At 67.2% G+C, this 225,843-nt stretch carries 211 protein-coding genes, 1 tRNA gene and 3 pseudogenes (3 of these 215 running past the window's edge); 127 read left to right on the forward strand and 88 right to left on the reverse strand.

Going from position 1 to position 225,843, the window contains the following annotated elements; genetic code table 11:
- Positions 1 to 3, forward strand: partial view of an electron transfer flavoprotein subunit alpha/FixB family protein gene (locus tag HWX07_RS01645; protein WP_023475631.1) — the end only. The gene continues 1,167 nt to the left of window position 1, outside the view; only the last 3 of its 1,170 coding nucleotides appear in the window; its start codon lies beyond the left edge, outside the window; its stop codon occupies positions 1 to 3.
- A protein-coding gene (locus tag HWX07_RS01650; RefSeq protein WP_175874931.1) for an electron transfer flavoprotein subunit beta/FixA family protein crosses the window boundary here: on the forward strand, positions 1 to 785 show its 3' portion. It extends 1 nt beyond the left edge of the window; the window shows 785 of its 786 coding nt (coding positions 2-786); only part of the start codon is in view: it crosses the left edge, with 2 bases visible at positions 1 to 2; its stop codon occupies positions 783 to 785. Before HWX07_RS01645 ends, HWX07_RS01650 begins: the two co-directional genes overlap by 4 nt.
- Positions 786 to 838: 53 nt before the next feature.
- Positions 839 to 2,080: an aromatic ring-hydroxylating dioxygenase subunit alpha gene (locus HWX07_RS01655; protein ID WP_175874932.1), complete on the forward strand. Its 1,242-nt coding sequence runs from the start codon at positions 839 to 841 to the stop codon at positions 2,078 to 2,080.
- A 112-nt stretch (positions 2,081 to 2,192) separates the two neighbouring features.
- Positions 2,193 to 3,341, forward strand: coding sequence for a hybrid-cluster NAD(P)-dependent oxidoreductase (locus tag HWX07_RS01660; RefSeq protein ID WP_175874933.1), 1,149 nt, complete (start codon positions 2,193 to 2,195; stop codon positions 3,339 to 3,341).
- A 134-nt stretch (positions 3,342 to 3,475) separates the two neighbouring features.
- A complete protein-coding gene (locus HWX07_RS01665; protein ID WP_175874934.1) occupies positions 3,476 to 4,339 on the forward strand; it encodes a glycine betaine ABC transporter substrate-binding protein in 864 nt (287 codons plus the stop codon).
- A gap of 225 nt (positions 4,340 to 4,564) precedes the next feature.
- Positions 4,565 to 6,220, forward strand: a complete 1,656-nt coding sequence (locus tag HWX07_RS01670) for an APC family permease (protein WP_175874935.1) — start codon at positions 4,565 to 4,567, stop codon at positions 6,218 to 6,220.
- A gap of 110 nt (positions 6,221 to 6,330) precedes the next feature.
- Here the strand turns inward: HWX07_RS01670 and purU are convergent, their stop codons facing one another.
- Positions 6,331 to 7,215 (reverse strand): formyltetrahydrofolate deformylase, encoded by an 885-nt coding sequence (gene purU, locus HWX07_RS01675; RefSeq protein ID WP_175874936.1) that lies wholly within the window; start codon positions 7,213 to 7,215, stop codon positions 6,331 to 6,333.
- 204 nt (positions 7,216 to 7,419) lie between these two features.
- Complete coding sequence (locus HWX07_RS01680) at positions 7,420 to 8,325, reverse strand: LysR family transcriptional regulator (RefSeq protein ID WP_175785755.1); 906 nt, start codon at positions 8,323 to 8,325, stop codon at positions 7,420 to 7,422.
- 240 nt (positions 8,326 to 8,565) lie between these two features.
- Here HWX07_RS01680 and betC point away from each other — a divergent pair, with 240 nt between their 5' ends.
- The 4 genes from betC (at position 8,566) to HWX07_RS01700 (ending at position 14,012) form a co-directional block, all read left to right on the forward strand.
- Positions 8,566 to 10,116, forward strand: coding sequence for a choline-sulfatase (gene betC, locus HWX07_RS01685; RefSeq protein WP_175874937.1), 1,551 nt, complete (start codon positions 8,566 to 8,568; stop codon positions 10,114 to 10,116).
- Between the two features lie 45 nt (positions 10,117 to 10,161).
- A complete protein-coding gene (gene choX / locus HWX07_RS01690; RefSeq protein WP_175874938.1) occupies positions 10,162 to 11,130 on the forward strand; it encodes a choline ABC transporter substrate-binding protein in 969 nt (322 codons plus the stop codon).
- Between the two features lie 260 nt (positions 11,131 to 11,390).
- Entirely contained in the window at positions 11,391 to 12,530 is a 1,140-nt protein-coding gene (locus tag HWX07_RS01695) for a porin (protein WP_175874939.1), read from the forward strand.
- A gap of 240 nt (positions 12,531 to 12,770) precedes the next feature.
- A complete protein-coding gene (locus HWX07_RS01700) occupies positions 12,771 to 14,012 on the forward strand; it encodes an MFS transporter (RefSeq protein ID WP_175874940.1) in 1,242 nt (413 codons plus the stop codon).
- Positions 14,013 to 14,025: 13 nt separating this feature from the next.
- On the opposite strand, the gene HWX07_RS01705 is transcribed toward HWX07_RS01700, so the two are convergent.
- The 5 genes from HWX07_RS01705 to HWX07_RS01725 form a co-directional block, all read right to left on the reverse strand.
- Positions 14,026 to 14,388: a YbjQ family protein gene (locus tag HWX07_RS01705; RefSeq protein WP_175874941.1), complete on the reverse strand. Its 363-nt coding sequence runs from the start codon at positions 14,386 to 14,388 to the stop codon at positions 14,026 to 14,028.
- Between the two features lie 130 nt (positions 14,389 to 14,518).
- Positions 14,519 to 15,772 carry a M20/M25/M40 family metallo-hydrolase gene (locus HWX07_RS01710; protein WP_175874942.1) on the reverse strand — a complete coding sequence of 418 codons (1,254 nt, stop codon included), beginning with the start codon at positions 15,770 to 15,772 and terminating at the stop codon, positions 14,519 to 14,521.
- A gap of 79 nt (positions 15,773 to 15,851) precedes the next feature.
- Positions 15,852 to 17,564, reverse strand: coding sequence for a M36 family metallopeptidase (locus HWX07_RS01715; RefSeq protein WP_175874943.1), 1,713 nt, complete (start codon positions 17,562 to 17,564; stop codon positions 15,852 to 15,854).
- 490 nt (positions 17,565 to 18,054) lie between these two features.
- On the reverse strand, positions 18,055 to 18,999 hold the full coding sequence (locus HWX07_RS01720; protein ID WP_175874944.1) for a GlxA family transcriptional regulator: 945 nt from the start codon (positions 18,997 to 18,999) through the stop codon (positions 18,055 to 18,057).
- Between the two features lie 129 nt (positions 19,000 to 19,128).
- Positions 19,129 to 20,091 carry a helix-turn-helix domain-containing protein gene (locus HWX07_RS01725; RefSeq protein ID WP_175874945.1) on the reverse strand — a complete coding sequence of 321 codons (963 nt, stop codon included), beginning with the start codon at positions 20,089 to 20,091 and terminating at the stop codon, positions 19,129 to 19,131.
- 241 nt (positions 20,092 to 20,332) lie between these two features.
- Between HWX07_RS01725 and HWX07_RS01730 the strand changes: the two genes are divergently transcribed.
- From HWX07_RS01730 to HWX07_RS01760, 7 genes are read left to right on the forward strand one after another with little or no spacing between them, the layout of a single operon-like run.
- Positions 20,333 to 21,490 (forward strand): amine dehydrogenase large subunit, encoded by a 1,158-nt coding sequence (locus tag HWX07_RS01730; protein ID WP_175874946.1) that lies wholly within the window; start codon positions 20,333 to 20,335, stop codon positions 21,488 to 21,490.
- Between the two features lie 7 nt (positions 21,491 to 21,497).
- Positions 21,498 to 22,052: a MauE/DoxX family redox-associated membrane protein gene (locus HWX07_RS01735; protein WP_175874947.1), complete on the forward strand. Its 555-nt coding sequence runs from the start codon at positions 21,498 to 21,500 to the stop codon at positions 22,050 to 22,052.
- A complete protein-coding gene (gene mauD / locus HWX07_RS01740; protein WP_175874948.1) occupies positions 22,049 to 22,684 on the forward strand; it encodes a methylamine dehydrogenase accessory protein MauD in 636 nt (211 codons plus the stop codon). The genes HWX07_RS01735 and mauD overlap by 4 nt, the downstream gene beginning before the upstream one ends.
- A 39-nt stretch (positions 22,685 to 22,723) precedes the next feature.
- Entirely contained in the window at positions 22,724 to 23,269 is a 546-nt protein-coding gene (locus HWX07_RS01745; protein ID WP_175874949.1) for a methylamine dehydrogenase light chain, read from the forward strand.
- A complete protein-coding gene (locus HWX07_RS01750) occupies positions 23,266 to 23,766 on the forward strand; it encodes a cytochrome c (protein WP_175874950.1) in 501 nt (166 codons plus the stop codon). Before HWX07_RS01745 ends, HWX07_RS01750 begins: the two co-directional genes overlap by 4 nt.
- Entirely contained in the window at positions 23,763 to 24,293 is a 531-nt protein-coding gene (locus HWX07_RS01755; RefSeq protein WP_175874951.1) for a cytochrome c, read from the forward strand. Before HWX07_RS01750 ends, HWX07_RS01755 begins: the two co-directional genes overlap by 4 nt.
- A 33-nt stretch (positions 24,294 to 24,326) precedes the next feature.
- Positions 24,327 to 25,832, forward strand: coding sequence for an aldehyde dehydrogenase family protein (locus HWX07_RS01760; protein ID WP_175874952.1), 1,506 nt, complete (start codon positions 24,327 to 24,329; stop codon positions 25,830 to 25,832).
- Positions 25,833 to 25,949: 117 nt separating this feature from the next.
- Here HWX07_RS01760 and HWX07_RS01765 read toward each other — a convergent pair whose 3' ends face one another.
- A complete protein-coding gene (locus HWX07_RS01765; RefSeq protein ID WP_175874687.1) occupies positions 25,950 to 26,117 on the reverse strand; it encodes a hypothetical protein in 168 nt (55 codons plus the stop codon).
- Positions 26,118 to 26,561: 444 nt separating this feature from the next.
- On the opposite strand from HWX07_RS01765, the gene HWX07_RS01770 reads away from it, so the two are divergent.
- From HWX07_RS01770 to HWX07_RS01795, 6 genes are all read left to right on the forward strand, one after another.
- The gene (locus HWX07_RS01770; RefSeq protein ID WP_175874953.1) at positions 26,562 to 27,515 is read left to right on the forward strand and encodes a choline ABC transporter substrate-binding protein; all 954 of its coding nucleotides are present in this window, start codon (positions 26,562 to 26,564) and stop codon (positions 27,513 to 27,515) included.
- A 60-nt stretch (positions 27,516 to 27,575) separates the two neighbouring features.
- Positions 27,576 to 28,505, forward strand: a complete 930-nt coding sequence (locus tag HWX07_RS01775) for a 3-keto-5-aminohexanoate cleavage protein (RefSeq protein ID WP_050012324.1) — start codon at positions 27,576 to 27,578, stop codon at positions 28,503 to 28,505.
- A 90-nt stretch (positions 28,506 to 28,595) separates the two neighbouring features.
- Positions 28,596 to 29,561, forward strand: coding sequence for an L-carnitine dehydrogenase (locus HWX07_RS01780; RefSeq protein WP_175874954.1), 966 nt, complete (start codon positions 28,596 to 28,598; stop codon positions 29,559 to 29,561).
- A gap of 10 nt (positions 29,562 to 29,571) precedes the next feature.
- Positions 29,572 to 30,060: a thioesterase family protein gene (locus HWX07_RS01785; protein WP_124700093.1), complete on the forward strand. Its 489-nt coding sequence runs from the start codon at positions 29,572 to 29,574 to the stop codon at positions 30,058 to 30,060.
- A gap of 43 nt (positions 30,061 to 30,103) precedes the next feature.
- Entirely contained in the window at positions 30,104 to 31,060 is a 957-nt protein-coding gene (locus tag HWX07_RS01790; protein WP_175874955.1) for an alpha/beta hydrolase, read from the forward strand.
- 23 nt (positions 31,061 to 31,083) lie between these two features.
- Positions 31,084 to 32,289: a TauD/TfdA family dioxygenase gene (locus HWX07_RS01795; protein ID WP_175874956.1), complete on the forward strand. Its 1,206-nt coding sequence runs from the start codon at positions 31,084 to 31,086 to the stop codon at positions 32,287 to 32,289.
- A gap of 209 nt (positions 32,290 to 32,498) precedes the next feature.
- Here the strand turns inward: HWX07_RS01795 and HWX07_RS01800 are convergent, their stop codons facing one another.
- The 3 genes from HWX07_RS01800 to HWX07_RS01810 all read right to left on the reverse strand — a co-directional run bounded on the left by HWX07_RS01800 (position 32,499) and on the right by HWX07_RS01810 (position 34,463).
- Positions 32,499 to 32,801, reverse strand: coding sequence for a DUF4148 domain-containing protein (locus HWX07_RS01800; protein WP_006480691.1), 303 nt, complete (start codon positions 32,799 to 32,801; stop codon positions 32,499 to 32,501).
- A gap of 214 nt (positions 32,802 to 33,015) precedes the next feature.
- A complete protein-coding gene (locus HWX07_RS01805) occupies positions 33,016 to 34,002 on the reverse strand; it encodes an oxidoreductase (RefSeq protein ID WP_175874957.1) in 987 nt (328 codons plus the stop codon).
- Positions 34,003 to 34,172: 170 nt separating this feature from the next.
- A complete protein-coding gene (locus tag HWX07_RS01810) occupies positions 34,173 to 34,463 on the reverse strand; it encodes a DUF3331 domain-containing protein (RefSeq protein ID WP_011547132.1) in 291 nt (96 codons plus the stop codon).
- A 667-nt stretch (positions 34,464 to 35,130) separates the two neighbouring features.
- On the opposite strand from HWX07_RS01810, the gene HWX07_RS01815 reads away from it, so the two are divergent.
- From HWX07_RS01815 to HWX07_RS01860, 10 genes are all read left to right on the forward strand, one after another.
- Positions 35,131 to 35,895, forward strand: coding sequence for an SDR family oxidoreductase (locus HWX07_RS01815; protein ID WP_175874958.1), 765 nt, complete (start codon positions 35,131 to 35,133; stop codon positions 35,893 to 35,895).
- Positions 35,896 to 35,966: 71 nt separating this feature from the next.
- The gene (locus HWX07_RS01820) at positions 35,967 to 36,809 is read left to right on the forward strand and encodes an ureidoglycolate lyase (RefSeq protein WP_006480696.1); all 843 of its coding nucleotides are present in this window, start codon (positions 35,967 to 35,969) and stop codon (positions 36,807 to 36,809) included.
- Between the two features lie 23 nt (positions 36,810 to 36,832).
- On the forward strand, positions 36,833 to 38,110 hold the full coding sequence (locus tag HWX07_RS01825) for an L-fuconate dehydratase (protein WP_006480697.1): 1,278 nt from the start codon (positions 36,833 to 36,835) through the stop codon (positions 38,108 to 38,110).
- A 79-nt stretch (positions 38,111 to 38,189) separates the two neighbouring features.
- Positions 38,190 to 38,966, forward strand: coding sequence for an SDR family oxidoreductase (locus HWX07_RS01830; protein WP_175874959.1), 777 nt, complete (start codon positions 38,190 to 38,192; stop codon positions 38,964 to 38,966).
- Positions 38,967 to 38,976: 10 nt separating this feature from the next.
- Positions 38,977 to 40,515 (forward strand): sugar ABC transporter ATP-binding protein, encoded by a 1,539-nt coding sequence (locus tag HWX07_RS01835; protein ID WP_175874960.1) that lies wholly within the window; start codon positions 38,977 to 38,979, stop codon positions 40,513 to 40,515.
- Between the two features lie 27 nt (positions 40,516 to 40,542).
- Positions 40,543 to 41,580 (forward strand): ABC transporter permease, encoded by a 1,038-nt coding sequence (locus HWX07_RS01840; RefSeq protein WP_006480700.1) that lies wholly within the window; start codon positions 40,543 to 40,545, stop codon positions 41,578 to 41,580.
- A 72-nt stretch (positions 41,581 to 41,652) separates the two neighbouring features.
- Positions 41,653 to 42,594, forward strand: a complete 942-nt coding sequence (locus HWX07_RS01845; protein ID WP_069231519.1) for an ABC transporter substrate-binding protein — start codon at positions 41,653 to 41,655, stop codon at positions 42,592 to 42,594.
- A gap of 67 nt (positions 42,595 to 42,661) precedes the next feature.
- Positions 42,662 to 43,552 carry an amidohydrolase family protein gene (locus HWX07_RS01850; RefSeq protein WP_175874961.1) on the forward strand — a complete coding sequence of 297 codons (891 nt, stop codon included), beginning with the start codon at positions 42,662 to 42,664 and terminating at the stop codon, positions 43,550 to 43,552.
- Between the two features lie 68 nt (positions 43,553 to 43,620).
- A complete protein-coding gene (locus HWX07_RS01855; protein ID WP_175874962.1) occupies positions 43,621 to 44,388 on the forward strand; it encodes a FadR/GntR family transcriptional regulator in 768 nt (255 codons plus the stop codon).
- Between the two features lie 181 nt (positions 44,389 to 44,569).
- Entirely contained in the window at positions 44,570 to 45,715 is a 1,146-nt protein-coding gene (locus tag HWX07_RS01860) for an alpha-hydroxy acid oxidase (RefSeq protein ID WP_175874963.1), read from the forward strand.
- A 52-nt stretch (positions 45,716 to 45,767) separates the two neighbouring features.
- Here the strand turns inward: HWX07_RS01860 and HWX07_RS01865 are convergent, their stop codons facing one another.
- The 5 genes from HWX07_RS01865 to HWX07_RS01885 all read right to left on the reverse strand — a co-directional run bounded on the left by HWX07_RS01865 (position 45,768) and on the right by HWX07_RS01885 (position 52,381).
- Entirely contained in the window at positions 45,768 to 47,009 is a 1,242-nt protein-coding gene (locus HWX07_RS01865) for an FAD-binding oxidoreductase (protein WP_175874964.1), read from the reverse strand.
- A gap of 116 nt (positions 47,010 to 47,125) precedes the next feature.
- Entirely contained in the window at positions 47,126 to 48,466 is a 1,341-nt protein-coding gene (locus tag HWX07_RS01870) for an amidase family protein (protein WP_175874965.1), read from the reverse strand.
- A gap of 14 nt (positions 48,467 to 48,480) precedes the next feature.
- The gene (locus HWX07_RS01875) at positions 48,481 to 49,821 is read right to left on the reverse strand and encodes an MFS transporter (protein WP_175874966.1); all 1,341 of its coding nucleotides are present in this window, start codon (positions 49,819 to 49,821) and stop codon (positions 48,481 to 48,483) included.
- Positions 49,822 to 49,893: 72 nt separating this feature from the next.
- Positions 49,894 to 51,330, reverse strand: a complete 1,437-nt coding sequence (locus HWX07_RS01880; RefSeq protein ID WP_175874967.1) for a D-aminoacylase — start codon at positions 51,328 to 51,330, stop codon at positions 49,894 to 49,896.
- Between the two features lie 163 nt (positions 51,331 to 51,493).
- Complete coding sequence (locus HWX07_RS01885) at positions 51,494 to 52,381, reverse strand: LysR family transcriptional regulator (RefSeq protein WP_175874968.1); 888 nt, start codon at positions 52,379 to 52,381, stop codon at positions 51,494 to 51,496.
- Positions 52,382 to 52,805: 424 nt separating this feature from the next.
- On the opposite strand from HWX07_RS01885, the gene HWX07_RS01890 reads away from it, so the two are divergent.
- The 8 genes from HWX07_RS01890 to HWX07_RS01925 all read left to right on the forward strand — a co-directional run bounded on the left by HWX07_RS01890 (position 52,806) and on the right by HWX07_RS01925 (position 64,296).
- Positions 52,806 to 53,513 (forward strand): YfiR family protein, encoded by a 708-nt coding sequence (locus HWX07_RS01890; RefSeq protein WP_175874969.1) that lies wholly within the window; start codon positions 52,806 to 52,808, stop codon positions 53,511 to 53,513.
- On the forward strand, positions 53,510 to 54,778 hold the full coding sequence (locus tag HWX07_RS01895; protein WP_175874970.1) for a diguanylate cyclase: 1,269 nt from the start codon (positions 53,510 to 53,512) through the stop codon (positions 54,776 to 54,778). The genes HWX07_RS01890 and HWX07_RS01895 overlap by 4 nt, the downstream gene beginning before the upstream one ends.
- Before the next feature lie 86 nt (positions 54,779 to 54,864).
- Positions 54,865 to 55,377 carry an OmpA family protein gene (locus HWX07_RS01900; RefSeq protein WP_175874971.1) on the forward strand — a complete coding sequence of 171 codons (513 nt, stop codon included), beginning with the start codon at positions 54,865 to 54,867 and terminating at the stop codon, positions 55,375 to 55,377.
- A gap of 401 nt (positions 55,378 to 55,778) precedes the next feature.
- The gene (gene tssI, locus HWX07_RS01905) at positions 55,779 to 57,899 is read left to right on the forward strand and encodes a type VI secretion system tip protein TssI/VgrG (RefSeq protein ID WP_175874972.1); all 2,121 of its coding nucleotides are present in this window, start codon (positions 55,779 to 55,781) and stop codon (positions 57,897 to 57,899) included.
- A gap of 21 nt (positions 57,900 to 57,920) precedes the next feature.
- Positions 57,921 to 58,343, forward strand: a complete 423-nt coding sequence (locus tag HWX07_RS01910) for a DcrB-related protein (RefSeq protein ID WP_011547149.1) — start codon at positions 57,921 to 57,923, stop codon at positions 58,341 to 58,343.
- Between the two features lie 7 nt (positions 58,344 to 58,350).
- Complete coding sequence (locus HWX07_RS01915) at positions 58,351 to 62,847, forward strand: DUF6531 domain-containing protein (RefSeq protein ID WP_175874973.1); 4,497 nt, start codon at positions 58,351 to 58,353, stop codon at positions 62,845 to 62,847.
- Positions 62,848 to 62,853: 6 nt separating this feature from the next.
- A complete protein-coding gene (locus tag HWX07_RS01920; RefSeq protein ID WP_175874974.1) occupies positions 62,854 to 63,651 on the forward strand; it encodes a hypothetical protein in 798 nt (265 codons plus the stop codon).
- A 405-nt stretch (positions 63,652 to 64,056) separates the two neighbouring features.
- Positions 64,057 to 64,296 (forward strand): hypothetical protein, encoded by a 240-nt coding sequence (locus tag HWX07_RS01925; protein ID WP_244129909.1) that lies wholly within the window; start codon positions 64,057 to 64,059, stop codon positions 64,294 to 64,296.
- A 160-nt stretch (positions 64,297 to 64,456) separates the two neighbouring features.
- On the opposite strand, the gene HWX07_RS01930 is transcribed toward HWX07_RS01925, so the two are convergent.
- Entirely contained in the window at positions 64,457 to 65,110 is a 654-nt protein-coding gene (locus tag HWX07_RS01930) for a hypothetical protein (RefSeq protein WP_175874975.1), read from the reverse strand.
- A 92-nt stretch (positions 65,111 to 65,202) separates the two neighbouring features.
- Between HWX07_RS01930 and HWX07_RS01935 the strand changes: the two genes are divergently transcribed.
- From HWX07_RS01935 to HWX07_RS01960, 6 genes are all read left to right on the forward strand, one after another.
- The gene (locus tag HWX07_RS01935) at positions 65,203 to 65,595 is read left to right on the forward strand and encodes a hypothetical protein (RefSeq protein ID WP_175874976.1); all 393 of its coding nucleotides are present in this window, start codon (positions 65,203 to 65,205) and stop codon (positions 65,593 to 65,595) included.
- 299 nt (positions 65,596 to 65,894) lie between these two features.
- Complete coding sequence (locus HWX07_RS01940; protein WP_175874977.1) at positions 65,895 to 67,013, forward strand: branched-chain amino acid ABC transporter substrate-binding protein; 1,119 nt, start codon at positions 65,895 to 65,897, stop codon at positions 67,011 to 67,013.
- 183 nt (positions 67,014 to 67,196) lie between these two features.
- Positions 67,197 to 68,123 (forward strand): high-affinity branched-chain amino acid ABC transporter permease LivH, encoded by a 927-nt coding sequence (gene livH, locus HWX07_RS01945; protein ID WP_012339584.1) that lies wholly within the window; start codon positions 67,197 to 67,199, stop codon positions 68,121 to 68,123.
- 11 nt (positions 68,124 to 68,134) lie between these two features.
- Positions 68,135 to 69,406, forward strand: coding sequence for a high-affinity branched-chain amino acid ABC transporter permease LivM (locus HWX07_RS01950; RefSeq protein ID WP_012339585.1), 1,272 nt, complete (start codon positions 68,135 to 68,137; stop codon positions 69,404 to 69,406).
- Positions 69,403 to 70,176 (forward strand): high-affinity branched-chain amino acid ABC transporter ATP-binding protein LivG, encoded by a 774-nt coding sequence (gene livG, locus HWX07_RS01955; protein ID WP_006480715.1) that lies wholly within the window; start codon positions 69,403 to 69,405, stop codon positions 70,174 to 70,176. Before HWX07_RS01950 ends, livG begins: the two co-directional genes overlap by 4 nt.
- A complete protein-coding gene (locus HWX07_RS01960; RefSeq protein ID WP_011694813.1) occupies positions 70,176 to 70,877 on the forward strand; it encodes an ABC transporter ATP-binding protein in 702 nt (233 codons plus the stop codon). The genes livG and HWX07_RS01960 overlap by 1 nt, the downstream gene beginning before the upstream one ends.
- 93 nt (positions 70,878 to 70,970) lie before the next feature.
- Here the strand turns inward: HWX07_RS01960 and HWX07_RS01965 are convergent, their stop codons facing one another.
- Positions 70,971 to 71,822, reverse strand: coding sequence for a LysR substrate-binding domain-containing protein (locus HWX07_RS01965; RefSeq protein ID WP_006480717.1), 852 nt, complete (start codon positions 71,820 to 71,822; stop codon positions 70,971 to 70,973).
- Between the two features lie 132 nt (positions 71,823 to 71,954).
- Between HWX07_RS01965 and HWX07_RS01970 the strand changes: the two genes are divergently transcribed.
- The 4 genes from HWX07_RS01970 (at position 71,955) to HWX07_RS01985 (ending at position 75,304) form a co-directional block, all read left to right on the forward strand.
- Complete coding sequence (locus tag HWX07_RS01970; RefSeq protein WP_175874978.1) at positions 71,955 to 72,935, forward strand: hypothetical protein; 981 nt, start codon at positions 71,955 to 71,957, stop codon at positions 72,933 to 72,935.
- Between the two features lie 29 nt (positions 72,936 to 72,964).
- Positions 72,965 to 73,951: a 2OG-Fe(II) oxygenase family protein gene (locus HWX07_RS01975; RefSeq protein ID WP_175874979.1), complete on the forward strand. Its 987-nt coding sequence runs from the start codon at positions 72,965 to 72,967 to the stop codon at positions 73,949 to 73,951.
- A gap of 13 nt (positions 73,952 to 73,964) precedes the next feature.
- Positions 73,965 to 74,888: a DMT family transporter gene (locus tag HWX07_RS01980; RefSeq protein WP_175874980.1), complete on the forward strand. Its 924-nt coding sequence runs from the start codon at positions 73,965 to 73,967 to the stop codon at positions 74,886 to 74,888.
- A 65-nt stretch (positions 74,889 to 74,953) separates the two neighbouring features.
- Complete coding sequence (locus HWX07_RS01985; RefSeq protein WP_175874981.1) at positions 74,954 to 75,304, forward strand: VOC family protein; 351 nt, start codon at positions 74,954 to 74,956, stop codon at positions 75,302 to 75,304.
- Positions 75,305 to 75,333: 29 nt separating this feature from the next.
- On the opposite strand, the gene HWX07_RS01990 is transcribed toward HWX07_RS01985, so the two are convergent.
- The 3 genes from HWX07_RS01990 to HWX07_RS02000 all read right to left on the reverse strand — a co-directional run bounded on the left by HWX07_RS01990 (position 75,334) and on the right by HWX07_RS02000 (position 77,670).
- The gene (locus tag HWX07_RS01990; RefSeq protein ID WP_006484757.1) at positions 75,334 to 75,741 is read right to left on the reverse strand and encodes a DUF2000 domain-containing protein; all 408 of its coding nucleotides are present in this window, start codon (positions 75,739 to 75,741) and stop codon (positions 75,334 to 75,336) included.
- Between the two features lie 44 nt (positions 75,742 to 75,785).
- On the reverse strand, positions 75,786 to 76,619 hold the full coding sequence (locus HWX07_RS01995) for an AraC family transcriptional regulator (protein ID WP_124623084.1): 834 nt from the start codon (positions 76,617 to 76,619) through the stop codon (positions 75,786 to 75,788).
- Between the two features lie 73 nt (positions 76,620 to 76,692).
- Positions 76,693 to 77,670, reverse strand: a complete 978-nt coding sequence (locus HWX07_RS02000) for an AraC family transcriptional regulator (RefSeq protein WP_175874982.1) — start codon at positions 77,668 to 77,670, stop codon at positions 76,693 to 76,695.
- A gap of 41 nt (positions 77,671 to 77,711) precedes the next feature.
- Between HWX07_RS02000 and HWX07_RS02005 the strand changes: the two genes are divergently transcribed.
- Positions 77,712 to 78,461, forward strand: coding sequence for an SDR family oxidoreductase (locus HWX07_RS02005; protein WP_175874983.1), 750 nt, complete (start codon positions 77,712 to 77,714; stop codon positions 78,459 to 78,461).
- Between the two features lie 270 nt (positions 78,462 to 78,731).
- Positions 78,732 to 79,373, forward strand: a complete 642-nt coding sequence (locus tag HWX07_RS02010; protein WP_175874984.1) for a DUF2878 domain-containing protein — start codon at positions 78,732 to 78,734, stop codon at positions 79,371 to 79,373.
- A 136-nt stretch (positions 79,374 to 79,509) separates the two neighbouring features.
- On the opposite strand, the gene HWX07_RS02015 is transcribed toward HWX07_RS02010, so the two are convergent.
- Entirely contained in the window at positions 79,510 to 80,811 is a 1,302-nt protein-coding gene (locus HWX07_RS02015; RefSeq protein ID WP_175874985.1) for an aspartate aminotransferase family protein, read from the reverse strand.
- 78 nt (positions 80,812 to 80,889) lie between these two features.
- Here HWX07_RS02015 and HWX07_RS02020 point away from each other — a divergent pair, with 78 nt between their 5' ends.
- Positions 80,890 to 81,774: a LysR family transcriptional regulator gene (locus tag HWX07_RS02020; RefSeq protein ID WP_175874986.1), complete on the forward strand. Its 885-nt coding sequence runs from the start codon at positions 80,890 to 80,892 to the stop codon at positions 81,772 to 81,774.
- 13 nt (positions 81,775 to 81,787) lie between these two features.
- On the opposite strand, the pseudogene HWX07_RS02025 reads toward HWX07_RS02020, so the two are convergent.
- Positions 81,788 to 81,949, reverse strand: a pseudogene (locus tag HWX07_RS02025) (salicylate biosynthesis isochorismate synthase); the annotation flags it as partial.
- 53 nt (positions 81,950 to 82,002) lie between these two features.
- Complete coding sequence (locus HWX07_RS02030; protein WP_175874987.1) at positions 82,003 to 83,244, reverse strand: MFS transporter; 1,242 nt, start codon at positions 83,242 to 83,244, stop codon at positions 82,003 to 82,005.
- Positions 83,245 to 83,383: 139 nt separating this feature from the next.
- Between HWX07_RS02030 and HWX07_RS02035 the strand changes: the two genes are divergently transcribed.
- Positions 83,384 to 84,256 (forward strand): LysR family transcriptional regulator, encoded by an 873-nt coding sequence (locus HWX07_RS02035; RefSeq protein WP_175874988.1) that lies wholly within the window; start codon positions 83,384 to 83,386, stop codon positions 84,254 to 84,256.
- A gap of 74 nt (positions 84,257 to 84,330) precedes the next feature.
- Here HWX07_RS02035 and HWX07_RS02040 read toward each other — a convergent pair.
- Positions 84,331 to 84,415 (reverse strand) — tRNA-Leu (locus HWX07_RS02040).
- Between the two features lie 142 nt (positions 84,416 to 84,557).
- On the opposite strand from HWX07_RS02040, the gene HWX07_RS02045 reads away from it, so the two are divergent.
- Positions 84,558 to 85,871: a leucine-rich repeat-containing protein kinase family protein gene (locus HWX07_RS02045; protein WP_175874989.1), complete on the forward strand. Its 1,314-nt coding sequence runs from the start codon at positions 84,558 to 84,560 to the stop codon at positions 85,869 to 85,871.
- Positions 85,872 to 85,886: 15 nt separating this feature from the next.
- Here HWX07_RS02045 and HWX07_RS02050 read toward each other — a convergent pair whose 3' ends face one another.
- From HWX07_RS02050 to HWX07_RS02085, 8 genes are all read right to left on the reverse strand, one after another.
- The gene (locus HWX07_RS02050; protein WP_175874990.1) at positions 85,887 to 86,516 is read right to left on the reverse strand and encodes a LysE family translocator; all 630 of its coding nucleotides are present in this window, start codon (positions 86,514 to 86,516) and stop codon (positions 85,887 to 85,889) included.
- 93 nt (positions 86,517 to 86,609) lie between these two features.
- Complete coding sequence (locus tag HWX07_RS02055) at positions 86,610 to 86,783, reverse strand: hypothetical protein (protein WP_011547185.1); 174 nt, start codon at positions 86,781 to 86,783, stop codon at positions 86,610 to 86,612.
- Between the two features lie 32 nt (positions 86,784 to 86,815).
- Positions 86,816 to 87,259 (reverse strand): copper chaperone PCu(A)C, encoded by a 444-nt coding sequence (locus tag HWX07_RS02060; RefSeq protein WP_175875462.1) that lies wholly within the window; start codon positions 87,257 to 87,259, stop codon positions 86,816 to 86,818.
- Between the two features lie 92 nt (positions 87,260 to 87,351).
- Positions 87,352 to 87,717, reverse strand: coding sequence for a copper resistance protein CopC (locus HWX07_RS02065; protein ID WP_175874991.1), 366 nt, complete (start codon positions 87,715 to 87,717; stop codon positions 87,352 to 87,354).
- A gap of 288 nt (positions 87,718 to 88,005) precedes the next feature.
- A complete protein-coding gene (locus HWX07_RS02070) occupies positions 88,006 to 88,383 on the reverse strand; it encodes a DUF2946 domain-containing protein (protein ID WP_175874992.1) in 378 nt (125 codons plus the stop codon).
- Between the two features lie 92 nt (positions 88,384 to 88,475).
- Positions 88,476 to 88,970: an SRPBCC family protein gene (locus tag HWX07_RS02075; protein WP_011547189.1), complete on the reverse strand. Its 495-nt coding sequence runs from the start codon at positions 88,968 to 88,970 to the stop codon at positions 88,476 to 88,478.
- A gap of 56 nt (positions 88,971 to 89,026) precedes the next feature.
- Complete coding sequence (locus tag HWX07_RS02080; RefSeq protein WP_175874993.1) at positions 89,027 to 89,329, reverse strand: 2Fe-2S iron-sulfur cluster-binding protein; 303 nt, start codon at positions 89,327 to 89,329, stop codon at positions 89,027 to 89,029.
- Between the two features lie 82 nt (positions 89,330 to 89,411).
- Positions 89,412 to 91,307, reverse strand: coding sequence for a sigma-54-dependent Fis family transcriptional regulator (locus HWX07_RS02085; RefSeq protein WP_175874994.1), 1,896 nt, complete (start codon positions 91,305 to 91,307; stop codon positions 89,412 to 89,414).
- A gap of 267 nt (positions 91,308 to 91,574) precedes the next feature.
- On the opposite strand from HWX07_RS02085, the gene HWX07_RS02090 reads away from it, so the two are divergent.
- The 3 genes from HWX07_RS02090 (at position 91,575) to HWX07_RS02100 (ending at position 94,480) form a co-directional block, all read left to right on the forward strand.
- Positions 91,575 to 91,766, forward strand: coding sequence for a DUF2964 family protein (locus tag HWX07_RS02090; protein ID WP_011547191.1), 192 nt, complete (start codon positions 91,575 to 91,577; stop codon positions 91,764 to 91,766).
- A gap of 238 nt (positions 91,767 to 92,004) precedes the next feature.
- The gene (locus tag HWX07_RS02095) at positions 92,005 to 92,292 is read left to right on the forward strand and encodes a DUF1488 domain-containing protein (protein WP_006480750.1); all 288 of its coding nucleotides are present in this window, start codon (positions 92,005 to 92,007) and stop codon (positions 92,290 to 92,292) included.
- A 229-nt stretch (positions 92,293 to 92,521) separates the two neighbouring features.
- Entirely contained in the window at positions 92,522 to 94,480 is a 1,959-nt protein-coding gene (locus HWX07_RS02100) for a tetratricopeptide repeat protein (protein WP_175874995.1), read from the forward strand.
- A gap of 88 nt (positions 94,481 to 94,568) precedes the next feature.
- On the opposite strand, the gene HWX07_RS02105 is transcribed toward HWX07_RS02100, so the two are convergent.
- Positions 94,569 to 95,870 carry an NCS2 family permease gene (locus tag HWX07_RS02105; protein ID WP_174385246.1) on the reverse strand — a complete coding sequence of 434 codons (1,302 nt, stop codon included), beginning with the start codon at positions 95,868 to 95,870 and terminating at the stop codon, positions 94,569 to 94,571.
- Positions 95,871 to 96,653: 783 nt separating this feature from the next.
- On the opposite strand from HWX07_RS02105, the gene HWX07_RS02110 reads away from it, so the two are divergent.
- Positions 96,654 to 96,932 (forward strand): hypothetical protein, encoded by a 279-nt coding sequence (locus HWX07_RS02110; RefSeq protein ID WP_006480752.1) that lies wholly within the window; start codon positions 96,654 to 96,656, stop codon positions 96,930 to 96,932.
- A 154-nt stretch (positions 96,933 to 97,086) separates the two neighbouring features.
- On the opposite strand, the gene HWX07_RS02115 is transcribed toward HWX07_RS02110, so the two are convergent.
- The 5 genes from HWX07_RS02115 to HWX07_RS02135 all read right to left on the reverse strand — a co-directional run bounded on the left by HWX07_RS02115 (position 97,087) and on the right by HWX07_RS02135 (position 101,742).
- The gene (locus HWX07_RS02115; protein ID WP_175874996.1) at positions 97,087 to 97,461 is read right to left on the reverse strand and encodes a DUF2917 domain-containing protein; all 375 of its coding nucleotides are present in this window, start codon (positions 97,459 to 97,461) and stop codon (positions 97,087 to 97,089) included.
- 250 nt (positions 97,462 to 97,711) lie between these two features.
- The gene (locus tag HWX07_RS02120; RefSeq protein ID WP_006480754.1) at positions 97,712 to 97,999 is read right to left on the reverse strand and encodes a hypothetical protein; all 288 of its coding nucleotides are present in this window, start codon (positions 97,997 to 97,999) and stop codon (positions 97,712 to 97,714) included.
- Positions 98,000 to 98,078: 79 nt separating this feature from the next.
- Positions 98,079 to 98,984, reverse strand: a complete 906-nt coding sequence (locus HWX07_RS02125) for a metal-dependent hydrolase (protein WP_175874997.1) — start codon at positions 98,982 to 98,984, stop codon at positions 98,079 to 98,081.
- Between the two features lie 29 nt (positions 98,985 to 99,013).
- Positions 99,014 to 100,801, reverse strand: coding sequence for an SDR family oxidoreductase (locus HWX07_RS02130; RefSeq protein ID WP_175874998.1), 1,788 nt, complete (start codon positions 100,799 to 100,801; stop codon positions 99,014 to 99,016).
- 41 nt (positions 100,802 to 100,842) lie between these two features.
- Positions 100,843 to 101,742, reverse strand: a complete 900-nt coding sequence (locus HWX07_RS02135; RefSeq protein ID WP_175874999.1) for a M24 family metallopeptidase — start codon at positions 101,740 to 101,742, stop codon at positions 100,843 to 100,845.
- A gap of 508 nt (positions 101,743 to 102,250) precedes the next feature.
- Here HWX07_RS02135 and HWX07_RS02140 point away from each other — a divergent pair.
- Positions 102,251 to 103,528, forward strand: a complete 1,278-nt coding sequence (locus tag HWX07_RS02140; protein WP_175875000.1) for a haloacid dehalogenase-like hydrolase — start codon at positions 102,251 to 102,253, stop codon at positions 103,526 to 103,528.
- 92 nt (positions 103,529 to 103,620) lie between these two features.
- Here HWX07_RS02140 and HWX07_RS02145 read toward each other — a convergent pair whose 3' ends face one another.
- The 3 genes from HWX07_RS02145 to HWX07_RS02155 all read right to left on the reverse strand — a co-directional run bounded on the left by HWX07_RS02145 (position 103,621) and on the right by HWX07_RS02155 (position 107,108).
- Positions 103,621 to 104,394 (reverse strand): slipin family protein, encoded by a 774-nt coding sequence (locus tag HWX07_RS02145; protein ID WP_175875001.1) that lies wholly within the window; start codon positions 104,392 to 104,394, stop codon positions 103,621 to 103,623.
- Positions 104,391 to 105,950: a nodulation protein NfeD gene (locus tag HWX07_RS02150; protein WP_175875002.1), complete on the reverse strand. Its 1,560-nt coding sequence runs from the start codon at positions 105,948 to 105,950 to the stop codon at positions 104,391 to 104,393. Before HWX07_RS02150 ends, HWX07_RS02145 begins: the two co-directional genes overlap by 4 nt.
- Positions 105,951 to 106,073: 123 nt before the next feature.
- A complete protein-coding gene (locus HWX07_RS02155) occupies positions 106,074 to 107,108 on the reverse strand; it encodes an AraC family transcriptional regulator (protein ID WP_023477776.1) in 1,035 nt (344 codons plus the stop codon).
- 137 nt (positions 107,109 to 107,245) lie between these two features.
- Between HWX07_RS02155 and HWX07_RS02160 the strand changes: the two genes are divergently transcribed.
- The 6 genes from HWX07_RS02160 to HWX07_RS02185 all read left to right on the forward strand — a co-directional run bounded on the left by HWX07_RS02160 (position 107,246) and on the right by HWX07_RS02185 (position 114,771).
- Positions 107,246 to 108,379 (forward strand): acyl-CoA dehydrogenase family protein, encoded by a 1,134-nt coding sequence (locus tag HWX07_RS02160; protein WP_023477775.1) that lies wholly within the window; start codon positions 107,246 to 107,248, stop codon positions 108,377 to 108,379.
- A gap of 198 nt (positions 108,380 to 108,577) precedes the next feature.
- Positions 108,578 to 110,284 (forward strand): AMP-binding protein, encoded by a 1,707-nt coding sequence (locus HWX07_RS02165; RefSeq protein WP_175875003.1) that lies wholly within the window; start codon positions 108,578 to 108,580, stop codon positions 110,282 to 110,284.
- Between the two features lie 112 nt (positions 110,285 to 110,396).
- Positions 110,397 to 111,926 carry a CoA-acylating methylmalonate-semialdehyde dehydrogenase gene (locus HWX07_RS02170; RefSeq protein WP_175875004.1) on the forward strand — a complete coding sequence of 510 codons (1,530 nt, stop codon included), beginning with the start codon at positions 110,397 to 110,399 and terminating at the stop codon, positions 111,924 to 111,926.
- Between the two features lie 18 nt (positions 111,927 to 111,944).
- The gene (mmsB, locus tag HWX07_RS02175; protein ID WP_175875005.1) at positions 111,945 to 112,844 is read left to right on the forward strand and encodes a 3-hydroxyisobutyrate dehydrogenase; all 900 of its coding nucleotides are present in this window, start codon (positions 111,945 to 111,947) and stop codon (positions 112,842 to 112,844) included.
- Complete coding sequence (locus HWX07_RS02180) at positions 112,844 to 113,635, forward strand: enoyl-CoA hydratase (RefSeq protein WP_175875006.1); 792 nt, start codon at positions 112,844 to 112,846, stop codon at positions 113,633 to 113,635. Before mmsB ends, HWX07_RS02180 begins: the two co-directional genes overlap by 1 nt.
- On the forward strand, positions 113,632 to 114,771 hold the full coding sequence (locus tag HWX07_RS02185; RefSeq protein WP_175875007.1) for an enoyl-CoA hydratase/isomerase family protein: 1,140 nt from the start codon (positions 113,632 to 113,634) through the stop codon (positions 114,769 to 114,771). The genes HWX07_RS02180 and HWX07_RS02185 overlap by 4 nt, the downstream gene beginning before the upstream one ends.
- 93 nt (positions 114,772 to 114,864) lie before the next feature.
- On the opposite strand, the gene HWX07_RS02190 is transcribed toward HWX07_RS02185, so the two are convergent.
- A complete protein-coding gene (locus HWX07_RS02190) occupies positions 114,865 to 115,770 on the reverse strand; it encodes a LysR family transcriptional regulator (protein WP_006498841.1) in 906 nt (301 codons plus the stop codon).
- 178 nt (positions 115,771 to 115,948) lie between these two features.
- Here HWX07_RS02190 and HWX07_RS02195 point away from each other — a divergent pair, with 178 nt between their 5' ends.
- Positions 115,949 to 117,487 carry an MFS transporter gene (locus tag HWX07_RS02195; protein WP_175875008.1) on the forward strand — a complete coding sequence of 513 codons (1,539 nt, stop codon included), beginning with the start codon at positions 115,949 to 115,951 and terminating at the stop codon, positions 117,485 to 117,487.
- A gap of 37 nt (positions 117,488 to 117,524) precedes the next feature.
- Here the strand turns inward: HWX07_RS02195 and HWX07_RS02200 are convergent, their stop codons facing one another.
- The 6 genes from HWX07_RS02200 to HWX07_RS02225 all read right to left on the reverse strand — a co-directional run bounded on the left by HWX07_RS02200 (position 117,525) and on the right by HWX07_RS02225 (position 124,492).
- A complete protein-coding gene (locus tag HWX07_RS02200; RefSeq protein ID WP_175875009.1) occupies positions 117,525 to 118,904 on the reverse strand; it encodes an efflux transporter outer membrane subunit in 1,380 nt (459 codons plus the stop codon).
- A gap of 6 nt (positions 118,905 to 118,910) precedes the next feature.
- Complete coding sequence (locus tag HWX07_RS02205; protein ID WP_175875010.1) at positions 118,911 to 120,971, reverse strand: MacB family efflux pump subunit; 2,061 nt, start codon at positions 120,969 to 120,971, stop codon at positions 118,911 to 118,913.
- 2 nt (positions 120,972 to 120,973) lie between these two features.
- Positions 120,974 to 122,167, reverse strand: coding sequence for an efflux RND transporter periplasmic adaptor subunit (locus HWX07_RS02210; protein ID WP_175875011.1), 1,194 nt, complete (start codon positions 122,165 to 122,167; stop codon positions 120,974 to 120,976).
- A 413-nt stretch (positions 122,168 to 122,580) separates the two neighbouring features.
- On the reverse strand, positions 122,581 to 123,162 hold the full coding sequence (locus HWX07_RS02215; protein ID WP_175875012.1) for an HD domain-containing protein: 582 nt from the start codon (positions 123,160 to 123,162) through the stop codon (positions 122,581 to 122,583).
- Positions 123,163 to 123,239: 77 nt separating this feature from the next.
- On the reverse strand, positions 123,240 to 123,806 hold the full coding sequence (locus HWX07_RS02220; protein WP_175875013.1) for a helix-turn-helix transcriptional regulator: 567 nt from the start codon (positions 123,804 to 123,806) through the stop codon (positions 123,240 to 123,242).
- Between the two features lie 47 nt (positions 123,807 to 123,853).
- Entirely contained in the window at positions 123,854 to 124,492 is a 639-nt protein-coding gene (locus HWX07_RS02225) for a hypothetical protein (RefSeq protein ID WP_175875014.1), read from the reverse strand.
- Positions 124,493 to 124,759: 267 nt separating this feature from the next.
- Between HWX07_RS02225 and HWX07_RS02230 the strand changes: the two genes are divergently transcribed.
- The 3 genes from HWX07_RS02230 to HWX07_RS02240 all read left to right on the forward strand — a co-directional run bounded on the left by HWX07_RS02230 (position 124,760) and on the right by HWX07_RS02240 (position 127,700).
- Complete coding sequence (locus tag HWX07_RS02230; protein WP_175875015.1) at positions 124,760 to 126,163, forward strand: DUF308 domain-containing protein; 1,404 nt, start codon at positions 124,760 to 124,762, stop codon at positions 126,161 to 126,163.
- A gap of 99 nt (positions 126,164 to 126,262) precedes the next feature.
- The gene (locus HWX07_RS02235) at positions 126,263 to 126,841 is read left to right on the forward strand and encodes a hypothetical protein (RefSeq protein ID WP_175875016.1); all 579 of its coding nucleotides are present in this window, start codon (positions 126,263 to 126,265) and stop codon (positions 126,839 to 126,841) included.
- Positions 126,842 to 126,968: 127 nt separating this feature from the next.
- Positions 126,969 to 127,700, forward strand: a complete 732-nt coding sequence (locus HWX07_RS02240) for a ribonuclease T2 (protein WP_027811744.1) — start codon at positions 126,969 to 126,971, stop codon at positions 127,698 to 127,700.
- 25 nt (positions 127,701 to 127,725) lie between these two features.
- Here HWX07_RS02240 and HWX07_RS02245 read toward each other — a convergent pair whose 3' ends face one another.
- Positions 127,726 to 128,349, reverse strand: coding sequence for an isochorismatase family cysteine hydrolase (locus HWX07_RS02245; RefSeq protein ID WP_244129927.1), 624 nt, complete (start codon positions 128,347 to 128,349; stop codon positions 127,726 to 127,728).
- Between the two features lie 425 nt (positions 128,350 to 128,774).
- Between HWX07_RS02245 and HWX07_RS02250 the strand changes: the two genes are divergently transcribed.
- The 4 genes from HWX07_RS02250 to HWX07_RS02260 all read left to right on the forward strand — a co-directional run bounded on the left by HWX07_RS02250 (position 128,775) and on the right by HWX07_RS02260 (position 130,593).
- The gene (locus HWX07_RS02250; protein ID WP_244129910.1) at positions 128,775 to 129,251 is read left to right on the forward strand and encodes a hypothetical protein; all 477 of its coding nucleotides are present in this window, start codon (positions 128,775 to 128,777) and stop codon (positions 129,249 to 129,251) included.
- Between the two features lie 3 nt (positions 129,252 to 129,254).
- A complete protein-coding gene (locus HWX07_RS36885; protein ID WP_226210234.1) occupies positions 129,255 to 129,491 on the forward strand; it encodes an alpha/beta hydrolase in 237 nt (78 codons plus the stop codon).
- Between the two features lie 127 nt (positions 129,492 to 129,618).
- The gene (locus HWX07_RS02255) at positions 129,619 to 130,065 is read left to right on the forward strand and encodes a hypothetical protein (protein ID WP_175875018.1); all 447 of its coding nucleotides are present in this window, start codon (positions 129,619 to 129,621) and stop codon (positions 130,063 to 130,065) included.
- A gap of 45 nt (positions 130,066 to 130,110) precedes the next feature.
- Positions 130,111 to 130,593: a cupin domain-containing protein gene (locus tag HWX07_RS02260; protein ID WP_175875019.1), complete on the forward strand. Its 483-nt coding sequence runs from the start codon at positions 130,111 to 130,113 to the stop codon at positions 130,591 to 130,593.
- A 141-nt stretch (positions 130,594 to 130,734) separates the two neighbouring features.
- Here the strand turns inward: HWX07_RS02260 and HWX07_RS02265 are convergent, their stop codons facing one another.
- Positions 130,735 to 131,109: a cytochrome c gene (locus HWX07_RS02265; protein ID WP_175875020.1), complete on the reverse strand. Its 375-nt coding sequence runs from the start codon at positions 131,107 to 131,109 to the stop codon at positions 130,735 to 130,737.
- Between the two features lie 81 nt (positions 131,110 to 131,190).
- Positions 131,191 to 132,105, reverse strand: a complete 915-nt coding sequence (locus HWX07_RS02270) for a glutaminase (protein WP_027805820.1) — start codon at positions 132,103 to 132,105, stop codon at positions 131,191 to 131,193.
- Positions 132,106 to 132,324: 219 nt separating this feature from the next.
- Between HWX07_RS02270 and HWX07_RS02275 the strand changes: the two genes are divergently transcribed.
- The 3 genes from HWX07_RS02275 (at position 132,325) to HWX07_RS02285 (ending at position 135,179) form a co-directional block, all read left to right on the forward strand.
- Complete coding sequence (locus tag HWX07_RS02275; protein ID WP_006498855.1) at positions 132,325 to 133,035, forward strand: response regulator; 711 nt, start codon at positions 132,325 to 132,327, stop codon at positions 133,033 to 133,035.
- 64 nt (positions 133,036 to 133,099) lie between these two features.
- Entirely contained in the window at positions 133,100 to 134,230 is a 1,131-nt protein-coding gene (locus HWX07_RS02280) for an ATP-binding protein (protein WP_175875021.1), read from the forward strand.
- Between the two features lie 325 nt (positions 134,231 to 134,555).
- On the forward strand, positions 134,556 to 135,179 hold the full coding sequence (locus HWX07_RS02285; RefSeq protein ID WP_175875022.1) for an NAD(P)H-dependent oxidoreductase: 624 nt from the start codon (positions 134,556 to 134,558) through the stop codon (positions 135,177 to 135,179).
- 60 nt (positions 135,180 to 135,239) lie between these two features.
- Here the strand turns inward: HWX07_RS02285 and HWX07_RS02290 are convergent, their stop codons facing one another.
- Positions 135,240 to 137,651: a patatin-like phospholipase family protein gene (locus HWX07_RS02290; RefSeq protein WP_175875023.1), complete on the reverse strand. Its 2,412-nt coding sequence runs from the start codon at positions 137,649 to 137,651 to the stop codon at positions 135,240 to 135,242.
- 271 nt (positions 137,652 to 137,922) lie between these two features.
- Here HWX07_RS02290 and HWX07_RS02295 point away from each other — a divergent pair, with 271 nt between their 5' ends.
- Positions 137,923 to 138,957: a rod shape-determining protein gene (locus HWX07_RS02295; protein ID WP_175875024.1), complete on the forward strand. Its 1,035-nt coding sequence runs from the start codon at positions 137,923 to 137,925 to the stop codon at positions 138,955 to 138,957.
- A gap of 166 nt (positions 138,958 to 139,123) precedes the next feature.
- Positions 139,124 to 139,816, forward strand: coding sequence for a YdcF family protein (locus tag HWX07_RS02300; RefSeq protein ID WP_175875025.1), 693 nt, complete (start codon positions 139,124 to 139,126; stop codon positions 139,814 to 139,816).
- 533 nt (positions 139,817 to 140,349) lie between these two features.
- Here the strand turns inward: HWX07_RS02300 and HWX07_RS02305 are convergent.
- On the reverse strand, positions 140,350 to 140,529 hold the full coding sequence (locus HWX07_RS02305) for a hypothetical protein (RefSeq protein ID WP_175875026.1): 180 nt from the start codon (positions 140,527 to 140,529) through the stop codon (positions 140,350 to 140,352).
- Between HWX07_RS02305 and HWX07_RS02310 the strand changes: the two genes are divergently transcribed.
- From HWX07_RS02310 to HWX07_RS02320, 3 genes are all read left to right on the forward strand, one after another.
- Positions 140,528 to 149,122 carry an autotransporter-associated beta strand repeat-containing protein gene (locus HWX07_RS02310; protein WP_175875027.1) on the forward strand — a complete coding sequence of 2,865 codons (8,595 nt, stop codon included), beginning with the start codon at positions 140,528 to 140,530 and terminating at the stop codon, positions 149,120 to 149,122. The two genes, HWX07_RS02305 and HWX07_RS02310, sit on opposite strands and share 2 nt — an antisense overlap.
- A 155-nt stretch (positions 149,123 to 149,277) precedes the next feature.
- Positions 149,278 to 151,500, forward strand: a complete 2,223-nt coding sequence (locus HWX07_RS02315; RefSeq protein WP_124700173.1) for an amylo-alpha-1,6-glucosidase — start codon at positions 149,278 to 149,280, stop codon at positions 151,498 to 151,500.
- 96 nt (positions 151,501 to 151,596) lie between these two features.
- The gene (locus HWX07_RS02320; RefSeq protein WP_174434011.1) at positions 151,597 to 151,848 is read left to right on the forward strand and encodes a hypothetical protein; all 252 of its coding nucleotides are present in this window, start codon (positions 151,597 to 151,599) and stop codon (positions 151,846 to 151,848) included.
- A 490-nt stretch (positions 151,849 to 152,338) separates the two neighbouring features.
- Here HWX07_RS02320 and penR read toward each other — a convergent pair whose 3' ends face one another.
- Positions 152,339 to 153,229: a beta-lactamase transcriptional regulator PenR gene (gene penR, locus HWX07_RS02325; protein ID WP_175875028.1), complete on the reverse strand. Its 891-nt coding sequence runs from the start codon at positions 153,227 to 153,229 to the stop codon at positions 152,339 to 152,341.
- A gap of 136 nt (positions 153,230 to 153,365) precedes the next feature.
- Here penR and blaPEN-B point away from each other — a divergent pair, with 136 nt between their 5' ends.
- Complete coding sequence (gene blaPEN-B / locus HWX07_RS02330) at positions 153,366 to 154,304, forward strand: PEN-B family class A beta-lactamase (protein ID WP_175875029.1); 939 nt, start codon at positions 153,366 to 153,368, stop codon at positions 154,302 to 154,304.
- A gap of 482 nt (positions 154,305 to 154,786) precedes the next feature.
- On the opposite strand, the gene HWX07_RS02335 is transcribed toward blaPEN-B, so the two are convergent.
- The 5 genes from HWX07_RS02335 to HWX07_RS02355 all read right to left on the reverse strand — a co-directional run bounded on the left by HWX07_RS02335 (position 154,787) and on the right by HWX07_RS02355 (position 158,795).
- A complete protein-coding gene (locus HWX07_RS02335; protein WP_175875030.1) occupies positions 154,787 to 154,963 on the reverse strand; it encodes a hypothetical protein in 177 nt (58 codons plus the stop codon).
- 623 nt (positions 154,964 to 155,586) lie between these two features.
- Positions 155,587 to 155,955, reverse strand: a complete 369-nt coding sequence (locus tag HWX07_RS02340; protein ID WP_175875031.1) for an antibiotic biosynthesis monooxygenase family protein — start codon at positions 155,953 to 155,955, stop codon at positions 155,587 to 155,589.
- Positions 155,956 to 155,990: 35 nt separating this feature from the next.
- Entirely contained in the window at positions 155,991 to 156,437 is a 447-nt protein-coding gene (locus HWX07_RS02345) for a MarR family winged helix-turn-helix transcriptional regulator (RefSeq protein WP_175875032.1), read from the reverse strand.
- A 322-nt stretch (positions 156,438 to 156,759) separates the two neighbouring features.
- On the reverse strand, positions 156,760 to 158,136 hold the full coding sequence (locus tag HWX07_RS02350; RefSeq protein ID WP_175875033.1) for an ATP-binding protein: 1,377 nt from the start codon (positions 158,134 to 158,136) through the stop codon (positions 156,760 to 156,762).
- Positions 158,133 to 158,795, reverse strand: coding sequence for a response regulator (locus HWX07_RS02355; RefSeq protein ID WP_011547236.1), 663 nt, complete (start codon positions 158,793 to 158,795; stop codon positions 158,133 to 158,135). Before HWX07_RS02355 ends, HWX07_RS02350 begins: the two co-directional genes overlap by 4 nt.
- 234 nt (positions 158,796 to 159,029) lie before the next feature.
- On the opposite strand from HWX07_RS02355, the gene HWX07_RS02360 reads away from it, so the two are divergent.
- The 7 genes from HWX07_RS02360 to HWX07_RS02390 all read left to right on the forward strand — a co-directional run bounded on the left by HWX07_RS02360 (position 159,030) and on the right by HWX07_RS02390 (position 165,522).
- Positions 159,030 to 159,383 carry a NirD/YgiW/YdeI family stress tolerance protein gene (locus tag HWX07_RS02360; RefSeq protein ID WP_175875034.1) on the forward strand — a complete coding sequence of 118 codons (354 nt, stop codon included), beginning with the start codon at positions 159,030 to 159,032 and terminating at the stop codon, positions 159,381 to 159,383.
- A 55-nt stretch (positions 159,384 to 159,438) separates the two neighbouring features.
- Positions 159,439 to 160,299 (forward strand): MurR/RpiR family transcriptional regulator, encoded by an 861-nt coding sequence (locus HWX07_RS02365; RefSeq protein ID WP_027812727.1) that lies wholly within the window; start codon positions 159,439 to 159,441, stop codon positions 160,297 to 160,299.
- 57 nt (positions 160,300 to 160,356) lie between these two features.
- A complete protein-coding gene (locus tag HWX07_RS02370; protein ID WP_175875035.1) occupies positions 160,357 to 160,782 on the forward strand; it encodes a GNAT family N-acetyltransferase in 426 nt (141 codons plus the stop codon).
- A 183-nt stretch (positions 160,783 to 160,965) separates the two neighbouring features.
- Complete coding sequence (locus HWX07_RS02375) at positions 160,966 to 162,633, forward strand: ankyrin repeat domain-containing protein (protein ID WP_175875036.1); 1,668 nt, start codon at positions 160,966 to 160,968, stop codon at positions 162,631 to 162,633.
- 145 nt (positions 162,634 to 162,778) lie between these two features.
- Complete coding sequence (locus HWX07_RS02380) at positions 162,779 to 163,639, forward strand: isocitrate lyase/phosphoenolpyruvate mutase family protein (RefSeq protein WP_175875037.1); 861 nt, start codon at positions 162,779 to 162,781, stop codon at positions 163,637 to 163,639.
- Between the two features lie 345 nt (positions 163,640 to 163,984).
- Entirely contained in the window at positions 163,985 to 164,251 is a 267-nt protein-coding gene (locus HWX07_RS02385) for a YodC family protein (RefSeq protein ID WP_124700184.1), read from the forward strand.
- 101 nt (positions 164,252 to 164,352) lie between these two features.
- A complete protein-coding gene (locus HWX07_RS02390) occupies positions 164,353 to 165,522 on the forward strand; it encodes a cytochrome P450 (RefSeq protein WP_175875038.1) in 1,170 nt (389 codons plus the stop codon).
- Positions 165,523 to 165,537: 15 nt separating this feature from the next.
- Here HWX07_RS02390 and HWX07_RS02395 read toward each other — a convergent pair whose 3' ends face one another.
- A complete protein-coding gene (locus HWX07_RS02395; RefSeq protein ID WP_006480800.1) occupies positions 165,538 to 165,864 on the reverse strand; it encodes a superinfection immunity protein in 327 nt (108 codons plus the stop codon).
- Between the two features lie 90 nt (positions 165,865 to 165,954).
- The gene (locus tag HWX07_RS02400; RefSeq protein ID WP_175875039.1) at positions 165,955 to 166,374 is read right to left on the reverse strand and encodes a rhodanese-like domain-containing protein; all 420 of its coding nucleotides are present in this window, start codon (positions 166,372 to 166,374) and stop codon (positions 165,955 to 165,957) included.
- A gap of 113 nt (positions 166,375 to 166,487) precedes the next feature.
- Here HWX07_RS02400 and ftrA point away from each other — a divergent pair, with 113 nt between their 5' ends.
- The 6 genes from ftrA (at position 166,488) to HWX07_RS02430 (ending at position 172,793) form a co-directional block, all read left to right on the forward strand.
- Positions 166,488 to 167,450, forward strand: coding sequence for a transcriptional regulator FtrA (gene ftrA / locus HWX07_RS02405; RefSeq protein WP_175875040.1), 963 nt, complete (start codon positions 166,488 to 166,490; stop codon positions 167,448 to 167,450).
- 87 nt (positions 167,451 to 167,537) lie between these two features.
- Entirely contained in the window at positions 167,538 to 168,608 is a 1,071-nt protein-coding gene (locus tag HWX07_RS02410) for a nitronate monooxygenase (RefSeq protein WP_175875041.1), read from the forward strand.
- Between the two features lie 77 nt (positions 168,609 to 168,685).
- Positions 168,686 to 170,140 carry a M20 family metallopeptidase gene (locus HWX07_RS02415; RefSeq protein ID WP_175875042.1) on the forward strand — a complete coding sequence of 485 codons (1,455 nt, stop codon included), beginning with the start codon at positions 168,686 to 168,688 and terminating at the stop codon, positions 170,138 to 170,140.
- Positions 170,141 to 170,200: 60 nt separating this feature from the next.
- Positions 170,201 to 171,310 carry a malate/lactate/ureidoglycolate dehydrogenase gene (locus tag HWX07_RS02420; protein WP_175875043.1) on the forward strand — a complete coding sequence of 370 codons (1,110 nt, stop codon included), beginning with the start codon at positions 170,201 to 170,203 and terminating at the stop codon, positions 171,308 to 171,310.
- The gene (locus HWX07_RS02425) at positions 171,307 to 171,912 is read left to right on the forward strand and encodes a TfoX/Sxy family protein (protein WP_175875044.1); all 606 of its coding nucleotides are present in this window, start codon (positions 171,307 to 171,309) and stop codon (positions 171,910 to 171,912) included. Before HWX07_RS02420 ends, HWX07_RS02425 begins: the two co-directional genes overlap by 4 nt.
- Before the next feature lie 302 nt (positions 171,913 to 172,214).
- Positions 172,215 to 172,793 carry an NnrU family protein gene (locus HWX07_RS02430; protein WP_175875045.1) on the forward strand — a complete coding sequence of 193 codons (579 nt, stop codon included), beginning with the start codon at positions 172,215 to 172,217 and terminating at the stop codon, positions 172,791 to 172,793.
- Positions 172,794 to 172,918: 125 nt separating this feature from the next.
- Here HWX07_RS02430 and HWX07_RS02435 read toward each other — a convergent pair whose 3' ends face one another.
- The 4 genes from HWX07_RS02435 to HWX07_RS02450 all read right to left on the reverse strand — a co-directional run bounded on the left by HWX07_RS02435 (position 172,919) and on the right by HWX07_RS02450 (position 175,399).
- Entirely contained in the window at positions 172,919 to 173,656 is a 738-nt protein-coding gene (locus HWX07_RS02435; protein WP_175875046.1) for a sulfite exporter TauE/SafE family protein, read from the reverse strand.
- A gap of 120 nt (positions 173,657 to 173,776) precedes the next feature.
- Positions 173,777 to 174,361 carry a DUF488 domain-containing protein gene (locus HWX07_RS02440; protein WP_175875047.1) on the reverse strand — a complete coding sequence of 195 codons (585 nt, stop codon included), beginning with the start codon at positions 174,359 to 174,361 and terminating at the stop codon, positions 173,777 to 173,779.
- Entirely contained in the window at positions 174,358 to 174,585 is a 228-nt protein-coding gene (locus HWX07_RS02445; RefSeq protein WP_175875048.1) for a DUF2945 domain-containing protein, read from the reverse strand. The genes HWX07_RS02440 and HWX07_RS02445 overlap by 4 nt, the downstream gene beginning before the upstream one ends.
- Before the next feature lie 223 nt (positions 174,586 to 174,808).
- On the reverse strand, positions 174,809 to 175,399 hold the full coding sequence (locus HWX07_RS02450) for a DUF4396 domain-containing protein (protein WP_244129911.1): 591 nt from the start codon (positions 175,397 to 175,399) through the stop codon (positions 174,809 to 174,811).
- Positions 175,400 to 176,260: 861 nt separating this feature from the next.
- Between HWX07_RS02450 and HWX07_RS02455 the strand changes: the two genes are divergently transcribed.
- The 4 genes from HWX07_RS02455 to HWX07_RS02470 all read left to right on the forward strand — a co-directional run bounded on the left by HWX07_RS02455 (position 176,261) and on the right by HWX07_RS02470 (position 180,659).
- Entirely contained in the window at positions 176,261 to 176,686 is a 426-nt protein-coding gene (locus HWX07_RS02455) for a MarR family transcriptional regulator (protein ID WP_059474537.1), read from the forward strand.
- 123 nt (positions 176,687 to 176,809) lie between these two features.
- On the forward strand, positions 176,810 to 178,411 hold the full coding sequence (locus tag HWX07_RS02460) for an APC family permease (protein ID WP_175875049.1): 1,602 nt from the start codon (positions 176,810 to 176,812) through the stop codon (positions 178,409 to 178,411).
- 30 nt (positions 178,412 to 178,441) lie between these two features.
- A complete protein-coding gene (locus HWX07_RS02465) occupies positions 178,442 to 180,421 on the forward strand; it encodes a chloride channel protein (RefSeq protein ID WP_175875050.1) in 1,980 nt (659 codons plus the stop codon).
- Positions 180,405 to 180,659: a hypothetical protein gene (locus HWX07_RS02470; RefSeq protein ID WP_175875051.1), complete on the forward strand. Its 255-nt coding sequence runs from the start codon at positions 180,405 to 180,407 to the stop codon at positions 180,657 to 180,659. The genes HWX07_RS02465 and HWX07_RS02470 overlap by 17 nt, the downstream gene beginning before the upstream one ends.
- Before the next feature lie 70 nt (positions 180,660 to 180,729).
- Here the strand turns inward: HWX07_RS02470 and HWX07_RS02475 are convergent.
- Positions 180,730 to 180,837 (reverse strand): annotated as a pseudogene (locus tag HWX07_RS02475) (peptidoglycan-associated lipoprotein); the annotation flags it as partial.
- Between the two features lie 369 nt (positions 180,838 to 181,206).
- Between HWX07_RS02475 and HWX07_RS02480 the strand changes: the two are divergent.
- From HWX07_RS02480 to HWX07_RS02505, 6 genes are all read left to right on the forward strand, one after another.
- Positions 181,207 to 182,394, forward strand: a complete 1,188-nt coding sequence (locus tag HWX07_RS02480) for an MFS transporter (protein ID WP_308054566.1) — start codon at positions 181,207 to 181,209, stop codon at positions 182,392 to 182,394.
- Positions 182,395 to 182,450: 56 nt separating this feature from the next.
- A complete protein-coding gene (locus tag HWX07_RS02485) occupies positions 182,451 to 183,770 on the forward strand; it encodes a chloride channel protein (protein WP_175875464.1) in 1,320 nt (439 codons plus the stop codon).
- 56 nt (positions 183,771 to 183,826) lie between these two features.
- A complete protein-coding gene (locus tag HWX07_RS02490; RefSeq protein ID WP_175875053.1) occupies positions 183,827 to 184,087 on the forward strand; it encodes a hypothetical protein in 261 nt (86 codons plus the stop codon).
- A gap of 56 nt (positions 184,088 to 184,143) precedes the next feature.
- Positions 184,144 to 185,433 (forward strand): FAD-binding oxidoreductase, encoded by a 1,290-nt coding sequence (locus HWX07_RS02495; RefSeq protein WP_175875054.1) that lies wholly within the window; start codon positions 184,144 to 184,146, stop codon positions 185,431 to 185,433.
- A gap of 22 nt (positions 185,434 to 185,455) precedes the next feature.
- Positions 185,456 to 186,013, forward strand: a complete 558-nt coding sequence (locus HWX07_RS02500; RefSeq protein ID WP_175875055.1) for an XRE family transcriptional regulator — start codon at positions 185,456 to 185,458, stop codon at positions 186,011 to 186,013.
- 157 nt (positions 186,014 to 186,170) lie between these two features.
- Positions 186,171 to 187,517 (forward strand): glutamine synthetase family protein, encoded by a 1,347-nt coding sequence (locus HWX07_RS02505; RefSeq protein WP_175875056.1) that lies wholly within the window; start codon positions 186,171 to 186,173, stop codon positions 187,515 to 187,517.
- Positions 187,518 to 187,542: 25 nt separating this feature from the next.
- Here the strand turns inward: HWX07_RS02505 and HWX07_RS02510 are convergent, their stop codons facing one another.
- The 6 genes from HWX07_RS02510 to HWX07_RS02535 form a co-directional block, all read right to left on the reverse strand.
- The gene (locus HWX07_RS02510) at positions 187,543 to 188,070 is read right to left on the reverse strand and encodes a GNAT family N-acetyltransferase (RefSeq protein WP_175875057.1); all 528 of its coding nucleotides are present in this window, start codon (positions 188,068 to 188,070) and stop codon (positions 187,543 to 187,545) included.
- 50 nt (positions 188,071 to 188,120) lie between these two features.
- Positions 188,121 to 188,699 (reverse strand): hypothetical protein, encoded by a 579-nt coding sequence (locus tag HWX07_RS02515; protein WP_175875058.1) that lies wholly within the window; start codon positions 188,697 to 188,699, stop codon positions 188,121 to 188,123.
- 65 nt (positions 188,700 to 188,764) lie between these two features.
- Positions 188,765 to 189,154, reverse strand: coding sequence for a lysozyme inhibitor LprI family protein (locus HWX07_RS02520; protein ID WP_006480817.1), 390 nt, complete (start codon positions 189,152 to 189,154; stop codon positions 188,765 to 188,767).
- Positions 189,155 to 189,208: 54 nt separating this feature from the next.
- Positions 189,209 to 189,970, reverse strand: a complete 762-nt coding sequence (locus HWX07_RS02525) for an N-acetylmuramoyl-L-alanine amidase (RefSeq protein ID WP_175875059.1) — start codon at positions 189,968 to 189,970, stop codon at positions 189,209 to 189,211.
- 124 nt (positions 189,971 to 190,094) lie between these two features.
- Positions 190,095 to 191,714, reverse strand: coding sequence for an NAD(P)/FAD-dependent oxidoreductase (locus tag HWX07_RS02530; RefSeq protein WP_175875060.1), 1,620 nt, complete (start codon positions 191,712 to 191,714; stop codon positions 190,095 to 190,097).
- Positions 191,714 to 193,228 (reverse strand): polyamine aminopropyltransferase, encoded by a 1,515-nt coding sequence (locus HWX07_RS02535; protein WP_011547260.1) that lies wholly within the window; start codon positions 193,226 to 193,228, stop codon positions 191,714 to 191,716. Before HWX07_RS02535 ends, HWX07_RS02530 begins: the two co-directional genes overlap by 1 nt.
- 121 nt (positions 193,229 to 193,349) lie before the next feature.
- On the opposite strand from HWX07_RS02535, the gene HWX07_RS02540 reads away from it, so the two are divergent.
- Genes HWX07_RS02540 through speD form a run of 5 tightly spaced genes read left to right on the forward strand, consistent with a single transcriptional unit; the run spans position 193,350 to position 196,857 of the window.
- Complete coding sequence (locus tag HWX07_RS02540) at positions 193,350 to 193,736, forward strand: DUF350 domain-containing protein (protein ID WP_006480820.1); 387 nt, start codon at positions 193,350 to 193,352, stop codon at positions 193,734 to 193,736.
- Between the two features lie 27 nt (positions 193,737 to 193,763).
- A complete protein-coding gene (locus HWX07_RS02545; protein ID WP_012339663.1) occupies positions 193,764 to 194,804 on the forward strand; it encodes an SPFH domain-containing protein in 1,041 nt (346 codons plus the stop codon).
- A 9-nt stretch (positions 194,805 to 194,813) separates the two neighbouring features.
- A complete protein-coding gene (locus HWX07_RS02550) occupies positions 194,814 to 196,331 on the forward strand; it encodes a DUF4178 domain-containing protein (RefSeq protein WP_175875061.1) in 1,518 nt (505 codons plus the stop codon).
- Positions 196,328 to 196,477: a hypothetical protein gene (locus HWX07_RS02555; RefSeq protein ID WP_153489189.1), complete on the forward strand. Its 150-nt coding sequence runs from the start codon at positions 196,328 to 196,330 to the stop codon at positions 196,475 to 196,477. The genes HWX07_RS02550 and HWX07_RS02555 overlap by 4 nt, the downstream gene beginning before the upstream one ends.
- Positions 196,474 to 196,857 carry an adenosylmethionine decarboxylase gene (gene speD, locus HWX07_RS02560; protein ID WP_175875062.1) on the forward strand — a complete coding sequence of 128 codons (384 nt, stop codon included), beginning with the start codon at positions 196,474 to 196,476 and terminating at the stop codon, positions 196,855 to 196,857. Before HWX07_RS02555 ends, speD begins: the two co-directional genes overlap by 4 nt.
- 121 nt (positions 196,858 to 196,978) lie before the next feature.
- Here the strand turns inward: speD and HWX07_RS02565 are convergent, their stop codons facing one another.
- Entirely contained in the window at positions 196,979 to 197,431 is a 453-nt protein-coding gene (locus HWX07_RS02565; RefSeq protein WP_053525299.1) for an SRPBCC family protein, read from the reverse strand.
- Between the two features lie 191 nt (positions 197,432 to 197,622).
- Here HWX07_RS02565 and HWX07_RS02570 point away from each other — a divergent pair, with 191 nt between their 5' ends.
- Both HWX07_RS02570 and HWX07_RS02575 read left to right on the forward strand, forming a co-directional pair.
- On the forward strand, positions 197,623 to 198,663 hold the full coding sequence (locus tag HWX07_RS02570; protein ID WP_012339666.1) for a bifunctional nicotinamide-nucleotide adenylyltransferase/Nudix hydroxylase: 1,041 nt from the start codon (positions 197,623 to 197,625) through the stop codon (positions 198,661 to 198,663).
- Between the two features lie 73 nt (positions 198,664 to 198,736).
- Complete coding sequence (locus HWX07_RS02575) at positions 198,737 to 200,170, forward strand: nicotinate phosphoribosyltransferase (protein WP_175875063.1); 1,434 nt, start codon at positions 198,737 to 198,739, stop codon at positions 200,168 to 200,170.
- Positions 200,171 to 200,212: 42 nt separating this feature from the next.
- On the opposite strand, the gene HWX07_RS02580 is transcribed toward HWX07_RS02575, so the two are convergent.
- Entirely contained in the window at positions 200,213 to 201,688 is a 1,476-nt protein-coding gene (locus HWX07_RS02580; RefSeq protein WP_175875064.1) for a PLP-dependent aminotransferase family protein, read from the reverse strand.
- A gap of 124 nt (positions 201,689 to 201,812) precedes the next feature.
- On the opposite strand from HWX07_RS02580, the gene HWX07_RS02585 reads away from it, so the two are divergent.
- Positions 201,813 to 202,700, forward strand: a complete 888-nt coding sequence (locus HWX07_RS02585; protein ID WP_175875065.1) for a DMT family transporter — start codon at positions 201,813 to 201,815, stop codon at positions 202,698 to 202,700.
- A 177-nt stretch (positions 202,701 to 202,877) separates the two neighbouring features.
- Here the strand turns inward: HWX07_RS02585 and lysA are convergent, their stop codons facing one another.
- Positions 202,878 to 204,116: a diaminopimelate decarboxylase gene (lysA, locus tag HWX07_RS02590; protein ID WP_175875066.1), complete on the reverse strand. Its 1,239-nt coding sequence runs from the start codon at positions 204,114 to 204,116 to the stop codon at positions 202,878 to 202,880.
- A 108-nt stretch (positions 204,117 to 204,224) separates the two neighbouring features.
- Between lysA and HWX07_RS02595 the strand changes: the two genes are divergently transcribed.
- The gene (locus HWX07_RS02595) at positions 204,225 to 205,139 is read left to right on the forward strand and encodes a LysR family transcriptional regulator (RefSeq protein ID WP_175875067.1); all 915 of its coding nucleotides are present in this window, start codon (positions 204,225 to 204,227) and stop codon (positions 205,137 to 205,139) included.
- A gap of 68 nt (positions 205,140 to 205,207) precedes the next feature.
- Positions 205,208 to 205,807 (forward strand): GNAT family protein, encoded by a 600-nt coding sequence (locus tag HWX07_RS02600; protein WP_175875068.1) that lies wholly within the window; start codon positions 205,208 to 205,210, stop codon positions 205,805 to 205,807.
- Between the two features lie 114 nt (positions 205,808 to 205,921).
- On the opposite strand, the gene HWX07_RS02605 is transcribed toward HWX07_RS02600, so the two are convergent.
- From HWX07_RS02605 to HWX07_RS02620, 4 genes are all read right to left on the reverse strand, one after another.
- Positions 205,922 to 206,500, reverse strand: coding sequence for a DUF4142 domain-containing protein (locus tag HWX07_RS02605; protein ID WP_175875069.1), 579 nt, complete (start codon positions 206,498 to 206,500; stop codon positions 205,922 to 205,924).
- A 409-nt stretch (positions 206,501 to 206,909) separates the two neighbouring features.
- Entirely contained in the window at positions 206,910 to 207,533 is a 624-nt protein-coding gene (locus HWX07_RS02610; protein ID WP_006480833.1) for an HAD hydrolase-like protein, read from the reverse strand.
- A gap of 40 nt (positions 207,534 to 207,573) precedes the next feature.
- The gene (locus HWX07_RS02615) at positions 207,574 to 207,840 is read right to left on the reverse strand and encodes a Txe/YoeB family addiction module toxin (protein ID WP_175875070.1); all 267 of its coding nucleotides are present in this window, start codon (positions 207,838 to 207,840) and stop codon (positions 207,574 to 207,576) included.
- A complete protein-coding gene (locus tag HWX07_RS02620) occupies positions 207,837 to 208,097 on the reverse strand; it encodes a type II toxin-antitoxin system prevent-host-death family antitoxin (RefSeq protein WP_175875465.1) in 261 nt (86 codons plus the stop codon). Before HWX07_RS02620 ends, HWX07_RS02615 begins: the two co-directional genes overlap by 4 nt.
- A gap of 204 nt (positions 208,098 to 208,301) precedes the next feature.
- On the opposite strand from HWX07_RS02620, the gene HWX07_RS02625 reads away from it, so the two are divergent.
- The gene (locus tag HWX07_RS02625; protein WP_023476055.1) at positions 208,302 to 208,745 is read left to right on the forward strand and encodes a GNAT family N-acetyltransferase; all 444 of its coding nucleotides are present in this window, start codon (positions 208,302 to 208,304) and stop codon (positions 208,743 to 208,745) included.
- Positions 208,746 to 208,802: 57 nt separating this feature from the next.
- Positions 208,803 to 209,021: a DUF1653 domain-containing protein gene (locus tag HWX07_RS02630; protein ID WP_006480837.1), complete on the forward strand. Its 219-nt coding sequence runs from the start codon at positions 208,803 to 208,805 to the stop codon at positions 209,019 to 209,021.
- A 25-nt stretch (positions 209,022 to 209,046) separates the two neighbouring features.
- Here HWX07_RS02630 and atpC read toward each other — a convergent pair whose 3' ends face one another.
- Together atpC and atpG are read right to left on the reverse strand one after the other, a co-directional pair.
- Positions 209,047 to 209,505, reverse strand: coding sequence for an ATP synthase F1 subunit epsilon (gene atpC, locus HWX07_RS02635; protein WP_175875071.1), 459 nt, complete (start codon positions 209,503 to 209,505; stop codon positions 209,047 to 209,049).
- 10 nt (positions 209,506 to 209,515) lie between these two features.
- Positions 209,516 to 210,391 carry an ATP synthase F1 subunit gamma gene (gene atpG / locus HWX07_RS02640; protein WP_175875467.1) on the reverse strand — a complete coding sequence of 292 codons (876 nt, stop codon included), beginning with the start codon at positions 210,389 to 210,391 and terminating at the stop codon, positions 209,516 to 209,518.
- A 36-nt stretch (positions 210,392 to 210,427) separates the two neighbouring features.
- Here atpG and HWX07_RS02645 point away from each other — a divergent pair, with 36 nt between their 5' ends.
- From HWX07_RS02645 to fabI, 4 genes are read left to right on the forward strand one after another with little or no spacing between them, the layout of a single operon-like run.
- A complete protein-coding gene (locus HWX07_RS02645; RefSeq protein ID WP_279612736.1) occupies positions 210,428 to 211,510 on the forward strand; it encodes a phosphate acetyltransferase in 1,083 nt (360 codons plus the stop codon).
- A gap of 10 nt (positions 211,511 to 211,520) precedes the next feature.
- On the forward strand, positions 211,521 to 212,729 hold the full coding sequence (locus HWX07_RS02650) for an acetate/propionate family kinase (protein WP_175875072.1): 1,209 nt from the start codon (positions 211,521 to 211,523) through the stop codon (positions 212,727 to 212,729).
- Between the two features lie 8 nt (positions 212,730 to 212,737).
- Complete coding sequence (locus tag HWX07_RS02655; RefSeq protein ID WP_175875073.1) at positions 212,738 to 213,859, forward strand: alpha/beta fold hydrolase; 1,122 nt, start codon at positions 212,738 to 212,740, stop codon at positions 213,857 to 213,859.
- A 28-nt stretch (positions 213,860 to 213,887) separates the two neighbouring features.
- Entirely contained in the window at positions 213,888 to 214,649 is a 762-nt protein-coding gene (gene fabI / locus HWX07_RS02660; protein ID WP_175875074.1) for an enoyl-ACP reductase FabI, read from the forward strand.
- Positions 214,650 to 214,709: 60 nt separating this feature from the next.
- Here the strand turns inward: fabI and HWX07_RS02665 are convergent, their stop codons facing one another.
- From HWX07_RS02665 to HWX07_RS02680, 4 genes are all read right to left on the reverse strand, one after another.
- Positions 214,710 to 215,921 carry a crosslink repair DNA glycosylase YcaQ family protein gene (locus HWX07_RS02665; protein ID WP_175875075.1) on the reverse strand — a complete coding sequence of 404 codons (1,212 nt, stop codon included), beginning with the start codon at positions 215,919 to 215,921 and terminating at the stop codon, positions 214,710 to 214,712.
- Positions 215,922 to 216,257: 336 nt separating this feature from the next.
- On the reverse strand, positions 216,258 to 217,334 hold the full coding sequence (locus tag HWX07_RS02670) for a terpene synthase (protein WP_175875076.1): 1,077 nt from the start codon (positions 217,332 to 217,334) through the stop codon (positions 216,258 to 216,260).
- A gap of 53 nt (positions 217,335 to 217,387) precedes the next feature.
- Positions 217,388 to 218,158, reverse strand: a complete 771-nt coding sequence (gene uppS, locus HWX07_RS02675; RefSeq protein WP_175875077.1) for a polyprenyl diphosphate synthase — start codon at positions 218,156 to 218,158, stop codon at positions 217,388 to 217,390.
- 392 nt (positions 218,159 to 218,550) lie between these two features.
- Entirely contained in the window at positions 218,551 to 219,939 is a 1,389-nt protein-coding gene (locus HWX07_RS02680) for an MFS transporter (RefSeq protein WP_027811409.1), read from the reverse strand.
- Between the two features lie 167 nt (positions 219,940 to 220,106).
- On the opposite strand from HWX07_RS02680, the gene HWX07_RS02685 reads away from it, so the two are divergent.
- The 3 genes and pseudogenes from HWX07_RS02685 (at position 220,107) to treA (ending at position 222,661) form a co-directional block, all read left to right on the forward strand.
- A complete protein-coding gene (locus tag HWX07_RS02685; protein ID WP_175875078.1) occupies positions 220,107 to 220,298 on the forward strand; it encodes a hypothetical protein in 192 nt (63 codons plus the stop codon).
- A 66-nt stretch (positions 220,299 to 220,364) separates the two neighbouring features.
- Positions 220,365 to 220,806, forward strand: a pseudogene (locus HWX07_RS02690) (TetR/AcrR family transcriptional regulator).
- Positions 220,807 to 220,942: 136 nt separating this feature from the next.
- Positions 220,943 to 222,661, forward strand: a complete 1,719-nt coding sequence (treA, locus tag HWX07_RS02695) for an alpha,alpha-trehalase TreA (protein WP_175875079.1) — start codon at positions 220,943 to 220,945, stop codon at positions 222,659 to 222,661.
- Between the two features lie 124 nt (positions 222,662 to 222,785).
- Here treA and HWX07_RS02700 read toward each other — a convergent pair whose 3' ends face one another.
- Together HWX07_RS02700 and HWX07_RS02705 are read right to left on the reverse strand one after the other, a co-directional pair.
- Positions 222,786 to 224,273 carry a carbohydrate porin gene (locus HWX07_RS02700; protein WP_175875080.1) on the reverse strand — a complete coding sequence of 496 codons (1,488 nt, stop codon included), beginning with the start codon at positions 224,271 to 224,273 and terminating at the stop codon, positions 222,786 to 222,788.
- 90 nt (positions 224,274 to 224,363) lie between these two features.
- On the reverse strand, positions 224,364 to 224,633 hold the full coding sequence (locus HWX07_RS02705; RefSeq protein ID WP_175875081.1) for a hypothetical protein: 270 nt from the start codon (positions 224,631 to 224,633) through the stop codon (positions 224,364 to 224,366).
- A gap of 1,080 nt (positions 224,634 to 225,713) precedes the next feature.
- On the opposite strand from HWX07_RS02705, the gene HWX07_RS02710 reads away from it, so the two are divergent.
- Positions 225,714 to 225,843: the 5' portion of a hypothetical protein gene (locus HWX07_RS02710; protein ID WP_164725537.1), read on the forward strand. 8 nt of this gene lie beyond the right edge of the window; 130 of the gene's 138 nt are visible here — the first part of the coding sequence; its start codon is at positions 225,714 to 225,716; the stop codon falls past the right edge of the window.

The raw sequence follows: 225,843 nt of genomic DNA on the forward strand, positions 1-225,843 counted from the left end.
TGAACGCCCCTCGTCCCTTGCAACGCATCGCGGTGCTCGTGTCCGTCGGCCGGCATCCGGTCAGCGGCGTCGCGCGCTACAGCCGCAACGATGCGGCCGCGCTCGAAACCGGCCGCCAGCTCGCCGAGCAGCATCGCGCGACGCTCGACGTGATCCATGCCGGCGACCCCGCGAATGCGGCGCTGGCCGAGTATCTGGCGCTGGGCGCGCGGGAGGTCGAGGTGCTGGCCTGCCGCGACGGCGACGATGCCGTGCATGCGCTCGCCGCGCGCGTCGAAGGCTACGACCTCGTGCTGACCGGTACGCGCGCCGAGGGCGCGTACGACACCGGGATGCTGCCGTACCGCGTCGCCGCGGCGCTCGGCTATCCGCTCGTGGGCTCGGCCGTCGACGTGACGGTCGAGGGTGGCCGTGCCGCGGTCCGGCAATTTTTGCCGAAAGGGCTGCGGCGGCGTGTCGATGCGGCGCTGCCGGCCGTCGTCGCCGTCCACCCGCTCGCTGGTGTCGAGCCGCGCTATGCGTATGCGCGGCTGCGCGCCGGCGCGATCCGGCCGGCGCTCGCGGCCCCCGGGACGGACGCCGACGCCAGCGCGTGGACGGTCGGCCCGGTCGAGCGTAAACCCGTAAAGCTGGTCGCCGCCGAGAAGCGCTCCGGGCACGCCCGGATGCTGTCCGCGACGACGACCGAGAGCCGTGGCGGCAACGTCGTAAATGAAGGGAGTTCGGTCGAAAAAGCACAAGTGATCCTCGCGTATTTGCGCGAGCATCAGCTCATCGACTACTGATTTTGATGCCTGTCGGCAAGCAACCCAGGGATGCAAGGAATCCGGAGCAAACGATGAAAGTATCGGCAGACATTCGTGCACTGATCGAACGCCGCAAGGAAGGCCACAGCCTCGAAGCGCCGTTCTATACGAGCGAGGACATCTTCGCGCTCGACATGGAGGCGATTTTCCGCCAGCACTGGATCCAGGTGGCGATCGAACCGGACATTCCCGAGCCGGGCGATTACGTGACGGTGCAACTGGGCAACGATTCGATCCTGATCGTGCGCGACGACGACATGGCGATCCGCGCGTTCCACAACGTGTGCCGTCACCGCGGCGCGCGCCTGTGCAACGAAGATAAAGGCTCGGTCGGCAACATCGTGTGCCCGTACCACAGCTGGACCTACAACCTGACGGGCCAGTTGATGTTCGCGGAGCACATGGGCGAGAAATTCGATCGCTGCAAGCACAGCCTGAAGTCGGTGCACGTCGAAAATCTCGCGGGCTTGATCTTCATCTGCCTCGCTGACGAGCCGCCGGTCGATTTCGCGCAGATGCGCGCCGAGATGGAGCCGTACCTGCTGCCGCACGATTTGCCGAACACGAAGATCGCCGCGCAGATCGACATCATCGAGGAAGGCAACTGGAAGCTCACGATGGAGAACAACCGCGAGTGCTATCACTGCGTCGCGAACCATCCGGAGCTGACGATCTCGCTGTACGAATACGGCTTCGGCTACCAGCGTTCCGACGCGAATGCCGAAGGCATGGACGCGTTCGCCGAAACCTGCGTGCGGCGCGGCAAGGAGTGGGCCGAGATGGGCCTGCCGTCCGCCGAAATCGAAAAGCTGCTCGACGTGACGGGTTTCCGCACGCAGCGTCTGCCGCTCGACCGTCACGGCGAATCGCAGACGCTCGATGCGAAGGTCGCGTCTAAGAAGCTGCTCGGCGGCTTCGACAAGGCCGACCTCGGCGGTCTGTCGTTCTGGACGCAGCCGAACTCGTGGCACCACTTAATGAGCGATCACATCGTGACGTTCTCCGTGATCCCGCTGTCGGCCGGCAAGACGCTCGTGCGCACGAAGTGGCTCGTGCACAAGGACGCGAAGGAAGGCATCGACTACGACGTGAAGAACCTCACGGCCGTGTGGAACGCGACCAACGACCAGGATCGCGCGCTCGTCGAATTCTCGCAGCGCGGCGCGACCAGCAGCGCATACGAGCCGGGCCCGTATTCGCCGTACACGGAAGGCCTCGTCGAAAAATTCTCGGCCTGGTACATCGGCCGGCTCGCCGAACAAACCGGCGCGTAGTATCCAGCAGCGTATAAGCGGAGCAACTGATGAAACGACCCCCACGCTCACTGCGTTCCCTGCCCCCCAAGGGGGCGGTCAGCCTCCTTGGGGCGGCCCGGCGGAGGCTGACATGATGCGAGATGCGGCCAATTTCGAGCCGGCGGATAGCCGGGTGACGCACCCGGCCTTCTGGAACGCGCTGCCCGAGCGCTGGACGAGCGACGTCGAGGAGACGCTGGTGTGCTGCCACGTGCGGCAGGAAACGCACGACGTGAAGAGTTTCTTCTTCCGTTCGCCGCAGGGCCGCACGTTCTCGTTCGAGCCCGGGCAGTTCATCACGCTCGAGCTCGACATCGACGGCGAGACGATCAATCGCTGCTACACGATCTCGTCGTCGCCGGCGCGGCCGCACACGATTTCGATCACGGTCAAGCGCGTGCCGGGCGGCAAGGTGTCGAACTGGCTGCACGACAACCTGCAGCCGGGCGCGTCGGTGCGCGTGCTCGGCCCGGCCGGCGAATTCACCTGCGCACGGCATCCAGCGCGCAAGTACCTGTTCCTGTCGGCCGGCTCGGGCATTACGCCGCTGATGTCGATGAGCCGCGCGCACCACGATCTCGCGGAGGATCGCGACATCCTGTTCGTGCACAGCGCTCGCACGCCGGACGACATCATCTTCGCGCGCGAGCTCGACCTGATCGCGTCGAACCATACGAATTTCCGCACGTCGTTCGTCGTCGAGCGCGTCGGCGCACGCACCAACTGGCCGGGCGTCACGGGCTTCCTGACGCTGCCGCTGCTGAAGCTGATCGCGCCGGATTTCATGGAACGCGAGATCTTCACGTGCGGCCCCGCGCCGTACATGAAGGCGGTGCGCGATCTGCTCGACGAAGCCGGTTTCGATCGCAAGCAGTATCACGAGGAAAGCTTCTCGTTCGAAACGCTCGCGCAGACCGCGAGCGACGAAGTGCTCGCCGAACTCGTGCCGCCGGTCGAAGGCGGTGACGCCGCGACGAAGCAGTACATGGTCAGCTTCGCGAAGAGCAACCGCGAGATTTCGTGCGGTTCGGAGCAGCACGTGCTCGATGCGGCGCGCCAGTCTGGCGTGCGGCTGCCCGCATCGTGCACGCAGGGCATGTGCGGCACCTGCAAGGTGAAGCTCGTGTCGGGGCAGGTCGAGATGAAGCACAACGGCGGCATCCGCCAGCGCGAGATCGATCAGGGGATGGTGCTGCTGTGCTGCAGCAAGCCGCTGTCGGATCTGGTGATCGACAAGTAGTCGACACTCGCCATCGGCTGTCCGGGCGCGTCGCGTCCGGACAAGCATCTGTCGGAAAACAACGATACCGCGGATTTGTGGTTGAAGAACCTAGAGAGACGACGCGCACGGTGCGCAGACCAAGGAGATCGACCATGAAACTGTTTGGAAAACTGGTTTGGACCGGCGCCCTGTCGGCCATGGTGGCATTGAGCGCATCGGCGCTGGCCGATACGAAGCCGACGCTGAAAATCGGCTACGTGGAAGGCTGGGACGACAGCGTCGCGACGTCGAACGTCGCGGCCCGCGTGATCGAGAAGAAGCTCGGCTACGAGGTGAAGCTCGTGCCGGTCGCGGCCGGGATCATGTGGCAGGGCGTCGCGCGCGGCGATCTCGATGCGACGCTTTCGGCGTGGCTGCCGGTCACGCACGGCTCGTACTGGAGCGAATACAAGAGCAAGGTCGTCGACGTCGGCGCGAACTTTCCCGACGCGAAGATCGGCCTGATCGTTCCGGATTACGTGAAGGCGAAGAGCATCGAGGATCTGAACGCGGAGAAGAGCAGCTTCGGCGGCCGCATCGTCGGCATCGATGCCGGTGCGGGTGTGATGCGCAAGACCGACGACGCGATCAAGAGCTACGGGCTGAGCTACACGCTGATGCCGAGCTCGGGCAGCGCGATGACGGCCGAGTTGTCGCGTTCGGTCGGCGCGAACAAGCCGGTGATCGTGACCGGCTGGGCGCCGCACTGGATGTTCGCGAAGTGGAAGCTGCGCTTCCTCGAGGATCCGAAGAAGGTGTTCGGCGGCGCCGAGCACGTCGACAGCGTCGTGAATCCGGGGCTCGAAACGAAGGCGAAGCCGGTCGTCGCGTTCCTGAAGAAATTCCAGTGGAAGCCGGGTGAAATCGACAGCGTGATGCTGGCGATCCAGAACGGATCGAAGCCGGAAGCGGCCGCGGATGCGTGGATTGCGGCGCATGCCGACCGCGTGAATTCGTGGACGGAAGGCGCACAGTAAGCACCTCGAGCTACGTCGTACGAACCATCATAAAAATACGCCGGGAATGGCACACAGGAATCCGAAATAATATGGATGCAATGCGGTCATATCCCGGAATTCTTTTGCGGATTCTGCAAAAAAGCGCGTAAGTTGTTACACTAGCGCCCTTGTGCGGAGTCATCTGCTTTGTATCGGAGCAGCGTAAGCGCGAAAGCGCTGACACTGATCGAGAGGAGGAATTGGATGAGTCAGGCAGGACTGCGTGCTAATCGCACCAGTGATGTTGAGGCAACCATCTCACATGATTCGACGGGCCATACGCTGCACCGTGGCCTGACCTGGAAAGACGCTTTTTGGGTGACGAGCGGCGTGCCGGCAGGCGTGCTGTTCACGATCGGCGGCGTATGCGCGACGATCGGCCAGCCCGCGTGGGCGATCTGGATCGCCGCGATCACGATGGGGCTGATTCAAAGCGCGACTTATGCGGAAATATCCGGGCTATTTCCTCATAAATCGGGCGGCGCGTCCGTGTATGGCGCGATTGGCTGGGTGCGTTACAGCAAGCTGATTGCCCCGGTTTCCGTGTGGTGCAACTGGCTCGCGTGGTCGCCGATGCTTGCACTCGGCTGCGGTCTCGCGGCGAGCTATGCGCTCACGAGTCTCTTTCCCGCCAATGCGGCGGTGCTGCACTGGCAGCTCAAGGTTGCGGATCTCGGGTTCATCAAGCCCGGTCTGTCTTTGCGAATCAACGCGACGTTCATCATCGCGACGATTCTGCTTCTCATCACGTTCAAGCTTCAGCACAGCGGTGCGTCGAAGGCTGCACGTACGCAGCGCATTCTCGGCATTGCATCGCTCACGCCGCTGCTGATCGTCGGCATCGTGCCGTTCGTCACCGGCGACGTGCCGATGTCGAACCTGCTCCCGCTGCTGCCGCTCGGTCACGACGCGCAGGGCAACCTCACGGCCGCGACCTTCGGTTCGTGGAACGGGCAGGGCGTGACGATGGCGCTCGGCGCGATGTTCATGGCCGGCTGGGCGTCGTACGGTTTCGAGACGGCCGTCTGCTACACGCGTGAATTCCGCGATCCGCGGCGCGATACGGCCAAGGCGATCTTCTGGTCGGGCGCGCTGTGTCTGGTCGTGATGACGCTCGTCCCGCTCGCGTTCCAGGGCGCGCTCGGCACGCAGGCGATGCTCGATCCGTCGATCGGCGACGGCACCGGCGTCGCGGCCGCGATGGCGAAGATCGTCGGCGGCGGTGCGTGGGTCGCGAATGCGGTCGTCGTGATGCTGATGCTGTCGATCCTGCTGATCGTGATGACGTCGATGATGGGTTCGTCGCGCACGCTGTACCAGGCATCGGTCGACGGCTGGCTGCCGAAGTACCTGTCGCACGTGAACGAGCACGGCTCGCCCACGCGTGCGATGTGGACCGACCTCGGCTTCAACCTCGTGTTTCTGATGATGTCGGACTACATGACGGTGCTGTCGATCTCGAACGTCTGCTACATGCTGTTCGTATTCCTGAATCTTCAGTCAGGCTGGATCCACCGGATGGACCGCGGCAACTGGGATCGGCCGTTCCGCTGCCCGACCTGGCTGCTCGTCGGGGGTGCGATCTGCGGTTACGCGAACCTCGTCTACGTCGGCGCGGGCGCGAACCTGCAGGGCGAAGGCACGCTGCGCAACGGGCTGATCGCGATGCTGCTGATCGTACCGGTGTTCCTGTTCCGCCACTACTGGCAGGATCGCGGCCGCTTCCCCGCACAGATGCAGCGCGACATGGAGCTGGAAGTGCCGAAGCGCGCGCCGTGGCTGAGCCTGATGCCGTATGCGGCGCTGATCGGGGCGGGGTTGACGATCTGGTTGTCGTATTACTTCGCGTGGGTGAAGTGACGCGGTAAGGCGGGCGCGCCGCCGTCGCACGACGACAAAAAGGCCCAACCGGTTACACGCCGGTTGGGCCTTGTTCGTTTCCGCCGCGTTCGGGTGCGGCCGCCGCCCGCTTATGGAAACACCACTGTCCGGTCGCCATTCAAAAATACCCGCCGCTCGATGAACGCCTTCACCGCACGCGCAAGCGTGAGGCTTTCGACATCGCGCCCCACCGCGAGCAGTTGCTCGGGCCGCAGCGCATGATCGACGCGTTCGACGACCTGCTCGATGATCGGGCCTTCGTCGAGATCGTCGGTCACGAAATGCGCGGTCGCGCCGATCAGCTTCACGCCGCGCGCGTGCGCCTGGTGATACGGCTTCGCGCCCTTGAAGCCGGGCAGGAACGAGTGATGGATGTTGATCGCGCGGTTCGCGAGCTTCGCGCTCGTCTCCTGCGACAGCACCTGCATGTAGCGCGCGAGGATGACGAGCTCGGCGCCGCTCGATTCGAAGAAGTCGAGCCATTGCGCTTCCTGCTGCGCCTTGGTGTCGGCCGTGATAGGGAAGTGCCGGAACGGCAGCCCGTGCTGCGCGGCGAGCGGCTGGAAATCGGGATGGTTCGACACGATGCCGACGATGTCCATCTTCAGCTCGCCCATGCGCCAGCGGAACAGCAGATCCGCGAGGCAGTGCTCGAGCTTCGACACCATGATCAGCACCTTCGGCCGCGCATTGACGTCGTGGATCGCCCACTGGTTGTCGCCGTCGTGGCCGCCGAGTCCGGCCGCGATTGGTGCGAATTCCTGGCGCAGCGCGTCGATCTGCAGCGTTTCATCCGTCGGATGAAAGACGCAGCGCACGAAGAAACGGTTGCTGAGATCGTCGTCGAACACGTTCAGCGCATCGACATAGCAGCGATGGCGATCGAGAAAGCCGACGACGGCGGCGACCTGACCGGCCGCGCTCGGGCACGACAGTGTCAGGACGAATTGATCGGGGCGGTGCTCGGCGGTCATGAGACTCCTCGGATGGCAGGGCGCACGGCCGCGCGGCGGCGCACGACAGCGCCGCGCCGCGCGGGTAGCGGGAGGCTCAAGTAAATCAGGACGATTTCGGCGCGGATAGAACCAACGCGCCGTGTGGCTGGTATCGGTGCGCCAGCGGGCGGGAGCGGGGAAGGGGCGCGCAGAAGCGGAACGGACGCGAGGGCGCGTGCCGCGTCAGGCCGCCGCACACGCGTCGAGCAGCCAGCGCCGGAACACGTGGGTCGCGTCCGGCTCGGGCCGCTGCGGCGGGCGTACCAGGAAGTAGCCGCGCGACGTGACGACGGGCGCATCGACCAGCTTCACGAGCTGGCCGGACGCGACGAGTTCGTCGACGAGCGGCGCCCAGCCGAGCGCGACGCCTTCGCCGAGCAGCGCCGCATGGATCACGAGCGCGTAACTGTTGAAGGTCACGCCGCGGGTGGCGGCCGGCGATTCGAGCCCGTGCGCGTCGAACCAGCCCGACCACGACAGCCAGCGCTCGGGGCGCGTCGGCTGCACGTGCAGCAGCGGTAGCGCAAGCAGGTGGTCGGCCCGCGTGACGCCCCGATGCGCATCGCGGAACGCAGGCGAACAGACGGGCGTGACGGATTCCGGAAACAGCCGCGCGGCGGTGCAGGACGGCCAGTGGCCGTCGCCGAACAGGACCGCGATGTCGCCGTGGTCGCGTTGCGCGTCGTAATCCTGTGACGTGACGACGCGCACGTCGACGTCCGGCATCACGCGTTTCAGCCCGGCCAGGCGCGGCATCAGCCAGTAGGTCGCGAAACCGAAATCGGTGACGATCGTGAGTGCGCCGTGCTCGCGGCGCGCGCGCAGCGTCGCGGTCGCGCCGCGCAGCGTGTCGAGGCTCAGCCGCACGGCTTCGTACAGGCACTGGCCGTCGGCCGTCAGCGTGACGCCGCGCGGGCTGCGTTCGAACAGCGGCACGCCGAGTTCGGCTTCGAGCTGGAACACCTGCTGGCTCACGGCCGGCTGCGTCGAGCCGAGCTCGCGCGCGGCGGCCGTGAAGCTCGCCAGCCGGGCAGCCGATTCGAACGCGCGCAGCGCCTGCATCGACGGTAACGGTTCGGGTTTCGACATAAGTCCCTCTAATGGCCCCATAAGGGCCGGACGCCTACCCGCGTGAATTCGGGCGGGCGATAGTGCAGCGGACGGTACGGCAGATGTGCTTCAAGCGCCGCCACGCAACGCATTCCGCGATTCTAGCCAGCGCGGCCCCCGCGCGCGGCAGTTTCTGCGGACTGCCTCCGTCATGCCGGACGTCTCGCTGCCAAAGCGGCGCGCCGTTCCATTCGAACACTGCTTTCCCCACGATCGCCGATGACGAACCCGACACCCAACATCCTGATCCTGATGGCCGACCAGCTCACGCCGTTCGCGCTGCCGGCGTACGGCAACCGCGTCGCCCGTACGCCGACGCTCGACCGGCTCGCCGCCGAAGGCGTGGTGTTCGACGCCGCGTACTGCGCGAGCCCGCTGTGCGCGCCGTCGCGCTTCTCGCTGCTGACCGGCAAGCTGCCGTCGGGGATCGGCGCCTACGATAACGCCGCCGAATTGCCGGCGCAAACGCTGACGTTCGCACACTACCTGCGCGCGGGCGGCTACCGGACGATGCTGTCCGGCAAGATGCATTTCTGCGGACCCGACCAGTTGCACGGTTTCGAGGAGCGCCTCACGACCGACATCTATCCGGCCGATTTCGGCTGGGTGCCCGACTGGGACCAGCCGACCGAGCGGCCGAGCTGGTATCACAACATGAGCTCGGTGCTCGACGCCGGCCCATGCGTGCGCACGAACCAGCTCGACTTCGACGACGAGGTGACGTTCGCCGCGAAGCAGAAGCTGTACGACGTCGCGCGCGAGCGTGCGGCCGGACACGATGCGCGGCCGTTCTGCATGGTCGTGTCGCTGACCCACCCGCACGACCCGTATGCGATCACGCGCGAATACTGGGATCTGTACCGCGACGAAGACATCGACATGCCGGCCGTGCGGCTCGATGCGGCCGAAAGCGATCCGCATTCGCAGCGGCTGCGCTTCGTCTGCGAGAACGACCGCACGCCGCCGACCGACGCGCAGATCCGCGCCGCCCGCCGCGCGTATTACGGTGCCACGTCCTACGTCGACACGCAGTTCGGCAGCGTGCTGGCCGCGCTCGAGCAATGCGGGTTCGCCGACGACACGATCGTGATCGTCACGTCCGACCACGGCGACATGCTGGGCGAACGCGGGCTCTGGTACAAGATGACGTTCTTCGAAGGCGGCTGCCGCGTGCCGCTGATCGTGCATGCGCCGGGCCGCTTCGGCGCCGCGCGGGTGCGCGGGCCGGTGTCGCACGTCGACCTGCTGCCGACACTCGTCGAGCTGGCCGGCGCCACGCCCGCCGGCGGCTGGCCGGATGCCGGATGGCCGGACCCGGTCGACGGCGCGAGCCTCGTGCCGCACCTGCACGGCACGCCCGCGCACGATGTCGCGCTCGGCGAATACCTCGCGGAAGGCGCGCTTGCGCCGGTCGTGATGATTCGGCGCGGCGACTGGAAATACGTGCATTGCCCGGCCGATCCCGACCAGCTCTACCACCTGTCGGACGACCCGCGCGAGCTGACGAACCTGGCCGGACAGCCGGAGGCCGCCGACGTGCTCGCCGCGTTCCGCGCGGAGGCCGCGCAGCGCTGGAACCTGCCCGAACTGGACCGGCAGGTGCGCGCGAGCCAGCGGCGCCGGCGCTTCCATTACGCGGCGACGACGCAGGGCCGCATCCACGCGTGGGACTGGCAGCCGTTCACCGACGCGAGCCAGCGCTACATGCGCAATCACATCGAACTCGACACGCTCGAGGCGATGGCGCGTTTTCCGCGCGTCGGGCGCTGAGCGTCCGGCGGTGCGAACATTCATGAACGACGGAGGAAGCGGACGATGAAACGGCAATGCAATGCAGCAATCCGAAGGATCGGCGCGGCGCTTGCCGCTGCCGCGTGCGTGGCTGCGACGCCGCCGGCGTATGCCGCCGATCCGCAGACGTGCGACGCCGTGAAGATGGCGGCGCCCGGCTGGACCGACATCGACGCGACGAACGCGATGGCGGGCGTCGTGCTGAAGGCGCTCGGCTACCGGCAGGACGTGGCGAACCTGTCGGTGCCGATCACGTACCAGGGGTTGAAGAAAGGGCAAGTCGACGTGTTCCTCGGCAACTGGATGCCCGCGCAGGCGCCGCTCGTGAAGCCGTTCGTCGAAGAAAAATCGATCGACGTGCTGCACGCAAACCTGAGTGGCGCGAAATTCACGCTCGCGGTGCCCGACTACGTGGCCGCGGCCGGCGTGCATACGTTTGCCGATCTCGCGCGCTATGCGGACCGTTTCGGCGGCAAGATCTACGGGATCGAGCCCGGCGCGCCCGCGAACCAGAACATCAAGCGGATGCTGTCCGACCACGTACTGGGGGCCGCGAACTGGTCGCTCGTCGAATCGAGCGAGACGGGCATGCTCACGCAGGTCGAGCGCGCGGTGCGCGACAAGCGCTGGATCGTGTTTCTCGCGTGGGAGCCGCATCTGATGAACACGAAGTTTCATCTGACGTATCTGTCGGGCGGCGATGCGTACTTCGGCCCGAACTACGGCGGTGCGACGGTCAACACGGTCACGCGCGCCGGGTTCGCCGGCCAGTGCACGAACCTCGCGCGGCTGTTCCGGCAGATGACGTTCTCCGTCGACGTCGAGAACCGGATGATCGCCGACATGCTCGACCACAAGACGTCGCCCGCGCTCGCGGCGCAGCATGCGCTGAAGGCCGAGCCGGCGCTGGTCGCCGGCTGGCTCGACGGCGTGACGACGGCGGCCGGCGCACCGGGCCTGCCGGCCGTGCGTGCGGCCCTCGACGGCCGCTGATTTCCTCCCTCCGGGCGGCCGGTTTTTACCGTGCTGCCCGTCTACGTGTTTTCCCGATCCGTCGCATGGCGACCATTTAGTGTCGCCTTCAGACGGGTGACCTGAAATATGGGTTTGTATTTTTCGCCAATGGCTGCGTTATTGCGGAAAACGAAATACCGAAGCCAGCGGGGCGGTCTGAATTCGAATCCACCGGCGCATCGCGGCACGCGTCGGGACGAGATTCTATCCATCGAACGGTTCAGGGAGGGTGGTCGATAATGAAGCATACGAAAGTTGCCGTAGCCGCCGCGCTTGCATGCGCGGCCTGTATTCCCGCCGTCGGACATGCGCAAAGCAGCGTGACGCTGTACGGGATCCTCGACGCGGGCATCACGTACGTGAACAACACGGGCGGTTCGCACGTGGTCAAGTTCGACGACGGCGTCGCCTACGGGAACCGCTTCGGCCTCAAGGGCACCGAAGACCTGGGCGGCGGCCTGAAGGCCGTGTTCACGCTCGAGAGCGGCTTCCATCTCGGCAACGGGCAACTCGGTTTCGGCGGGGCGGAATTCGGCCGGCAGGCGTATGTCGGCCTGCAGAACGACTGGGGCACGCTGTCGTTCGGCAACCAGCTCGACATCACGAACGAGCTCGTATCGATCTACAACATCTCGGCGTGGGGCAGCGGCTATGCGATCCACCAGGGCGACTTCGACCGCTTCAACGGCGACCGCCTGCCGAACTCGGTGAAGTTCCTGTCGAGCGACCTGAGCGGCTTCAAGTTCGGCGCGATGTACTCGTTCGGCAACGTCGCGGGCAACTTCCATCGCAACAGCGCCTGGAGCGCGGGCGCGAGCTTCACGAAGGGTGACTTCTCGATCGGCGCCGCGTACACGCGCCTGAACAACCCGAACGGCATCTACGCATTCGATCCGTATGCGATGATCGGCACGCACACGTTCCTCGGCCAGCAGACCGTCACCGTCGATCCGGCAACCGGCGCGCGCACCGACCTGTTCGCGAACACGCCGATGGACGTCGACAGCCAGGGCACGTTCGGCATCGGCACGAGCTACACGATCGGCAAGCTGACGCTCGACGCCAACTACTCGTACACGACGATCAAGGGCTTCGGCCAGTCGTCGCACATGCAGGTGTACGAAGGCGGCGGCCTGTACCAGTTCACGCCGGCGCTGAGCTTCATCGCGGGCTACCAGCACACGCGCTTCGAAGGCCATCACTGGAACCAGGGCACGGCGGGCCTGCATTACCTGCTGTCGAAGCGCACGGACGTCTACATCTCCGGCGATTACCTGCGCGCGTCGCAGGGCGTCGATGCGGTGGTCGGCTACAGCTTCACGCCGTCGACGACGCAGACGCAGGCCGACGTGCGGATCGGGATGCGGCATTCGTTCTGAGCGCAGTGGCGGGATGGTGTGACGTCTTCAGCGAGGTCTCTCTTTGGCGCGAACCGCGGTTCGCGCTTTTTTTTGTGCGATGCGCCGGCTCGATGGCGCTCGGGGCAGGCGGCCGGCCGGTTTTCGGCGGTTGGCATATCATCGCGCTTTGGCCGCGTCCGCACCGTTGCCGCACGCATCCGCGTGCGTCGTCGTTTTCCCGAACGGTTGCGGTGCGCACCGCCAACCGCCGAGAACCCGATGACCACGCCCGTGCCCGATTTATCCCCGTTACCCGCCAACCTGTTTCGCCACGCGCCGTTCCAGCGTTTCTGGGGCGCGCGCGTGATGTCTTCCCTGGCTTTCCAGATCCTGTCGGTCGCAATCGGCTGGTATGTCTACGCGCTCACGCACAGCGCGTTCGCACTCGGTCTCGTCGGCCTCGCGCAGTTCGTGCCGATGTTCGCGCTGACGCTCGTCGTCGGGCAGGTGGCCGACCGCTACGACCGCCGGCGCATCGCGACGATCTGCCAGAGCGTCGAGGCACTGGCCGCCGGCGTGTTCCTGCTCGGCGCGGTGCAAGGGTGGCTGGCCGCGCCGGCCGTGTATGCGCTCGCGGCGATCGTCGGCACGGCGCGCGCGTTCGAGTCGCCGTCGGTGTCGTCGCTGTTGCCGGCCGTCGTGCCGCGTACCGACCTGCCGCGCGCGACCGCGCTGTCGACGTCGGCGAACCAGGCCGCGCAGATCCTCGGGCCCGCGTTCGGCGGGTTGCTCTACGGTGTCGGCGCACCCGTCGCGTTCGGCACGAGCGTCGCGGCATTCGCGGTCGCGGCGATGCTGAGCGGTACGATTCCGCTGCGCAGCGCGCCGCCCGCCCGCGAGCCGGTCACGCTGCGCTCGGTGTTTTCGGGTATCGCGTTCATCCGGCGCGAGCCGGCGATTCTCGGCGCGCTGTCGCTCGACCTGTTCGCGGTGCTGTTCGGCGGCGCGACCGCGCTGCTGCCGATCTATGCGCGCGACATCCTTCAGGTCGGCCCGTGGGGGCTCGGGGCGCTGCGCGCGGCGCCGGCGGTCGGCGCGCTCGCGGGCACGCTGTGGCTCACGCGTTTTCCGTTGAAGGGCCGGCCGGGCCGCGCGATGTTCGGCGGCGTGATCGCGTTCGGCATCGCGACGATCGTGTTCGGGTTGTCGCGGCACTTCGCGTTGTCGCTCGTGGCGCTGGCCGCGCTCGGCGCATCGGACGTGATCAGCGTCGTGGTGCGCCTGTCGCTCGTGCAACTGCGCACGCCCGACGACATGCTCGGTCGCGTGAGCGCGGTCAACTCGCTGTTCATCGGCACGTCGAACCAGCTCGGCGAATTCGAATCGGGCGTGACGGCCGCGTGGTGGGGCGCGCCGGCCGCGATCGTCGTCGGCGGCGCGGCGACGATCGCCGTCGCGCTGGTATGGATGCGGCTCTTTCCGCAGCTCACGAACATGAAGTCGCTCGAACGCGACGCGTGACGCGCATCACACGTCACGCGTCCTGCGTGACGCGCACGGCCGTGCCGTAGCAGATGACTTCGGTCACGCCCGAGCCGATCTCGGTCGAGTCGTAGCGCATCGCGACGATCGCATTCGCACCGAGCTTGCGTGCCTCGTCGAGCATCTTGTCGAACGCTTGCTCGCGCGCTTTCTCGCATAGCGACGTATAGAGCGTGATGTTGCCGCCGAAGATCGTCTGCAGCGACGCGCCGAACGAGCCGACGATCGAGCGCGAGCGCACGACGATGCCCTGCGCGACGCCGAGCGAGCGAACGGTCGTATGGCCGGGCAGGTCGAACGCGGTCGTGACGCGGGCGGGCGACAGGTCGTCGATGGAGCGAGTGGGTTCGGTCATGGTGGGCAGCGTGTAGCGAGTGGTCGAACGACGATTCTAGCCCGACGGAGAAAAGGCATTCGAACGGGCGCACCACGCAGGTGAACGCCCGTTTCATTGCCGAACGCGAGGAAACGCTCGGCAAGTACGCTCAGCGCTTGACCGTCGCGCCGGCAATGCCGCCGAGATCGACCGCATAGGCCAGTGCCAGCTTGCCGAACTTCAGCGCATGGTTGGCCTGTCGATCGGAGTTCTCCAGCGTGTCGTTCACCGTGTGGATGTACGGGCTGTCATTCTGGTCGGCCTCGAACGGGAACGATGCCGGATACCCCTGCGCATTCCACGATGCGTGGTCCGAGCACGCATACCCGCACTGCGACGTGCCGATCGCCAGCTCCGGCAGGTAGGTCGCCGCCAGATTCTTCACGTAGGTGTTCTGCGCCGCGTTCGTGTAGTCGGTGATCAGGTAGATATCCTTCGGATCGCCCTTGTAGTTCGTCATGTCGAGCTGCAGCACGCCGACCACGTTCGCATTCTGCGCCCGGAACTGCTTCGCGATCGCCTTCGAACCCAGCAAGCCGGCTTCCTCGGCCGCATAACCGACGAACTTGATGGTCCGTTTCGGCCGGTAGTTGTTCGCGAGCAGCACGCGCAGCGCCTCGGTCAGGCTGGCGATGCCCGATGCATCGTCGTCCGCGCCGGGCGAGCGGGTGTTTTCCGTCGTGCGGCCGACGGTCGAATCGAGGTGGCCGCCGAGCACGACGGTGCCGGCAGCCGGATCGCTGCCGCGGATCGTCAGGATCACCGATTTCTGCGGAAAACCCGTATGCGCGAACTGCTCGACGGTGATGTCGGCACGCGAACCCGCCAACTGCTTCCATTGCAGCGCGAGCCAGTCGGATGCGGCGACGCCGTGCGACGTCGTGTAGTAGCGGTTCGTGAAACCGGACAGCGACGTGATCGTACCGACGATGTTGCTGGCCTGCAGTTGCTGGACCCACGTGCCGATCTGCGGCACGTTCGACACCGTGTACGCGGGGGCGGCGGCCTGTTTCGCGAGCGTCGCCGGCAACGGTTGCAGCGCCTGCCGCGCGTCGTCGAACGAATCGTGCACGACGTAGCCGGGCCCGTGGCCGCGCGTGTGGTGGACCGCGTGGGCCAGCTCGCCGAGCCGGGTGTCGTCGATCTCGACGACGTGAACGGTTTCGCGGCGCGCGGCGCCGTCGGCCGCGTTGCCGGCGTCGACGGTCGTGCTGTATTGCGCGGTTGCGGTCGCATCGATGCGTTGAAGCTGGCGGAACGCGGTGTCGCCGAGCGTGATCCAGACGGGTGTCGCGTGCGCGGCGGCGGTCAGCAGCATGCCGCCCAGCGCGGCGCTCAGGCGGGTCGGTTTCAGAGTAGGCATGTTCGATCTCGTGGGGATGGCGATGTCGATGAAGGGAGCGCGCCGCAGGTCGTGCGACGCGCTCCCGCCTGCTGCGGCATTACGACTTCTGCGGAACGGTCACGCCGTACGTGCAGCTCTTGTTGTACGCGTTGCCGATCGCGGTGAGCTGCGCGCTGCTGTAGCCGAGCGCGGAGGCGGCCGTCAGCACGGCCTGTGCGGCCGCCTTCTGGTTGGTCGAGCTGTTGGTCATCGACAGCCCCTTCAGGAACGCCTTGTCCATCGCCTGCGCGCCGATCGCATCGCGCGCGACGAGGTTGCACGACGCCCAATACTGGCCGGCCGTGTGGATCTCCGCGCCGCGCGCCTGCGCATAGGTGCGCCCGACGTTCCAGTTGGTCACGCGGCCGCCCCAGAACTCGTTGTGACCGTCCCAGTTGTAGACCCAGTGATACTGCGCATCCGACGGACTCCACTGGTTGAAGTCGCGGCTGTACGCGGCGGCGAGATAGTCGCCGGTGCCTTCCGACAAGCCTTCCTGTTGCGACAAGCCGCCGTTGGTGACCCAGTCGTGGATGCCGTGGCCGAGCTCGTGGATCACGACGTCCGCGTCTTCCGCGTCGTCGACGCCGCCTTGACCGAAGGTCAGCCGGCCGCTGCTGGACGAGTACGACGAGTTGTCGTCGCCCGATTCGCCGTGCGGGTCGTACTGCACGCCGCCCGTGTACTGGTACGGCAGCGCCTTGATGCCGAGCGTCTGGTTCACGTAACGCAGGAACGTGTCGATGTGGTAGTACGCGTTCACGGCCTCGAAATACAGGTTGCCGCGCGTGAATTCGAACGCGGGCGTGGACTGCGACGGGCACGCCTTGTCGAGCGGCGCATCGAAATCGACACACACCGCGTACGGGCCCGTCAGCGTGTAGCGCGTGCCCGATTGCGCGAGCTCCTTCAGCGTCACGCGCACGCGTGCGGCCGTGAGCTGCGTCGAATCGGCGTCGCTGCTGTCCTTGTAGCCGGTGCTGCCGTAGCTGCTCTTCGTCGGCGACAGCGGATCGGGGCGGAACACGAAGCCGGTGCCGTCGGTCGCGTAGAACGCCTTGTCCTCGGCGCGCAGCACTTCGCCGCTACCCGAATCGATCAGCAGTTCCCAGTCGCCCTTCGGGCCGTCCTGCGGGCGGCCGCGCACCTTCCACGCGGTGTGCGTGCCGGCCTGGTCGACGAATGCGACGAGCTGGGCGTCGAGATGCGTGAAGCCGCTCGCGCCGAGATACGCGCGGGCGCGGTCGAGCGCCTGCTGCTGGTCGACGGCTTGCGACTTGCGCGTCGTCGCGACCACGCCGCTGATCGTGTTGCTCGCGACGTACAGGATGCGGCCGTCCTTCGCGACGGTCACCGCGATGTCGCTGCCGTACACGGGTAGCCCGGCAGCCTGCTGCTGCAGGCGCACGACGGTGAAGTCGGCATCGTTGCGTTCCGACGTGACGACGAGGCTCGCGAGCGCGGTTGCGTCGAGGCCGAGTTGCGCCGCTTGCGATGCGACGAAGTCGCGCGCGGTGGCGGCGGGCGTTGCGGCGGCTTTCTTGACGCGCCAGGCCGGGTTGTACAGCGTGACGGCGACGCCGTCCGAGCGGAATTGCCCGGCGGCCGTATCGGCTTTCGCGGCCGGCGTCGCGACGCCGCGCGTCAGGCTTTCGCGCAGGCTGGCGGCCTGCGGATTCGACACTTTCGTATCGGCCAGGGTGCCGCCGGCGATCCCGAAACCGAGCGCGAGACTCAGGGCGAGCGGCAATGCTTTGCGTGATGTCTGCATACGTGATCCTCATCTCAACGGTTGGACACGCCCGCGCGCTCGCGGCGAGCAGGCACGACACGGCCCGCGCGCCGGTTCGATAGAACCGGTGCGGCGAAGCGGTGTGGGGAGTCTCGACTGACTAAGGAACCCTAAATGTCAGGTCGAAAAGAAGCGGGCAGGCGAAGAGGGGGACGCGCGTGAAGGGATGCGAACGGCAGGCAGGTGCGGCGACGGCGAAGCGAGCATCCTCATGTCATACCCCTCGGATCGGATCGATATCGGTTGGCAGCCTGCGTGGCGCGACGCGCGTCGAGATGCAGCAGGCGTGTCGTTAGGCTGCCTATCTAACTTTGTTTGATATGTTACAGAATATTTTCAACGACATTCCAAATTATTTTCGATGACCGCTTCGGTTCGTCGACCAATCGCCGGCATTGTTCAGCGAGCGGCAGGAAACGCTGCCGGAACATGCAATACCGCGCCGGATTGTGATCAAAAGCCGCGACGATCAGCGTGTCGCACGCCGGTCGCTGCGCGGGCTCATCCCGAATCGTGCGCGATAGGTACGCGAGAAATGCGACGGCGACTCGAAGCCGCACGCGACGCACACCGACGTGATGCTCATGTCGGTCTGCTGCAGCAGTTCGCGTGCGCGATCGAGGCGCAGGTTCAGGTAGAAGCGCGTCGGCGTGTCGTTCAGCGTCGCGCTGAACAGCCGTTCGAGCTGGCGCCGCGTGATCGAGACTTCCTGCGCGAGCGCGTCCGAGCCGAGCGGGTTCTCCATGTGCCGCTGCATCGTGCCGATCACCTGGATCAGCTTGCGGTTGTGTACGCCGTAGCGCGCGGCGATCTCGAGCCGCTGGCTGTCCGAGCGCTGCCGGATGCGGCTGACCACGAACTGCTCGGAGATCGCCGCCGCGAGATCGGTGCCGTGCCGGCGGCCGATCAGGTCGAGCATCATGTCGATCGACGCGGTGCCGCCCGCGCACGTGATGCGCCGGTCGTCGATCTCGAACAGCTCCTGCGTCGCGTTCAGGCCGGGATAGCGCTCGCGGAACGCGGCCAGCGCTTCCCAGTGCAGCGTGAGCGGCTGCGACGGGTCGAACAGCCCGGCTTCCGCGAGCACGAAGCTGCCCGTGTCGATGCCGCCGAGCGTCGCACCATGCCGGTGCTGGCGGCGCAGCCAGTCGCCGAGCGTGCGCGTGTAGCACACGAGCGGATCGAAGCCCGCGACGACGAATACCGTATCGACCCGCGGGACGTCCGCGCACGCGGCTTCTGCGGCGACCGGAATGCCGTTGCTCGCCGCGACGGGCGCGCCGTCCGCGCTGATCACGTGCCACCGATACAGCTCGGTGCGAAAGCGGTTCGCGACGCGCAGCGGCTCGACCGCGGACATGAAGCCGAGCGCGGAGAAGCCGGGCAGCAGCAGGAAGTGGAAATCCTCGGGCATCGGGGCGTGGGGTGGAAGCAGGTGGTCGTCGCGCACCGAGCGACGCGGCGAGCGGGCCGGCGTGGGCCGCGCCCGGCTCGCGGGCGCCGAACGGTCAAGCCGAAATTATCGCGGGTTTTTTGCCGGCGTTCAGCGCGTTTTTGCGCGATGCACTGTCCGGCGCGCCGTCGCCGACGGCAATTCGCCGAACTGGGCCTTGTACACGCTCGCGAAATGCCCGAGATGCAGGAAGCCCCAGCGTGCGGCCGCCTCGCTGATCGGCAGGTCGGATTGCCGCGTGTCGAGCAGCAGGCGCCGGACCTGCGCGAGGCGCAGCGAGCGCGTGTAGTTGAGCGGACTCGTCTGCACGACCGACTGGAAGCTGTTTTGCATCGTGCGCCGGCTCACGCGCAGTTGCGTGCACAGGCTCAGGATGTCGACGGGCGCTTCCGGGTGCTCGATCACGTAGTCGTGCACGCGGCGCACGATGTCGGCGTGGCAGGCGTGCGTGAGCCGGTTCGACGGCTCGGGCATCCGGTAGGTGAGGAGATCGACGAGCACGTTGCCGACGTCGGCGCGGATCGCGCACTGCGCGCGTGCCGCGTCGAACGTATCGGGCGCCGACAGCACGCGTTCGAGCAGCGTCGCGAGCTGCATGCTCGCGCGTTCGCGCGCGGCGACCGGCACCTCGACGACGCCGCGTCGCAGCGCGCGTGCATCCAGCCGAACGTCGGCGGCATCTTCGATCTGCTGCATCAATCCGGGTTCGACGACCACGCCGATCAGCGACATGTCGTCGGGTGAATGGAGTTCGAACGGTATGCCGCCGCGCGCCATCACGATCGTGCCGCGCTCGAGGCGCGCACCGCCGAACGCGAAGGTGCCCGAGCCGGTGAGCGGCATCCCGAACACCGTATGGCCGTGCGGCAAACATCCGCGCTGAATGATGCGCACGTTCGCCGTTTCCTGGAACAGTTGCACGCCGTCGAGCACTGCGTGCTTGACCGCGCTGCGATACACGCCGGACCCGATCTGGTCGTAACGCTGATCCCAGCCGCGCAGCGCCTCGGCATGCCGGTCTGCGTCGTCGAACCTCTGATGTAACACGAGCACGGCGCCTCCGGCGATCGTTCGGACCGCGCAAGATTAAACCGACCGAGCGGTCGGCGCAATAAGGAGGAGCGCTATTCCGGGCACGTGCTTCAGAGGGTCGGAAGGGGCGCGGGGCAGACGGCTTTCACGCGCATTTCCAATATCCCGAATCGGCACGTACGCGTTGCCGGTCCGGGTGCTGACGGGATTTATTGTCGAACTACAGTCGCCCCACATAACGTGAATTCCCACTGGAGGCGGCATGAGGACAAGGCGACGAACCGCGGCGCTCGCGGCGACGCTGGCGTTGGCGGCGGCATGGGCCGGCGGCGCGAACGCGGCGGAAAAACCCGAGGAACTGGTCGTGCAGAAGATGCCGCCATGGCATCCGCACGAGGTCTATGTCGTCGACATCTCGATGCCGTCGATGACCGACGGGCGCATCTACGTGTACGACGCCGATGCGAAAAAGCTGCTCGGCCAGATCGACGGCGGCTTCGCCCCCGGCTTCGCGATCTCGCCCGACCGCAAGACGAGCTTCGTCGCGACGACCTACTTCTCGCGCGGCTCGCACGGCACGCGCACCGACGTCGTCGAGATGATCGACAACACGACGCTCGATCACGCGGGCGAGATCGTGATTCCGGCGAAGCACGGGCAGCACGTGCCCTCGCCGTACAACACCGCGTTCAGCGCCGACGGCAAGCGGCTGTACGTGGCGAACATCACGCCGGCCGCGTCGGTGACGGTGATCGACGCCGTCTCGAAGAAGGTGCTGTCGGAGATCGACATGGCCGCATGCGTGCTCGCGTATCCGTCGGGTAACGACCGCTTCACCGCGCTGTGCGAAAGCGGCAAGGCGCTGACCGTCACGCTCGACGCGAACGGCAAGGAGACGAAGCGCACGATGTCGGAGGCGTTCATCGACGTCGACAAGGACCCTGCGTTCGTGAACGCGTCGCGGTACAACGGCGAATACCTGTTCACCACCTACGGCGGCAACGTGCGCAGCGCCGATTTCAGCGGCGGCAAGCCGGCGTTCGGCAAGCCGTGGCCGCTGCTGACGGACGCCGAGCGCGCCGAAGGCTGGCGCCCGGGCGGTTTGCAGCAGACGGCCGTGCACGCGAAGCAGCACCGTTACTACGTGCTGATGCACAAGGGCGCCGACGGTTCGCACAAGGATCCCGGCACGCAGGTGTGGGTAGTCGACCTGAAGACGAAGCAGCGCGTCGCGCGCTGGGATCTCGCGCAACTGAAGGTCGATCCGCTCGTGTCGATCCAGGTCAGCGAGGACGACAAGCCGCTGTTCTACGGGCTGACGGCGACCTCCGACCTCGTCGTGATGGACGCGCGCACCGGCACGCTTCAGCACGTCGAGAAGCAGGTCGGCAATACGTCGTCACTGCTCGTCAACCCGTGAGGCCGCGATGACCCTCGATCCCGTACTCGCCACCAGCGCGCAGGCCGGCGCGGCCGCCGTCGTGCTGCTCGGCGCCTTCGCGAAGATGCGCCGGCCGGCCGCGTTCCGCCAGGCGCTCGCCGGCTACCGGCTGCTGCCCGATGCGCTGAGCGCGCCCGTCGCGTTCGCGATTCCACTCGCGGAAGCCGTCGCCGCCGTGGCGCTGCTGTTTCCCGACACGCGCATGGCCGGAGCGACCGGCCTGATCGCGTTGCTCCTGGCGTTCGCGGCCGGGCTCGCGATCAACCTGCTGCGCGGCCACACCGACATCGACTGCGGTTGTTCCGGCTTCATCGCCGCCCGAGCCGACGCCCCGCGCGGCATCGGCTGGCTGCATGTCGGCCGCGTGTTGCTGCTCGTCGCGCTGGCCGGGACCGCGTTCGTCGAGCCGGGCACGCGCGCCGTGGTGTGGTTCGACTACCTGACGCTGTTCTTCTCCGTGCTGCTGATCGTCTGCGCGCTGCTCACCGTCGACGTGCTGCTCGCCAACGTCCCGCGCCTTTCCCACCTGAGGAATTCATGATGCAAACCGCTCTCACCGTTTCCACCGCCCTGCTGTGGGTGGCCGTCCTCGCGCTCGGCGCGATCTGCCTCGCGCTGGTGCGCCAGATCGGCATCCTGTACGAACGCATCATGCCGGCCGGCGCGCTGATGATCGACAAGGGGCCGGCGGTCGGCGCGATCGCGCCGACGTTCGAACTGACCGACATTCGCGGCGCGCGGGTGAAGGTCGGCGGCATCGATGCAGCGGGCAAGGCCACGCTGCTGTTCTTCCTGTCGCCGACGTGCCCGGTCTGCAAGAAGCTGCTGCCGCTGCTGCCGTCGCTGCAGGCCAGCGAGGCGACGCCGGTGAACATCGTGCTCGCGAGCGACGGCGATGCCGACGAACACACGCGCTTCGCGCGAAAGCACGATCTCGGGCGCTTCCCGTACGTGCTGTCGCAGGAGCTCGGCCTCGCGTACCAGATCGGCAAGCTGCCGTATGCGGTGCTGCTCGACGAAACGGGCACCGTGCGCGCGAAGGGGCTCGTCAACACGCGCGAGCACCTCGAGAGCCTGTTCGAGGCGAAGGAGCGCGGCGTCGCGTCGTTGCAGCAGTTCGTGCATGGCGATCACAGCCACGATGCCCACGACGGGCGCGCGCAGCACGCATGACCGGCCGAACCTTTTTCAACGTCATTGGAGAACGACGACATGGGCGTGTTTGATTCATGGTTCGAGCGGTCTGCGCGCGGCGTCGCGCAGCACAGTTCGCGGCGCAGCGCGATGGCGAGGCTCGGCAAGGTGCTGGTGGGATCGGCGCTGCTGCCGCTGCTGCCGGTTGACCGCACCGCGTATGCGGCCGACGCGGCATCAGGGGCGTCGGGCACGTCCGGTGCCGCCGCGGCCGGCGCGAGCGACGACCCGACGAGCTGCGACTACTGGAAATACTGCGCGATCGACGGCTGGCTTTGCAGCTGCTGCGGCGGTACGTCGAGCAGTTGCCCGCCGGGCACGACGCCTTCGCCGATCACGTGGATCGGCACCTGCCGCAATCCGCACGACGGTTCGGACTACATCGTGTCCTACAACGACTGCTGCGGCAAGACGTCGTGCGGCAAGTGCTTCTGCAACCGCAACGAGCGCGAGAAGCCGCTGTACAAGCTGTCGCTGAACAACGACATCAACTGGTGCATGGCGAACGGTAATTCGAATTACCACTGTTCGGTTTCGGTTCTGCTGGGAGCGGCGAAGCAATGAAAGTGAAGCAAGCAGGAAAGGGCGTTGTTGCATGCATGGCGGCCACGACGGCCTTCGCGTTGGCCGCCGCGGCGCACGCGCAGGAAACCGTGCATTACCCGGCCGGGAAAAGCCTGTTCGACGCGCAGTGCGCGGTGTGTCACCAGACGGGCGGAAAAGGGCAGGACGGCCTCGCGCCGCCGCTGACCGACTATCCGGGCAAGTACGCGGCGACGGAAGCCGGGCGGGCGCAGCTGATCGCGACGCTGCTGCACGGGATGTTCGGCGAGATAGAAGTGCACGACAAGCGCTACAACTTCAAGATGCCGTCGTTCGCGAGCGCGAGCGACGACGACATCGCGCACGTGCTGAACTACGTCGTGTTCGACCTCAACGCGCGGCACGGCGACGCGAAGCCGTTCACCGCGGCCGATATCCGTGCGGCGCGGGCCAAGCAGATGGACGGCACGGCCGTGCATGCGCAGCGCGCGGTGGTGATCAAGGGGCTCGGCCTGTGAACGGCGTGCGCGTGTCCGTGCACGGCACGCGGTGCGCGGCGTCGTCGTGGCTCGGCGGCATGTCATATCGGCTGTCGTGCTGGCTGCTGCTGGCGGGCGCGGTGGCTGGTGCATTCGCCCCGCCCGCGCAGGCCGACGGCGCGGCCGATGCCGCGCTCGCACGGCAGCACTGGGTGCTCAACTGCATGGGTTGCCACACGGCGACGGGCGGCGGCATTCCCGGCAAGGTGCCGCCGCTCGCGAATTCGCTCGGCTATTTCACGCGTCTGCCGGCCGGGCGCGAGTACGTGATGCGCGTGCCCGGTGCGTCGAACTCGGCGCTGTCGGATCGCGAACTGGCCGACGTGCTCAACTGGGTGCTCACGACGATGAACCGCGATGCGCTGCCGCGCGACTTCAAGCCGTATACGGCCGCCGAAGTCGCCGCTCACCGCCGTCCCGCGCTGTCCGACGTCGCGACCGTGCGCGCCGGGCTCGTCCGCGCGTTGCAGGCGCGCGGAATCGACGGCGTCGCGGATCGCTACTGACCGACTCACTCAACGAATCAGGGAAACAGGAACATGGAGACGAACGAAACCTTTGCGTTGCTCGACGCGACGCGCGCGTTTCTCGCGAAGCCGAAGCAGATGCTGATCGGCGCCGAGTGGAGCGATGCCGCGTCGGGCCGCCGGCTCGATGTCGTGAACCCGGCCAACGGCACCGTGCTCGCGCGCGTGCCGGAAGCGGACGAACGCGACGTGCAGCAGGCAGTCGCGGCCGCGCGCCGTGCCTTCGATGCGGGCCCGTGGCGCACTGCGAAGACCACCGACCGCGAGCGCCTGATGCTCGTGCTCGCCGACCTGATCGAGGCCAATGCGCGCGAGCTCGCCGAGATCGAATCGCTCGACAACGGCAAGCCGGTGACGGTCGCGCAGGGGCTCGACGTCGCGATGGCCGCGCAGTGCTTCCGCTACATGGCCGGCTGGGCGACGAAGATCGAAGGCAGCGTGATCGACGCGGGCATGCCGTACCTGCCGGACAGCGAAATCTTCGCCTATACGCGCAAGGAGCCCGTCGGCGTGGTCGGCGCGATCATTCCGTGGAATTTCCCGCTGTTGATGGCCGCGTGGAAAATCGCGCCGGCGCTCGCGACCGGCTGCACCGTCGTGCTGAAGCCCGCCGAAGACACGCCGCTGAGCGCATTGCGGCTCGGTGAGCTGATTCAGGCGGCCGGGTTTCCGGACGGCGTCGTCAACATCGTTACCGGCTACGGTCACACGGCCGGCGCGGCGTTGTCGCGCGATCCGCACATCGACAAGATCGCGTTCACCGGGTCGACGCAGACGGGCAAGACGATCGGCCACGCGGCGCTCGACAACATGACGCGGATGTCGCTGGAGCTCGGCGGCAAGTCGCCGGTGATCGTGCTGCCCGACGTCGATCTTGACAAGGCCGCGCTGGGCGTCGCGAACGCGATCTTCTTCAACCAGGGTCAGGTGTGCACGGCCGGATCGCGCGCGTACATCCATTCGAAGGTGTTCGACGGCGTGATCGAGCGCGTCGCGAAGATCGCCGCGAGCCTGAAGATCGGCCCGGGGATGGACCCGGCGACGCAGATCGGCCCGCTCGTCTCGGCGAAGCAGCGCGAGCGCGTATGCGGGTACATCGACTCGGGGTTCGGCGAGGGCGCGCGCGCCGCCGCGGGGGGCCGCGCGATCCACGGCCCCGGCTTCTTCGTCGAGCCGACGGTGCTGGTCGATACGACGCAAGCGATGCGCGTGGTGCGCGAGGAGATCTTCGGGCCGGTGCTCGTCGCGATGCCGTTCGACGACGTCGATACGGCCGTGCAGCTCGCGAACGACACACCGTACGGCCTCGGCGCGAGCATCTGGTCGAACGATCTCGCGGCGATCCACAAGCTGATTCCGCGTATTGCCGCGGGCACCGTGTGGGTCAACTGCCACTCGCTGCTCGACAACGCGTTGCCGTTCGGCGGGATGAAGCAGTCGGGCTTCGGCCGCGAACTCGGCCGCGCGGTGATCGACCAGTACACGGAGAGCAAGTCGGTGATGATGAACTACGCTTGAGCGTCGCGGCGTGCGTGGTCGGCCTATCGGCCACGCACGCGCCGCCGTCACGCGCGGATCAGCGCCGCCCCGACAATGGGGCGCGCGGCGCCCGGCGATACGGACCCGGCTCGGCGATCAGACGTCGTATCCCGCGTCACGCATCAACCGCCGCGACGCTTCGCCATGCTGACCGTCCGCATCGAATTGCGCACGAAGTTTCGCATCGGCGCCGCGCATCACGCCGCGGTGCATGGGCACGACGATGGCGATAAGGGCGACGACGAAGAAAGCGGCAAGCATCATGGTGTTCCTTGGCGGAAAGACCGGAGACGGACATCGCGACGGCCGGCCGTGTCCGTCTGCATCCGTTCCAGCGACGCGCAACGTCAGGACACGAGGCGACACGGCAACGGGCGGGCCGCGCGCGATCGCCCGGCGACTTCCAGCATAGGGCCGGCCCACGGTATCCGGCGACGTGTCGGAAATCCGTCAGCAAGGCCGTGGCGGAATCGAAAGGTGCGCGCCGCATCCGGGCAATCCCGCCGCTCCCCAGAAAAACCCCGAACCCCCGTCCGGCAAGCCTCAAGCGCAACCTAGTGGTTTCCACTCATAGTCGCAAACAGGCAAGAACAGGTCGCCGCCGGTCTTCTCGCGGCGAATATGGCTCGTTACTTTTACTCCCACGATGCAGGCCGGCGCACACTCCGCGCACCGGCTGCCGCGAGATCAACCGGGAGAAACCGAACCATGAAGTCGACGAAGATCGCCGCGCTCGCCGCGGCCGTGCTGGCGACCGGCGCGTTCACGCACGCGGCGCTGGCCGAGACGGAGGCCGCGACCTGCCGCACCGTGCGTTTCGCGGATATCGGCTGGACCGACATCACGTCGACCACGGCGCTCGCGTCGACCGTGTTCGAGGCGCTCGGCTACAAGCCGACCACGACGATCGCGTCGGTGCCGATCTCGTTCGCCGGCCTCAAGAGCAAGCAGCTCGACGTGTCGCTCGGCTACTGGTGGCCCGTGCAGCAGAAGCAGCTGCAACCGTTCCTCGACAGCAAGTCGATCAACGTGGTCGAGCCGCCGAACCTGTCCGGCGCGAAAGCGACGCTCGCGGTGCCGAGCTACGCATACCAGGCCGGCCTGAAGACCTTCGACGACATCGCGAAACACCGCGCCGAACTCGACGGCAAGATCTACGGGATCGAGCCGGGCAGCAGCGCGAACGCGACGATCCAGAAGATGATCGACACGAACCAGTACGGGCTCGGCGGCTTCAAGCTCGTCGAATCGAGCGAGGCCGGGATGCTGGTGACGGTCGAGCGCGCGGTCCGCGAGAAGAAGTGGGTCGTGTTCCTCGGCTGGGAGCCACATCCGATGAACATCCAGCTCAGCATGAACTACCTGTCCGGCGGCGACGCGGCGTTTGGCCCGAACTACGGCGAGGCGCGCGTGTACACGCTCACCGCGCCCGACTTCATCGCGCGCTGCCCGAACGCGGGCAAGCTCGTGACGAACCTGCGCTTCTCGACGCAGCTCGAGAACCAGCTGATGCAGTCGGTGATGAACAAGACCAAGCCGGCCGAGGCCGCGAAGGCGTACCTGAAGAAGAACCCGCAGGTGCTCGATTCGTGGCTCGCGGGCGTGAAGACGTTCGACGGCAAGGACGGCCTGCCGGCCGTGAAGGCGTATCTCGGTCTGTAACGGCCGGCGCCCACGCGCTATCTGCAATGCGACACAACCCGAATCAAGCGAGGCATCCACATGAATCACGAAGTCATCATCACCTGCGCCGTCACCGGCGCGGGTGATACGGTCGGCAAGCATCCGGCGATTCCGGTCACGCCGAAGGAGATCGCGGCCGCCGCGATCGAAGCCGCGAAGGCCGGCGCGACGGTCGCCCACTGCCACGTGCGCGATCCGCAGACGGGGCGCGGCAGCCGCGATCCGAACCTGTATCGCGAAGTGGTCGACCGCATCCGCTCGGCCGACGTCGACGTGATCATCAACCTGACGGCCGGCATGGGCGGCGATCTCGAGATCGGCCCCGGCGAGGACCCGATGCGCTTCGGCAAGGGCACCGATCTGGTCGGCGGCCTCACGCGCCTCGCGCACGTCGAGGAACTGCTGCCCGAGATCTGCACGCTCGACTGCGGCACGCTGAATTTCGGCGACGGCGACTACATCTACGTGTCGACGCCCGCGCAGTTGCGCGCCGGCGCGAAGCGCATCCAGGAACTCGGCGTGAAGCCGGAGCTGGAGATCTTCGATACGGGCCATCTGTGGTTCGCGAAGCAGTTGCTCAAGGAAGGGCTGCTCGACGATCCGCCGCTGTTCCAGCTGTGCCTCGGCATTCCGTGGGGCGCGCCGGCCGATACCGGCACGATGAAGGCGATGGTCGACAACCTGCCGCCGGGCGCGCACTGGGCCGGCTTCGGAATCGGCCGCATGCAGATGCCGATGGTCGCGCAGGCGATGCTGCTCGGCGGCCACGTGCGCGTGGGCCTCGAAGACAACATCTGGCTCGATCGCGGCGTGCATGCGACCAACGGCACGCTCGTCGAGCGCGCCCGCGAGATCGTCGAACGCCTCGGCGGCCGCGTGCTGACGCCGGCCGAAGGCCGCCGCAAGCTCGGCTTGCCGGCGCGCGGCGAACGTCCGCTCGAACGCCGCGCGCTCGCCGAATTCGCGTGAGTTTGTTCCCGGACTGACTGACATGACATGGCGGCCTGCGTCCATGCACGGCCGCCCACCGATTTCCCCTGATTCGAAGGATGCGTTGACATGGCTGTGAAGACCGACATCAAGACGTTTGCCGCCATCGGCACCGGCGTGATCGGCAGCGGATGGATTTCCCGCGCGCTCGCCCACGGTCTCGACGTGGTCGTGTGGGACCCGGCGCCGGGCGCCGAAGCGCGACTGCGCGCGAACGTCGCGAACGCGTGGCCCGCGCTCGAACGCGTCGGCCTCGCGCCGGGCGCCGATCCCGCGCGGCTGCGCTTCGTATCGACGATCGAAGAATGCGTCGCCGATGCGGATTTCATCCAGGAGAGCGCGCCCGAGCGCGAGGCGCTGAAGCTCGAACTGCACGAGCAGATCAGCCGCGCGGCGAAACCCGACGCGATCATCGCGTCGTCGACGTCGGGGCTGCTGCCGACCGACTTCTACGCGCGGGCGACACATCCGGAGCGCTGCGTGGTCGGCCATCCGTTCAATCCCGTCTATCTGTTGCCGCTCGTCGAGGTGCTCGGCGGCGCGCGCACGTCGCCGGAAGCGGTCGAAGGCGCGATGGAGGTCTATCGCAAGCTCGGCATGCGGCCGCTGCACGTGCGCAAGGAAGTGCCGGGCTTCATCGCGGACCGCCTGCTCGAGGCGTTGTGGCGCGAGGCGCTGCATCTGGTCAACGAAGGCGTCGCGACGACCGGCGAGATCGACGATGCGATCCGCTTCGGCGCGGGCATCCGCTGGTCGTTCATGGGCACGTTCCTGACCTACACGCTGGCCGGCGGCGACGCGGGCATGCGACACTTCATGCAGCAATTCGGCCCGGCGCTCGAGCTGCCGTGGACGAAGCTGGTCGCGCCGACGCTGACCGACGAACTGATCGACAGCGTCGTCGAAGGCACGACCGAACAGCAAGGCACGCGCAGCATCAAGGAGCTCGAACGCTATCGCGACGAGTGCATCACCGAGGTGCTGAAATCGATCGCCGCGGTGAAGGCGCGGCATGGGATGCGATTCGAGGACTAAAGGACAGGCGATGACCGGCGATACCCCGCTGACGATTTACCGCGACGTCGTGCGGCCCGAATGGGTCGACTACAACGGCCACTTGCGCGATGCGTTCTACCTGCTGATCTTCAGCTTCGCGACCGATGCGCTGCTGGATCGCATCGGCCTCGACGACGCCGCGCGTCGCGAGCGGGCTCGCTCGGTCTACACGCTCGAAGCGCACGTGAACTATCTGCACGAGATCAAGGAAGGCACGCCGGTGCGCGTCGATGCGCGGGTGCTCGCGCACGACGCGAAGCGGCTGCACCTGTATCTCGAACTGTTCGCCGACGGGCATGACGACGCGGTGTCGGCGAGCGAGCAGATGCTGCTGCACGTCGATACGCGCGATGGCGCGAAATCGGCGCCGTTCGACGACGACGTGGCCGCGCGCGTGGCCGAACTGCATGCATTGCAGCGCGAGTGCGCAGCGCCTGCGTATGCGGGCCGCGTGATCGGGCTGCCGCCGCGCCGCTAGCGGCACGCGTCGTCTTTCGATCTTCGACCGCGGAGCGCACACGATGCTCGAACCGGAAATCGCGGCGTTCGTCGCGGCCGTCGACGCCTGGTATCCGGTCGATGCGGCGGCGCGTTCGCCCGACGAGCAGCGCCGTCTCTACGACCGCTTCGCGGCCGAATGGACGCCAGCCGCGCTGCCGGCCGGCATCGTGCAGCACGACGCGGTGTGGCGCGCACCGGACGGCCGCACGATCGCACTGCGGCGCTATACGTGCGAACACGGCACGCCGCGCGGCACGGTGCTGTTTTTTCATGGCGGCGGCTTCGTCGTCGGCTCGCTCGACAGCCATGCGCTGATCACCGCGCGACTGGCAGCCGATACGGGCCTCGACGTGATCGCCGTCGACTATCGGCTCGCGCCCGAGCACCGCGCGCCGGCCGCGCTCGATGATTGCCTGGCCGTCACGCGCGCCGCACGCGATGCGCATTGGCCGTTCGGGCCATGCGTGCCTCCGCTGACGCTCGCGGGCGACAGCGCGGGCGGGATGCTCGCGGCGGCGGTGGCGACCGCGCTGCGCGATGCGGGCGAACGCAACGTGGACGGCGTCGCGCTCGTCTATCCGATGCTCGGTTTCGAACCGCAATCGCCCGCGCGCGAGGCGGAAGCGCACGCGCCGATGCTGACGCTCGACGACGTGCATCGCTATCGAGAACTGTACTGGGGCGGAGACTTGGCCGACGTGCTGCGCGACGGCAACCCGCTGTTGCGTGCATCGGTGCCGCTCGAAGCGGGGCGCTTCGACGGGCTGCCGCCGGTGCTTGCGATCGGCGCCGAGCATGATCCGCTGCGCGACGATGCGCGCGTGTACGTCGAACGGATTCGCGCGGCCGGCGGGGTCGCGCGCGGCTGGATGGGAGAGGGGCTGGTGCACGGCTGCTGGCGCGCGCTCGGGACGAGCCCGCAGGCCGCGCGGATGCACCGGCTGGTCGGTGGGTTCTTGCTCGCACCACACGCGTAGCGGGCGTTTTCCGGGAGGCAACGATGCAGGCAGCGGCGCAACACCGTATCGAGGACTGGCGGACGTTTTCGGCCGACGCGGCGATCGCGGCGGCGACGATCGGCGATGACGCGGTGGAGGTCGAGTGGAGCGACGCGCGACGCTCGCCGTTCCATTTCGACTGGCTGCGCGACAACTGCGCGTGTTCCGCGTGCGTGCATGCGATCACGCGCGAACAGGTGTTCGAGATCGCCGATGCGAGGGAGGATCTGTCGGCGCTCACCGTGCACGTCGAGACCGACGGCGCGCTGCATGTGGAATGGAACGACGGGCACCGCAGCGCGTGGTCGCCGGGCTGGTTGCGTGCGCATGCGTACGACGATGCGTCACGCGCCGAGCGTCTGGCCGCGCACGGGCGGCACGTATGGACCGGCGACGATGCGACGGCGATCGGCGTGTTCGCGTGGCGCGACGTGATGGAAGACGACCGTGCGTTGCTCGCATGGCTCGGCGCGTTGCAGCGCACGGGGCTCACGCTCGTCGAAGGCGTGCCGGCCGAGCGCGGCCGCGTCGACGAGATCGCACGCCGTGTCGGCCTGATCCGTGAAAGTAATTTCGGTGTGCTGTTCGACGTCGAATCGAAGCCGCGCCCGGACAGCAATGCGTATACGTCGCTGAATCTTCCACCGCACACCGACCTGCCGACGCGCGAATTGCAGCCGGGCGTGCAGTTCCTGCATTGCCTCGCGAACGACGCGACGGGCGGCGACAGCATTTTCCTCGACGGCTTCGCGCTCGCGGATGCGCTGCGGCGCGAACATCCGGACGATTTCGAGCCGCTCGCATCGACGCCGTTCGAGTTCTGGAACAAGAGTGCGAACAGCGACTACCGCTGTTCGGCGCCGGTGATCGGCCTCGATGCACGCGGCAACGTGACGGAAGTGCGCGTCGCGAACTTCCTGCGCGGGCCGCTCGATGCGCCGGCCGGATCGGTCCCGGCGGTCTATCGTGCGTACCGGCGGTTTCTCGCGCTGGCGCGCGAGCCGCGCTTTCGCGTGCAGCGCCGGCTGCGGGCGGGCGACATGTGGGCGTTCGACAACCGGCGCGTGCTGCATGCGCGCACTGAGTTCGACCCGTCGACGGGCCGTCGGCACTTGCAGGGCTGTTACGTCGATCGCGACGAGTTGCTGTCGCGCTGGCGCGTGCTGTCGCGGTCGGCGCCGGCCGGGGCTGCGGCCGTGGCCGGCTGACCGACTGACCGACTGACCGGCACACACGGCATCTTCTCGCACACCTCGCCGGGAAAAAGCACCCGGACGCCAGGCGTCCGGGCGAAGCCACCCGCTGCCGGGCGGCGGAGGTATGCGTTTCACAAAAAAGACGAGCCCCGCGAAGGGGGCTCGTCAGGACTGCGTGACTTCATCGCGCGACGCGCGGCGCCCGCCGGGGGCGCATCGGCTTACTGGCCGAAGAAGATCGAGTCGCGTGCGTTCGACGAAGCGGCTGCCGGCGCGCCCGAGTGGACGAGCGGCGCCGGTTGCGCGCCGTAGCCGCTGCTGTCGACACCATGAACGCGCGCTTCGGCGCTCTGGATGTCGTTCGGGTAGTACGGGCTCGACACGCCGGGCTTGTAGCCGGCCTGTTCGAGCTGGACCAGTTCGTTGCGCACTTGAGCGCGCGTCACGGTGCTTTGTTGAGCGAATGCGCCGAACGAAGCGGACAGGGCGGCAGCGGCAACGACTGCGGAAACGAGCGATTTCATGGTGACCTCCGGTGTTTTATTGAGTTCGCTCTCGACACCATGTCTTGAGCGATTGATCAAATGTTAGTCACCGGCGTGTTCAGGGTAAACGCTGAATTTGACGATAAATTGTTTCCTGACTGGTAACAGTGAGACGTGGAAACAGTCTTTCAACGGGCTTTCTTTTCGGTTGGCGTAATAAGTATGAAGAATACTGTGGCCGGCGGCGCGCGATTCAGCGTGCTTCGGCCGCCGTATCGAACGGCCGGCCCGGCGCGCGTCCGGCAGGTGCGCCGGAACTGAGGAAGCGCACGCCCGTCGCGGCTTCCGAGGCTTCCCACAGCAACGCCGCCGTTGCCACGTTGCGCGCCGCGCGCGGCACGCTTGCCGGTGCCGGCAGCCCTCGCGATTCGAACCAGCCGGACGGGCCGATGTACGCGCCGCCGGCCAGATCGGGCGACGTGGCGGCATGAATCGCGGGCAGCGCGCCCTGATCGGCCGGCTGTGCGAGATAACGGTTCGCGGCACGCATCAGCGCGGCGCGGGCGGGCGAGCGGTCCATCACCGGGCCCGCGAACTGCAGGTTGGTCGCCGCATAGCCGGGGTGCGCGGCGACGCTGATGCCGGCGAACGCCGCGCGCTCGAAGCGGCGCTGCAGCTCGAGTGCGAACACGAGGTTCGCGAGCTTGCTGTCGCAATAGGCGAGATAACGGTTGTAGCGATGCGCGGCGCGCAGGTCGTCCACGCGAACCCGGCCGCCGCGGTTGAAGCCGCTCGACATCGTGACGACGCGCGCCCGACGTGCGGCGCGCAGCGCCGGCAGCAACTGGCCGGTCAGCGCGAAATGGCCGAGGTGGTTGGTGCCGAACTGCATCTCGAAGCCGTCGCGCGTGTGCCGCAGCGGCAGGAACATCACGCCGGCGTTGTTGCAGAGGATGTCGACGCGGCCGTGGCGTTCGCCGACGTCGCCCGCGAAACGGGCGATCGACGCGAGATCGGCGAGGTCGAGCGGATCGACTTCGACGCGTGCATGAGGATGAAGCCGGCGGATCGCGTCGGCGGCCTGCGCACCGCGTGCGGCGTCGCGGCAGCCCATCACGACCGTCGCGCCTTTCGCGGCCAGCGTTTCCGCGAGGTGCCAGCCGAGGCCGCTATTGGCGCCGGTCACGACCGCGACCTTGCCGCCTTGCGCCGGGACGTGGCGCGCGCTCCATGCATGCATGTCTGCCTCCATCGGCGCGGCCGGTCGGCCGCGGCACGTAATCGTTACATTGAGTGGTGTAACGATAGTGCGGGCGGACGGAGCAGACAAGCGGGGGAATTAGACCGGCGCTTCTAGGACTGGCTGGCGGATAGCGTGGCGCCGCCAGCCTGGCGCACGGCCGGCAGGGGTTACCTGCTGCCGGCCAGCGCGAGTACCTCGGCGGCGGAGATCATGGCGGCGGCGTTCGCGGGGGCCGGACGCTCGGCCGGGCGGAACACTTCGTCGCCGCGATGGATGACCTGGCGCGACAGCGCGCAGGTGCCGGTGCGCTGCGCGAAGCGGCGGCGCCAGCGTTGCTCGCCGTAGTGACAGCGGCCGGGCTCGACCCAGCGGACGACGAGCAGCGTATCGGAACGTTCGAGGATTTCGACGTGGACGTCGGCGGGATCGAGCGCAGGCAGGGATTGGGAGGCCTTCATTTTGCCGTTTCCTAAAGCCCGTGCGGGTTCGGCCATGGCAGTGGGTGTCACTACCCAAGGGGGAATCCGTAGGGGTTTCCATGAGTGGTGCGCTAAATGTAAGCGTCTGTGACCGGAAAAAACATCCTGTCTGGCTCAAATTACCTTTTGCCGATTTAGAAACAATCCACGCTTATTTTCTTAAAAAACCAAGAACAAAAAGCCCCGGACAGAAAGCCCGGGGCGGAAAATCGGCCCGCGCGCCGTGTCTGCTCGCCCAGTCACGGGATACATCGCCAGGGGGACGGAGGTGCCCGCAGGGATCCGGCGCGGGCGGGGAGGCGATGTACCGGAAGCGCGGTCCGGCAACGCCATGATGGCGTGCGCCACCCGTTGGCACCCTGACGTGAACATGACTTTTTTGTCAGTTTGCGTTTTCCGTGGCGCCGAACGTTGCCCGAGGATCGGGTGGAAGGCCCGCCGGTACTGGGTTTGCGCGAATCGAGGGGCCGGACTTCAACGCCGCTCGCACGCCGCATTCTTGCGTGCCGGACGGATTGATCCGCCCCGGGTAAATACTGAATCGCGATTTCGTGACAAACGGGTGATCCCTTCCTATGATTGGTTGGACCTTTAGTCCTTTGTGCCAATCGGCCGACTGGCGGCCGGCTTTTTCGGAGAGATGCTCATGAGATTGCAGGGCAAACGCGCGCTGGTGACGGCGGCCGGGCAGGGCATCGGCCGCGCGACCGCGCTGCGATTCGCGAGCGAGGGCGCCGACGTGCTGGCGACCGACATCAACGAAGCCGCGCTGGTGCGGCTCGAGGCCGACGCTGAGCGCGCGGGCAGCCGGCTGGTCACGCGGCGGCTCGACGTCACCGCCGCGAACGAGGTCGCCGCGCTCGCCGCGAACGAACGCGCGTTCGACGTGCTGTTCAACTGCGCAGGCTACGTGCATCACGGCTCGATCCTCGAGTGCGACGAAGACGCGTGGGCGTTCTCGCTGAACCTGAACGTCACGTCGATGTACCGGCTGATCCGCGCGCTGCTGCCCGCGATGCTCGAAGCCGGCGGCGGGTCGATCGTCAACATGGCGTCGGCCGCGTCGAGCGTGAAGGGTGTGCCCAACCGCTTCGTGTACGGCACCACCAAGGCGGCCGTGATCGGGCTGACCAAGGCGGTGGCCGCCGATTTCGTCGAGCGCGGCATCCGCTGCAACGCGATTTGCCCGGGCACGATCGAATCGCCGTCGCTGGAGCAGCGGATCGCCGATCAGGCGCGCACGCGCCACGTGTCCGCCGACGAGGTGCGCCAGGCGTTCGTCGCGCGCCAGCCGATCGGCCGCATCGGCAGCGCGGACGAAGTGGCCGCGCTCGCGCTGTACCTGGCGTCCGACGAAGCGTCGTTCACCACCGGCACGATTCACCTGATCGACGGCGGCTGGTCTAACTGACCATGCCCAACTGACCTTATCGACCTGACCGTGCCTTCCCGTTCACTTCCCGTTTCCATTCAGACAACGCTATGAAACTGCTGAGATTTGGCGACAAACACCATGAAAAGCCGGGCCTGCTGGATGCGCAGGGCCACATTCGCGACCTGTCCGGCGTGATCGACGACATCGCCGGCGACGCGCTGACGCCCGCATCGCTCGCGCGGCTGCGCGACATTCCGCCTTCGTCGCTGCCGCTCGTCGAGGGCACGCCGCGGCTCGGCGCGTGCGTCGGCCGCGTCGGCAAGTTCATCTGCATCGGGCTCAACTACTCGGATCACGCGGCCGAATCGGGGATGGAGGTACCGAAGGAGCCCGTCGTGTTCGGCAAGTGGACGAGCGCGATCTCGGGCCCGAACGACGACGTCGAGATCCCGCGGGGCTCGGAGAAGACCGACTGGGAAGTCGAACTCGGCGTGGTGATCGGCCAGGGCGGCCGCTATATCGACGAAGCCGATGCACTGTCGCACGTCGCCGGCTACTGCGTCGTGAACGACGTGTCGGAGCGCGAATACCAGCTCGAACGCGGCGGCACGTGGGACAAGGGCAAGGGCAACGACACGTTCGGCCCGATCGGCCCGTGGCTCGTGACGGCCGATGAAGTGCCCGATCCGCACGCGCTGCGGCTGTGGCTCGAGGTGGACGGCCACCGCTACCAGAACGGCACGACCGCGACGATGGTGTTTCGCGTGCCGCACCTGATCAGCTACCTGAGCCGTTTCATGAGCCTGCAGCCGGGCGACGTGATTTCGACCGGCACGCCGCCGGGCGTCGGCCTCGGGCAGAAGCCGCCCGTCTACCTGCGCGCCGGACAGGTGATCACGCTCGGCATCGACGGGCTCGGCGAGCAGCGCCAGCGCACCGTGCAGGCCTGATTCCCTTCAACGGACGGTTCGTCATGCCTATCATTCGATCGATGCGCGTCCTCGACGTGCGCTTTCCGACCTCGCGCCAGCTCGACGGCTCCGACGCGATGAATCCGGACCCCGATTATTCGGCGGCCTACGTCGTGCTCGAAACCGACCGCGACGGGCTCGAAGGCCACGGGCTCACGTTCACCATCGGGCGCGGCAACGAAATCTGCTGCGCGGCGATCGACGCGATGCGTCACCTCGTCGTCGGCCTCGACCTCGACTGGATTCGCGAGGACATGGGCCGCTTCTGGCGGCACGTCACGTCGGACAGCCAGTTGCGCTGGATCGGCCCGGACAAGGGCGCGATCCACCTGGCGACCGGCGCCGTCGTCAACGCGGTGTGGGATTTGTGGGCGAAGGCCGTCGGCAAGCCGCTGTGGCGGCTCGTCGCCGACCTGAGCCCGGAGGAGCTGGTGCGGGCGATCGACTTCCGCTACCTGACCGACTGCCTGAGTCCGGACGAAGCGCTCGACCTGCTGCGCCGGCAGGCGCCCGGCAAGGCCGCGCGGATCGCCGCGCTGGAGCGCGACGGCTACCCGTGCTACACGACGTCGGCCGGCTGGCTCGGCTACAGCGACGACAAGCTGCGCCGGCTGTGCCGCGAGGCGGTGGACGAAGGTTTCGAGTACGTAAAGCTGAAAGTCGGCGCGAACCTCGAGGACGACATCCGCCGCGTGACGATCGCGCGCGAGGTGATCGGCCCCGACCGCAAGCTGATGATCGACGCGAATCAGGTGTGGGAAGTCGACGAGGCGATCGACTGGGTGCGCGAACTCGCGTTCGCGCGGCCGTGGTTCATCGAGGAGCCGACCAGCCCCGACGACGTCGAGGGGCATCGCAAGATCCGCGAGGCGATCGCGCCGGTGCAGGTCGCGACCGGCGAGATGTGCCAGAACCGCGTGCTGTTCAAGCAGTTCATCGCGCGCGGCGCGATCGACGTCGTGCAGATCGACGCGTGCCGGCTCGGCGGCGTGAACGAGATTCTCGCGGTGATGCTGATGGCCGCGAAATACGGGCTGCCGGTGTGCCCGCACGCGGGCGGCGTCGGGCTGTGCGAGTACGTGCAGCACCTGTCGATGATTGACTACGTGTGCATTTCCGGTACGAAGGAAGGGCGCGTGACCGAGTACGTCGATCATCTGCACGAGCATTTCGTCGAACCGTGCGTGGTGCGCGGCGCGGCGTACATGCCGCCGACGGCGCCCGGTTTCTCGATCGAGATGAAGCCCGAATCGCTGGAGCAATACCGGTTCCGCGGCTGAAGCCGGGCGACGCGCGACGGTGCGCGATGCACGTCGTGGGCATCGTGCGCGGCGACAACATGAACGACGGAGACGCGAAGTGGATTTGAATCTGCAAGACAAGGTCGTGATCGTGACCGGCGGCGCGTCGGGTATCGGCGCCGCGATCTCGATGCGGCTGGCCGGCGAAGGCGCGATTCCCGTGGTATTCGCGCGCCACGCGCCGGACGACGCCTTCTGGCGCGAACTCACGCAGCAGCAGCCGCGCGCCGCGTGCGTCACTGTCGAACTGCAGGACGACGCACAGTGCCGCGACGGCGTCGCGCAGACCCTCGCGCGCTTCGGCCGTATCGACGGCCTCGTCAACAACGCGGGCATCAACGACAGCATCGGGCTCGACGCCGGGCGCGACGCGTTCGTCGCGTCGCTTGAACGCAACCTGATCCACTACTACGTGATGGCGCACTACTGCGTGCCGCACCTGAAGGCGGCGCGCGGCGCGATCGTCAACGTCTCGTCGAAGACGGCCGTGACCGGGCAGGGCAACACGAGCGGCTATTGCGCGTCGAAGGGCGCGCAGCTCGCGCTGACGCGCGAATGGGCCGTCGCGTTGCGCGGCGACGGCGTGCGCGTGAACGCGGTGATTCCGGCCGAGGTGATGACGCCGCTCTACCAGAACTGGATCGCCGGCTTCGACGATCCGCAAGCGAAGGTCGCGGCAATTGCCGGCAAGGTGCCGCTCGGCCAGCGCTTCACGACGGCCGACGAGATCGCCGACACGGCCGTGTTCCTGCTGTCGGAGCGCGCGTCGCACACGACGGGCCAGTGGCTGTTCGTCGATGGCGGCTACACGCATCTCGATCGTGCGATCAGCTGAGGGCCGCGCGATGCAACCCGACCTGAACCCGAACACCGCGCCGCCGCTGATCGCGCTGACCGGCATCGGCAAGCGCTTTCCGGGCGTGCAGGCGCTCGACGACTGCCGTTTCGACCTGCGCGCGGGCGAGGTGCATGCGCTGATGGGCGAGAACGGCGCCGGCAAGTCGACGCTGATGAAGATCCTCGCGGGCGTCTACCAGCGCGACGCGGGCGAGATCCGGATGGACGGCCGCCCGGTGGAGATCGCCGACCCGCGTGCCGCGCAGGCGCTCGGCATCGGCATCATCCATCAGGAACTGAACCTGATGAACCACCTGAGCGTCGCGCAGAACATCTTCATCGGCCGCGAGCCGCGCGGCCGCTTCGGCGTGTTCGTCGACGAAGAGAAACTGAACCGCGACGCGGCCGCGATCTTCCAGCGGATGCGGCTCGATCTCGACCCGCGCACGCCGGTCGGCCGGCTGACGGTCGCGAAGCAGCAGATGGTCGAGATCGCGAAGGCGCTGTCGTTCGACTCGCGCGCGCTGATCATGGACGAGCCGACCGCCGCGCTGAACAACGCGGAAATCGCCGAGCTGTTCCGCATCATCCGCGACCTGCGCGCGCATGGGGTCGGCATCATCTACATCTCGCACAAGATGGACGAGCTGCGCCAGATCGCCGATCGCGTGACCGTGATGCGCGACGGCAAGTACGTCGCGACCGTGCCGATGGCCGACACGTCGATGGAATCGATCATCTCGATGATGGTCGGCCGCCAGCTCGATACAGAAAGCCGCACGCCGCCCGATACGTCCGCGAACGAGATTGCGCTCGAAGTGCGCGGGCTGTCGCGCGGTCGCGCGATCCGCGACGTCGGCTTCACGCTGCGGCGCGGCGAGATCCTCGGCTTCGCCGGGCTGATGGGCGCGGGCCGCACCGAGGTCGCGCGCGCGGTGTTCGGCGCGGACCCGGTCGATGCGGGCGAGATCCGCGTGCATGGCCGGGCCGTGACGATCCGCACGCCGGCCGACGCGGTGAAATATGGCATCGGCTACCTGTCCGAGGATCGCAAGCACTTCGGGCTCGCGGTCGGGATGGACGTGCAGAACAACATCGCGCTGTCGAGCATGCGCCGCTTCGTGCGCCGCGGCCTGTTCCTCGATGCGCGCGGGATGCGCGAGGCCGCGCAGTCGTACGTGCGGCAACTCGCGATCCGCACGCCGTCGGTCGCGCAGCCCGCGCGGCTGTTGTCGGGCGGCAACCAGCAGAAGATCGTGATCGCGAAATGGCTGCTGCGCGACTGCGACATCCTGTTCTTCGACGAGCCGACGCGCGGCATCGACGTCGGCGCGAAAAGCGAGATCTACAAGCTGCTCGACGCGCTCGCCGCCGACGGCAAGGCGATCGTGATGATCTCGTCGGAATTGCCCGAGGTGCTGCGCATGAGCCACCGGATTCTCGTGATGTGCGAAGGCCGCGTGACCGGCGAATTGCGCGCGGCCGACGCCACGCAGGAAAAGATCATGCAGCTCGCGACGCAGCGCGAGTCGACCGTGTTGTCCTGATTGTCCCGATTCAGACGCCTAACGACCATGTCCAACGATACGCATCCCGTTCCGCCCCTCGCCACCGGCGACACGCCGGCCGCCGCATCGAGCCTGAAATCGCGTTTCTTCAACCCGGCCGCGCGGCAGAAGCTGCTCGCATTCGCGAGCCTCGTGCTGCTGATCGTGTTCTTCAGCTTCGCGTCGTCGAACTTCCTCGAAGTCGACAACCTCGTGTCGATCCTGCAGGCCACCGCCGTGAACGGCGTGCTGGCCGTTGCCTGCACGTACGTGATCATCACGTCCGGCATCGACCTGTCGGTCGGCACGCTGATGACGTTCTGCGCGGTGATGGCCGGCGTCGTGCTGACGAAATGGGGGATGCCGCTGCCGCTCGGGATTCTGGCCGCGTTGTGCTTCGGCGCGCTGTCGGGCTGCGTGTCGGGCTTCGTGATCGCGAAGATGAAGGTGCCGCCATTCATCGCGACGCTCGGCATGATGATGCTGCTCAAGGGGTTGTCGCTCGTGATCTCGGGCACGCGGCCGATCTACTTCAACGACACGCCGGGCTTCACGTCGATCGCGCAGGATTCGCTGATCGGCAATCTCATTCCCGCGCTGCCGATCCCGAACGCGGTGCTGATCCTGTTTCTCGTCGCGATCGGCGCGTCGATCGTGCTGAACCGGACCATCTTCGGTCGCTACACGTTCGCGCTCGGCAGCAACGAGGAGGCGCTCAGGCTGTCCGGCGTGAACGTCGATGCGTGGAAGATCGCCGTCTATACGTTCAGCGGCGCGGTGTGCGGGATCGCCGGCCTGCTGATCGCGTCGCGGCTGAACTCGGCGCAGCCGGCGCTCGGGCAGGGCTACGAGCTCGACGCGATCGCGGCCGTCGTGATCGGCGGCACGTCGCTGTCGGGCGGCGCGGGCAGCATCGTCGGCACCATCATCGGTGCGTTCATCATGAGCGTGCTGACCAACGGCCTGCGCATCATGTCGGTCGCGCAGGAATGGCAGACGGTCGTGACGGGCGTGATCATCATTCTCGCCGTCTACGTGGACATCCTGCGCCGGCGTCGCCGCTGACACATGCAGGCATGCGCTTCACCGCCGGTTTCGGCCGGCATTTCATTCGATACGAAAAAAAGGAGACGCGAAGTGATCAGGAGCAAGGTGTTGAACGCGATCGTCGGGCTGACGTTCGCCGCGGGCGTCACGGCCGGCGCGCACGCGCAGGAAACCTATATCCCGCTGATCTCGAAAGGCTTCCAGCATCAGTTCTGGCAGGCCGTGAAATCGGGCGCGACGCAGGCTGCGAAGGACTACAAGGTGAAGGTGACGTTCGAAGGGCCCGAAACCGAGGCGATGGTCGACAAGCAGATCGACATGCTGTCCGCCGCGATCGCGAAGAAGCCGGCCGCGCTCGGCTTCGCGGCGCTCGACAGCAAGGCCGCGCTGCCGCTGCTGAAGAAGGCGCAGGCCGAGAAGATCCCGGTGATCGCGTTCGACTCGGGCGTGGACAGCGACATTCCGGTGACGACGGCCGCGACCAACAACAAGGCCGCAGCCGCCCTTGCGGCCGACAAGCTCGCCGCGCTGATCGGCGACGAAGGGCAGGTGGCGGTGGTCGCGCACGACCAGACGAGCCGCACCGGCATCGACCGCCGCGACGGCTTCCTCGACCGGATGAAGTCCGCGCACCCGAAGGTGCAGGTCGTGACCGTGCAGTACGGCGAAGGCGATCAGTTGAAGTCGACCGAAGTGACGAAGTCGATCCTGCAGGCGTACCCGAAGCTCAAGGGGCTGTTCGGCACCAACGAAGGTTCGGCGATCGGCGTGGTCAACGGCGTGCGCGAGATGAAGCGCAAGGTCGTGATCGTCGGCTACGATTCCGGCAAGCAGCAGAAGGACGCGATCCGCAGCGGGCTGATGGCCGGCGCGATCACGCAGAACCCGATCGGCATCGGCTACAAGACGGTCGAGGCGGCCGTGAAGGCGATCAAGGGCGAGAAGCTGCCGAAGGTCATCGATACCGGGTTCTACTGGTATGACAAGACCAATATCGACGATCCGAAGATCGCGGCGGTGTTGTACGACTGAACGTGGCGGACGGGCGGGGGCGACGCCGCGGGCCGTCGCCGCCGCGGTGATTGAACACGAGGGCATCATGGGCGCAGTGCGTATCGATTCGCATCAGCACTTCTGGCGTTTTCGCGCGGCCGACTATCCGTGGATCGGCCCCGGGATGGGCGTGCTCGCACGCGACTACCTGCCCGATGCGCTGTGGCCGCCGATGCATGCGCAGGCGCTCGGCGCATCGATCGCGGTGCAGGCGCGCGCCGGGCGCGACGAGACGGCGTTCCTGCTCGACCTGGCGCGCGACGACGCCCGCATCGCGGCGGTGGTCGGCTGGGAGGATCTCGGTGCGCCGGCGCTGGCCGATCGTGTCGCCGAGTGGCGCAGCCCGAAGCTGCGCGGTTTTCGTCACCAGCTGCAGGACGAAGCCGACGTCGGCGCGTTCGTCGCCGATCCCGCTTTCAATCGCGGCGTCGCGTGGCTGCAGGCGAACGGCTATGTGTACGACGTGCTCGTGTTCGAGCGCCAGTTGCCGGACGTCCGTGCGTTTTGCGCGCGGCACGATGCGCACTGGCTCGTGCTCGACCATTGCGGCAAGCCGGCGCTGGCCGAGTTCGAACGCGACGCCACGGCGCTCGCGCGCTGGCGCGCGTCGCTGCGTGAGCTGGGTGCGCTGCCGCACGTCGTGTGCAAGCTGTCGGGGCTCGTGACCGAAGCCGACTGGCGGCGGGGCCTGCGCGGCCAGGACATCCGGCATATCGAGCAGTGCCTCGACGCGGCGCTCGACGCATTCGGCCCGCAGCGGCTGATGTTCGGGTCCGACTGGCCCGTGTGCCTGCTCGCGGCGTCGTATGACGAGGTCGCGTCGCTCGTCGAACGCTGGGCCGAATCGCGCCTGTCGGCGGCCGAGCGCGGCGCGTTGTGGGGCGGCACGGCCGCGCGCTGCTACGCGGTGCCGGGCGATGTGAAGCGCGGCATATAGAATAGGCGCGAACGGTCTGTGCGATTTGACGGACCGTCCGGAACGAAACCGATTACCAGCGTCAACGTATGTCCATCCAGCCGATTCAGAACCGCCGCCTCTACCAGCAGATCGCCGACAAGCTCAGTGCGATGATCGAGTCCGGCGATTTCCCGCCGGGCAGCTATCTGCCGCCCGAGCGTGAACTCGCCGAACGGTTCGGCGTGTCGCGCACGTCGGTGCGCGAGGCGCTGATCGCGCTCGAAGTGAACGGGCTTGTAAGCGTGCGCGTCGGCGACGGCGTGAAGGTGCGCCATCCCGAAACGGCTGCTGTGCCCGCACCCGCATCCGCACCCGACGGGAAGGTCGCGCCGTTCTCGATCGTCGAGATCGATCCCGAGCTCGGCATCGCGCTCGATCTCGACACCGAAATCCCGCCATTCGCGCTGCTGCAGGCGCGCCGGCTGATCGAGCCGGAAGCCGCGGCGCTGGCGGCGAAGCATGGCTCGGACGCGCAGATCGAAGGCATCCACGAAGCGTTCCTGCGCAACCAGGACGACAACCGCAGCGGCTCGCTCACGCACCCGGGCGACCGGCTGTTCCATATCCGCATCGCGGAGGCGAGCGACAATGCCGCGTATGCGCTGATGATCAAGCAGTTGCTCGCGCACAAGTACGACCTGATGTTCCAGCGGCTGCAGTCGCTGTACATGCCGAACGACATGCCGCACCGGTCGGAGCTGGAACATCGCGCGATCCTCGATGCGATCCGCGCGCGTGACCCCGACGCCGCGCGCCGTGCGATGGCCGAGCATCTCGATGAAGTAATTCGCATCTTCGGCCGCGCGCTCGACTGAGCGCGAGTCGATTCGCTGCAGGGTCGGCCGCGGCGGACGCGATGCGGCACGGTTCCGGGTGCCGATACGGCCACCGTCCCGCGCGAGGACACCGGCCGTCGGTATAGAACGAACGCCGCGATGCGAGCGACGCGCGCCGGCCCGCCGGCATGCCGCTCGCGCGCAGAATGGAGTGTGACGAATGCGCGTGAACGATTGCCACAATTTCCACGACTTCCGCGAACTGGCGAGGCGGCGGTTGCCGGGGCCGATCTTCAATTACATCGACGGTGCGGCCGACGATGAAACCACGTATCGACGCAACACGAGCGCATTCGAAAGCTGCGATCTGGTGCCGAACGTGCTGCGTGGCGTGCGCGATGTCGATCTGTCGGTGACGGTCATGGGGCAAAAGCTCGGCATGCCGGTTTATTGTTCGCCGACCGCGCTGCAACGCCTGTTTCATCATGACGGCGAGCGCGCCGTCGCCGCAGCAGCCGCGAAATTCGACACGATGTTCGGCGTGTCGTCGCTCGGCACCGTGAGCCTGGAAGAAGCCCGCGCGATCAGCCCGGGCCCGCAGGTCTACCAGTTCTACTTTCACAAGGATCGCGGCCTCAACCGCGAGATGATGAATCGCTCGAGGCAGGCCGGCGTGAACGTGATGATGCTGACGGTGGACAGCATCACCGGCGGCAATCGCGAGCGCGACAAGCGCACCGGCTTCTCGATTCCGTTCCGGCTGACGCTCGCGGGGCTGACCGAGTTCGCGTTGAAGCCGGCCTGGGCGGTCAACTATCTGACCCACGAGCGGTTCCGTTTGCCGCAGCTCGACCGGCACGTCGACATGGGCGGCGGCGCGATGTCGATCAGCCGCTACTTCACGGACATGCTCGACCCGTCGATGTCATGGGACGACGTCGCCGCGATGGTGCGCGAGTGGAACGGGCAGTTTTGCCTGAAAGGCGTGATGTCGGTCGACGACGCCCGCAGGGCGGCGGACATCGGTTGCACCGGCATCGTGTTGTCGAACCACGGCGGGCGGCAGCTGGACGGTTCGCGCGCCGCGTTCGACCAGCTTGCCGAGGTGGTAGACGCGGTGGGCGACCGGATCGACGTGATGATGGATGGCGGCGTGCAGCGCGGTTCGCACGTACTGAAGGCGCTGGCGCTGGGGGCGAAGGCCGTCGGGCTGGGGCGTTATTACCTGTTCCCGCTCGCCGCCGCCGGGCAGCCCGGCGTCGAGCGCGCGTTGCAACTGATGCGCACGGAAATCGAACGCGACATGCGGCTGATGGGCTGCGCATCCGTCGCGCAGCTCGGGCGAAACCAGCTGCGTTTTCGCTGACGGCGGGTTTCGGCGCTATCCGGGCCTGCGTGCCGGCGCCGGCATCGCGTGCTCAGAAGCGGTCCGCGCGATACGGTGCCGGGTCGGTGAACGGCGCCTCGCCGGTCATCATCTCGGCCAGCAGGCGGCCGCTGACGGGGCCGAGCGTCAGCCCGTGATGGTTGTGCCCGAACGCGAACCACAGCCCGCGATGCGCGGGCGCGGGGCCGATCACCGGCCGCATGTCTGGCGTGCACGGCCGGAAGCCGAGCCACGGATGCGGATCGAGCCGCTCGCCGAAACCGAACACCGGCCGCGCGACGCGCTCCGCGCGTTCGAGCTGCACGCCCGTTGGCGGAAGCCCGCGCCGCGCGATCTCGACGCCGGTCGTCAGCCGCAGCCCGCGCCGCATCGGCGCGATCACATAACCGTATTCGCGATCGACGATCGGCGCCGACGGCACGCCGCGCGCGGACGGCGCGTAGTGCATGTGGTAGCCGCGCTTCTCGCGCAGCGGAATCTTGTAGCCGAACTTGCCGAACACCGTGTCGGACCACGGACCGAGCGCGACGACGACGGCCGGCGCGGCCGCCGGGCCGTCGTCGGTGCTCACCTGCCAGCCGGGCGACAGCGCGTCGAGGCTCGCGGCGTCGCCGGTCAGCAGCGTGCCGCCGCCCTGCACGAACAGGTGCGCATACGCTTTGACGAGCGCGGCCGGATCGACGACGCTTTTCGGGTCGAGCCAGTGCAGTGCGCCGCAGAAGCCCGGTGCGAGGCTCGGTTCGTGCGCGCGCAGCGCGGCCGCATCGAGCGGCGTGATACCGAGCCCGTGGCGGCGCGCGGTGAGGCCGGCCTCGGCCACGCCGCGTTCGAATGCGGCCGGCGTGCGGAACGCCTCCAGCCAGCCACTGGCGCGGACCAGTTCGCCGGCGCCGGCCCGCGCGATCAGCGCGTCGTGTTCGACGATGCAGCGTTCGATCAGCGGCAGCATGTCGCGCGAGGCCGCCGCATGACGCGGCGGCGCCGATTCCCACCAGAACCGTGCGAGCCACGGCGCGAACGCGGGCAGCGACGCGCTGTGCCAGTAGAGATCGGTGGAGCGGTTCAGCGCATAGCGCATCAGCGTGAACGGGCTGCGCGGGAACGGATACGGTTCGACCGACGAGCGCTCGATCAGCCCGGCATTGCCGAAGCTCGTGCCTTCGCCGGGCGCGCCGCGATCGACGAGGGCGACCTTGCGGCCGCGATCCTGCAGGTGCAGCGCGGCGGAGACGCCGACGATGCCGGCGCCGAGAACGATGACGTCGAAATCCATCGATGGTGAGTGACGGTTGGCGGGGCGCCTGCCGCGGTGCGGCGCGCGCGCCCGGTTGGAGAATGTTCGAGCTGCAAGCATACTCGCGGCGGCGCGCGGCACCAAGGGGCGCGTCGCTAACGGAGCATGTCGCCCCACGCGGCCGAGAACTGCCGCGCGGCGTCGAAGCACACCGCGTCGCCACCGGGCCCACCGATCAATTGCACGCCGACCGGCAGCTCGCCCGATGCGAAGCACGGCGCGCTGACGACCGGCAGCCCCGCGAACGAGACCGGTTGCGTCAGCAGGCCGAGCGTCTTCGCGGGTTCGAGCGCGACGCCGTTGATATCGACAGTCGCGTCGGTGAAGCGCGGCGCCGCACAAGGCGTCGCGGCCGCGAGCAGCAGGTCGTGGCGCGCGAACAGCGCCGCGATGCGCGCACGCCAGGCGGCACGGTGGGCAAGCGCGTGCCGATACGCGGAGTCGGACGTCGCGAGGCCGGCAGCGAGGCGCGACCGCAGGCGTTCGGAGACGAGCGCCGCCGGTGCGTCGATCAATCCGTGATGGGCGCGCGCGAGTTCCACGTTCGAGATCACGAGCGCCGCTTCGCGCACGTCCGCGACCTCGTCGCTGGTGACGGGTACCGCTTCGCCCGCCCGCAGGCAGGCCGCTGCACGCCGGACAGCGCGTTGCGCATCCGCATCGGCATGTGTTTCGAAATCGCCAGCCAGTACGGCGACGCGAAGCGGGGCGGCCGGATCGCGCGGCCGTTGCGCGTGCGGTGCATGCGCTTCGCCCAGCGTGTCATACAGGACCGCAAGATCATCGACATCGTTCGCGAACCCGCCGACGGTATCGAGCGAGTCGGCATACGGCAGGCAGCCGGCCCGCGACAGCCGCCCGTCGCCGGGACGAAACCCCCACACGCCGCACAGCGCCGCCGGCGCGCGGATCGAGCCGTTGGTATCGCTGCCGAGCGCGAGCGGCACGTAGCTGGCGGCGACCGCGGCGGCCGAGCCGCTCGACGAGCCGCCTGTCATGCGTGTCGGGTCGGCCGGGAGGCGCACCGCGCCGTAGTGCGGATTCACGCCGGTGGCGCCGCATGCGAGTTCATCCATCTGCGTCGCCCCTATGGGGACCGCGCCGGCCGCGCACATTCGCGCAACGATCGTCGCATCGGCGACGGCGGGCGGCAACGCCGCGCGCGCCGGCGATCCGGCAACCGTCGTATAACTCGCCACGTCGATGTTCCACTTCACGAGGAACGGCACGCCGGCCAGCGGGCCCGGGTCGTGTCCTGCCCGCACGAGGCGGTCGATGCGCAGCGCATCGCGCCGTGCTCGCTCGTCGAAGGTGGCTGCGCACGCGTTGATCGCGCTGTCGCGCACGGCGATGTCGGCGAGCACGGCTTGCACGAGCGACATCGCGCTCACCTGCCCGGCGCGCACCTTCGCCGCCAACGCCAGCGCGCTGCGCATCGATGGCGCCGCGCTCACGTGCGCACCATGAGCCGGCGCGGAATCGACAGGATCAGCGCAGCGGCGGCGAACAGCGTGAAGGCGAGCAGCGCGACACCGAGCTCGGTGCTGCCCGTCAATCCGGTTGCATAGCCCATCAGCGTCGGGCCGACGAACCCCGCGACGGCCGCGCCGATGTTGACGAGCCCGGCGCCGCCCGCGGCTGCTTCTCCCGCGAGAATTCGCGACGGCAGGCTCCAGAACATCGCGAGCGTGCTCATGATGCCGGCCACGCCGACGGTCAGGCACGCGACCGCGAGCACGGGATGCGCGCGCATGCCGAGGCTCGCGAGCAGCGCGATGCCGCCGATCGCGACGGGCAGCGCCGTATGCCAGCGGCGCTCGCCGGTCCGCACCGAATGCTGCGCGTTCGCGACCATCGCGACCGACGCGACCAGGTACGGGATCGCGCTGACCAGGCCGATTTGGAGGTTGCTCGACGACCCGAGGGCCTTGATCATCGTCGGCATCCAGAACACGAGCCCGTAGTTGCCGACGTTGTAGAGGAACGACGTCGCGAACAGCAGCCACAGGGTCGGCTCGCGCAGCGCGGCGCCGAGGCGGGTGCGCTTGCCGGCCGCTTCCTGAGCCATCTCCGCGTGAATCATCCGCTTTTCCGTATCGGTCAGCCAGGTTGCGTCGTCGATCCGTTCCGTCACACGCACGAGCAGGTACACGCCCAGCACGATGGCCGGCAGACCTTCGATCAGGAACATCCACTGCCAGCCGCGCAGCCCGAAGCCGCCGTGCGTGGCGTCCATGATCCAGCCGGACAGCGGGCCGCCGACGATCACGCCGAGCGGCATCGCGAGAAACAGGAGGGCCATGACCTTCGCGAGCCGGTGCGACGGAAACCACACGCTGAAGTACGCGATCACGGCCGGAAAGAAGCTCGCTTCGGTCACGCCGAGCAGGAAGCGCAGCGCGTAGAAGCTCGCGGTGTCGCGGGTCGTGAGCGTGGCGACCGACACGATGCCCCACGTCAGCATCGAGCCGGCGAGACAGCGCTTCACGCCGATCCGCCGCACGAGCCAGCCGGCCGGCACCTGCAGCAGCAGGTAGCCGACGAAGAACAGGCCCGCACCCACGCCGTACGCAGCGTCCGTGAGGTGCAGGTCCGTCACCATCTGCAGCTTCGCAAAGCCGACGTTGACGCGGTCGAGATAGCCGAAGAAATAGCAGACCAGGATCAGCGGAATGATGCGCCGGCTCAGGCGTGCATACAGTGCATCGAGGCCGGGGGCGGCGGCTTGCGCGTGCGCCGGTGGGCCGGCTTGCATGCCGCGCGGCGTGGCGGCACCGTTGGGATTCGTCATGGTGACTCCGTGCAGGTGGCCTTCGGGGCGGCTGCCGCGACCATGCGACCGCGCGCCGCCGATCGGCCGGTTCTAGATGTCGCGGCGCAGCGCCCGGCCGGGACGCGTGCCGGTGTGCCGGCCATGTTCGAGCACGGCCTGCCCGTTGACGAACACGTGCTCGATGCCTTCGGGGCGTAGCGTCGGGCTCGCGAACGTCGCACGGTCGATCACGCGGACGGGGTCGAACACGACGAGATCGGCGTAATGACCGACCGCGAGCCGCCCCCGTTCGGCGATGCCGAACTGCTCGGCGGTGAGCCCCGTCATTTTGCGCACCGCGGCTTCGAGCGGGAACAGGCCGCGCTCGCGGGAGAATTCTCCGAGCACGCGCGGGAACGTGCCCCACAGCCGCGGGTGTGGGCGCATGTCGTTGGGCAGGCCGTCGGAGCCGACCATCGTCAGTTCGTGACGGACGATGCGCTCGACATCCGCTTCGTCCATCACGAAGTAGATCGCGCCGGCGGGGCGCAGCGCGTCGATCGCGGCGTCGACCGAATCGCCGAACAGCGGCAGCAGTTCATGGAAGTCGCGGCCCGCGAGTTCGGGATGCGGCTTCGACCACGCGAGGATCACGCGGGACGACTGATGGATGCGATCCGCGCGCAGCATCGTCGACGTGGCCGGATACGGATGGCAGTCGAGACACAGCGGTTGACGCGTGCGCTGCGCGTCGATATGCGCGAGCGTTTCGACCGAGCGGCCGTGATTGACCTTGCCGGCCACCTTGTGATGCGACAGCACGACGCGCACATCGAGCGCGCGCCCGATCAGGAACGCTTCGTCGAGCGACGCGATGATCGCGTCGGTTTCGTCGCGCAGGTGCGTCGCGAACACGCCGCCCGTCTCGCGCAACGGTGCGCACACGTCGATCAATTCGTCGGTCGTCGCGGCTGCCGCGGGCGGGTAGAAGGTGCCCGACGAGACGCCGAACGCACCGGCCGCCATCGCTTCGCGCACGTCGGCCGCCATCGCCGCGATTTCAGCCGCGTTGGCCGCGCGGTCGAGATCGGCCATGTGCCGCACGCGCAGCGTCGAGTGGCCGATCAGGGCCGCCGTATTGACGGCGGCGGGCGTTGCGTCGAGCGCGTCGAGATAGGCGCGAAAGGATGCGAAGCGGAACGCCTGCCACGCGCCCAGCAGGTCGAGCGGCTGCGGCACGTCCCTTTCGGCGAGCAGCGGCGCGAGGCTGATGCCGCAGTTGCCGGCGATCACCGTCGTGACGCCTTGCGCGACCTTCGGCTCGACGTCGGGATCGGTCAGCACGAACGCGTCGTCGTGCGTGTGGCTGTCGATGAAGCCCGGCGCGACGACGAGGCCGCTCGCATCGACCGTATGCGCGGCCGTCGCGCCGCCCAGGTCGCCGATCGCCGCGATGCGCGCGCCGGTCACGCCGAGATCGGCTTCGAAGCGTGCGGCTCCGGTGCCGTCGATCAACTCGCCGCGACGCAGGATCACGTCGAAATGCATGGTGGTTCCTCCAGAATCCGTCCGGACCCGGGGCGCTACCCGTTTCCGTCGTTCATGTTCGCCCCCATCGTCCCCAGCCATTTTTCGGGTGTCCAATGCCGTTCGGCTCGCGATTCATGCGAAACCGGCATCAATGCGGCGCGCCGCCGTGCCGCCCGCGGCGTCACGCGAACGCCGCCTTCACCAGCGCCTGGAGGTCGCTCGCGAAGCTGGACATCGAAATGCCCCGATGCCGAACGATGCCGACCGTGCGCTCGATCGTCGGGCTCGCGATCGGCACCGCGCGCACCGCTGGCGAGCCGTACGCACGCAGTGCGCTCTCGGGAAGGATCGCGCAGCCGACCCCGGCCGCCACCAGCGCCGCGACGCACGAGATGTGCTCGACTTCGTAGAACCAGCGGGTTCGCACTGCTTCCTGGCCCATCAGCATTTCGAGCAGCAGGCGGTTGCCGCTGTCGCGACCGCCGATGATCAGCTTCGCCTGGCGCAACTCCCCGAGCGTGACGGCGTCCGCACGCGCCAGCCGATCGTCGTTGTGCGCCGCGAGCACGTAACGGTCGGTGAAGAGCGGTTCGAACAGGAGATCGTCGTCGTCACCGGGATGCAGGCTCACGCCGAATTCGGCGATGCCCGCGCGCACCTGCGACAGCACGAAGTCATGATTGCCGTCGAGGATCTGCACGGCGACGTGCGGATACTTTGCGGCGTAGCGACGCAGTACGTCGGGAAGCGCCTGCGCGACGATCGTCGGGATCGACGCGAGCCGCACCTTGCCGTAACGTTTTTGCGCGATGTCCTGGATCGACGACAGCATCATGCCGAGCTGCGCGATCTGCTCGCGCGCCATCGGCAGGAACTGGCGGCCGACACCCGTCAACGTCACGCTTCGCGTGGTGCGCTGGAACAACTCGACGCCGAGCGTCTGCTCGAGTTTCTGGATGCGGCGCGACAGCCCCGGCTGGGTCAGGTTCAGTTTTTCCGCCGCGCGATGGAACGTGCCGAGTTCCGCGACGGCGACGAATGCTTCGAGTTCCGAGTTTTCGATTTTCATGACGCTCCGTTGTGCAGGCTGGATCCGGCATTCCGACGTATGGCCGCGGGACGAGCGGACATTCTCGTCGATATCGATTCATTGTCCGCCGCGTGGCCCGTACGGCAGTGGAGCGTACACGCATGGCGGATCGAGCCGTTTGACGCACGCGAGATGCTTGAATGCGTGACTGGCGGATGGATGAAGTTTGCCGTGAGCCGGGGTTCAATCCGCAGATCAATGTGCCGACGCCGACGCCGGACCGCCGTGGGTTGCCGCAGCACCGGTTCAGCATGCTTTCCGGCAGGATTCGCGGGTGTATCCCACTGGTTTGGGATACGAATTTTTACCTAAGATGGAAGGAATCGTGCGCGTGATACGGTGCCTGCACGCGCATGGCAGGCAGGAGGCAGGGCCGGGAACGACTGCGGCAGATGTTTCCATCATGGATGCAAGTGTGTGCGCGGCGGCTGCGAGTCTTGCGGTCGCATCGACGCCAGCGTGTGCGGCGGCATTCGCCGCGCGAAAGGCGTCCGGCCAGTGGGGCCGAGTCGCCACGTTCCGCCATGCGTTTGCCGCAATCGTTTGCGTTCTGAGCGCCGTACCGGTCGTCGCCGGCGCGCCTGCCGTGATGGACGAGACCGCGGTCGATGCGGTGCAAGTTGCCACCACCGCCACGCCGGCCAGCCCGACAGGTCCCGCCTTTTCGTCACACGACTCCGCCGTGCGTCAGGTGGTGCTCGGCATCATCAGCTTCACGCGCTGGCCGACCACGCCCGTGCGCCTGCATCTGTGCGTGACCGGCAGGCCCGACTACGCGGCCGGCCTGACCGACACGCTGCAGGCCGGCTCGACGGTGCTCGACGTGCAACGCGTGCGCTCCGACGATCCGTCGCTCGGCATCGCGTGCGACGTCGTCTATCTGGGCGCCTTGAGCAACGACGCTCGCGCGCGGGTGAGAACCGCATTGGCCGGCCATCCGGTGCTGACGATCGCGGAACACGATCCGTCCTGCACCGCGGGCGGCATGTTTTGCCTGGACGTCGACGGCGATCGCGTGTCGTTCGACATCAATCTCGACGCCGTCGCACGCAGCGGCGTGCGCGTGCATCCGAACGTTCTCAATCTCGCACGACGGCCGGTGACGCCATGACACGCGCCGCGCCTCCCATTCGCGCTTCGCGCCCGCCGCGCCCGACGCTGCAAAGCGTGCTGCGGCGCGCGCACCTGCGCCTCGCGTTCGTCGCGGTGACGATGGCCGCCGTGTCGTTGATCGTCGTCGCCGTGATCGCGTTGCGCGCGTATGCCGGCAACAACCTGAACCTGCTGGCGCGCTCGCTCGGTTATACGGTCGAGGCGGCGCTCGTGTTCGGCGATCGCGTCGCGGCGAACGAGGCGATCGGGATGATCGCCGGCGACGAGGACGTCGCGCAGGTGGTCGTCACCGACAGCAAGGGACAACTGTTCGCCACGTGGCAGTTGCCGGCCGGAAACGGCATCGCGCGGCTCGAGCGCGCGGTGGCCGACGTGGCGCTGCCGGGGCCGGTGACCGTCCCGGTGATGCACGACGGCATCATCGTCGGCCACGTCGTCGTGCGCGGACGCGGGCACCAGTTCTTCGGCTTCCTGCTCGGCGGCGTGGGCGGCATACTTGGCTGCCTGGCCGTCAGCGTGTTCGGTGCGTATGTCAGCTCGAAACGCCTGCTGCGCGACATCGTTTCGCCGCTGCACGCGCTGGCCGGCGTCGCGCACGCGGTGCGGCGCGAGCGTGCGTTCGCGCGGCGCGTCGAGCCGGCGGCGATCGCGGAACTGAACCAGCTCGGCGACGACTTCAACGCGCTGCTCGACGAATTCGAAGACTGGCAGAACACGCTGCGCGACGAGAACGCGTCGCTCGAACACAAGGCGACGCACGATGCGCTCACGGGGTTGCCCAACCGCGTGCAGTTCGAGTCCCGCCTCGCGCTCGCGCTGTGCGATGCCACGTTGACGGGGCAGCGGGTCGCCGTCCTCTATCTCGACTGCGACCGCTTCAAGGAGATCAACGATGGTCTCGGTCACGACGCCGGGGACGCGGTGCTGATCGGCATCGCGTCGCGGCTGCGCACGCGGGTGCGCGAGACCGATCTCGTCGCGCGCCTGGGCGGCGACGAATTTGCGGTGATGCTGGCGGCGGTGCCTGAAGCGGGCAGCGTGTGCCGGATCGCCGACGAGATTTTGTCCGGCATGGCGCCGTCGATCGAGCTGTCCGACGGCCGCGTGGTGGCCACCATGATGAGTGCCGGCGTTGCGCTGTATCCCGATCACGCGTCGGACGCGAGCGGCTTGCTGCGCGCGGCGGATATCGCGATGTACCGCGCCAAGCGCGCGCGGCCGGGATCGTGGCAACTGGCGGAGAGCGTGGCAGGGCCGGTTTGAGCTCGATCGACTCGCGCCGCGGGCGAGGCCGCGGCGGCGGTTAAAAGAAGCGCTTGCGGAGCGGGCGCGATGGAAGGGGATACAAAATGAACCACTCGTTTCCTGTGAGCACGGGGCGGGCGTACGTCGGGAGTGCGCTGCTGCTGTGCCTGCTGCTGGTGGGCTGCAAGACGCCGCCGCCGCTTCATCGGGGGCTGACGCAGACGCAGGTGACGGCGCTGAAGTCGGCCGGGTTCCAGGAGACTGGACAGGGATTCGAATTCGGGTCGACCGGGCCGATCCTGTTCGATTTCGACCGGTACAACCTCAAGCCGGATGTGCGGCGGATCGTGGAACGGATCGGGCGGACGTTGCGGTCGGCGGGCATCAACGGGGTGCGCGTTTACGGGTACTCGGATGACGAGGGGACGGCTGCCTATGATGCCGAGTTGTCCAGGCGGCGAGCGGAAGTCGTTGCGGTCGAACTGGTTGACGTCGGGCTGGATGCGGAGCGGATCGCGATCGTCGGGAAAGGGAAGCTCGACCCGGTAGGGGATAACAGGACGCCAGCGGGGCGGGCGCAGAATCGGCGAGCGGCGATCGTGGTTTCGCCGCGATGAGTGGGGCGCCGTGACGGCGATTGCACGCTTGCCGACCAGGCGGTCGTCTCTAGTATGTTCGTTCAAACACTGACCCGGAAAGCCTTGGCGCGGTCAGTCTCCGCTGTTTCCCGCCATTGTCACGCGGATACTCCAGCATCCGTTGATCGTCCCCGTGTCCCGCGCCGTGCGGCTTATCGAGACATGCGGGGTGACACGGTTTCCATTGCAGACCGTCGTGCTGCCTGGCCGTGGGCGACCGCGGTCTCGCGTTCGGCTGCCGGTCCGTTTTTCTGATTTTAAGGGTCGGAAAGCAAACGTTTGCCGGAGACTTTCAAGCGGTCGGGTTTTACCCTACATTATCGTGGCTGCGGACCGGCGAGCCGGCCGACGGAACCTGAGATCACACGCAAGGAACAAGAATGAGTTTCGCTCCGAATGGGGGTATTCCCAATGGATTGGGTGGTGGTGCGCTCGGCTCGTTGAGTGCGCTCGGCGGCCTCGCCGGCCCGGTGGCGTCGAGCGTGGCCGGCAGCCTCGGGCCGCTCGCGGGGCTGGCCGGGCACGTCGATACCGTCCAGCGCGCGATGCAGCTCGCGCAGACCGGCTTCTCGCTGATGGAGAAGACGCCCGGCGCCATCGCCGAGGCGATCAACGGCGCCGCCAATCCCGCGCGCCTGACCCAGCTCAACCGTTACGTCACGCTCGATACGCCGCTCGGCCCGGATGTGCTGCTGGTCAGTGCGGCCGTCGTCGACGAGCACGTGAACCGCTTGCCGGAAATCCACCTCGACCTGCTGTCGCATCGCCACGACCTGCGCCCGGAGGATCTGATCGGCCAGCAAGTCAAGATCCGCTTCGATCAGCAGGCGCGTCTGTCGACGCTCGAACGCGTCGTGGCGTCGGGCACCGGCGACAACGACCGCTATTTCGACGGCTACGTCGCGTCGTTCGACCGCGCCGGCAACCCCGGGAACGTCACGCAATACCACCTGACTGCGGTGCCGTGGTTCTGGTTCCTCACGCGCTCGACCGACTGCCGGATCTTCCAGAACAAGACCGCGCAGGACATCCTCACCGAGATCTTCCAGGAACACGGGTTTTCCGATTTCACGTTCGACATCCGGACCAGCCAGAAGCCGCTCGAGTACGTCGTGATGTACCAGGAGAGCTACTACAACTTCTGCGCGCGGCTGATGGAGCAGGAAGGGCTCATCTGGACGCACCGCTACGAGAAGGACAAGCACTTTCTCGTGATCGGCGACACGAACCTGCTGTTCCGCCCGATCGACGGGCTCGTCACCGTGCCGTTCGCCGCGACCGAGGCGAGCGAAGACAGCGGCATCGATCAACTGCACGAAGGCCGGCGTTTCGGCGTCGGCAAGGTCACATTCCGCGACTTCAATCACCAGAATCCGTCGTCGCCGCTGATGCTGGTGGAGGCCGGCCCGCAAAACCTCAAGCATGCACGGCTCGACGCGACCGAGCGGTTCGAGCACCAGTCGCTGTACGACCACGGTGACGACGGCAACCGCTACGCCCGTTTCGCGATGGAGGCCGAGGAGGCGCAAGCCCATCGCTATACCGGCGGCGGCTATGCATGGCGCATGACCACGGCGGGCGCCGTGACCGTCGCGAATCATCCGGTTCTCGAGAACAACCAGGAGTACGTAATCCTGCATGTGCGTCACGAGGCGGTGAACGACTATACGCAGCACAGCGCGAAGCTGCCGTATCGCAACAGCTTCTCGCTGCTGCCGAAGAAGATTCCGTACCGTGCGCCGCGCGCGACGCCGAAGCCGGTGATTCATGGTACGCAGTCGGCGATCGTCGTCGGCCCGAAGGGCGAGGAAATCTATACGAACGGCAGCGCGGTGAAGGTGCATTTCCCGTGGGACCGGCGCGGCAAGAAAGACGGCTCCGATTCGATGTGGGTGCGCGTGTCGCAACCGTGGGCAGGCGACGGCTGGGGCGCGGCCGCGATTCCGCGGATCAAGCAGGAAGTGCTGGTGGCGTTCAATCAGGGCGATCCGGATAACCCGGTGATCGTCGGCCGCGTGTTCAACGGCGAGCAGGGCAACCCGTATCACGGCGCGGCCGGGCAGACGATGGGGATCAAGAGCCAGACGCACAAGGGGCAGGGGTCGAACGAGTTGCTGATGAGCGACGTCAATGGTGCGCAGATGCTCTACATGCATGCGCAGAAGGACATGCATACCGTTGTCGAGGACGCGCAGTGGACTCAGGTTCTGAAAGGCGACCGGACCGTGGAGGTTGGCAAGGGCAACCATACGACGGCTATCGCGGTTGGCAATCTGTCGGACGTTGTCGTGCAGGGCAATACGCTGCATCAGACGCCGCAGGGTGTGCACACGCTGGAAGCGAAGGAACTCTGGATCAAGATCGGCGGCGATGGCGGCACGCGGATCCACATGACTGCCGACTCGATCGATATCTACAAGGGCGATTCGGTGATCCACCTGGATGACGGCAATATCAACATCCAGGCAGCTCGAACCGACATCAACCCGAAGAACGGCTAACCCCAATAAGGATAACAAAGCATGTACCAGATGCAGGAAGGCACGTTGGCGCTGCCCGTGGAATGGCAGGACAAAACGATGAACGTGTTCGTGTCGGCGGCGACTGGCACGGAGGGCGTGAGTTTCGTGATCACGCGCGAGCGGCTGCCGTGGGGCATGAAGTTCGCCGAATATGTGACAAGCGAAATCCGGAAGGTGGCGAAGCAGGTTCCGGATTACGCCGAGGTGGCGAATGAGGACGCCACGGTATCCGGGCGCGCTGCGCACGTGCACGAGTTTACCTGGACGAACAACCAGGCGCTCATTCATCAGCGGCTGACGATGGTGGAATACGGGCAGGTTGTCCTGATGCTCACCTTCACCGCGCCCGGTACGCTGAGCGACACACAGCGCGAACAAATCCGGACCGTGATTCAGAGCCTTCAGTTGCGCGATCCGGTCTGAGGCCGCAATGTCGGACACGCCGAATTACAGCGAGCCGGGCGGCAGCGCCCAGGAGCGGCTCGATCAGATCGCCAGGCTGGAGGACGGTGAAGCCGCGAAAGCAGCCGAGCGGCCGTTTTACGAACACCTCAACTATGGAATGCTCGGCGCCGATGCGGGCCTGACCGCCGTTGAGGGAACGGCCGCCGGGCTGGGTGCCGCCGGTACGGCGCTGGCGGGTGGTGCGACCGGCGGGGCGGCACTGGGTGCGGGCGCGGTTGCGGCGGGCACCGTCATGCTTCCGCTGGCGATTGCGGTTGGCGGTGCGTGGGCGCTCGACAAGGTTGGCGTGACCGGCTGGCTGTCAAAGGAATTCACGCAGGTTGGCGACGCGCTCGGCCTCACGATCGGTCGCGGCGACCCGCACCCCGCCTGCATTGGCGATCGGATCGCGCACTCGTCGGGTTTTATGGGGATTCTCGCCGGTATTGCCGTGGGGGTCGCGATTGGCGTGGCGGTGGCGGCGACCGTGGCGACAGGCGGACTCGCCGGCGCGCTGATCGTCGGCGCGTGCATGGCGGGCGGCCTGACGCTGGGTAGTGCGCTCGCGTCGGCGAGCCAGAGCATGGGCACCAACTGTGGCGAGATCGTCACCGGTTCGAGCAACGTGTACTTCGAAGGCAAGAAGGTGGCGCGTGTCACGGACCTGGTGAAATGCGATCACCATTCCGGCGTGCCGCAGGCACTCGTCGACGGCAGCAAGACCGTGTTCGTCAACGGCCTGCCGCTGGTGCGGATCGGCCACGAAACGCACTGTAGCGGCAAGGTCAATTCGGGGCGCAACAGCATCTGGATCGACAAGACGACTGGACACTACGGTCCGAAGAACCCGGAATTGTCCGCGACCCAGGAATTCCTGGCGGGTTTGCTCGGAGGGATCGTAGGAGGCGGAGTCGGAAAATTTGCCGGCAAGGGGCTGCGGGGGTTGCGCGAAAAATTCAAGCCCGAGCCCACCCGGTCCGCGGAACAGAAGGGCATCAAGGACGAGAACCGGCCGACGTGCAAGGACCCGGTTGATCCGGTCTCCGGAGAAATGCTCGAGATCCGTACGGATCTCGTCATTCCCGGCATCCTGCCTCTCGAGTTCAAGCGACGCTATCGGACTCGATCGGACGATCACGGATTGCTCGGTCACCGCTGGTCGGACAACTGGTCGCAGCAACTGACGTTCGATGGCGGCCGCTTCGTGAGATTCCACGACGGCGCCGGCCTCGCGATCGGCTTTGACGCGCCGGATATGGCGCTCAACGGCATCAACTTGCGCGAGCCGCGTTATCGGCTGGTCGGAAGCCGGCTCGAACCGCGCATCTTCGATCGCGATACGCGGCAACTACGTATTTTCGCGCCGCTCGTCGATGGGCGTTCGTCTCGTCTCGAACGGATCGAGGACCTCGACGGTAACGCGATCGTTCTCTCGTACGATATTGCCGGCCGTTTGAGTGGTATGGCCCATAGCGACGGCTATCGGCTCGAGATTGTTTGTGACGGGCGCGACCGACGGCTGGAGCGGATCGTTCTTCACGATGCGGACGGTGGCTCTCGGACACTCGTGGACTACGACTACCAGAATGGCATGCTTACCCACGTGGCGAGCTTCCAGTTTGGCCAGTTCTACTACGCATACGACGAACACGGCTGGATGACCCAGTGGCGGGATACGGACCAGACCGACGTTCGATATCGGTACGACACCGCTGGTCGTGTAGTCGAGACCGGCACGCAGCAGGGTTATCACACAGGTCGGTTCATCTACGAGGCCGGGCGCACTCGGGTGATCGATGTCGACGGAGAATGGACCTATGACTATGACGATGAAGGTCTTGTAACGGCCGAAACCGATCCGCTCGGCCATTGCACTTACTCCGAATGGGAGCTTGGTCGCTTGATGGCTCGGGTCGATCCGCTGGGTCGACGGACGGACTATCGGTACGACGAGCGTGGTCAACTGACTTCGGTCGTCGAAAGCTCGGGGAGGACGGTCGAGTTCGACTATGACGACGAGCAGCGCCTTACCGGCACGCGCTTGCCGAACGGCGGCCGGATCAGGCTCGAGTATGACCATCTGTATCGGTTGATTGCTCGTACCGAGCCGGACGGCAACAGAACTGCCTATCGCTACGGCCCCCGAGGCGAACTACTGCGGGTGGTTCAGGGTGATCGCGAGACGCGCCTGGACTACGATGATCGCTTGCGGCTGACCGACATCGAGCTGCCGACAGGTGCGCGCTTCAGGCGCAAGATTGATGTGCTGGGCCGGCTGCTCGAGGAGACGTCGCCCGACGGGCACGTGACGCGTTACGACTATGCGGACGGCCCGGCAAATCCGCGCGGCTTGCTGAGCGCGATCACGCGCCCCGATGGCTCGGTGTCGAGGGCGCGATATAACAGCGAGAGCCTGCCCGTCGAGTGGATCGATCCGCTCGGACGTACGATCCGGCGAACCTATGGCCCGTTCGATTTGCTCACGGCGTCGATCGACGCGGCCGGTCATGCAACGCGTTTCGAGTACGACCATGCCACCCGGCTGACGAAGGTCATCAATGCGCTGGGAGAGACTTACACGTACCGCTACGACGCTGCCGGGCGTCTCGCGGCCGAGATCGACTGGGGTGGCCGCGCGACTCGATACGAGCGCGATGCCGTCGGCCGCCTGCTGACGAAGACACTGCCCGACGGTGGCCAGTGGCGCTATACGTACGATGCATCCGACCGGCTCATCGAGATCGATGCCGGCGACGTGAAGCTTGCTTACCGCTACGATGCAAGCGGACGACTGGCGTCGGCGGAGGTCCAGGGTGAGCACGTTCATGTGACGCGCTTTGCCTACGACAGGAACGGCCGCTTGATCGGGGAAGATCAGCATGGCGAACTGTTGCGGCACGTCTACGACGCGGATGGGCAGCGGCGCCTTCGGCTGACGCCTCGGCGGGAGACGGCCTATGCCTATGATGCACTGGGTGCGCTCACGCAGGTAGCCGGGCTGACGATCCGGCGCGATGGTTTAGGGCGCGAGATCGGGCGGCAGGCGGGAGATTTTGTCGCGCAGCAACAGTACGATGCGCTCGGCCGTATACGCCGGCAGATTGCAGGGCCTGCGGTAGCCTTCGATGCGTTGCAAGCCGATCCGGCCCGGGCGCTCGAGCAATTGACGCGACAGGTCTATCACTACGACGCAGCCGGACAACTGGAGCGAGTCGACACCGGCGCGGATACGTTCACCTACCAGCGCGATGAGCGCGGCCAGATCATCTGCGCAGAAAGTCTGCTGCAGCCGAGCGAGCACTTCCGCTACGACGCTGTGATGAACATTGCCGCGCACGGGCAACGGGCACCGGTGGATGCCCACCACTATCGCCGCGGAGGTCTGCCGGAACAGGTCGGCTACGCACGCTATCAATACGATGCACGTGGCCGCACGATCGAGAAGACGGTCGAACAGCCAGGGTTCAGGCCGAAAACGTGGCAATACACGTGGGATGGCCTCAATCGGCTCGTGAAGGTCGTTACGCCCGAGCGCGGTGTTTGGGCGTATCGCTATGACGCTTTCAATCGCCGGATCGAGAAGCAGCAAGTCGGCGGCCGCGAAACGGTGAAGTTCCTGTGGGACGGGTCGACGCTTGCCGAGCGCTGGATCGAGCAGCGGGATGGTACGACCGGACAGGTGGTGACGTGGCATATCGAACCGGGGACCTTCTCGCCGCTGGCGCAGGAGACTAATGACGGTCTGTACCCTATCGTGACCGATCAGATCGGTCAGGCGAAGGCGGTGTTCGACGTACGCGGCAAGAGGATCTTCAAGGCCTCCCATACACTCTGGGGGAAAGTGTTGCCGGTACGAGGCGCAGCTAACGACGGCGATGCCGTGCCCATCGATGCGACGTTGCGGTTCCCTGGACAATGGTTCGACGAAGAATTGGGTCTGCATTACAACCTGCATCGCTATTACGACCCGGACTCAGCCCAGTATCTGAGCATTGATCCGCTCGGGCTTGCGGGTGGATTCCGGACCCAGGGCTACGTTCATGAACCCAGCGAGTGGGTTGATCCGTTCGGGTTACAGCAATGCCCAGAACGGGAAGTCAATGGAACGAAGATATACGGCAAGGGGCAGAAGGACGGAACACCAGGACACGATCAGTTCTCAGAGGTGATTGCCAACAAGCTTGCGATGAGTGGGAAATTCAAGGAAATTTATCTGAATCGATCCTACAATTTTGCTACTGATAATGCCGTTTCAGCCCGACGCCCCGACATTATGGCGGTAGATATTAATGGTAGGGTGCATGCGATCGAAATGGCATCCCGGACCGATATGGGGACGAAATTGCGAACGCTAACAACGCGTAATTATGATGCAATGCAAAATCTTCCCCCAAATGAGCGCGGGGATATTCTTGTGTTTGAGCATCCGTATGACGCGCAAACGATAAAGACGGATTTGGATAATTTGATATCAGGGATTTGAGGAAATATGAGCACGGGAATCGTAATCTATGGGACAGATCCGAGGCAGATCGTATCCGCTCTTGAGCTGGCTGAAGGTCTATTTCATCAATTTGGTTCAGAAGCAACTAGGGCAATATTTTTGGAATTCGTCGTTCGAGGTGGGGAGAGGACGATTGATGATCACGAAACGTCTCTCTCCGACCTGAGGGCAAAAATATTGAATGGGGAGGTTTCTGCATTCCAAGTATTTAACGAGGGAAAGATGGGTGGTGCTCCGGCTATTTCGTTTGGTCATAACGTCCCGGAATTTGGTGGGCTGTCATTTATCGATGTTCAGATCGAGAGAGCGGTGCGCGAGATAGATGGCGAAATAGAAAAATTTCTTGAGGATGTTGTTGGGCGCTTGAGTTGCAAATACGCCATAGCGTACGATGCAGAAAAATCGTCGATTGCATATAAATACTCGACTGGTGTAAATTTGGTTAGGATTTTTCCTTTTGAGAATACTTCTCTTTTCACGCGAGAACTTCCCGGTAGAGTGCCAGGTTCGGCGAGTTACGAACGAGCAAAACTCAGAATGATTTATCCTCTGAATGTGCTTAACGAGAATCATTTGGAAATTCGCATCAACGACCTTTCATTGAGGGAGTGGATCATATCTGATTCATCGCGAGGTTCCTTGAAAGGTATTCCAAACAATATGTGGCTCTGGACGGTCAAGGAGACGGACTTGGCCGAAGTAAACAACGCTTGTGGAGAAGCTGGAGTATTGCTCGCTTGGCAAAAAGCACCGGCGAATAAGCCGGCGCGGAAACTGCCCTGAGACCATTCTCGGAGCGGTGCGAATCCTAAGCCCCTCGTCTGGTTCACATTCGTGCGCCATGGAGGGCGGAGAACGACTACCGCGGCACGGCGGCGGAGCTGCCGCACCCCAAAAGCTTCGTGCCGAAGTGAAAGAAGGCCACATACTTTTCGACATGTCGAGTCCGGCGATTCACGGCACGCAGTTGGCAATCGTCGTCGCCCTGAAGGGAGAGGAATTTATATCAAATAGTAGCGCCGTGACGATGCAACTGGCTTGGCGATTGGGTGTTGTGCAATGGTAAACAAAATTTTGATTGATATTGATGTGGAGATATCAAGGTCGGATTTCTTTGATTTTTTATCTTGCTTGGACTTCGACGACGTGCTTGATAAAAGGGACGCCATCTAGTTTGACGGTCGCTGGATGCAGGCATTCGACGAGGTCGACGGATTTTTCCTCCCCGCTGATGACGAGAGATTCCTGGACTCTGTTAGAGAAAAAGCGTTCAAGCTCTCGTTTCATGCTTCCGGAAATCTCGACATCGCAGGAAGGGTTTCCGACGACGTCGAACTGATCGCGAAGAGTATGTTGGCTGAGAAAGTGGATAGCTGGCCGGTTAAAGTGCTGTGGGATAGCTATAAAAAGGGTGATTTTCCCTGCTGAACTGAGATGATGGTAGGTCGCGGCAAGATTCTCGACGTCAATGCACAGCGGATAAACGGGGGGCGAACGAGGTGAGCTGTGCACTTGTCTTTTTCGTGACGAAAATTTCTCGTGGTATGCGTAGACCAGCCCTAAGCGGCAGCTACCCCAAAACCCCACCTCACCAAGCAATATCGCAAGACGACCGCGACGTCCCCGCACCACCGGTAGCCGTGCACTTCGTCCCGGATCCATTGTCATAAAACGTCCGCGTCTCCGGCTGCGGCACCGACGGATCGAACGGATTCGGCGCCCCATGCGGACCGCGCGGCGCCTCGTACGGCCGCTGCGGCGCATACGAACCGCCCCTTGCAGCAAACCGAGAGCCGTTCGCGCGCAGGTATTCATTCCAGTTCTGCTCGCGCTGCTCATACCCGGGCACTGCGCGACCCAGACTATCGCTCCCGCCCGCGCCCAGCGCGACGCGGTTCGGCGGCAAGACGAAATCGGGTTCACGCCCGGAAGAAGCGGGCAGCGGCGCCACCAGCGCATCGCTCGTCACCCGCAACGGCCGCGTATCCGGCGTATCGAACGGGCTACGTTCGGCAGGCGCAGCGAACTGCACCCGTCGGCGGCTCATACGTGCCGGATGTCCATCATCCCGGGCGGCCGCAAGCCGCTCCGAGCGAAACACGTTCGCACCGGCCGGCCGATCGGTCAGCGTATCGCGTCCCGAGGCATGGGCGGCAGAAACAGAAAGCGCGCACGCGATCGCGGCGGCGGAAGAGAGGCGGATGGGGCAATTCATGGGCGATCCGAAGCAGGTGATGTGCATTGAACAAAAACGGCAGATCACTGGCTGGCGGCTGAGCGACGAGGGTGCGTCGAAGCGGCCCTGAAGCGACTGCGAGACGCGGCGAACGCGACTTGCAGGGAGGCTGGCTGGATTGCAGAAGCGAGTTCGTATTATTTCATGGAAATCTCAAAAAGCTTTCAGATTGTTTAGTTTCGCAGATAAACAGTAAGAATTTCCGTCTCACCGAGCGCCTCGTCATGGTGCGTGCTCACACAATCATCAGTCGATTGATTTCCAGCGACCAGGGCCCTTGGCAACCTAAAAAACGCATCACCGGGGAGTCTCCATCGCCGAACGCCAAGCCCAACAAGGAGCCAGCTCCCACCATCTTGCCAAATAGCAACCTGATTGCACTCGAAGCAAACGTTCTCGTCTCCCCGAGGTTGCGCCGCGATCGCCACCCGCCTATCTCAAAAACCTACGTGTTTTCCCTCGGTCGACAGGCATTTTTGACAGACGATTAAAAAACGCCCATATAATTTCGGTTGCCTTGCCAACGGCTGTCGGACCATCCCTCCGAACGAGCAGTTGGCAAGCGGGGCAGGCGAAACGCTTGCGCAATGCAAGACGCATCACGATGTCTTTCCGAACCAGACGTCCCCTTCGGGGACTGCAAGAGCCGGGCCCCGCTACGCAACATTCCGCTGGAGTTCCGTCTTCTATGTGTCTCGGGCGTGTCCATGTCCTCGCCCCGGGTGCTGTTCGATTGCGCAAGTCATGCCGCCTTTGCCCGTATGACTAAACAACATCGAGGAGCTCCCAGATGACGCTGTCCCGTCTTACGTCCATTTCCGTCGCCGCCGTGCTGTTCGCCGCCGGCGCCGCCGCCGCGCAAGCGGAAACCGTGAAGATCGCCATCGCTGGTCCGATGAGCGGCTCGGTCGCCCAGTACGGCGACATGGTGAAGGCCGGCGCGCTGACCGCGATCGAACAGATCAACGCAGCCGGCGGTGCGGGCGGCAACAAGTTTGAAGTCGTGATGATGGACGACGCGTGCGAACCGAAGCAGGCCGTCGCCGTCGCCAACAAGATCGTCAGCCAGAAGATCAAGTACGTGATCGGCCACGTGTGCTCGGGCTCGACGATCCCCGCGTCGGACATCTACGAGAACGAAGGCATCGTGATGGTCACGCCGTCGGCCACCGCGCCGCAGCTGACGGAAGGCAAGAAGCGCCACTTCATCTTCCGCACGATCGGCCGCGACGACCAGCAAGGCCCGGCCGCCGCGCACTACATCATCAACAACGTGAAGCCGAAGAAGGTCGCGGTCCTGCACGACAAGCAGTCGTACGGCCAGGGCATCGCGTCGTCGGTGAAGAAGGACCTCGAAGCCGCGAAGATCCCGGTCGTGCTGTTCGAAGGCATCAACGCCGGCGATTCGGACTACTCGGCGATCATCACGAAGCTGAAGTCGCAAGGCGTCGATTTCGTCTACTTCGGCGGCTACCACCCGGAAATGGGCCTGCTGATGCGCCAGGCGCGCGAGCAGGGCGTGAAGGCGACTTTCATGGGGCCTGAAGGCGTGGGCAACAAGGACGTGACGGCGATCGCCGGCCCGGCTTCGGAAGGCATGCTGGTCACGCTGCCGGCCGACTTCTCGGCCGATCCGGCCAACGTGGCGCTCGTGAAGGCGTTCGCGGACAAGAAGCGCGACCCGAACGGCCCGTTCCAGATGCCGGCGTACGCCGCGGTGAAGATCATCGCCGACTCGATCGCGGGAGCGAAGACGACCGACCCGACGAAGGTCGCCGCGTACATGCACAAGACGACGTTCGACACGCCGATCGGCAAGGTCGCGTATGACGCACAGGGCGACCTGAAGGCGTTCAAGTTCGTCGTGTACACGTGGCACAAGGACGCGACGAAGACCGCCGCCAAGTAAGACGGAGTACCCGCCCGTGCACCCGCCCTGTCCGAAACCCGGACGGGGCGGGTGCGTATTGGCCGCGCATTCCCCGTGCGCGGCCAAGGAGGGCGGCCCGAGACGACACCGTGCGTTGCGCGCCGCCGACCGCCGTGATCCGGCGACGGCATGCGACCCAATGCCAACGGGAGCTTCCCGCACATGACTGACTTCTTTCCTCAATTCGCCCAGCAGCTGGTCAACGGCCTGACGCTGGGTGCGATCTATGCGTTGATCGCCATCGGCTATTCGATGGTCTACGGCATCATCGGCATGATCAACTTCGCCCACGGCGAGATCTACATGATCGGCGCGTACGTGGGCCTCGTGACCCTGACGGCCATCGGCATCTCCGCCGGCTATCCGCTGCCGCTCGTGCTCGGCGCCGCGCTGATCGTGTCGGTGATCGTCACCGGCCTGTACGGCTTCGCGGTCGAGCGCGTCGCGTATCGCCCGCTGCGCGGCGGCCCGCGCCTCGTGCCGCTGATCTCCGCGATCGGCATGTCGATCTTCCTGCAGAACTACGTGCAGATCGGCCAGGGCGCGCGCGACGTGTCGGTGCCCGTGCTGATCTCCGGCGCGTTCGAGATCCATCTCGGCGGCGACTACGACGTGACGATTCCGTATGCGCGCCTGTTGATCGTCTGCGTGACGCTCGTGCTGATGATCGCGCTCACGCTGTTCATCTCGCATTCGCGGATGGGCCGTGCGTGCCGCGCGTGCGCCGAGGACATGAAGATGGCGAACCTGCTCGGCATCGACACGAACCGCGTGATCTCGTTCACGTTCGTGCTCGGCGCGATGCTGGCGGCCGTCGGCGGCGTGCTGATCGGGCTGACGATCGGCAAGCTGAATCCGTATATCGGCTTCGTCGCGGGCATCAAGGCGTTCACCGCCGCGGTGCTCGGCGGGATCGGCAGCATTCCGGGCGCGATGCTCGGCGGCGTGCTGCTGGGCCTGGCCGAAACCTTCGCCGCGGGCTACATGCCGGCCGAGTACAAGGACGTGGTCGCGTTCGGGCTGCTCGTGCTGATCCTGCTCTTCCGCCCGACCGGCCTGCTCGGCAAGTCGGACATCGAAAAGGTTTGAGGGAGACGCAGATGAGTCAAGTCATTTCCGTTCGCCGCCCGGCCGCCGACGCGTCGGTCGGCCAGGCGCTGAAGAACGCGGTGGCCGCCGCGATCCTGACGGCGATCCTCACGATTCCGGTGCTCGGGCTGCAATTGAAGCTCGATGGTTACCAGGTCGTGCTGACGCCGCATTGGCGCCCGGTATGGATCGCGGTCGCGGCCGTGTTCCTGTTCCAGTTGTTCAAGCCGTGGCTGATGCGCGCGAAAGCGGCCGTGAAGCTGCCGGCGGCGCCGACGATGGGCGCGCAGCAGCAGCGCGTGATCATCTGGGTGCTGCTCGCGGTGGGGCTCGTGTGGCCGTTCTTCGGCTCGCGCGGCGCGGTGGACGTCGCGACGCTCGCGCTGATCTACGTGATCCTCGGCCTCGGGCTGAACATCGTGGTCGGTTTCGCGGGGCTGCTGGATCTCGGCTACGTCGGGTTCTACGCGGTCGGCGGCTATACGTACGCGATGCTGAACCAGTATTTCGGGCTGTCGTTCTGGGAGTGCCTGCCGATCGCGGCGATCGCCGCGGCGACGTTCGGCTTCCTGCTGGGCTTCCCGGTGCTGCGCCTGCGCGGCGACTATCTGGCGATCGTCACGCTCGGCTTCGGCGAAATCATCCGCCTGCTCGCGAACAACCTGACGAGCCTCACCGGCGGCCCGGACGGCATCTCGAGCATTCCGAAGCCGACGGTGTTCGGCTTCGAGATGGCGCGCTCGGCGAGCGTCGAAGGCGCGAAGACCTTCCATGAACTGATCGGGCTGGAGTACAGCGGCGAGCACATGGTGATCTTCCTGTACCTGATCGCGCTGCTGCTGGTGGGCTTCACGCTGTTCGTGACGAGCCGCCTGATCCGCATGCCGATGGGCCGCGCATGGGAAGCGCTGCGCGACGACGAGATCGCATGCCGTTCGCTCGGCCTGAACCCGACGCGCATCAAGCTGTCGGCGTTCACGCTCGGCGCGGCGTTCGCGGGCATCGGCGGCGCGTTCTTCGCGGCGCGTCAGGGCCTCGTGAATCCTGAATCGTTCACCTTCATCGAATCGGCGCTGATCCTCGCGATCGTCGTGCTCGGCGGGATGGGCTCACAGCTCGGCGTGATTCTCGCGGCGATCCTGCTGACCGTGCTGCCAGAGGTCGCGCGCGGGTTCGCCGAATACCGGATGCTGATCTTCGGTCTGGTGATGGTGTTGATGATGATGTGGCGTCCGCAGGGCCTGCTGCCCGCGAGCCGTCCTCATGTGGAGCTGCCGCAATGAGCGCGAATGCAGAACTGTTGAAGGTGGCCGGGCTGCAGATGCGCTTCGGCGGGTTGCTCGCGGTGGACGGCATCGATTTCGACGTGCGCCGCGACGAGGTGTTCGCGATCATCGGGCCGAACGGCGCGGGCAAGACCACGGTGTTCAACTGCGTCGGGGGCTTCTACAAGCCGACCGGCGGCGACGTCGTGCTCGACGGCCACGCGATCGCCGGGCTGCCGAGCCACAAGATCGCGTTGAAGGGCCTGGTGCGGACGTTCCAGAACATCCGCCTGTTCAAGTCGCTGACCGTGGTCGAGAACCTGCTCGTCGCCCAGCACCGCAAGGTGAAGGCCGGGTTGTTGCACGGCCTGTTCGCGACGCCCGCGTACCGTCACGCCGAGAAGGAAGCGCTCGAGCGCGCGGCCGTGTGGCTCGACCGGATGGGGCTGACGGCGGTCGCCAACCGGCCGGCCGGCACGCTGTCGTACGGGCACCAGCGGCGTCTGGAGATCGCGCGCTGCATGATCACCGAGCCGCGCCTCTTGATGCTCGACGAGCCGGCGGCCGGCCTCAACCCGCAGGAAAAGATCGAGCTGCAGCACCTGATCGACAAGCTGCGCCGTGAATTCGGCGTATCGGTGCTGCTGATCGAACACGACATGAGCCTCGTGATGGGCGTGTCCGACCGCATCCTCGTGATGGAGCACGGCCGGCCGATCGTGATCGGCACGCCGGAAGCGGTCCGCAACGACCCGCGCGTGATCAAGGCGTATCTGGGGGAAGAGTGATGCTGAAGCTGGAACAGGTCCATACGCACTACGGCGCGGTCGAAGCGCTCGCGGGCGTGTCGATCGAGGTGAACAAGGGCGAGATCGTCACGCTGATCGGCAGCAACGGCGCCGGCAAGACGACGCTGATGATGACGGTATGCGGCACGCCGCGCGCGTCGTCGGGCCGCGTGCTGTTCGAGGGCAACGACATCACCGCGATGTCGACGCACCAGATCATGCGGCAGGGGATGGCGATCTCGCCGGAAGGGCGGCGCGTGTTCCCGAGCCTGACGGTGCTCGAGAACCTGAAGATGGGCGGCTTCTTCGCGAGCCGTCATGAAATCGACGACGGCATCGAGCACGTGTTCAAGCTGTTTCCGCGCTTGAAGGAGCGCGCGACGCAGCGGGCCGGCACGATGTCGGGCGGCGAGCAGCAGATGCTGGCGATCGGCCGTGCGCTGATGAGCAAGCCGCGTTTGCTGCTGCTCGACGAACCGACGCTCGGCCTCGCGCCGCTCGTGATCGCGCAGATCTTCGACATCATCCGGACGATCCGCGACGAAGGCGTCACGGTGTTCCTCGTCGAGCAGAACGCGAACAAGGCGCTCGGCGTGGCCGATCGCGGCTACGTGCTCGAAACGGGGCGCGTGGTGCTGGCCGACACGGGCGCGAACCTGCTCGCGAACGACCGCATCAAGCAGGCGTATCTCGGCGGTTGATCGACGGGAAGCCGCCGGCCTGCAACGGGCCGGCGGCAGTTTTTCCGGCGGTTCGTTTCTGCTTGCAAGGCCGGTTTCCCGGCCTTGTCTTCGTTATCCGATCCTGAACGTGCTTTTCAGTACGTCGCGCAGATGCAGCGCGGCGCGATTGCTGTCGTCCGTCAGCACCGTGATCAGGTGCGGCGGCAGGTCGGGCAGCACGATGCCGGCGACGTGGCTCGTCAGGTTGCCCGACACGCGATCGTGCTCGATCAGGCCGACCGCGAGCCCGTTCGCGATACACGCTTCGACCGCCGGCGAACTGGCGCTCTCGAGCAGCATCCGGTGCGCGATCTTCGCCTTCTTCAGCGCATTCAGCGCGGTGTCGCGGTACGGGCAGCCCTGCAGTTGCACCGCGATCGGCAGCGGCGCATCGGGATTGAACTTGAAGGTGCGCGCGGCGACCCACACCGGATGGGTCTTGCTGAGCAGCTCGGCGTGCGGCAGCGCTTTCGGCACCACGGCGATCGTGATGTCGAGCTGGCCGCGCGCGAACAGCAGCTGCAACTCTTCGCTGGAGCGCGCTTCGACCGTCAGTTCGAGCAGCGGCCGGTCGGCGGCGAAGCGCGGCAGGAATTCCGCCATGAAGTGCGCCGCGTAGGAATCGGGGATGCCGAGCCGCAACTTGCCGGTCAGCATCTGCGGCGACAGCGATTCGACGAGCCGGTCGTGGCTCAACAGAAACTCGGTGGTGTCGCTCAGCAGCTTGTGGCCGAACTGCGTGAGTTCGACTGCCTGATTGTTTCGCGTAAACAGCCGCTGCGCGACCATCTCTTCCAGCTTCTGAATCTGCGCGGTGACGGACGACGGGCTGCGGTTCACATGAACGGCCGCATCCTTGAAGCGGCCGAGCTTCGCGACGGCGTGGAAGGTACGCAGCAGGTCGACGTCCAGGGTGCGCGGCATGATTTGGTTTTTCCGAATCAGTGATTCAGGTAATGTCGATTGACGGAATTATTGGGCATCCCTATTCTCGGGTCAACAGGCAGACAACGGCAGGCAGCCGGTCGGGCGTTGCACGCATCCGGGGAACGATTCATGTCGATCAATGATTTTGTCGTAGATGCATTGGTGCGGGACAGGAAGCTGAAGGCGGAGTCGGTATGGACGGTCGAGAATCACGAAAAATATTCGACGCTGCATCGCACTGGCGATGACGCGCGGCGACGGGAAGCGGGGCGCGAAGTCTTTTCGCTGATGCGCAACCTGAACGAGCTGGGCGTGCGAAGCCCGGCGCTGTGCGCGGATCGCGACGGCAAGGGTTCGTTGCGCGAAGCGATCGGTGCATTGAGCGAGCGGCTCGCGACGTTGTCGCGCGGCCGCCATGTCCATTACATCGAGCTGGGGCCCGAGCCGGTCAAGACCACCGAGCTGGTGAAAGCGGTCAGCGGCGGCGGGCCGGATCATCTGCGTTACACGGCCGTCGACATCAACGAGTCGTCGGAAGACGCGATGCGGCACGCGATCATGCCGTTCCTGAAAACGCCCGGTTGCTTCAACTACATCGCCGACGATTACCGGAACGTGCAGTGGAACCATATCGACCTGGGTCAGGACGTGACCTTCATCACGATGCTCGGGTTCCAGGAAGGCAACGAGTTGCCGGTGACGATCGGCCGGCTGATTCGCAATCTCGGCGGCAAGTCGACTTACGTCGTGTCGGAGATGCAGTTGCTCGTGGAAGGGCGCGAAGAGCCCATCTACAACTTCTACCAGAACGAGAACATGGTGCGGTTCTCCGAAATCGTCAGCCGGCAGCAGGGCTTCGAGCCGCACGGCAAGCATCATGTCTCGATCGTGCGGCTCAACCTGCTCGGCGACCAGTTCCATGTGGCGGTCACGCTGCAGCCGGTGTCGAAAGCGGGGGCCGCCGGGCATCTGATCACCAACGTCTGCCTGAAATACACGCCGGAGCAATTTCGCCACGTCCGCCTGAGCCACGGCAATTGCCGCGTGATCGACGAATTACACAGCGGGGACGGCAGCGTCGTGTACCAGATTGCGCAGTTCAAGGGATGAATGGCGAAACGTCGACAGCGAGGCACGCGATGGACAAGGGACATGCATTGCCGGTATTTGCGCGCGGGTTCGGCCGGGTGAAGCTGGCGTTGCAGACGTCGCTGTCGGGCGGCGCGAACGTCGGGGGCACGCTCGACGCATCGACGGAACCGATGCGCTGGAGCGGCGCGTGCCTGCGCGACGGCTACGAGGTGCGCTACCGCCGCAACCTCGACGATCTCGGTTATCGCGACGTGCCGATGCGCGGCACGCGCTCGGATGCGCTGAATGCGGTGTGTCACCTGCGCGGGTTGTTCTCCGACGAAGCGGTGAGTGCGCTGCGCGAGATCGGCCGCGCGCTGGAGCGCAGCGCGTCGAGCAGCAACTGGATCATCTCGAAGCGGGTGCGTGCGGTGACGAACCGCTCGCGCTTCATCGACGACATGATGCACGACCGCGCGTTCCTGCTGCGGGTGTCGCGCCTCGCCGGTGTGCCGTTGATCCCGTATCCGATGGCCAATGCGCGCGCGCAGTTCAACTACTACTATCCGACGGATCAGCGCGACGGCAAGGCGCAACTCGGTATGTGGCACACCGACGGCACCAGCTTCGTGCTGAACATCGTGCTGTCGGATCGCGCCGATTACGCCGGCGGCAACTTTCTGTTCTACGAATCGAGGGCGGAAACGTTCGATCGCCACGATCCCGAGCGCCGGCACGTGAGGACCGCGGATCTGGACCACGCGGGCGATGCGTTGCTGATCTACGGCAGCAAGCTGTTTCATGGCGTCGAACCGGTCGAGGCCGGGCGTCGCATGTCGCTGGTGCTGTCGTTTCATTGCCCGTACACGCGCGAGGACGACAACGGGTTCTGGCATCTCGCGTCGGACGACGGCATCGCGCGCACCGTCGTGAACTGGCTGGCGCTGCAGCGTGCCCTCAGGGACGACGCCGAGCTGCAGTACCGCCGCCTGGGGCTCGAACCGATCCGGCCGGACGATCTGGGCGACCAGCGCCTGGCTCCGGCCACTTTCTGAGAACCGTCGCGCCATGCAGATCTTCCTGCTTCAACTCGTTTTCGTCCTGTCGTGGAGTTCCGGGTTCATCGGCGCCAAGCTCGGCGCGGAGACGGCCGGCGCGTTCAACCTGCTGTTCTGGCGGTTCCTGCTCGTCACGCTGTGCCTCGCGATCGTCCTCAATCGGCAGCTCGGGCGCCTGACGCTCGAGAAAATCCGCTATCACGCGGTGATCGGCTTCCTGTCGCAGTTCCTCTATCTGGCCTGCGTGTACGTCGCGATCCAGCATGGCCTGCCGCCGGGCATCGCCGCGATCGTCGCGGCGTTGCAGCCGCTCATCACGGCGGCGATGACGTCGTTCGGCGGCAGCGAGCGCAGCGGGGCGCGGCAGTGGGCCGGGCTCGTCGTCGGGTTCGTCGGCGTGGGCATCGTGATCGGCGGCCAATATGCGCTGCCGGCCGGGGCGGTCGGGATCGTCATGTACCTGCTGCCGCTGGTGTCCGCGTTCGGGCTGTCGATCGCGACGATCTATCAGCGCCGCCGCGCGCTGACGGCCGCGCGCAGCAACGAGGACGGGCTGTTCCTGCCGCTGTTCGTGCAGGGTGGCGTGAGCCTCGTGCTGTTCGCGGCGTGCGGGATCGTCACCGGCGACCTGCACGTGCCGACGCAGCCGAACGTGTGGGTGTCGGTCGTGTGGCTGACGGTGTTCTCGACCTTCATCGCTTACCTGTCGCTGTGGGCGCTGCTCAAGCGCATGCCGGCGACGCGCGTGGCGACGCTCGTCTATCTCGAACCGCCGGTGACGCTGTTGTGGGCCGCGTGGATGTTCGGCGACCGGATCGAGGTGACGACCTACGTCGGCATCGTCGTGGTCGCGGTCGGCGTCTGGCTGGCCGGCAAGCCAGGTGCGCGGCCCGCGCGGCCGCGCTGCGCGGACCTGGAGACGGCCGGCCGCTGACGCACTGGTTGCGCGCGCGATTCCGGTGTAGCTTCGCGAGACTGCCCGGCTCGTGAAGGACCCCGATGAAAGTCAAACGGATTGTCGCCAACGTCGACACGCGCTCGATCGACGATGCAAAGCGCTTCTATCAACGGATCTTCGGTCTCGACCTGCTGATGGACCACGGCTGGATCGCGACCTACGGCAACGCCGAGCAGATGGACGTGCAGATCAGCTTCGCGTCGCACGGTGGATCGGGCACGCCGACGCCCGATCTGTCGATCGAGGTCGACGATGTCGACGATGCGCTCGCGCGGGTCCGGGCGGCCGGCATTTCGGTCGAGTACGGGCCGGCCGACGAGCCGTGGGGCGTGCGGCGGTTTTACGTGCGCGACCCGTTCGGCAAGCTCGTCAACGTGCTCGCGCATCGCTGAGCGGCGACGGCGAGTCGGGCACGCGGCGTTCACGCATGCAACGCCAGCCCCTTCACCGCCTTGTCGACGGCCTTCTTCGGCCCGTGCAACGCCAGGCCGACCAGATCCGGATTGTCCGCATCCTCGGCGCGAAACGCCGCGCGGTTGGCCGCATCGTGTCCGGTCGAAAACATCGCGCGCACGTAGGGCACGATCGTCAGTTCGCGCGACAGCGCCTGCCGGTGCGCGGCCTGCAATCCGTTCAGATCGGCCGCGAACACCAGCATCGGCTGGCCCAGCATCCGGCTGTAGCGGCGCCCGGCCGCATCCTCGTAGGGCTCGCCCAGTGCGTCCGGCGCACCGGCCGCGACGCCCGTCGCGAGAAATGCGACCACGTTGAGTTTTTGCCACGCGGCGAGATCGTCGCGCACGATCAGCGCTACTTTGGTATCGAACATGCTTGCTCCTGGTTGGAGCGCCCATGATCCGATGCCGTGCGCGATCAGTCTGGAACGTTTGTGCAGAGTTGCCGGTACGCGGCCGGCGTGATCCGGTACGCGCGGCGGAACCAGCGGCCGAGGTGGCTCTGGTCGGCGAAGCCGACGTCGGCCGCCGCCTGTGCGGGCGTGCGGCCGGCCGCGAGCAGCTTGCGCGCGGCGCGCAGCCGCAAGCGCACGAGGTATGCGTGCGGCGACGTGCCGAACGCGCGCTGGAACATCCGCGTGAGCCGGAACCGGTCGATGCCGGCGACGCTCGCGAGTTCGTCGAGGCCGAGGTTGCCGTCCATATGTGCGTGCAGCAGGTCGCGCACGCGCGCGATCGCGGGCGGCACGACGCCGCTTTCCAGTGCGAGCGGGCCGCCCAGTTGACTGCCGAGCCGTATCAGCAGGCGGTCGAGCGTCTGGTCGCGCGCGAGCCGGCCTTCGTTGTCGTGGATCGCGAAGAACGCGTTCCGGATCGCATCGACGAGGCCGCGATCGTCGACGAGCGTATGGCCGAACGTGGCTTCGACGCTGCCGAGGCCCGGCAGGTCGAGCCGGCGCGCGGCGCGCTCGACCCACGCTTGCGGCAGGTACAGCATCCCGTACGTGAAGCCGCCGGCTTCGGGCGCGTGGCCATCGTGCATCGCGCCCGGCTCGATCAGGATCGCGCGGCCCGGCACGCTGGTATGCAGCGAGCGGTGGCACTGAAAGCGCTGCACGCCCTGTTCGGTGAAGCCGACCAGCATGTCGTCGTGATCGTGCGCATCGTACGCATGGCCGTTGAAATGCGCGTGCAGGCTTTCGATGCCGGTTTCCGCGTCGCGGCGCGCGACGAGCCAGTGGTCGGTCGTCATCGGGGGCCTCGAACGTCGTCGTGGCGCGACGAAACGGGGTTGCGGGTGGCGGAACAGGGAGGACGAGTGCGGGTCATGATTCGCTCACCATCGCTTGTTCGTCGCGCGCATATTGCGCGGGCGGCCGGCCGACGTGCCGCGCGAACGCGACGCTGAAGGTGCTCGCCGAGCTGTAGCCGACGCGCGCCGCGATCTCCGCGATGCGCCCTTCGTTGCGGCGGAGCAGATCCTTCGCGAGCGCCATGCGCCATGTGAGCAGGTACTCCATCGGCGCGACGCCGACCGCGCGGCTGAAGCGTTCGAAGAACGTCGAGCGCGACAGCGCGGCTTCCTTCGCGAGTTCGACGATCGTCCACGGGTGCGCGGGGCGCTCGTGCATCCGGCGCAGCGCCGCGGCGAGGCGGCTGTCGGCGAGCCCGCGCACGAGGCCGGGCGATGCATGCGTGCCGGTCGTGAACCGCATCGCCTCGATCAGCAGCACTTCCAGCAGGCGCGCCAGCACGATTTCGCGGGCGGGCCGCTGCGCGCGCGATTCGTCGCGCACCAGTTGCACGAGCGTGGTCAGCCGCGGCTCACCGCGTACGTGCACGAAGCGGGGCAGCAACGACACCAGCAGCGCCGCGTCGGGCGAACCGAAGCTGCAGTTGCCGGCCATCATCCGCGTGTCGACCGGATTGGCCGGATCGCCGATCCGGTATTCGCCGTGGTCGAGCATGACGGGCGGCGCGGTGTCGACGCCCGGCGGCGGCGGTTCGAGGCTCGACATCGCCACGCCGTAGGCCGCCGGAATCAGCATGAAATCGCCGGCCAGCAGCTCGATCGGCGCGTGCCCGTCGATCGCGATCCGGCAGCCGCCATCGAGGACCGCGCAATAGAACGGCTCGCCGGCGACCGTGCGGCTGATCGCCCACGGGCTCGCGCCACGGACGTACTTCGAGTACCGCGCGCCCGGTTGTAGCAGCGTCACGACTTCGGTCAGCGGATCGATCATCGCCGGACTCTCGCAAAAGAAAAGCGGATTGTCGATTGTAGCGAATACGGCTTCCCCCATCTATCGTACGGACACATGCTCAACACACCCGAGGAGTTCGCATGAAGACCGTACTGATTACCGGCTGTTCTTCCGGCTTCGGCCTTGAAATCGCGCGCTATTTCCTGGCGCGCGACTGGGAGGTCGTCGCGACGATGCGCAAGCCGAACGACGACGTGCTGCCGCCGTCGGAGCGCTTGCGCGTGCTGCCGCTGGACGTGACGAACGCGGACAGCATTCGCGCCGCGATCGACGCCGCCGGCCCGATCGACGTGCTCGTCAACAACGCGGGCTTCGGCGCGGCCGCACCGGCCGAACTCATGCCGTTCGACACGGTGCGCGCGCTGTTCGACACCAACACGATCGGCACGATCGCGGTGACGCAAGCCGTGCTGCCGCAGTTTCGCGCGCGCGGGGCCGGCGTGGTCGTGAACGTCACGTCGAGCGTCACGCTGAAAGCGCTGCCGCTGGTCAGCGCGTATCGCGCGAGCAAGGCGGCAGTCAATGCCTATACGGAATCGATGGCGGCCGAGCTCGAACCGTTCGGCGTGCGCGCGCATCTCGTGCTGCCGGGCCGCGCGCCCGACACGCGTTTCTCCGACAACGCACGAGCCAACATGCACGGCTTCGAGCACGAAGCGTATGCAGACTTCGTCGGCAAGGCCGTCGCGCGGATGCTCGATGCGTCGGGGCCGATCACCCATGCGCAAGACGTCGCCGAAGCCGTGTGGCGCGCGGCGACCGATCCGTCCAGCCCGATGCGCATACCGGCCGGCGCCGATGCGCTAGCGTGGGCCGCGGAAGCGGGTTGAACGATCGGGAGTCCGTCGCGCCGGCTGGTTGAGCCGGCGCGACGGATCGGGTGAGGTCGAGAACGGCGTTACGTTGCAGCGCGCGGGTGCCCCTCGCCGCGCGCTGAAGCGCTCCCGCCATTCGAGGCGACGTACGTTAGGCACCTTCCTCCAATTACCGACTCCCTCCTTGACTACGGACGAGCCTCGTCCACAATGACAGTTGTCAATGTAACGATTGCGCGCGGCCGATGGCGCCTATGCGCAGTCAACAAAACGGAGGAGACACGTATGAACGACGCGACAATGCAGGCGGGCACGGCGGTGCGATCCGCTGGTTACAGGGCCTTGATCAGCGTGCTGCTCGCCGGATTGGGACTGTTCAGTTTCGGCGACCATTTCTATCACGTGCGCAATGGCCTGTTGAGCTACAACGTCGGCCCATACGTTGACGGTCAATCCGTACTCGTCTGGCTGGTCTTCATCGCCGGTGCCGCGCTGATCCTGGCCGTCACGTCTCTCTTCACGAAGAATGCGACGCCTTCGTCGTTGTCGGAGCTGGTGTTGCCGTTCGTGCTCGTTCACGCGGCATACTTTTCCTCCGGGGTGTGGGGCGTTTCCCATCCAACCGAACTGACGCTGGCGCTTGTCGCATTGTGGGTCGTACGTATCGCGTTGACGTCCGAATACCGTGCGCAAATCGTCGTCCTGTCCCTGCTGCTTGCCGTATCCGGTCCTCTTTGCGAGGGACTGCTGTCGATGTGGGGTTTCTTCGACTATGCGCCCGCGCTCAAGCAGTTCTTCGGCGTTCCTTACTGGTTGGCTTGCGTGTACCTGAACGGTGGCCCGCTTGCCGTCACGATCGCCCGATGGGTCCGCGCCGGCCTGCCCCAAGCGACCCCCGCGAACTTGTCACACGGAACCACGGCGTAGAGACATCAGTACAACGAATCGCCCGTCGCAAAGGGGCGATTCGTGTGAAACCAGCGCGGGAAGCACGCCGACCGAAACGGCTGGCCGCGACAGTGGAGTGTGCAACGCGGAGCAGCGTGTTGCGACGCGCGCGGGATTACAGCGCGCGCGTGATCGCCTGCTCCAGCAGCGACAGGCCGAGGTCGATCTCGTCGTCGCTGACGGTCAGCGGCGGCGCGATCCGGAACACGCCGCCCATGCCGGGCAACTGCACGATGTTCATGCTGAGCCCGAGCTTCATGCACTCGCGCGTGATCTTCGCGCCGAGCCCGTCCGCCGGCTCCTTGGTGCGGCGATCCTTGACGATCTCGACGCCGAGCAGCAGCCCGCGCCCGCGCACGTCGCCGATGCAGTCGAAGCGCTCCATCAGGTCGAGCAGGCCGCGCCGCAGCCGGTCGCCCATCGTGTTGGCGCGCGCGACGAGGCCGTCGCGCTGCACGACGTCGAGCACACGCAGGCCGACCGCCGCCGGCAGCGGGTCGGATACGTGTGTCGTGTAGAACAGGTAGCCGAGCTCGTGCGCGCGCTCCTCGATGGCCGCGGACGTGACCATCGCCGCGAGCGGCAGCCCGGCGCCGAGCGTCTTCGACAGCGTCAGGATGTCGGGCGTCACGCCGTCGCGCTGGCACGCGAACATCGTGCCGGTGCGGCCGACGCCCGTCTGCGCCTCGTCGAGGATCAGCAGCATGCCGCGTTCCTCGCACTTGCGCTTGAGCGCGGCCATATAGCCTTGCGGCAGCTCGATGATCCCGCCCGAGCTGAGGATCGGCTCCGCGATGAACGCGGCGAGATTGCCGCTCGACTGGCGGTCGATCAGGTCGAACGCGTAGTCGAGTTCGGCCAGCGGGTCATACGCGCCGTTGCGCTCGAAGCGCGGCCGGTACGCGAACGGGGCCGGAATCGCGAACGAGCCGACCGCCGCGGGGCCGACGCCCTTGCGGCCGGCGCTGTACGTGGCCGACGCGGCGGCGCCCGTCATCCCGTGCCACGACTGCGCGAAGCCGACGATCTCGTACTTGCCGGTGACGAGCTTCGCCATCCGGATCGCCGCCTCGTTCGATTCCGCGCCGGTGCTGAGCAGCAGCGCGCGGTCGAGGCCGGCGGGCGTGAGGTCGGCCAGGCGCGTCGCGAGATCGACGACCGGCCGTGACAGCATCCCGCTGAACAGGTGGTCGAGCTTGCCCGCGTATTCGCCGATCACGGACACGATTTCCGGATGGCTGTGGCCGAGCACCGCGCTCATCTGGCCCGACGTGAAATCGAGGATCGCGCGGCCGTCGGCGTCGTAGACGAAGCTGCCTTTCGCGCGCTCCACGATCATCGGCTCGAACGTGCCGCCGTAGCGGACCAGGTGCTGCCTGGCGTTGCGCCAGAAGGTTGCGTCGTCGTTCAGGGACATCGGGCGGCTCCGGGCAAAAGGGCAGGGATCGCTTGCAGTCTAGGCGCGCGTCTGGTGTGATGGAATCGAATAGTTCTAATGCAAGCTAGAAAAGGGGCTAATACCTTGGCGCTTTCGCTCGAAATCGACCTGCTGCGCTCGTTCATCGTGATCGCCGAGGTACGCGCGCTGAGCCGCGCGGCCGCGCGCGTCGGCCGCACGCAATCCGCGCTCAGCCAGCAGATGAAGCGGCTCGAGGAAGTGGTCGACCAGCCGCTGTTCCAGCGCACCGGCCGCGGCGTGGTGCTGACGCAGCCGGGCGAGCGGCTGCTCGTGCATGCGCAGCGCATCCTGCGGCTGCACGACGAGGCGATGGCCGACCTGTGCGGCACGGGGCTGTCGGGGACGATCCGGTTCGGGTGCCCGGACGATTACGCGCAAGTGTGGCTGCCGTCGCTGCTGCGGCAGTTTTCGAGCCAGCATCCGCAGGCGATCGTCGAAGTCGTCTGCGGGCCGACGCCGCGGCTCGTCGAACAGCTGGAGAAGCGCGCGGTCGATCTGGCGATGATTTCCGTGCCGGACGACGGCGCGACCGACGACGTCATTCGTCGCGAGCCACTGGTCTGGATCGGCTATCCGGGGCTCGCACCCGCGCATTTCGATCCGCTGCCGCTCGCGCTGTCCGATCGCGACACGCTCGATCACCTCGCGGCGTGCGACGCGTTGAACCGCGCCGGCCGCGACTACCGCGTCGCGTATGCGAGCAGCAGCCTCGCCGGGCTGATCGCGCTGGTGCGTTCGGGCCAGGCGTTCGCGGTGATGACGCAGACGGCCGTGCCGGCCGACCTCGCGATAGTCAACGGCGATCCGCGCTTGCCGCCGTTGCCGGCGGTGGGCATTACGCTGAGGTTCGACCGAAAGCGGCCGTCGCACTTGACGGCCGTATTCGCCGACCATATCCGGCAAACGCTGCCGTTGCTTTGACGGTCGACGCGAATCAGTCGACCATCGACGAAGGCGACACCTGCGTGCGCCCAGGCGTCTCCGCCGCCGCGTCGAGCACGCGGATCGCTGTCCGCATGCCCGCCAGCTTCAGTTCGGTTTCCTGATATTCGTCGAGCGGCTCGGACTCGGCGACGATGCCGCAGCCCGCGAACACCGCCGAGCTTGCGATTGTCGTCCGCGCCGCATCACGCGCGGCTCAAGCGCGACTCAAGCGCGACTCAAGCGCCGCGCGGCCAGCAATGCGATGACGAGCAGCACCGCGATGTACGCGGCGACGCTCGTCCACGCGCCGCGTTGCCAGAACGCCCCACCGACCGAGCCGAGCACGCTCGACCCGACGTAGTAGGCGAGCAGATACAGCGAAGCCGCATGCCCCTTCGCGGCGCCCGCGAGCGCGCCGACCCAGCCGCTCGCGACCGAGTGGGCGACGAAGAAGCCAATCGTCACGAGCACGATGCCGACGACGATCGCGACGAGCGAGTGCGACAGCGTCAGCGCGAGGCCCGCCGCGAACACGACGATGCCGCTGACCAGCACCGGCGCCCGCCCGAGGCGATCGGCGAGCGCGCCGGCGCTCGATGACGACACCATCCCGAACAGGTACGCGCCGAAGATCAGCCCGCACGCGGTCGGGCTCAGGTTGAACGGCGCCGCCATGAGCCGGAACCCGGCGTAGTTGTAGATCGTCACGAACGCGCCCATCACGAGGAAGCCGATCGCGAACACGAACGGCAGGCGCGCGTGGCGCAGTTGCGCGTGCCACAGCCGCAGGTGGTGACGCAGCGTCAGGTCGGTGCGCTTCACGAAGCGTCGCGAGGCCGGCAGCAGCATCGCGAACGCGATCGCCGCGAGCAGATCGACGACGCCGATCGACAGCATCGCCGTGCGCCACGAGAAGTGCTCCTCGAGCGCGCTCATCCCGATCCGTCCGATCATGCCGCCGAACGCGGTCCCGCCGACATAGAGCCCCATCGAGAAGCCGAGCCCGTCGGCGGCGATTTCTTCCGCGAGATAGGCCATCGCCACCGCCGGCACACCGCCCAGCGCGAAGCCTTCGAGCGCACGCCAGACCAGCAGCAGGTGCCAGCTCGGCGACCACGCGGCGAGCAGGTTGAACAGCGCGGCCAGCGTCATCGACGCGAACATCAGCCCGCGCCGCCCGACCCGTTCGGACAGCGCGCCGGCGCACAGGATCGATACCGCGAGCATCCCGGTCGACAACGACAGCGAGAGCGAACTCGATGCCGCGCCGACGTTGAACTCGTGTGCAAACGCGGGCAGCAGCGGCTGCACGCAGTACAGCAGCGAGAAAGTGGAAAAGCCGGCGAGGAACAGCGCGAACGCGATGCGCTTGTACGCGGCCGAGCGCGGGGACACGCCGGCCGGCAGTGCATCGGGTGCGGCGTTCTGCGTGCCGGGCAGGGAGCGGGAAATCGAAGCGGGGGACATGAAAGCACTCGATGTGCGACGGAATACACGAATTCTTGCGCACGGTCATGTATATGTCCAATATATGAAATGAACCGAAGCCATATGTTTTAACACTGGCCGACAGGCCAATCCGACTCACCGCGAGGTCACGTCAAGCATGGAACTCCGGCATCTGCGCTACTTTCTGGCGGTCGCGGCCGCGTCGAATTTCACGAAGGCCGCCGAAACGCTCGGCATCGGCCAGCCGCCGTTGAGCCAGCAGATCAAGGCGCTCGAGAACGAGCTCGGCGTGGAACTGTTCAAGCGGACCGCGCGCGGCGCCGAGCTCACGCTGGCGGGCGAGGTGTTCGCGGAAGAGGCGCGACGCGTGCTCGACGATGCCGAGCGCGCGGCACGGGCGGCCAGGCGCGCGGCGCGCGGGGAAACGGGCCATTTGCGGGTCGGCTTCACCGGCACGGCCGCGTTCAATCCGAAGGTGTCGGATCTGATTCGCCGCTTTCGGGAGGCGTTTCCGGAGGCCGAGCTGACGTTGCAGGAAGCGACGTCGGGCGTGCTGCTGGAAGCGCTGGAGGCCGGGCGCCTCGACGTCGCGATCGTGCGGCCCGAGCGCCGCATCGCCGCGACACTGCGGGTAGCCGACTGGGACGAGGAGCCGATGTTCGTCGCGCTGCCCGTCGCGCACCGGCTGGCGCAGCGCCGGCGTATCGAACTGGCCGAACTCGCCGACGAATCGTTCGTGCAGGTGCCGCGCGCGGCCGGCGCCGCGCTGTTCGACGACATCGTCGCCGCGTGCAAGGCGGCCGGGTTCGAGCCGCGCATGGGGCAACCGGCGCCGCAGATCGCGTCCGCGGTGACGCTGGTGGCCGCTGGCCTCGGCGTGTCGGTCGTGCCGAAGGCGATTACGCAGGTGCAGGTGCCTGGGGTCGTGTACCGGCCGTTCGCGGGTAACCGGTTTCGCGCGAGGCTGGCCATTGCGTCGCGCTGCGACGAGCCGTCCGCGGTGGTGCGGAATTTTCTGTTGTTGGCGTAGCTGAAAACAAAAAACCCGCGAAGCCATCTGCTGTCGCGGGTTTCGGAAATGCGTGAATGCGAGGAAAACGCATCTGGTGCCGACGGCGAGACTCGAACTCGCACAGCTTTCGCCACTACCCCCTCAAGATAGCGTGTCTACCAATTTCACCACGTCGGCACTGCAAGGGGCGCAATTCTAACGTCACATTTCGCGTTTGTGAAGGGGGGATGACAAGCTCGTGTACGGGCACTTCGTCGATCCCGGTAGAATTCGTCCGATCGACCCGTCGATCACCGCAACCGCCACCCGTTTTCTCCCCGTGACCCACACCCTCGAACAACTGCAGGCCGGCCAACTGTCGGGCGCGCGGCAACTCAAGCTCGCGTGCGGATTGACCGAATTTCCGCGCGAGATCTTCGATCTGGCCGACACGCTCGAAGTGCTCGACCTGACCGGCAATGCGCTGTCCGCGCTGCCCGACGACCTGCCGCGGCTGCATCGCCTGCGTATCCTGTTCGCGTCGGGCAACCGCTTCACCGCCTTCCCCGACGTGCTCGGCGCGTGCGAACGGCTCGACATGATCGGCTTCAAGGCGAACCGGATCCGCACCGTGCCGCGTGGCGCGCTGCCGCGTGCGCTGCGCTGGCTGATCCTGACCGACAACGCAATCGACGAACTGCCGGCCGACATCGGCGACTGTGGGCGGTTGCAGAAGCTGATGCTTGCCGGCAACCGGCTGCGGGCGCTGCCCGCGGAAATGGCCGCCTGCCGCGCATTGGAACTGGTGCGCCTGTCGGCGAACCGGCTGGACGCGTTGCCCGACTGGCTGCCGCGCCTGCCGCGTCTTGCGTGGCTCGCCGTGGCCGGCAATCCGTTCGGCGCGGAGCCGGAGGCCGCGGCGTCCGCCGGGCCGGACGTCGCGGAGATCGACTGGGCCGCGCTGTCATGCGAACAGAAACTGGGCGAGGGCGCGTCGGGTGTCATTTACCGTGCGCAGTGGCGCGCGGACGGCCATCCGCCGCGCACGGTCGCGGTCAAGCTGTTCAAGGGTGCGGTGACGAGCGACGGCCTGCCCGATTGCGAAATGGCCGCGTGCCTGCACGCCGGCGGTCATCCGAACCTGATCCCGGTGATCGGCAAGCTGCGCGGGCATCCGGACGGCACGCACGGCCTGGTGATGGCATTGGTCGATCCCGCGCTGACGAACCTCGCCGGGCCGCCGAGCTTCGCGTCCTGCACGCGCGACGTCTATGCCGCCGATGCGAGATTCGAGCCGGCGCAAGCGCTGCGGATCGCGCACGGCATCGCGTCGGTCGCCGGCCATCTGCACGCGCGCGGCATCATGCATGGCGACCTGTATGCGCACAACATCCTGCACGACGGCGCAGGCGGCGCACTGCTCGGGGATTTCGGCGCGGCGTCGCTGTACGACCCGGACGAGCGCACGCGTGGCGCAAGATTCGAACGGCTCGAAGTGCGCGCGTTCGGCTATCTGCTCGGCGAATTGCTCGAGCGCTGCGAACCGCACGCCGGCGCGCTCGATGCGTTGGCGGCGGCGTGCGTGAACGAGGACGTCGATGCACGGCCGTCGTTCGACGAGATCACGGCCGCGCTGGCCGCGAGCATGCGCTGACCGGACGGGGCCGGCTCATGCCTGCCGCGCGGTCAGCAGCTTGATGCCGAGCCCGACGAACAGCAGCCCGCTCGCACGCTTGAGCGCGCGCACCGCGCGGCTCATGCCGAAGCCGTGATGCAGGCGGCGCACTCCGGCCGAATAGACGCTGTGAACGACCACGACCGTGCAGGCGATCGTCGCGTACATCACGACGAACTGCAGCGCGAGCGGACGGTCGTGCACGATGAACTGCGGCATGAACGCGGACAGGAAGATCATCGTCTTCGGATTGCTGCCCGACACGAACAGCGCTTCGCGAAACAGCTTCCGTCGATCGGGCACGGCGATCTCCGCGGCGCTACTCGATGCGGCGGCCTTGCGCTCGCCGCGTAACTGCCGCACACCCAGAAAGATCAGATACGCGGCGCCGATCACCTTCATCGCGACGAACAGCGGCGGCATCGCGGCCAGCACCGCGCCCACGCCGAGCGCGACCAGCAGCACGACCACGCCCTGCGCGACGAGGTTGCCGGCGATCGTCACGGCGGTGCCGTGCGCGCCGTAGCGCACCGTGTTGCGGATCACGAGCAGCACGTTGGGCCCCGGCGACAGCGTCGTGGCGAGATAGGCTGCGGCAAACAGCATCCAGGTCTGAATGGACATGCGGCGCTCCGGAAGGCGGTTCCAGCGGTCGGGACGACGCGATGATGCCACGCCAATAAGGGCGCGGGCCGCCGCCGGAACCGTGCCGGCGCGTCAGCGTGCGTCGCGCATGCAGTACGCGGGAATCGACGGCGGCGTATCGATGGCGGCAGGCCGCGTCATCCACGCGATCCAGGCGGCCCATAGCCCGCAGACGATCAGTACCGCGACATTCAGCGGCGTCCGGTAGCGAACGATCAGGTCGGCCAGCGGCAGGCGGTTTTTCATGTGCGTCTCCTTCGGTCGTGAGGCAGGCCGCATTACTGGCCAGCGTAGGTCGGCGCCTTCGCGTCGCAGGTCACGGACACGGTCGAGCCGTCCGCGAAGTGCAGCCGGAACGGCACCTTCGCGCCGGGCACGACGGCCTGGCGCGGCTCCTCCAGCATCACGTGATAGCTCTTCGGTTTGAACGTCACCGAGCCGTGCGCCGGCACGACGACCGAGTCGACGTGCACCATCTTCGCGGTGCTGCCGCTCGTCTGCGTTTCATGCACCATCGCCATCCCGTAGGCGGGTGTGTCGATACCGGTCAGCGTCGCGGGCGCGTCGCCGTGGTTCTTCAGCGTGAAGTAGCCGGACGACGGTACCGTCGCCGGCATCGTGCGGATCCAGCACGCGTCGGCCTGGACGGTCGACGCGGCGAAGGTGGCGGTGGCGTGCAGCGCCAGCGCCACGAGCAGGCCGGTCGGAATCGAGCGTTTCATCATGTGTTCTCCTGATTGGGTGCGATGCCGCGGGCATCGATGCGAATGCGCTCGGCACGAAGCGCCGATGCGCATCGCGTGCGTGTCATGCGTTACTTCAGCGTGAATGCGTAGCGGCCGTGCGTGCGATGGCCGTCGCTGGCCACCGCGATCCACGCGACCGTGTAGGTGCCGGGCTTCAGGCTCGCCAGTGCGACGTGCATCCGCTTCCGGTTGCCGGCGTCGACGGCCGACTTCCCGTCGACGACCGATTGCCCTTGGCTGTCGGTCACGGCGATCGAGCTGAACGCGGGCTCGAGCGCCTCGCCGAAATCGATCGTGACCGTGTGCGGCGCGTTCGATAGCGTGGCGTCGGGGGCCGGGTCCTGCGTTTTCGGAAGCGCATGTGCATGGGCGGCGTGGATGACGACGAAGCCGAGTGCGGCGAATGCGCCGCGAACGAAAGCAGCGGTTTTCATGGCTGGATAAGTGAGTGACGAATCGGATAAAAAAACGGATTCGACGGACGGCCGCGCGAGCGGCATCGATGTCGGTGGCGCCCGGCGCGGACGTGCGAGGGCGGGCATTCGCACGCGGGCGAATGCCGGCGCGGCTATCCGAACCGGAGACGGCCAACCACGCGCGCGGCACGACGCCGTGCGCGGCAGGTGAGACATGATCGTCCTTCGAAACGTGATACGTCGCGCACGCGGGCGGCGTGCGCGGGCGACGTGATGCACGACGGCATCACGCGCGATGACGACGGATCAGGACGTGAATGGCGGGGCGCGCGGTTGCGCGGCCGTGAGCGGCTGCGCGCGGCGCAGGCTTTCGAAGCGGGTGGCCGCGCGATGCTCGATGGCGTGCACGCGGGCCGCGAACGTCAGTTCGGGGGCGGGCAGCGCGGGGGTATGGGCAAGCAGGCTGCAGTAGCCGCATGCCTGCAGATGGGCCTGCAGGCTTTTCGTCGACGCGTCGGCTGAACGGTCGCCGGCGGCCGGCGCGGCCGAACAGTAGCCGGCCAGCAGCGCGTCGACGCGGCCCTGCGTGGTCAGCGCCTGCGAGATCGTCGGCGCGAGCGCCGCCATCAGGATGGCGAGCATCCCGATCAGACTGCCGATCTTCCGGAGGCGACGACTCAGCATGCGATGCGCGGCGGCGGGTGGACGACGATGCGGCCGATTATGCCACGCACGTCGGTTCGCCGGCCGGCACCGATGTGCGGCATCGCGGCGCGCTACGCGGGCTGCGCCAGGTACTTCGCGATCAGCGTCATCTGCGCGGCCCAGCCCTGATCGTTCATGTCGCGCGCCGTCGCGCGACGCGCTTCGATCAACTGGTCGAAACCCGTTTCGGTGACCGTGAGCAGCGTGCCGCCGGCCTGCGGCGCGAGCGTGAAGGTGACGAGCGTCATCGGCTCGGACGCGTAATCGAATTCCGGATCGATCGCGAACGGATGCCAGCGAAACGAGAACAGTTGCTTGGGTTCGATACGGTCGACGACGATTTCGAACACAGTGCCCGCATAGGGCTCCTGCGCCTTGGCGACATCGTCGTCGACGCGGGTGGGGGTGATGCGGCCGAACAGAGACTGGCCGGCCTCGAACGGGCCGTCGAACGACACGCCGAACCACTGGCCGAATTCGCCGGAATTGCTCACGGCTGCCCAGACGCGGTCGGGCGATGCGGCGAGCAGCGTCTGTTTTTCGATGCGATCGGTTGGCTGGACCATCACGTTCTCCATGCAGGATCGAGCGTTGCAGGACGACGCGCGGTCGCGCGCCGCGTCTAGTCGAGCATGACCGCGTCGGGCACGTCGAGCACGAGGTCCGACGTCGCGACGGCCACGCACGGCAGCGTATAGCCGTCGGCTTTTTCCTCGCGGGAGAGCCCCGGCCATTCGATCGTGTAGCGTACGCTGCCGCTGACGATCCGGCAAAGACAGCTTCGGCACGTGCCGTTGCGGCACGAGCGCGGCAGCGACACGCGCGCGAACGCGGCGGCCTCGAGCAGGGTGAGCGAATCAGGCGCGTCGAAGCTCGCGCCGAGCGGCTCGATGCGCACGAGGGGCGGGTGATCTGGATCGGTCATGACTGAAGCGGGCGGCGGTTCGGCGGCAACGCGCCAAGCATACCCGAACCCGCCGGCGGCCCACGGCCGCCAGCCGTGGGGGTCAGTGCCGCCGCAGATACCGGTACACGGTATTGCGGGCGAGGCCGAGCTCGCGCGCGGCCGCCGATACGTTGCCGCCATGCCGCGCGAGCACCGCGTCGATCATCGCGGCCTGATGGCTTTGCAGCGTCGTGCCTTCGCGCCGGCCGGCCGGCGTGGCTGCTTCCGGGGCAGCCGGTACATCGTCGCAGTCGAGCCAGAAATCGTCGGGCAAATGCGCGAGCGTGATTTCGGCTTCGTCTTCGGCGAGCATGCCGGCCGTGCGCAGCACGTTGGTCATTTGCCGCAGGTTGCCGGGCCAGCGGTGGCGCGCGAACGCATCGAGCACGTCGGCCGCGAGGCGGCGCGGCATCGGCTCGCTGCGCGCGAGCCGCGCAAGGATGCGCTCGACGAGCGCCGGCAGGTCGGTGCGGGCGGCAAGCGCCGGCAGCGTGACCGCGAGCCCGTTGATCCGGTAGAACAGATCCTCGCGGAACGTGCCCTCCGCGATCATCGCGCGCAGGTCGCGGTGGGTCGCGCACACCACCCTCACGTCGACCGGCACCGCGCGTGCGCCGCCGAGCGGCATCACCGCGCGCTCCTGCAGCACGCGCATCAGCCGCACCTGCTGCGCGAGCGGCATGTCGCCGATTTCGTCGAGAAACAGCGTGCCGCCGTCGGCCTGCGCGATCTTGCCGGGGCTGCCGCGCTTGCGCGCGCCGGTGAACGCACCGTCTTCATAGCCGAACAGTTCGGCCTCGATCAGCGAATCGGGCAGCGCCGCGCAGTTGACCGCGACGAACGGGCCGTCCGCGCGCGGGGACGCCTGGTGCAGCGCGCGGGCGAGCCATTCCTTGCCGGTGCCGGTCTGGCCGAGGATCAGCAGCGGCAGGTCGCGCCCGCGGATCTTCGCGACGCGTTCGAGCACGGCGGCCATGCGCGCGTCGCCGGTGTCGAGCGTCGCGAACGTGATCGCGTCGGGGTCCGGCGCACGCACGCGCGCAGCCGGCGCGGGCGGCGTGACGGCGACGGTCGTTTTCTGTGCTTCCGGGAATTCGCAGCGCGCGAGCACGCGTACGCCGGTCGACAGCGTGAGGCGGAACGTGGCGCCCGGCGCGCGCGCGGCCTGCTGCGCGAGCTGGCCGAAGCGCATGCCGAACAACGCGTCGCTCGCCTGATGCTGCAGTGCATCGAACGATGCGCCGAGCTGGAATTGGGCGCTGCGGTTCGCGGCGATCAGCCCGCCGTCGGGGCCGAACGCGACGAGGCCGGCGAACAGCGAATCGACGCAATCCTCGTGGGCGTGAAAGCGCAGCCGCAGCGCTTCGCCGCACTGATTCGCGAACAGGTGGTTCTCGATCAGTTGCGCCGACATCCGCACGAGCGCGAGCGTATGCGGGCTGGAGCCGCGCGGATCGCCGCTCACGTCGAGCGTGCCGAGCGTGCGGCCGAACGGATCGACGATCGGCGCGCACGCGCAGGTGAGGATGTGGTTCGCGCGCAGGAAGTGTTCGGCACCGTGCACGACCACGGCCTGGCCCGACGCGAGCGCGGTACCGATCGCGTTGGTGCCGCGTGCACCTTCAGCCCACGACACGCCGTTGCACAGCGCGACACGGTTGGCTTTCTCGATGAAGTCCGCGTCGCCGATGCTGTGCAGGATCACGCCGTCGGCGTCCGTCAGCAGCACGAGGCTTTGCGTCTCGGCGATCTGCGCGTGCAGGTCCTCCATCACCGGGCGGGCGTGCGAGAACAGCGTGTGGTTCGTGTCGAGCAGTTCGCGCAGCGCGACGCGCGACAGCGGCGAGAAATCGGGGCGTTCGTGCGCGCGCAGGCCGACCGCGGTCGAACGTGCATGCGCCTGCGCGAGCAGGTCGGTGCGACCCGTGGTGGCGGGCAGCACGAAGGGTTGCGGCATGGTTTGTCTCCTGTTCCCGGGGCCGTCGGGCGACCGGATCGGAATCGGCGGCGGAGTGCGTCTCCGCTCGCGGCGCACCATTCGGCGCGACAGCCGTCCGTCCGGGCACGCATCATCATACAAGCGTCACGTGCGATGCGCGACTGCCGACAAAATCCCCTTGCTTTCAGGCGCCCGCCTGCAATGATGGAAATGGAACACGCACGCGCCGTGTTCCGCGGTGCAACATGCATGCGACGCGACATGCATCCGTTCGGGAGACGCATCATGGTTCGGGCGGAACTGAGAGTCGTGCTGGCGGCCATCGCCACGTTCATCATGCTGGGCGGCATTGCCGTGGCGATCCACGGATTGCTGTTCGATCTGACCGATGCGGTGAGATACGGGGCGGCCGCGATCGCGGTGGGCGTCACGACCGCCGCGATCGCGCTCAACGTCTGGCCGACCGATCCGCACTGACGTCCGTTGGCGAAACGGTGCCGGATGCCGCGCAGATCAGACGAAATGCGCGTCGGAACGACGCACACCGAAATTTTTGTGTCCCGCGCGAAACCGTCTAAAGTGGAATTCAACCGGCATGCATCGACCGCGCCACACTCCGCGGCCGGCGCCTCCGCCGGCGAGCCCGCGTACATTCGTCCGGCCGGTAGCGGACGACGGACGCGGTCATTCGTTTTCTACCGGTCGAGGCGGCTCCATGCAGATCCATTTCACGAACGAGAAGCCGGAGTATTCGGGGCGTGACCTGATGCTGGCGTTCACGGCACTGGTCAATGGCGAGCGCGTCCAATGTCAGATCACCGCCGAGGCGCTGGAAGACCACTTCGGCGCGGCATCGCCGCGCTTCGAGGACATGGTCGGCGCATTCGACCAGCACCGCGAGCGCATCGAGGCGGCCGCACGGCGCCTGCTGTCGGAAACGCGCGCGCAATGCGTGACGCTGCGCAGCGGTTACGTGCGCTTCTACGAGGCCAACTGGCGCTGACGACACGACGCTCGTCCGGCGGCGCGCGCAAGCGAGCGGCGCACGCGCGGACGTGGCCTTCATGCAATGCCGTTCGGCGGAGTCGGGCGGCATTTTCGTATGCGGGCGGTACCGGATTGATGCTGCAACGGGGCGGCTGCTAGTGTGCCGGCACGAATCGGCGTCTCGATTTGTCAGGATCGCAGAGAAAATCATTCGAATTCCAACACAATAAAAGAGGGCACCGCACGTGGAGCATCGCTCGGGATGGGGGAGGGCGCGCCGTCTGCTGGCAGGCGCATGGTTGCTCGCGGCCGGCATGTCGATGGCCGACGGGGCCGTTGGATCGGACGACGACGCGATCGGTCGGCGCGCACCCGGTGAGGTCGACATCGTCGCGGGCGACGTCACGACGGGTGGCATCGTCGTGGCGCCGGGGCGCGTCGCGACGCCGTGTCATCGGCTCGCCGGCCGACCGGCATTCGACATTGCATCGGCCGATGGCCGCCGTCTTCCCGCGCGACTCGTCGCGGGCAACCAGGATCGGGACATCTGCATCGTCGAAGCGACGGGTCTCGACGTCGCCGCCGTGCCGTTGACGGCGCGAAGTCCGGAAGCGGCCACGACCGCCTATCTGGCGGGCGCGCGATTCGACCGCCGTGATCCCGTTGCGCTGCGCGTGTGCTGCCATGCATGGGCCGCGGACGGCGGCGTGCATTCCGGCCTGCTCGCGTCGCCGAATCCGGCGCCGCCGCACCTGCCCGAACCGGGCGCCGGCGTCTACGACGAGCAAGACAATCTGATCGGCATGGTGGGCGTCCGAGCGGACAATGCCGAGTCGCTCTACATGGTCCTGCCAGTCGAGTGGATGGCGACCGTGGCAGCGAAGATGCCGGCCGTCGACCTGCCGCTCGAAGCGACCGCCTGGATGAGCCAGGCGCGCGCGTACGCGGTGGCAAACGACGTCGACGGGCTGATTCGCCATGACCTTGCATGGACGGCCGCGCGACCGCAAAGCGCGTGGGCGTGGAACAACCTCGGCAATGCCTATCGCACGAGCCGGCTGCCCGATCGCGGCGCGCTCAGCCTGGCCGCCTATCGACGTTCGGTCGAAAACGATCCGTCATACGCATTTGGCTGGTCTTCGCTCGGCAACACCTATGCCGAGCTGGGACAGATGGATCGCGCACTCGACGCGTTTCATGCCGGCATGCGTGCCGATCCGTCGGACACGATGCTGCGGATGAATCTCGGCATCGCGTATTTGCGGCGCGGCGACAAGGCCGGTGCGCGACCGTGGTTCGAACGAGGGGTACATGAACTGTCCGGTTCGCGCCAGGCCGATGCGTGGAGTCTGCTGGCCTCGACGCAGCCGGATGCCCAGGCCACCATCGGCGTGCTGCACGACGGGTTGAAGGCCTTTCCCGACGATGCACGGCTTTGGTACGCACTCGGCCGTGCGCAATACGATCTCGGCCACCTGGCGGACGCGATCGCCAGTTACCAGCACGCGCTGAAGGCGCAGAAGGGCGGCGATCCCGCGGCAACCGCGCTCATCCAGGGCGCGCTGACCCAGGCGTATGCGCTGCAAGGCCAGTCCGGCAACGCGTCCAGCGCGATGCACAGTGCGGTTGAAGCGGCGCCGGACAATGCCGAATACTGGTTGCGGCTCGGCGCGCTGTACATGACACAGTCGAACTATGTCGATGCGTTGAGCGCGCTCGACCGGTCCCTCAAGCTGAACGACAGCGACGCGAGGGCATGGCGGATGCACGGCGTGACGCTGGCGCAACTGGGCCAGCATGTGCATGCCGTCGCATCGTTCCGGCGCGCGGTTGCGCTGGACGAATCGCTGGCGGCGGGGTGGGTGGTGCTCGCGGGCGAACTGAACGAGATTGGTCAGCCCGACGAAGCGTCGGCCGCAGCTGCGCATGCATTGAAGCTCGATCCGTCGAACCGGTTGGCGCGGGAGGCGATGGGCATCGCGGCGATTCGCGGCAAGCGGCCCGATGCGGCAGTCGGGATCTTCGAGGAAATGAACCGCACCTATCCCGATGACGCGCAAATCATGGCCAACCTGGCGGTCGCTTATCGCCGCACCGGGCGGGTCGATGACGCGGTGCAGTTGTATCGCCGCGTCAAGACGCTCGATTCGACGCTGGCCCAGCGGCTGTACGATGCGGAGCTCAAGGGCGTCGCAACGCCTTGATCCACGCGGACAAGGCGACACGGCATGCACAGTGAAAACGCCACCCGAAGGTGGCGTTTTCACTGTGCGTTGCGCCGACGTGCGCCCGTTACTCGCTGCCGAGATAGAAGAAGCGGAACAGGAACACGGCCGCGATGATCCACACGATCGGCTTGACCGTGCGGGCCTGGCCGGTCAGCAGCTTGAGGCCGCCGTACGCGATGAAGCCGAATGCGACGCCGTTCGCGATCGAGTACGTGAACGGCATCAACAGCGCGGTCAGCGCGGCCGGCACGGCTTCCGTCGCATCGTCCCACGGTACTTCGACCATCTCGCGCAGCATCAGGCACGACACGTACAGCAGCGCGGGCGCCGTGGCGTACGCTGGCACGACGCCGGCGAGCGGCGCGATGAACAGGCACGCGAGGAACAGCACCGCGACGGTGATGGCCGTCACGCCGGTGCGGCCGCCGGCCTGCACGCCCGACGCGCTTTCGATATACGCGGTGGTCGACGACGTGCCGAGCACCGAGCCCGCGACGATCGCCGTGCTGTCGGCGAGCAGCGCCTTGTTCAGGCGGTTCATCTTGCCTTCGACGAGCAGGCCCGCGCGGTTCGCGACGCCCATCAGCGTGCCCGTTGCGTCGAACAGTTCGACGAGGAAGAACACGAGGATCACGTTGATGATGCCGGTCGACAGCGCGGCGCCGATGTCGAGCTTGAACAGCGTCGCATCGATCGACGGCGGCGCGGAGAACACGCCGTGGAATTGGTTGCCGGCGAAGAAGAACGACAGGATCGTCACGCCGATGATACCGATCAGGATCGCGCCGCGCACGCGCAGGTGGTCGAGCGTGACGATCGTGAAGAAGCCGACGATCGCGAGGATCGTCTCGTGCTTGTGCAGGTCGCCGAGCGTGACGAGCGTGGCCGGGTTGCCGACGATCACGCCCGACGTCTTCAGCGAGATGATGCCGAGGAACAGGCCGATGCCGGCGGTAATGGAAATCCGCAGCGATTTCGGAATGCCGTTGACGATCGCCTCGCGCACGCGGAACAGCGTGACGAGCAGGAACAGGCAGCCGGAGATGAACACCGCGCCGAGCGCCGCCTGCCACGTGAAGCCCATTCCCTTGACGACCGTGTACGCGAAATACGCGTTCAGGCCCATGCCGGGCGCGCAGGCGATCGGGTAGTTCGCGTACAGCCCCATGATGATCGACGCCAGCGCCGCGACGAGGCAGGTCGCGACGAACACGGATTCCTTCGGCATGCCGGCGTCGCCGAGGATCGCGGGGTTGACGAAGATGATGTAGGCCATCGTCAGGAACGTGGTGACGCCCGCGAGTATTTCGGTGCGGAAATCGGTGCCGGCTTCAGCGAAGCCGAAATACCGCTTGATGGATTCCATGAAGGCGTTTCTCCGGTCGGGTTGTCGTGTTGATTGTTGTGCCGAATTGTTGTACAGGCAGCGCGGCCGGCTAACTGTAACCAGCCACTATTGTCCGGCTATCGGCGGATTGTAATAGCGCGGATAGCTCGGACGATATAGTTGGAGGGCACGATCGGTTGTCTGCGCACGAACGGTCTGGCGGCCCGCCCATGCGGCGAAGGCGCGCATTTTACCGGTTCGCGCGGCACGGGCCGGCAGAAATGGCTGAAACGGCGGGAGCGGGGGAAGCGGCGCGGGGAGGCGCACGAGACGTGCCGATGCGTGCGCAACGGCACGCCGGCTGCGTCGCGCGCGGGCGGTGCACGATGACATGCGACTGAAACGGAGCGCCCGCATGCTGCACGAACGCGGTGCAGGTGGCGGGTGCGCATGTCCGCACGCGTGCTGCCGGCGCGGATACACGGCGCGGCAGCGGCGTGCAGCGGCCATTCGTCAGTCCAGGCGGTCGCAGGGATCGGGCTATCGTGCGCCGAAGCCGTCCCGTCCGCAACCGTCATTTCGCGATGCGGGCGCGACTGTGGTTTCTGTGTAAAAGATTGCAAGACCCCATCGCGTAAACCGGCAAGTCTTTCTAGGATAGATACACCGCGCATGCACACGCCGGCGGTCATTGCCGACGTGGGGGAGTCGCAGTCCGTGCAGGCCAGGCGGTGAATGGCGGTCAAGGTCGTTGCGCGTTTGGGCAGGCACGGCCGGTTGCGATTGCCCGATGCGGGTTCGTCCGTAATCACGGAGGTCAGCATGTTGAACTGGATCAGCCGTTGGGCGATGCGACACGCCCCCACGCCGGAAAAAACCGCTGCGTCGATGCTCGTGACGGCGCGCATGGAACTGTTCGCAGCCGAACAGCGCGTCATCGATGCGAAATTACAGGCGGATTACTGGCGCACACGTGTGTCATTCCTCGAAGAGGTGCAGAAGCAGGGCATCGATCCGTGGGTGACCTCGCAGGCCGCGCAACGTCCCGACCTCGATTCCACTCCACGAAGCACGGGCCCGCGTCTCGCCGCCAGCACCTGATGTACCTGTTGCATCTTCTCGCTGCGCACGGCACGCACCGGCGTGCCGCGTCCTTCGATGCGCAGCCGCGACGCGTTGCGCCGCGGGTGCGTTCGTTTCCGGTCGCGGCCGTTGCGCGTGTCGTGTACTTGACGCACGCGCAACGGTGCGCCGCTCATCCGCTCCTTCTCCCTATCCCGACGAGCAAACGTTGCACTTGCGCGAGCATGCGCCTGACGCGTTCGCCGCGCCGCACGTACGCGGTCGTGATCGTCGCTTCGACCGGCCGGTCGGCATCGGTGCCGAGCCAGATGCGCTCGCCGCGCGCGATGCGCAGCACGTCGCCGGGTTGCACCCAGTAATCGTCGACATTCGGCGGTCGCGTGATCCACAGCGCCGCGCCGTGCGCGCGGATCTCCGCGTCCTGCGGCGCGCGCCAGGTCATCGTCGTGCGCGGCGCGACCGCGAAACGGATCACGACGGTCGGTAATGCGATCGTGCCGGCGGGGCGCCGATCACGGCGTTCGAACAGCGGGCTTGCCTGGTCCATCGTCTGCTCCATTCAGTGAGCCGGACGGATGACGCGCACCAGAACAAAAAGGCCTCATCCGTTTCCGGCGAGGCCTTGTGTGACATGCGGTACTGCTCGATTGCTAACGCACAAGCGCCTCCCGTGATCCATTCTTTCGAATGTTCACCGGGCAATGAATCGCGATGGCGACGAGCTTGAACGTAGGCATGCGAACGAGTGTGTCGTCGCGGCGCAGCGCTGTCAACGGAAATTTGGAGATACGTGGCGGTTACGCGTCGCGTTGCGCGAGGCCGTTCACGAGGAGTTCGGACAGCAGGCCCGTCATCCCTTCCGGGTGCGTGGCCGCGCGTGCCTTCAGCTGTTCGACGAGCTCGGCGTTGAGCTTGCATGCGAACGGCACGAGGCCCTGTTCCTGGTCGAGCTTGCGCTGCGCGCGGCGGTCCAGCTTGGCCGCTTCGTCGGCGCCCTTGCCGAAACGCGCGGAGCTCGACTGTTTCATCGCGTGCGTCAGCTTGAGCGCCTTGTTCTTTTCGAGATCGGTTTTCTTCATGGCCATCGCGGCACCTCCGGGAAATTGAAGCCGCGATTGTACGCATTTCGGCGGGCGCCGCCCGCCGAGCCGGCCGGAAGCCCGGTCACGCGCCTTTCGCCGCGCCCCAGTTGCCGCCGTGCGCGGCCGCCTGCGCGGCCGGCGAGCGGGCGAGGTAGGCGAGCGCCTGCTCGGTCGAGCCTTCGTGGTGCGGCGTATAGCCCGGCTTGAAATAGCGCAGCGCCGCGCCGATCACCTTCCAGAACGACGGCAGGTGCCCGCGCCGCGAACCCTGCCGCCACGCGAGCACGAAGCCCGGGTAGCGGCCGGCGTCCGGGTCGCGCCGGTACATGAACTTCGCACCGGTCGTGATGTAGTAGAGCAGCAGCAGGATCACGAACGCCATGTGCACGCAGCGTTCCGGATAGGTGCCGCCCATATGACGGTAGATGTCGAACGCGACGGTGCGGTGCTCGACTTCCTCGGCGCCGTGCCAGCGCAGCAGGTCGACCATCGTCGGGTCGGCGCGGCCTTCGTCGAGCCCGTGCGCGTTGAGCACCCAGTTGCCGAGATAGCCGAAGAAATGCTCGAGCGACGCGATCACGGCCAGCTGCTGCCGCAGCCAGAAGCGCGTATGGCCGATCTTCAGCCCGAGCGGGGCTTCGCCCAGCACGCGCGTGAACAGGCGGTTGAGCTTCTGCGTGAACGGCTTCGTGTCGATGCCGTGGCGGTCGTAGTAGTGCTTCAGCACGCCGCCGTGCGAGCGCGAATGCACGGCTTCCTGCCGCAGGAAGCCTTCGGCTTCGTCGCGCAGGCGTGCATCGGTGATCAGCGGCAGCGCCTTGTTGTACACGCGGCAGAACCACAGCTCGCCTTCCGGAAACAGCAGGTTCAGCGTGTTGATGATGTGCGTGCTGCCCGGATCGTTCGGCACCCAGGTGACCGGCGTGTCGCTGAAGTCGAACTTCACGTGCCGGGCCTTGATCTTGTGATAGTCGGCGGTATCGGTCATGTTGTCTCCCTGTGCGGCGTCGTGCGCCGTCAATGCGATGCCATGCTGACGCGGGCGATCATCCGGCCCAGCCACGGCATGAAGCGGCCGACGAAGCGCAGCGCGTGCGCTTCGCCGCCGACCGCGACGACGGAGCGGTTGCGCAGCACGCCGTCGACCATCGCCTGCGCGACGGTTTCCGGTTTCAGGCCGCGCATCTGGTAGAGCTTCGTCGCGCGCTTGCGCAGCCGCGCTTCGTCCTGGGCGTTGGCGCCCGCGTAGTGTGTCGATGCCATGATCCCGGTTTCCGCGAAACCGGGGCATACGGCCGTCACGCCGATGCCTTGCTCCGCGAGTTCCGCGCGCATGCATTCGCTGAGCATCAGCACGGCGGCCTTCGTCGTCGCATACGCGGGCAGGTCGCGCGACGGCCCGAACGCGGCGGCCGACGCGGTATTGACGATGTGCCCGCCGGTGCCGCGCGCGGCCATCTGCTGGGCGAACAGCCGCGAGCCGTGGATCACGCCCCACAGGTTCACGTGCAGGATGCGCTCCCAGTGCCGCGTGCTCGTGTCGAGGATGCCGCCGGCCATGCCTATGCCCGCGTTGTTGATCACGACGTCCGCGCCGCCGAGTTCGCTGCCGACCCACGCCGCGAGCGCTTCCATCTCGTCGGCGGACCCGACGTCGACGCGTTTCGCATGGGCCTGCTCGCCGGTCAGCCCGATCAGCAGCGCGGTGCGTTCGGCGCTCGCGAGATCGATGTCGCAGGCGACGACCGTTGCGCCTTCGTGTGCGAAGGCCAGCGCCGCGCAGCGGCCGATCCCGCTGCCCGCGCCGGTGACGACCGCGACCTTGCCGCTGAAGCGCCCGCTGGTGGCGCGACGGCGCGCGTTCGCGAGCGCGGGCGGTTCGTCGCCGGATTCGACCGCGTCGATCAATTGCCCGGCGAGCGCCGCGAAGCGTGCGGGATCGGCGAGCGGCAGCCAGTGGCCGGCCGCGACTTCGCGCCGGTAGTACTGCGGCACCCAGCGCGACAGGTTCTCGGACAGCGCGGGACTCACGTATTTGTCGCCGAGCGGCACGATCGTCTGCACCGGCGCATGCGCGTAGCGCTCACGCGGCGCGAACAGGCAGCGGATGAAGTTCGCGCGATAGAGGCGCACGCCGCGCGCGCCGTCGTCGGCCTGCGTCGGGCGCGGCGCGGCGGGCGTCTTCTCGAGCCGGCGCAGCAGGCCCGGCCATGCGCGGCCGAGCCACAGCCGCCAGCCGAGCTCCGGGATGAACGGCACGTGGAACAGATAGACGTACCACGAGCGCACGAGCTGGCCGCCGAGCTTCGCGAGCGAGGCGGGCGTCGGGTGCAGCACGCGTTCGCGCAGCCAGAAGCCGACGTGGTCGAGGCACGGCCCCGAGCATGACGTGTACGACGCGATGCGGCCGGCCAGGCGCGGATCGGTGACGAATTCCCAGCCCTGGATCGAGCCCCAGTCGTGCGCGACCAGATGCACGGCGCGGCCGGGACAGAGCGCGTCGATCACCGCGACGAAGTCGTCGGTCAGCTTCGCGAGGTGATAGTCGGCCGTGCGTTTCGGCACGCCGGACAGGCCCGCGCCGCGTACGTCGTACGCGATCACGTAGTGCTTGCGCGCGAGCAGCGGCGCGACGTGCTGCCAGACGCTGCTGTCGTCGGGATAGCCGTGTACCAGCACGACCGGCGAGCGGGCCGGGTCGCCCCACGTCCGGACCGCGAGCGTCAGGTCGCCGGAGGCGACCGCCGTTTCGCTGTGAACCGATTCGAACAGGGCCAGCGGCGCTTCGTCGGAAAGAGGCTGCATCGTGAGTCCGTCGTTCAGGGAGTCGGGAGGTGGGTGGTTCGTCAGGCGGCGGCCCGGGCGGTCGAAACCGCCTGCCCGCGCTCGGCCTGGCGGCGCTGCCAGCGGCGCACGTGCGGCAGATCCTCGTCGAGCCAGTACGCGTCGTCGTCGGTGATCACGAGCAGCTCCTCGAATTTCGCGCCGACGCCGGCGAAGCCGAGATGCGGCTCGACGGCCCACAGGCCCGGCACTGGCGCATGCTCGGAGCGGCGGTCGATCGACCACAGCGGCGACCAGCCTTGCCGTTTCGCCGCGCGGCCCTGGTCGAGCAGCAGGTTGCGCGTCGCGTTCAGCCCGAAGCGGGCGACGAAGCGCGGCTTCGACAGCTTGTGGATCTTCGCGACGCGATGCGCGAGCACCTTGAACGGATAGGCCTTGTGGCGCGGCTCGACGCCCTGGCGGCGGCACAGCGCGTCGACTTCCTGCGCGACTTCCGCCATCGGCCGGCGCGCCTTCACGAGCCGCACGATCATGTCGCGATGGTCCATCAGGTCGTCCTGCAACTGCTCGAGGATCGGGTTGCGGCCCAGGCAGTGCGCGTAGCCGACGTCGGCGACGATGCCGTCGAGCACCGGCGCGACATCCAGGATCACCGGCATGTCGGTTTCGAGTTGCCGGTTGCTCGGGAAGAACGCGAGATTGAAGCCGCCCATGTGCTTGAGGCCCGAGAAGCCCTCGAACGCGGTGCGATCGCCGAACCACGCGAACGGCTTGTGCAGCCAGTCGTGCACGCCGTTGTCCTGCAGCCATTCGGTCAGCAGGCGCGCGGCCTCCTTCTCGGTGATGCCGGGGTAGAGCATCGCGCCGACGGTTTCGACGCAGCGGTAGGCCAGTTGCTGCACCGCACGGAATTGCGGCAGCTCGTCGAGGTGGACTTCCGGTAGCGGATGGGGGGCGGTCATGATGCGTCTCCATGTGTCGGCCCGCGTTTGCGTCTCGACGTAGGGCGGGTCCTGGGCAAGGCTTGGGGTGCTGATCTGGATGCATCCGCCGGCGTCCATCGCCACACGGGTTATTCAGTCAGCATTTAATGTGTCATTGATTAATGTAATGATCATAGCCGGTTCACGGTCGCGCGCCAGCCCTTGGAGATGAGGACTTCTCCTAATGAAGGGCCGAAATGGAGGGGAAGCTCTAGATTTCAGGCGCTTGGGGCTGGATGGGCGTCGCTTGTCCGTGCGTCCTCAGCGGGGAAGTCGACGGGATCGCCAGGCAAGGCTTCCACACGGCCCGGCATGTCGCGCCGGATCAACTCCCCGTCGCGTCGCGGCGCGACGCTGTCAAATTGCCGAAATAATTTCGTCACATCATCCGCCCCGATTCGAAGCCTTTGCGGCTTCGCGAGGCCGGTGTGTCGCGCGTCGCGCGGGGCAGCGCCCGAAGCCGATTCGGCATTTCAACGGAGAGACCATGCAACGCCGCCAGTTCATGAACACCCTTGCCGCGGCGACCGCTGCGACGCCGCTGATGCTCAAGGCCGGCATCGCCGGCGCGAAGAGCGCAACCGCCCCGGACGCGCTGGACCCCGGCCGCTGGTCGCCGTTCAACGCCGCGCGCCTGCAGGCGGTGCTCGACCAGCATGGCGTCGCGAGCGCCCGCTACGACGGAAAGCGCCGCCCGTATGCGGTGTTCGACTGGGACAACACGTGCATCATGAACGACTGCGAAGAGGCGTTGCTGATGTACCAGATCAACCATCTGCAGTACAAGCTGACGCCGGACGAATTCGTCGCCGTGATGTGGAAGGACGTGCCGAAGGGCGCGTTCATGAAGGACTACACGACCGTCGACGGCAAGCCGGTGACGATGGAGGACCTCGCGGCCGACGTCGAGTCCGACTACCGCTGGCTCCATGCGAACTACCAGGGCCTCGGCGGCGACAAGAGCCTCGACGAGATTCGTGACACCGATCAGTTCAAGGATTTCCGCGCGAAGCTGTACTTCATGTACGACGCGATCTGCGACACGCATCCGCTCGAAGTCGGCTACAAGTGGATCATCTACTTCTACCGGAACATGACGACCGCCGAGCTGCAGGCGATGGCGCAAGCGTCGAACAACTACGGGATCGGCGATGCGTTGCGCAAGGTCCGCTACGAAAGCCCGAAGACGCTGCCGGGCAAGGCCGGCGTGGTGGCCGACACGCATTTCCACGGCATCCGCATTCACGAGGAAATCCGCGCGGTGATGCATACGCTGCGGGCGAACGGCATCGACGTGTACGTGAGCACCGCGTCGCTCGACGACGTCGTGCGCGTGTTCGCCGGCAATCCGAACTATGGCTACGGCGTGCCGCCCGAGAACGTGATCGGCCTGCGTCTGGACATGCAGGACGGCAAGTACACGAGCACCTATCCGGCCGGCTGGCATTTCAACTGGGGGCCGGGCAAGACGGTGGGCATCCGCAACGTCCTCGCGTCGAAGAAGGGCTATGGCCCGCTGCTGGTGTTCGGCGACAGCGACGGCGACGCGTGGATGCTGCGCGATTTCAAGGACACCGCGGCCGGCGTGATCGTCAACCGGATGAAGAAGGGCGAGATCGGCGCGGACAGCAAGCTCGCGGCCGAACAGATCGGCAACCCGGACGCGCGTTTCCTGCTGCAGGGCCGCGACGAGCACACAGGCCTCATGATTCCGGACGAGAAGTCGATCAAGTACGGCAAGAGCGAGCGCAAGCTGCTGGCCTGACGCGGGCGGACGCGGGCCGCCGGGCGCTGGCCGCGGCTCCCGCGCTCATCGACATCGGCCCGTGGCGTCTTGCGGGCCGGCACATGCGCGTATCAAGGCTCGCGCTTCGCCCCCAACCGATCAAGCAACGCCCCCAGCAGATCGATCGGCAGCGGAAATACGATCGTCGAATTCTTGTCCGCCGCGATCGTCGTCAGCGTCTGCAGATAGCGCAACTGCATCGCCTGCGGCTGCAGCGCGAGCCGCTGCGCGGCTTGCAGCAGCTTCTCCGACGCCTGCAATTCGCCTTCCGCGTGAATCACCTTCGCGCGCCGCTCGCGTTCGGCTTCGGCCTGCCGCGCGATCGCGCGGATCATCGTCTCGTTCAGGTCGACGTGCTTGATCTCGACCGTCGACACCTTGATTCCCCACGCATCGGTCTGCGCGTCGAGCGTCTTCTGGATGTCCGCGTTCAATTGCTCGCGCTCGGCGAGCAGCGCGTCGAGTTCGTGCTTGCCGAGCACCGCGCGCAGCGTCGTCTGCGCGAGCTGGCTCGTCGCCTCGAAGAAGCGCGCGACCTGGATCACGGCCTTCTCCGGATCGACCACGCGGAAATACACGACCGCATTGACCTTCACCGATACGTTGTCGCGCGTGATCACGTCCTGCGCCGGCACGTCGAACACGACGGTGCGCAGGTCGATCCGCACGACCTGCTGGACGATCGGGATGATCAGCACGAGCCCCGGCCCCTTCACTTTCCAGAACCGGCCGAGCATGAACACGACGCCGCGCTCGTATTCGCGAAAGATGCGGATCGATGACGCGACGAGCACCACGACGAAGACGATGAGGACGCTGCTGAAGCCGAACGTGTAACCGATCATGAAGGTTCTCCCTGCGGATGGGCGGGTGCGGGCACGTCGTAGAGCGGCGCGACCGTCAGCGTCAGCCCGTGGCGGCCGGTGACGCGCACGCGGCAGCCGGCGGCCAGCGGCGTGCTGCTCGCCACGCGCCAGCGCTCGCCATGCACGCGCGCCCAGCCGGCGGCCGACGGCGGCGCGCCGGCTGCGCCGTGCGGCTGGTCCGGCTGCAGGCCGTCGTCGAGCACTTCGCCGATGCTGCCGAGCATTGCCTCGGCGCCCGTCACGACCGGGCGCCGCCGCGCGCGTAGCGCGACGCTCGACACGCCCGCGACGAGCAGCCCGCCGCCGAGCGCGAGGCCCGCGATCACGGGCCACGGAATCCCGTAGCCGGGCACGTCGGTGTCGAGCAGCATCAGCGCGCCGATCGTGAACGCGACGATGCCGCCGAACCCCAGCACGCCGAAGGTCGGCAGGAACGCCTCCGCGACGAGGCAGCCGAGCCCGAGCAATACGAGGCCGAGGCCCGCATAGCTGACCGGCAGCAACTGCATCGCGAACAGCCCGACCAGCAGGCAGATCGTGCCGGCGACGCCCGGCAGCACGAAACCGGGGTTCGCGAATTCGAAGAAGAGGCCGTAGATGCCGATCGTCAGCAGGATCAGCGCGACGTTCGGATCGGCGATGATCGCGAGGAACCGGCTGCGCCAGTCGGGCGCGAGCACGACGAGCGGCGCGTGCGCGGTCGCCGGATGCAGCGTGCCGGCGGTCGTCGTCACCGCGCGGCCGTCGAGCTGGCGCGCGAGATCGGCCGGGTCCTGCGCGATCAGGTCGACGACGTGCTGCGCGCGTGCCTCGTTCGCCGACAGGCTCACGGCCTCGCGCACCGCGCGCTCGGCCCATTCGGCATTGCGCCCGCGCAACTGCGCGAGGCCGCGGATGTATGCGGACGCATCCTGCATCGCCTTGCGGATCTCGGTCGATTGCGTGTCGGTCGGCAGCATGGCGGCCGTGCCCGACACGCCAGACGCACCGGATGCACCCGATGCACCGGTCGGCCGCGGCGCAGCGGGGTTCGCGCCCGGCGGCGCGGCGGCGCCGATGCCGAACTGCACGGGCGACGCCGCGCCGAGGTTGGTGCCGGGCGCCATCGCCGCGAAGTGGCTCGCATAGACGATGTAGGTGCCGGCGCTCGCCGCTCGCGCACCGCCCGGCGCGACGAATGCGGCGACCGGCACCGGCGAGCCGAGGATGGCCTTGATGATCTGCCGCATCGACGTATCGAGGCCGCCGGGCGTGTCGAGCTGCAGGATCGCGAGCGGCGCGTGCTCGCGGGCCGCGCGGTCGAGCGAACGCACGATGAAATCGGCGCTGGCCGGCCCGATCGCGCCGTTGACGGGAATCACGACGACCGGGTGCGCGGCGGGCGCGTCGGCCGATGGCGGCGCGGCGAGCGCGGCGCACACGACGAGCAGCGCCGCGAACAGCGCGGCGCGCGCGACCCGCGCGGACAGCGGGTGACGGGGGCGGCCGCCGGGCGCGGCAGGCGCCGGTGGCGGCTCATGACGATTAAAGCGCATCGGGACGTCCGGGCGGCGCACGGCCGCGTGCCGTCCGGCTGGCGGAAAGGGCGTGGGCCCGATGCTTGAAGATTAGGCGGTTTCGGCCGAAAGCGCGAAGGCGAGGCAGGGCTGGCCGCGCATTCAGCCGGCGCCGCCGCCGCGCGCGAGCGCTTCTTCCCGAAACTCGGCCGGACTGCGCCCGCTCCACTTGCGAAACGCGCGGTAGAACGCGCTCGGCTCCGCGAAACCGGTCGCGGCCGCGACGTCGGCGATCGTGCGGGCGGGGTCGGCCAGCGCCTCGAACGCGAGATCGCGTCGCAGCGTGTCCTTGATCGACTGGTACGCGTGGCCTTCCTGGTGCAGCTTGCGGCGCAGCGTGGCCTCGGCCACGTGCAGCCGGGCGGCCATCCCGCCCGCGCCCGGCCATGCGGCGGGCGGCATTCCGCGCAGCACCGCGCGCACCCGCTGCGCGAGCGCGTTCGGGTTGCGGTACTTGACGATGAAGCTGGCCGGCGCGTTGCGCAGAAACGTTTTCAGCGTCTTGGCGTTCTGCACGACCGGCAGCGTCGCGAATTCGGGATCGAAATCGACATACGAATCGGGCTCGTTGAAACGCATGTCGTCGCAGAACATCGACGGGTATTCGTGGTCGGCCGGTGGCGTGTCGCAGCGGAAGCTCGCGTGCAGCAGCGGAATGCGCCGGCCGATCAGCCAGCAGGTGAGCCCGTACACGATGATGAAATAGGTCGCGTACGTGAACATCGCGGGCGTCGCGCCGTTGTTGCGGTGCACGAAACGTAGCCGCACGCGCTGCGGATTCGCGTCGAGCTCCGCGTGCAGGTCGTCGAGCACGCAGTGCATGAAGTTCACCGCGCGCGCCATCGCGTGCAGCCCGTCGCGTGCGGACAGCGCGGCCTGGCTCATCGCGATGAAGCTGCCGCTGCGCATCGGGTGGCGATCCTGCCCGAAAAACTCGTCGTCGAGCGTGCGCGCGATCGCGTTCCACAGCGCGCCGTATTGCTGCGCGGACACGCGTGCGCGCGGCTGGCCGAGCAGCGCGGGCGCGATGCCGGCCTGCGCGAGCAGCGGCTCGGCCGCGACGCCGCGCCGCGTGGCGAGCGCGACGCTGTACGCGACGAGGCTGATCGCGACGGTTCCCTTGTCTTCCTGCTTCATCGGTGTCGCCGGTGTGGCAAAAACGCTCAGTGTAAATGAGCGACGCGAGCATCGAACAGTCGCGCGCGCTTGCCTACACTTGTTGCATCGAAACGCAAGGACGGTCGCGCCCGGCGGCCGCGGGAGACAGCAGCACCATGGACGAGCTTTACACCGAAGACCAGCGGATGATTCGCGATGCCGCGCGCGCGTTTGCCACCGAGATGCTGGCGCCGAACGCCGCGCAGTGGGACCACGACGCGCACCTGCCCGACGCGATCGTCGCGCAGCTCGGCGAGCTTGGCCTGCTCGGGATGATCGTGCCGCAGGAGCTGGGTGGCTCGTATACGGATTACGTGGCGTATGCGCTGGCGATGGAGGAAGTCGCGGCCGGCGACGCCGCGTGCGCGACGATGATGAGCGTGCACAACTCGGTCGGCTGCGGGCCGATCCTCGGCTTCGGCACGCCCGCGCAGAAGGATCGCTGGCTGGCCGACATGGCGGCCGGCCGCGTGATCGGCGCGTTCTGCCTGACCGAGCCGCATGCCGGTTCCGAGGCGAACAACCTGCGCACGCGGGCCGAACTGCGCGACGGCAAATGGGTGCTGAACGGCGCGAAGCAGTTCGTGACCAACGGCCAGCGCGCCGGTGTCGCGATCGTTTTTGCCATGACCGACCCGGAAGCCGGCAAGCGCGGCATTTCCGCGTTCCTGGTGCCGACCGACACGCCCGGCTTCATCGTCGGCAAGCCCGAGAAGAAGATGGGCATTCGCGCGTCGGATACGTGCCCGATCACGTTCGAGAACTGCGCGATTCCGGAAGAGAACCTGCTCGGCAATCGCGGCGAAGGGCTGAAGATCGCGCTGTCGAACCTCGAAGGCGGCCGCATCGGCATCGCCGCGCAGGCGCTCGGCATCGCGCGCGCCGCGTTCGACAAGGCGCGCCGCTATGCGGGCGAGCGCGTGCAGTTCGGCAAGCCGATCGCCGAGCATCAGGCGATCCAGCAGAAGCTCGCCGACATGGCCGTGCAGATCAACGCCGCGCGCCTGCTCGTGCATCACGCGGCGAAGCTGCGCACGGCCGGGCTGCCGTGCCTGTCGGAAGCGTCGCAGGCGAAGCTGTTCGCGTCCGAGATGGCCGAGCGCGTGTGTTCGGATGCGATCCAGATCCACGGCGGCTACGGCTACCTGGTCGATTACGAAGTCGAGCGTCATTATCGCGACGCACGCATCACGCAGATTTACGAAGGCACCAGCGAAGTGCAGCGGATGGTGATCGCGCGGCAGCTGTGAGCCGCGACGTGCGCCCATCCGGCATCACGCAGTCGAACATACGGTCGAACAAGCAGGCACACGAGACAGGCACGAGGGCAGCGCGGCAAACGCGGCACGCAACGACGTGACCGTGCGCCGTGCAAAACGGGACGGCACACGTGCTGCGGCACATGCGCCGGTTGACCGCTGGGCATGGAGACTGGACGGAGACGACACATGACGGTACAGGCATTCCTGGACGCACGCGACTTCCTGCTGCGCCATCGCACCGACTACGACACCGCGTATCGCGATTTCGCATGGCCGGTGCTCGATGCGTTCAACTGGGCGCTCGACTACTTCGACCCGATGGCGCGCGGCAACGACCAGCCCGCGCTGTGGATCGTCGACGCGGCGACCGGCACGGGCGATCCGTATTCGTTCGCGCAGATGTCCGAGCGTTCGTCGCGGATCGCGAACTGGCTGCGCTCGATCGGCGTCGGGCGCGGCGACCGCATTCTGCTGATGCTGCCGAACCGCGTCGAGCTGTGGGACGCGATGCTGGCCGCGATGAAGCTCGGCGCGATCGTGCTGCCCGCCACCACGCAACTGTCGCCCGACGACGTGCGCGACCGCGTGCAGATCGGCGGCGCGACCTACGCGATCGTCGACGAGCACGAAACCGCGAAGTTCGAGCAGGCCGGCCTCGGCCTCGAGCAGAAGATCGTCGCGGGCGCGCCGCGCGAAGGCTGGCTCGCGATGAACGACGGCTATGCGGCGAGCGCCGCGTTCGAGCCGGACGCCGTCACGCACGCGAACGATCCGATGCTGCTGTACTTCACGTCGGGCACGACGTCGAAGCCGAAGCTCGTCGAGCATACGCACCGCACCTATCCGGTCGGCCATCTGTCGACGATGTACTGGGTCGGCCTTCAGCCGGGCGACATCCACTGGAACATCAGCTCGCCGGGCTGGGCGAAGCACGCGTGGAGCTGCTTCTTCGCGCCGTGGAATGCGCAGGCCTGCGTGTTCGCGTTCAACTATGCGCGCTTCGAGCCGAAGGTCGTGCTCGATGCGCTCGTCAAGTACCGGGTGACGACGCTGTGCGCGCCGCCGACCGTGTGGCGCATGCTCGTGCAGCAGCCGCTCGCGTCGTTCGACGTGAAGCTGCGCGAGATCGTCGGCGCCGGTGAGCCGCTGAATCCCGAGATCATCGAGCGCGTGAAGAAGGCCTGGAACATCTCGATTCGCGACGGTTACGGCCAGACCGAGACGACCTGCCTGATCGGCAATTCGCCGGGCCAGCCGGTGGTCGCCGGCTCGATGGGCCGGCCGCTGCCCGGCTACCGGATCGCGCTGCTCGACCCGGACGGCGCGCCGGTGACCGAAGGCGAGGTCGCGCTGCCGATCGGTGACGACGTCACGCGCCCGGTCGGGCTGATGAAGGGCTACGCGAACAATCCCGACGCGACGGCCCATGCGATGCGCGACGGCCACTACCGTACGTCGGACATCGCGATGCGTCGCGACGACGGCTACTACGTGTACATCGGCCGCGCGGACGACGTGTTCAAGTCGTCCGACTACCGGCTGAGCCCGTTCGAACTGGAAAGCGTGCTGATCGAGCATCCGGCGATCGCGGAAGCGGCCGTCGTGCCGAGCCCGGACCCGGTGCGGCTGTCGGTGCCGAAGACCTTCATCACGCTGCGCCAGGGCTATGAAGAAAGCCCCGCGCTCGCGCTGGAGATTTTCCGTTTCTCGCGCGAGAAGCTCGCGCCGTACAAACGTATTCGCCGCCTGCAATTCGCGGAGCTGCCGAAGACGATCTCGGGGAAGATCCGCCGCGTCGAGCTGCGCCGCCGCGAGATCGAGCGTGGCGACGACGCGACCGCGCGCATGCCCGGCGAGTACTGGGAAGAAGATTTCGCCGCCGAACTGAAATGACCGGCCGCGGGCCGCGCGCCGCATTTTTCGGCGCGCCGTCCGCGGCCGCACTGAACCGAACCGGCCGCGCGTTGCCTGACGCCGCGCGGCTCACTGCAAGGAGAGTGCACGAATGAACGCGAATCCGACGCCCCGCACGGGGCAAGACGTGCCGACGGTCAAGCTGCTGATCGACGGCGCCTTCGTCGAGTCCGCCACGAGCGAGTGGCGCGACGTCGTCAACCCGGCGACGCAGCAGGTGCTCGCGCGCGTGCCGTTCGCGACCGTCGCGGAAGTCGACGCGGCCGTGCGGGCCGCGCACGCCGCGTATGCGACGTGGAAGAACACGCCGATTTCCGCGCGCATGCGCATCATGCTGAAGTTCCAGGATCTGGTGCGCGCGAACCAGCCGCGCATCGCGAAGACGCTGACGGCCGAGCAGGGCAAGACGATTCCCGATGCCGAAGGCGACATCTTCCGCGGCCTCGAAGTCGTCGAGCACGCGTGCTCGATCGGCACGCTGCAACTCGGCGAATTCGCGGAGAACGTCGCGGGCGGCGTCGATACCTACACGCTGCGCCAGCCGATCGGCGTCTGCGCGGGCATCACGCCGTTCAATTTCCCCGCGATGATTCCGCTGTGGATGTTCCCGATGGCGATCGTGTGCGGCAACACGTTCGTGCTGAAGCCGTCCGAGCAGGACCCGATGTCGACGATGGAGCTCGTCGAACTCGCGCTCGAGGCCGGTGTACCGAAAGGCGTGCTGAACGTCGTGCACGGCGGCAAGGAAGTCGTCGACGCGATCTGCACGCATCCGCTCGTGAAGGCGATCTCGTTCGTCGGCTCGACCGCCGTCGGCACGCACGTGTACAACCTCGGCAGCCAGCACGGCAAGCGCGTGCAGTCGATGATGGGCGCGAAGAACCACGCGATCGTGCTGCCCGACGCGAACCGCGAGCAGGCCATCAACGCGCTCGTCGGCGCGGGCTTCGGCGCGGCCGGCCAGCGCTGCATGGCGACTTCCGTCGCGGTGCTGGTGGGCCAGGCGCGCGAATGGCTGCCCGACCTCGTCGCGAAGGCGAAGACGCTGAAGGTCAACGCGGGCTCGGAAGCGGGCACCGACGTCGGGCCGGTCGTGTCGCGCGGCGCGAAGGCGCGGATTCTGTCGCTGATCGACATGGGCATCAAGGAAGGCGCGAAGCTCGAACTCGACGGCCGCGACGTGAAGGTGGCCGGCTTCGAGGAAGGCAACTTCATCGGCCCGACCATCTTCTCCGGCGTGACGACCGACATGACGATCTACACGCATGAAATCTTCGGGCCGGTGCTGGTCGTGATGGAAGTCGACACGCTCGACGAAGCGATCGCGCTCGTCAACGCGAACCCGATGGGCAACGGCGTGGGCATCTTCACGCAGAGCGGCGCGGCGGCGCGCAAGTTCCAGAGCGAGATCGACGTGGGCCAGGTCGGCATCAACATCCCGATTCCGGTGCCGGTGCCGTTCTTCAGCTTCACCGGTTCGCGCGGCTCGAAGCTCGGCGACCTCGGCCCGTACGGCAAGCAGGTCGTGCAGTTCTATACGCAGACCAAGACGGTCACCGCGCGCTGGTTCGACGACGACACGACGGCCGGCCCGGTGAACACGACGATCCGGCTGCATTGAGCGGCGGAGGAAGCCAACATGAAAATCGGATTTATCGGCCTCGGCCACATGGGCGCGCCGATGGCGCTGAACCTGCTGAAAGCCGGCCATGAAGTACATGCGTTCGACCTGAGCGCCGACGCATTGCGCGCGCTGCAGGACGCCGGCGCGCAGGTGGCAGCTTCCCCGCGCGATGCGGCATCGGGCGCGACGTTCGTGATCACGATGCTGCCGGCCGCGCCGCACGTGCGCTCGGTGCTGTCCGGCGAGAACGGTGTGCTGGCCGGCCTCGGCGCGGGCGCGACCGTGATCGATTCGAGCACGATCGACCCGGCGAGCGCGCAGGCGTTCGGCGCGCTGGTGCGCGAGCACGGCGGCGCGTTCGTCGATGCGCCGGTGTCGGGCGGCACCGGCGGCGCGGCGGCAGGCACCTTGACCTTCATGGTTGGCGGCAGCGACGCGGATTTCGAGCGCGTGAAGCCCGTGCTGGCCGGCATGGGCAAGAACATCGTCCATTGCGGCGCGACGGGCATGGGGCAGGTCGCGAAGGTCTGCAACAACCTCGTGCTCGGCATCTCGATGGCGGCGGTGTCGGAGGCGATGTCGCTCGGCGTCGCGCTCGGCATCGACCCGAAGGTGCTGGCCGGCATCGTCAACACGTCGACGGGCCGCTGCTGGAGCTCGGACACGTACAACCCGTATCCGGGCGTGATCGAGACCGCGCCGTCGTCGCGCGGCTACACGGGCGGCTTCGGTACCGACCTGATGCTGAAGGATCTCGGCCTCGCGAACGACGCGGCGAAGCAGGCGCGCCAGCCCGTCTATCTCGGCGCGCTCGCGCAGCAGCTGTACCAGACGATGAGCAGCCGCGGCGACGGCCAGCTCGATTTCTCGGCGGTGATCCGCCTGTATCAATCGCCTACAAAGAAGGACGCGTGATGATCGAACTCGACTACGTCGACGACGGCGCGATCGCGTGCGCGACGCTCAAGCGTCCGCCCGCGAACGCCTTTACCGCCGACGGGCTGCAGCAGCTGCAGGCGACCGTCGCCGAACTGAATGCGAACCCGCGCGTGCGCGCGCTGGTGATCACCGGCGACGGCCCAAAGTTCTTCAGCGCGGGCGCCGACCTCAACACGTTCGCCGACGGCGATCGCGCGGTCGCGCGCGCGATGGCGGCGCGTTTCGGCGCGGCGTTCGAGGCGCTGCACGACGCGCGCGTCGTGACGATCGCGGCGATCAACGGCTATGCGATGGGTGGCGGCCTCGAATGCGCGCTCGCGTGCGACCTGCGGATCGCGGAGACGCATGCGCAGATGGCGCTGCCCGAGCCGTCGGTCGGCCTGCTGCCGTGCGGGCTCGGCACGCAGACGCTGCCTTGGCTCGTCGGCGAAGGCTGGGCGAAGAAGATCATCCTGACCGGCGCGCGCGTCGACGCGGCCACCGCGCTGCGGATCGGCCTGGTCGAGGACGTGGTGGAAAGCGGCGCCGCGCGCGATGCGGCACTCGCGCTGGCGCGCAACGTCGCGCGGCAAAGCCCGCATGCGGTGACTTACAGCAAGGAGCTGATCGGTCTTGCCCGCCGCGGCGTGCCGCGCGGCGCGGCGCTCGCGGTCGAGCGCGAACGCTTCGTCGACCTGTTCGACACGGCCGATCCGCGCGAGGGCGTGGCGGCGTTCCTGGGCAAGCGCGCGCCGCAGTGGCGCACCGATGGAGAGCCGCAACGATGAGTACGCCGGTGACGAATCACGACGCATTCGCGGAGCATGCGCCCGAGGTGCTGTTTCGCGTGGTGAACCGCGTGGCGCTGATCACGCTGAACCGGCCGGCCGCGCTCAACGCGCTGTCATACGCGATGATCGGCGAACTCGCGGGGCTGTTCGAGCGCTGCCGCCACGACGACCAGATCGTCGCGGTCGTGCTGCGCGGCGCGGGCGAGAAGGGTTTTTGCGCGGGCGGCGACGTGCGTGCGTTGTACAAGATGGTCGCGCAGCGCGAAACGTGGCTGCCGTTCTTCGTCGACGAATACCGGCTCGATTACGCGATCCACGCGTTCCCGAAGCCGGTGGTCGCGCTGATGGACGGCGTGACGATGGGCGGCGGCATGGGCCTCGCGCAGGGCGCGGCGCTGCGCGTCGCGACCGAGCGCAGCAAGATCGCGATGCCGGAAACGCGCATCGGCCTCGTGCCCGACGTCGGTGCGACGCATTTCCTGTCGGGCATGCCGGTTGAACTCGAACTGTACGTGGGGCTGACCGGCGCGATGCTGTCGGGCGCCGACGCGCTCACCGCGAAGCTCGCGGATCTGTGCGTGCCGTCCACGTGGCTCGACACGTTCGAGGCCCGCATCGAAAGCGTGAAGTGGGACGGCGATGCGCTGCCGTTGCTGCGCAAGGTGTTCGAGCCGCCGTGCAACGTGGTGCCGCATGCGGCGCTCGACAGCCAGATGCCGTGGATCGTCCGCCACTTCGACAAGCGCTCGAGCGTCGAGCGGATCGTCGCGACGCTCACGCAGGAGCTGGCGCGTGACGAGCTGGCACGCGAGCACCGCCAGTGGCTGCAGGCGACGCTCGACGCGCTCGCGAGCCATTCGCCGACGATGCTCGCCGTGACGCGCGAGGCGCTGCTGCGCGGCCGGCAGATGACGCTCGCGGAATCGTTCCGGATGGAGCTCGGCATCGTCGCGCGCGCGATCGAGGAAGGCGATTTCTGCGAAGGCGTGCGCGCGCATCTCGTCGATAAGGATCGCAAGCCGCGCTGGGCGCCCGCGTCGCTCGTCGAACTGCGCGCCGAACGCGTGCGGCATTTCCTGACGTCGCCGTGGAAGCTGTTCGCGCATCCGCTCGCCGATCTCGGCGCGGCGTGATCGTCGCGTGACGGCCCGACGCGCCCGTGCGGCGCGTCGGTTGCCGCGTATTTCCTTCCTTTGCGTCCGCGCTCGGCGCTTGGCGCTTAGCGCTTAGCGCTCGATCATCGGCGGTACCGCCTCCACGAGCGCATCGATCACGCAGCGCGTCTTGCGCGGCAGGTAGCGCGTCTTCGGCCAGATCGCATGAATGTCGCCTTCGCAGACGAAGCAGCGATCGAGCACGACCACCATCTCCCCGCGCTTCACGTAGTGATCGAGCAGCCAGCTCGGCAACCATGCGATCCCGAACCCCGATGCGCCGGCCGCCGCGATCGCCTGCACGTCGTCGAAACTGAGCTGGTGCGGCATGTCGATGTGGACGCTCGAGCCATCCGGCGCACGCAGGTACCACGGCTGCACGACGCCCGAGCGTGAATACGCGATCGTGCGGTGGTTTTTCAGATCGTCGAGCGATTGCGGTGTGCCGTGGCGAGCGAGATACGACGGCGCCGCGCCGAGGCTCCCGTATTGCGTGCCGAGCCGCCGCACCGCGAGGCTCGTGCTGTCCGCGAGCGGGCCGATCCGCACCGCGAGATCGATGCCTTCCTCGACGAGATCGACGAAGCGGTCGGTGATCGACACGTCGATCCGCAGGTGCGGGTAAGTGCGCGCGAGGTCCAGCACGATCGGCGTCACGCAGTGATGCCCGAATGCGAGCGGCACGCTCAGCCGCAGCTTGCCGCGCGCCTCGTTGCGGCCGCAGTCGAGATCGGCTTCCGCCGCTTCCAGTTCGGCCAGCGCGCGCACGCAGCGGTCGTAGTACGCCTGGCCGTCGTCGGTCAGGCTCTGGCTGCGCGTCGTGCGCTGCAGCAGCCGCGCGCCGAGCCGCTTCTCGAGCCGCGCGATCGCCTTGCCGACTGCCGAGCGCGTCATGTCGAGCCGTTCGGCGGCGAGCGCGAAGCTGCCGGATTCCACGACCTGGACGAAGGTCGTCACGCCGTCGAGTCTGTCGGTCATAGCGGGTTGCGTCGATTGGGTCCTAAGATTCCCCAGTCAATGGAAACAGGTGCGTCAATGGGGAGGTGAATTCTCACTATAGTACCGATTCCCGCCCAGCGTGCGTCGCCGGCCGCGCGCGGCGAATCCTACTCACCTGGAGGTGCGCGGCCTGTCACCGGGCCGCCGCGCAATACGCATGACGCTATCCGACTCCCGCAGGAATGCGGTCGCGCTCGCGGCCGTCTGTCTCACGTCGCTGATGTTCGGCCTCGAGATCTCGAGCGTGCCGGTGATCCTGCCGACGCTCGAACACGTGCTGCATGGCGATTTCAACGGCATGCAGTGGATCATGAACGCGTACACGATCGCGTGTACGACGGTGCTGATGGCGGCCGGCACGCTCGCGGACCGGTTCGGCCGCAAGCGCGTGTACGTGATCGGCACAGTGCTGTTCGGCGCGACGTCGCTGCTGTGCGGGCTCGCGCCGAACGTGCCGGTGCTCGTCGCGGGCCGGCTGCTGCAGGGCGCGAGCGGCGGCGCGATGCTGATCTGCCAGATCGCCGTGCTGTCGCACCAGTTCCGCGAAGGGCGCGAGCGCGGCCGCGCGTTCGGGATCTGGGGGATCGTGTTCGGCATCGGGCTTGGTTTCGGGCCGATCGTCGGCGGTGCGATCGTCGCGCTGGCGAGCTGGCCGTGGGTGTTCCTCGTCCATGCGCCGCTCGCGGCCGTCGCGCTCGTGCTGATCGGCGGCGCGGTGCAGGAGTCGCGCGATCCGCATGCGGGCGCCCTCGATGTGGCAGGCATCGTCACGCTGTCGCTCGCGGTGCTCGGCCTCGCGTTCTACATCACCCAAAGCGCCGAACTCGGGCTGACGAGCGCGGCCGGCCTCGGCGTGCTCGGCGCGACCGTGCTCGCGGTGATCGGCTTCGGCATCGCGGAGCGCGCCAGCGCACGGCCGATGTTCGACTTCTCGGTGTTCCGGATTCGCGCGTTCACCGGCGCGATCTTCGGCTCGATGGGGATGAACTTCAGCTTCTGGCCGTTCATGATCTACCTGCCGATCTGGTTCCAGGTCGCGCTCGGCTACGACAGCGTGACGGCCGGCCTCGCATTGCTCGCGTACACGCTGCCGACGCTGATCGCGCCGCCGTTCGGCGAACGGCTTGCATTGCGCTACGGGCCGGGCGTCGTGATTCCGGCCGGCCTGTTCACGATCGCGGCCGGTTTCGTGCTGATGCGGTTGGGCAGCGCGGCCGATCATGCGAGCTGGCTGACGATGCTGCCGGGCTGCGTGATCGCCGGCATCGGGCTCGGCTTGACCAATACGCCCGTCACCAACACGACGACGGGTGCGGTGCCGAGCGCGCGGGCCGGAATGGCGTCGGGTATCGACATGAGCGCGCGGATGATCTCGCTCGCGCTGAACATCGCGACGATGGGCTTCGTGCTGGTGGCGGGGATCGTCGCGAGCCTGAAGGGCGGGCCGGCCGGCGCGATCGGCGACGCGGCGCTGCGCCGGCTCGCGCAAGAGATCGCGGCGGGCCGCACCGACGGGCTGCAGGCGATCGCGCCGGCGCTGGCGCAGGCCGACCCGAGCGGCGCGGCGTTGCACGCGGCGCTCGTGCATGGCTTCGGCTGGGTGATGGTGTACGGCGCGGCGGGCGTGGCCGTGCTCGCGACCGCGAGCGCGGTGGCGTTCGCGCCGGCGCGGCGTGGAGCCGCCGTGTGCGAATGACGCGGCCGGCGTGCGGCGCGTGACGTGTGACGGCCGGTCAGGAAGTCCCGCCGCCGAGTGCGCGGTACAGCTTCATCTGGTTGTTGAGCCGGTTCAGGCGTGTCAGTTCGTCGGCGCTTTGCGCGCTCCTCAGCACCTGCTGCTGGTCGAGCCACGGCTGCACGGCGGTCGCGCCGGCCGCGAAGCGCGCGGCGGCCAGCCGTTCGGCGCGCTGGGCCTGCGCGAGCGACAGCGCGCGCTGTTCGGCTTCGCGTTGGAGCTGCACGCGCGCCGACAGTGCGTTCTCGACTTCCGCGAGCGCCGTGTAGAGCCGCTGGCGGAACCCGACCACCGCTTCCTCGTACTGCGACTTCGACACCCTGATCTGCAACTGCATCGTGTTCCACTGGATGAACGGCAGCGCGAGGCCGAGCCCGAGCGTGCCGACCGGGTTCGTCAGCACGCGCTCGAGGCTCGTGCTCGTCGTGCCGGCGCTGCCGGTCAGCGTGAAGGTCGGATAGAAGCTGGTGCGCGTCGCGTCGACCTGCGCAAGCGATTCGCGCAGCCGGAATTCCGCCGCACGCAGGTCGGGGCGCCGGCCGAGCAGGCTGGCGGGCAAACCGGCCGCGACATCGGGCGGTGCGGCATCGGGCAGCGCCGCCGGCTCGGCCGCGCGCTGCTGCGGCGGCCGGTCGAACAGGATCGCGAGCGCGTGGCGGTTCTCGGTGCGCTGCTGGATCAGCTGCGTCTGCGCCGCACGTTGCGCGGCGAGGCTCTGTTCGGCCTGCGCGAGGTCGAGCCCCGACACGGCGCCGGCCGTGTGCCGCGACCGCACGAGCGCGAGCGTGCGCGCCGCATACGCGATGTTCGCGTCGCCGAGCGCGATCTGCCGGTTCAGATAGCCGATCTGCCAGTACAGCGCCGCGGTCGTGCCGATCAGCGACAGCCGCGCGGCTTCGAGATCGGCGGCGGTCGCGTCGGCCTCCCAGTGCGCGGCGTCGCGCAGCGCGGCCAGCCGGCCCCACAGGTCGATTTCATAGCTGAGCGAACCATTGACGCCGCTTGACCGGCTCATCTGATGCGTGTCGAGCGCACGCGATACGGCGCCGTTCGCGCCGAGCGTCACGTTCGGCGTCAGGTTCGTGTCGACGAGCCCGGCCTGCAACTGCGCGCGATATACGCGGATCGCCGCGATCGCGAGATCGGCGTTGGCGCGTAGCGCGTCGTCGATCAATGCGTCGAGTTGCGGATCGCCGAAACTGCGCCACCAGTCGCGCGGGGCGGCTGGCGCGTCGGCCGCGACCGGCGCGGCCCAGTTCGCGGGCATCGCGACGGCGGGCAGCGGATCATGGCGCGCACCCGCGCAGCCGGCGAGCAGTGCGGCCGCGCACGCGAATGCGCCAAGGCGGTGAAGCGGGGAGGAATGCGTGATGGCCATGTTTCGTCAGTCGCGCGCGAGCGCATCGATCGGGTCGAGCCGCGACGCGTTGCGCGCGGGCATGAAGCCGAAAATCACCCCGGTGAGCGTCGAGCACACGAACGCCGTCACGATCGCGCCGGCCGAGAACACCATCTTCCACTGCGCGACGAACACCGAGAACAGCGCGCCGAGGCCGAACGACAGCGCGATGCCGATCGTGCCGCCGAGCAGGCACACGAGCACGGCCTCGACGAGGAACTGTTGCAGGATGTCGGACTGGCGCGCACCGACCGCCATCCGGATGCCGATCTCGCGCGTGCGCTCGGTGACCGACACCAGCATGATGTTCATCACGCCGATCCCGCCGACCACGAGCGAGATCACCGCGATCAGCGACAGCAGCAGTGTCAGCGACTGGCCGGTCTTCTCGACGGTCTTGACCACGCTGTCCATGTTGTACGTGAAGAAGTCCTTGCGGCCGTGGCGCTGGATCATCAGTTTCTCGAGGCTTTTCTCGGCGGCGGCGCTCGGCTGCCCGTCGCGCACGCGCACGGTGATGCTGTCGAGATAGCGCTGGCCGAACAGGCGCCCACTCGCGGTCGTGTACGGCACCCACACGTTCAGGCTCTTCACGCTGCCGAATGCGCTTTTCTTGTCGGCGGTCACGCCGATCACGACGCACGGCACGTTGTCGACCAGGATCGCTTCGCCGACCGGATTGCGCGTCGCGCCGAACAGCTTGCGGCGCGTGTTCTGGTCGATCACGGCCACTTGCGCCTGGCGGCGCACCGCGTCGTCGTCGAACCCGACGCCGAGCGCGAAGCGCATTCCGCGCGTCTGGAAGTAGCGGTCGCCGACGCCGCTCACGAGCGCGTTCACATTGATGTTGCGGTAGCGCAGCAGCAGCGTGCGCGACGTTTCGGGCGTCGCGCTGTCGACGTACGGCTGCTCCGCGAGCGCGGCGACGTCGGCGGGCACGAGCGTCTGGATCGTGTCCGCGCGGCTGTCGCCCCAGTCGGAGCCCGGATAGAGGCTGATCGTATTGGTGCCGATGCTGCCGATTTCCTCGAGCATGTAGCGCTTCGCGCCTTCACCGACCGCAACGATCGATACCACCGACGTGATACCGATGATGATGCCGAGCATCGTCAGCAGCGTGCGCAGCCGGTGCGACACGAGCGCGATCCATGCCATCCGGCACGCCTCGGCGAAACGGCCGGTGCCGGCGGCGAAGCGTCGGGCGTGCGGGGCAGGATGGGTGTCGATGTCGTTATCGGTGGGTGGCGGTGCATCGCCGGAAGCCGGTGCGGACGGCGCGGATGGTGTGTCGGCCGCCGTTTCCGTCGTTGCGGCCGCGCCGACGCCGACGCCGACTTCCGCGAGCGCCTCCGCGTAGTGGCGGTTCGGCCGGTCCACGACGATCTCGCCGTCGCTGATTTCGATGATGCGCCGCGCATGGCGCGCCACGGCCTTGTCGTGCGTGACGATCACGATCGTATGGCCGAGCGCGTTCAGCTCATGCAGGATGCGAATCACGTCCTGGCCGCTTTTCGTGTCGAGCGCGCCGGTGGGTTCGTCCGCGAGGATCACCTGGCCGCCGTTCATCAGCGCGCGCGCGATGCTCACGCGTTGCTGCTGGCCGCCGGACAGTTGGCCGGGCCGGTGATGCGCGCGATCCGCGAGCCCGAGGCGCGCGAGCAGTTCGCGGGCGCGAGCGTGCCGTTCGGCGCGCGGGGTACCCGCGTAGATCGCCGGCATTTCGAGGTTCGCGACCGCGTCGACGTGCGGCAGCAGATGATAGCGCTGGAACACGAAGCCGAAGTGCTCGCGGCGCAGTTGCGCGAGTTCGTCGCTGTCGAGCATCTGCGTGTCGCGTCCGCTGACCGTGTACGTGCCTTCGCACGGATGATCGAGGCAGCCGAGGATGTTCATCAGCGTCGACTTGCCGGACCCCGACGCGCCGACGATCGCGACGATCTCGCCCGCACCGATCGACAGGTTGACGTTGCTCAGCACGACGACGTCCTTGTCGCCGGCCGGAAAGCGACGCGTGACGGCGGCGAGTTTCAGCAGGGGCTGGCTCATGGTCACACCGCGTCCGACAGCGGGACGTGTTCGTCCGCCGACGCTTCGCCGATCACGACACGCTCGCCGTCCTTCAGGCCGGCCAGTACTTCGACGCGCACGTTGTTGTTGATGCCGATGCGGACGTGGCGCGTTTCCGTATTGCCGTCGGCGCGCAGCACGCGTACCGCGACGGTGCCGTCCTTGCGCTTCTCGCCGAGCGCGGCGGCCGGAATGCTGAGCGCGTTGCGCGCGTTGCCGAGCACGATGCTGACCTGTGCGGTCATCGCGATGCGCAGCCGGTGCTCGGGATTCGGCACGTCGAACAGCGCGTTGTAGAACACCGCGGCGTTCGGCTTCGCGCCGCCGCCGGCACCTACGCCGAGCGGACTTTGCGCGTCGGCGTAGTTCTGCGGCGCCGGTTCGATCGCGCGCAGTTTGCCGTAGTGACGCTTGTCCGGTTCGCCGAGGATCGTGAAATAGGCGGTCTGACCGGCGCTTACGCGAATCACGTCGGCTTCCGACACTTGGGCCTTCACCGTCATCGTGTCGAGATTCGCGAGCTTCAGGATCACCGGCGCCTGCTGCTGCGCGATCACGGTCTGGCCTTCCTGCGTGACGATCGCGACGACCTCGCCGTCGATCGGCGCGACGATGCGCGTGTAGCCGAGGTTGGCTTGCGCGGTCTCGATCTGGATGCGGGCCGAACGAATCTGCGCGGCGAGCGACGCGAGAGTCGCGCGCTGCACGTCGAGCGTCGCCTTCGCGGCTTCGAACGATTCGCGCGACGTCGCGTCGTCGGGCAGCATCGCCTGCTGGCGGCGGAATGCGAGTTCGGCCTGCGTCAGTTGCGCGGCCGCGGATTGCTGCTGCGCGCGCAGGCTTTCTTCGCTGGCGCGCGCCTGGCGCAGCGCGTTTTCCGAGATCACCGGGTCGATCTCGGCGAGCCACTGGCCCTTCGTGACCTTGTCGCCGAGCTTGACCTTCAGCGTCTTCAACTGCCCCGACACCTGCGCGCCGACGTCGACCTGCTTGAACGCCTGCAGCGCGCCGGTCGCGAGCACCGCATTCTCGAGATCGCCGCGCGTGACCGGCGCGGACAGGTATTGCGGATGCTTGGTCGGCGCGCAGGCCTTCAGCGTGACGCCGGCGGCGATCGCGACGACGGCGAGGGTGACCAGCACGATGCGCCGGCGGCGATGGGTCTTCTGGGTCATGAGAGTGCGGTGAGGATGAAGCGGGCGCCGGCGATGCGTGCGGCCGAGCGGAACGATCCGGTCGGTGTCGCATGTCGGGACGTGTCGTCCGCGACGGAAGCCGCGTACGCATCGCGCGGGCGTGCCGAATCGAATCAGGCGCTCATGGTAAGGGAGGAATTCGCGCCGAATCGTGTGGAAATTGTGCTGAATTGTGTGGACACCGTACCGATGCGGGGAATCAGACGGCGTAATTGTTGCGATCTGTGAAAAGGCAGCGCTCCTGCCGCGCGCCGCGCTACCGCCACGCTGCGACGATCGTCGTCATCGGCCGGTCGTGTTCGTCATCGAGCGCCTCCGGCGCGTCGACCTGCTCGGGCGTCGGCTCCCGTTCGTTCCGGTGCGCGAGCGTGAAAGTCGCGCGATTCCGCGGCTTATGGCCGGCGTCCGCTCGCGCCGATCCTGCGCTGCGTATCGGCATCGACGATCTCGCGGATCGCGCGGAACAGCGGCGCGGCGTCGGTGTAGCGCCGGCCGTAGCCGAGGTTGAACGCGTAGTCGAAATCGGGCGGATTGCTGCCCTGGTTGTGCTGCAGGATCGTTTCGAGCTTGTCGAGCGCCTTCGCCGCGCGTGCTTCCGGCGACGCGGCCGTCTCGTATTCGTCCCACAGCGCGACGATCTCGTCGCGCAGCGTGCGGTCGAGCGACGCGGTCAGCGTCAGCAAATCGTCGCGTTCCTGTGCGCTCTTGTCGGGGTGCGCGGCCTGCTCGATCGCGGGGATGTCGCCGTGCAGCGCCTCGCCGAGGTCGTGGACGACGCACAGTTTCAGCAGCTTCAGCGTGTCGACGCCCGGCAGCGCGTCGGCGAACACGAGCGCCATCAGGCACAGCCGCCAGCTGTGCTCGGCCGTGCTTTCCGGGCGTCCGGCCGACGTGTAGCCGCTGCGCAGCACGTCCTTCAGGCGTTCGGTTTCGCGCAGGAATGCGAGCCGCGCGCGGATCGTGTCGGAATTCATGGTTCGTCCTTGCGATGAGCCATCAAGCGTACGCCGGCCGGCCGCGCGTCGTCCACGCATGAAATATGCGCGGCGCGTCAGTCGGCGTCGAGCGTTTCCACGAGCCGCGCGGCCGAGCCGTCGGATAGCGTCATCCGCGTCCACCGGCATCGGCTGCCGCGAATCGGCACGACGCGCGACGCATTCGCGCCGGTGTCGAACTCGACGCTCGGCGGCCCCGCGCGGTCGTGCCAGCCGAGCGGGTCGAGCGCGGCTTCCATGCGCACGATTTCCGGCGTCGCGTAGCGCCACAGCGACGTGCCGAGCAGCGTCGAAAGCGGCTGCGAGAACTCGGCCGCGCGCGCCGGCGAGCTGGCGAGCAAGCGGTGCGTGAGGTCGCACACGAGATGCAGGCGGCCCGCGCTGCCGGCGATCAGCCGCGCAAGTGCGTGGTCGCCCGCCGAATCGAGGCGCGCGGCGAGCAGCCGTTCGGCCGTCGCGCGCTCGTCGGGCGACATCTGCTGAAGGCCGGCCTCCCAGCGCGAAATCGTCGATTGCGCGACGCCGAACAGTTCGGCCGCGTGGCTTTGCTTCACGCGGTGCAGCGCGCGCCAGCGCTTCAGTTGCGGGCCGAGCGAGGACGAATGAAGCAGTGAGGCGGTCATGGCGATGCTCCTGTTGCGGCCGTGCCGGGCGCGCCGTTACAGCGCCGTTACATGATCCGGATGCCGCCGCTTGCCTGGATCGCGATTGCCGCGAACGGCACGAGCACGATGCCGCCCAGCACGAGTACGCCGTCGGCGGCCACCGTGATCGGCGTCGCGAGAATCCGCAAACCCATGCCGACGACGGACGGCGATTCCTTGATGTACACCGAGTACGGGCGGTTGAAGGGTTGCGCGGCCGCCTTGTCCTTCTCGACGAAGCCTTCCGTCGAGTAGCGCTTGCCTTTGATGTCGCCTTCGAGCACGAGGCCGGCCGGCTCGCTGGCGAAGCCGTCGGCGGAAGCGGCCCGGCGATCGTCGTCCGATGCGTCGTTCGGCAGCACGATCCGGTAATGCCCGGTGACGCCGCCGCCGCTCGCGTGAAAGTCCTCGAATGTCGTGCGTACCGATTTCCGGTAGCCGGACAGCAGGACGGGCCGCAATCGGGCCGGCAGATCGAAGATGTAATGGTAGCGCGTGCCGAGGACGACGAGTTTCTTGCTGTCTTCGGTCATCATGAAGGCGGATACGTGTTCGCTGTACGCGTCGTTCTTGTACAGCTTCGGCGTGAAGCAGCCCGACAACGCGAGGCTGCTCGCGGCGACGCCGGCGGCCAGCATGCGCCGGCGCGTGATGGATCGGCTCATTTCTTGTTTTCCCGTCTGTGCGGTTCGGTTTGGTTGGGTGGCTTTCGCCCTCGGAAGCCGGATTCTCGCGTATCCGCCGCACGTTGTCGAACCGGGAATCTGCCGTGGCAGCGGGCAGTCGTGCGCATCCGCGCGCCGTCGACACCGTTTTCGCGACGCTTTCAACCGGCCCCGCCATATCTTATTATTCGGCCAGAGCGGCACGTGCCGGCCGGCACGACAGGGCGCGCGAGGCCGCGCGTGTCCCGAAAAAGATACGAGGGCGCAATGGTACGACTGGTGTTGCTGCTGCTGGGCATCGAATATCTGCGAACCCGCTGGCGCGGGCTGACCGTGTTCGGCTGGTTGTGGGTCGTCGCGGGCGTCGGCATTTTCGTCGACGCGCTCGACGGCGCGCTGCATTTTCCGATCGAGCTGTTCGCGTGGCTGTTCCTGATCGAGGGGCTCGCGACGCTCGCGGTGGCCGGCAGCGGGGTCGGCGGGCAGCGCATCCTGCGCTACGTGAAGGGCATCGCGGTCGTGGTGGCCGCGGGGCTCGTGTTTGCCGGCCATCATCACGGCCACTTCCTGCTGTCGATGATCTTCGGCACGCTGTTTCTCGTCGATGGGCTGCTGCAGTGCACGTCCGCGTGGATGGTGCGCTATCGCCGCTGGCACGTCGCGTTCGCGTGGGGCGTCGTCGAGATCCTGCTGGCGATCTTCTTCTTTCAGCCGTACCCGACGCACTACGCCGGCACCGTGCCGTACTGCCTCGGCCTGCTGCTGATGTTCGGCGGGATGCACATGCTGAGCCTCGCCGCACGCGTGCGGCGGCTGACGCGCAACCCGGCGTTCGCGACGTCGCCCGCACCGGCGCTCGCACCCGATCTCGACGAGACGCCAGCCCCGCCGCAGTTCGCGCAATCCGAATGGGACGGCCCGCCGGCCGACGGCGAACGCGCGCTCACCGTGCACGTGTGGACGCCGACCGGCACGTCGAAGGCCGAAGCCCAGCGCTATCCGGTGATCGACCGCTACATCGCGGCGGTGGACGTCAACGGCGTGATCTCGACCGGCCATGCGGCGCTGGAGTCGCCGGAGGGCATTTACATCAGCCTGTATCCGGGCGTCGAAATCGATCGTTCTCCGGACGAATTCACCCGCATTTTGCGGGCGACGCGCGAGAACGACGTGCCCGGCCTGTTCCAGCCCGACTATGCGACCGAGTCGAAAGCATGGTGCCCGTCGACCGTGCGCGTGCGCATCCGCAACTACGATCCGGCCAAGCTCGAAGCATTCTGGTCGTCGTACCGGCAGAACACGACGTACAACCTCACGTACCGCAACTGCTCGAGCACCGTATCGAATGCGCTGGAGGCCGCGCTCGACGGCGCGGTGTGGCGCCTGAAGGGCGCGCGCGCCGGGTGGGGCGCGTTCGTGCGGCTGCTGCTCACCCCCGAGTTGTGGGTGGCCGCACAGATCCGCAAGCGCGCGGTGACGATGGCGTGGACGCCCGGCCTCACGCTCGACTATGCACGCGCGCTCAGCATGCTCGCCGATCCGCGTCCGTTCGCGTGGTGGAAGGTCGCGCGCTCGGCGGTGAGCGCGATCATGGCGTCGCGGCGTGCGTGGCGCGAGCAGGACAGCGCGGCGCTGTCGCCCGGCGGATCGGAGGCGGCGTCGATGAAGTAAAGCGCGTGGCGCCGGAAGCGGGCCCGGCATCACGAGGGGCGCCTGCGCGCGGTGCGGCCCGCCGATATTGCCCGCCATAAAAACCCACGGACGACGACAATGAACGAGACGACAGCGTTCCGCATCCTGATTCCCGCCGCGTTGACGATGGCGCTGGCAAGCACCTGCTTCGCGCAGGCGGGCACCGACGAAGTGCCGCGCATGAGCAACGACGTGTACCGGACGTCGGTGTCGTTCTGCTCGAACGTTCCGGCCGCCGAGAAGGTCGCGTGCCAGGGCGACATGATCGCCGCGGGCAGCCGGATCGTCGCGGCGATCGGCGGCCTGCCGCCGGCTTCGGCCACGGCGATCGACGAAGGGGCGCGCAACAAGCTGCCGCCGGAGGAGCGCAACGGGCTCGCGCCGGTCGAGCCGGGTGCGATCGACAAGGACGACACGCTGGCCGGCCTCGCAGGCATGGTGCGCCTGTGCGACGTGTACGAACCGGAACCGGCGTCGCGCGCGCGGCATCACGCCGCACTGCAGCAAAAGGCGCCCGATGTCGCGCCGCGTGTCGAGGCGTTGCTGGCCGATCCGTCGACCGCCGCGCGCCGGCGCGTCAGCATCGGCGTGTGGCAGATTCTCGCGCTCGAGGGGCCCGAAGCGTCGGCGCGCGCGTGTACGCAGCTCGGCACCTGAGCGAAGCGCGCATTCTTTCGTGCACCTTCACATTCGTGCCACGTTGCGGCAGCAACAATCGCGGGCAGACATTCGACAATCTTGCGGCGCATCCCGCGACCGCAAGCCTTTTCCGAGGAAACACGCCATGCTCAAGACGCTCGCCCGCGCCGCTGCCGCACTCGCCGTCGCTTCGGTTTCACTGCACGCCGCCGCGCAGACCAGTTACGACTACCTGTTGCTCGCCGCTTCGTGGGAGCCGGGTTTCTGCGCGTCGCACGACACACCGGAATGCACGAACCTCGCCGGGTCGTACGCGGCGACGAGCTTGTCGCTGCACGGGCTCTGGCCGAACCGCTACGACGGCAACCAGCCGTTCTATTGCGGCGTGCCGCAGAACGACATCGACCTCGACAACGCGCACCAGTGGTGCAGCATGGACGCGTACCCGATCAGCAGCGCGACGCGCAACACGCTGTCGACGTACATGCCGGGCGTTGCGTCGTGCCTCGACAAGCACGAGTGGTTCAAGCACGGCACGTGTTCGAACTCGGCGACGCCCGATGCGTACTGGAACCAGGCGTCGGGCATGATCAGCCGGTTGGGCAACACCTCGTTCAACGCGTTCCTGCAGGCGAACGCGGGCAAGACGGTCACGCGTAACCAGTTGCTGTCGGCGTTCGAAGGCGCGTTCGGCAGCAACACGCGCAGCGCGGTGTCGTTGAAATGCACGAAGACGAACGGCGTGAGCTATTTCACCGAAGCATGGATCGCGGTGAAGACGAATGCGACCACGCAGTTTCCGAGCGCGGCGTCGCTCGTGACGGACGGCAATACGCAGGGGACGTGTCCGACGTCGGGAGTGTTCATCGCGAAGTGAGGCGGATGCTGCGGCTCGCCCGTCGTTACGCCAGCAGCCGCAGCGCATCCGCGAGCGACAGTACCGTCGTGCGCGACTCGAACGCGGTGGCGAACAGATGCTCGTGGACGATCGGGTCCGGGTCGTAGCAGCAATCCTTGACCGTGTAGAGGCGGAAATCGGCATCGCTCGCGTGGGCGATCGACGACAGCATCACGCCGGTCGACGCGATGCCGACCATGATCAGCGTATCGACGCCTTGGGCAATGAGCCGCGCCTGCAGATCGGTGCCGAAGAATACGCTCGCACGGTGGGCGATGATCAGCGGCTCGTCGGGTCGTTTGGCCAGTTCGGGACACGGGGCATCGTCGATGAAGAGGCCGAGCTGCTTGATGCCCTGGCCGTTCTTGTTTAGCGGGCTGACTTCCGGATAGCCGGGGCTGAAGCGCAGATTCGCGAACCAGACGCCGACGCCGGCGGCGCGTGCCGCGTCGCAGAGATGGCGGGTATTGGCGAGCAGTTCGGGCGCGACTGACGGGAACAGGCCGAGGATGTCGGTCTGGTAATGCATGACGAGCAGCGCGGTTTTGGATGGCGCGATCGGGGGAATCTGGTAGAGCGTGCTTTGAGCAGGCGTGTTGTCACCATGGGCGGGCGTGTGGGGTGCCATTTCGATATCCGGTGCGGTTTCCTCGTTCATGAATGACGCTCTCCAATAGCTCGGGCAATTTTTTCGGTGCAGCCTTATCCGACACTGGTACGCGCGAACCGATGCAATATAAACCGGGATGCGTTTTCGCGCCGACTCCGCTGAGCAGGTTTGGCCGGCGCACGTGAACGCGTTGTCCGATGGTTCGTTGTGCCAGTGGCTTGCGACGCCCATGCCGATCGTTCCGGATCGGCCGAACGATTGGCAGGAAACAATTGAATCAGGCGGAATAACGCTTCTGAAGCGGAAATCGGGGCGGTTGGGCTGAAGAAGTCCGTGCTGTAGGCGAGTCGCGTTTGAATTTTTTGCGCGCGTACTTCAAAAAATTGACCGCCGAGGTCGCAAACTTGTTACCGCAGTCGTCCAGTCCGTCTTCGCAGAGTGCCATGCCATTACCGCTCGTCTTTTTGCCCGCAATGCCCTGCGACGGACGCATGTATGCCGATCAACTCGAACGGTTGAACGATCTGGTCGTACCGTTCGTCCGGATACTGGCCTATCCTACGTTCGCTGAAAGCGCCGAGAGGCTGCTTGCTTCCATCGACGGCCCATTCATCATTGCAGGCACGGCTTACGGTGGTTGTATCGCGATGGAAGTAGTCGCGTGCGCGCCGCAGCGCGTGCGTGGACTGTGGTTGATGAACTGTCAGCCCGGACTACCCCCGTATCCGGATCGTGTTCGCGACACCAGCCGAAGGATTCGGGAGGGGGAGCATGAACAAGTTATCGCCGAATTTGCCGAAAACGCCATTCCCCCTGTAGATATCAGGTCGAGAGCAGCGTTTGTTCAAATGGCTCGCGATACAGGTGCCGACATGTTCGCGCGACAATCCGATGCGACGTTGACTCGCTCGGATCATTAGTCGATGCTGGCCACGAGTGCGATTCCGACACTTCTCATATGGGGCGAGGCAGACCGCTTCGTTCCGGTCGATGTCGGCCGTCGGATCGCCAGGATGATGCCGCATGCTCGTTTCGAGACGCTGGAAGGATGCGGGCACTTTCCGACGCTGGAGCGGCCATCGATATGTACCGACATGGCTCGGCGCTGGCTGATAGAGCAGGTTATCGGTAGCCCCGTCGATGGCATTGCAGCCAGATGAGAGCACCCCAAGGCTGTCGGGCGAGAAGCGGCCGTTCCCGGTCGCTCGATAAGGTTGTATCGTCGTCGACAACCGATCCTGTCACGTTGGCGGCGCCGCTTGATTTGCCTATTCTCCGTCCTCTACCATGACCACTATTTACGACACCATCGTTTGGTTACAGTCGGATACCAGCGCGGAGCAATTTCCGATCGTGGAATTTTCTGCCGACACCGACATGGCGACCATGGGATGGGTGTCCTTGACGAGCACGGATCAACCGGAAATCGTCGTTACGCAGGTAACGGCAGAAGAGTTCCGCGCGATAGCGGATGGCACGGACGGTTATCTTGCTGTTGAACACCGGGTAAACGCTGCGCTTGAGCGGTTCGATCTCAAGTGCTCGTGGCTGGTGCGTGTTGACGACGGCTCGAACGTCGCAGGCGGGTCGTTCCAGATGTTCCGGGAAGCGTATCGGCCACCAAAATTGTTTTTTCGAGACATTTTTCACAGTGACTCGTTGGCGCAGGAGGCCAGTCGGACGACTCGCGCCGAGTTCGAGCGTAACGGTGGAAAAGTCATTGTTCTCCAGTGATCCGTTCAACGACGCGGCGCCCCTCTTAGAGAAAGGAGAACCCCGATGAGCCGGCCAGATTTCATCAGGCACTGGACTGAACTCGAAGAACCGGATGCGCATTCCTATCGCGGCGATACCGAGCCGATGGCGCTCGACGCGCCGCTTTCAGCCGCACTCGGCATTACGCGTATTGGAATCCATCATGTCAGGCTTTTGCCCGGACGGCGGACGTCATATCCCCACGCCGAAAGTACCGAGCAGGAGTTCGTGTACGTGCTCGAAGGCAAGCCCGACGTATGGATCGACGGCGTGCTTCATCCCATTTCCGAGGGCGATTCCGTCGCGTTTCCGGCAGGCACCGGAATTTGTCACACCTTCATCAACAATACGAAGGACGAAGTCAGGTTGATGGTGATCGGCGAACGTCCTCGCGACGACAACCGCATTCGTTACCCGCTCAACGAAGCGTACGAACTGACCCGCGCGGACCGATGGGTGGACTGGCCCGACAGACCGCTCGGGGGCCATAACGGGATGCCGGACTGACGCTCACCGGAAGACCGCATCGGCCGACCCCTGCCAGTGACGGTATGTATCCGGACGAGTGACCGCCGTACTTTTAGGATTCAACCCGCCGATGCAGCGAATGGATGAAATCGCTTAGTCGATGTATCGAAGTTCAGTGTGCTATTTCTTTGAAATCAATCCGGTCATATATTGATTCAAATCACGAAAATCTTTGACCGTCCACGGATGCGGCGGCAGTTTTACGCCATTTTCTCGCAAGGTTTTGGGAATCAGGTCGCCGTTCGGGCGAAGTATGACTGATGAAACGATAACGCCCGGGTAATCACTCAGCCGTTTTTTGAAAGCGGGCGTCGTAAGATCGGGCGTGGGCGGGTTGCTTTTATTGGCCAACGGTCCCGTTCCTCTGGCGTCTGCTCCGTGACACATGGCGCATCTCGCCAGGAAGATCTTTTTTCCGTTATCACTATCCGCAAGGGCTTCGGATGCTTGAGAAAACAATGAAATTCCTAGCGAGGCGATGAGCAATATTTTCATTTTCGTTGATTTTTTGTATAAGCCTTCGGGTGTCTCTCAGGGCCGATTGTTGTCGGGTGACGCGCGTCCAACTTCGCCTCCTCAAAAAATCGACCGCCCCGTATAAGTCGTCAACCACTCGAGCGCCAGCGTCCCCGCCAGCGAGTTCCCGTTCGCATCCAGCCCCGGCGCCCACACGCACACGGCCATCTCCCCGGGCAGCACCGCGACGATCCCGCCGCCGACGCCGCTCTTCGCCGGCAACCCGACGCGATACACGAAATCGCCCGCCGCATCGTACGTCCCGCAGGTCAGCATCAGCGCCGACAGCCGCTTCGCCGAACTCGAATCGACGACCCGTTCGCCGGTCGCCGGCGCGACACCGCCATTCGCGAGAAACAGCGCGGCGGTGGCAAGCTCGACGCAGTTCATCTCGATCGCACATTGGCGGCAATACGCGTCGATCACCGTATCGGGCGGCATCTGCATGTTGCCGAAGCTCGCCATGAAATGCGCCATCGCGCGGTTACGCTCCGCGTGCTGCAACTCCGACAACGCGACGCGCGAGTCGTAGTCGATGTCGTTCGAGCCGATCAGCCGCCGCACGAACTCGACGAGCGCCGTCTCGGCCTTGACGAAGCGGCGGCACAGCACGTCGGTGACCACCAGCGCGCCCGCATTGATGAACGGATTGCGCGGCTTGCCGCGCTCGCTTTCGAGCTGGACCAGCGAGTTGAACGCGGTGCCGGACGGCTCGCGGCCGACCCGTTCCCACAGTTCGTCGCCGAGCAACTGGAACGCGAGCGTGCACGCGAACAGCTTCGAGATGCTCTGGATCGAGAAGCGCTCGTACGCATCGCCGACCGTGTAAACGTTTCCGTCGAGCGTCACGACGGCCATCCCGAACTTGTCGGCGGGCACTTTCGCGAGTTCGGGAATGTAATCGGCAACCCGGCCCTGGCCGATCCAGGGGGCGAGTTCGGTATGGATGCGTTCAAGAATCGATTGGTAATTCATCGCGTCAGGCAGGGTAGAGGCATGGCCGGATTCCGGCGAGCCCGTATGGAACCGTCCTGGCGCCGATTCGTCAAGCTCGGCCGGAATCGCGCCCTTATTTTCAAGACCGGCAAACAGGCAGGCGGCGGGCGCAGTATCATGCGGTACGTTTCGGCCGAGGGCCGGCGTCCGGCACCGGCCGGCGCCGCCGCGGCTTCCCCGATGATCCGACCGCTACCCATGTCTTTTCGCATCCTGCTCGTCGAAGACGACACCCGCCTGTCCACGCTGATCGCCGGCTACCTGCGCAAGAACGACTATGAAGTCGACACCGTGCTGCATGGTGACGCCGCGGTGCCGGCGATCCTGTCCATTCGTCCCGATCTCGTCATCCTCGACGTGAACCTGCCGGGCAAGGACGGCTTCGAGATCTGCCGCGAGGCGCGCAAGCAGTACGACGGCGTGATCATCATGGTGACGGCGCGCGACGAACCGTTCGACGAGCTGCTCGGCCTCGAATTCGGCGCGGACGACTACGTGCACAAGCCGGTCGAGCCGCGCATCCTGCTGGCGCGGATCAAGGCGCAACTGCGCCGCGCGCCCGCGCGCGCGGCCGAGAGCACCGCGCCGCAGCCGGAGCGCTACGCGTTCGGCAAGTTCTCGATCGACCGCACCGACCGCACCGTCGTGCTGCCCGACGGCAGCACGCCCGATCTGACGTCGGCCGAGTTCGACCTGCTGTGGGCGCTGGTGTGTCATGCGGGCGAAGTCGTCAGCCGCGACGATCTGATGCTGCAGTTGCGCGGCGTCGAATTCGACGGCCTCGACCGCACGATCGACGGGCGCATCTCGAAGCTGCGCCGCAAGCTGCGCGACGACGCGAGCAACCCGCAGCGGATCAAGACGATCCGCAGCAAGGGTTATCAATTCAGCAAGCACGCGTGGGAATGACGCTGCCGTTGCGCGACGCCGTCAGGTTCCGCGCGGGCATTCCGCCCGCCGGCCGGGAGCCGCGATGATTCGACGAACCCGTTCGCACCCCGATGCACCGCCGCTGCCCACGCTGCGCTACGTCAAATGGCGCTGGCTGCATTTCCGGCGCGCGTGGACCGACACGCGCGCCGACCGCATACCGAGCTGGTCGCGCCTGTATCTGCGCACCTACCTGCATTTGCTCGGCCTCGTGGTGCTGACCGCGCTGGTGCCCGCGCTCGCGCTGTGCGTCGAATTGTCGCCGCAGGTCGTGTGGCATGCGTTCGACTCGCTGCCGGGCGACATCTGGATCGTGCTCGCGTTCGTGTTCACCGCGCCCGCGCTCGCCGCGTACCGGTGGATGCGGCCGGTCTGGTCGGATCTCGTGATGGTGCGCGAGCGCGCGATCGACTTCACCGGCGGGCGCTTCAACACGCGCGCGCGCGAATCGCACAGCGTGATCATCGGCCCGCTGGCGCGCACGCTGAATGCGCTCGCGATGCGCATGGAGCGGCTGATCGCCGCGCAGCGCGATCTGACGAACGGAATCTCGCACGAGTTGCGCACGCCGCTCGCGCGTGTGCGCTTCGCGCTCGAAATGCTGCGCGAACCGGGTTCGGCGGCCGAATACCAGGGCGCGCTCGAGAGCATCGCGCAGGACGTGACCGAGCTCGAGGAGCTGATCGACATGAGCCTCACGTATGCCCGGCTCGAATACAGCTCGCTGCAGTCGAACCTCGAGATGACGGCGCCCGTCGCGTGGTTCGAGCACCAGATAAACGACGCGCAACTGCTGTATCCGGACCGGGCGATCGAGTCGCGCATCGAGATCGGATCGGACTTGCGCGTGAAGATGGACCGCCGGCTGATGTCGTATGCGATGCGCAACCTGTTGCGCAACGCGAGCAAGTACGCGAAATCGCGGATCGTCGTCGGGATCTCGCTCGTGCACGGCAACATCGGGATCTTCGTCGAGGACGACGGCCCCGGCGTGCCCGAGAGCGAGCGCGAACGGATCTTCGACGCGTTCGTGCGCCTCGACCGTCGCACCGGCGGCTACGGGCTCGGCCTGTCGATCACGCGACAGGTGCTCCACGCGCACAACGGCCGGATCGCGGTCGTCGATCCGGTCGAGCTCGGCGGCGCGCGATTCGAGATCAGCTGGCCGGTCTAGGGCGTGAACACGCGCTGGCGATACGCGGCAAGCGTCCCGAGCCTCGCCGTAACGCTAGTACGACAGCACACAGCCGCGCGCGCCGGACTCGAGCGCGTCGCCAGTCTTTGCCGCCATACGTTCCCCATATCGATGCCTTCCGCAGCGCGATCGCGGGACGATTCGTTTGCCACGCGTTCGCGCTTTGCATTACGATTGCAATTGCAACTATATGGGCGGACCGATCCGTGACGGCGGAAGTGGGCGCCCTGCGACGCAGCAGTGAAGCCGGGGCCGCCACGATGGCCGCCCCGTTGTTCATGCATTCCTGTCCGGGTCAAACATCATGCGGCTTTTGAATATCGTGTCTTCTCCTCGTGGCGCAAGGTCGGCTTCGATCGCGGTCGCCAATGCCTTTGTCGATGCGTACCGGCAGACGGGCGCAACGCTCGACGTCGATACGTTGAATGTCTGGGAGGAGGATTTGCCGGACTTCGACCGCGACGCGATCGGCGCGAAGTACAAGGGCGTCGCCAACGCGCCGATGGACGCGGCGGAGCAGTCGATCTGGCGACGCATCCAGTCGCTCGTGAAGCGCTTTCAGGAAGCGGACCGGATCGTCGTCGGCGTGCCGATGTGGAATTTCGGCTATCCGTACAAGCTCAAGCAACTGATCGATCTCGTCAGCCAGCGGAACATGCTGTTTACGTTCGACGGCAATGCCTATGCGCCGCTGCTGGAGATTCCGCGCGCGCTGGTCATCCATGTGCGCGGGCAAAGCCGGGAAACCGGCGCGGGCGCCGACAATCCCGGGTTCCGGCATCAGGCCGACTACATCGAATTCTGGTTGAGGTTCATCGGCGTGAGCGACGTCAGGAGCCTGACCGTCGAGCACACGTGGAGTGCGCGGGCAGGCGACAGCATCGAGCGGGCGCAAGCGCGGGCGGTCGCGATGGCTGCCGATTTCTGATCAGGGAACACGCACGCGCGATGGTCACCCGGATGCCGCCGCGGCGGCATCCGCGCATGCTCAATAAGTACGGCCGAGCTGCAGGTAGAAGTTGCGTCGGCCGCTGGGGGCGAGCGCCACGCCGATATAGACGGGCCCGAATGCGGTCGACAGGCTCGTGAAGAACGTGTAGCTCTGCTTGAGCGCGCCGCCGCCGATCTTCTGGCCGCTCGACCAGACGTTGCCGACTTCCGCGCTGGCGCCCACCGACAGCGCCTTGATCGGCGATGCGTTGAACGTCATCAACTGGTTCATGTACGTGATCTGCCCGTACGCGAGCTCGTTGCCGTTCAACTGGTCGGCCGCATAGGCGGACAGATGCTGGAAGCCGCCCAGCGTGAAGTTGAACGCATTGATGAGGTTGGTGCCGCCGATGCTCTTGCCGCCTTCGATCGTTGCGCTGACGCTGTGCCGGCCGAACTGCTGCGCGATCATCGCCTTGCCGTAGATCTCGGTGTAAGGCGCGTTGCTGATCCCGTCGGCGAAATCCTGCGCCGAGCCGCCGTTGCGCGACACCAGCGAGCGCTCGACCCGCAGTTCGCCGAAATAACCCTTGCGCGGGAACATCGGATCGTCGAGCTGATCGATGACGAGCCGCGCCCGCGCGATCAGCGCCTGGGACGTGAAGCTCGGCCACAGCAGCGCCTGGCCGCTGCCGTCGTCGAACGGCAGGTTGTAGGTCGGCGAGCCGTGCCCGGTCACGTAGCCGAGACCGATGCGGAAATCGCCGAGCCGCGCGATCGGCAGGCCGAGGTCGATCCCGGCGCGCGCCGTCTGCATCAGGTACTGCGTGATCTTCACGTCGCCGGAGTCGTCGTACAGGTTCGCGTAGCGACGCTGATATTCCGCGTACGGCGACAGGTAGACGCCGTACGCGGTCGACAGCGGCTGGCGCAATTCGACGCGCGCCGACTGCAGGTCGCTGCCGATCGTCGTGTCCGCGCGGAATTCGAGCCCCGATTCCGTGAGCCACGGCCGCCGGTAGCCGACGTGCAGGCGGAAGCCGCCTTCATCGGTCGAACTGCTCGACATGCCGAGCCCGAACAGCAGGAAGTTGGGCCCCCAGTACTTCTCGCGCGCGTCGATCTCGAGCACGTTGTCGTCGCCGCGGCTGACGATCTGCTGCGTGACGCTCTCGAAGTTGCCGCCGGTCGTGAGGCCGAGCAGATCCTGGCTGACGGTCTTCGGATCGTAGATGTCGCCCGGTTTCACGTGCAGCGCGTTGCTGACGACGCGCTTCGGCACGCCGCCGCTGGTCTTGATGTCGATGCGCGTGATCCGGATCGGCGGCGGCAGCGGCTGCGCATGTGAGGACCGGTAGGCCGCGTACTGTTCCGGCGTGAGCGCGAAACGCCGCAGCTTCGGCAGCGCCGCGGTCGCGGCGGCCGCGCCGGCGGCGATCGCCTGCTTCGCGTTCTGGAAATCGGTGAACGCGAGCGAGCCGAGGTCCGGCGTGAGCAGCACGTCCCGCGCGTCGAGCTGCTTGCGCTGCGCGGTCACGTTCTGGCGGATCAGGATGCCGACCATCTGCTGCATCACGTCGGCCGGCGACGCGAGCGCGTCGAGCGGACGCAGTTGCGAGCCGATGTCGACGGCGATCACGACGTTCGCGCCCATCTGCCGCGCGGTGTCGACGGGCAGGTTGCTGACGAGGCCGCCGTCCACGAGCGCACGCCCGTTGATCTCGGCCGGCGCGAACAGGCCCGGCATCGCCATGCTCGCGCGAATCGCGAGCGGCAGCGAGCCGTGGTCGAGCACGACCATCTGGCCCGTCTGCAGGTCGGTCGCGACCGCGCGGTACGGGATCGGCAACTGGTCGAACGGCTGGTTGGTCGGCACGGCGGCCGTCCAGTTCGCGAGCAGCGCCTGCAGCCGGTTGCCCTGGACGAGGCCGACCGGCGCCTTGACGCCTTTCTTGCCGAAGCCGAGCGTCAGCCCGTTGATGTACAGGCGTTCGTCCTCGCGGCTGGTTTGCGGCAGGTCCGCGCGGTCCGTCACGTCGAACGCGATATCCGCCAGGTTGACCTCCGACAGCCGCTTCTGCATTTCGTCGGCCGCCATCCCGCTCGCATACAGGCCGCCGACCACGGCGCCCATGCTGGTGCCCGCGATGCAGTCGATCGGGATGCGGTTGTCCTCCAGGACCTTCAGGACCCCGAGGTGTGCATAGCCGCGCGCACCGCCGCCGGACAGCACGAGGCCGATCGACGGGCGGCCGGCCGGGCCGCCGTCGGCCGTGCAGGTGTGCGCGGACGCAGCGGGTGCGGTGGGCGTGGCGGCAGCCGGCGCGTTGGCTGCAGCGGCAACGGTCTGGGCAGCGGCGGAGTCGGCGGCCGGCAGCGGTTGCGCGGCGACCGTGCAGCACCAGAAGGCAACGAGCGCCGTGCAGAGCGGGCCCAGCGGCGCCCAGCGGAAGAAAACGGTCGCTGTCATGGTGAAGATACCTGGCGTGATCGTGCGTCTGAGGCCTGCCGGGAGCAGGCAAGACCGAGAGATTACCGTGTTTTACAGGCCCGACGCGAGAGGCCGTTGCGTAGCCGGACGTGCCCGAAACGCCACATTCGGCAAATTCGTCGCGAAAAAATCATCGGAATTGCCTAAAGTATCGGAACGATTTGCCGCTAAGCTCGTGATGGGGCGGTATGGACGCGCGGCAAAAAGTGCGGCGCGGCTGTCCCGGCCCGTTCCCTCACCAAGGTTTGATATGTCGACACCGCTGTTCGGAAAGTTGTTTGCGCAACCCGTTGCGATCGACCCGGGAACGGCGAGTACACGGATCTATACGCACGAACGCGGCGTGGTGCTGAACCAGCCGTCGGTCGTGTGCTTCCGCAAGGGCGGCGCGAGCGACGCGCGGCCGACGCTCGAGGCCGTCGGCGAGCTGGCCAAGGCGCTGCTCGGCCGCGAACCGGGGCATCTCGAAGCCGTGCGGCCCATGCGCCACGGCGTGATCGCGGACGCGCACGCGGCCGAGCAGATGATCCGCAGCTTCATCGACATGTCGCGCACGCGCTCGCGCTTCGGCCGCCGCGTCGAGGTCACGTTGTGCGTGCCGTCCGACGCGACGGCCGTCGAGCGCCGCGCGATCCGCGAGGCCGCGTTCGCGGCGGGCGTATCGGAGGTCGAACTGATCGAGGAATCGCTGGCGGCCGGGCTCGGCGCGGGTTTGCCGGTGACCGAGCCGATCGGCTCGATGGTCATCGACATCGGCGGCGGGACGACCGAAGTCGCGGTCATCGCGCTCGGCGGCATCGTCTACCGCGAGGCGATCCGCGTCGGCGGCAGCCAGTTCGACGCGGCGATCGTCAACCATGTCCGCAACCTGTACGGCGTGCTGCTCGGCGAACAGACGGCGGAGCACGTGAAGAAGACGATCGGCTCGGCCACCAGCGCGGTGCCGCGCACGTCGACCCGCGCCGTCGGCCGCAGCATTGCAGACGGCCTGCCGCGTTCGGTCGAGCTGTCCAACCACGACGTCGCGGACGCGCTGGCCGCGCCGCTCAAGCAGGTAATCGGCGCGGTGAAGTCGGTGCTGGAAAACGCGCCGGCCGAACTCGTGACCGACATCGCGAATCGCGGCGTGGTGCTCACCGGCGGCGGCGCGCTGCTCGCCGATCTCGAGCGCCTGCTGTACGACGAGACCGGGCTGGTCGCGCGGATCGCCGACGAGCCGGCCACCTGCGCGGTGCGCGGCGCCGGCGAGGCGATGGGGCGGCTCGCGATGTGCCCGGCCGATTGAGCCCGGCAGTGCCGGTTTCGCGGCGCGGCGCATCCTTCACATTCTTTCGATCTCCCTATGGCCGGCCTGCGTGGCCGGCATCGGTTCGTCGCATGGACAGGCGCGAGCGCGCCGTGCTAGCGTGACGCGCCCGTCGTGACATGCCCATTCGGGGCCGGGCCGGCCGATGCGCCCGACGACACCTGAGAGACCGAATACCTTGAAATATCGAACCAAACGGAGCTTCGCGGCCCGGGCCGGCCGCGTGCTGGCCGTCGTCGCGTGCGTCTGGGCCGCGGCGGCGGCCGCGATCGTCGTCCATGGCATGCGGATGCCCAGCGACCCGGCGGACGTCGCGGTGATCTTCGGCAACGCGCTCGACGATACCGGCGCGCCGAAGCCCGCGCTCGCGGCCCGGCTCGATGTGGGCGTGCGCTGCTACCGCGCGGGGCAGTGCCCGGCGTTTCTGGTCAGCGGCGCGATCGACGGCCCCGGGCTGAACGAGGCGACGGCGATGCGCGACTACCTCGTCGCGCGCGGCGTGCCGGCGGACCGGATCGCCGTCGACGACCAGGGCGACAACACGCTCGCGACCGCGCAGCACACGCTGGCCTATTTGCGTACCCATCGTGTGTCGCGGGTGCTGATCGTCAGCCAGTATTACCACCTTGCACGGGCGCGCCTCGCGTTCGAGCGCGTCGGCATTGCGCGGGCGAACATCTCCGCCGCCTATCCGCGCCGCTTTCAGTGGCGCGATGTCTATTCGAGCTGGCGGGAGGTGCCGGCCTACGCGGTGTATGCGGTGCGGCTGTGGGTGAATCCCGATGCGCGGCCGGTTTCGTTTCGGCCGATGCTTTATTTGATGCGGCTGTTTTCGTGAAGCGGTGGCCCCGGGCGCGCGCGCTTCCAATCAGCGTGGCTTCCTGCTCCCTTCGGTTGCCTACCGTCTCGTGCCGGCGGTGCGAACGTCATTGATGCCGGACGAACGATAACGATTTGCGTGCTCGCTTCATTTCAAGACGAAAATCGAAGCAATGTTCGTGATTGTTTGAAAATCCGCATTCGCATGCCAATTTATCGAATGCGGATGAGTCGTATTGGCGATTCCCGACGGTCAATATATTGCGCTGCAAAATTCGCATATGGTTAATCAAGGCGATATATCAGTGTTTTCACGGATGCGGCGTATCCAATATCTCTGAGAAAAATCAAAAGCGCCCGCGAAAAACGTGCCGGATGTCATTGCCGAGAACCTGTCGGGGAGTAAAAAGTACATATTCCTTGGCGCTTGATCCGACGGGAAAATATCGACTGGCAAACGGCCCGGGTTTGATATAGCCTTGTTTGATAAAAGCAGGGCGGTAATCAAATCAACCAGAAAGTCGCTGCAAAAATATAGGGGCCACCATCATGTCATTCGACTAGTTTTCGAACCTGCACTCCCGGGTTGTTCAAAAAATTCATCCATGAATAAACCGACGTCGCGTCGCGATTGCCGGAGCGGACGCTTTTATCCGTGATTTTCTGCCGTGCGTCAGCCGGTGTGGCCGCAATACCAATACCAAAGCCGAAATCAATAACGAGGGAAAGCATGACTATTGCGCGTTCGAAAAAAGCGGGTGAGCCGTTTCCGAGACTGCTGTTGCCCACGGGCGTGTTTCTGGCGCTGTCGGGCGCGGGCATTGTTCCTGCCCATGCGGCCTGCAGCACGGCGGGCACCACGGTGACCTGTTCCGGCGTCGCGAATCCGCTGGCACCCAGTTATTCGAACAGCGCCAACAACGTGAACGCGACGGTCAACCCCGGCGCGAGCGTCGGCGTGCTGCTCGGCGTCGGCGGCACGGCGATGTCGCTGACCGGCAATAACGTCAAGCTGACCAACAACGGGACGATCGATCCGTCGGTGCTCGGCTCGGGGCTCGGCGTGCTGTCGAGCGGCACGGTGGTCGGCAACGCGGCGGCGAGCACCACGACCGTGACCAACAACGGCACGATGATGGGCTCGACCGGCGTGGCGATCAGCGGCGTGACGGGCATGGCGCTGGCGGTTCAAAACGGCACGGGCGGCACGTCGACGATTACGAACACCGGTTCGATCGGCTCCAACCCGCTGGTCGGTGCGACCCTCAGCGGAGCCGATGCACCGGTGGTCGCCGCCTACGGCGGCGGCACGGTCAACATGACGAACAGCGGAACGATCACCGGTCGCGTGTCGTTGGGGTCGAGCGGCACACCGGGACAGGGCAATACGTTCACCAACTCGGGCACGATCAACGGCGGCGTGTCGATGGGGGCGAACAGCACGAATACGTTCAATGCCGTGACGGGCTCGTCGGTCAATACGGCCGGCGGCACCGGCGGCGCATTCAACATCACGGTCGGGCCGATCACGCTCGGCGTGGCGGCAACCGGCGTGGTCGACGGTGGCGCGGGTGGCAACAACACGCTCAACCTGCAGCAGGGAACTGCGGCGAACGGCACGATCGCGGCCAACAACTACATCAACTTCAATCACCTCGACGTCACGAGCGGCAACTGGACGATCAACGGCGCGTCCACCGCGCAGGACGCGACGCTGTTGGGCGGCGTCGCGATCATCAACGACAACGCGTCGCTCGGCACCGGTACCGTCACGGGCAACGGCGGCGCGTTGCAGGCCGGCACGACGGGACTCAACGTCTCCAACAACGTGTCGCTTGGCGCGGGCGGCCTGACGGTGCAGGGTGCGACCGGCCTGACGCTGTCCGGCGGGGTGTCGGGTGTCGGCGCGCTGACGAAGAACGACGGCGGCACGCTGACGCTGTCCGGCGCGAACAGCTACACGGGCGGCACGAACCTGAATGCCGGCGGCCTGGTGGTCGGCAACAATTCGGCGCTCGGCATCGGCGCGCTGAACGTCAACGCGTCGGCGTCGCTCGACGCGAGCACGAACGTGACGCTCGCCAACATGGTCAATGTCGCGACCGGCTCGACGCTGACGATCGGCGGCAGCAACGATCTCGGGCTGACCGGCACGATCAGCGGCAGCGGCGGCCTCACGAAGAACGGCGCGGCGACCACGACGCTGAGCGGCGTGAATACGTATACGGGCGACACGACCATCAACAGCGGCACGCTCGCGCTGAACGGGGCCGGCAGCCTGTCGGCGACCGGCACGGTCAACCTGACCGGTGCGGGCGCAACGTTCGACGTGACCGGTGCATCGGGCGCGCGGACCATCGGCGCGCTGGCCGGCGCGGCCGGCACGAACGTGACCCTCGGCGCCAATTCGCTGACGCTCAACGGCAGTGGCAATGCGACCTATGCCGGCACAATCGGCGGGTCTGGCAGCGTGACGCTGTCGGGCAGCGGCACGCAATCGCTGACGGGCTCGAACGTGTACACGGGCGGCACGAACCTGAACGGCGGCAACCTCGTCGTCGGCAGCAATACGTCGCTCGGCATCGGCGCGGTGAACGTGAACGGCTCGTCGTCGCTCGATGCGACCACCAACGTGACGCTCGCGAACGGCGTCAACCTCGCGACGGGCACGACGCTGACCCTTGGCGGCAGCACCGATCTCGGCCTCGGCGGCGTGGTTTCCGGCGGCGGCGGTCTCGTGAAGAACGGTGCGGCGACGCTCACGCTGTCGGGTGCGAACAACTATGCAGGCGGCACGACGCTGAATGCCGGCGGACTGGTGCTCGGCAACGGCTCGGCGCTCGGCACCGGCGCGCTGACCGTCGGCGGCTCGGCGACGCTCGATACGAACACGAACCTCACGGTCGGCAACGCGATCGATATCGGGACGGGCAATACGCTGACGCTCGGCGGCAGCAACGCGCTCGGGCTGAGCGGTGCGATTTCCGGCGCGGGCAGCCTCGTGAAGAACGGCGCGGCGACCACGACGCTGACGGGCGCGAACACATACACCGGCGGCACGACGATCAATGCCGGCACGCTTGCACTCGGCGCGGGCGGCAGCCTGTCGTCCACGGGCACGGTGAACCTGGTCAATCCGGGGGCCGCGCTCGACATCAGCGCCGGCAGCGCGCAGTCGATCGGCGCGCTGACGGGCGGCATCGGCACGAGCGTGAGCCTCGGCGCCAACGCACTGACGCTGGGCGGGACCGCGAGCGGCACGTTCAGCGGCACGATCGGCGGCACCGGCAGCCTGACGCTGGCGGGTACCGGCACGCAGACGCTGAACGGCGCAAATACGTACACCGGCGGGACGAACCTCAATAGCGGCAGTCTGGTGCTGGGCAACAACGGGGCGCTGGGCGCCGGCGCGCTGACCGTCGGCGGTTCGGCCACGCTCGATACGAACACGAACCTCACGGTCGGCAATGCGATCAACCTCACGACGGGTACGGCCCTGACGCTCGGCGGCAGCAACGCACTCGGGCTGAGCGGGACGATTTCCGGCGCGGGTGCGCTCGTGAAGAACGGTGCGGCCACCACGACGCTGACCGGCGCGAACACGTACACGGGCGGCACGACGATCAACGCGGGGACGCTGGCGCTGGGCGCGGGCGGCAGCCTCGCATCGACCGGCGCGATGAATCTCGCGGGTGCCGGCGCGACGCTCGATCTCAGCGCCGCGACGGGCGGCCAGACGCTCGGTGCGCTGTCGGGTGTCACCGGTACGAACATCAACCTCGGGAGCAACGCACTGACGCTGGGCGGGACCGCCAGCGGCACGTTCAGCGGTGCGATCGGCGGTACCGGCAGCCTGACGCTGGCAGGCACCGGCACGCAGACGCTGAACGGCGCGAGCACCTATTCCGGCGGGACGAACCTCAATAGCGGCAGCCTTGTGCTCGGCAACAGCGGGGCGCTTGGCGCCGGTGCACTGAACGTCGGCGGCGCGGCCACGCTCGATACGAATGCGACCTTGTCGGTCGGCAATGCGGTCAATCTCGGTACGGGCGCCGCACTGACGCTGGGCGGCAGCAACAGTCTCACGCTGGGCGGTGCGATTTCCGGTGCGGGCAGCCTCGTGAAGGACGGTGCGGCCACCACCACGCTGACCGGCGCGAATACCTACACGGGCGGCACGACGATCAACGCGGGGACGCTGGCGGTGAGCGCGGGCGGCAGCCTCGCATCGACCGGCGCGATGAACCTGGCAGGCGCAGGCGCGACGCTGGATCTGAGCGGCGCGGCGGGCGGGCAGACGCTCGGCGCGCTGTCGGGCGTCGCGGGAACCAACGTCAACCTCGGCGGCAACGCACTGACGCTCGGCGGCACGGCCAGCGGAACGTTCGGCGGGGTGATCGGCGGCACCGGCGGTCTCACGTTGTCGGGCACCGGCACGCAGACGCTGTCCGGCGCGAACACCTATACGGGCGGCACGACGATCAACAGCGGCAGCACGCTGGCACTCGGCGCGGGCGGTAGCCTGGCGTCGACCGGCACGGTGAATCTGGCCGGGTCGGGTGCGACGTTCAACCTGGGTGGCGCATCGGGCGCGCAGACGATCGGCGCGCTGACCGGCGCGGCCGGCACGAATGTGAACCTCGGCAACGGGCTGACGCTGAGCAACGCGGGCAACTACGCGTTCGGTGGCGCGATCGGCGGCACGGGCGGTCTGACGCTGGCCGGCGCGGGTACGCAAACGCTGACGGGCGCGAACACCTACACGGGCGGGACGACGATCGGCGGCGGCAGCACGCTCGCACTCGGCGCAGGCGGCAGCCTTGCGGCGACCGGTGCCGTGAACCTCTCGGCAGCGGGGGCGATGTTCGACTTGAGCGGCGCGTCGGGCGCGCAGACGATCGGCGCGCTGACCGGCGCGGCCGGTACGAACGTGACCTTGGGTGCGAATGCGCTGACGCTGAACGGCAGCGGCAACAACACGTTCGGCGGCGCGATCGGCGGAGCGGGCGCGGTGACGTTCGCCGGCATGGGCACGCAGACGCTGACGGGCGCGAACACGTACACGGGCGGCACGACGATTGGCGGCGGCAGCACGCTGGCGCTCGGCGCGGGCGGCAGCCTTGCATCGACGGGCGCGGTGAATCTCGCGGGCACCGGTGCGACGTTCGACGTGAGTGGTGCGACGGGCGCGCAAACGGTCGGTGCGCTGACCGGCGCAGCCGGCACGAGCGTGAACCTCGGCGGCAACGCGCTGACGCTGAACGGCAGCGGCAACAACACGTACGGCGGCACGATCGGCGGGACGGGCGGCTTGACGCTCGCGGGCACCGGCACGCAGACGCTGACGGGTGCGAACACGTACACGGGCGGCACGACGATCGGCGGCGGCAGCACGCTGGCACTTGGCGCGGGCGGCAGCCTGGCGTCGACGGGCGCGGTGAACCTCGCGGGCGCGGCTGCGACGTTCGACGTGAGCGGTGCGACGGGCGCACAGACGGTCGGCTCGCTCACCGGTGCGGCCGGCACCGTCGTCAGCCTCGGTGCGAATGCGCTGACGCTGAACGGCAGCGGTAACAGCACGTTCGGCGGCATGATCGGCGGGACGGGCGGCGTGACGTTTGCCGGCAGCGGCACGCAGACGCTGACGGGGGCGAACACGTACACCGGCGGCACGACGATCAACGGCGGCAGTACGCTCGCGCTCGGCGCGGGCGGCAGTCTCGCGTCGGGCAGTGGGGTGAATCTTGCGGGGGCCGGTGCGAAGTTCGACCTGAGCGGCGCGACGGGCGCGCAGACGCTCGGCACGCTGTCGGGCGCAGCCGGTACCAACGTGAACCTCGGCGCGAACGCGTTGACGCTGAACGGCAGCGGCAACGGTACGTTCGGCGGCGCGATCGGCGGTACCGGCGGCCTGACGTTGTCGGGCAGCGGCACGCAGACGCTGACGGGCGCGAACACGTACCCGGGCGGCACGACGATCAACGGCGGCAGCACGCTGGCACTCGGTGCAGGCGGCAGTCTTGCTGCGACCGGTGCCGTGAACCTCGCGGGCACGGGGGCCACGTTCGATCTGGGCGGCGCATCGGGCGCGCAGACGATCGGTTCGCTGGCCGGTGCAGCCGGCACGAATGTGAACCTCGGCGGCAACGCGCTGACGCTGAGCGGCAACGGCAGCAGCACGTTCGGCGGCGCGATCGGCGGCACCGGGGGCCTTACGTTGTCGGGCAACGGCACGCAGACGCTGGCGGGCGCGAACACGTACACGGGCGGCACGACGATCAGCGGCGGCGGCACGCTGGCGCTGGGTGCGGGCGGCAGCCTCGCATCGACCGGCGCGGTGAACCTCACCGGCGCCGGTGCGACGCTCAATCTGAGCGGTGCGACGGGCGCGCAAACGATCGGCACACTGGCCGGCGTGGCCGGCACGAACGTGAACCTCGGCGCGAATGCGCTGACGCTGAATGGCGCCACCAACGGTACGTTCGGCGGCACGATCGGCGGGACGGGCGGTGTGACGGTCGCCGGCACCGGCACGCAGACGCTGACGGGTGCGAACACGTACACGGGCGGCACGACGATCAACGGCGGCAGCACGCTCGCGCTCGGCGCAGGCGGCAGCCTCGCGTCGGGCGGCGCCGTGAATCTCGCGGGCACCGGCGCGACGTTCGACGTGAGCGGCGCGACGGGCGCGCAGACGCTCGGCACGCTCGCCGGCGCGGCCGGCACGAACGTGAATCTCGGTGCGAACGCGCTGACGTTGAACGGCAGCGGCAACGGTACGTTCGGCGGCACGATTGGCGGAACGGCCGGCGTGACGTTCGCCGGCACGGGCACGCAGACGCTGACGGGCGCGAACACGTACACGGGCGGCACGACGATCAACGGCGGCAGCACGCTTGCGCTGGGAGCTGGTGGCAGTCTCGCTTCCGGTAGCGCGGTGAATCTCGCGGGCACCGGCGCGACGTTCGACGTGAGCGGCGCGACGGGCGCGCAGACGCTGGGCACGCTCGCCGGCGCGGCCGGCACGAACGTGAATCTCGGCGCGAATGCGCTGACGTTGAATGGCAGCGGCAACGGTACGTTCGGCGGCACGATCGGCGGAACGGGCGGCGTGACGCTGGCAGGCACCGGCACGCAGACGCTGACGGGCGCGAACACGTATACGGGCGGCACGACGATCAACGGCGGCAGCACACTCGCGCTCGGCGCGGGCGGCAGCCTCGCCTCGACGGGCGCGGTGAATCTCGCGGGCACCGGCGCCACGTTCGACGTGAGCGGGGCGACCGGCACGCAAACGGTCGGTGCGCTGTCGGGCGCGGCCGGCACGAACGTGAATCTTGGTGCGAATGCACTGGCGCTGAACGGCAGCGGCAGCAGTACGTTCGGCGGCACGATCGGTGGCGCGGGCGGGGTGACGGTGGCGAGCGGCACGCAGGTGCTGACCGGCGACAACACGTACACCGGCGGCACCACGATCGCGGCCGGCGGCACGCTGCAACTCGGCAACGGCGGCACGTCGGGCAGCGTGGCCGGCAACGTCGTCGACAACGGTGCGCTGATCGTCAATCAATCGGGCAATGTGACGATCGCGAGCGTGCTGTCCGGCACCGGCTCCCTCACCCAGGCCGGCAGCGGACAACTGACCCTGACCGGCACGAGCACGCTGAGCGGCCCGACCACGGTCGGCGCGGGCACGCTCGCCGTCAACGGTTCGCTCGGCCAGTCGACCGTCACCGTGCAGAGCGGCGCGACGCTGACGGGTACCGGCACGATCGGCGGCCTCGTGGTGCAGGGCGGCGCGACGGCGGCCGCCACGCAACCGGGCGCGGCGCTAAACGTGGGCGGCAACGTCACGTTCCAGCCGGGTTCGACGTTCCAGGTCGCCGCCACGCCGCAGCAAAGCGGCAGTCTCGCGGCGAGCGGCACGGCGACGCTGAACGGCGGCACCGTGCAGGTGCTCGCGAACCAGAGCGGCTACCAGCCGAGCACGACATACACGATCCTCAGCGCGTCGTCGGGCGTGCAGGGCGCGTTCACCCAGGTGAGCGCGAACTACGCGTTCCTGACGCCGACCCTCAGCTACGATCCGGGTCACGTGTATCTGCGGCTGGTTCAGAACGGCACGTCGCTGCCCGACGTCGCGACGACGCCGAACCAGCGGTCGGTCGCGACCGCGCTGGGCGGGCTCGGCACCGGCAATCCGCTGTACGACGCGGTGCTGACGACCGACGCGCCGACCGCGCGCCGCGCGTACGGGCTGCTCGACGGCGAACTGCAGGCGAGCCTGAAGAGCATGCTGCTGCTCGACAGCCGTTATGTGCGCGACGCGGTGACCGATCGCGTCCGTCAAGGCCTCGCGCCCGGGTCGGGCCCGCTCGCGGCCCTGTCGTCGGGCGGCGCCGCGCTGTGCGGCGACAACACGGCCGGCGTGACCGATCCGACGCTGCCGCCGGAACGCCGGATCGGTTCGCGCGACGGGTGCTACGGCGGCACGCCGTATCAGCCGGTCGTCTGGGGGCAGGCGTTCGGCGGCCGCAGCCGGCTCGCCGGCGACGGCAACGCGTCGTCGATCAACCGCAGCATGACGGGCTTCATCGCCGGCGCCGACATGGCGCTCAACGACAAGTGGCGCGCGGGTCTGGCCGCCGGTGTCACGCACGGCTCGCTCGACAACGACCAGAGTTCGTCGGCCGCGGTGAACAGCTACTACCTGTCGCTGTACGGCGGCGCGCAGTACGGCGCGCTCGGCGTGCGCGGCGGCGCGTCGTACACGTGGTATCGCATCAACAGCGACCGCTATCCGGGCTTCGCGGGCTTCTCGGATCACGACTCGGCCGGCTACAACGCGAATTCGGCGCAGGTGTTCGGTGAAGTCGGCTACGCGCTGCCGGTCGGGCCGGTCGCGATCGAACCGTTCGCGGGCCTCGCGTATGTGAATCTGCATACCGACGGCTATACCGAAACCGGCGGCGCGGCGGCCCTGCGTGCCGGCGGCGAGACGACCCACGTCGGCTTCTCGACGCTCGGCCTGCGCGCGGCGTCGCAACTCGGCTCGATCGCGAGCGGCACGTTCACCGCGCGCGGGACGGTCGGCTGGCGGCATGCGTTCGGCAACGTGCGGCCGTCGTCGGCGTTCACGTTCGCGAACGGCGGCACGTCGTTCCAGGTGTCGGGCGTGCCGATTGCGCGCGACAGCGCGGTGCTCGAAGCCGGCATCGACGCGAACATCACGAAGCGCCTGACGCTCGGCCTCACGTACAGCGGCCAGTACGGCAGCGGCGTGCGCGACAACGCGATCCTCGGCAACATCCTGTGGAAATTCTGACCGGCAACTGAGGTGCCCGTGCGCGGCGCGCTGCGACGAAGCAACGTCGCAGCGCGCCGCGGCCGTTTCGGCGCTGCGCACGTTCGCCGTTCTGGCCTATCCTGTGCGAAACACGCGACGCGCGCCGCGCGTTGCGCCTCGACACAGGAGCATCGATGCCGAATCACGCCGAAGCCACGACGACGCAGGCGCCGCAAGTCGCGCCGGTTCCCCCGACCCCCGCGTCGGGTCCCGCTTTCATCGCGCCCGAAGCCGATCCGCAGGTTCTCGCGCGCAACAACCAGTACGTGCTGAAATCCGGCGACGCGTTCGTGGTCAGCGACGCGCTCGGCGACATCGGCGGGCATGACGACGGCCTGTTCGTCGACGACATGCGCGTGCTGTCGAAATGGCGCCTGACGTTCGGCGGCCGCGCGCCGTCGCTGCTGTCGGGCGCGACGAGCGCCGACAACGCGTCGTTCACCGCGCACCTGACGAACCGCCCGCTGCCGCCGCTCGGCGGCCACGAGACGCCCGAGGGCGTGATCCACATCGAGCGGCTGCGCGTGCTCGCGGGCGACGTGCTGTACGAAGCGCTGACGCTCACGAACTACGGCGCGAGCGAAGCCGAGGTGCCGCTGTCGCTGTCGTTCGCGGCCGATTTCAAGGACATGTTCGAGGTGCGTGGCACGCAGCGGCCGAAGCGCGGCACGGTGGGCGCGCCGCGCGTCGATGCGGGTGCGGTGCGGCTGCGCTACGACGGCCTCGACGGCGTCGAGCGCAACGTGACCGTGCATTTCTCGCCGGCGCCGGATGCGCTGTCGGTCGATCGTGCCGACTACACGCTGACGATCGCCGCGCAGGCGTGCGTGTCGATCTACCTGACCGTCGACGCGACGCTCGGGCCCGCGCAGGCCGAAGGGCCCGGTTGCGGCCGCGTCGCGTTGCGCACCGCGCTCGTCGGTGTGCATCGCGAGATGCGGGCGCGGCGCGAGTCGATGGCGCGCGTGAACACCGGCAATCCGCTGTTCGACGCGTGGCTCGATCGTTCGCTCGCGGATCTCGGGCTGCTCACGACGCAACTCGACACGGGGCCGTACCCGTATGCGGGCATTCCGTGGTTCTCGACGCCGTTTGGCCGCGACGCGATCATCACGTCGCTGCAGATGTTGTGGCTGCAGCCATCGCTCGCGCGCGGCGTGCTGCGTTTTCTCGCCGAGCACCAGGCGCGCGAGACCTCCGCGTTTCGCGACGCGGAGCCCGGCAAGATCATGCACGAGTTCCGCCGCAGCGAGATGGCCGCGACAGGCGAGGTGCCGTTCGCCCTGTACTACGGCGGCGTCGATACGACTCCGCTGTTCATCGTGCTCGCGGGCGCCTATGTCGAACGCACCGGCGACGATGCGCTGATCGACGAGCTGTGGCCCGCGCTCGAGCGCGCCGCGCAATGGGTGATCGACAAGTGCGACCGCAATCCGTACGGACTGCTCGATTACCAGCGCACGTCGGAGCGCGGCCTCGCGAACCAGGGCTGGAAGGACAGCCACGATTCGGTGTTCCATGCGGATGGCCGTTTCCCGGATGGCCCGATCGCGCTCGTCGAAGTGCAGGCCTATGCATGCGCGGCGCTCGACGCGATGTCGGCATGCTCGCACCGGCGCGGTCATGCGGCCGACGCGACACGCTATGCATTGCGCGCGAAGACGCTGCGTGACCAGGTCGACGCGCTGTTCTGGATGCCGGAAGGCGACTTCTACGGGATCGCGCTCGACGGTCATGGCGAGCTGTGCCGCGTGTTCGCGTCGAATGCGGGCCACCTGCTCGCATTCGGGCTGCCCGACGCCGAGCGCGGCGCGGCGGTCGCCGGCGTGCTCGGCTCCGCGCTGTTCCAGACGGGCTGGGGCATCCGCACGCTCGCGGCCGGCCAGCCGCGCTTCAACCCGATGGCGTACCACAACGGCTCGGTGTGGCCGCACGACAATGCGCTGATCGCGCGCGGCCTGGCGCGCTACGGCGACAAGACGGCCGCGGTGAATCTGCTGCGCGCGCTGTTCGAGGCGGCGGTGAGTTTCGAGATGCGCCTGCCGGAGTTGTTCTGCGGATTCCCGCGCCGGCGCGGCGAACCGCCGACCGCGTATCCGGTGGCCTGCCTGCCGCAGGCGTGGGCGGCAGGCGCGCCGTTCATGATGCTGCAGGCGTGCCTCGGCGTGAGCATCGACGCGTCGCGCCACGAGGTGCGCGTCGAGCGCCCGGCATTGCCGGAAGGCGTCGACTGGCTGCGGATCGACGCGCTGCGCGTGGGCGACGAAACCGTGTCGCTGACGTTCCGCCGCGTCGATGGACAGGTCGTCGCGGCGGCGGAGCAGCCGGGCCGCGTGAAGGTGGTCGCGGTGCTGTAGCGGCCGGCTGCGCGAACGTTGCGCGATGTCGCGCCACGTTCGCGCGCAGCGGCATAGAATCGTGACATGACCCTTGAACGATGGCGGAGGTAGACGATGACGACCGACAACCGGCCCGACGACGGCGAGCACAAGCTCGAGAATCTGGAAGCGGCGGTCGACCACCTGCACAAGTCGATCGAATCGCAGAGCATCGCGGTTGGCGCGGCGAAGGGCATCCTGTTCAGCCTGATCGAAACGCTCGGCGCACTGATCGGCGACCCCGACCTGCCCGAGCATGCGCGTTCGGGCTACGAAGCGCTGCGCGACAAGGCGAGCGAATTGCGCGGCGGGCTCGACCACCATTGAGCGTTGATGCACGGGCAGCGCACGCGCTGCCCGATTCGGCAGACGAAGCACAAAATCCCGTGCGCTCAATCAGTTAGGCGCCCGATACGCAGGATATCCACAAGCTTGCCAACACAATCTGTGGAGAACCCGGCCGTCCCTCGGCTGGGTGAACCACGCGTGCGCGGCGTGCGGTTCGACCATCGTTCTGGTGCCACACCCTTGACCGGTCAAGGTCCGCGGATCGAATCCCCTTGTGTATCAAGATGTTACGCGTCTGATCTGACGGATATCCACAGGCTTGCCAACAAAATCTGTGGACAACTCTCAATTGATTGCATCGCAATGGTTGAGGATCAGGCGACAACGCGACGGGCCGCGAAGCCCGTGCGCAAAGGCTGCCCGCGCCGTGCATCGGCGCGCGAATGCGTGCGCGATCAAGGGCTTAGACGCCAGGTACCCAGGATATCCACATCCTTGCCAACACTTTCTGTGGACAAGCGCGACCGGGTTACCCGGCCGCCGCCGCGCCGGCCGCTTCCGCCACGATCCAGTCGCGAAAGAGCGTCATCGCGGGCGTCAGCGGTTTCGATTTCAGCGACGTGAGCCAGTAGCCGCCGGCGCGTACGTCGATGTCGAGCGGTCGTGCGAGCAAACCGAGCTGCAGTTCGCGCGCGAACATGCAGGCGGGGGCGAGCGCGACGCCCGCACCCTGCATCGCGGCCTCGACCATCAACCGGGACGAATCGAACACGGGCCCGTTGACGGCCCACGGTTCGAGTTGCGCGGCGTCGAACCAGCCGAGCCATTCGTCGGTGCGATATGAGCGCAGCAGCGTTTCGTTCGCGAGATCGGCCGGCCGCGCGAGGCGCCGTGCAATGTCCGGCGTGCACAGCGCGGTGAGCGGCGCATCGAGCAGCCGCTCGTTGCGCGTCGCCGGCCAGTTGCCAACGCCGAAGCGGATCGCGAAATCGAGGCCCTCGGCGGCGAGATCGACGACGTTGTTGTTGGTCCGCAGCCGCAGTTCGACGAAGGGGTGCGTGTCGCCGAACTGCTTCAGCCGCGGCATTAGCCAGCCTAGGGCAAAGGTGCCAACGACGCCGAGCGTCAGCACCTCGTGGAAACGCCCGCCGTCGAACTGCTTGAGCACCGTCTCGATGCGGCTGAACGCGTCGCTCAGCACCGGCAGCAGCGCGCGCCCCTCGTCGGTCAGCCCGAGACCACGCGGCAGCCGCGTAAAGAGCGTGCAGCCGAGCCGCTCCTCGAGCGAGCGCACCTGCTGGCTGACGGCGGCCTGGGTCACGCTCAGCTCGAGGCCGGCGCGCGTGAAGTTCAGGTGGCGCGCCGACGATTCGAACGCGCGCAACGCATTGAGCGGAAGATGAGGGCGGAGCTTAGTCATAAGAATTTCTTTTGTCAGCGCTCAATTATCGTTGCTTGTCAGGCAACCGTAAAGTCTCGATAGTGCTGTCTCGGCGACCGACCGTTGTCAACGCGTCAACGACGTTTCGCCGCCATTCCACCACGAGACAACCGACATGACCTACTCATCGAAACGTCGAACCCTGTTGCTGGCTGCCGCGACGGCGCCGCTCGTTCTCACCGTCACCGCGTGCGCGTCGCGGCAGGGCGCTGCGCCGGACGAAGCCACGCAGGCAGCGGCGGCTGCCGCGGACGCCATCGCGCCCGCGGCGGCGGCGACGACGCTTGCCGATCTCGAGCGGGAGGCGGGCGGCCGTCTCGGCGTATGCGCGATCGACACGGCGAGCGGTCGCGTCATCGAGCATCGCGCGGGCGAGCGTTTCCCGTTCTGCAGTACGTTCAAGGCGATGCTGAGCGCGGCCGTGCTCGCGCAGAGCGTCGAGCGGCCGGGCCTGCTGCAACAGCGCGTGACTTATACCAGGGCCGACCTCGTCAACTATTCGCCGGTGTCGGAGAAGCACGTCGGCGCGGGCATGACGGTCGCCGCGCTGTGCGAGGCCGCGATCCAGTACAGCGACAATTCGGCCGCGAACCTGCTGATGAAGCTGATCGGCGGCCCGTCGGCGGTAACGGCCTACGCGCGCTCGATCGGCGACGATGCGTTCCGGCTCGATCGATGGGAGACCGAACTGAATACCGCGCTGCCGGGCGACCCGCGCGACACGACGACGCCCGCCGCGATGGCCGCCAGCCTGCGCGTGCTGACGCTTGGCGACGCATTGCCGGCCGCGCAGCGCGCGCAGCTCGTCGCGTGGCTGCGCGGCAACAAGGTCGGCGACAAGCGGATTCGTGCGGGCGTGCCGGCCGGGTGGGCGGTCGGCGACAAGACCGGTACCGGCGACTACGGGACGACGAACGACGCCGGCGTCATCTGGCCGACGTCGCGCGCGCCGATCGTGCTGGCCGTGTACTACACGCAGACGCGAGCCGATGCGCGGGCGAAGGACGACGTGATCGCGTCGGTCGCGCGCATCGTCGCGCAGGCGTTCGGTTGAGCGGCGCGGCACGGTGTGCGTGGCGAGCGCCGCGGGCGCGCCGTGCCGCGGTCGTGACCCGCGCGATCAAACGTTGTGCGATCAACGACTTAGGTCGCGCATGCTCAGGATATCCACATGCTTGCCAACAAAAATTGTGGACAAGCCCGCGCGCAGCGGCGCCCGGCGCGACATGCGCCCTCGTGCCGCGTTTGAAGCAGCGCGGACAAAGTCTTTCGGATCAAGTGCTTGACCGCGGTATGCGCAGGCTATCCACACGCTTGCCAACACAATCTGTGGACAAGCATGGCAGGCGGCGTGGCAGACGGCGCTTCACGCGTCGAGGCGACACGCAACCGGCGCTTGCGCGGCCGTGTGCCGCTTTCGAAGCAGCGCGAACAAAGTCTTTCGGATCAAGTGCTTGATCGCGGTATGCGCAGGCTATCCACATGCTTGCCAACAAAAATTGTGGACAAGCCCGCGCGCTGCCGCGATGGCAACGCTCAGGGCTGCCGATCGCCGACGGCGGGCCAGCGCGCGAACGCGAACACCCACAGCATGACGAAGTTCAGCACCGGGACGAACATCGTCAGGATCCACCAGCCCGAATGCCCGGTGCGCCGGACGATACGGACGTACGGATAGACGACGATGGCGACGAGCACGAGCGAAATGAGCAATTGCCACGCGGTGAAGTGTTCCGTGGTCTTCCTCGGATTGAAATGTCGTTATTCGGTGCCGGCGGAACGGCCGGCCCGGGGCGCCGGCGCGCGTCCCCGGCCATGCGCGGCCGCGTGCGGCTTGCGTGATCTTGATGGGTGACGGGCGCGGGCGTCAAGGCATCGGCGCCGGCTGCGATCGCACTGAATCGTCCGCGTGCGCGCAGGCCGCTACCGCGCGCTGCCGAAATGGTGGCACGCGGCACGAACCGTAGACCGATCAATGGGTTAGCGCAGGCTTGCGCAGGATATCCACAAGCTTGCCAACACAATCTGTGGGTAAGTGGCGCAGCGCCGGCCCGGCATGCGTGTGGGGGTTACGACGCGCATCGAGCATGCATCGGACTGCATCGGAGTACATCGAACCCACATCGCCGTGGCGTCGTGATGCGAAGTGTGGCGAAGCGGTGTGCGCGATGGCCATGATTCGCGCCGCGTCTGCATCACGCGTGCCAAAGTCCATCGGATCAAGGGTTTAGCGCTATGGTGCGCAGGATATCCACAAGCTTGCCAACATTTTCTGTGGAGAAGTCCGCATGCGCGATTCGGCCGACGCCACACGCTGCCACGCTCCGCACGCGGGCTCACGCGGTACAGATACCGGCCACGCCGACCTTCTGGAACAGGTGCGGGCTGGCGACGGCGGACGACGGATAGGCCGACAGCTTGGCGACGAACTCCGGATGCGTGAAGGCCGCGCGAAACGCGTCCGTCGATTCCCAGATCGCGTAGTTCAGGTAGGTCGGGCTGTCGCCGAGCGCGCGATGAAGCTGCGTCGAGATGAATCCCGGCTGCCGCTTCATGAAATCCGCGTCGTCCGTCCAGACGGCGAGAAAATCGGCTTCGTCGTCGGCCGCGAGCGTGAATACGTTGACGAGCACGACCGGCTCGGCGTCGATCGCAATCTGTTGCTGGATCGGAAAGGCCGGATCCATCGGCTTGAACTGGGGCATGGGTGCTCCTGGTGAGGTAGGGGGCAAGCGGGCGGCTACGCGTGGCCGTCCTGGCCGTGCGCGCCGGACATCGCCGACAGCACGCGCAGCGCCGCGTCGAGGTCGGTCGAGCTGAAGTCGCCGGCGATGTCGCGGACATGCCGCTGCCACTGCTCGACCACGGCCTGATAGGCCGCTTCGCCGCGCTGCGTCAGCGCATACAACGGCGAGCGCTTGTGCGCCGGATTGGGCAACGACAGCACCAGCCCTTCGTCGGTCAGCACGTTGATCTGTTTCAGGACGGCCTGCCGCGTGATGCCCATCGCGTCGGCGATCTGCGGGATGTTCGGCGCATCCGGCGCCATCGAGATCGCGCCCAGCACCTGCCAGCGCGCGCTGGTCAAGCCGTGCGGCCCGGCGAAGGTGTTGCCCCATTCGATCAGCAGGCCGTTCAACCGGAATACGGATAGCGCGACGGCGGTCAACTTGTCGGATTTCGTCATGTCCGGCTCGATTCGTAAATTGACAACTACTTTACGTAATGGACAACCAGTTGTCAAATTGGCGGGCGCGCGTCGACAGACGAAGGGGCTTCGGTATTGCAGCGTGGAAGCGCACGCGAACATCTGCGAAACCTCTACCGATCTCTGGGTCGAGCGGATCGTCCACGAGAAGTGACGCGTGCGTGCGTGCTTGCCCCTGGCCGGCGCATTTGCCGCGCACGCACGACAAACCCTTTCCGATCAAGGGCTTGGTGCCGTTAATGGAAGGTTGTCCACAAGCTTGCCAACATTATCTGTGGACAAGCCTTCGGCCGCCCGCGCGTCAGGCAGGCAGCGGGAAGCGCACCGTGACGGTCAGCCCGCGCCCGCCGCGCGTGGTGCCGAGCGCGACGGTCGCGCGATGCTGTTCGGCGATCCGTTTGACGATCGATAGCCCGAGCCCGCTGCCCGACGACGTGGCGGCCTGCGCGCCTTCGCCGCGATAGAAGCGTTCCCACACGTCGGTGCGTTCGGCTTCCGGGATGCCGGGGCCGTCGTCGGCGACTTCGAGCACGGGCGTCGTGCCGTCGATGCGCGCCGACACGTCGACGCGTGCGCCTTCGCCCGCATAGCGGATCGCGTTGTCGACGAGGTTGTTCAGCAGCACGCGCAGCGTGTCCGCATTGCCGGCGGCGATCACGGGTGCGTCGACGATCGCGCCGAGATCGATCCGGTGCGCGTCGGCGACGCGCGCGCGGTCCGACACCACCGAGCGGCATAACGCGGCGAGATCGACCGGCGCCGACGCGGTGACGGCCGCCTGCGCATCGGGTTCGAGGCGCGCGAGCGTCAGCAACTGTTCGGCGAGGTGGCCGAGGCGCGTCGTGCCCGCCTGGATCTGCGCGAGGATGTGCTCGCGCTCCTCGGCGCTCGCCGCGCGCCGCAGCAATTGCGACTGGATCGACAGCCCCATGATCGGCGTGCGCAGCTCGTGCGCGGCATCGGCGATGAAGTGCCGCTGCAGCGTGAACGAGCGGTCGAGGCGCGCGAGCAGGTCGTTGATCGCTTCGGCGAGCGGGCGGACCTCGTTCGGCATCGACGCGACGTCGACCGGCTCGAGGTTGTTCGCATTCCTGCGTTTCAGGCCGGACGCGATCGCCCGCAATGGCCGCAACCCCGCGCCAATACCGAACCACAGGCCGAGCGCGAGCAGCGGCAGCATCGAGAACACCGGCCACAGCAGGTGGACGGCGATGCCCGCGATCGCCTCCCAGCGCGCATGCCGCGCCTGCGCGAGCCGGATCGTCGTGCCGCCGCGCTCGGTCACATAGGTGCGCCACGGCTGGCCGCCAACGTCGACGCTCGCGATGCCCTGCTGCGCGGGCGCCGGCAGCTTCGAATCGCGGTCGGTCGAATACACGAGCGTGCCGTTGCGCCACACTTGCAGCAGCACCGCATCGGGGTCGCTCGCTTCGAAGCCGTGCTTGCCTTTGGCGTGGTTGCTGAACGACAGCTCGCCGTTCGGGCCGACCACGATCTGTTTCGACATGCTGCGCATCTGGTCGTCGAGCAGGTCGTCGAGTTCGCGCAGCGCGCCCCAGTAGGTGCCGGCACTCGCGACCAGGCCGATCACGCAGGCGGCCGGCAGCAACCACGTCAGCAGGCGCCGCCGCAGCGACGCGTTGCGCCAGCGCGCGACCGCGCGTTGCATGCGCGTCACGTGCCGTCACCGATCCGGTAGCCGACGCCGCGCACCGTGCGGATCATGTCGTGGCCGAGTTTCTTGCGCAGGTTGTGGATATGCACCTGCACCGCGTTGCTCTCGATTTCCTCGCCCCAGCTGTACAGCCGTTCCTCGAACTGTTCGCGCGAAATCACCGCGCCCGGTTCGCGCATCAGCTCGTGCAGCAGTACGAATTCCTTCGGCGACAGCGGCACTTCGTCGTCGTCGAGCCAGACGAGGTGCTTGACGGGATCGAGCCGCAGCGGGCCGATCGCGAGCGTCGTCTGCGCGCGGCCCGCATGGCGGCGGTTGACCGCGCGGATGCGGGCGAGCAGCTCGTCGAGCTCGAACGGCTTGACGAGATAGTCGTCCGCGCCGCTGTCGAGGCCGGCGATGCGGTCGGGCACGCCGTCGCGTGCGGTGATGATGATCGCGGGCAGGTTTTCGTCGCGGCGGCGCAGCGCGGCGAGCACGGACAAACCGTCGCGGTTCGGCAGCCCGAGATCGAGCAGCAGCAGCCCGTAGCCGGTCGCGCGCAGCGCCAGCGACGCGGCGTCGCCGTCCTTCACCCAGTCGACCGCGAAGCCTTCCTGTTTGAGGCCCTGTTCGAGCCCGCTGCCGATCAGCGGATCGTCCTCGACGAGCAGTACGCGCATGACTTCGTGTCTCTTCAACGGGGGCGCCGTGGCGCCCGGGATTCCCATCATAAGCGTACGCGTCTTAGGCCAAGCTTAAATGCGCGCGGTGCGCGGCGCGGTTTTCGTACTCGTCCAATGCGGCACCGTGTCACTTCGGCATGCCCTTCAGGTTTGCTTAATCTTACGGTCCGTAATCTGGCGCCGTCGCGTTCAACGGAGCGCGGCGCCACATCGAAGAAGAGGACCGAGATCATGAAACACCTGGCCAGAATCCTGGCGGTTGCGCTCGTCGCGCTGCCTGCCGCCGTCCACGCGCAATACACGGGGCCGTCCGCGCTGACCACGACCACCGTGAAGGAGCTGCTCGCCAACGGCAAGGATGACCAGCACGTGCAGTTGCAGGGGCGCATCGTCAAGCACGTCGGCGGCGAGGATTACGAGTTCGCCGACGCCACCGGCACGATCCCAGTCGAGATCGATCACAAGCTGTGGGCGGCGGGCCAGCCCGTCAGCGACAAGAACGAAGTGAAGCTGACCGGCGAATTCGAGCGCAAATGGTCGGGCCGCGTGAAGGTCGACGCCGATCACGTCGAAGTGCTGCGCTGACCGGTGGACGCGGGGCCGGTGATACCATGGACGACCGGTTCCCGTTCCCACCAAGATGGCCGCCAATTTCGACGAACTCGCGTCCCGGATCCGGGCGCAATTTTCCGAGCTGAGCCCGCAATTCCAGGCGGGCGCCGCCTTCCTGCTCGATCATCCCGACGAAGTCGCCACGTCGTCGATGCGCAAGGTCGCGCAGCGCGCGCAGGTGCAGCCTGCGTCGCTCGTGCGGCTCGCGCAGCAATTCGGCTTTCCCGGCTGGAACGAGCTGCGCGACCTGTGCGTCGCGCGCGTGCGCACGCGGCCCGAGCCGCTCACGCAGCGCGCGCGCTCGCTCGTGCGGCCCGACGCGAAGGCGTCGCTCGCGCACGATCTGCTGGCCGCCCAGCAGCACAACCTGTCGGCGACCGCCGCGCAGAACGAGCACGCGCTCGCCGATGCCGCGAAGCTGATCCGCAAGGCATCGCATGTGCATGTGGCGGGGTTCCGCTCGTGCTATCCGGTCGCGTTCGGTTTCGTCTACGGCTACCGGCTGTTTCGTCCGACCGTGTCGCTGCTCAACGGCGTCGCCGGTTCGCTCGAAATGGAGCTGCGCACGATCGCGAAGCAGAGCGTGACCGTGATCGTCAGCTTCGCGCCGTATTCGGCCGAGGCGACGCGCGTCGCGCAGGCGGCGAAAGCGCAGGGCAGCAAGATCGTCGCGATCACCGACAGTGCGGTATCGCCGATCGCGCTGCACGCGGACGCGCAACTGATCTTCACGCACGACAGCCCGTCGTTCTTTCCGTCGCTGGTGGCCGCGCATGCGATGGCCGAGACGCTGGTCGCGCAGTTGCTGGCGCTCGAAGGCAGCGATGCGATCGCGGCGCTCGAGCGGACCGAAGCGGAATTGCACGCGAAGGGCGCGTACGTCGTTTGACGTGCGCGGGATGTGCGGCTGGTTGAACCCACTTTCATTGACTGCTCGATGCAACCGATGACGTTGACCTACGCAGTGACCGACACGGCCGACGCGGACGTGCGCAAGCAGATCGTCGCGCCGCTCGTCCGCTTCAACGAAAGCCAGGCCGGCCCGGTCGACTTCCGGCCGCTGGCCGTGATCGTGACCGACGCGGCCGGTTCGGTGGTCGGCGGCTTGTGGGGCGGCACGGCGTTCGGCTGGCTGCATGTCGACCTGCTCGTCGTGCCCGAGGCCGCGCGCGGCCAGGGCGCCGGCACCCGCATCATGGATCTGGCCGAACGAGAGGCCGTCGCGCGCGGCTGCCACAGCGCATGGCTCGACACGTTCGACTTCCAGGCGCGGCCGTTCTACGAGAAGCGCGGCTATGTCCGCTTCGGCGAGCTGCCCGATTATCCGGTCGGGCACACCCGCATCTTCCTGACGAAGAAACTCGCCGGCTGAGCCGCGCTGCGCGGCACGGTTGACGATGCCGACGGCCGTCGCCTACGATACCGGGCAGCGATGCAGGTCGCTTCCGGGTCCGCGGAAAGGGTTCAACCCACCTGTCGCAGCCAATCCAGTCTTTCCCCATCCTTCGTGCTGGCGGTATTGCGGACCTTCGGCCATCGATGCACAAGGATTCGCATGAAAAAGCTGCCTCCCGACGCTCATCCCGATCATCTGAAAAAGCAGGCCAAGGCATTGTTGCGCCTGTACCGGCAGGGCGACGCCGGTGCCGTCGCGCGCTTCGTCGCATCGCTACCCGCCGCCGCGCATCGCACGCATGACGAAACGATCGCGCTCGGGCTCCGCCTGCACGACGCGCAGTCCTGCATCGCACGCGAGTACGGCTTTGCTTCATGGGCCGATCTCGGCGTGTTCGTCGAAACGCATGCGCTCACGCGGCAGCCGCGCTCGCTGTTGAGCCGGCGCTGGCTCGACCTCGCCTACGGCGCCGACGTGACCGGCGGCTTCGACGCGGCCCGGCCGCGCGTCGCCGCGCGACTGCTGCGCGATCATCCCGATCTCGTGTCGGCCGACCCGGTCATCGCATGCGCGGCGGGCGATCTCGACGCGGTGAAGGCGGCGCTGGCCGCCGATCCCGGCTGGATCGCGCGCGCCGGCGGGGCGCTGAAGTTGCCGCCGCTCGTTGCCGTCACGCATTCGCGGCTCGGGCAGCTTCCCGAATTCGCGCCCAGGTTGCGTGCGTGCGCCCGCCATCTGCTCGATGCGGGCGCCGATCCGAACCAGAGGATCGGCAACCGGTATCCGCCGGCCTCGCTCGCCGAGCCCGACGCGTCGGCGCCCCTGTCGGCGCTGTATGGCGCCGCCGGCGTCAATCGCGATCCGGCCCTGACCGCGATGCTGCTGGAAGCCGGCGCCGATCCGAACGATGGCGAATCGTTGTATCACTCGGTGGAGAATCCGGCGTGCACGCGTCTGCTGCTCGAGCACGGCGCACGGGTGGGCGGGACGAATGCGTTGCGGCGCGCTCTCGACGTACCGGACGCGGCCGCGCTCGAGTTGCTGCTCGCGCACGGCGGCGACCCGAACGAACCGGCCGGCGAAGGGCCGACGAAGACGTGGGGCGCGCCGCTGCTGCGCGCGATCGCCGTGCGTTGCCCGGCCCGCCATGTCGCCGCGCTGCTGGCGGCCGGCGCCGATCCCGGGGCGCGGACCGCCGCGGGCGTCAGCGCGTACCGGCTCGCGATGCAGGCTGGGTTGTCCGACGTCGCGGCGCTGTTGCGCGCCGCCGGAGCCGAGGAGACGCTCGACGCACAAGACGCGTTCGTGGCGGCCTGTGCGCGCGCCGATGCCGACGACGCACGGCGCATTCAGGCGAAGCATCCCGAGCTGCCCGGTGCGCTGGCCGACGAGCAGCTGCGGCTGCTGCCGGACGCCGCCGCGTGGGGTTCACGCGAGGTGGTGAAGGTGATGGTGGCGCTGGGCTGGCCGATCGCCGCGCGCGGCGGCGACTGGGACGCGAGCGCGCTGAATCACGCGGTGTTCCGCGGCGATGCCGAACTGCTGGCGTTCCTGCTCGCGCGCGGCGCAAGCTGGCGTGAGCTGCACGGATTCGGCAGCGACGCGCTCGGTACGCTGTCCTGGGCGTCCGTCAACGAACCGGAGGGCGTCGGCGATGCCGACTGGGAAGCGTGCGCGCGCGTGCTGCTCGCGCACGGCGTGCCGCACGCGGTGCGCGATCCGTCGAATCCGGATGGCGTGCTGATCGACGGTCGCGCGATGCGGTTCTCCGAGGCCGTCGCCGATGTGTTGCTCGGCATCGACGACGGGGCGTCCGCATCGACATAAATTGACGCGAGCGGCCCGGCGCGGTGGCCTGCATTCGACTTTGGCGCGCGTTCTTCCGGGGTGCGCGACGACATTTCGGCGAATGCTGAAACGTCGCGTGCACGACCGGCGTAAGCTCACTGTCGACACCTTCCCGGAGTTCACGATGACCCGTTCCGACCTGCAAGCCCGCCACGCCGAAGCTTTCCGTGCGCTGCACACGCGCCCCGGCGCGTTCATCATCCCGAACCCGTGGGACGCCGGCACCGCGCGACTGCTCGCGATGGCCGGCTTCGAGGCGCTCGCCACGACGAGTGCCGGCTACGCGTTTTCGAAAGGGCAGCCCGACAACGCGATCGACCGCGACGCGATGCTCGATCACATCGCCGATCTCGTCGCCGCGGGCGGCCTGCCGGTGAGCGCCGATCTCGAGAACGGCTTCGGCGACGCACCCGACACGGTGGCCGAGACGATCCGGCTGGCGGCCGAGGCGGGCGCGGTCGGCGGCTCGATCGAGGATGCGACGGGCCGCGCCGATACGCCGATCTATGCGCGCGACGCGTCGGTCGAGCGCATCGCGGCGGCCGTCGACGCGGCGCGCGCGCTGCCGTTTCCGTTCACGCTGACCGCCCGCTGCGAAAACTACCTGCACGGCCGCCGCGACCTCGACGACACGATCGCGCGGCTCGTCGCCTATCGCGACGCCGGCGCCGACGTGCTGTACGCGCCCGGCATCACCGATACCGACGAGATCGCGGCGGTGACGCGGGCGGTCGGCGCGCCCGTCAATGTCGTCATGGGCCTGCAGGGCGGGTTGCTGAGCCTCGACGAGCTGGCGGCGCTCGGCGTGAAGCGCGTCAGCGTCGGCGGCGCGCTGGCGCGGGCCGCGCTCGGCGCGTTCCTGCGCGCGGCGACGGAGATGCGGCGCGACGGCACGTTCACCTTTACCCGGGCAGCCGTACCGGGAAGCGATATCAACCGCTGGTTTGCCGCGCCGGATAATTCGCCGATTTTGTCAGACGAATGAGCCCTAATAAAATCGGGAATCGTTTCCACCGAAACATTGATTGACAATAATCAACCGATTTCGCGTCAGAATTAATCGTCGCTGACGGCGCGAAAATCATCGTCCATTCTCCGCATTTCCGCCCGTTCTGCTACCGCCGGCGCGTCAGCCGCGCCAGATATGACGCCCGGCGGGCCGTCATACGTGACGATATCGCGCATTGTTGCAGGTTCTCGTTCAGAGCGTTTCCGTGCGCGGGAGTTGCCGGATGATTTTTTGATTGATAATCTGCGGCACGTTCCAATGACCGGTGAGTGGGCTGCCGGGAATATCAATATATTCAATATATAAAAAGCTGAGAGAGCGATGACGATCCGAGAAAATCACCGCGTCAGGTTTCGCGTGGGCGATGTCGTGACGCTGAAAACGGGCGGGCCGCGCATGACCGTCACGTATGCCGGGCCGGTCGTGTTCGACGACGACGACTGGCTGATCTGCCAGTGGTTCGACGAAAGCGGCGAGTTCCGGCAGGAAATGTTCCATCACGACACGGTGGTGCCCGAGCCGCGCGCGATTTCGGCCGGGCGGGTCCGGCTGCGCATGCAGTCGCTCCGCTATCGATCGGCGGCCTGACGCCGGCCGGCCGCTGCGATGCCGCGACGCGCGGCGTCCGCGCGTCGACATTTCACGCAATCCCGAAACATGCGGCGGCGCACTGCGCCGATACTGAGCGCATGAACCCGACCGATCCCATTGCCGCGGTCACGCACCGCGATCCCTATCCCTATTACGCCACGCTCGTCGACGGGCCGCCGCTCGCGTTCGACGCCACGCTCGGCCTGTGGGTCGCGAGCCGCGCGGCGGCCGTGACGGCCGTGCTGGGCCATCCGGCCTGCCGCGTGCGCCCGCTCGACGCGCCGGTGCCGCCCGCGCTGCGCGGCACGACGGCCGGCGCGCTGTTCGGCGAACTGGTGCGCATGAACGATGGCGCGTCGCGACACGACGTGCCGAAGCAGGCATTGCGCGCGGCGTTCGCGCCGATCGATACGGATGCATTGCGCGATCGCGCCGAGGTGCTCGCCGCGCGGCGGTTACCGGCGCCCGGCGATGCCGACGCGCTGAACGCGTGGTGCATGACCGTGCCCGTGTGCGCGGTGGCCGATCTGCTCGGTTTCGACGAAACGCAGCTCGACGATATCGCGGCGCGCGTCGTCGAGTTCGTCGCCGCGCTGTCGCCGCTGTCGGATGCCGCGGCGCTGGCGCGCGCGAGCGACGCTGCGCGGCATCTGCTCGACCGGATGACGGAACGTGTCGCGCAGTCGCGTGCACACGACGGCACGTTGGTCGCCGAGGTGCAGCAGGCGGCCCGCGCGTCGGGCTGGCACGCGAGCGGCGCGCTGGTTGCGAATCTGGTCGGGTTGTTGTCGCAGACGTGCGAGGCGACCGCCGCATGGCTCGGCAATGTGCTCGTGGCATGGAACGGCGACGTGGGCGACTCAGGCGGGGTGCCGGACGCGGCCGCGCTCGATGCATTCGTCGCCGAAGTCGGACGTTTCGATGCGCCGGTGCAGAACACGCGCCGCTTCGTCGCGGCACGCACGACGATCGAAGGCGTGAGCGTCGAAGCCGGCGACGCGATCCTCGTCGTGCTGGCCGCGGCGAACCGCGATTCGGCCGTGCATCGCGATCCGCACCGGCTGATGCCCGGCCGCCCGGCGGGGCCGAATTTCGGCTTCGGCACGGGGCCGCACGGGTGTCCGGGCGAGCGGATCGCACGGGCGGTGACGGCGGGGGCGTTCGCGGCGCGGTTGCGCGCGGGCGGCTTGCCGCCGCGCGACGCACTGAAGTGGGATTACCGCGCGTCGACCAATGTCAGGATGCCGAAGTTCGACGCGAGGCGGTGAAGGGGAAGGAGGGACTTAACGGCAGCCTTGCTTTTCCGCCCATTGCTCCTGGGCGGCGACGCGGCGCTGCACGCGTTCGACGAGGCCGGTCGAGAAGGTCCGCATGCTGACGCCGCGGCGTTTTGCCAGGATCGTTTGCGCGACGTCGGTGCGCGGGTTCGGCTGGCACGCCCAGTACAGCGTCATCAGCCAGCCGATGCCCGTCCACGCGAACAGCGCGTTGAACATCGCGATCGTCAGCTTGTCGTGCCGGCCGCGCCGGTCGGCAATGACGGCCGGCAGGAAATAGAGCGCGATCGCCGCGACTGAACCGGCCACTTGAATCAGGACTGCATCATGCATGGTGCTGCTCCGTCCGAACTGCAATGAGGCTGATTGTCGCGCTTTTTCCGTTTGTGTGCCGGCAATTGATTGTTGCGCTTTTAGTGACGATCAGGCAGCTTCGGCGTCCCCCGACTGCACGTCGTTGCTCAGTGCGAAACCTTCATCGAGCCAACCTGTCACGCCGCCGATCATCAGCTTGACCGGGCGGCCGAGGCGCGCCAACTGGATCGCCGCGCGCGCGGCGCCGTTGCAGTGCGGCCCCGCGCAGTAGACGACGAATAGCGTATCGGCCGGATAACCGGCGAGCTTGCTTTCGATGATCTTGCGGCGCGGCAGGTTGCGCGCGCCGGGCACGTGGCCGGCGGCGAACTGGTCGGGGCCGCGCACGTCGAGCAGCACGAAATCGGGCGTGCCGGACGCGAATGCGTCGTGCACGTCCCAGCAATCGGTCTCGAAGCGCAGCGAGGCCTCGAAATGCGCAAGGGCGGCGGCGCTGTCGGCGGCGGGGATATCGGTGACGGTGGACATGGTCGGGCTCTCCGGTTGAGCGGGCACGGGACGCGCCGCAATGAAGGGCAGTATCGCGGTTCGGCCCGTTTCGCGGCAGTGGCGCGATCGACAAGTTCCGGTAACATCGCGCCATGCACAATCATCTCGTCGTCGCGCTCGCCTACGATCGCCTCTGCACGTTCGAATTCGGCTGCGTGGTCGAACTGTTCGCGCTCGAGCGCCCTGAACTCGGCGTCGACTGGTATCGCTTCGCGGTATGCGCGAGCGAGCCGGGGCCCGTGCGCGCGGCGGGCGGCATTACCGTTGCCGCGCCTTACCGGCTCGCGACGCTCGATCGCGCGGACACCATCGTGATCCCCGGCTGGCGCGATCCGGACGAACTGCCGCCCGAGCCGCTGCTGAGGAAGCTGCGGGCCGCCCACCGGCGCGGCGCGCGGCTCTGCTCGATCTGTTCGGGCGTGTTCGTGCTGGCGGCGGCCGGCGTGCTCGACGGCCTCACCGTGACGACGCACTGGCGGTATGCGGAACGCCTGCAGGCGCGTTATCCGGCGCTGCGCGTGAATCCCGATGCGCTGTACGTCGACGAAGGGCAGATCGTCACGTCGGCCGGCTCGGCGGCGGGGCTCGACATGCTGCTGCATCTGGTGCGCCGCGATCACGGCGGCGCGATCGCGAACCGCGTCGCGCAGCGCCTCGTGCTGCCGCCGCATCGCGACGGTGGGCAGGCGCAGTTCGTGCCGCGTCCGGTCGCGCCGGGCGGTACCGACCGGCTCGCTAAGCTGATCGACTGGATGCGCGCGCATGCGGCCGAGCCGCACACGCTCGCGTCGCTGGCCGCGCAGGCCGCGATGAGCACGCGCACGCTGCAACGGCAGTTCGCGGATGCGACGGGGATGTCGCCGCTCGCGTGGCTGATCCGCGAACGCGTGAACGTCGCGAAGGACATGCTCGAAGCGCAGCCCGCGTTGCCGCTTGCGCAGGTCGCGGCGCGCGCGGGATTCGGTTCCGAGGAATCGCTGCGCCGGCATTTCCGGCGTGTCGCGGCGACGAGTCCGGCCGCGTACCGGCGCGGGATGGATCGCGGCGGCACGTAGCGGGCGCTCTCGGTGCGGCCGCTCGTGCGCGATGATGAAGAACACCACCCATGTGGCGACGGCCACTCATTCCGAACAAGGATGCCGATGACGATGCTGCCTTCCCGTTTGCCGTTGATCCAGGCCCCGATGGTCGGCTCGCTGAGCCCGCTCGCGATTGCCGTGTGCGAAGCCGGCGGGCTCGGTTCGCTCGCATGCGCGGCGCTCGGCCCGCAGCAGTTGCGCGACGAGATCGCGGCGATTCGTGCGCGCACGGCCGCGCCGTTCAACGTGAATTTCTTCTGCCACGCGCCGCCTGCGCCCGACGCCGAGGTCGATGCGCGCTGGCGCGCGGCGCTCGCCGGCTACTACACGGAAGCCGGGCTCGACCCGGCCGACGTGAAAGGCGGCCCCGGCCGCGCGCCGTTCGACGATGCGATGTGCGCGGTCGTCGAGGAACTGCGGCCGGCCGTCGTGAGCTTCCATTTCGGACTGCCGGACGACGCGCTGCTCGACCGCGTGCGCCGCACGGGCGCGCAGGTGGTGTCGTCCGCGACGACCGTCGAGGAGGCGCGCTGGCTCGATGCGCGCGGCGTCGACGCGATCGTCGCGCAAGGGGCGGAGGCCGGCGGCCATCGCGGGATGTTCCTGACCGACGATATCCACGCGCAGCCGGGCCTGTTCGCGTTGCTGCCGCAGATCGTCGATGCCGTACGCGCGCCGGTGATCGCGGCCGGTGCGATCGCCGACGGGCGTGGCATCGCGGCCGCGTTCGCGCTCGGCGCGAGCGCGGTGCAGATCGGCACCGGCTACCTGCTCACGCCACAGGCCGGTCGTTCGGCCCAGCATCGTGCGGCCGTGCGCGCCGCCCGCGACGACGGTACGCGTATCACCAATCTGTACACGGGTCGCCCCGCGCGCGGGCTGCTGACGCGCTTCATGCGCGAACAGGGGCCGATGAGTGCGCTCGCGCCCGCGTTTCCGCTCGCGACGGCCGCGGTCGATCCGCTGCGCGGTGCGTTCGAGCGGCAGGGCCGCGACGATTTCTCGCTGCTGTGGTCGGGCGAGGCCGCGGCGCTCGCGCGCGAAGAGGATGCGGGTGAGCTCACGCGACGCCTGTGGCGCGACGCGCTCGCCTGCGCGGCCGGGCTGCGCGACGCGTTTCCGAACGCTGTCTGAACGGCTAGGAGGGGCGCCGGCAGGGGAGCATCGGCGTATGATCTGGGTTTTCGTCAGCCCGATCCAGGCACCCCACCATGACTTCCGTCGACACTACCCCCGTCCTCGACCATGACAAGCTCGTTACCTTCATCGAGCGCAAGTGGAACGATGAAATCCTCCACGCGCTGACCGACTACATCACGATTCCCGCGAAGAGCCCTGCATTCGACCCCGACTGGGCGAAGCGCGGCTACCTCGAGCGCGTCGTCACCGACGCCGCGCAGTGGGCCGAGCGGCAACCCGTGAAAGGCCTGAAGCTCGAAATCGTGCGCTTGGCCGGCCGCACGCCGGTGATCTTCTTCGAGACGCCCGCCACGCGCTCGGGCAGCACCGATACGATCCTGCTGTATGGCCACCTCGACAAGCAGCCCGAATTCGACGGCTGGCGCGCGGACCTCGGCCCGTGGACGCCCAAATTCGAGAACGGCAAGCTGTACGGCCGCGGCGGCGCGGACGACGGCTATGCGATCTACGCGAGCCTCGCGGCGCTCGGCGCGCTCGACGAGCAGGGCATCGAGCGGCCGCGCTGCGTCGGCCTGATCGAAACCTGCGAAGAGTCGGGCAGCTACGACCTGCTGCCGTACGTCGACGCATTGCGCGATCGGCTCGGCCAGGTGTCGCTCGTGGTATGCCTCGATTCGGGCGCCGGCAACTACGACCAGATGTGGCTCACCACGTCGCTGCGCGGCCTCGTGTCCGGCGACCTGCAAGTCGAGGTGCTGGAAGAAGGCATCCATTCGGGCGTGTACGGCGGCATCGCGCCGTCGAGCTTCCGCGTGATGCGCCAGTTGTTCGAACGCCTCGAGGACGCGAAGAACGGCAACCTGCTGCCGGGCGCGTTCCATTGCGAGATCCCGTCGAGCCGCGTGCGCGAAGCCGAGGCCGCCGCCGCGATCCTCGGCGACACGGTGTGGAAGGGGCTGCCCTGGGCGTGCGGCCAGGACGGCAAGCCCGTGCTGCCGACCACGACCGATCCGCGCGAGGCGCTGCTGAATTCGACGTGGCGTCCGTCGCTGTCGGTGACGGGCGCGGCCGGCCTGCCGGCGCTTGCCGATGCGGGCAACGTGCTGCGTCCGCGCACCGCGTTCAAGCTGTCGCTGCGGCTGCCGCCGCTCGTCGACGCCGCGCAGGCCGTGCAGCAACTGAAGGAGCTGCTCGAACTCGATCCGCCGTACAACGCGAAGGTCACGTTCAAGCCGGACGCCGGCGCCGCGACGGGCTGGAGCGCGCCGGATCTCGCGCCGTGGCTCGCGTCGTCGCTCGACGCCGCATCGCGCCGTCACTTCGGCGCCGACTGCGCGTACATGGGCCTGGGCGGCACGATCCCGCTGATGAACGTGCTGCAGGAAGGCTTCCCCGCCGCGCAATTCATGGTGTGCGGCGTGCTCGGGCCGAAGTCGAACGCGCACGGCCCGAACGAGTTCCTGCACGTGCCGTACGCGAAGAAGCTCACGGCAGCCGTGGCCGACGTGATCGCGACCGCGCGCTGATCATCGCGGCGTTCGACGTACCGATTGCCCGACCCGAACCGACTGGATGGAGTGTTGCCGATGACCGCACTGCCGACGCCCGATACCGAACCGCTGAGCATGCGCGCCGAACCGCTGCATGCGTTCGTCGCGGCACTGTGGGAACGGGCCGGCAGCAACGCGCGCGAGGCAGCGCTCGTCGCCGATCACCTGGTCGGCGCGAATCTCGCGGGCCACGATTCGCACGGGATCGGGATGATCCCGAATTACGTCGCATCGTGGCGGGAAGGGCAGTTGCAACTGAACGGGCACGCGTCGATCGTTCGCGATGGCGGCGCGGTGCTGACGATCGACGGCGGGCGCGGCTTCGGCCAGGTGATCGCGTTCGAGGCGATGGTCGAAGGAATCGAGCGCGCGCGGCGCATGGGGATCTGCGCGATCGGGCTGCGCGACGTCCATCACCTCGGCCGTATCGGGCACTGGGCCGAACAGTGTGCGCGCGCGGGGCTCGTATCGTTCCATTTCGTCAACGTGCCGGGCGACCTGCTGGTCGCGCCGCTGCACGGCACCGATCCGCGTTTCGGCACGAACCCGTTCTGCGCCGCGTATCCGCGGGCCGGCAAGCCGCCGCTGCTGCTCGATTTCGCGACGAGCGCGATCGCGTACGGCAAGACGCGGGTCGCGTACAACCAGGGCAAGCGCGTGCCGGCCGGGTCGCTGATCGACCATCGCGGCGAGCCGACCGACGATCCGGCCGTCATGCACGAGCAGCCGTTCGGCGCGCTGCTGCCGTTCGGACTGCACAAGGGGTATGCGCTCGCGGCGATGTGCGAGATCTTCGGCGGCGCGCTGGTGGGCGGGCATACGACGTACGGCGATACCCTGCAGAAGACGAGCGCGATCGTCAACGGGATGCTGTCGGTGCTGATCGATCCGAAAGCGTTCGACGCGGCCGACGCCGAACGCGAAGCCGATGCGTTCGTCGCGTGGGCGAAGGCGTCGCCGCAGGCCGGCGATACGCCGGTGCAAGTGCCCGGCGAGCCGGAAGAGGCGAGCCGCGCCGCGCGTGGCACGTCGGGTATTCCGGTCGACCGTGCGACGTGGCGGCAGATTCGCGAGAGCGCGGCGGCCGTCGGTTTCGACGCAGCCGAGCTCGATGCGTGGACGCAGCGCTGCGAGGTGTCCGCATGAGCTGGCAGGCGGAGAAGGCGCACGGCGAGGAAATCGCGTATCAGCTTGTGCCGCTGGGTACGGTCGTCGTTGCACGGTTCTTCAGCGGCGCGGCGTTGCGGCTCGACGGCGTGATGTTCGGCTTCATGTCGCGCGGGTCGCTGTTCCTGCGGGTCGACGACGTGAATCGCCCGGCGTTCGTCGCGGCGGGGATGGGGCCGTTCTCGTATGCGCGGCCCACGCGCACCGTCTCGCTCGAGGGCTATTACGAAACGCCGGCCGACGTGCTCGAGGACGCGGGTGCGCTGTTCGACTGGTGTCGCAGCGCGTATCGCGCGGCGCTGCTGGCCGGGCCGCCGAAGCGCAAGGCGAGGGCGGCGTCGAAGACGGTATCCGGGGCGGGGCCGAAAGCCGCGCCGAAAACTGCAGCGAAAGCTGCGTTGAAAGCAGCAACGAAACCGGCAGCGAAGCCTGCAACAAAACCGGCCACGAAACCCGCGTCAGCCCAGAAAACGAAGCCGGCGGCGAAATCCGCATCGAAACCGGCGTCGGCGCAGAAACCGGTATCGAAATCATCGCCCGCGCCGGCACCGAAACCCGCGGCGAAGCGCAAGCAGGCGTAGGACCGATCACGAGGAGCGACGACCTTGCGATTTTCGCCTTCCTTACTTTCAGACTCACCCGTCGCTCCCGACCCGCACGCTGCGCGGCCGACTCGCGCGCACGATCCGGCGCACGAACGCATCGAGCTTGACGCGCCGCACATCCTGCATGCTTCACAACGGCGGCCCCGGCGTTTATGATCGGCGCGGGTTGCGCCCGTGCCTCGCGCGACCCGCGCCGGCCTCGCCGCCGGCCCCGCGAACGGCGCACCGTGCGCCGCGTGGAACGCTTCCCCACTCATCATTCCAGACGGAGACAGCCGATGCTCGTCCTGATTCTCGGTTTAGCGATCTTCCTCGGTGTGCACTCGATCCGGATCGTCGCCGACGGCTGGCGGTCCGCGACGATCGAACGGATCGGCGAGAAAGGCTGGAAGGGCGGGTACGCGATCGCGTCGATCGTCGGCTTCGTGCTGATCATCTGGGGGTACGGGGTCGCTCGGGCGGGTGCGACGTTGCTGTGGGTGTCGCCGGTTGGCGTGCGTCACCTGACGGGCATGCTGACCGCGGTCGCGTTCGTGCTGATCGCCGCGTCGTACGTGCCGCGTAACCGGATCAAGACGCTCGTCGGGCATCCGATGCTGGCCGGCACGATGGTCTGGGCCGTTGCGCACCTGCTCGTGAACGGCACCGTGCACGCGGTCGTGCTGTTCGGCGCGTTCTTCGTGTGGTCGATCGTCGATTTCGTCGTGTCGCGTGCGCGGGATCGCCGCGACGGTGTCCGCTATCCGGCCGGCGGGCTGGCCGGTGACGCCGCAACCGTTGCGGCCGGCCTCGTCGCGTGGGCCGTGTTCGCGCGGTTCCTGCACGGCCCGCTGATCGGTGTGCGGCCGTTCGGCTGAACGCGCAGTCCAGGCCGGACAGGCAGCTGCGGCAGGAAACCGTGGAGGCTCGCGTCGAGCAGGATCGCGGTGTGCCCCGCCGCTGACGGCGAGTCGGCCTGACTGCCGCGGCCACGGTGTATGTGTCAGATCGGTTTGACGAACAACCCGATGGTCAGCAGCGCGCCGATGCAGACGATCGCGATGCGCAGCACGCGTTCGTTCACGCGATGCAGCGCCCACGCGCCGAGCAGGCCGCCGACGATTGCGCCGCCGCCGAGCGCGATCGCCTCACGCCAGTGCAGGTGCGGCGAGGTGACGAACAGCACGACCGCCGACGCGTTCATCACGCCCGCGAGCGCGTTCTTGGTCGACATCGCGTGACGCGGCGGCAGGCCGGCCATCGTCAGCGCGGCCATCATCAGGAACCCGATGCCGCCGCCGAAGTAGCCGCCGTAGATCGCGATCAGGAACTGCGAGACCCCGGCCGCGACCGGGCCGAGATGTTGCGCGGCTGCGCCCGGCTTGCGGAAGAAACTGCCCCACGCGAACACGACCGTCGCGAACAGCACGAGCCACGGCACCAGGTGCGAGAAGATCGACGACGGTGTTTTCAGCAGCAGCAGGCCGCCGAGCGCGCCGCCGGCCACGCTGATCGCGAACAGTGCGCGAAACGGCAGCCTGCCCACGCCGCTCACCATGTTGCGGCTCGCCCAGCCCGTCGTCACCTGACCGGGGAACAGGGCGACCGTCGACGTGATGTTGGCCGCGAGCGGCGACATGCCCGACACGATCAGTGCGGGCAGCGTGACGAACGAACCGCCGCCCGCGAGGGCGTTCTGGAGGCCGGCCCACAGGCCGGCGACGATGATGAGAGCGAGCATCGGTGCGCAACGAAAGAGGTGGCGGGGCCCGCTTGCCGGACGAGCGCAGGCATGACGGTCGCACGATGGTAATGCAGGATCGCGGTGGCCGGAAGCCGGGGCGCAGGCGGGTGCGTGACGTCACGCGTCCGGTTGGGCGCCTTTTGCCGGTGCGTCGTCGTCGTGGTCGTCGTCGACATTCGGGTAGACGATCGTGCCGTCGTCCCGGACCACCGCGCCGGCCGTCAGCCGCGCGGGCTCCACGCGGTTGCGGCCCATGATGTGCAGCACCGTTTCGCCGCGCGCGATCAGGTAGTCGGACACGATGCGCCGGTGGCAGCGCCACCACACGGCTTCCGAACACATGATCGCGCAGCGCTGGTCGTGCCCCTGGGCGATCAGTTGGTCGAGGCCCGCATGAAACGCCGGCGACAGCGCGTAATCCGCGTAGCGGTGAAAGCTGCGGTTGGTCCAGAAATCGTTGACGTCGTCGGGTACGCCGCGCGACTTGCCGCGCAGGCCGCCGAGTTCGGCGATGTGTTCGTACGCGATGTCGGCGGCGGCGAGCGCATCGGGCAGTGTCGCTTCGTTGAATTGCGGGTTGGTGCGCGAACGCGTCATCTTGCGGATATCCGCGAGCAGGGTGATCTCGACCGCATCGAGCAGATCGACGAATTCGTCGAGCGTGCGGTTCGAATGGCCGATCGTGTAGAACGGGAGCGTCATGCGTCGTCCTTGCCGGCGATGCGCTCGAGCACGCGGCCGCGATGCGCGGCGACGTGGTCGGTCCGGTCGCTCTTGATCTCGTACTGCGGATCGTCGGGGGACGCGCGATGGCGATGCCCCTTGTAGTCGAAGTCGGTGGTGTGAATCGCGATGATCGTGCCGGTCACGTAGCCGGCTTCGGAATTCCAGCGGACGTGGTCGCCTAGCCTGAATGGGCTGCTCATGCCGCGGTGCCTCCTTGTGTCGATGCGCGGTGGGTCGGCCCTCGCGGCCTTGTGTAGGAGTTCGGCCAGTTCTGTCTGAGTCAAACCGGCTCGCTTGCGCGAGGTGTAAAGTTGATCACGAAGGCGTGTTGGATTCATTCGGACTGAACTGGTTGATCTGATGGATACGGAGTGTCAGTGACGTGTTCCGATAACACGAAGTTCCCGATGGGCCGGCCATGCGCTACATCTTCTCCTTCACGCCAGCCCGGACGAGCCACCAATTGATCGGGTAACTCGTCGCAAACCCAGCCAGCATCGCGAGCTGCATCGCGAACCAGAATTCGAAACTGTCGACCGGGGCGACGCCGCCATACATCCTGCCGAACCAAAGGAACTGGATTACCGCCATGAGGCCATACATGCCGATCTGCCACGCCGTAATAGAGGCGATGTCGGCTTTGAGCGCCGCTCGCAGCCCCTGAGCCGCCGAAAGCTGTTTCATCGGCTTGATGCTGAAGTACTGAAACAGAATCCCGAGCAAAAACGCGACGATGAAGTCGAGGATCCAGACCGCGAAGGTTTTGTCCGCAAAGATGGAGTGCCATCCGAGCCATACCGCCAGGCCGGGAAACAGGAATGCCGCCCATTCGGCAACGATGTCGCCGAGCGCACAGCCGGCACCGCAATGACTCGTTCCCTTCATCACGATCACGGGGAAAGCACCGCCAGCGTCCTCGTTCTCGTTCTTCGGGATATTGCGCCCCCAAGCATAGTAGCCAGCGAGCCAAAGCACGGACCCAAACAGCGTGGTCAATGGCCATACGAGGTTCATGACCCACGCCTTCTGTGGATGCTTTGCTTCATCTGCTGCGACCACGCTGGCGCAGAGTATGCCTGAAGCAACCCATACAACGGATAGTGCGTGCAGCCAAAACGGAAATTTTCCGAAAATCATCGCGTAACCCCGCAAGGAAGAGTAGTACAGGTTCGCCGATGGATTGCGGCGAACTCGACGCTCGACGGAGCAACGCATATTCCCTGTCGGGGTTTCTAAGGGGATTTCGGTTTTCGACAGCGGTCAGCAAGGAAGCTGCCGTGACTCTCGGCGCACCGCGCTAAACTCCCATGCGAGGGTGTGTGTCATCGGGCCTGATCTGCCAGGTGCGCGGACACGAGGTGGCGGAGGAACATCAAGGAATGACACCGCGAGAAAGACACCGGCCGCGGTAGAAGTGCGAAATCCTGAGTTGACTGTTCACCACCGGAATTGATGCCCGGCCAATCTCGAGTGCACACCCCAGCCGTCGGGGTGATACGTCACGCTGGGGATGTAGACCGGCATGGGAGTCGAATCGGTTACCACCCGGTGGCGTGCGTTCAGTATTGAACCGGGCGACGCGTGCGGTTGGCTCACATGCAGTATATTTCGCGCCGGGACAACGACGTAGCTGCTTGGTCCCGCATGTGAGCTTATCGAATGACCAGGCTGTACGACGGCCAGGGCGACCAGCAGCGGTATCGAAATGCCGTCCACTTCTCCTCACCGATTCACGTTGATGGGGTCAATCCACGCAGCGACCAGACTGGAGTAGCGATCGATGAAAGCACTTTGCACTACCTGTCACGCGCGCCTATATTTTAGGTCACGTGATGACATGATTCCAGAAAACTCCCGGCGTTCACGGAGTTCGTGATGGCGGCAAGCAATCGAAAGGCCGGCGCGAGCGCCACGAAACACGACCTCGAGCAGCTATCCGAATTTCGCTACCGGCTGCGGCGTTTTCTGCGTTTCTCGGAGGAAATCCTGCGGGCCGAGGGGCTGACGCCGTTGCAATACATGCTGATGCTGCACACCTGTGCGTTTCCGGACCGTTCGTGGGCGACAGTCGGCGAGATTGCCGAGCGGTTGCAGGCGTCCTCGCATGGCACGGTGGCGCTCGTCACACGCTGTGAAGCGGCCGGGCTCGTCCGGCGGCAGACGAGCGAGCAGGATCGAAGGCAAGTGGAGATCCATCTGACGGAAAAAGGGGCGAATTGCTTGCGCAAGGTTGCGGCCTTGCACAAGTCGGAAATTCAGTCGTTCGGCTGGGCTTTCCAGGACGTCACCGATATCAACTGAGCGCGACGGCAACGTGCGCGGATTCGCCGGGGCGGCCGATATTTGTCGGTCGTCGCGACAACGGGCGGGGCGGGAGAACGAATACACACGCAGCAGGGGGAGGTCGTTTGCAAGGAGCGGCATATGAGCACGACCTCGAGTCTCGATCTGGAAGGCAAGCTCCGGCGTGACGCCGGAATCATCGGGCTGTTGTTCGCCAGCACGACCAGCATGGTCGGTTCCGGCTGGTTGTTCGGCGCCTATCACGCATCGCGCATCGCCGGCCCGCTGAGCATCGGCAGTTGGGTGATGGGTGCGATCATCATCATGCTGATCGCACTGTGTTTCGCCGAACTCGCGGCGATGTTTCCGCGCAGCGGAGCGCTGGTGCACATGAGCCATGCGAGTCATGGCGTCGGACTGGGCCGGATCTGGTGCGGCCTCCTGTTTCTTGCGTACGTGCCGGTTCCGGCGGTCGAGGCGGAAGCGATCGTCACGTACGCGAACAACTATCTCCCCTGGTTCATCCAGCCCGGAAGCGCGGGTTTGCTGACGGCCGTCGGCTTCGTCGCATGCGCCGGCCTGCTCGGCGTCATGGCGTTGTTGAACCTGATGGTGATCCGCTGGCTGCTCAGCGTGAACTCGACCATCACGTGGTGGAAGATACTCGTGCCGCTTCTGACGATTGCCGGCTTGCTGGGGGCGAGTACGCACTGGGGCGTCATGCAGGCGGCGCCTGACAGCTACCGCTTGTCCGGCATGTTCACCGCGCTGCCGGCGGCCGGCATCGTCTTCAGCTATCTGGGCTTTCGAACGGCGATCGACCTGGGCGGCGAAAGCGCCAATCCGCATCGGAACATTCCGCTGGCCGTGATCGGGTCGGTCCTGCTTGCCGCCATCGTCTACGTCCTGCTGCAGGTCGCGTTCATCTACGCGCTTGCGCCGGCCGATCTTGCCGCGGGTTGGAACAACCTCAGCTTCAAGGGCGAGGCGGGACCGTTCGCCGGGCTCGCCACGACCCTCGGCATGGGGTGGATGGCCACGCTGCTCTACATCGACGCCTACGTCTCGCCAGGGGGCACCGGCCTGATGTACGTGACCGGCGGCTCGCGCGTCCTGTTCGCGGCAGGAGAACTGGACGCCGGCCCGCGCATGCTGACGCGCTTGAATGCCAACAAGATTCCCTGGGTGGCCGTACTGATCATGTGGGCCGTCGGCGTGCTGTTCCTGATGCCGTTCCCGGCGTGGCAGCAGATGGTGAGCTATATCACGTCGATCACCGTGCTCACGTACGGGCTGGGGCCGATCGCGCTGCTCGTCCTGCGACGCAACATGCCCGAACTGCAGCGGCCGTTCCGCATGAGCGGGGCCGGGATGATCGCGCCGCTCGCGTTCGTGTGCAGCAACCTCGTCATCTACTGGACCGGCTTCAAGACCAACAACTTCCTGTTCTCGCTGGTGGCGATCGGCTTCGTCCTCTATGCGCTTCATCATCACGTCGTGTTGCGCCGCAGCGCGCGCGACTTCGGCTGGAAGCACATCGCGTGGCTGCTCCCGTGGTTCGGCGGGCTGTGGCTGTTGTCCTGGATGGGCGGTATCGGTGGGGGCCTGGATGTCATCGGATTCGGCTGGGACATTCTGCTGGTCGCCGTCTGGAGCGTGGTGGTGCTTGCGCTGGCCATGCGCAGTGCGCTCGATGCCGGCGAGACGTCGGAGATGATGGGACGCATGAACGAGACCAGCTGATGGATCGACACACTCGACACAGGGGGCGTCATGACATCGGGACCGACAGGGGGAGAGGACAGCGCGGCTGGCGAACTCGCATCGCTTCGCGTGGAAACTGGTCGCGTCCCGCGTTCGTCACAAACGGAAGACGACGCGTCGCCGATCGACATGTATCGCCTGAGTTGCCTCGGGGTCGTGGTCGGCCTCGTCACAGGAATCGGCGCCGTGGCATTTCGCGGCTTGATCGGCTTCGTGCACAACGCCTTTTTCCTCGGCCGGTTTTCGGTCTCGTACAACGCGAGCGAGTTCACGCCAACGTCCGTATGGGGGGCACTCGTCATAATCGTGCCGGTCGTCGGCGGCCTGATCGTGACGTGGCTCGTCTGCACCTTTGCGCCGGAGGCGAAGGGACACGGCGTGCCCGAGGTGATGGACGCGATCTACTTCAAGCGCGGCGTGATTCGCCCGGCGGTCGCGATCGTGAAATCGCTGGCGTCCGCGTTCGCAATCGGCACCGGCGCGGCGGTCGGTAGAGAGGGGCCGATCATCCAGATCGGTTCGGCGCTGGGTTCGACGCTCGGGCAAGCGGTCAGGATGAGCGCCGGCCAGCGCATCACGCTCGTGGCGGCAGGCGCGGGTGCCGGGATCGCCGCGACGTTCAATACGCCGATAGGCGGTGTCCTGTTCGCGACCGAGCTGATGATGCCCGAAATCAGCGTGAACACGTTCCTTCCGGTCGCGCTCGCGACCGGCACGGCCACCTTCGTCGGACGGTTGTTCTTCGGCAGTGCGCCGGCGTTCCTGGTGCCGGCCCAACTGGGCGCGATTCCGGATCGTCCGGGCAGTGTGCTGACACTCCTGCTGTATGCGGCGCTCGGCATCGTCACCGGTACCGGCGCAGCCATGCTGACCCATGGTCTTCATTTCGCGGAGGATGTCTTCGAGCGCATGCCGGGCCGCTATGCGCGTCACGCGTCGGGGATGTTGCTCGTCGGCGTGACGATCTACCTGCTGATGCGCTTCGCCGGGCATTACTACGTAGAAGGCGTGGGATATGCAACGATTCAGGCTCTGCTTTACGGGCAGCTCGGCGGCAGCCTGTTTCTGATCACGCTTGCGCTCTGCAAGACCCTCGCTACGTCGATCAGCCTGGGTTCGGGCTCCTCTGGCGGCGTCTTCTCGCCGTCGCTGTTCATCGGTGCGGCATTGGGCGCGGCGTTCGCCGCCTCCGTCCAGGCCGTACTGCCCGAGGCGCCCGTCAGCGCGCCTGCGTTCGCGATGGTCGGGATGGGAGCGATGGTCGGCGGGGGAACCGGCGCGGCTATGACGGCGGTCGCGATGATCTTCGAGATGACCCGCGACTACGACATCGTGCTGCCCATGATCATCGCCGTCGCGGTCAGCCTTGCGACCCGGCGCCTGCTTTGTCGCGAAAGCATCTATACGCTCAAGCTCGCGCGTCGCGGTCACGTGATTCCGAACGCGTTGCATGCCAACATGTTCCTCGTCCAGAACGCGGCCCAAGTGATGGAGACGGATGTGCTCGTGCAGGACGCCGAGGTATTGTTCCGTGACATTCTCGGTAATCTGGACGGGCCGCCGTTTCGCCACGTGGTCGTCACGCGATCGGGCCGGATCGAGGGGGTGCTTCGCATCAACACCGGCTTGCGCCGGGCCATCTCGCACGATCATCCGACGGTGACCCTCGCTGCGCTCGCGCAACGCAATTTCGTCGTGGTCGCGCCGGACGAAGCGGCGTTCGACGTGATCAGCAAGCTGCGTCAGAAGCACGCGACCATGGCGGTGGTCGTGACCCGGCCCGAAGAAGAGGGCGCAATCGAAGTGGTCGGGGTCATTGCCAAGGAACACATCGCAGACGCGGTGGCGAGCAGCATCAGGATTTTTCCCGAGAACCGGCGCGCCACGGAACGCAGCCCGCGGTCAGGGAAACAGCACCGTGACAGCCGCGCGTCGACTCGGCGCGACGCGCGTGCCGGCAAGGAGGGGCAGCATGAAACTCAGCGTTGAGCTCGCCGTTCTGCGTCGACGCCTTGCGGTGGCTCTGCATCTCGATGATTGGAAGGAAGTGTTGGCCGGCAACCTGCAAGACGACGCGAATGACGATCGCGAGTGGGTCATCGTCTACAGAACGGCGAATGGATATTGTTGCCTTTACAGCGGGAAGCCGGTCGAGTTCGACGAACTCTCCGACGTGCAGTCCTGGTCCGCCGAGATGGATGTCCACACGTATTTCATCGGCTTGTGATCACGATATCGGTGCCCATCCGTTTCTGTCGGTCAGTGCGTGGCGGGACCCGGCCGCGCGACGATGGCGCTCATCGACGAACGATATCCGCGCGACGATTCCGGGCCCACGACGCTTCGTCGTGGCCCGACGCAACCGGCTTCTCCTTGCCGAAGCTGACCGCCTCGACCTGTGCATCGGGTGCGGCGCGGATCAAAGGAACGGGTGGCGGCACCCCCGCTGGAAGCGCAGCGAATGGTGGCGCTCCATTTTGACCGGCGACGGAATTTCGTAAATAAACTGAAAGTGGATTCGAAGGATTTCCGGGTCACGTGGTTGATGAATACAGCCGCCTCAACCCGAGCGGGAGAAATGTCACATCATGACTAGTTGCCGTGTTACGATGCGGAAATTCTGCGGAATCTTGAATTCAGATGTGCTCCATCAGCTCGCGTCACGCGACGTCCGGTCGTCCCGATACGAAAGGCCGGGGCGAGCTTCTTGAACCCGGCTACCCAGCTGGGTTTTTTTGTCCGTTGTTGAATCTGTCCGGTAAATCGCGTCAACGATGTCCCAGTCGTCCACCGTGTCTTCCCGCATGACTGCGCCCGAACTGCGCGCGACCACGTCGCTCGCGGCGATCTTCGCGTTGCGCATGCTCGGCCTGTTCATGATCATGCCGGTGTTCTCGGTCTATGCGAAAACCATCCCGGGCGGCGACAACGTGCTGCTCGTCGGGATCGCGCTCGGGGCCTACGGCGTCACGCAGTCGCTGTTCTATATCTTCTATGGCTGGGCGTCCGACAAGTTCGGCCGCAAGCCGGTGATCGCCACGGGCCTCGTGATCTTCGCGCTCGGCAGCTTCGTCGCCGCGTTCGCGCACGACATCACGTGGATCATCGTCGGCCGCGTGATCCAGGGGATGGGCGCCGTGTCGTCGGCGGTGCTCGCGTTCATCGCCGACCTGACCTCCGAGCAGAACCGCACGAAGGCGATGGCGATGGTCGGCGGCTCGATCGGGGTGTCGTTCGCGGTCGCGATCGTCGGTGCGCCGATCGTGTTCCACTGGGTCGGGATGAGCGGGCTGTTCACGATCGTCGGCGTGCTGTCGATTCTCGCGATCGGCGTCGTGCTGTGGATCGTGCCCGACGCGGCGAAGCCCGTCCACGTGCGCGCGCCGTTCGCCGAGGTGCTGCACAACGTCGAACTGCTGCGCCTGAACTTCGGCGTGCTGGTGCTGCACGCGACGCAGACGGCGCTGTTCCTGGTCGTGCCGCGCCTTTTGGTCGACGGCGGGCTGCCGGTCGCCGCGCACTGGAAGGTCTACCTGCCGGTGATGGGGCTCGCGTTCGTGATGATGGTGCCGGCGATCATCGTCGCGGAAAAACGGGGCAAGATGAAGCCGGTGCTGCTCGGCGGCATTCTGGCTATCCTGATCGGCCAATTGTTGCTCGGCAGCGCACCGCATACCATTCTGATTGTGGCGGCGATCCTCTTCGTCTACTTCCTCGGCTTCAACATCCTGGAAGCGTCGCAGCCGTCGCTCGTGTCGAAGCTCGCGCCGGGTTCGCGCAAGGGCGCGGCCACGGGTGTCTACAACACCACGCAGTCGATCGGGCTCGCGCTCGGCGGCATCGTGGGCGGCTGGCTGCTGAAGCACGGTGGCGCGAACCTGGTGTTTCTGGTGTGCGCCGGAGCAGCGACGGTATGGCTAGTGATCGCGTCCAGCATGAAGCCACCTCCGGCGCGCAGCTGAGCAATCGACATATCAGTTTGAAACTGAAAGAGACAATGAGTGACCAGGGGAGACCGATGATTCGCATATCAGCGCTCGCCGATAGACGCGCATTGCTGCACGCGCGACGTCTGTGGCTTCACTATGGCGTGTTTTGGCTAGGTGCCGTGGCCGTGGGCCTTGTCGCCGTGCTTTATGCGAAGCTGATCGATTTCGGCTATGCGGTGTTTCTGACATACGCCGCCCAGCACGCGTGGCTGCCGCTGATCGTTACACCGATCATCGGTGCGCTGACCGTCTGGCTGACGCGGCGATTCTTCGATGGCGCCGAAGGCAGCGGGATTCCGCAGGTGATTGCAATGCTGCATGCGCCGGGCAACAGCGGGGCGCGGTTGCTCAAGTTCCGCATCCTAGTCGGAAAGATACTCGTGTCGTTCCTCGCCATTCTGGGAGGGTTCACGATCGGCCGCGAAGGCCCGACGATTCACGTCGGGGCCGCGCTGATGTTCAACCTGCGGAAGTTTTATCCGCAGCGGTTTCGTGCGATTCGCCCCGGCGTGCTCGAACACCGGCTGGCGCTTGCGGGTGCGGCAGCCGGTCTGTCGGCGGCCTTCAATGCACCGCTCGCGGGCGTCGTGTTCGCGATCGAGGAACTCACGCGAAGCTTCGAGCAGCGGACCAGCGGCGTACTGATCACGGCGATTATCTTCGCAGGTATCGTATCGCTCGGCATTCAGGGCAACTATGTCTATTTCGGCACGATCGACGTCGGGACGCGCCTGCCTCAATCGCTGGCGCTTGCGGTCGTGCTGATCGGCGTGATCGCGGGCGTGATGGGCGGGATCTTCTGCTGGCTGTTGCTGAACACGCGGCGGTGGATGCCGCCCGGGATCCAGGATTTCCGCACCGGCCAGCCGATTCTGTTCGGCGCGGCGTGCGGGCTGATCATCGCGGTCGTCGGCGTGGTGACGCATGGTCATACGTTCGGCAGCGGGTATGCGGAAGCGCGGGGCATGCTCGAGAGCCACACGGACGTGAGCATCCTGTACCCGGTATTCAAGATGGTTTCGATGATCGGCTCCTATCTTCCCGGTGCGCCGGGCGGCCTGTTTGCTCCGTCGCTCGCGATCGGTGCAGGGATCGGCAATACGCTGCATATCCTGTTCTCGGGCATGCAGCTCCAGATGCTGATCGCGCTCGGGATGGTCGGCTATCTCGCCGCAGTCACGCAGAGCCCGATCACTGCGTTCGTAATCGTCATCGAGATGATCAATGGCCACGCACTGGTCATCTCGTTGATGGCTACGGCGCTGATCGCCAGCCGCGTGTCGCGATTCTTTGCTCCACCCTTGTACGAAGCATTGTCGACCCGCTATTTTCCTGACACCCCCCGATAACCGCTGGAACGCTTCGTGAGACGGTATCGACTGTCGTTGACCTCATGACTCTACTCATGAAGGGCCTGCTGATTTTTCCCGCCACGTTGCTGTTGCTGTTTGCGTCTGTCGCACGCTTGCGCGCCGAGGAAGTCGATGCATCGATCGGTGGTCGATCACGTTGTAGCGCTGAGGGCGTGTGGCGATCTCTTCAAGCTATTGTTTTATTGAGGAATACTCGCAGGCGTTCGCGGTCGGCGTGGGCCCTTGCAAGTTCCGGTTTGAACGAAAAAATTCCGAGTTGGATGCATCTCGACACCTCCCGCTTGCCCGTGTGAAATTGTCATGCTAATTTTTCATGAAATTTCTCGGTGTAATTTTCACGGGAGCCCGCATGTTCGTGCAGTCCGACCGTCACGTCGCAAGCTACTACGCCGGCACCTACCCTGCGCCGATCCCGCAGCGGCCGGTGCTGGACGAACGCGTCGACGTCGACGTGCTGGTCGTCGGCGCGGGTTTCAGCGGGCTGCATACGGCGCTGCGGCTTGCGCTTGCCGGCAAGCGCGTCGTCATGCTCGAAGCAAGCCGCGTCGCGTGGGCCGCATCGGGCCGCAACGGCGGACAGGCGCTGCTCGGCTGGTCGTGCGACATGCAGCCGCTCGAGGATGCGCTCGGCCGCGACGGCGCGCGCCTGCTGTGGGACAGCATGCGCTGGGCGGCGGCCGAAGTGCGCGAACTGCCGGCGCGGCACGGTTTCGACATCGACTACCGGCCCGGCAGCCTGTGGGCCGCGGTGCGGCCGCGGCGCGTCGCGATGCTGGCGCAGGCGCGCGACGAGGCGGCCGAACGCTGGGGCTATGATCGGCTGCGCATGATCGAGCGCGGCGAGATGCCTGAATGGATCGGCGGCACGCGGTATCTCGCGGCGCTTCACGATCCGGAGGCCGGCCACCTGAACCCGTTGAAGCTCGCGCTCGGCCTCGCACGGACGATCGAGCTCGCGGGCGGCCGCATCTTCGAACAGAGTCGCGTGCTCGACTGGCGCGAGACGGCCAGCGGCTACGTCGCCCGCACGGCGCGTGGCGAAGTGCGCGCGGACGTGCTGGTGCTCGCCTGCAATGCGTACGTCGACCGGCTCGACCGCGACCTCGCGCGCCGGCTGCTGCCGGTCGGCACATATCAGGTTGCAACCGCGCCGCTCGCGGCCGACGTCGCGCGTGCGCTGCTGCCGCGCAACAGTTGCGTGATCGACAACCAGTTCGTGCCCGACTACTTCCGCCTGAGCCCCGACAACCGGCTGCTGTTCGGCGGCGGCTGCACGTATCTCGGCGGCATCCCGGCCGATATCGCGGCGGCCACGCGCCCGCACCTCGAACGCGTGTTCCCCCAACTGGCCGGCGTGCCGCTCGATTACGCGTGGGGCGGACACATCGACATCAGCATGCGCCGCACGCCGGACATCGGCCGCCACGGGCAGCGCTTCTGGCTGCAGGGCTTTTCGGGGCACGGCGTGCTGCCGACGCTCGCCGGCGCGCGTGCGGTGGCCGACGCCGTGCTCGGCGACGCACGCCTGCTCGCGCAGTACCAGCGCATCCGCAACCCGCGCTTTCCCGGCGGCGACCGGCTGGCCGCGCCGCTCGAAGCGATCGGCAAGGCCTGGTACCGTCTGCGCGATACCGTCTGATTGCATCGGAATCCATCACATCATGAATGAACAGGAAGAGATAGAAAGTCTGGCGATCCTGATCCGCGACCTGCGCAAGCATCGCAAGGTCACGCTGAACGATCTCGCCGAACGGATCGGCCGCTCGGTCGGCTTTCTGTCGCAGGTCGAGCGCGGGCTGTCGCGCCCGACGGTCGCGGATCTCACCGCGATCGGCGAGGCGCTCGGCGTGCCGACCACGTATTTCTACAGCCTGAGCAAGCCGCGCAGCGTGCCGTGGGTCACGCGGCCCGACGAGCGGCGCACCGTGTATTACGCGGCCGGCATTACCGACGTCCTCGTGTCGCCGAACATGCGTTCTCGCTTCTCGATCCTCGAAAGCCATCTCGAGCCGGGCGCGAGCAGCGGCGAGCGGCCGGTCGACGACAGCGACGAGCAAGGCGGCTTCGTGCTCGAAGGAGAACTGACGATCTGGATCGACGGCGACGACACGCCGGTCACGCTCGGCCCGAACGATGCATTCCAGCTTCCCGCGCACAAGCGGTTCCGCTACGCGAACCTGACCGACGCGCCGACGCGCGTGATCTGGGTATTCACCTGAGTTGAGTGGTCGGCGGGGCGGGCTGGAGTGCTGGTCGCCTCGTCACATAGCCTGTTTGCAGTACTGATCGACATGCGGCATGCGTTGCGCCGTGCGTCGCATGAGTCCGGTTCGCCGCGCCGCGGCACCGCCATACAAGACATGGAAAGGATGAGACATGGCTGACGTCGTTCCCGCGCTGGTCAGTGAAGTCCGCGCATTCCGGCAGGCACACCCCGAGATTCGTTATGTCGACCTGATCTGCCTTGACCTGCCCGGGCATTTCTACGGCAAGCGCTATCCGATCGATGCGCTCGAAAAGGTCGCGGCGGGTGCGCTGCTGAAGCTGCCGCAGAACTGCATCCTGCTCGGCACGCAGGGCGGCCTCTACAAGATCGGCGACTACTGTTTCAACGACGGCGACCCGGACGCCGTGCGCAGGCTGATTCCCGGTACGCTGAAGCCAGTGACCTGGGAGAAGCAGCCGCTCGGCCAGATGCTGATCACGACCGACGGCACCGATTCACCGGTCGAATTCGAGCCGCGCGAGGTGCTCGCGCGGGTGCTGAAGCGGCTCGCGCGGCGCGGCATCCGGCCGGTCGTCGCGTTCGAGCTCGAGTTCTACCTGTTCGACGCACAGCTCGACGAGGGGATACCGAAGTATCCGCGCGACCGCCTGTCCGACGATCGCGACGATCAGCCGAACATGCATATCGAGCGGCTGTCGCGTTTCTCCGACGTGCTGCACGAGATGGTCGACGTCGCATGCGCGCAGGGGATCGACGCGACCGTGATCACGGCCGAGCTCGGGCCCGGCCAGTTCGAGATCAATTTCGGCCATTGCGATGACGGGTTGCGCGCGGCCGACTGGTCGGCGATGTTCTGCCGCAGCACGCGCGGCGTCGCGTTGCAGCACGGCTATCGTGCGAGCTTCATGGGCAAGCCGTATTTGCATGCGCCGGGCAGCGGAATGCATGTGCACGTGAGCCTGTACGACGATGCCGGGAACAACCTGCTTGCGGCGGACGGTCAGCGGCCGCTGCGGCATGCGGTAGCCGGCTGCCTCGCGCTGCTGCCGCACTGCATGCCCGTGTTCGCGCCGAATCACAATGCGTTCCGCCGTTACGGGTCGATGGTGAATGCGGCGAGTCGCGCAAGCTGGGGTTTCGAGGATCGCGATGCGTGCATCCGCATTCCCGAGTCGGATGCGCGCAACCTGCGGATCGAGCATCGGCTCGCGAGCGCGGATGCGAACCCGTACCTGGTGCTGGCGGCGATCTTGAGCGGGATGGAGCACGGGCTCGATGCGCGGCTCGAACCGATCGCGTCGCTCAACGACGATCGCGGCAGCGGCATCGATTTTCCGAAGGAGATGCTGTCGGCGGTCGCCGCGATGCAGGATCACCCGGCCGTACGCGAAAGGCTCGGCAGCGAATTCGTGATGGTGTATTGCGAGAACAAGCGGCAGGAGGAGCTGGATTTTCGCAACGAGATCGGCGCGCGGGAGTATCGGTGGTTTCTGTGATTGCCGCGCGTGTCGAAGATGCCGGTCAGGGAAGTGCGCGCCAGTAGCGCACTTCCTCGATCGGCGTACCGTCGATCTCGAAGGTCTTGACGTCGGCTTCGGCGACGAAACCTTCGCGTTCGTAGAACATCCTCGCTCGACGGTTTTTGGCGAGCACCCACAGCGACACCCACGCATGACCGGCGTCGTGCAGCGCTCGGCATGCATGGTCGACCAACCGCGCGCCGATCCCTTGCCCGCAATGCGACGGGTGCAGATAGATCGCTTCGATCTCACCCCACGCACCGTCCTTGTCGGTGTCGCGCGTCGGGCCGTATGCGATCCAGCCGGTCGGTGCGTGGTTCGCGAACGCGAGCGCGACGCGTGGTCGTCCCGCGCCGAGCGCCTCGCGCCATGCAGCCGTGCGCTTTTCGACCGACAGGCCGGCGAGGAACGGGGCCGGCATGATGTCCGTGTAAGTGGCTTGCCACGATGCGACGTGGATGCTGGCGATGGCCGGAGCATCGGCGGAGGTGGCCGCGCGGATGTCGATCGTCGTCGTGTTCGATGCCATGCGTTTCCCGTGTGATCGGTTGCCGTCTGCCGCGCGGCTGTCCGCCGGCTTCATGCCGCCGGATCGAGACTGCGGTCGATGGCGAAACGGTAGTGGATGTCTACGTGAGAGGCGTCGCCCGGTGCGTCGGTTTTCTTCAACACGAACTCGAACGCGGGTTCGAACCAGCCGTCGCGTGCGATTTCTCCGCCGAGGATCTCGACGTCGTACCAGCCGTTGTCGGTTTCAATGATGGGCCGGCCCGGTTCGCGATAGCGCGCAAGTAGCGCATTCACCGTGTCGTCGGTGAAACGTTCGAGAATGCGCCACGTGTAGAGCATCACCGCACGATGCTCGACGCGCAATACGTATCCGCCGCGCCGATGTTGCAGGCGGCTGCCCGCTTTCAGCAATTCGGGCGGGTCGTCGCCCAGCGTGAAGATGACCGTATACGGATGATTCTCGATGCCGGCCAGCGGAATGACGATGCCTTGCAGCACCGCGTGATCGCCGCTGTCGCCGGTCGTGAACGCCGATGCGACGTCGTCCGGTAGCCCGTGTTCGTCCTTGTAGCGCTTCAGCAGCAGAAGATCGCCGACAAGAAAGTAGTCGATCAGATTGTTGAGGACTTCAGAGAATTCATGCCGCATCATCGTTCCTTTAGAGCAGCGTGCCGTGCCGCGACATGCTTCGCGGCACGGCACGCGTGGCGACCTTACTCGCCGAGCTTCGACGTCACGCATCCGGTGCTCGAGCATTCGCGCTCGCGCTCGCGCAGGAACGACAGCCGCGACTGCGTCATGTCGTTCGCGCACTGGATATCGACGAGGTAGCTGCTGCCGCGCGTCTCGCTGCACTGCGCATCACGCTGTTTCAGCCACGCGAGCTGGCCGGCCTTCAGCGTCGCCTGCTGGTCGCCGCTCAGTTGCTTGCGCAGCCGGCCGTATTCGTCGTTGAGATCGCGATCGGACTGCGAGAACTGCGTGCTCGTGCAATACACCTGGTCGAACGCGCTGCGCGGCTTTCCGCAGCCGGCCGCGTGCGCGGCGAACGGAACGGCGAGCGCGAGCAACGCGCAGGATGCGAGCAGATTCTTTTTCTTCATGGTGATGCTCCTGGCTGGGTGAAAACCGTTGAACCGAACGGGCGATGCCGTCGTTTATCGGGGCGTCGTACACGCGTCGATGCCGCTTGCGATCGCGGCGGACAGGCGCTGGATCGTCTCGCGACGTGCGAGCCGCGCTTCTTCGTCCGGATTGACGATCACGCCGGCTTCGACCAGCACGGCCGGAATCGGCGCGGTGCGCAGCACGACGAGATCGTCGAAGCGGTGGATGCCGAGTTGCGGATCGATTAGCGGGCGATTCTCGCCGCGGATCGGCTGCGCGTGATACAGCGACGGCCGTTCGCCCGCCGCGACCAGCCGCTCGGCGATCGCCTTCGCGCAACGCAGGCTCTCCGCATAGTGCGGATTGCGCTCCGACACGAACACCGAGAAGCCGCGGAATTCGCGCTGCCGGCCCGCGTCGATGAACTGCTGCTGCATCGAGTCGTGATGGATCGACACGAACAGGTTCGCGTCGGGCGCCTGCGTCGAGCGCTGATCGAGCTTGATCTCACGGCCGTCCGCCGACGTGCGCAGCACGCGGTCGCCGTGCGCGGCGAGTTTGTCGGCGACCGCGCCGGACAGATCGAGGTTGTACAGGTATTCGACGCGGCCGCTGGCGCCGGTGGAGCCCGGATGCGCGGGCGTATGGCCGGTGTCGACGACGATGTAGCGTCCGGACGCGTGCTCGGTAACGGTCGTGGTGGCGGTGTCGGCCGCGTGCAGCGCCAGTGGCGCACCGAGCAGCGGGGCGCACGTGAGCATGCGCGCGGCGGCGCGCACGAGCGGAAGGCGTCGGAGGATTCGGTTCGTCATTGTTGTTGTCGAGAAGGGCGTACGGCGCGTCGAACGGCGCGCCACCGTCGGCCTGCTCAATGCAGTCGGAATGTCGCGCGATTATAGCGGGTGGCGGCGACGCCGCAATGACGAACGACGGCCATCAGGACATCACGCGGTGCGCCGCACGCATGCCCCAGTACGACGCTTCTTCGAACAACGACAGTCCTGACAGGTCGGCATGCGCGAATACGACGGGGCCATCGGCATCGCGCAGTGCGAGCAGCCCCGGCCGGCTCAGGAAGCCGACGTCGGGCGTGGCCATCGCATGGCCGCGCACGGTGATCTCGAGCGCGGTCGCATGCTTCCACAGCTCGCGTCCGTATACCGCTTGCAGATCGAGCGCCGCCTGCTCGCGCAATGCGTCGGGCTTTGCCTGCGCGAGCCAGCGGCGCGTATCGTCCGGCGTTTGCGTGCTCAATGCCTGATACGCGGAGAACACCGAGCGCGTTGGCGGCGACATCCGGATCAACTGATGCGTCGACACGACGTAGCCGAGCCCCGCGCCGTCGTAGACGACGTTGTCCCACGCGAGCGGCACGCCCGCTTCCTCGGCCGGCATGCCGTCGAGCAGGAAGTTGGATACGAGCCACGGCGCGCGCGGCGGCAAGTCGCGAGCGGGTTCGAAACCGTAGGCGGCAAGCTGCGGAAACACGCGCGCCGCGACGAACAGCGGCATCGCGCATACGACCCGGCGCGCCTTCAGCCTGAACGTCGACAGCGTGCCGTCATGGCCGACGCGTGCGCACAGCACGTCGACGCCGCCCGCGCGTTCGGTCGCGCGCACCGCGAAGCCATCGCGCGACCACGCGTTCGAGCCGGTGCGCGCGGTGATCGAATCGCTCAGCTTCGTCACCATCGCGTGCAGCCCGTCGGGCCAGGTCAGCACCGCGCCGTCGCTCGCATCGCCCGCATGACCGCCGCGCGACGAGAAGTAGTGCAGGCCGGCCCAGGCGGAGACATGCTCGTAACCGGCGCCGTAATCGTCGCGGCAACAGTAGTTCAGATACCAGTGCAACGCCTTCGCGGTATAGCCCTCGTCGAGCAGCCACTGGCGAAACGAGCGCCGGTCGAGCGCGCGCCAGCGCGGGTCGCGCGACGATTCCGCGATCGGAATGCAGAACACCTTGCGGCCGTCGGCGCCGCGCGCGGTGCGCAGCCCGTCCGTGTACGCGAAGAAGCGCGCCTGCTGCGCGAGCGCGTCGGCGTCGAGGCCGGTGGTCGGCACGATGCCGTCCTGCCACTGCCCGCCGATGAACAGGCGTTCGTCCGGTGCGTGGACGAGTGCACGCTCGTCGTACACGGGGCGCGCGGAGAACGGCGCGGATTCGATCACGCCGAGATCGGCGAGCATGTCGCGCAGGTGTGCGGATTCGAGCGACGGCAGCGGCAGGTAGTGCGCGCCCTTCGGATAGCCGAGCTCGCCGAAGTGCCCGCCGGCCGCGTTGCCGCCGAATTCGGGGCCGGCGAGCACCGTGAAGCGCGTATGGCCCGCGCGCGCGAGCTGCCATGCGCACGACAGCCCGGCCGCGCCGGCGCCGAGGATCGCGACATCCGCCTCGATCGTGCCGGACGGTGCGGGCAGCGCGGCATGGTCGCGCAGCGCATGGCCTTCGCGCATGCCGGGATAGCCGACCTGCGGCGTCGTCTCGATCCAGCCGGTGCGACCGCAGGCGGCGAGCGACGCGGCCGCCGATGCGACGAGGAACGTGCGGCGATCCATCAGCGCAGCACGTGCTTCCAGTCGTCGTCGAAGCGGCGCACGAGCGGCTGGTCGTTGAGTTCGTTCGGCGACATCGACAGCGCCGGCATGTCGGCCGGGAAGTGGAACATCTCGGCGGCCGTCTGCGCATCGAGCCAGCGCGTCGGCACCGAGTAATGCGTCGGCACCGTGAAGTCGCGGCGCTTGCCGGCGATCACGAAACCCCAGTCGCCGAACGACGGCACGTAGCAGTGGTACGGCCACGTGTTGAGCCCGGCTTCGTGCAGCGTCGCGATGATGGTCCAGTACGCGTGCGGCGCGAAGTACGGCGACGTCGACTGGATCACCGTGTAACCGTTCTCAGACAGGTGGCGCGCCAGCAGCCGGAACACCGGCACCGAGTACAGGCGGCCGAGCCCGAAGTTGGTCGGATCGGGGAAATCGACGACGATCGCGTCGTACACGTCGGCATTCGATTCGAGCCAGCGCACCGCGTCGTCGTTGATCACGTGCACGCGTGGGTCCTTCAGCGCGCCCTGGTTCAGCTTGACGAGCGGTGCCGACGTCGAGAACAGCTTCGTCATCGCCGGATCGAGATCGACGAGCGTGATTTGCTCGAGGTTACGGTGCTTGAGCAGTTCGCGCACGGCGAGGCCGTCGCCGCCGCCGAGCACGAGCACGCGCTTCGCCCACGGCAGTGCCTCGATCGCCGGATGGATCAGCGCCTCGTGATAGCGGTGCTCGTCGCGCGACGAGAATTGCAGGTTGCCGTTCAGGTACAGCCGCATGTCGTCGTGCCACTGCGTGAGCACGATGCGCTGGTACGGCGTCGTTTCCGAATAGATCGTCTCGTCGCCGTATACGCCGTGTTCCGCCCAGTGCGTGATGCGATCCGACAGCGCGAACCCGGCGACCAGCAGCCCGATCACGAGCGACGCGCGCATCAGCTTGCCGCGCACGTTGCGGATCTCGTCGCGGAACAGGTGGGTCGTCCACAATGCGACGAATGCGTTCAGGAGACCGAACAGGAAGCTCGTGCGCAGCAGGCCGAGGCGCGGCGCGAGCACGAGCGGGAAGATCAGCGACACGGCCAGCGAGCCGAGATAGTCGAAGGTCAGCACCTCGCTGACGGTATGGCGGAACGCCTGTCGCCGTTGCTGGAACGCGCGCATCACGAGCGGAATCTCCATCCCGATCAGCAGGCCGAGCGCGAGCACCAGTGCGTAAAGCGCCGCGCGAAACGGCGCGGCGAGCCATGCGAACACCACGAACAGCAGCGCTGCCGACACGCCGCCGAGCAGGCCGACGAGCAGCTCGATATCGACGAAGCGGTCGAGCACGTCGTCGTCCTCGACGAACTTCGCGAGCCACGAGCCGATTCCCATCGCGAACAGGTAGCAGCCGATCACCGACGAGAACTGCAGGATCGAGTCGCCGAGCAGATAGCTCGACAGCGCGCTACTGATCAGTTCGTAGCCGAGCCCGCACGACGCGAGCACGAGAATCGACAGGACGAGCGCACGCTTATGCAGCATCGCGCATCCGTTGTGCAGTGTTCGGCAATGTGGATATACTGGCGCGGATTTTCGTCTGGCGGCCCCGTGCGGGCCGGCCGGCGACGGGGCGGCGAACCGAGCACAAAATCCGAGGAAAAGAATGAATAGTGCCTATCTTTATGCGGTTCATTTACTGTCGGCGTTCGTGCTGCTTCTCGTGTTCGCGGCAGTGTACCTGAAGGTCACCCCGTTCGACGAACTGGCGCTGATCCGCGACGGCAACGCAGCCGCGACGCTGTCGTTCGGCGGCGCGCTGATCGGTTTCTGCCTGACGCTCGCATCCAGCATCGCGCACAACTCGACGCTCGGCGAAGTCGTGATCTGGGCCGTCGGCGCGATGATCGTGCAACTGATCACCTATGCGGTGTTGACGCGCGTGATGCCCGGCATGAATCATGCAATCGAGGATCGCAACGTCGCGATGGGCGGCCTGATGGGCACCGCGTCGCTCGTCGTCGGCATCATCAATGCCGCCTGCCTGACCTGACGCGCCACGCGTTTCGAGGAGACCGACATGAGTCTGGGTTCATTCATCCGCAAGCAGTTCATCGACGTCCTGCAATGGACGGAAGACACCGACGGCGTGCTGGCCTGGCGCTATCCGATGGAAGACCAGGAAATCCAGTACGGCGGCAAGCTGACCGTGCGCGAAACGCAGGTCGCGATCTTCGTCAACGAGGGCAAGGTCGCCGACGTGTTCCAGCCGGGGCTCTACACGCTGGAAACGCGCACGCTGCCGGTACTCACGAACCTGAAGAACTGGGACAAATTCTTTCAGTCGCCTTTCAAGTCCGACGTCTACTTCTTCAGCACGCGGCTGCAGCTGGGCCGGCGCTGGGGCACCGCGCAGCCGGTGACGATCCGCGACCGCGAATTCGGCTTCGTGCAACTGCGCGCGTTCGGTATCTATTCGTATCGGATCGTCGATGCGGCTGCGTTCCACCGCGAGGTAAGCGGCACGCGCGCGGCATACACGGTCGACGATCTCGAGCAGCAACTGCGCAATCTGGTCGTCACCGCGATGAGCACGACGTTCGGCTCGGCCGACGTGCCGTTCGTCGACATGGCCGCGAACCAGTCGCTGCTGTCGCAGCGCGTCGCCGAGGCATTGGTGCCGGTGTTTACGCGTTACGGGCTGGCGCTCGACGCGTTCGCGGTCGAGAGCGTGTCGCTGCCGGCCGAGCTGCAAAAGGCGCTCGACCTGCGGATCGGTGCCGGGATGGCCGGCGATCTCGCGCGCGCCACGCAATACCAGACCGCGCAGGCGATTCCGCTCGCCGCGCAAAACCCGGGCGGCATCGCCGGGGTTGGCGCGGGGCTCGCCGCGGGAGCGGCGATCGGGCAGGCGATGGCTGGCCAGATCGCGGGCGCCGCGCAACCGGCGCAGGCCGCACCGCCCACGCCGGTTGCCGCGCCGGTGGCCGCCGCAGCGGCCGAGAGCACCGATTACGTGCAGCGGCTCGAGCAGCTGAAGGCACTGTTCGACAAGGGCCTCGTGACCGAAGACGAATATTCGCGCGCGAAGGCCGAGATCCTCGCGAAGCTCACCCGGTAAGCGGCGCGCATGTTCCGTACCTCGTGCCCCCAGTGCGGCGCGCCGGTCGAGTTTCGCTCGGCCGCGGCGGTGATGGCCGTCTGCGCGTTCTGCCGTAGCACGCTGCTCAAGCGCGGCGCCGAGGTCGAGCGCATCGGCGAACTGGCCACGGTGCTCGACGATGCATCGCCGATCCAGATCGGCACGGCCGGGCGTTACGACAAGCGCGCGTTCACGGTGCTCGGCCGCATCCAGATGACCTACGACGCCGGCGCGTGGAGCGAGTGGTACGTCGTGTTCGACGACGGCGCGTTCGGCTGGCTGTCGGATGCGTCGGGGCAGTACGCGATCACGGTGCGCGAACCCGACGATGCGTCGGGTACCGCGTGGCCCGCATTCGATACGCTCGAACCGGGCATGCGGATCGACCACCGCGGCCGCGCGTATCTGGTGTCGGACGTGCGTACCGCGCGCTGCACGGGCGGCGACGGCGAGCTGCCGTTTCGCGTTGATGCCGGCTGGGAGGCGCGCGTTGCCGACCTGCGTACGGGCAATGCATTCGCGACCTACGACTATTCCGACGCCGGGTCGAACGGCGGCAGCCCGGCCGTCTATGCGGGCGAGGCGCTGGAATTCGACGCGCTCGCATTCACGGGGCTGCGCGACATAGAGAACGACACGCGCGAGAAGCGCGGCGCGGAGATGGTGCCGTTCGCGTGCCCGAGCTGCGGCGCGCCGTTGTCGTATGCGCCGAACGTGGCCGACTACGTCGTGTGCGGCAGTTGCCACGCGGGGGTGCAGTGCACGGCCGAGCAGCAGACCGTGTTCGCGGCCCAGCGCAAGCTCGAATCGGTGAAGGGCGCGCTCGAACTCGGCGCGATCGGCACGTTCGACGGCGTGAAGTACACGGTGATCGGCATGATGCGCTGCCGCGTGCCGGGCGACGACGAGACGTGGGATGAATACCTGCTGCTGAACCCGAAGCGCGGCTTCCTGTGGCTCGTGCAGAGCGAGGGGCGCTGGGAACGTGTGCAGGTGCTCGACCACTGGCCGACGATCGGCGGCGAAGCCGGCAATGTGACCGAAGGCGGCAAGACCTACCGGCTGCGCGAGGAATACGAATCGGAGGTCGTCTACGTGGTCGGGGCATTCAACTGGCGCGTGCAGGCGGGCGATCGCACGTCGATCATCGACTATGGCTGGCAGAAGGACAAGCTGACGCGCGAGCGCAGTGATGCGGAGATCGTCTGGTCGCGTGCGCGACCGCTGTCGGGCGGCGCGCTCGCCGAACGCTTCGGCACGCCGGCGCTCGCGGCGGCCACGACGGCCGCCACGGGCGCGACCGAATCGATGGGGCTGTTCGGCAGCAAGGGGACGCACAGTTTCGCGCCGCTGCCGTTCATGTTCAGCGCATTGCTCGTGATCTTCAACCTCGGTTCGCTGTTCTCGTTCACCGGCCGCTCCGTCTACGTGCTGGTCGGCCTGCTGGTGCTGTGGCTGCCGGAATGGCTGTGGAAGCGATTTGCGTCGGACGGGGGCAACGCGTGATCCGGTACATCCTCTACGGCGTCTACGGCCTGATCGTCGTCACGCTGTTCAGCTGCGCGTCGATCGGCGGCAGCGGTTCGGGCGGCGGCGGGTGGGGCAGTTCGTCGGCGCGCAGCGGCTACTCGTCGTACGGGTCGCACAAATGACCGCGCGCGACGGGATCGCGCCGCCGTGCGCGACGCTCGGCTCGCACGTGCTGGCCGACCTGGCGGGCATCGATGCGGCGCTGCTGCGCGACGCCGCGCGGCTCGAGGCGATCCTCACCGACGCGGCGCAACGGGCCGGCGCGCGTGTGATCGGCGCGCATTTCCATCATTTCGGCGGCGAGCATGGCGTGACGGGTGTCGTGTTGCTGGCGGAGTCGCACATCACGATCCATACGTGGCCCGAGCATCGCTTCGCGGCCGTCGATGCGTTCATGTGCGGCGCGGCGCGCGCGGCCGATGCGGTCGATGCGATCGCGGCGGCGCTCGGCGCGCATGTTCAGGTTCGGCAGCAGATGGCACGCGGCAGTGCGCCGGCCTGAGCCAGGATGCCGCGCGCCGCGCATCGGCCAGGGCGGGTCGTCGGGATGGCGGCCGCCGGTCGTTTCTCCGGCTCGGTGAATCCGGCAAGTAGCGGGCGGCGCGGCCGCCGGCGCATGCCGGTCAGCGCGGCAGCGCTTCGGCTTCGGCCCAGCGCTTGAACGAATCGAGACGCCGGCGCGTCTGCACGAGATAGAACGCGCCGATCAGCGGTTCGAGCAACCAGCGCAGCCATGACGGCTGCACGCGGAAGTGGTACGTGAACTTCACCTCGGTCGACCCGGGCGTGTGCTCGACGAAGTTCCAGCTGCCGCTGAAGCGCTCGAGCACCTTCGGGCCTTCGACCATCTCGACGGCGGCGACTTGCGGCGGACGGTACGAGATGTAGCGCGACACCATCGTCGCGCCCGACTGGCTGCGGCAGAACGCGTCGACGCCGACATCGGCGGTCGTTCCGTCGAGCAGATAGGCGTCGCTGAGAAAGTTGTCCCACACGAGCCGCCGTCCGTAGTCCTGCGACCACGTGAACAGGCGCCTGCGGTCGACGCCGACGGTCCGGCTGACTGAGATCCTCATGAGGGCGGGCGCCACGGCGCGGATTGGGATGAAATCGAGTGTACCGCGCCAATAACCGGTGTTTCGTCAGACTTCGTCAAGTCGAGCGTGCGCTCGAACGAGCGCGATTGACGCACCTCGGGAATTCCCCTAGGATTTATCCCAACCCTTCGGGACAGACCCGGAGCGTTTCAATCTCTTGAGGGAGCCTCATGAGTACGCAACAGAACCGGCGCTTCGACGCGCTCGTTTTCATTGGTCGTTTCCAGCCTCCGCATCGTGGTCACCTGAACGTGCTGAAGTCGGCGCTGAGTCGGGCCGAACGCGTGTGCGTGCTGATCGGGTCGACCGACAAGCCCCGCACCATCAAGGACCCGTTCTCGTTCGACGAGCGCCGCCAGATGCTGGCTTCGCTGCTCGACGCGTCCGAGCGCGATCGCGTGACGATCGCCCCGCTGCAGGATTCGACGTACAACGACGGCGACTGGGTGCGCTGGGTGCAGGATGCGGTGGCCGTCGCGCTCGGCGATGTCGCGCAACGCAAGGTCGGGCTGATCGGCCACGAGAAGGACGCCACGTCGTATTACCTGCGGATGTTCCCGCAATGGGAGCTCGTCGACGTCGACGCGACGGAAGACATTTCCGCCACCGAAATCCGCGACCAGTATTTCGCCGAACGCACCAACAGCTTCGTGCAGTGGGCCGTGCCGGAACCCGTGTTCGGCTGGCTCGAGCGTTTTCGCACGCAGCCGGAATTCGCGCAACTGAAGTCGGAAGCCGAATTCATCGCCGCGTATCGCAAGGCGTGGGCGGCCGCGCCGTATCCCGTCACGTTCGTGACGGTCGACGCGGTGGTCGTGCATTCGGGGCATATCCTGCTCGTGCGCCGCCGCAGCGAACCGGGCCGCGGCCTGTGGGCGCTGCCCGGCGGCTTCGTGAACCAGGACGAGCGGCTCGACGCGGCGTGCATCCGCGAGCTGCGCGAGGAAACCGGCCTCAAGCTGCCGGAACCCGTGCTGCGCGGTTCGATCAAGGATCGCCAGGTGTTCGATCACCCGACGCGTTCGCTGCGCGGCCGCACGATCACGCATGCGTGCCTGTTCAACTTCCCGACCGGCGAGTTGCCGCGCGTGAAGGGCAGTGACGACGCCGACAAGGCGCGCTGGGTGCCGCTCAACGAATTCGCGCAGATGCGCAACGTGATGTTCGAGGATCACTTCGACATCGCGTATCACTTCCTGGGGAAGCTGTGACTCGCTGATTCCCCGCATCCGGTCCGCCGCGACAGACGCGGCGGCACTTCAACGGCCTAGAGGAGCTCTAGCCATGCAAAACGATCCCGGCGGCTTTGCCGCGGTTCTCGCCAATCCGATTCTCAACACGGATTCGTACAAGGCTTCCCACTTCCTGCAATATCCGCCGGACGCATCGGCGATGTTCTCGTACGTCGAATCGCGCGGCGGCCGCTACGACCGCACGCTGTTCTTCGGTCTGCAGATGCTGCTGAAGGAGTACCTGTGCAAGCCGGTCACGCACGCGATGATCGACGACGCGCGCGATTTCTTCACGGTGCACGGCGAGCCGTTCAACGAGGCAGGATGGCGCCATGTCGTCGAGCGCTACGACGGCTACGTGCCGGTGAAGATCCGCGCGGTGCCGGAAGGCTCGATCGTGCCGGTGCACAACGTGCTGATGACGGTCGAATGCGACGATCCGCAGGTGTTCTGGCTCGCGTCGTATCTCGAGACGATGCTGTTGCGCATCTGGTATCCGGTGACGGTGGCGACCCGTAGCTGGCATCTTCGGCAAACGATTCGCCGTTTCCTCGAACGGACCGACGAGGATCTCGCGCAACTGCCGTTCAAGCTGCACGACTTCGGCGCGCGCGGCGTGTCGAGCGCGGAATCGGCCGCGATCGGCGGCGCCGCGCACCTCGTGAGCTTCATGGGCTCGGACACGGTGCTCGGCGTGCTGGCCGCGAACCGCTTCTATCGCGAGCCGATGGCCGCGTACTCGGTGCCGGCGGCCGAGCACAGCACGATCACGTCGTGGGGGCGCGAAGGCGAGGCCGATGCGTACCGCAACATGATCAGGCGCTTCGGGTTGCCGGGCGCGATCGTATCGGTCGTGTCGGACTCCTATGATTTGTTCGCCGCGCTCGATCTGTGGGGCGGCGAACTTCGGCAGGCGGTGATCGATTCGGGCGCGACACTCGTCGTGCGTCCCGATTCCGGCGACCCGGTGACGATCGTGCTGCAGACCGTGCGTGCGCTCGATGCGTCGTTCGGTTCGACCATGAACGGCAAGGGGCGGCGCGTATTGAATCATGTGCGCGTGATCCAGGGGGACGGGGTCGACGAGCAATCGATCGAAGCGATCCTCGTCGCGCTCGACGAGGCGGGGTATGCGGCCGGCAATGTGGTGTTCGGCATGGGCGGAGCGTTGTTGCAGCGGGTGAACCGCGATACGCAGCGCTTCGCGATGAAGTGTTCGGCGATCCGGCGCGGCGACGTGTGGCATGACGTCCGCAAGGATCCGGTCACCGATCAGGGCAAGCGCTCGAAGCAGGGGCGGTTGACGCTGTTGCGCAATGGGCGCACCGGCGAGTATCGGACGGTGACGTTGCCGGTTGCATGGGACGATCGTGCGCTGGAAGGCGAATGGGACGAGGCGCTCGAGACGGTGTTCGACACGGGGCGTCTGCTCGTCGATACGTCGTTCGCCGAGGTCAGGGCGAGGGCGCATGCGGGGGAGGTGTGACGCAGGCGGCGGGGCATCCCGCCGCCGTGCAGCCGGCTCGCGTCACTTGCCGGTCAGCACCGGGCTGCCGGCATCCGCCGGCGCACCGCCGCGCTCCACCGCCCGCGCCGCCTCCATCGCTCGTGCAAGCGCATCGAACACCGCCGGCCCCTTGCAGCGCGACACGTTGAAGCGCAGGTACGACGTCGCGCTGCGCGACGCGCTGAACACGTCGCCGGGGGCGAGCACGACGTCGTGGTCCAGCGCGTGGCGTGCGACGCGCGCGGCGTCGAGCCCGTCCGGTAATTGCGCCCACACGAACAATCCGCCGCGCGGCTCCGTCCAGATCCCGAGCCCGGCCCGCCCGAGGCGCCGGATCGTTTCACCCATCGCATCCGCGAGACGCGCGCGCAGGCTGTCGAGATGGCGCCGGTACGTGCCGTCGATCAGCAGTCGGTGCACGACGTTCGCGCCGATCTGCGCATTGCCGAACGACGTCGCGAGCTTCAGGTCGACGAGCGCGTCGATCCATTCCGGGCGCGCGGCGATATAGCCGCAGCGGATCGCGGCCGACAGCGTCTTCGAGAAGCTGCCGATCGACACCACGCGCGACAGCCCGTCGAACGCCGCGAGGCGCGGCGCGGGCGTACTCTCGAAATCCGCGAAGATGTCGTCCTCGACGATCAGCAGCCCGTGCTCGGCCGCGAGCGTCAGCAGCCGGTGCGCGACGGGCGGCGCGAGCGTCGCGCCGGTCGGGTTGTGCAGCGCGGCGTTGGTGATGTACAGGCGCGGCCGGTGCTCGGCGAGTACTTGCTCGAAGCGCGCGAGATCGGGGCCGTTCGGCGTGAACGGCACGCTGACGATCCGCGCACGGTGCGCGCGCAGCAGCGCCTGGAAGTTGAAGTAGCACGGATCGTCGAGCACGACGGTGTCGCCCGGCTCCAGCAGCAGGCGGCACACGAGGTCGAGCGCGTGCGTGCCGCCGTCGGTCAGCATGATCTGGGCGGGTTCCGCGTGGACGCCGTGCTGCGCGAGCCGCCACGCGAGCTGCTGGCGCAGCGCGGGCAGGCCGAGCGGCGTCGCGTAATCGGTCAGCGCATCGGCTTCGTCGCGCGACACGGCGCGCAGCGCGCGACGCAGGCTTTCGTCGGGCAGCCACGACGACGGCAACCATCCGCAGCCGGGCTTCGCCGACGTTGGCGCCGCTTCGAGCGACTGGCGCGACAGCCACAGCGGATCGAGCTCGCGATCGAGGCGCGGGCCAAGTTCCGCGAGCGCGAGCGGCGGCGCGTGGCCCGACACGTAGAAGCCCGAACCACGCCGTGCGACGAGCACGCCTTCGCTCGCGAGCCGCTCGTACGCGTCGACGACCGTCGATTTCGACACGCCGAGCGCGTCGGCCATCATCCGGATCGACGGCACGCGCGCGCCGGGCATCAGCGCGCGGCTCGCGATCCGCGCGCGCAACGTATCCATGACGGTTTCCACGCGCGTGCGCGACGGCGCGGGTGGGGCGGGAATCGGGGCGGAATGGCGCATGGCGAACGATGAACTGTACGGCCGATTGTCCAGTACAGTTTGTCTGAATTGTATTGGGCTGTAGCTTACGCCGGTTTCGCCGGCGGCGGATCATCGGTCATCCACTTTCCATTCAGGATTGACCGTGCAAAAGACGACCGACGGATGGCTCAGCGGCTTGCTGGGCGTGATCATCTTCAGTGGCTCGCTGCCCGCGACGCGGGTCGCGGTGCAAGGGCTCGCCCCGCTGTTCCTCACGTTCGCCCGCGCGACGATCGCCGGCGCGCTCGGCCTGCTGCTGCTCGTCGTGCTGAAGCAGAAGCGGCCGTCGCGTGCCGAGGCCGTGTCGCTGGCCATCGTCGCGCTTGGTGTGGTGGTCGGTTTTCCGTTGCTGACGGCGCTTGCGCTGAAGCACGTGACGTCGGCGCATGCGATCGTGTTCGTCGGGCTGCTGCCGCTCGCGACTGCACTGTTCGGCGTGTGGCGCGGCGGCGAACGGCCGCGGCTGCCGTTCTGGATCTTCTCGATCGTCGGCAGCGGCGCGGTGGCCGCGTTCGCGTTGCGCAACGGCGGCCAGGCGTCGGTGGTCGGCGATGCGCTGATGCTGGCCGCGATCGTCGCGTGCGGGCTCGGTTATGCGGAAGGCGCGCGCCTGTCGCGCCAGCTCGGCGGCTGGCAGGTGATCTCGTGGGCGCTCGTGCTGTCGCTGCCGCTGATGCTGCCGCTCACGTGGCTGACCTGGCCCGCGTCGTTCGACGGCGTCGATGCCGCCGCGCTGTGGGGGCTCGCGTACGTATCGCTGTTCAGCATGTTGATCGGCTTCGTGTTCTGGTATCGCGGGCTGGCGCTCGGCGGGATCGCGGGCGTCGGCCAGTTGCAGCTGCTGCAGCCGTTCTTCGGCTTCCTGCTCGCGGCCGGGCTGCTGCACGAGACGGTGCCGCCGTCGATGGTCGTCGTGACGGTCGTGGTGGTCGGCTGCGTGGCGGGCGCGAAGTACTTCTCGAAGATGGCGCCCGTGCAGCGGGCGGGGTGACGGAGGGCAGCGGTGTGTCGCGCATCAGGCCGATGCTGGCGGCAAGCCGGTTGCCATCGATGCGCATGATCGCGACGTGCGCTCGATCCTGCACCCGATGACGCGACCCAAGGCAAAACGGCCAGGCTGCCGGCAGCGGCCAGCCTGGCCGTTGGCGTTCGTCACGCCGGGCGGGCGTTACTCGAACGTTTCCAGCGCGAGCAATTCGCCGATCGTCTGCCGGCGGCGGATCAACCGCGGCGTGCCGCGATCGACCAGCACCTCCGGCGCGAGCGGCCGGCTGTTGTAGTTCGACGACATCGACGCGCCGTACGCACCCGCGTCGTGCAGGAACAGCAGATCGCCGATCTGCGGCTGCGCGAGCTTGCGGTGCGTGACCACGCCGCCCGCGTCCTGCGTGAACACGTCGCCCGATTCGCACAGCGGCCCGGCGATCGCGAGGTCGACGAGCGGCCGGCCGGCGGGCAGCCCGCCATCGTGCGCGTGCACCGACACCGCGTGATAGCTGCCGTACATCGACGGGCGCATCAGGTCGTTGAAGCCGGCGTCGATCAGCACGAAATCGTGCTCCGGCCGACGGTTGACGGCCTGCACTTCGGTGACGAGCGTGCCGGCTTCGGCGACGAGGAAGCGGCCCGGTTCGATCTCGATGCGCACCGGATGGCCGAGATGCCGTTCGATCCGCTTGCGCGCGGCGTCCCACTGGCTGAAGTAGTGACCGACGTCGACGCGCGGCTCGCCGTCGCGATACGGAATCGACAGGCCGCCGCCGGCCGAGATCGCGTCGATGTCGTGGCCGAGCGACGTGACGAGATCGACCATCGCATCGCACACCTGCGACAGGTGGCCGTAGTCGACGCCCGAACCGATGTGCATGTGGATGCCGACCAGCTTCAGCCCGTACTGGCGCACGATCTCGATCGCGCGCGGGACGTCGTCGATCCAGATGCCGTGCTTGCTCTGCGGGCCGCCGGTGTTGGTCTTGTTGCTGTGGCCGTGGCCGAACCCGGGGTTGACGCGCAGCCACACGCGGTGGCCGGGTGCGTGCTCGCCGATGCGCGCGAGCATGTCGAGCGAGCCTGCATTCACGGTCACGCCGTGCTCGAGCACCGCCGCGAGCGTGGGGCGGTCGATCAGGTCGGCCGTGAACACGACGCCTTCCGGCTCGCCGCTCGGGCTGAAACCGGCCGCGAGGCTGCGCTCGATCTCGCCGAGCGATACGGCGTCGACGCACGCGCCTTCGTCGCGCATCAGCTTGAGGATATGGACGTTCGAATTCGCTTTCTGCGCGTAACGGATCACGTCGAACTGGCGCAGTTGGGCGATGCGGTCGCGGATGACGTCGGCGTCGTACACCCACAGCGGGGTGCCGTATTGCTGCGCGAGGGCCGCGAGCTGGCGGGAATCGAGTGACATGGCGGATGAATCGGATCGAATGAACGGATAGCGCGATGATGCGCCTGATTGGCTATCCAGTAAAATGCCTGTTTATCTTCATTCGATTCATTTCTGATATATACAATCATGCTGACGCACCGTCATATCGAGGTCTTCCGCGCGCTGATGGTCACCGGAAGCACGACGCGCGCGGCCGAGATGCTGTACACGTCGCAGCCGACCATCAGCCGCGAACTGGCACGGATGGAGCAGGTCGTCGGTTTTGCGCTGTTCGAACGCGCGCACGGCCGGCTGCGCCCGACGATGGCCGCGCTCACGCTGTTCGACGACGTACGGCTCGCGTATGTGGGGCTCGAACGCGTCGCGGCGACGGCCGCACGCCTGCGCGAGTTTCGCGACGGACAACTGTCGGTAATCGCGCTGCCGGCGTTCTCGCACGCGATCCTGCCCGGTGCGTGCCGGCGCTTTCACGATGCGCATGCGGGTGTGAGCGTGTCGGTCGCGACGCAGGAGTCGCCGGTGCTCGAGGAGTGGTTGACCGCCCAACGCTACGACCTCGGGCTGACCGAGCACGACGTCGCGCCGGCCGGCACGGTGCTCACGCCGCTGCTCGAGGTCGATGAAGTGTGCGTGCTGCCCGACGGCCATCCGCTGCTCGCGCGGGATGCGATCGACCTGCCGGACCTCGCCGATCGACCGTTCGTGAGCCTGTCGCTGAACGATCCGTACCGCATCATGATCGACGAGGCATTCGCGCAACTCGGCGTCGCGCCGCGCTCGGTGGTCGACACGCCGTCGGCCGTATCGGTGTGCGCGTTCGTGCGGCAGGGGCTCGGGGCTGCGATCGTCAATCCGCTCACGGCGCTCGATTTCGTCGGCCGCGGCCTGCACGTTCGGCCGCTGACGCGGTCGTTTCCCTACCGGGTCAGCGTGATCGTGCCCGAGCACCGGCCGAAGAGCCTGCTCGTCGACGCGTTCGCCGATGCGCTGCGCGGCGAAGCGAAGGCGATCCGCCGCCGGCTCGCCGCGCACCTCGGCTAGCGGTGCCGCCGTATGATGGGCGTTTCACCGCCATCGCCGCCATCACCGTCATTTTCCGGAAACCTGTCATGACCGACGCATCGTCTTTCCTCGAACAACCGACCCTCACTGGCGAACGTGTCGTCCTGCGCCCGCTCGACGCATCCGACCGGCAGGCGCTGGTGGACGCTGCCGCCGACGGCGAGTTGTGGAACCTGAAGGTCACGGTCGTGCCGGGCGCGCAGACGGTCGACGCCTACATCGACACGGCGTTGCAGGGGCGCGCGGCCGGCACCGTGATGCCGTTCGTGATCGTCGATCGCGCGTCGGGCCGCGCCATCGGCAGCACGCGCTTCTGGAAGATCGATCGCGGGAATCGCAAGCTGGAGATCGGCCATACGTGGTTGAGCGAATCGGCGCAGCGTACGCGCGCGAATACCGAAGCGAAGTGGTTGCTGCTGGCCTATGCGTTCGACACGCTGCGATGCGTACGCGTGCAGTTCACGACGGACGAGCTGAACGAGAAATCGCGCGCGGCGATTCTGCGGCTCGGTGCGAAACAGGAGGGCGTCGTGCGTCACGAACGGATCATGCCGGATGGCCGCAAGCGCAACTCGGTGCGCTTCAGCATCATCGACGACGAATGGCCGGACGTGCGTGCGCGACTCGAGGCGAAGCTGGCGACGTAACGTGTGACGCGGGACGTTGAACGTTGGACGTGCGTCGCGCCGCCGGCAGGGGAGGCGACAGCGCGACGACGGGGGGAACGGTGCGCCGCGCACGAGGCGCGGCGCTGCATCGCGTTACTGCGCCGATGCGAGGTGATGACGCTGCGCGAGCTTCTGCGCGTCCGCGTAGTGCGCCTGCAGGATCGGCAGCGCCTGGCGTGCGACTTCCTTCAGCTTGGTGTCGCGGCCCGACGCGATTTCGGCCTGGAATGCCGAGATCGTCTTCTGCTGGCCGGCGAGCGCGACCTGTTCGATGTACGCCTTGTCGAACTCCGCGCCGCGCAGGCTCTTGATGCTGTTCAGCACGGTCGTGTCCGGGTCGTTGGCCGGCACGTCGACGCCGCGCGGGCTCGCCGCGCGCATCGCCTGGATGATCTTCGCGTCGTCGGTCGACACGCGTTGCGCGAATGCCTTGACCTGGCTGTCCGACGTGCGCGAATCGGCGATGCGTGCCGCGTCGTGCTGGGTCGACACGGTCTTCGTGCCGTCGGTGATGAAGGTCTGGTCGGCTTCGTGGATGCGCGTCGCGGTCGCGGCCGGCGCAGCCGATGCGCCGGTTGCCGGTTGCGCGGTTTGCGCGGTCGCCGTCACGGCGACGAGAAGCAGGCCAGCGGCAGACAAGGCGAGGCGCGAAATGTGGGGAAAGCGGTTCATGGGACCTCCTTTCGATCGGGGCTCTGGTTGAAAAACGGATCGTGCGATCCGTTGCTGTGCGAGAGAGACCGGGCGCGCCCGGGCCGGATTCGACCGCCGCTCTGCCGCGGTGACGTTCGAAGTGTTTCCCGGCCCGACTGATTCTAGGAGAGCGGTCGGCTAGCAGGTGCAACCGTGCTGTGGCTTGTGTAACGGTTGGTAAGGCGAATCGATGGGCACGCGCGCAGGCAGGTAGGGCGTACCTGATGCGCAGGCTGCCGTGGCAATTTTTGCGTGCGCATGTCGCATGCAACGCATGAGACGCACGCGTGTGTCGTCGGCATTTCATCGACGTGATGGCGGCGCGGCTGTTGCCTTGGCGGCGCGTCGGGCGAGAGGGCTGCGTGTGTGCGTGGCTTGCGTGAAGGCGTTACACGCGATCGAGCAGCGCATCGAGGCGCGGCAGCAACGGCGTCGCGCAATGTGCCTGCAACGCGTCGGGCGCCGTGTAACCCCACGCGACGCCCTGGAACGCGATACGCGCGCGCCGTGCCGCGTCGGCGTCGCGGATTTCGTCGCCGACGTACAGCACTTCATCGGCGCGCACACCGGCCTCGTGAACGAGCGCGCGCAGACGGCGCGCCTTGCCGAACAGCGGAATGCCGCAGGCGAAATGGTCGACGCGTGCGCCGGCGCGCGGGCCGAGCCGGTCGCGCACGATCTCCTCGGTGTTCGACGTGGCGATCGCGATGCGGATGCCGCGGGCGGCGAGCGCGTCGAACGTTTCGTCGACGCCGGGAAAGAGCCGCACGTTCGCGATGCGCGGCCGCATCAGGCGGCGCATGTCGATCGTCACGCGCGGCACTTTCCACATCGGCACGTCGAGCGCGCGGATGATGTCGCGCGCCGACATGCCGCGCAGCGCGGGGCGCAGTTCGGGCGTCGCGTCGCGAAAGCCGTGCAGGCGCGACGCTTCCGACAGCGCGGCGAGAAAGCTGTCGAGCGAATCGGCGAGCGTGCCGTCGAAGTCGAAGGCGATGAGGCGGTAGGTCATCAGGCGAGGCGGAACGTGACGAGGGTACTGAGCGGTCGTGCTACTCGAAATGGTAGCGACAGGACACGATGCTGATTTGAAGGTCGTCGGCCTCGTAGACCAGACGGTTCGTATCGTCGATACGGCGCGACCAGAAGCCGGACAGATTGGCTTTCAACGGCTCGGGTTTGCCGATGCCTTCGAACGGCGTTCGCTGGGTTTCGCGAATGAGCTGGTTGATGCGCTTGAGCGTCTTGCGATCCTGCCCTTGCCAGTAGACATAGTCGTCCCATGCATCGGAAGTAAAGAGCACGCGACGTACGCTCATTCATCATCCTCGGAGAGCTTGTGTTCTTTCGCTTTGCCCTTGCGCAGTTGCGCGATCGAACGTTCGAGATGGGCGACGTTGGCCGGCGAGCGCAGCAAGTGGACCGTCTCCATCAGGCTGTCGTAATAGTCCTGCGACATGATGACGGCGTTCGGTGCATCGCGGCGCGTGATGAGCGTCACGTCCGCATCGTCGACGACCTGGTCGATGACGGTCTTCAGATTGCCGCGGGCATCGGAAAAATGAATCGTGCGCATGGCGCGCCTCACTTGTACGTTTAACGGTACAAGTATAGCACTATTCGAATATATGTACGGAATGTTGTACAGGTCTTGAGGCGCCGTGCGGCAGGGCGACGCGCATCTGTTTTCCCGCGGCGGCTCGGCCATACCCTTGTCCCGCGCCCCGCGGCGCGGTATTGTCGATGCTCCGCTTTCCGCCCCTCGAACCGGAGAACAGACGTGCCCGCAGCCACCCCCGCCACGCTGAGATTTTCCACCGACAAGCGCGAACTCGACATCGACGCGATCTTCGACTTCCTGCATCGCGACGCGTACTGGTCGCAGGGCATCCCGCGCGACGTGGTCGAGCGGGCGATCGAGGGTTCGCTGTGCTTCGGCGCGTATGTCGGCGACCGGCTCGTCGGGTTTGCGCGGCTCGTCACCGATCACGCGACGTTCGCGTACCTGTGCGATGTGTTCGTGTTGCCGGCCGAACGCGGCAACGGCTACGGCCGCGCGCTGATCGACCATATATTCGCGCAGGAGATGGTGCAGCGCTTGCGCCGCATCATGCTCGCGACGACCGACGCGCACGCGCTGTACCGGCCGGTCGGTTTCGGTCCGCCCGCGAACCCCGAACGGCTGATGGAGATCCGCCGCCCGGACATCTACACGAAACGCTGACGTGCGGCGCGGCGCATACAATACGCGCTTTCCGTTTTTGCCGAAGAGAAACACACCATGACCGAACAGGAAGCCGAACAGCTCGCGACGCACCGCCACTACAAGGGCGGCCTGTACCGCTACATCGGCGTTGCCCGCCATTCCGAAACCGAGGAATCGGTGGTCGTCTACGAGCATCTGTGGCCGCATGCGCGCGGGCTGTGGGTGCGGCCGGAAGCGATGTTCAACGGCAATCTCGAAGACGGCACGCCGCGTTTTCGCAAGCTGCGCGACTGAGCGGGCAGCACGGGAGGAGCCCCGGCTAGCCAGCGCCGCCCGGCTTGTCGTGCGCCGCCTGTTGCCGCAGCGCCATTGCAAAGAAGCGCCGGATTTCATCCATCAATTCCGCGCGGGCCGACGCGAAATCGAACGCACGCCGGTTTTCGTGCGCGTAGCGCTGGCGCCAGTCGTCGGCCGCATGCCGCGCTTCGCGTGCGCGCAGATCGTCGAGTTCGGGCGTACGCAGCGCGTGATCGGCGATCAGCGTCACGCCGTCACGGCTGACCTCCAGCACGCCGCCCGCGACGAGGAGGCGGCGATGCTCGCCGGTCGGCGCATCGACGAGCGTCACGACGCCGGGCCTGATTCGCGTGAGGAGCGGCGCGTGGTGCGGGTAGATTCCCAACTCTCCGCTTTCCCCCGGCACGACGACGAAATGCGCGTCGCCGGCATACAGCACCGCTTCCACGCTCACGATGTCGAGTTTCATCGACGTCTTCATGCGGACTCCTTCAGACTGCCGCCGCGCCGGCGACGATTTCGCACAGCTCGGTGGTGATCTGCGCCTGTCGCGTCTTCTGGTACAGGTGCCGCAGTTCGCGCAACACGCGGTCGGCGTTGTCCGTCGCGGTCTGCATGCTGAACATCCGCGCGCATTGCTCGCACGCGTAGTTCTCGACGACGGCCTGATAGAGCGTCGCCTCGACGTAGCGCAGCAGCAACGTATCGACGACCGGTTTGGGCGCGGGCTCGTACAGATAGTCGGACGCGGGCGTGCCATCGGTCGGCGCGTCGGCCCCGGTGTCGAGCCCGATGATCGGCAGCATCGCATCGATGCGCGGCTCGTACGCGAGCGGGCTCGTCAGCCGGTTGTATGCGACGTGCACTTCGTCGAGCTCGCCATTGACGAACGCGGTCAGTGGCACGAGCAGCGCCCCGAGCAACTGCTCGAAGTGCGGCTCGGCGGCCAGGCCGCTCGCACGGGCTGCGATGGTCGCGCCATGGCGCAGCAGCGGCGCGAGGCCGCGCGCACCGATCACGCTCAGTTCGCACGCGACGCCGGCCCGGCCCCAGCGTTCGAGCGCATCCACGCATTCGACGAGCAGCCTCGCATTGAGCGGGCCGCACAGCCCGCGATCGGTGCTGACGACGATCAGGCCGACGCGGCGCACGGTATCGCGTCGCGCCATCAGTGCCGAAACGTGGTCGGGACGGTCGCGCAGCACGCGCTCCGCCATCGCGCCGATACGTGCCGTGTACGGACGGAACTCACGCGCGCGCCGCTGCGCGCTTGCCATCTTGGTGCGCGCCATCATTTCCATCGCCTTGGTGATCTTGCGCGTGGACGAGGTACTGGCGATCTTCGCGCGGATTTCGCGTATGTGCATGTCAGGGTTGGGCGTCGCGGCCATCCGGATGTCATCGTGCGGTTTCATGCTATCGGGACTTCACCTGAAACGATTGACGAAAATCAAACGACGTCGCCCGGTCCCGCACCAGAATCCGTTCACGTGATCCTTGCGAAGGGGCAGTCGATGACCGAGTTGCGCACGCATCAGAAATACGAAGCGCTGATTGCGCGTTGCCGCGCATTGCGCCCGGTGACGGTCGCGGTCGCGCATCCTTGCGACGAGGTCTCGCTGCACGCGGCGGCCGCCGCCGCCCGGGCCGGCATCATCGTGCCCGTGCTGGTGGGCCCGGTTGCGCGCATCACGATGCTCGCCGCGACGCTCGGTGTCGACCTGTCCGGCTATCGGCTCGTGGATGCGCCGCACAGTCATGCGTCGGCGGCACGCGCCGTCGAGCTGGTGCGCGCGGGCGACGCGCAGGCGCTGATGAAGGGCAGCCTGCACACCGATGAGTTGCTGGCGGAGGTGGTGCGCGCCGATACGGGGTTGCGCACCGGGCGGCGCCTGAGCCACGTGTTCATCATGGACGTGCCGACGTACCCCAAGCCGCTGTTCATCACCGACGCGGCCGTCAATATTCGTCCGACGCTCGAGCAGAAGGCCGACATCGCGCAGAACGCGATCGATCTCGCGCATGCGCTCGGCATCGCCCGGCCGAAGGTGGCGATCCTGTCGGCGGTCGAGACGGTCAGCTCGAAGCTGCCGTCCACGCTCGACGCGGCCGCGCTATGCAAGATGGCCGAGCGCGGCCAGATCACCGGCGCGCTGCTCGACGGGCCGCTCGCGTTCGACAACGCGATCAGCGCGGAAGCCGCGCGGCTCAAGCATCTCGGCTCCGCGGTCGCGGGCGATGCGGACATCCTGCTCGTGCCCGACCTCGAGGCCGGCAACATGCTCGCGAAGGAGCTGACGTTCCTCGCGAATGCCGATGCGGCCGGCATCGTGCTCGGCGCACGCGTGCCGGTGATCCTGACGAGTCGCGCCGACAGCGAACGCACGCGCCTCCCGAGCTGCGCGGTCGCGGCGCTCGTCGCGGCGGCGGCGCGCGAGACGGCGACGCTCGTGAATGCGCCGGCGGTTGCGGCCGACGCACGCTGACGAGGCCGCGATGCGACATCCCGTCCTGGTGCTCAACGCCGGCTCGTCGAGCCTCAAGTTCTCGGTCTACGACACGCGCGAGGATCGCTCGCTCGATGGGGGACTGCACGGGCAGGTCGAGAACCTGCATGACACCCCGCATCTGTTCGTGACCGATGCACACGGCGCGACGCTTGCCGACAGCGCCGTCGCGCAACCGGGCCATCGAGGCGCGATCGAGGCGCTGCACGCGTGGTTCGCCGCGCACGTCGGGCGGGAGGCCGCGTTCGACGGCGTCGGGCACCGGGTGGTGCACGGCGGCCCGTATTTCACCGCGCCGGTGCGGATCGACGCGCGCGTGCTCGACGCAATCGCATCGCTTGCGCCGCTCGCGCCGCTGCACCAGCCGCATCACGTCGACGCGATTCGCGCGGTTGCCGCGGTTGCGCCGAACCTGCCGCAGGTCGCGTGTTTCGACACCGCGTTCCATGCGACGGTGCCGGCGCTCGAACGGGAGTTCGCGTTGCCGCGCGCGCTGACCGAGCAGGGCATCGTGCGCTACGGGTTTCACGGGCTGTCGTACGAGTACATCGCGACGGCGCTCGCGGCCCTCGATCCGTCGTGGGTGCGGCAACGGACGGTCGTCGCGCACCTCGGCAACGGCGCGAGCCTGTGTGCGCTCGAGAACGGCCGCAGCGTCGCGACGACGATGGGCTTCACGGCGGTCGACGGGCTGCCGATGGGCACACGCACGGGCGCGCTGGACCCGGGCGTGATCCTGTACCTGCAGCGTCACGCGGGCCGGTCGCTCGACGAGATCGAGCACCTGATCTATGCCGAATCGGGCTTGCTCGGCGTGTCGGGCGTGTCGAGCGACATGCGCACGCTGCTGGCGAGCGACGCGCCGTCGGCCGCGCATGCGGTCGAGCTGTTCGCCTATCGGGCGGCCCGCGAACTCGCCGCGCTGGCCGGCGTGCTCGGCGGTCTCGACACGCTCGTGTTCACGGCGGGCATCGGCGAGCACGCGCCGCACGTGCGTGAACGGATCTGCAGCCGCGCGGCGTGGCTCGGCATCGTGCTTGACGACGCGGCGAACGCGGCCGGCCTGCCGGTGATTTCGAGCGACGCGTCGCGTGTGACGGTGCGCGTGATCCCGACCGACGAGAACCTGATGATCGCGCGGCACACGCGCCGCGTGCTGGACGACGCGATTCCTTCCACGCCGTATCCGACCCGGTGAGACCTCCGATGACAGCACGCGACACGCCTTCTTCTGCCGTCAGCGCCCCCGCGCTGCCGATTTTCTGGCCGATGGCCGCCGCCACGGCGATGTTCGCGGCCGGCTCCGAGATCACGGCGCGCAATCTGCGCTTCCTCGCGGAAGAGGAGAAGCTCCATTTCGAAGCGCATCCGGCGCTGGCATCGCCGAACCGGCCGTTGCTGGAACTGCGAACGATGACGTTTCGCGATTATTCGGCCGCGCCCGCGCACGGGCTGCCGACGATCGTCGATGCGCCGTACGCGGGGCACAGCGCGATGATCGCCGACTACCAGCCGGGGCAGAGCCTGATGCAGACGCTGCGCGAGCACGGCGTGACGCGCCTGTACCTGACCGACTGGCGCTCGGCCACCGAGGACATGAAGGACCTCGAGATCGACCAGTATCTGGCCGAGCTGAACGTGTGCGTCGACGAACTCGGCGGCCGCGTGAATCTCGTCGGGCTGTGCCAGGGCGGCTGGATGTCCGCGATGTATGCGGCACGTTTCCCGCACAAGGTCGCGAGCCTCGTGCTGGCGGGCTCGCCGATCGACACCGACGCGGGCGACGGCCCGATCAAGCAGATGGTGCACACGTATCCGACCTCGTTCTACGAGGAACTCGTCGCGATGGGCGGCGGGCTGATGCGCGGGCGCTTCATGCTGCGCGGCTGGAAGAACATGCATCCCGACCAGCACTATCTCGCCGAGCACGTCGACCTGTACGAGCATCTCGACGATCCCGACTACCTGCGCAAGCGCGAGGTGTTCGCGAACTGGTACGAAAGCCCGATCGACCTGCCGGGGCGCTGGTACCTGCAGGCGATCGTGCAGATCTTCAAGGAAAACCGGCTCGCGAAGGGCACGTTCGTGGCGCTCGGGCGCACGCTCGACCTGAAGGACGTCGCGTGCCCGGTCTATCTGCTCGCCGGCGAGGCCGACGACATCACGACGCCGGAGCAGGTGTTCGGCGCGCGCGAACTTCTCGGGACGCCCGCGTTGCGGATCGAGAGCCGGCTCGTGCCGGGCGGTCATATCGGCCTGTTCATGGGGACGCGCACGCTGAAGGCGGTGTGGCCCGACATCGCGCGATGGATCGCGGCGCAGCGCTAGGCCCACGCGGATCGACAAGGGAGGCCACATGACGTTGCGGCACAAGCGGGGGCTCGTCGTCGGCATCGCGAACGAACAGAGCATCGCGTGGGGATGCGCACGCGCGTTTTGCCGGGCGGGCGCCACGCTCGCGGTGACCTGGCAGTCGGACAAGACCTTGCCGCACGTCGAGCCGTTGTTCGCGCAACTCGACGCGCCGATCCGGATGCCGCTCGACGTCGGGCACCCCGACCAGATGGCGGCGGTGTTCGATGCGATCGCGGCGCAATGGGGCGAGATCGACTTCGTGCTGCATTCGGTTGCGTATGCACCGAAGGCCGATTTGCAGGGTCGCGTGATCGACAGTTCGCCGGAAGGCTTCTCGCTGGCGATGGATACGTCGTGCCATTCGTTCATCCGGATGGCGAGGCTCGCCGAGCCGCTGATGACGCGCGGCGGGAGCCTGATGGCGATGAGCTATCTCGGCGCGGAGCAGGTCGTCGCGAACTATGGGGTGATGGGGCCGGTCAAGGCCGCGCTCGAGGCGAGCGTGCGGTATCTGGCGGCCGAACTCGGCGGCGCGGGCATTCGCGTCAACGCGATTTCGCCGGGCGTGCTGCCCACGCGTGCGGCGTCGGGCCTGCCGGACTTCGGCCGGCTGCTCGACGACACCGCGCGCCGGGCGCCGCTGCATCACGCGCTCGGCATCGACGACGTCGGCGCGTTCTGCGCGTTTCTTGCCAGCGACGGCGCACGGGCGATCACGGGCGGCACGCACTATATCGACGCCGGCATGCACATGCTCGGCTAGGGCCAGCGCAAGCCCGTCATGAGCATGAACGGGCCCTGACGCACCGGCGGAATGTGGCGTTCAGGTGCGCGTGATTGCTTCCACGAGGGCCGACGGCGCGTGTGCGACCGTCACCTCCGGCGTGCCGTGCCACGCCGCGAGTTTCTTCACGGCTTTCGCGACGTCGGCCGCGAGTCCGGTACCGAAGCGCACGCCCGGCTCGACGTGCACGGCCTTCAATTCGAACGTGCCGAGCGCGCGATGCGCTTTCGCATCGACGCGGCCCACCAGCCGGCCGCGATGCAGCACGGGCAGGCAGAAATAGCCGTAGCGCCGCTTGTGCTCGGGCGTATAGCACTCGATCGTGTAATCGAAACCGAACAGCGTCGACGCGCGCCGCCGGTCCCAGACGACCGGATCGAACGGCGACAGCAGCGTCGTGACCGTCGAGCGCAGCGTGTCGGCCGCGGCCGCCGGCAGCAGCGCGTCGAGCGAGCGGTGCACGTAGGCCGGCTCCTTCCAGTCGTCGATCCGCACCGGAATCAGGTCGCCCGCATCCGCGAGCCGCTCCAGCTCCGCGCGGTACGAACGGCGCGGCAGCCGATAGTAGTCGGCCACCCAGTCCGCGCGCACGACGCCGAGCGCGCGGCACGTGTAGTCCAGTAGCGCGGGCAGCACGGCTTCGCGCGGCGGCAGGTCGCGCGTATCGTCCCAGTCGGGCAGCACGCGTTCGCGCACGTCGTACACGCGCTGGAAATTGCGGCGCGCCGACACCATCAGGTCGCCCGTCGTGAACAGCACCTCCAGGTGACGCTTCTCGGGTTTGCGATCCCACCAGCCGTTGCCCTTCGCGCCGTCCTCGCGCGCGAAATCGGCCGACCGCACCGGGCCTTCGTCGCGAATCCGCGCAAGCAGCCGTTCGATCTCCGGACGATTCTGCTCGTGCCATTCGGCCGCATATTTCCAGCCCATCCCCGACGGATCGAGCATCTTGTAGCGCATCAGCCCGAACTGCTCGATCGGCAGGAAACACGCTTCGTGCGACCAGTATTCGAACAGGCGCGCCTCGGCGAGATGTTCGTCGAGCCAGTGCGGCGAGAAATCGCCGAGACGGCTGAACAGCACGAGATACGGGCTGCGCGCGACGACGTGGATGGTGTCGATCTGCAGCTGGGCCATCCGGCGGATCGTGTCGAGCACGTCGGACTTGGTCGCCTTGCGGCGGGGCGGCGTGAGCAGGCCCTGTGCGGCGAGATGCAGGGCACGGGCGGCGGCGAGCGAGAGCGTGAGCATCGGCAGGGCGGTCGAGGGTGGCGATCGGGAACCACTTTAGCGCGAAAGCGGCGCGCGCGTGCGACGTGCGGCTGCCACGCGTCTGACAATGGTTGACAGATGCCTTTCGCAAGTTTCCCTATAGTGCAGTTCATGGCGCGACGACAAGTGCGCGCAACGATTCCGCTTCCGACGCACATATGTCCATGGCACGCAGGAAGCGAATCCGGGATTCTCAACCCCCATCGGGAGACCCGGAGCCCTGAGCGAACATCCACGCGGCTGTGCACCGGCCCCGTGTGGATGTTCGCTAATTTTTTTGTTTTTCCGGGGTTTCATCCGTCGTCGCGCGACAGGTCATGCCGCGGCGCTCGTCTGTCCGGGCCGCAGCGCGCGGGACAGGTCATAGTGTTTCGCCGCGCCGTAACGCGGAGAACCGAAGTGCCAGTCGTAGTTGCCGCGAATATACGTGCGGGCGTCGTCGAGCAGGCGCAGCGACGCGCGATCGTCGGTACGCGCACGCACCTTTTTTTCCAGATCGAGATAGCGCGCGAGATAGCCGTTGTGGATGTCCGCCGCCGCGTCGAGCGCGGCTTGCGGCGGCAGCCCGCGTTCGTGCATCAGGACGCAGACGAGATTGCTGCTCGATTCGCCGGCTTCCTTCGGATACGAAAAGATGTCGTTGCACAGGCAGAGGATCGCGTTGGACAGCTTGCGCAGGCGCTCGACCTCTTCGTCGGCGTAGAACGCGGCGGGCGCCTCGTAGCCGGCGGCGATGTCGATCAGCGCGAACGCGCCTTCGCCACAGCCGTTGTACGTGCGACCGGAAAGGTACTCGGCCTCGCCGGGCACGACGTCGGTCGCGAACCGGCCGGCTTCCCACAGCGTCGAGAACAGGTACGTCATCATCCCCGCCACCCAGCGTGCGTACTGCACGCGCGTGGACGTGGCCGCGATACGCGCGCATATGTCCTGCGTCGCCCGTTGCAGCGCCGGCAGGAACGCGGCCAGGTGCGGCAGGCGTGCCGCCAGCGCGGCCCGCAGCGGCGCCGGATCATGGCCGGTCGGATCGGCGATCATTTCGTACAGCCACAGGTACAGCGCGCCGAGTTCACCGGGGGCGCGCGCGACGCCGTGCAGGCTGCACAGACCGTCGTCGATCGCGAAGATCCAGCCGTAGGCGCGGGCGGTCGTACACAGTCCGTCGAAGCTCGCTTGCGCGTAGACGCGCGCGCAGTATTCGCCGATCTTGCCGTGACGGATGCCGTGCGCCCAGCGCGGATCGTCGAGCAATCCGTGGCTGTTCATCCACGCGTGAAGGTCGGCGTCGGCGCGCTCGGCGTCGGAATGCAGGGCTGATTCGAACGGGGAGAACAGACGCGGCAGCACGAGCGCGGGCGCGGCGGCTTCGGCGGCAACGGTTTCGACGGACATGGCGGGCCTCGCGGATGGCGGGTGACAACAGGTGTCGTGAAGGGCGGTCCGGCCTACTTGCCGAACCGGCGCGCGCGCTTGCCGTATGCGGCGATGGCCTGCTCGAAATCGTCGCGTCCGAAATCGGGCCAGTACGTCGGCGTGAAATAGAACTCGGAGAAAGCGGTTTGCCACAGCATGAAATTCGACAGGCGCTGCTCGCCCGACGTGCGGATCACGAGGTCCGGCTCCGGCTGGCCCGCCGTATAGAGGCGGCTCGCGATCAACTCGGGGCTGAGCTGCGCGAGCAACTGATCGACGGTGCCGGCCGCGACGTGCTCCGCGATCAGCGAGCGGACCGCGTGCAGCAAGTCGAGGCGGCCGCTGTAGGCGACCGCGATATTCACGTCGAGCCCGCGCGCGTGGGCCGTGCGTTGCTGCGCGGCGCCGATGCGCTCGGCGGTGGCGGGCGGCAACTGCGTCAGGTCGCCGATCACGTGCAGGCGCCAGCGGCCGCTGGCGGCGAGCTCGTCGAAGACGTCGGCGATCACCGCGAGCAGGCCCCGCAATTCCGCGGCGTCGCGATCGAGATTTTCGGTGGACAGCGGCCACAGTGTCACGAACGGGATCCCGGCTTCGTCGCACCACGACAGCAGCGCATGCACGTTGCGGCCGCCGGCGCGATAGCCGTCGACGGCCGGCAGGCCGAGACGCTCCGCCCAGCGCCGGTTGCCGTCGAGAATGACGGCGAGATGCGTCGGCAACGGCGGCCGGGCACTATCCGATGCGGTGGGCGACTCGATGGCGAATGTTTCCGGCGCGCGCAGAATCAGCTCTTGAGTCATGGAGACTCCTTCGATGCGAGGAAGCGATCGAAACGTGAAACAGCGGATGGGGTCGTTATGGCGACTGCGGCATGCCGGTGTGGGGATAATGTTCGCACCGATGCGCGCGACCATTATTGATCAATGAATTTCGGTTTTTCAAGTGGTTTGCATGCACCATATCGCGGCGCGCTGACTCAAGCGGCCGCGCAGGCATGACGGGGCGCCGGCAGATATCGAAAGCGGCGATGCGCAATCGATTTTCGAACCGATTTTATTTCGACATGTGGAGACGGCGAGTGCTTTTGTGTTTCGCGTGATTGAATAAATCACGGAATTGGAAAATAAAGAGATGCAATACGCGGAGGATCGATTGCGGCGAAAACGATTCCGCCGCGTCGGTCGTTGGACGTTTATGCCCGCTTGCCGCGCGCGACTTCGTCGCCGGCGCCCGGCGGCAGCCGTCGCGTGATCGGAATCGACGCGAACGAGCACAGCCCGACCACCAGGAACGCGGGCCAGAAATCCGACCACACCATCGCCTGATGGCCCTGGAGCCAGTGCGACACGTGCAGCACGAGGCCGGCCACCGTCACGCCGAGGCCGAGCGACATCTGCTGCACGACGCTGCCGAGGCTCGTCGCGCGGCCTGCGTCGCGCGGCGAGATGTCCGCGTAGATCATCGAATTCAAACTCGTGAACTGCAGCGCGGGGAAGATGCCGCCGACGAGCACGATCAGCCAGATCGCCCAGGTCGCCATGCCGGGATGGAACACGCCATACGCGGCGATCGCGAGGCCCGCGAATGCCGCGTTGTAGATCAGCACCGTGCGAAAGCCGAAGCGCCGCAGCGTGTGCGTGGCCGTCGAGCGGCTGACCGCGCCGCCGAGCGCGGACGCGCACGTGATGAGGCCGGAATGGAACGCGCTCATGCCGAGCCCTTCCTGCAACGCGAGCGGCAGCAGGAACGGTACCGCGCCGAGGCCGATGCGAAACAGCGACCCGCCGACGACGCTCGCGTGGTACGTCGGGATCTTCAGGAAACTGAGGTCGAGCACCGGGCGCTCCTTGCGGCGCGCGTACGGCACGTACAGCGCGAGCATCGCGGCACCTGCCGCGCACATGATGATGGCGTTCGAGCGCGACGTGAGCGAACCGTCGATCAGCGTGAGACCCATCAGCAGCAGCGCGGCGCCGCTGGCCGACAGCAGGAAGCCGAACCAGTCGAGCGGGCCCGGATCGGGCTCGTGCGTGTTCGCGATGTGCTTGCTCGCGAGGTAGATCCCGTAGATGCCGATCGGCACGTTGATGAAGAAGATCATCCGCCAGTGCAGGTAGGTCGTGATGAAGCCGCCGACGAGCGGCCCGACCGTGGGCCCGAACAGCGCGGGAATCGCGAGGTAGTTCATCGCGCGCACGAGATCGGCGCGCGGCACCGCGCGGAAGATGATGATGCGGCCGACCGGCACCATCATCGCGCCGCCGACGCCCTGAATGAAGCGCGCGAACGTGAGCACGCCGAGGGAGTTGGACGCCGCGCACATCAGCGAACCGACGACGAAGATGCCGATCGCCGTGCGGAACACGGCGCGCGCGCTGAAGCGGTCGGCGAGCCAGCCGCAGATCGGGATGAACACGCCGAGGCCGACCACGTAGGCCGTGATCGCAATGTTCAGGGTGACGGGGTTGTGCCCGAAGTCCCTCGCCATCGCAGGCAGGGCGGTGACGATGATGTTCGCGTCGACGCTTTCCATGAACAACGCACAGGCAACGATGAGCGGTGCTAGAAAGACGGGCGACATGGGCTGGGCGCGCGGTAAAGACGCCATTATGCCCACAATGTGACCGCTGCGTCACGTACGACAACAGTTGTTCCGCATGTTGCAACAGTCGTCCTTTCCGGTGGGGGGCGCGGAAAGAACGACTGCGTCCATGCGGTCGACGGGCTGCTCGTGCGTGTGGCCTCCACGTGGCCGACGAACCGCGCGGCGTTGCCGTGGCGGAACGTGTGCGCGCTCTCCGGCTGCGCCAGGAAGTCGGCGCGGCGATCGCGGATCGACGCGTCGCGCAGCGCGCCGGCTACCCGTTCGTCCCGGTGGTGATCGTGCGCGAACACGGCAAGCGGCGTTGCAGCGGGGGCGGTCAGGTTGACTCCTTTTGACGGAGTGGCGGTGCGTTCCTAAAATGTGAGCACCTGCTCATATTCGAGCGAATGCACCTTTCCACCATGTCCGATTCGTCTTCGCGCATGCCGCTTTCGCCGCGCAAGGCGCCGCGCCAGCGCCGTTCGGTGGCCACGGTCGATGCGATCGTCGAGGCGGCCGCCCGCATTCTGGAGCGCGACGGCTTCGCCGGTTACACGACGAACGCGGTCGCGGCGAACGCGGTCGCGGCGCGCGGCTGATCGATTTCAAGGAAGCGCGGTTGCCGCGCGGTGCGCGCACCGCGCGGGTCGCATCCACGCAACCTTGCTGCATGCGCTCGGGGCGCGCGATGCGCCACGCGTCGCCGCGCCCGACGTCGTCGCGCACGATCTGCTCGCGATCGTGAAAGGCATCGTCGATGCGGCGGGCGTGCGCGGCGAAACCGATGCGGACGCGCTCGAAGCGCGTGCGTGGCGGGCGGTGCGCGGTTATCTCCGGGAGTCGCGCGAATCGAAACTTGCTTGACATGCATGTTTCGTGCGACAGTCGGACCCACTCGCACCACAACATGACGCGTATCGATCGAAGGCCATCGAGACGAACGCGCGCGCGAACGAGACCTCGTGCCGATCCACTCACCAACGAAAGGAGGGGACACGCCATGACGTCACGTCGTGCCGCACCGCTTGCATCTCGCTTCCCGTCGCGTCAGTCACCGCCCGCGCCGCGTCTGCGCTGGGCCGCCGCACTGGCCATCGCCTATCTCGCCGTCGCCGGCTGCGCCGCGCAGGCCGACAATGCGAACCAGGCCGCCGCGCAAGCGGCCAGCCAGTCCGCGCTGCCGGCCACCACCGCAGCCGCGCCGGCTCCCGCGTCGGGCACGCTGTTGCCACCGCCGAGCCAGCTCTACGGCGACCTGTTCGTCGCGGTGCAGACCGCGCAGCTCTATCCCGACCAGAAGACCTTCGTCGACGCCACGCCCGATACCGATCCCGCGACGATCGTGCAGTTGTATCAGCAACAGAAATCGCAGCCGGGCTTCTCGCTGAAGGCGTTCGTCGACCAGCATTTCACGCCGCCTCCGGCAGGCGGCGTGACGCCGCCGCCGAACCAGACGCTGCGCGAGCACATCGACTGGCTGTGGCCGCAGCTCACGCGCACGAGCACCACGGCCCCTCCGTACAGTTCGCTGATTCCGCTGCCGAAGCCGTACGTCGTGCCGGGCGGCCGCTTCCGCGAAGGCTACTACTGGGATACCTATTTCACGATGCTCGGGCTGCAGGTGTCGGGGCGCGAGGATCTCGTGGACGACATGCTCGACAACTTCGCCTACCTGATCGATACGGTCGGGCACATCCCGAACGGCAACCGCACGTACTACGCGAGCCGCTCGCAGCCGCCGTTCTTCGCGTACATGGTCACGCTCGCCGCGCAGGTCGAAGGCGACAAGGTCTACCAGAAATACCTGCCGGCGCTGCGCAAGGAGCATGCGTACTGGATGCAGGGCGAAACCACGACGCCGCGCGGGCAGGCGGCGCGCCACGTGGTCGCGATGCCCGACGGCGCCGTGCTGAACCGCTACTGGGATGCGCGCGACACGCCGCGCGACGAGTCGTATCTCGAGGACGTGACGACCGCGAAGTCGGTGCCGTCCCGTCCCGCGAACGAGGTGTACCGCGACCTGCGCGCGGGTGCCGAAAGCGGTTGGGACTACAGCTCGCGGTGGTTCGGCGACGGCAAGACGCTCGCGACGATCCGCACGACGTCGATCGTGCCGGTCGACCTGAACAGCCTGATGTTTCATCTCGAGACGACGATCGTGAAGGGCTGCGCGCTCACGCGTGACATCGCGTGCGTGGCCGATTTTTCAGCACGCGCGGGCAAGCGTGCGGCCGCGATCAATCACTACCTGTGGAACCGTCGCGGCTATTACGGCGACTACGACTGGCAGTTGCGCAAGCCGCGCGACGCCGTGACGGCCGCCGCGCTGTATCCGCTGTTCGCGGGCGTCGCGTGGCCGGAGCGTGCGAAGGCGACCGCGCGCGAAGTGCGCAAGACGCTGCTGCAGCCGGGCGGCCTCGCGACGACGACCGAGAACACGGGCCAGCAATGGGATGCGCCGAACGGTTGGGCGCCGCTGCAGTGGATCGCGATCGACGGGCTGCGCCGTTACGGCGAACCGGCGCTCGCGAAGGACATCGGCACGCGTTTCCTGTCCGACGTGAAGCACGTATATGCGACCGAAGGCAAGCTCGTCGAGAAGTACGTGGTCGAGGGCACCGGGACGGGCGGCGGTGGGGGCGGGGAATATCCGTTGCAGGACGGCTTCGGCTGGACCAACGGCGTCACGCTGAAGCTGCTCGGGCTGTACGGCGAGTAATGCACGGCGAATAAGGCACGCCGCGTAAGGCACGCGACGGGCCGCGTGCCCGCACGGCAAGCCACCGCATGGGCCGGACCGTCGCGCAAGCGACCGTCCGGCCCGCGTCTTTACGCGGCTGGCATCAGAACGTGATCGTCGTGCGCACGCCGACCACCGTTTCGTCGCCGATGCGCGCGCCGGCCGCGTTCGGGTTCGGGATGCCGCCGCCCGGACGGAAGAAGTGCTGCAGGTCGGCCTGCACCTGCCACCACGGCGCGACCTGGTACTGGTAGGTCGCCTCGATGACCGTCTCCGCGCGGCGCACCGGATAGCCGGGCGTCGTGTACGCGCCGGTGTCGCCATCGAGGCCGCGCGCATGCGAACCGATCTTCGCGTAGCCGACCGCGATGCCGGCGACGTCGTCGTCGCGCCCGACGAACGGGGCCTTCAGCGTCACGCCCGCGTTGGCAGCGAAATCGACGAGATTGCGGTCGCCCGGCGAACCCATCACGCGCGCGAACACGCCGACCGAGCGCGGGCTGTCGGCGGCCGGCCGCCACACCATCTGGTCCGCGACCGCATAGAAGCCGTAGTTGCCGCGATGCGTGGCGGGCGTGCCGTTGCTGGCCGGATCGGCGAGCGACAACCCGTCGGTGCCGTAGCGCGGATCGTTCGCATGCTGGGAGTGATACCAGAAGCCGAGCTTGTAGGTGCCGGGCAGGCCGGCCGGCTGCGGGGCCTTCGGGTCGGCCGGCGGCGCGTTCAGCGCGTACTGCACTTCGCCGATCACGAATGCGCCGCTGCGCAGGTTGAAATTGGTGCCGTGCGCGTTCAGCACCTGCGCGTCGCCGTCGCTGCGACCGGCCGGGTTGCCGTCGAACACGCCGACCATCGCGGTCCATGCGTCGGCCGGCTTCACGCGCAGCCGCACGCCGAGCGACGACAGCGGATACGCGGGGCCGCCGGACGGCAGATCGGTGGACGGCAGCACGGGCCAGCCGAACGTCGCGTTCATGAACGTCGCCGCGTTCTGGCTCACCATGAATTCCTGATCGACGCTCTGCTGGCCGACTTTCACGTCGACCTTGCCGTCGAGCAGCGACTGCTGGTACCAGAGCTCCCACAGGCGCGTGGTCGAATTGGCCTCGATGCCGGTCGCGGTCTGCAGCGTCTGCAGGTAGCGCTGCGTAACGTTGGTGCCGTGAATCTGCAGCCCCGACACGTTGAACGTGCCGCCCGCCAGGCCGATCGCCTTGCCGGTGTCGACGTTGAAGCCGAATTGCGTGAGCCCCTGGTACGCGCCGCCGCGACCCGTGCCGCCGGACGTGTTGTACAGGTATTCGCTGGTTTCCTGCAGGCTCAGCGTGACGCCGTGCTCGTCGAGCAGGTCGCGCAGGCCGCCCATGTTGCCGAGCAGGTTCGAACGCTCCCACAAGCCGGTGGGCGTGGGCGCGGCAGCATCAGCGGCCTGTTGTGCGGAGGCGGCGGCATCGCTCGCGCCGGCTGCCGGTTCGGCTGCGGCGGGAGATGACGCCTGCGCGAATGCGGTTGTGGCGGCGAGCGACAGCAGCAGCGTGGCGAGCGCATCGACGCGAAGCTTGCGCGGGACGGGTTCGAGATGATTCTTCATGTAGGTTCCGTTGGCAGTTTGATTAGTTAGGCTGAGGAAACGGGAACGGAATGCGGGACGCGTGGCGAGACGGCCCACACGGAGCAGGGCTTACGGCAGCCAGCCGCCGACGCGCCACACCTGCGCAAAGCCGACGCGTGGCGCGACCGCGCACAGCAGCGCGACGAGCGCGAGCGCGGCCGCCGTCGCGACGAACAGCACGCAATCGAGCAGGCGGGGCGCTGCCGGCACATGGGCGAGCGCGAAGCCGCGCCAGTTACCGAACGCATGGGCGAGCGGCGAAAGGCCGGAAACGAACGAGCGGTCGCACACGACGTGCACGATGCGCTTGAGTCTGACCGCGAACGATTGAAAGAACATGACGCTGCCTCCGTCCCGCCCGGCGGACGCCGGACGACGTGATCGAGCGCAGGGGCATCACGCGGCCTGCGATCGGAGGGTGAAACATAACGGAGCGTGCGACTGACGAACCGGCGATGGCCGGCCCGGAGGAAGCGCGCTAACCCGACGAATGCGAGCTAGCGGCGAAAGACATGCGTCTGGCTGCTATCTCGCGATGGCGTGGCCGGCCTGGACCGGCATCGAACTGCAACTAGAGCATGTGTCCACGGAGGGACTCCCTTGATGAATTGGGGCGGATTGTAGTCGCGAGTTTTGCTGCGGCGCAAGTAAAAAACGCACGAAAAATGCGCTGTGTGGTGGGCGCGTCGCAGCGGAGCGGGGCCGCCGCGCGGCCGCCCGGCGAGCGTGAAAAGGCAGGGCGGCAGCGTGGCGGGCCGTTGCTCGCACGCATCGGCGCGGGGTGGTGTCATGACGGCGCTGAAAGGTTTCAGAGCGTTATTTCAAGGGCAAATCTTTCAGTCGCGTCAGGCGGGAAATTTATTTCGAAAAATGGGGTTGGGAGGGGTTGACTTCACTTTCGGGCGGTCCATAGAATCCGCCATCTTCACTCTTGGGGCCGCCGCCTTGGACGCCTGCAGTAGTCGATCTTCGAACGAAATTTCCGCCTGAGCGACCGACGTCCGCGCCTCATCGAAGCCGCCGTTTGTCTCCCGGGCAAACGGTGCGCGCAGCAGTATTTCCGCAGCAACTCCCTACGTGCACCCTGATTCGCGCCGGTTAGCGTGATGCGTTTTCGCATGCGTTGCCCGGTTTCACCGCCGCCTGGCTGGCGGCCGCGTTCGCGCATCCGTTCTCCGGGCGCGCGAATGCAGGCCCGCACGCCGGACGGCGGTCAACCGTGTTCCCCGGAACACCGCACAGGAGCCGCCATGAACGACAGTGACAGTTGTCCCTTATGCCCGTTGCATACGCAGACCCTTTTGAACCCGGGTCGCGGGGACACGCCGGCCGATTAGCCTGACACGTCGTTCAGGCCCCTGGCTAGCCCCGCGCCCACCACGCGGCCGGCACGCTGCCGTCGCCGCACGGAGCCAGACCATGAACTTCGGCCTTCTGCTGTCGAACTTTCCGCACGTCACGGAATCGCGCCAACACTACGACGCGATGCTGACGCTCGACGCCCGTCCGCGGGTGTTCTCCCGCCTGTTGAACCAGCTGAAAGCGTTGA

This window comes from Burkholderia sp. BCC0097, assembly GCF_902832985.1.
GTDB lineage: Bacteria > Pseudomonadota > Gammaproteobacteria > Burkholderiales > Burkholderiaceae > Burkholderia > Burkholderia orbicola.

Excerpts from the sequence above, each read along its gene's own strand:
- HWX07_RS01990 (WP_006484757.1), bottom strand. The coding sequence starts at position 75,741 with ATGTTCGATACCAAAGTAGCGCTGATCGTGCGCGACGATCTCGCCGCG.
- HWX07_RS02250 (WP_244129910.1), top strand. The coding sequence starts at position 128,775 with ATGCCATTACCGCTCGTCTTTTTGCCCGCAATGCCCTGCGACGGACGC.
- HWX07_RS01775 (WP_050012324.1), top strand. The coding sequence starts at position 27,576 with ATGAATCACGAAGTCATCATCACCTGCGCCGTCACCGGCGCGGGTGAT.
- HWX07_RS01680 (WP_175785755.1), bottom strand. The coding sequence starts at position 8,325 with ATGTCGAAACCCGAACCGTTACCGTCGATGCAGGCGCTGCGCGCGTTC.
- HWX07_RS01980 (WP_175874980.1), top strand. The coding sequence starts at position 73,965 with ATGCAGATCTTCCTGCTTCAACTCGTTTTCGTCCTGTCGTGGAGTTCC.
- HWX07_RS02180 (WP_175875006.1), top strand. The coding sequence starts at position 112,844 with ATGATCGAACTCGACTACGTCGACGACGGCGCGATCGCGTGCGCGACG.
- HWX07_RS02515 (WP_175875058.1), bottom strand. The coding sequence starts at position 188,699 with ATGCGGCATGAATTCTCTGAAGTCCTCAACAATCTGATCGACTACTTT.
- HWX07_RS02540 (WP_006480820.1), top strand. The coding sequence starts at position 193,350 with ATGAATAGTGCCTATCTTTATGCGGTTCATTTACTGTCGGCGTTCGTG.
- HWX07_RS02145 (WP_175875001.1), bottom strand. The coding sequence starts at position 104,394 with ATGATCGGTTACACGTTCGGCTTCAGCAGCGTCCTCATCGTCTTCGTC.
- HWX07_RS01710 (WP_175874942.1), bottom strand. The coding sequence starts at position 15,772 with ATGCCTACTCTGAAACCGACCCGCCTGAGCGCCGCGCTGGGCGGCATG.
- betC (WP_175874937.1), top strand. The coding sequence starts at position 8,566 with ATGACGAACCCGACACCCAACATCCTGATCCTGATGGCCGACCAGCTC.
- HWX07_RS02075 (WP_011547189.1), bottom strand. The coding sequence starts at position 88,970 with ATGGTCCAGCCAACCGATCGCATCGAAAAACAGACGCTGCTCGCCGCA.
- HWX07_RS01795 (WP_175874956.1), top strand. The coding sequence starts at position 31,084 with ATGCAGGCAGCGGCGCAACACCGTATCGAGGACTGGCGGACGTTTTCG.
- HWX07_RS01920 (WP_175874974.1), top strand. The coding sequence starts at position 62,854 with ATGAGCACGGGAATCGTAATCTATGGGACAGATCCGAGGCAGATCGTA.
- HWX07_RS01770 (WP_175874953.1), top strand. The coding sequence starts at position 26,562 with ATGAAGTCGACGAAGATCGCCGCGCTCGCCGCGGCCGTGCTGGCGACC.
- HWX07_RS01695 (WP_175874939.1), top strand. The coding sequence starts at position 11,391 with ATGAAGCATACGAAAGTTGCCGTAGCCGCCGCGCTTGCATGCGCGGCC.
- HWX07_RS02170 (WP_175875004.1), top strand. The coding sequence starts at position 110,397 with ATGAACGCGAATCCGACGCCCCGCACGGGGCAAGACGTGCCGACGGTC.
- HWX07_RS02255 (WP_175875018.1), top strand. The coding sequence starts at position 129,619 with ATGACCACTATTTACGACACCATCGTTTGGTTACAGTCGGATACCAGC.
- livH (WP_012339584.1), top strand. The coding sequence starts at position 67,197 with ATGACTGACTTCTTTCCTCAATTCGCCCAGCAGCTGGTCAACGGCCTG.
- HWX07_RS02030 (WP_175874987.1), bottom strand. The coding sequence starts at position 83,244 with ATGTCCCCCGCTTCGATTTCCCGCTCCCTGCCCGGCACGCAGAACGCC.
- uppS (WP_175875077.1), bottom strand. The coding sequence starts at position 218,158 with ATGACTCAAGAGCTGATTCTGCGCGCGCCGGAAACATTCGCCATCGAG.
- speD (WP_175875062.1), top strand. The coding sequence starts at position 196,474 with ATGACCGCGCGCGACGGGATCGCGCCGCCGTGCGCGACGCTCGGCTCG.
- HWX07_RS02110 (WP_006480752.1), top strand. The coding sequence starts at position 96,654 with ATGTTGAACTGGATCAGCCGTTGGGCGATGCGACACGCCCCCACGCCG.
- HWX07_RS02580 (WP_175875064.1), bottom strand. The coding sequence starts at position 201,688 with ATGCGCCATTCCGCCCCGATTCCCGCCCCACCCGCGCCGTCGCGCACG.
- HWX07_RS02345 (WP_175875032.1), bottom strand. The coding sequence starts at position 156,437 with ATGACGAAATCCGACAAGTTGACCGCCGTCGCGCTATCCGTATTCCGG.
- HWX07_RS01965 (WP_006480717.1), bottom strand. The coding sequence starts at position 71,822 with ATGCCGCGCACCCTGGACGTCGACCTGCTGCGTACCTTCCACGCCGTC.
- HWX07_RS01655 (WP_175874932.1), top strand. The coding sequence starts at position 839 with ATGAAAGTATCGGCAGACATTCGTGCACTGATCGAACGCCGCAAGGAA.
- HWX07_RS02300 (WP_175875025.1), top strand. The coding sequence starts at position 139,124 with ATGCGCCCGACGACACCTGAGAGACCGAATACCTTGAAATATCGAACC.
- HWX07_RS02295 (WP_175875024.1), top strand. The coding sequence starts at position 137,923 with ATGTCGACACCGCTGTTCGGAAAGTTGTTTGCGCAACCCGTTGCGATC.
- HWX07_RS02310 (WP_175875027.1), top strand. The coding sequence starts at position 140,528 with ATGACTATTGCGCGTTCGAAAAAAGCGGGTGAGCCGTTTCCGAGACTG.
- HWX07_RS36885 (WP_226210234.1), top strand. The coding sequence starts at position 129,255 with ATGCTGGCCACGAGTGCGATTCCGACACTTCTCATATGGGGCGAGGCA.
- HWX07_RS02365 (WP_027812727.1), top strand. The coding sequence starts at position 159,439 with ATGGCCGCCAATTTCGACGAACTCGCGTCCCGGATCCGGGCGCAATTT.
- HWX07_RS02535 (WP_011547260.1), bottom strand. The coding sequence starts at position 193,228 with ATGCTGCATAAGCGTGCGCTCGTCCTGTCGATTCTCGTGCTCGCGTCG.
- HWX07_RS01670 (WP_175874935.1), top strand. The coding sequence starts at position 4,565 with ATGAGTCAGGCAGGACTGCGTGCTAATCGCACCAGTGATGTTGAGGCA.
- HWX07_RS02700 (WP_175875080.1), bottom strand. The coding sequence starts at position 224,273 with ATGAAGAATCATCTCGAACCCGTCCCGCGCAAGCTTCGCGTCGATGCG.
- HWX07_RS02655 (WP_175875073.1), top strand. The coding sequence starts at position 212,738 with ATGACAGCACGCGACACGCCTTCTTCTGCCGTCAGCGCCCCCGCGCTG.
- choX (WP_175874938.1), top strand. The coding sequence starts at position 10,162 with ATGAAACGGCAATGCAATGCAGCAATCCGAAGGATCGGCGCGGCGCTT.
- HWX07_RS01900 (WP_175874971.1), top strand. The coding sequence starts at position 54,865 with ATGAACCACTCGTTTCCTGTGAGCACGGGGCGGGCGTACGTCGGGAGT.
- HWX07_RS02395 (WP_006480800.1), bottom strand. The coding sequence starts at position 165,864 with ATGCATGATGCAGTCCTGATTCAAGTGGCCGGTTCAGTCGCGGCGATC.
- HWX07_RS01805 (WP_175874957.1), bottom strand. The coding sequence starts at position 34,002 with ATGCATGCATGGAGCGCGCGCCACGTCCCGGCGCAAGGCGGCAAGGTC.
- HWX07_RS01970 (WP_175874978.1), top strand. The coding sequence starts at position 71,955 with ATGTCGATCAATGATTTTGTCGTAGATGCATTGGTGCGGGACAGGAAG.
- HWX07_RS02195 (WP_175875008.1), top strand. The coding sequence starts at position 115,949 with ATGACGCTATCCGACTCCCGCAGGAATGCGGTCGCGCTCGCGGCCGTC.
- HWX07_RS02570 (WP_012339666.1), top strand. The coding sequence starts at position 197,623 with ATGAGTACGCAACAGAACCGGCGCTTCGACGCGCTCGTTTTCATTGGT.
- HWX07_RS02425 (WP_175875044.1), top strand. The coding sequence starts at position 171,307 with ATGAGCTGGCAGGCGGAGAAGGCGCACGGCGAGGAAATCGCGTATCAG.
- HWX07_RS02315 (WP_124700173.1), top strand. The coding sequence starts at position 149,278 with ATGCCGAATCACGCCGAAGCCACGACGACGCAGGCGCCGCAAGTCGCG.
- HWX07_RS01715 (WP_175874943.1), bottom strand. The coding sequence starts at position 17,564 with ATGCAGACATCACGCAAAGCATTGCCGCTCGCCCTGAGTCTCGCGCTC.
- HWX07_RS02530 (WP_175875060.1), bottom strand. The coding sequence starts at position 191,714 with ATGGATCGCCGCACGTTCCTCGTCGCATCGGCGGCCGCGTCGCTCGCC.
- HWX07_RS01880 (WP_175874967.1), bottom strand. The coding sequence starts at position 51,330 with ATGCATTTCGACGTGATCCTGCGTCGCGGCGAGTTGATCGACGGCACC.
- HWX07_RS02060 (WP_175875462.1), bottom strand. The coding sequence starts at position 87,259 with ATGAAACGCTCGATTCCGACCGGCCTGCTCGTGGCGCTGGCGCTGCAC.
- HWX07_RS02200 (WP_175875009.1), bottom strand. The coding sequence starts at position 118,904 with ATGGCCATCACGCATTCCTCCCCGCTTCACCGCCTTGGCGCATTCGCG.
- HWX07_RS01985 (WP_175874981.1), top strand. The coding sequence starts at position 74,954 with ATGAAAGTCAAACGGATTGTCGCCAACGTCGACACGCGCTCGATCGAC.
- HWX07_RS02360 (WP_175875034.1), top strand. The coding sequence starts at position 159,030 with ATGAAACACCTGGCCAGAATCCTGGCGGTTGCGCTCGTCGCGCTGCCT.
- HWX07_RS02375 (WP_175875036.1), top strand. The coding sequence starts at position 160,966 with ATGAAAAAGCTGCCTCCCGACGCTCATCCCGATCATCTGAAAAAGCAG.
- HWX07_RS02615 (WP_175875070.1), bottom strand. The coding sequence starts at position 207,840 with ATGAGCGTACGTCGCGTGCTCTTTACTTCCGATGCATGGGACGACTAT.
- HWX07_RS02665 (WP_175875075.1), bottom strand. The coding sequence starts at position 215,921 with ATGCTCACGCTCTCGCTCGCCGCCGCCCGTGCCCTGCATCTCGCCGCA.
- HWX07_RS01875 (WP_175874966.1), bottom strand. The coding sequence starts at position 49,821 with ATGACGAATCCCAACGGTGCCGCCACGCCGCGCGGCATGCAAGCCGGC.
- HWX07_RS02390 (WP_175875038.1), top strand. The coding sequence starts at position 164,353 with ATGAACCCGACCGATCCCATTGCCGCGGTCACGCACCGCGATCCCTAT.
- HWX07_RS01855 (WP_175874962.1), top strand. The coding sequence starts at position 43,621 with ATGTCCATCCAGCCGATTCAGAACCGCCGCCTCTACCAGCAGATCGCC.
- blaPEN-B (WP_175875029.1), top strand. The coding sequence starts at position 153,366 with ATGACCTACTCATCGAAACGTCGAACCCTGTTGCTGGCTGCCGCGACG.
- HWX07_RS02565 (WP_053525299.1), bottom strand. The coding sequence starts at position 197,431 with ATGAGGATCTCAGTCAGCCGGACCGTCGGCGTCGACCGCAGGCGCCTG.
- HWX07_RS02210 (WP_175875011.1), bottom strand. The coding sequence starts at position 122,167 with ATGACCCAGAAGACCCATCGCCGCCGGCGCATCGTGCTGGTCACCCTC.
- HWX07_RS02130 (WP_175874998.1), bottom strand. The coding sequence starts at position 100,801 with ATGCAGCCTCTTTCCGACGAAGCGCCGCTGGCCCTGTTCGAATCGGTT.
- HWX07_RS02190 (WP_006498841.1), bottom strand. The coding sequence starts at position 115,770 with ATGACCGACAGACTCGACGGCGTGACGACCTTCGTCCAGGTCGTGGAA.
- HWX07_RS02450 (WP_244129911.1), bottom strand. The coding sequence starts at position 175,399 with ATGAACCTCGTATGGCCATTGACCACGCTGTTTGGGTCCGTGCTTTGG.
- HWX07_RS02000 (WP_175874982.1), bottom strand. The coding sequence starts at position 77,670 with ATGGGGGAAGCCGTATTCGCTACAATCGACAATCCGCTTTTCTTTTGC.
- HWX07_RS01995 (WP_124623084.1), bottom strand. The coding sequence starts at position 76,619 with ATGACGACCGACCACTGGCTCGTCGCGCGCCGCGACGCGGAAACCGGC.
- HWX07_RS01730 (WP_175874946.1), top strand. The coding sequence starts at position 20,333 with ATGAGGACAAGGCGACGAACCGCGGCGCTCGCGGCGACGCTGGCGTTG.
- HWX07_RS02150 (WP_175875002.1), bottom strand. The coding sequence starts at position 105,950 with ATGCGCTTTAATCGTCATGAGCCGCCACCGGCGCCTGCCGCGCCCGGC.
- HWX07_RS02545 (WP_012339663.1), top strand. The coding sequence starts at position 193,764 with ATGAGTCTGGGTTCATTCATCCGCAAGCAGTTCATCGACGTCCTGCAA.
- purU (WP_175874936.1), bottom strand. The coding sequence starts at position 7,215 with ATGACCGCCGAGCACCGCCCCGATCAATTCGTCCTGACACTGTCGTGC.
- HWX07_RS01840 (WP_006480700.1), top strand. The coding sequence starts at position 40,543 with ATGTCCAACGATACGCATCCCGTTCCGCCCCTCGCCACCGGCGACACG.
- HWX07_RS02270 (WP_027805820.1), bottom strand. The coding sequence starts at position 132,105 with ATGAATTACCAATCGATTCTTGAACGCATCCATACCGAACTCGCCCCC.
- ftrA (WP_175875040.1), top strand. The coding sequence starts at position 166,488 with ATGCACAATCATCTCGTCGTCGCGCTCGCCTACGATCGCCTCTGCACG.
- HWX07_RS02495 (WP_175875054.1), top strand. The coding sequence starts at position 184,144 with ATGTTCGTGCAGTCCGACCGTCACGTCGCAAGCTACTACGCCGGCACC.
- HWX07_RS02305 (WP_175875026.1), bottom strand. The coding sequence starts at position 140,529 with ATGCTTTCCCTCGTTATTGATTTCGGCTTTGGTATTGGTATTGCGGCC.
- HWX07_RS01925 (WP_244129909.1), top strand. The coding sequence starts at position 64,057 with ATGCAGGCATTCGACGAGGTCGACGGATTTTTCCTCCCCGCTGATGAC.
- HWX07_RS02410 (WP_175875041.1), top strand. The coding sequence starts at position 167,538 with ATGACGATGCTGCCTTCCCGTTTGCCGTTGATCCAGGCCCCGATGGTC.
- HWX07_RS02340 (WP_175875031.1), bottom strand. The coding sequence starts at position 155,955 with ATGCCCCAGTTCAAGCCGATGGATCCGGCCTTTCCGATCCAGCAACAG.
- tssI (WP_175874972.1), top strand. The coding sequence starts at position 55,779 with ATGAGTTTCGCTCCGAATGGGGGTATTCCCAATGGATTGGGTGGTGGT.
- HWX07_RS01745 (WP_175874949.1), top strand. The coding sequence starts at position 22,724 with ATGGGCGTGTTTGATTCATGGTTCGAGCGGTCTGCGCGCGGCGTCGCG.
- HWX07_RS02430 (WP_175875045.1), top strand. The coding sequence starts at position 172,215 with ATGCTCGTCCTGATTCTCGGTTTAGCGATCTTCCTCGGTGTGCACTCG.
- lysA (WP_175875066.1), bottom strand. The coding sequence starts at position 204,116 with ATGTCACTCGATTCCCGCCAGCTCGCGGCCCTCGCGCAGCAATACGGC.
- HWX07_RS02140 (WP_175875000.1), top strand. The coding sequence starts at position 102,251 with ATGCAACGCCGCCAGTTCATGAACACCCTTGCCGCGGCGACCGCTGCG.
- HWX07_RS02245 (WP_244129927.1), bottom strand. The coding sequence starts at position 128,349 with ATGGCACCCCACACGCCCGCCCATGGTGACAACACGCCTGCTCAAAGC.
- HWX07_RS02050 (WP_175874990.1), bottom strand. The coding sequence starts at position 86,516 with ATGTCCATTCAGACCTGGATGCTGTTTGCCGCAGCCTATCTCGCCACG.
- HWX07_RS01790 (WP_175874955.1), top strand. The coding sequence starts at position 30,104 with ATGCTCGAACCGGAAATCGCGGCGTTCGTCGCGGCCGTCGACGCCTGG.
- HWX07_RS02630 (WP_006480837.1), top strand. The coding sequence starts at position 208,803 with ATGACCGAACAGGAAGCCGAACAGCTCGCGACGCACCGCCACTACAAG.
- HWX07_RS02220 (WP_175875013.1), bottom strand. The coding sequence starts at position 123,806 with ATGACCGCCTCACTGCTTCATTCGTCCTCGCTCGGCCCGCAACTGAAG.
- HWX07_RS02600 (WP_175875068.1), top strand. The coding sequence starts at position 205,208 with ATGACCGACGCATCGTCTTTCCTCGAACAACCGACCCTCACTGGCGAA.
- HWX07_RS01750 (WP_175874950.1), top strand. The coding sequence starts at position 23,266 with ATGAAAGTGAAGCAAGCAGGAAAGGGCGTTGTTGCATGCATGGCGGCC.
- HWX07_RS02620 (WP_175875465.1), bottom strand. The coding sequence starts at position 208,097 with ATGCGCACGATTCATTTTTCCGATGCCCGCGGCAATCTGAAGACCGTC.
- HWX07_RS02205 (WP_175875010.1), bottom strand. The coding sequence starts at position 120,971 with ATGAGCCAGCCCCTGCTGAAACTCGCCGCCGTCACGCGTCGCTTTCCG.
- HWX07_RS02265 (WP_175875020.1), bottom strand. The coding sequence starts at position 131,109 with ATGAAAATATTGCTCATCGCCTCGCTAGGAATTTCATTGTTTTCTCAA.
- HWX07_RS02115 (WP_175874996.1), bottom strand. The coding sequence starts at position 97,461 with ATGGACCAGGCAAGCCCGCTGTTCGAACGCCGTGATCGGCGCCCCGCC.
- HWX07_RS02480 (WP_308054566.1), top strand. The coding sequence starts at position 181,207 with ATGTCCCAGTCGTCCACCGTGTCTTCCCGCATGACTGCGCCCGAACTG.
- HWX07_RS02520 (WP_006480817.1), bottom strand. The coding sequence starts at position 189,154 with ATGAAGAAAAAGAATCTGCTCGCATCCTGCGCGTTGCTCGCGCTCGCC.
- HWX07_RS01810 (WP_011547132.1), bottom strand. The coding sequence starts at position 34,463 with ATGAAGGCCTCCCAATCCCTGCCTGCGCTCGATCCCGCCGACGTCCAC.
- HWX07_RS02080 (WP_175874993.1), bottom strand. The coding sequence starts at position 89,329 with ATGACCGATCCAGATCACCCGCCCCTCGTGCGCATCGAGCCGCTCGGC.
- HWX07_RS01780 (WP_175874954.1), top strand. The coding sequence starts at position 28,596 with ATGGCTGTGAAGACCGACATCAAGACGTTTGCCGCCATCGGCACCGGC.
- HWX07_RS02460 (WP_175875049.1), top strand. The coding sequence starts at position 176,810 with ATGAGCACGACCTCGAGTCTCGATCTGGAAGGCAAGCTCCGGCGTGAC.
- atpC (WP_175875071.1), bottom strand. The coding sequence starts at position 209,505 with ATGAAGACGTCGATGAAACTCGACATCGTGAGCGTGGAAGCGGTGCTG.
- HWX07_RS02165 (WP_175875003.1), top strand. The coding sequence starts at position 108,578 with ATGACGGTACAGGCATTCCTGGACGCACGCGACTTCCTGCTGCGCCAT.
- mmsB (WP_175875005.1), top strand. The coding sequence starts at position 111,945 with ATGAAAATCGGATTTATCGGCCTCGGCCACATGGGCGCGCCGATGGCG.
- HWX07_RS02280 (WP_175875021.1), top strand. The coding sequence starts at position 133,100 with ATGATTCGACGAACCCGTTCGCACCCCGATGCACCGCCGCTGCCCACG.
- HWX07_RS02490 (WP_175875053.1), top strand. The coding sequence starts at position 183,827 with ATGAAGGGCCTGCTGATTTTTCCCGCCACGTTGCTGTTGCTGTTTGCG.
- HWX07_RS02285 (WP_175875022.1), top strand. The coding sequence starts at position 134,556 with ATGCGGCTTTTGAATATCGTGTCTTCTCCTCGTGGCGCAAGGTCGGCT.
- HWX07_RS02355 (WP_011547236.1), bottom strand. The coding sequence starts at position 158,795 with ATGCGCGTACTGCTCGTCGAGGACGATCCGCTGATCGGCAGCGGGCTC.
- HWX07_RS02160 (WP_023477775.1), top strand. The coding sequence starts at position 107,246 with ATGGACGAGCTTTACACCGAAGACCAGCGGATGATTCGCGATGCCGCG.
- HWX07_RS02605 (WP_175875069.1), bottom strand. The coding sequence starts at position 206,500 with ATGAACCGCTTTCCCCACATTTCGCGCCTCGCCTTGTCTGCCGCTGGC.
- HWX07_RS01930 (WP_175874975.1), bottom strand. The coding sequence starts at position 65,110 with ATGCACATCACCTGCTTCGGATCGCCCATGAATTGCCCCATCCGCCTC.
- HWX07_RS02135 (WP_175874999.1), bottom strand. The coding sequence starts at position 101,742 with ATGACCGCCCCCCATCCGCTACCGGAAGTCCACCTCGACGAGCTGCCG.
- HWX07_RS01895 (WP_175874970.1), top strand. The coding sequence starts at position 53,510 with ATGACACGCGCCGCGCCTCCCATTCGCGCTTCGCGCCCGCCGCGCCCG.
- HWX07_RS01910 (WP_011547149.1), top strand. The coding sequence starts at position 57,921 with ATGTACCAGATGCAGGAAGGCACGTTGGCGCTGCCCGTGGAATGGCAG.
- HWX07_RS02415 (WP_175875042.1), top strand. The coding sequence starts at position 168,686 with ATGACTTCCGTCGACACTACCCCCGTCCTCGACCATGACAAGCTCGTT.
- HWX07_RS02380 (WP_175875037.1), top strand. The coding sequence starts at position 162,779 with ATGACCCGTTCCGACCTGCAAGCCCGCCACGCCGAAGCTTTCCGTGCG.
- HWX07_RS02670 (WP_175875076.1), bottom strand. The coding sequence starts at position 217,334 with ATGTCCGTCGAAACCGTTGCCGCCGAAGCCGCCGCGCCCGCGCTCGTG.
- HWX07_RS01975 (WP_175874979.1), top strand. The coding sequence starts at position 72,965 with ATGGACAAGGGACATGCATTGCCGGTATTTGCGCGCGGGTTCGGCCGG.
- HWX07_RS01760 (WP_175874952.1), top strand. The coding sequence starts at position 24,327 with ATGGAGACGAACGAAACCTTTGCGTTGCTCGACGCGACGCGCGCGTTT.
- HWX07_RS02125 (WP_175874997.1), bottom strand. The coding sequence starts at position 98,984 with ATGACCGATACCGCCGACTATCACAAGATCAAGGCCCGGCACGTGAAG.
- HWX07_RS01960 (WP_011694813.1), top strand. The coding sequence starts at position 70,176 with ATGCTGAAGCTGGAACAGGTCCATACGCACTACGGCGCGGTCGAAGCG.
- HWX07_RS02005 (WP_175874983.1), top strand. The coding sequence starts at position 77,712 with ATGAAGACCGTACTGATTACCGGCTGTTCTTCCGGCTTCGGCCTTGAA.
- HWX07_RS02095 (WP_006480750.1), top strand. The coding sequence starts at position 92,005 with ATGCAGATCCATTTCACGAACGAGAAGCCGGAGTATTCGGGGCGTGAC.
- HWX07_RS01825 (WP_006480697.1), top strand. The coding sequence starts at position 36,833 with ATGCCTATCATTCGATCGATGCGCGTCCTCGACGTGCGCTTTCCGACC.
- HWX07_RS02420 (WP_175875043.1), top strand. The coding sequence starts at position 170,201 with ATGACCGCACTGCCGACGCCCGATACCGAACCGCTGAGCATGCGCGCC.
- HWX07_RS02610 (WP_006480833.1), bottom strand. The coding sequence starts at position 207,533 with ATGACCTACCGCCTCATCGCCTTCGACTTCGACGGCACGCTCGCCGAT.
- HWX07_RS01870 (WP_175874965.1), bottom strand. The coding sequence starts at position 48,466 with ATGCGCAGCGCGCTGGCGTTGGCGGCGAAGGTGCGCGCCGGGCAGGTG.
- HWX07_RS02010 (WP_175874984.1), top strand. The coding sequence starts at position 78,732 with ATGAACGACGCGACAATGCAGGCGGGCACGGCGGTGCGATCCGCTGGT.
- HWX07_RS02485 (WP_175875464.1), top strand. The coding sequence starts at position 182,451 with ATGATTCGCATATCAGCGCTCGCCGATAGACGCGCATTGCTGCACGCG.
- HWX07_RS01735 (WP_175874947.1), top strand. The coding sequence starts at position 21,498 with ATGACCCTCGATCCCGTACTCGCCACCAGCGCGCAGGCCGGCGCGGCC.
- HWX07_RS01720 (WP_175874944.1), bottom strand. The coding sequence starts at position 18,999 with ATGCCCGAGGATTTCCACTTCCTGCTGCTGCCCGGCTTCTCCGCGCTC.
- HWX07_RS02035 (WP_175874988.1), top strand. The coding sequence starts at position 83,384 with ATGGAACTCCGGCATCTGCGCTACTTTCTGGCGGTCGCGGCCGCGTCG.
- HWX07_RS02155 (WP_023477776.1), bottom strand. The coding sequence starts at position 107,108 with ATGAAGCAGGAAGACAAGGGAACCGTCGCGATCAGCCTCGTCGCGTAC.
- treA (WP_175875079.1), top strand. The coding sequence starts at position 220,943 with ATGACGTCACGTCGTGCCGCACCGCTTGCATCTCGCTTCCCGTCGCGT.
- HWX07_RS02235 (WP_175875016.1), top strand. The coding sequence starts at position 126,263 with ATGAACGAGACGACAGCGTTCCGCATCCTGATTCCCGCCGCGTTGACG.
- HWX07_RS01785 (WP_124700093.1), top strand. The coding sequence starts at position 29,572 with ATGACCGGCGATACCCCGCTGACGATTTACCGCGACGTCGTGCGGCCC.
- HWX07_RS01800 (WP_006480691.1), bottom strand. The coding sequence starts at position 32,801 with ATGAAATCGCTCGTTTCCGCAGTCGTTGCCGCTGCCGCCCTGTCCGCT.
- HWX07_RS02505 (WP_175875056.1), top strand. The coding sequence starts at position 186,171 with ATGGCTGACGTCGTTCCCGCGCTGGTCAGTGAAGTCCGCGCATTCCGG.
- HWX07_RS02440 (WP_175875047.1), bottom strand. The coding sequence starts at position 174,361 with ATGACGCTCCCGTTCTACACGATCGGCCATTCGAACCGCACGCTCGAC.
- HWX07_RS02455 (WP_059474537.1), top strand. The coding sequence starts at position 176,261 with ATGGCGGCAAGCAATCGAAAGGCCGGCGCGAGCGCCACGAAACACGAC.
- HWX07_RS02650 (WP_175875072.1), top strand. The coding sequence starts at position 211,521 with ATGCGACATCCCGTCCTGGTGCTCAACGCCGGCTCGTCGAGCCTCAAG.
- HWX07_RS01820 (WP_006480696.1), top strand. The coding sequence starts at position 35,967 with ATGAAACTGCTGAGATTTGGCGACAAACACCATGAAAAGCCGGGCCTG.
- HWX07_RS02595 (WP_175875067.1), top strand. The coding sequence starts at position 204,225 with ATGCTGACGCACCGTCATATCGAGGTCTTCCGCGCGCTGATGGTCACC.
- penR (WP_175875028.1), bottom strand. The coding sequence starts at position 153,229 with ATGACTAAGCTCCGCCCTCATCTTCCGCTCAATGCGTTGCGCGCGTTC.
- HWX07_RS01660 (WP_175874933.1), top strand. The coding sequence starts at position 2,193 with ATGATGCGAGATGCGGCCAATTTCGAGCCGGCGGATAGCCGGGTGACG.
- HWX07_RS01950 (WP_012339585.1), top strand. The coding sequence starts at position 68,135 with ATGAGTCAAGTCATTTCCGTTCGCCGCCCGGCCGCCGACGCGTCGGTC.
- HWX07_RS01765 (WP_175874687.1), bottom strand. The coding sequence starts at position 26,117 with ATGATGCTTGCCGCTTTCTTCGTCGTCGCCCTTATCGCCATCGTCGTG.
- atpG (WP_175875467.1), bottom strand. The coding sequence starts at position 210,391 with ATGCACATACGCGAAATCCGCGCGAAGATCGCCAGTACCTCGTCCACG.
- HWX07_RS02020 (WP_175874986.1), top strand. The coding sequence starts at position 80,890 with ATGCAAGCTAGAAAAGGGGCTAATACCTTGGCGCTTTCGCTCGAAATC.
- HWX07_RS01860 (WP_175874963.1), top strand. The coding sequence starts at position 44,570 with ATGCGCGTGAACGATTGCCACAATTTCCACGACTTCCGCGAACTGGCG.
- HWX07_RS01850 (WP_175874961.1), top strand. The coding sequence starts at position 42,662 with ATGGGCGCAGTGCGTATCGATTCGCATCAGCACTTCTGGCGTTTTCGC.
- HWX07_RS02185 (WP_175875007.1), top strand. The coding sequence starts at position 113,632 with ATGAGTACGCCGGTGACGAATCACGACGCATTCGCGGAGCATGCGCCC.
- HWX07_RS02400 (WP_175875039.1), bottom strand. The coding sequence starts at position 166,374 with ATGTCCACCGTCACCGATATCCCCGCCGCCGACAGCGCCGCCGCCCTT.
- HWX07_RS02015 (WP_175874985.1), bottom strand. The coding sequence starts at position 80,811 with ATGTCCCTGAACGACGACGCAACCTTCTGGCGCAACGCCAGGCAGCAC.
- livG (WP_006480715.1), top strand. The coding sequence starts at position 69,403 with ATGAGCGCGAATGCAGAACTGTTGAAGGTGGCCGGGCTGCAGATGCGC.
- HWX07_RS01835 (WP_175874960.1), top strand. The coding sequence starts at position 38,977 with ATGCAACCCGACCTGAACCCGAACACCGCGCCGCCGCTGATCGCGCTG.
- HWX07_RS02215 (WP_175875012.1), bottom strand. The coding sequence starts at position 123,162 with ATGAATTCCGACACGATCCGCGCGCGGCTCGCATTCCTGCGCGAAACC.
- HWX07_RS02525 (WP_175875059.1), bottom strand. The coding sequence starts at position 189,970 with ATGACGAACCGAATCCTCCGACGCCTTCCGCTCGTGCGCGCCGCCGCG.
- HWX07_RS02055 (WP_011547185.1), bottom strand. The coding sequence starts at position 86,783 with ATGAAAAACCGCCTGCCGCTGGCCGACCTGATCGTTCGCTACCGGACG.
- HWX07_RS02500 (WP_175875055.1), top strand. The coding sequence starts at position 185,456 with ATGAATGAACAGGAAGAGATAGAAAGTCTGGCGATCCTGATCCGCGAC.
- mauD (WP_175874948.1), top strand. The coding sequence starts at position 22,049 with ATGATGCAAACCGCTCTCACCGTTTCCACCGCCCTGCTGTGGGTGGCC.
- HWX07_RS02225 (WP_175875014.1), bottom strand. The coding sequence starts at position 124,492 with ATGAGCCGATCCATCACGCGCCGGCGCATGCTGGCCGCCGGCGTCGCC.
- HWX07_RS02320 (WP_174434011.1), top strand. The coding sequence starts at position 151,597 with ATGACGACCGACAACCGGCCCGACGACGGCGAGCACAAGCTCGAGAAT.
- HWX07_RS02705 (WP_175875081.1), bottom strand. The coding sequence starts at position 224,633 with ATGTTCTTTCAATCGTTCGCGGTCAGACTCAAGCGCATCGTGCACGTC.
- HWX07_RS02105 (WP_174385246.1), bottom strand. The coding sequence starts at position 95,870 with ATGGAATCCATCAAGCGGTATTTCGGCTTCGCTGAAGCCGGCACCGAT.
- HWX07_RS02370 (WP_175875035.1), top strand. The coding sequence starts at position 160,357 with ATGACGTTGACCTACGCAGTGACCGACACGGCCGACGCGGACGTGCGC.
- HWX07_RS01890 (WP_175874969.1), top strand. The coding sequence starts at position 52,806 with ATGGATGCAAGTGTGTGCGCGGCGGCTGCGAGTCTTGCGGTCGCATCG.
- HWX07_RS02290 (WP_175875023.1), bottom strand. The coding sequence starts at position 137,651 with ATGACAGCGACCGTTTTCTTCCGCTGGGCGCCGCTGGGCCCGCTCTGC.
- HWX07_RS02680 (WP_027811409.1), bottom strand. The coding sequence starts at position 219,939 with ATGTCGCCCGTCTTTCTAGCACCGCTCATCGTTGCCTGTGCGTTGTTC.
- HWX07_RS02065 (WP_175874991.1), bottom strand. The coding sequence starts at position 87,717 with ATGAAAACCGCTGCTTTCGTTCGCGGCGCATTCGCCGCACTCGGCTTC.
- HWX07_RS02240 (WP_027811744.1), top strand. The coding sequence starts at position 126,969 with ATGCTCAAGACGCTCGCCCGCGCCGCTGCCGCACTCGCCGTCGCTTCG.
- HWX07_RS01865 (WP_175874964.1), bottom strand. The coding sequence starts at position 47,009 with ATGGATTTCGACGTCATCGTTCTCGGCGCCGGCATCGTCGGCGTCTCC.
- HWX07_RS01705 (WP_175874941.1), bottom strand. The coding sequence starts at position 14,388 with ATGACCGAACCCACTCGCTCCATCGACGACCTGTCGCCCGCCCGCGTC.
- HWX07_RS02085 (WP_175874994.1), bottom strand. The coding sequence starts at position 91,307 with ATGCCGCAACCCTTCGTGCTGCCCGCCACCACGGGTCGCACCGACCTG.
- HWX07_RS02090 (WP_011547191.1), top strand. The coding sequence starts at position 91,575 with ATGGTTCGGGCGGAACTGAGAGTCGTGCTGGCGGCCATCGCCACGTTC.
- HWX07_RS02510 (WP_175875057.1), bottom strand. The coding sequence starts at position 188,070 with ATGGCATCGAACACGACGACGATCGACATCCGCGCGGCCACCTCCGCC.
- HWX07_RS01815 (WP_175874958.1), top strand. The coding sequence starts at position 35,131 with ATGAGATTGCAGGGCAAACGCGCGCTGGTGACGGCGGCCGGGCAGGGC.
- HWX07_RS01940 (WP_175874977.1), top strand. The coding sequence starts at position 65,895 with ATGACGCTGTCCCGTCTTACGTCCATTTCCGTCGCCGCCGTGCTGTTC.
- HWX07_RS02275 (WP_006498855.1), top strand. The coding sequence starts at position 132,325 with ATGTCTTTTCGCATCCTGCTCGTCGAAGACGACACCCGCCTGTCCACG.
- fabI (WP_175875074.1), top strand. The coding sequence starts at position 213,888 with ATGACGTTGCGGCACAAGCGGGGGCTCGTCGTCGGCATCGCGAACGAA.
- HWX07_RS01915 (WP_175874973.1), top strand. The coding sequence starts at position 58,351 with ATGTCGGACACGCCGAATTACAGCGAGCCGGGCGGCAGCGCCCAGGAG.
- HWX07_RS02435 (WP_175875046.1), bottom strand. The coding sequence starts at position 173,656 with ATGCTCGCTCTCATCATCGTCGCCGGCCTGTGGGCCGGCCTCCAGAAC.
- HWX07_RS02230 (WP_175875015.1), top strand. The coding sequence starts at position 124,760 with ATGGTACGACTGGTGTTGCTGCTGCTGGGCATCGAATATCTGCGAACC.
- HWX07_RS02385 (WP_124700184.1), top strand. The coding sequence starts at position 163,985 with ATGACGATCCGAGAAAATCACCGCGTCAGGTTTCGCGTGGGCGATGTC.
- HWX07_RS02445 (WP_175875048.1), bottom strand. The coding sequence starts at position 174,585 with ATGAGCAGCCCATTCAGGCTAGGCGACCACGTCCGCTGGAATTCCGAA.
- HWX07_RS01700 (WP_175874940.1), top strand. The coding sequence starts at position 12,771 with ATGACCACGCCCGTGCCCGATTTATCCCCGTTACCCGCCAACCTGTTT.
- HWX07_RS02070 (WP_175874992.1), bottom strand. The coding sequence starts at position 88,383 with ATGCTGAGTCGTCGCCTCCGGAAGATCGGCAGTCTGATCGGGATGCTC.
- HWX07_RS02465 (WP_175875050.1), top strand. The coding sequence starts at position 178,442 with ATGACATCGGGACCGACAGGGGGAGAGGACAGCGCGGCTGGCGAACTC.
- HWX07_RS02470 (WP_175875051.1), top strand. The coding sequence starts at position 180,405 with ATGAAACTCAGCGTTGAGCTCGCCGTTCTGCGTCGACGCCTTGCGGTG.
- HWX07_RS01885 (WP_175874968.1), bottom strand. The coding sequence starts at position 52,381 with ATGAAAATCGAAAACTCGGAACTCGAAGCATTCGTCGCCGTCGCGGAA.
- HWX07_RS02260 (WP_175875019.1), top strand. The coding sequence starts at position 130,111 with ATGAGCCGGCCAGATTTCATCAGGCACTGGACTGAACTCGAAGAACCG.
- HWX07_RS02575 (WP_175875063.1), top strand. The coding sequence starts at position 198,737 with ATGCAAAACGATCCCGGCGGCTTTGCCGCGGTTCTCGCCAATCCGATT.
- HWX07_RS02120 (WP_006480754.1), bottom strand. The coding sequence starts at position 97,999 with ATGGCCATGAAGAAAACCGATCTCGAAAAGAACAAGGCGCTCAAGCTG.
- HWX07_RS02550 (WP_175875061.1), top strand. The coding sequence starts at position 194,814 with ATGTTCCGTACCTCGTGCCCCCAGTGCGGCGCGCCGGTCGAGTTTCGC.
- HWX07_RS01665 (WP_175874934.1), top strand. The coding sequence starts at position 3,476 with ATGAAACTGTTTGGAAAACTGGTTTGGACCGGCGCCCTGTCGGCCATG.